This window comes from Arsukibacterium sp. MJ3, from assembly GCF_000987765.1.
Lineage (GTDB): Bacteria > Pseudomonadota > Gammaproteobacteria > Enterobacterales > Alteromonadaceae > Alishewanella.
In genome coordinates, this window is record NZ_LAHP01000004.1 from 1 (window position 1) to 220,793 (window position 220,793).

Annotated in this window: 198 protein-coding genes, 2 tRNA genes and 3 riboswitches; of the genes, 95 read left to right on the forward strand and 105 right to left on the reverse strand. The window is 46.2% G+C overall.

Translation table 11 applies throughout. The features are described 5' to 3' along the window. Positions 1-198 precede the first annotated feature (198 nt). Complete coding sequence (ytfE, locus tag VT06_RS03940) at positions 199-909, reverse strand: iron-sulfur cluster repair protein YtfE (protein WP_046552983.1); 711 nt, start codon at positions 907-909, stop codon at positions 199-201. 169 nt (positions 910-1,078) lie between these two features. On the opposite strand from ytfE, the gene norR reads away from it, so the two are divergent. After that, positions 1,079-2,605, forward strand: a complete 1,527-nt coding sequence (gene norR / locus VT06_RS03945; protein WP_046552984.1) for a nitric oxide reductase transcriptional regulator NorR — start codon at positions 1,079-1,081, stop codon at positions 2,603-2,605. Between the two features lie 12 nt (positions 2,606-2,617). Then, positions 2,618-3,382: a molybdopterin-synthase adenylyltransferase MoeB gene (locus VT06_RS03950; protein WP_046552985.1), complete on the forward strand. Its 765-nt coding sequence runs from the start codon at positions 2,618-2,620 to the stop codon at positions 3,380-3,382. Here the strand turns inward: VT06_RS03950 and VT06_RS03955 are convergent. From VT06_RS03955 to VT06_RS03965, 3 genes are all read right to left on the reverse strand, one after another. Next, entirely contained in the window at positions 3,379-3,768 is a 390-nt protein-coding gene (locus VT06_RS03955; protein WP_046552986.1) for a putative zinc-binding protein, read from the reverse strand. The genes VT06_RS03950 and VT06_RS03955 overlap by 4 nt on opposite strands. Positions 3,769-3,970: 202 nt before the next feature. Beyond that, complete coding sequence (locus VT06_RS03960) at positions 3,971-5,173, reverse strand: NnrS family protein (protein WP_046552987.1); 1,203 nt, start codon at positions 5,171-5,173, stop codon at positions 3,971-3,973. After that, the gene (locus tag VT06_RS03965) at positions 5,173-6,471 is read right to left on the reverse strand and encodes a nitrate/nitrite transporter (RefSeq protein WP_046552988.1); all 1,299 of its coding nucleotides are present in this window, start codon (positions 6,469-6,471) and stop codon (positions 5,173-5,175) included. The genes VT06_RS03960 and VT06_RS03965 overlap by 1 nt, the downstream gene beginning before the upstream one ends. Positions 6,472-6,560: 89 nt before the next feature. Between VT06_RS03965 and VT06_RS03970 the strand changes: the two genes are divergently transcribed. The 4 genes from VT06_RS03970 to rnk are packed head-to-tail and all read left to right on the forward strand — an operon-like array spanning position 6,561 to position 10,483. Next, entirely contained in the window at positions 6,561-6,791 is a 231-nt protein-coding gene (locus VT06_RS03970; RefSeq protein ID WP_046552989.1) for a hypothetical protein, read from the forward strand. Next, positions 6,773-8,269 carry an MFS transporter gene (locus VT06_RS03975; protein ID WP_046552990.1) on the forward strand — a complete coding sequence of 499 codons (1,497 nt, stop codon included), beginning with the start codon at positions 6,773-6,775 and terminating at the stop codon, positions 8,267-8,269. The genes VT06_RS03970 and VT06_RS03975 overlap by 19 nt, the downstream gene beginning before the upstream one ends. 13 nt (positions 8,270-8,282) lie before the next feature. Next, positions 8,283-10,019 carry a bifunctional protein-serine/threonine kinase/phosphatase gene (locus tag VT06_RS03980; RefSeq protein ID WP_046552991.1) on the forward strand — a complete coding sequence of 579 codons (1,737 nt, stop codon included), beginning with the start codon at positions 8,283-8,285 and terminating at the stop codon, positions 10,017-10,019. Positions 10,020-10,075: 56 nt separating this feature from the next. Then, positions 10,076-10,483 (forward strand): nucleoside diphosphate kinase regulator, encoded by a 408-nt coding sequence (gene rnk / locus VT06_RS03985; protein WP_046552992.1) that lies wholly within the window; start codon positions 10,076-10,078, stop codon positions 10,481-10,483. A 63-nt stretch (positions 10,484-10,546) separates the two neighbouring features. Here the strand turns inward: rnk and mog are convergent, their stop codons facing one another. Genes mog through VT06_RS04000 form a run of 3 tightly spaced genes read right to left on the reverse strand, consistent with a single transcriptional unit; the run spans position 10,547 to position 12,981 of the window. Then, positions 10,547-11,083, reverse strand: coding sequence for a molybdopterin adenylyltransferase (gene mog, locus VT06_RS03990; protein ID WP_046552993.1), 537 nt, complete (start codon positions 11,081-11,083; stop codon positions 10,547-10,549). Positions 11,084-11,111: 28 nt separating this feature from the next. Then, positions 11,112-11,984 carry a U32 family peptidase gene (locus VT06_RS03995; protein WP_046552994.1) on the reverse strand — a complete coding sequence of 291 codons (873 nt, stop codon included), beginning with the start codon at positions 11,982-11,984 and terminating at the stop codon, positions 11,112-11,114. 4 nt (positions 11,985-11,988) lie between these two features. Further along, entirely contained in the window at positions 11,989-12,981 is a 993-nt protein-coding gene (locus VT06_RS04000; RefSeq protein ID WP_046552995.1) for a peptidase U32 family protein, read from the reverse strand. Between the two features lie 109 nt (positions 12,982-13,090). On the opposite strand from VT06_RS04000, the gene VT06_RS04005 reads away from it, so the two are divergent. Together VT06_RS04005 and hemN are read left to right on the forward strand one after the other, a co-directional pair. Further along, positions 13,091-13,591 carry an SCP2 domain-containing protein gene (locus VT06_RS04005; protein WP_046552996.1) on the forward strand — a complete coding sequence of 167 codons (501 nt, stop codon included), beginning with the start codon at positions 13,091-13,093 and terminating at the stop codon, positions 13,589-13,591. A 109-nt stretch (positions 13,592-13,700) separates the two neighbouring features. Beyond that, positions 13,701-15,062, forward strand: coding sequence for an oxygen-independent coproporphyrinogen III oxidase (gene hemN / locus VT06_RS04010; RefSeq protein WP_046552997.1), 1,362 nt, complete (start codon positions 13,701-13,703; stop codon positions 15,060-15,062). Positions 15,063-15,173: 111 nt separating this feature from the next. Here the strand turns inward: hemN and VT06_RS04015 are convergent, their stop codons facing one another. Together VT06_RS04015 and VT06_RS04020 are read right to left on the reverse strand one after the other, a co-directional pair. Further along, positions 15,174-16,820, reverse strand: coding sequence for a bifunctional diguanylate cyclase/phosphodiesterase (locus tag VT06_RS04015; protein ID WP_161795034.1), 1,647 nt, complete (start codon positions 16,818-16,820; stop codon positions 15,174-15,176). 453 nt (positions 16,821-17,273) lie between these two features. Next, entirely contained in the window at positions 17,274-18,863 is a 1,590-nt protein-coding gene (locus tag VT06_RS04020; RefSeq protein ID WP_046553158.1) for a methyl-accepting chemotaxis protein, read from the reverse strand. A 346-nt stretch (positions 18,864-19,209) separates the two neighbouring features. On the opposite strand from VT06_RS04020, the gene VT06_RS04025 reads away from it, so the two are divergent. After that, the gene (locus VT06_RS04025) at positions 19,210-19,689 is read left to right on the forward strand and encodes a hypothetical protein (protein ID WP_046552999.1); all 480 of its coding nucleotides are present in this window, start codon (positions 19,210-19,212) and stop codon (positions 19,687-19,689) included. A gap of 22 nt (positions 19,690-19,711) precedes the next feature. Here VT06_RS04025 and VT06_RS04030 read toward each other — a convergent pair whose 3' ends face one another. Further along, on the reverse strand, positions 19,712-20,116 hold the full coding sequence (locus VT06_RS04030) for a hypothetical protein (protein WP_046553000.1): 405 nt from the start codon (positions 20,114-20,116) through the stop codon (positions 19,712-19,714). Between the two features lie 318 nt (positions 20,117-20,434). Here VT06_RS04030 and VT06_RS04035 point away from each other — a divergent pair, with 318 nt between their 5' ends. Continuing rightward, complete coding sequence (locus VT06_RS04035; protein ID WP_046553001.1) at positions 20,435-20,686, forward strand: hypothetical protein; 252 nt, start codon at positions 20,435-20,437, stop codon at positions 20,684-20,686. A gap of 88 nt (positions 20,687-20,774) precedes the next feature. On the opposite strand, the gene VT06_RS04040 is transcribed toward VT06_RS04035, so the two are convergent. Continuing rightward, positions 20,775-23,042 carry a nitric-oxide reductase large subunit gene (locus tag VT06_RS04040; protein ID WP_046553002.1) on the reverse strand — a complete coding sequence of 756 codons (2,268 nt, stop codon included), beginning with the start codon at positions 23,040-23,042 and terminating at the stop codon, positions 20,775-20,777. Between the two features lie 319 nt (positions 23,043-23,361). Here VT06_RS04040 and VT06_RS04045 point away from each other — a divergent pair, with 319 nt between their 5' ends. After that, positions 23,362-23,742 (forward strand): SirB2 family protein, encoded by a 381-nt coding sequence (locus VT06_RS04045; RefSeq protein WP_046553003.1) that lies wholly within the window; start codon positions 23,362-23,364, stop codon positions 23,740-23,742. A gap of 73 nt (positions 23,743-23,815) precedes the next feature. On the opposite strand, the gene nrdD is transcribed toward VT06_RS04045, so the two are convergent. The 8 genes from nrdD to VT06_RS04085 all read right to left on the reverse strand — a co-directional run bounded on the left by nrdD (position 23,816) and on the right by VT06_RS04085 (position 35,357). After that, positions 23,816-25,663: an anaerobic ribonucleoside-triphosphate reductase gene (nrdD, locus tag VT06_RS04050; RefSeq protein WP_046553004.1), complete on the reverse strand. Its 1,848-nt coding sequence runs from the start codon at positions 25,661-25,663 to the stop codon at positions 23,816-23,818. A gap of 19 nt (positions 25,664-25,682) precedes the next feature. Beyond that, positions 25,683-26,135, reverse strand: a complete 453-nt coding sequence (nrdG, locus tag VT06_RS04055) for an anaerobic ribonucleoside-triphosphate reductase activating protein (protein WP_046553005.1) — start codon at positions 26,133-26,135, stop codon at positions 25,683-25,685. A 281-nt stretch (positions 26,136-26,416) separates the two neighbouring features. Next, a complete protein-coding gene (locus VT06_RS04060) occupies positions 26,417-27,631 on the reverse strand; it encodes a hypothetical protein (RefSeq protein WP_046553006.1) in 1,215 nt (404 codons plus the stop codon). 222 nt (positions 27,632-27,853) lie between these two features. Next, positions 27,854-28,621, reverse strand: coding sequence for a peptidylprolyl isomerase (locus VT06_RS04065; protein ID WP_046553007.1), 768 nt, complete (start codon positions 28,619-28,621; stop codon positions 27,854-27,856). 34 nt (positions 28,622-28,655) lie between these two features. Beyond that, positions 28,656-29,348 (reverse strand): respiratory nitrate reductase subunit gamma, encoded by a 693-nt coding sequence (gene narI / locus VT06_RS04070; protein ID WP_046553008.1) that lies wholly within the window; start codon positions 29,346-29,348, stop codon positions 28,656-28,658. Positions 29,349-29,350: 2 nt separating this feature from the next. Next, complete coding sequence (gene narJ, locus VT06_RS04075; RefSeq protein WP_046553009.1) at positions 29,351-30,085, reverse strand: nitrate reductase molybdenum cofactor assembly chaperone; 735 nt, start codon at positions 30,083-30,085, stop codon at positions 29,351-29,353. 3 nt (positions 30,086-30,088) lie between these two features. Then, on the reverse strand, positions 30,089-31,624 hold the full coding sequence (narH, locus tag VT06_RS04080) for a nitrate reductase subunit beta (protein WP_046553010.1): 1,536 nt from the start codon (positions 31,622-31,624) through the stop codon (positions 30,089-30,091). A 16-nt stretch (positions 31,625-31,640) separates the two neighbouring features. Continuing rightward, on the reverse strand, positions 31,641-35,357 hold the full coding sequence (locus VT06_RS04085) for a nitrate reductase subunit alpha (protein WP_046553011.1): 3,717 nt from the start codon (positions 35,355-35,357) through the stop codon (positions 31,641-31,643). 335 nt (positions 35,358-35,692) lie between these two features. Between VT06_RS04085 and VT06_RS04090 the strand changes: the two genes are divergently transcribed. Then, positions 35,693-37,516 (forward strand): ATP-binding protein, encoded by a 1,824-nt coding sequence (locus VT06_RS04090; protein ID WP_046553012.1) that lies wholly within the window; start codon positions 35,693-35,695, stop codon positions 37,514-37,516. 71 nt (positions 37,517-37,587) lie between these two features. Here the strand turns inward: VT06_RS04090 and VT06_RS04095 are convergent, their stop codons facing one another. Next, entirely contained in the window at positions 37,588-39,204 is a 1,617-nt protein-coding gene (locus VT06_RS04095) for an MFS transporter (protein WP_046553013.1), read from the reverse strand. 366 nt (positions 39,205-39,570) lie between these two features. Here VT06_RS04095 and narL point away from each other — a divergent pair, with 366 nt between their 5' ends. From narL to VT06_RS17755, 5 genes are all read left to right on the forward strand, one after another. Then, positions 39,571-40,224 carry a two-component system response regulator NarL gene (gene narL, locus VT06_RS04100; RefSeq protein ID WP_046553014.1) on the forward strand — a complete coding sequence of 218 codons (654 nt, stop codon included), beginning with the start codon at positions 39,571-39,573 and terminating at the stop codon, positions 40,222-40,224. After that, positions 40,224-41,474 carry a gephyrin-like molybdotransferase Glp gene (gene glp, locus VT06_RS04105; RefSeq protein WP_082122438.1) on the forward strand — a complete coding sequence of 417 codons (1,251 nt, stop codon included), beginning with the start codon at positions 40,224-40,226 and terminating at the stop codon, positions 41,472-41,474. Before narL ends, glp begins: the two co-directional genes overlap by 1 nt. Before the next feature lie 123 nt (positions 41,475-41,597). Then, positions 41,598-43,199, forward strand: coding sequence for a thiamine pyrophosphate-binding protein (locus VT06_RS04110; protein WP_046553015.1), 1,602 nt, complete (start codon positions 41,598-41,600; stop codon positions 43,197-43,199). Next, complete coding sequence (yegQ, locus tag VT06_RS04115) at positions 43,193-44,503, forward strand: tRNA 5-hydroxyuridine modification protein YegQ (RefSeq protein WP_046553016.1); 1,311 nt, start codon at positions 43,193-43,195, stop codon at positions 44,501-44,503. The genes VT06_RS04110 and yegQ overlap by 7 nt, the downstream gene beginning before the upstream one ends. Before the next feature lie 2 nt (positions 44,504-44,505). Next, positions 44,506-44,697 carry a YfhL family 4Fe-4S dicluster ferredoxin gene (locus VT06_RS17755; RefSeq protein WP_082122439.1) on the forward strand — a complete coding sequence of 64 codons (192 nt, stop codon included), beginning with the start codon at positions 44,506-44,508 and terminating at the stop codon, positions 44,695-44,697. 157 nt (positions 44,698-44,854) lie between these two features. On the opposite strand, the gene modC is transcribed toward VT06_RS17755, so the two are convergent. From modC to moaA, 9 genes are all read right to left on the reverse strand, one after another. Further along, positions 44,855-45,931 (reverse strand): molybdenum ABC transporter ATP-binding protein, encoded by a 1,077-nt coding sequence (gene modC / locus VT06_RS04125; RefSeq protein WP_046553018.1) that lies wholly within the window; start codon positions 45,929-45,931, stop codon positions 44,855-44,857. Beyond that, positions 45,928-46,617: a molybdate ABC transporter permease subunit gene (gene modB / locus VT06_RS04130; protein WP_046553019.1), complete on the reverse strand. Its 690-nt coding sequence runs from the start codon at positions 46,615-46,617 to the stop codon at positions 45,928-45,930. The genes modC and modB overlap by 4 nt, the downstream gene beginning before the upstream one ends. 4 nt (positions 46,618-46,621) lie before the next feature. After that, positions 46,622-47,386 carry a molybdate ABC transporter substrate-binding protein gene (modA, locus tag VT06_RS04135; RefSeq protein ID WP_046553020.1) on the reverse strand — a complete coding sequence of 255 codons (765 nt, stop codon included), beginning with the start codon at positions 47,384-47,386 and terminating at the stop codon, positions 46,622-46,624. Between the two features lie 3 nt (positions 47,387-47,389). After that, the gene (gene moaE / locus VT06_RS04140; protein ID WP_046553021.1) at positions 47,390-47,839 is read right to left on the reverse strand and encodes a molybdopterin synthase catalytic subunit MoaE; all 450 of its coding nucleotides are present in this window, start codon (positions 47,837-47,839) and stop codon (positions 47,390-47,392) included. A 1-nt stretch (position 47,840) separates the two neighbouring features. Then, the gene (locus VT06_RS04145) at positions 47,841-48,092 is read right to left on the reverse strand and encodes a MoaD/ThiS family protein (protein WP_046553022.1); all 252 of its coding nucleotides are present in this window, start codon (positions 48,090-48,092) and stop codon (positions 47,841-47,843) included. Beyond that, entirely contained in the window at positions 48,089-48,610 is a 522-nt protein-coding gene (gene moaC / locus VT06_RS04150; protein ID WP_046553023.1) for a cyclic pyranopterin monophosphate synthase MoaC, read from the reverse strand. Before moaC ends, VT06_RS04145 begins: the two co-directional genes overlap by 4 nt. 1 nt (position 48,611) lies before the next feature. Continuing rightward, complete coding sequence (locus VT06_RS04155) at positions 48,612-49,151, reverse strand: molybdenum cofactor synthesis domain-containing protein (RefSeq protein WP_046553024.1); 540 nt, start codon at positions 49,149-49,151, stop codon at positions 48,612-48,614. Then, positions 49,133-49,720, reverse strand: coding sequence for a molybdenum cofactor guanylyltransferase (locus tag VT06_RS04160; RefSeq protein WP_046553025.1), 588 nt, complete (start codon positions 49,718-49,720; stop codon positions 49,133-49,135). Before VT06_RS04160 ends, VT06_RS04155 begins: the two co-directional genes overlap by 19 nt. A 1-nt stretch (position 49,721) precedes the next feature. Beyond that, positions 49,722-50,693, reverse strand: a complete 972-nt coding sequence (gene moaA / locus VT06_RS04165) for a GTP 3',8-cyclase MoaA (RefSeq protein WP_046553026.1) — start codon at positions 50,691-50,693, stop codon at positions 49,722-49,724. Next, positions 50,682-50,865: riboswitch (molybdenum cofactor riboswitch) on the reverse strand. It overlaps the preceding gene by 12 nt. A 361-nt stretch (positions 50,866-51,226) precedes the next feature. Here moaA and VT06_RS04170 point away from each other — a divergent pair. Together VT06_RS04170 and VT06_RS04175 are read left to right on the forward strand one after the other, a co-directional pair. Further along, on the forward strand, positions 51,227-53,269 hold the full coding sequence (locus VT06_RS04170) for a copper-translocating P-type ATPase (protein WP_200897904.1): 2,043 nt from the start codon (positions 51,227-51,229) through the stop codon (positions 53,267-53,269). 142 nt (positions 53,270-53,411) lie between these two features. Then, positions 53,412-53,870, forward strand: a complete 459-nt coding sequence (locus tag VT06_RS04175; protein WP_046553027.1) for a hypothetical protein — start codon at positions 53,412-53,414, stop codon at positions 53,868-53,870. Positions 53,871-53,913: 43 nt separating this feature from the next. On the opposite strand, the gene VT06_RS04180 is transcribed toward VT06_RS04175, so the two are convergent. Both VT06_RS04180 and VT06_RS04185 read right to left on the reverse strand, forming a co-directional pair. Beyond that, entirely contained in the window at positions 53,914-54,654 is a 741-nt protein-coding gene (locus VT06_RS04180) for a MauE/DoxX family redox-associated membrane protein (protein WP_046553028.1), read from the reverse strand. Between the two features lie 187 nt (positions 54,655-54,841). Then, a tRNA-Val gene (locus VT06_RS04185) sits at positions 54,842-54,918 on the reverse strand. Between the two features lie 219 nt (positions 54,919-55,137). Between VT06_RS04185 and VT06_RS04190 the strand changes: the two genes are divergently transcribed. Further along, positions 55,138-58,032: a S9 family peptidase gene (locus VT06_RS04190; protein WP_235357356.1), complete on the forward strand. Its 2,895-nt coding sequence runs from the start codon at positions 55,138-55,140 to the stop codon at positions 58,030-58,032. 19 nt (positions 58,033-58,051) lie between these two features. On the opposite strand, the gene VT06_RS04195 is transcribed toward VT06_RS04190, so the two are convergent. Then, on the reverse strand, positions 58,052-59,077 hold the full coding sequence (locus VT06_RS04195) for a DUF3080 family protein (protein WP_046553029.1): 1,026 nt from the start codon (positions 59,075-59,077) through the stop codon (positions 58,052-58,054). Further along, on the reverse strand, positions 59,022-60,422 hold the full coding sequence (locus VT06_RS04200) for an MATE family efflux transporter (protein WP_046553162.1): 1,401 nt from the start codon (positions 60,420-60,422) through the stop codon (positions 59,022-59,024). The genes VT06_RS04195 and VT06_RS04200 overlap by 56 nt, the downstream gene beginning before the upstream one ends. Positions 60,423-60,478: 56 nt before the next feature. Between VT06_RS04200 and VT06_RS04205 the strand changes: the two genes are divergently transcribed. Next, positions 60,479-61,129 carry a riboflavin synthase gene (locus VT06_RS04205; RefSeq protein WP_046553030.1) on the forward strand — a complete coding sequence of 217 codons (651 nt, stop codon included), beginning with the start codon at positions 60,479-60,481 and terminating at the stop codon, positions 61,127-61,129. Here the strand turns inward: VT06_RS04205 and VT06_RS04210 are convergent. From VT06_RS04210 to VT06_RS04220, 3 genes are read right to left on the reverse strand one after another with little or no spacing between them, the layout of a single operon-like run. Further along, on the reverse strand, positions 61,126-61,326 hold the full coding sequence (locus tag VT06_RS04210) for a CPXCG motif-containing cysteine-rich protein (RefSeq protein WP_046553031.1): 201 nt from the start codon (positions 61,324-61,326) through the stop codon (positions 61,126-61,128). The genes VT06_RS04205 and VT06_RS04210 overlap by 4 nt on opposite strands. Positions 61,327-61,341: 15 nt before the next feature. After that, entirely contained in the window at positions 61,342-62,094 is a 753-nt protein-coding gene (locus VT06_RS04215; protein WP_046553032.1) for a pteridine reductase, read from the reverse strand. Positions 62,095-62,103: 9 nt separating this feature from the next. Further along, the gene (locus VT06_RS04220) at positions 62,104-62,964 is read right to left on the reverse strand and encodes a fructosamine kinase family protein (RefSeq protein WP_046553033.1); all 861 of its coding nucleotides are present in this window, start codon (positions 62,962-62,964) and stop codon (positions 62,104-62,106) included. Positions 62,965-63,114: 150 nt separating this feature from the next. Here VT06_RS04220 and VT06_RS04225 point away from each other — a divergent pair, with 150 nt between their 5' ends. From VT06_RS04225 to rplT, 10 genes are all read left to right on the forward strand, one after another. Beyond that, on the forward strand, positions 63,115-64,611 hold the full coding sequence (locus tag VT06_RS04225; RefSeq protein ID WP_046553034.1) for a methyl-accepting chemotaxis protein: 1,497 nt from the start codon (positions 63,115-63,117) through the stop codon (positions 64,609-64,611). 2 nt (positions 64,612-64,613) lie between these two features. Next, a complete protein-coding gene (locus VT06_RS04230; protein WP_046553163.1) occupies positions 64,614-65,177 on the forward strand; it encodes a DUF6436 domain-containing protein in 564 nt (187 codons plus the stop codon). A gap of 317 nt (positions 65,178-65,494) precedes the next feature. Then, on the forward strand, positions 65,495-65,713 hold the full coding sequence (locus tag VT06_RS04235) for a hypothetical protein (RefSeq protein WP_046553035.1): 219 nt from the start codon (positions 65,495-65,497) through the stop codon (positions 65,711-65,713). A 123-nt stretch (positions 65,714-65,836) separates the two neighbouring features. Further along, positions 65,837-67,228, forward strand: a complete 1,392-nt coding sequence (locus VT06_RS04240) for a hypothetical protein (protein WP_046553036.1) — start codon at positions 65,837-65,839, stop codon at positions 67,226-67,228. Positions 67,229-67,230: 2 nt separating this feature from the next. After that, positions 67,231-68,430 (forward strand): hypothetical protein, encoded by a 1,200-nt coding sequence (locus VT06_RS04245; RefSeq protein ID WP_046553037.1) that lies wholly within the window; start codon positions 67,231-67,233, stop codon positions 68,428-68,430. Continuing rightward, complete coding sequence (locus VT06_RS04250) at positions 68,427-68,846, forward strand: hypothetical protein (RefSeq protein WP_046553038.1); 420 nt, start codon at positions 68,427-68,429, stop codon at positions 68,844-68,846. The genes VT06_RS04245 and VT06_RS04250 overlap by 4 nt, the downstream gene beginning before the upstream one ends. A gap of 264 nt (positions 68,847-69,110) precedes the next feature. After that, a complete protein-coding gene (thrS, locus tag VT06_RS04255) occupies positions 69,111-71,021 on the forward strand; it encodes a threonine--tRNA ligase (protein WP_046553039.1) in 1,911 nt (636 codons plus the stop codon). A 41-nt stretch (positions 71,022-71,062) separates the two neighbouring features. Beyond that, on the forward strand, positions 71,063-71,605 hold the full coding sequence (gene infC / locus VT06_RS04260) for a translation initiation factor IF-3 (protein WP_046553040.1): 543 nt from the start codon (positions 71,063-71,065) through the stop codon (positions 71,603-71,605). Positions 71,606-71,696: 91 nt separating this feature from the next. After that, complete coding sequence (rpmI, locus tag VT06_RS17760) at positions 71,697-71,894, forward strand: 50S ribosomal protein L35 (RefSeq protein ID WP_082122441.1); 198 nt, start codon at positions 71,697-71,699, stop codon at positions 71,892-71,894. 16 nt (positions 71,895-71,910) lie between these two features. Next, positions 71,911-72,267, forward strand: coding sequence for a 50S ribosomal protein L20 (rplT, locus tag VT06_RS04265; protein ID WP_019676566.1), 357 nt, complete (start codon positions 71,911-71,913; stop codon positions 72,265-72,267). A gap of 97 nt (positions 72,268-72,364) precedes the next feature. Here rplT and VT06_RS04270 read toward each other — a convergent pair whose 3' ends face one another. The 5 genes from VT06_RS04270 to VT06_RS04290 all read right to left on the reverse strand — a co-directional run bounded on the left by VT06_RS04270 (position 72,365) and on the right by VT06_RS04290 (position 79,139). Next, a complete protein-coding gene (locus tag VT06_RS04270; RefSeq protein ID WP_046553041.1) occupies positions 72,365-73,483 on the reverse strand; it encodes an META domain-containing protein in 1,119 nt (372 codons plus the stop codon). Between the two features lie 69 nt (positions 73,484-73,552). Then, the gene (locus VT06_RS04275; RefSeq protein WP_046553042.1) at positions 73,553-74,428 is read right to left on the reverse strand and encodes an alpha/beta fold hydrolase; all 876 of its coding nucleotides are present in this window, start codon (positions 74,426-74,428) and stop codon (positions 73,553-73,555) included. 64 nt (positions 74,429-74,492) lie between these two features. Further along, positions 74,493-75,119, reverse strand: a complete 627-nt coding sequence (gene upp / locus VT06_RS04280) for a uracil phosphoribosyltransferase (protein ID WP_046553043.1) — start codon at positions 75,117-75,119, stop codon at positions 74,493-74,495. Positions 75,120-75,150: 31 nt separating this feature from the next. Further along, positions 75,151-76,413, reverse strand: a complete 1,263-nt coding sequence (locus tag VT06_RS04285; RefSeq protein ID WP_046553044.1) for a DUF3391 domain-containing protein — start codon at positions 76,411-76,413, stop codon at positions 75,151-75,153. A 122-nt stretch (positions 76,414-76,535) separates the two neighbouring features. Continuing rightward, positions 76,536-79,139, reverse strand: a complete 2,604-nt coding sequence (locus VT06_RS04290; RefSeq protein WP_052750165.1) for a TonB-dependent siderophore receptor — start codon at positions 79,137-79,139, stop codon at positions 76,536-76,538. A gap of 461 nt (positions 79,140-79,600) precedes the next feature. Here VT06_RS04290 and VT06_RS04295 point away from each other — a divergent pair, with 461 nt between their 5' ends. Beyond that, positions 79,601-80,275, forward strand: a complete 675-nt coding sequence (locus tag VT06_RS04295) for a TetR/AcrR family transcriptional regulator (protein WP_046553045.1) — start codon at positions 79,601-79,603, stop codon at positions 80,273-80,275. A gap of 13 nt (positions 80,276-80,288) precedes the next feature. Then, positions 80,289-82,604, forward strand: coding sequence for an acyl-CoA dehydrogenase (locus VT06_RS04300; RefSeq protein ID WP_046553046.1), 2,316 nt, complete (start codon positions 80,289-80,291; stop codon positions 82,602-82,604). Positions 82,605-82,679: 75 nt separating this feature from the next. On the opposite strand, the gene VT06_RS04305 is transcribed toward VT06_RS04300, so the two are convergent. Beyond that, positions 82,680-83,723 carry an amino acid dehydrogenase gene (locus tag VT06_RS04305; RefSeq protein WP_046553047.1) on the reverse strand — a complete coding sequence of 348 codons (1,044 nt, stop codon included), beginning with the start codon at positions 83,721-83,723 and terminating at the stop codon, positions 82,680-82,682. Between the two features lie 240 nt (positions 83,724-83,963). Between VT06_RS04305 and VT06_RS04310 the strand changes: the two genes are divergently transcribed. Further along, complete coding sequence (locus VT06_RS04310; protein ID WP_046553048.1) at positions 83,964-84,413, forward strand: DUF4826 family protein; 450 nt, start codon at positions 83,964-83,966, stop codon at positions 84,411-84,413. Between the two features lie 85 nt (positions 84,414-84,498). Here VT06_RS04310 and VT06_RS04315 read toward each other — a convergent pair whose 3' ends face one another. The 6 genes from VT06_RS04315 to VT06_RS04340 all read right to left on the reverse strand — a co-directional run bounded on the left by VT06_RS04315 (position 84,499) and on the right by VT06_RS04340 (position 89,926). After that, positions 84,499-85,653: a cupin domain-containing protein gene (locus VT06_RS04315; RefSeq protein ID WP_046553049.1), complete on the reverse strand. Its 1,155-nt coding sequence runs from the start codon at positions 85,651-85,653 to the stop codon at positions 84,499-84,501. Positions 85,654-85,709: 56 nt separating this feature from the next. Beyond that, positions 85,710-87,080 (reverse strand): adenylosuccinate lyase, encoded by a 1,371-nt coding sequence (gene purB, locus VT06_RS04320; RefSeq protein ID WP_046553050.1) that lies wholly within the window; start codon positions 87,078-87,080, stop codon positions 85,710-85,712. A 15-nt stretch (positions 87,081-87,095) separates the two neighbouring features. Beyond that, positions 87,096-87,725, reverse strand: coding sequence for a high frequency lysogenization protein HflD (gene hflD, locus VT06_RS04325; protein WP_046553051.1), 630 nt, complete (start codon positions 87,723-87,725; stop codon positions 87,096-87,098). A 2-nt stretch (positions 87,726-87,727) separates the two neighbouring features. Further along, positions 87,728-88,831, reverse strand: a complete 1,104-nt coding sequence (gene mnmA, locus VT06_RS04330; protein WP_046553052.1) for a tRNA 2-thiouridine(34) synthase MnmA — start codon at positions 88,829-88,831, stop codon at positions 87,728-87,730. A 67-nt stretch (positions 88,832-88,898) separates the two neighbouring features. After that, on the reverse strand, positions 88,899-89,351 hold the full coding sequence (locus VT06_RS04335) for an NUDIX domain-containing protein (RefSeq protein WP_046553053.1): 453 nt from the start codon (positions 89,349-89,351) through the stop codon (positions 88,899-88,901). After that, positions 89,348-89,926, reverse strand: coding sequence for a pseudouridine synthase (locus tag VT06_RS04340; RefSeq protein WP_046553165.1), 579 nt, complete (start codon positions 89,924-89,926; stop codon positions 89,348-89,350). The genes VT06_RS04335 and VT06_RS04340 overlap by 4 nt, the downstream gene beginning before the upstream one ends. A gap of 236 nt (positions 89,927-90,162) precedes the next feature. Between VT06_RS04340 and VT06_RS04345 the strand changes: the two genes are divergently transcribed. Further along, positions 90,163-92,391 (forward strand): NADP-dependent isocitrate dehydrogenase, encoded by a 2,229-nt coding sequence (locus tag VT06_RS04345; RefSeq protein ID WP_046553054.1) that lies wholly within the window; start codon positions 90,163-90,165, stop codon positions 92,389-92,391. 93 nt (positions 92,392-92,484) lie between these two features. On the opposite strand, the gene cspD is transcribed toward VT06_RS04345, so the two are convergent. After that, positions 92,485-92,697, reverse strand: coding sequence for a cold shock domain-containing protein CspD (gene cspD / locus VT06_RS04350; RefSeq protein WP_019676583.1), 213 nt, complete (start codon positions 92,695-92,697; stop codon positions 92,485-92,487). 192 nt (positions 92,698-92,889) lie between these two features. On the opposite strand from cspD, the gene clpS reads away from it, so the two are divergent. Together clpS and clpA are read left to right on the forward strand one after the other, a co-directional pair. Next, a complete protein-coding gene (gene clpS, locus VT06_RS04355; RefSeq protein WP_046553055.1) occupies positions 92,890-93,210 on the forward strand; it encodes an ATP-dependent Clp protease adapter ClpS in 321 nt (106 codons plus the stop codon). A gap of 52 nt (positions 93,211-93,262) precedes the next feature. Next, on the forward strand, positions 93,263-95,530 hold the full coding sequence (gene clpA / locus VT06_RS04360; protein WP_046553056.1) for an ATP-dependent Clp protease ATP-binding subunit ClpA: 2,268 nt from the start codon (positions 93,263-93,265) through the stop codon (positions 95,528-95,530). 72 nt (positions 95,531-95,602) lie between these two features. Here the strand turns inward: clpA and infA are convergent, their stop codons facing one another. The 4 genes from infA to trxB all read right to left on the reverse strand — a co-directional run bounded on the left by infA (position 95,603) and on the right by trxB (position 98,312). Then, positions 95,603-95,821 carry a translation initiation factor IF-1 gene (gene infA / locus VT06_RS04365; protein WP_019676586.1) on the reverse strand — a complete coding sequence of 73 codons (219 nt, stop codon included), beginning with the start codon at positions 95,819-95,821 and terminating at the stop codon, positions 95,603-95,605. Positions 95,822-95,917: 96 nt separating this feature from the next. Next, positions 95,918-96,622, reverse strand: a complete 705-nt coding sequence (locus tag VT06_RS04370) for an arginyltransferase (RefSeq protein WP_200897905.1) — start codon at positions 96,620-96,622, stop codon at positions 95,918-95,920. Between the two features lie 2 nt (positions 96,623-96,624). Further along, the gene (gene aat / locus VT06_RS04375) at positions 96,625-97,341 is read right to left on the reverse strand and encodes a leucyl/phenylalanyl-tRNA--protein transferase (RefSeq protein ID WP_046553058.1); all 717 of its coding nucleotides are present in this window, start codon (positions 97,339-97,341) and stop codon (positions 96,625-96,627) included. Positions 97,342-97,355: 14 nt separating this feature from the next. Beyond that, positions 97,356-98,312, reverse strand: coding sequence for a thioredoxin-disulfide reductase (gene trxB, locus VT06_RS04380; RefSeq protein WP_046553059.1), 957 nt, complete (start codon positions 98,310-98,312; stop codon positions 97,356-97,358). Between the two features lie 372 nt (positions 98,313-98,684). Here trxB and VT06_RS04385 point away from each other — a divergent pair, with 372 nt between their 5' ends. After that, positions 98,685-100,217: a S8 family serine peptidase gene (locus tag VT06_RS04385; RefSeq protein WP_046553060.1), complete on the forward strand. Its 1,533-nt coding sequence runs from the start codon at positions 98,685-98,687 to the stop codon at positions 100,215-100,217. A 70-nt stretch (positions 100,218-100,287) separates the two neighbouring features. Here the strand turns inward: VT06_RS04385 and VT06_RS04390 are convergent, their stop codons facing one another. Beyond that, positions 100,288-100,938 carry a hemolysin III family protein gene (locus VT06_RS04390; RefSeq protein WP_046553061.1) on the reverse strand — a complete coding sequence of 217 codons (651 nt, stop codon included), beginning with the start codon at positions 100,936-100,938 and terminating at the stop codon, positions 100,288-100,290. Positions 100,939-101,065: 127 nt separating this feature from the next. On the opposite strand from VT06_RS04390, the gene VT06_RS04395 reads away from it, so the two are divergent. Beyond that, positions 101,066-102,313: a glycosyltransferase gene (locus VT06_RS04395; RefSeq protein ID WP_046553062.1), complete on the forward strand. Its 1,248-nt coding sequence runs from the start codon at positions 101,066-101,068 to the stop codon at positions 102,311-102,313. Between the two features lie 13 nt (positions 102,314-102,326). Here VT06_RS04395 and VT06_RS04400 read toward each other — a convergent pair whose 3' ends face one another. Next, the gene (locus VT06_RS04400) at positions 102,327-102,716 is read right to left on the reverse strand and encodes a hypothetical protein (RefSeq protein ID WP_046553063.1); all 390 of its coding nucleotides are present in this window, start codon (positions 102,714-102,716) and stop codon (positions 102,327-102,329) included. A 152-nt stretch (positions 102,717-102,868) separates the two neighbouring features. On the opposite strand from VT06_RS04400, the gene VT06_RS04405 reads away from it, so the two are divergent. Together VT06_RS04405 and VT06_RS04410 are read left to right on the forward strand one after the other, a co-directional pair. Further along, positions 102,869-103,630, forward strand: a complete 762-nt coding sequence (locus tag VT06_RS04405) for a Nif3-like dinuclear metal center hexameric protein (RefSeq protein ID WP_046553064.1) — start codon at positions 102,869-102,871, stop codon at positions 103,628-103,630. Further along, on the forward strand, positions 103,627-104,451 hold the full coding sequence (locus VT06_RS04410; protein ID WP_046553065.1) for a methyltransferase domain-containing protein: 825 nt from the start codon (positions 103,627-103,629) through the stop codon (positions 104,449-104,451). The genes VT06_RS04405 and VT06_RS04410 overlap by 4 nt, the downstream gene beginning before the upstream one ends. A 2-nt stretch (positions 104,452-104,453) precedes the next feature. Here the strand turns inward: VT06_RS04410 and VT06_RS04415 are convergent, their stop codons facing one another. Next, entirely contained in the window at positions 104,454-108,119 is a 3,666-nt protein-coding gene (locus VT06_RS04415; protein WP_046553066.1) for a translocation/assembly module TamB domain-containing protein, read from the reverse strand. Next, positions 108,116-109,837, reverse strand: coding sequence for an autotransporter assembly complex family protein (locus VT06_RS04420; protein WP_046553067.1), 1,722 nt, complete (start codon positions 109,835-109,837; stop codon positions 108,116-108,118). The genes VT06_RS04415 and VT06_RS04420 overlap by 4 nt, the downstream gene beginning before the upstream one ends. A 310-nt stretch (positions 109,838-110,147) precedes the next feature. Here VT06_RS04420 and VT06_RS04425 point away from each other — a divergent pair, with 310 nt between their 5' ends. The 5 genes from VT06_RS04425 (at position 110,148) to VT06_RS04445 (ending at position 118,399) form a co-directional block, all read left to right on the forward strand. After that, positions 110,148-111,266: a beta-ketoacyl-ACP synthase III gene (locus VT06_RS04425; protein ID WP_046553068.1), complete on the forward strand. Its 1,119-nt coding sequence runs from the start codon at positions 110,148-110,150 to the stop codon at positions 111,264-111,266. Positions 111,267-111,547: 281 nt separating this feature from the next. Beyond that, positions 111,548-112,813 (forward strand): efflux RND transporter periplasmic adaptor subunit, encoded by a 1,266-nt coding sequence (locus tag VT06_RS04430; RefSeq protein WP_046553069.1) that lies wholly within the window; start codon positions 111,548-111,550, stop codon positions 112,811-112,813. Position 112,814: 1 nt separating this feature from the next. Beyond that, the gene (locus tag VT06_RS04435; protein ID WP_235357357.1) at positions 112,815-116,351 is read left to right on the forward strand and encodes an efflux RND transporter permease subunit; all 3,537 of its coding nucleotides are present in this window, start codon (positions 112,815-112,817) and stop codon (positions 116,349-116,351) included. A gap of 52 nt (positions 116,352-116,403) precedes the next feature. Continuing rightward, a complete protein-coding gene (locus VT06_RS04440; protein WP_046553070.1) occupies positions 116,404-118,035 on the forward strand; it encodes an L-lactate permease in 1,632 nt (543 codons plus the stop codon). A 103-nt stretch (positions 118,036-118,138) separates the two neighbouring features. After that, complete coding sequence (locus tag VT06_RS04445) at positions 118,139-118,399, forward strand: DUF2007 domain-containing protein (protein WP_046553071.1); 261 nt, start codon at positions 118,139-118,141, stop codon at positions 118,397-118,399. On the opposite strand, the gene VT06_RS04450 is transcribed toward VT06_RS04445, so the two are convergent. From VT06_RS04450 to pabB, 3 genes are all read right to left on the reverse strand, one after another. Continuing rightward, the gene (locus VT06_RS04450; RefSeq protein WP_046553072.1) at positions 118,396-119,778 is read right to left on the reverse strand and encodes an L-serine ammonia-lyase; all 1,383 of its coding nucleotides are present in this window, start codon (positions 119,776-119,778) and stop codon (positions 118,396-118,398) included. The two genes, VT06_RS04445 and VT06_RS04450, sit on opposite strands and share 4 nt — an antisense overlap. Positions 119,779-119,889: 111 nt before the next feature. Then, complete coding sequence (locus VT06_RS04455) at positions 119,890-120,462, reverse strand: CoA pyrophosphatase (protein WP_046553073.1); 573 nt, start codon at positions 120,460-120,462, stop codon at positions 119,890-119,892. After that, positions 120,452-121,873, reverse strand: coding sequence for an aminodeoxychorismate synthase component I (pabB, locus tag VT06_RS04460; RefSeq protein ID WP_046553074.1), 1,422 nt, complete (start codon positions 121,871-121,873; stop codon positions 120,452-120,454). The genes VT06_RS04455 and pabB overlap by 11 nt, the downstream gene beginning before the upstream one ends. Positions 121,874-121,986: 113 nt before the next feature. On the opposite strand from pabB, the gene VT06_RS04465 reads away from it, so the two are divergent. Both VT06_RS04465 and VT06_RS04470 read left to right on the forward strand, forming a co-directional pair. After that, a complete protein-coding gene (locus VT06_RS04465; protein ID WP_046553075.1) occupies positions 121,987-123,549 on the forward strand; it encodes a fumarate hydratase in 1,563 nt (520 codons plus the stop codon). Between the two features lie 60 nt (positions 123,550-123,609). Continuing rightward, the gene (locus VT06_RS04470; RefSeq protein WP_046553076.1) at positions 123,610-125,634 is read left to right on the forward strand and encodes a S9 family peptidase; all 2,025 of its coding nucleotides are present in this window, start codon (positions 123,610-123,612) and stop codon (positions 125,632-125,634) included. Between the two features lie 180 nt (positions 125,635-125,814). On the opposite strand, the gene VT06_RS04475 is transcribed toward VT06_RS04470, so the two are convergent. Next, positions 125,815-126,459, reverse strand: a complete 645-nt coding sequence (locus VT06_RS04475; RefSeq protein ID WP_046553077.1) for a DsbA family oxidoreductase — start codon at positions 126,457-126,459, stop codon at positions 125,815-125,817. Between the two features lie 260 nt (positions 126,460-126,719). On the opposite strand from VT06_RS04475, the gene VT06_RS04480 reads away from it, so the two are divergent. From VT06_RS04480 to VT06_RS04495, 4 genes are all read left to right on the forward strand, one after another. Beyond that, positions 126,720-127,832: an S-(hydroxymethyl)glutathione dehydrogenase/class III alcohol dehydrogenase gene (locus tag VT06_RS04480; protein ID WP_200897910.1), complete on the forward strand. Its 1,113-nt coding sequence runs from the start codon at positions 126,720-126,722 to the stop codon at positions 127,830-127,832. 149 nt (positions 127,833-127,981) lie between these two features. Further along, positions 127,982-128,833, forward strand: coding sequence for an S-formylglutathione hydrolase (gene fghA / locus VT06_RS04485; RefSeq protein WP_046553079.1), 852 nt, complete (start codon positions 127,982-127,984; stop codon positions 128,831-128,833). Positions 128,834-128,871: 38 nt separating this feature from the next. Next, the gene (locus VT06_RS04490; RefSeq protein ID WP_046553080.1) at positions 128,872-129,285 is read left to right on the forward strand and encodes an HIT family protein; all 414 of its coding nucleotides are present in this window, start codon (positions 128,872-128,874) and stop codon (positions 129,283-129,285) included. Next, complete coding sequence (locus tag VT06_RS04495) at positions 129,282-131,276, forward strand: bifunctional UDP-sugar hydrolase/5'-nucleotidase (protein WP_235357358.1); 1,995 nt, start codon at positions 129,282-129,284, stop codon at positions 131,274-131,276. Before VT06_RS04490 ends, VT06_RS04495 begins: the two co-directional genes overlap by 4 nt. A 6-nt stretch (positions 131,277-131,282) precedes the next feature. On the opposite strand, the gene chrA is transcribed toward VT06_RS04495, so the two are convergent. Beyond that, positions 131,283-132,614 carry a chromate efflux transporter gene (chrA, locus tag VT06_RS04500; RefSeq protein WP_046553081.1) on the reverse strand — a complete coding sequence of 444 codons (1,332 nt, stop codon included), beginning with the start codon at positions 132,612-132,614 and terminating at the stop codon, positions 131,283-131,285. A gap of 11 nt (positions 132,615-132,625) precedes the next feature. Further along, a complete protein-coding gene (locus VT06_RS04505; RefSeq protein ID WP_046553168.1) occupies positions 132,626-133,054 on the reverse strand; it encodes an Lrp/AsnC family transcriptional regulator in 429 nt (142 codons plus the stop codon). 161 nt (positions 133,055-133,215) lie between these two features. Between VT06_RS04505 and VT06_RS04510 the strand changes: the two genes are divergently transcribed. From VT06_RS04510 to VT06_RS04525, 4 genes are all read left to right on the forward strand, one after another. Then, the gene (locus tag VT06_RS04510; RefSeq protein WP_046553082.1) at positions 133,216-134,436 is read left to right on the forward strand and encodes an aspartate aminotransferase family protein; all 1,221 of its coding nucleotides are present in this window, start codon (positions 133,216-133,218) and stop codon (positions 134,434-134,436) included. Positions 134,437-134,439: 3 nt separating this feature from the next. Beyond that, on the forward strand, positions 134,440-135,468 hold the full coding sequence (gene astA, locus VT06_RS04515) for an arginine N-succinyltransferase (protein ID WP_046553083.1): 1,029 nt from the start codon (positions 134,440-134,442) through the stop codon (positions 135,466-135,468). Between the two features lie 107 nt (positions 135,469-135,575). After that, complete coding sequence (locus tag VT06_RS04520) at positions 135,576-136,379, forward strand: DUF1338 domain-containing protein (protein WP_046553084.1); 804 nt, start codon at positions 135,576-135,578, stop codon at positions 136,377-136,379. A 159-nt stretch (positions 136,380-136,538) separates the two neighbouring features. Continuing rightward, a complete protein-coding gene (locus VT06_RS04525) occupies positions 136,539-137,990 on the forward strand; it encodes a VCBS repeat-containing protein (protein WP_152658974.1) in 1,452 nt (483 codons plus the stop codon). 14 nt (positions 137,991-138,004) lie between these two features. Here VT06_RS04525 and VT06_RS04530 read toward each other — a convergent pair whose 3' ends face one another. The 3 genes from VT06_RS04530 to VT06_RS04540 are packed head-to-tail and all read right to left on the reverse strand — an operon-like array spanning position 138,005 to position 140,232. Then, a complete protein-coding gene (locus tag VT06_RS04530; protein WP_046553085.1) occupies positions 138,005-138,400 on the reverse strand; it encodes a CBS domain-containing protein in 396 nt (131 codons plus the stop codon). A gap of 9 nt (positions 138,401-138,409) precedes the next feature. After that, a complete protein-coding gene (locus VT06_RS04535) occupies positions 138,410-138,760 on the reverse strand; it encodes a hypothetical protein (RefSeq protein ID WP_046553086.1) in 351 nt (116 codons plus the stop codon). Next, complete coding sequence (locus VT06_RS04540; protein ID WP_046553087.1) at positions 138,757-140,232, reverse strand: DUF1538 domain-containing protein; 1,476 nt, start codon at positions 140,230-140,232, stop codon at positions 138,757-138,759. Before VT06_RS04540 ends, VT06_RS04535 begins: the two co-directional genes overlap by 4 nt. A gap of 222 nt (positions 140,233-140,454) precedes the next feature. Between VT06_RS04540 and VT06_RS04545 the strand changes: the two genes are divergently transcribed. The 3 genes from VT06_RS04545 to VT06_RS04555 all read left to right on the forward strand — a co-directional run bounded on the left by VT06_RS04545 (position 140,455) and on the right by VT06_RS04555 (position 141,937). Beyond that, positions 140,455-140,850 (forward strand): CrcB family protein, encoded by a 396-nt coding sequence (locus tag VT06_RS04545; RefSeq protein WP_200897906.1) that lies wholly within the window; start codon positions 140,455-140,457, stop codon positions 140,848-140,850. Next, entirely contained in the window at positions 140,844-141,233 is a 390-nt protein-coding gene (locus VT06_RS04550) for a CrcB family protein (RefSeq protein WP_046553088.1), read from the forward strand. Before VT06_RS04545 ends, VT06_RS04550 begins: the two co-directional genes overlap by 7 nt. Positions 141,234-141,298: 65 nt before the next feature. Then, positions 141,299-141,937 (forward strand): heme-binding protein, encoded by a 639-nt coding sequence (locus VT06_RS04555; protein WP_046553089.1) that lies wholly within the window; start codon positions 141,299-141,301, stop codon positions 141,935-141,937. A gap of 425 nt (positions 141,938-142,362) precedes the next feature. Here VT06_RS04555 and VT06_RS04560 read toward each other — a convergent pair whose 3' ends face one another. Continuing rightward, positions 142,363-143,799, reverse strand: coding sequence for a dihydrolipoyl dehydrogenase (locus VT06_RS04560; RefSeq protein ID WP_046553090.1), 1,437 nt, complete (start codon positions 143,797-143,799; stop codon positions 142,363-142,365). 595 nt (positions 143,800-144,394) lie between these two features. Between VT06_RS04560 and VT06_RS04565 the strand changes: the two genes are divergently transcribed. From VT06_RS04565 to VT06_RS04575, 3 genes are all read left to right on the forward strand, one after another. Next, on the forward strand, positions 144,395-144,862 hold the full coding sequence (locus VT06_RS04565) for a hypothetical protein (protein ID WP_052750166.1): 468 nt from the start codon (positions 144,395-144,397) through the stop codon (positions 144,860-144,862). A 101-nt stretch (positions 144,863-144,963) separates the two neighbouring features. Next, the gene (locus VT06_RS04570) at positions 144,964-146,343 is read left to right on the forward strand and encodes an NAD-dependent succinate-semialdehyde dehydrogenase (RefSeq protein ID WP_046553091.1); all 1,380 of its coding nucleotides are present in this window, start codon (positions 144,964-144,966) and stop codon (positions 146,341-146,343) included. A 123-nt stretch (positions 146,344-146,466) separates the two neighbouring features. Continuing rightward, positions 146,467-147,138, forward strand: a complete 672-nt coding sequence (locus tag VT06_RS04575) for a tRNA (adenine(22)-N(1))-methyltransferase TrmK (RefSeq protein ID WP_046553092.1) — start codon at positions 146,467-146,469, stop codon at positions 147,136-147,138. On the opposite strand, the gene VT06_RS04580 is transcribed toward VT06_RS04575, so the two are convergent. The 4 genes from VT06_RS04580 to VT06_RS18025 form a co-directional block, all read right to left on the reverse strand. After that, a complete protein-coding gene (locus VT06_RS04580; protein WP_200897907.1) occupies positions 147,131-147,502 on the reverse strand; it encodes a hypothetical protein in 372 nt (123 codons plus the stop codon). The two genes, VT06_RS04575 and VT06_RS04580, sit on opposite strands and share 8 nt — an antisense overlap. Before the next feature lie 259 nt (positions 147,503-147,761). Next, on the reverse strand, positions 147,762-149,108 hold the full coding sequence (locus VT06_RS04585) for a DUF2254 domain-containing protein (protein WP_046553094.1): 1,347 nt from the start codon (positions 149,106-149,108) through the stop codon (positions 147,762-147,764). A 12-nt stretch (positions 149,109-149,120) separates the two neighbouring features. Next, positions 149,121-149,426 carry a hypothetical protein gene (locus VT06_RS04590; protein ID WP_046553095.1) on the reverse strand — a complete coding sequence of 102 codons (306 nt, stop codon included), beginning with the start codon at positions 149,424-149,426 and terminating at the stop codon, positions 149,121-149,123. A gap of 262 nt (positions 149,427-149,688) precedes the next feature. Next, the gene (locus VT06_RS18025) at positions 149,689-149,925 is read right to left on the reverse strand and encodes a hypothetical protein (protein WP_152658975.1); all 237 of its coding nucleotides are present in this window, start codon (positions 149,923-149,925) and stop codon (positions 149,689-149,691) included. Between the two features lie 247 nt (positions 149,926-150,172). Between VT06_RS18025 and VT06_RS04595 the strand changes: the two genes are divergently transcribed. Continuing rightward, positions 150,173-150,616 carry a SirB2 family protein gene (locus tag VT06_RS04595; RefSeq protein WP_046553096.1) on the forward strand — a complete coding sequence of 148 codons (444 nt, stop codon included), beginning with the start codon at positions 150,173-150,175 and terminating at the stop codon, positions 150,614-150,616. An 86-nt stretch (positions 150,617-150,702) separates the two neighbouring features. On the opposite strand, the gene VT06_RS04600 is transcribed toward VT06_RS04595, so the two are convergent. Next, positions 150,703-153,873, reverse strand: coding sequence for an amidohydrolase family protein (locus tag VT06_RS04600; RefSeq protein WP_046553097.1), 3,171 nt, complete (start codon positions 153,871-153,873; stop codon positions 150,703-150,705). A 131-nt stretch (positions 153,874-154,004) separates the two neighbouring features. Here VT06_RS04600 and VT06_RS04605 point away from each other — a divergent pair, with 131 nt between their 5' ends. Both VT06_RS04605 and VT06_RS04610 read left to right on the forward strand, forming a co-directional pair. Next, positions 154,005-154,262 carry a DUF1289 domain-containing protein gene (locus VT06_RS04605; RefSeq protein ID WP_052750167.1) on the forward strand — a complete coding sequence of 86 codons (258 nt, stop codon included), beginning with the start codon at positions 154,005-154,007 and terminating at the stop codon, positions 154,260-154,262. A 9-nt stretch (positions 154,263-154,271) separates the two neighbouring features. Continuing rightward, on the forward strand, positions 154,272-155,816 hold the full coding sequence (locus VT06_RS04610) for a cation:proton antiporter (RefSeq protein ID WP_046553098.1): 1,545 nt from the start codon (positions 154,272-154,274) through the stop codon (positions 155,814-155,816). Between the two features lie 92 nt (positions 155,817-155,908). On the opposite strand, the gene VT06_RS04615 is transcribed toward VT06_RS04610, so the two are convergent. The 3 genes from VT06_RS04615 to glpK form a co-directional block, all read right to left on the reverse strand. Further along, positions 155,909-156,280: a DUF3718 domain-containing protein gene (locus VT06_RS04615; RefSeq protein ID WP_046553099.1), complete on the reverse strand. Its 372-nt coding sequence runs from the start codon at positions 156,278-156,280 to the stop codon at positions 155,909-155,911. Positions 156,281-156,391: 111 nt separating this feature from the next. Beyond that, a riboswitch (cyclic di-GMP riboswitch) is annotated at positions 156,392-156,477 on the reverse strand. A gap of 88 nt (positions 156,478-156,565) precedes the next feature. Continuing rightward, positions 156,566-157,198: a pyrrolidone-carboxylate peptidase gene (locus tag VT06_RS04620; RefSeq protein WP_046553100.1), complete on the reverse strand. Its 633-nt coding sequence runs from the start codon at positions 157,196-157,198 to the stop codon at positions 156,566-156,568. Between the two features lie 64 nt (positions 157,199-157,262). Further along, positions 157,263-158,750: a glycerol kinase GlpK gene (glpK, locus tag VT06_RS04625; RefSeq protein WP_046553101.1), complete on the reverse strand. Its 1,488-nt coding sequence runs from the start codon at positions 158,748-158,750 to the stop codon at positions 157,263-157,265. A 62-nt stretch (positions 158,751-158,812) separates the two neighbouring features. Between glpK and VT06_RS04630 the strand changes: the two genes are divergently transcribed. Continuing rightward, positions 158,813-159,166: a DUF1840 family protein gene (locus VT06_RS04630; RefSeq protein WP_046553102.1), complete on the forward strand. Its 354-nt coding sequence runs from the start codon at positions 158,813-158,815 to the stop codon at positions 159,164-159,166. A 17-nt stretch (positions 159,167-159,183) separates the two neighbouring features. Here VT06_RS04630 and VT06_RS04635 read toward each other — a convergent pair whose 3' ends face one another. The 9 genes from VT06_RS04635 to VT06_RS04675 form a co-directional block, all read right to left on the reverse strand. Continuing rightward, positions 159,184-159,513, reverse strand: a complete 330-nt coding sequence (locus VT06_RS04635) for a hypothetical protein (RefSeq protein ID WP_152658976.1) — start codon at positions 159,511-159,513, stop codon at positions 159,184-159,186. 68 nt (positions 159,514-159,581) lie between these two features. Next, positions 159,582-160,586, reverse strand: coding sequence for an ArsA family ATPase (locus tag VT06_RS04640; protein ID WP_046553104.1), 1,005 nt, complete (start codon positions 160,584-160,586; stop codon positions 159,582-159,584). After that, the gene (locus VT06_RS04645; RefSeq protein ID WP_046553105.1) at positions 160,577-160,849 is read right to left on the reverse strand and encodes a cory-CC-star protein; all 273 of its coding nucleotides are present in this window, start codon (positions 160,847-160,849) and stop codon (positions 160,577-160,579) included. The genes VT06_RS04640 and VT06_RS04645 overlap by 10 nt, the downstream gene beginning before the upstream one ends. After that, the gene (locus VT06_RS04650) at positions 160,846-162,531 is read right to left on the reverse strand and encodes a carbon starvation protein A (protein ID WP_046553106.1); all 1,686 of its coding nucleotides are present in this window, start codon (positions 162,529-162,531) and stop codon (positions 160,846-160,848) included. The genes VT06_RS04645 and VT06_RS04650 overlap by 4 nt, the downstream gene beginning before the upstream one ends. Before the next feature lie 126 nt (positions 162,532-162,657). Then, positions 162,658-163,011: a YdbL family protein gene (locus VT06_RS04655; RefSeq protein ID WP_046553107.1), complete on the reverse strand. Its 354-nt coding sequence runs from the start codon at positions 163,009-163,011 to the stop codon at positions 162,658-162,660. A gap of 10 nt (positions 163,012-163,021) precedes the next feature. After that, positions 163,022-163,213: a YnbE family lipoprotein gene (locus VT06_RS04660; protein WP_235357359.1), complete on the reverse strand. Its 192-nt coding sequence runs from the start codon at positions 163,211-163,213 to the stop codon at positions 163,022-163,024. Next, positions 163,210-165,885 carry a YdbH domain-containing protein gene (locus VT06_RS04665; RefSeq protein ID WP_046553109.1) on the reverse strand — a complete coding sequence of 892 codons (2,676 nt, stop codon included), beginning with the start codon at positions 165,883-165,885 and terminating at the stop codon, positions 163,210-163,212. Before VT06_RS04665 ends, VT06_RS04660 begins: the two co-directional genes overlap by 4 nt. A 172-nt stretch (positions 165,886-166,057) precedes the next feature. Then, positions 166,058-167,755 carry a M28 family metallopeptidase gene (locus VT06_RS04670; protein ID WP_046553110.1) on the reverse strand — a complete coding sequence of 566 codons (1,698 nt, stop codon included), beginning with the start codon at positions 167,753-167,755 and terminating at the stop codon, positions 166,058-166,060. Between the two features lie 86 nt (positions 167,756-167,841). Further along, positions 167,842-168,438 (reverse strand): hypothetical protein, encoded by a 597-nt coding sequence (locus VT06_RS04675; RefSeq protein ID WP_046553111.1) that lies wholly within the window; start codon positions 168,436-168,438, stop codon positions 167,842-167,844. A gap of 120 nt (positions 168,439-168,558) precedes the next feature. On the opposite strand from VT06_RS04675, the gene VT06_RS04680 reads away from it, so the two are divergent. Next, positions 168,559-168,828 (forward strand): DUF3081 family protein, encoded by a 270-nt coding sequence (locus VT06_RS04680; RefSeq protein WP_046553112.1) that lies wholly within the window; start codon positions 168,559-168,561, stop codon positions 168,826-168,828. A 191-nt stretch (positions 168,829-169,019) separates the two neighbouring features. Continuing rightward, positions 169,020-169,189, forward strand: a riboswitch (Lysine riboswitch). Positions 169,190-169,280: 91 nt separating this feature from the next. Beyond that, positions 169,281-170,630: a lysine-sensitive aspartokinase 3 gene (gene lysC / locus VT06_RS04685; RefSeq protein WP_046553113.1), complete on the forward strand. Its 1,350-nt coding sequence runs from the start codon at positions 169,281-169,283 to the stop codon at positions 170,628-170,630. 62 nt (positions 170,631-170,692) lie between these two features. Here lysC and VT06_RS04690 read toward each other — a convergent pair whose 3' ends face one another. Together VT06_RS04690 and queC are read right to left on the reverse strand one after the other, a co-directional pair. Further along, positions 170,693-171,934 carry a dicarboxylate/amino acid:cation symporter gene (locus VT06_RS04690; protein WP_046553114.1) on the reverse strand — a complete coding sequence of 414 codons (1,242 nt, stop codon included), beginning with the start codon at positions 171,932-171,934 and terminating at the stop codon, positions 170,693-170,695. 107 nt (positions 171,935-172,041) lie between these two features. Then, the gene (gene queC, locus VT06_RS04695; RefSeq protein ID WP_046553115.1) at positions 172,042-172,698 is read right to left on the reverse strand and encodes a 7-cyano-7-deazaguanine synthase QueC; all 657 of its coding nucleotides are present in this window, start codon (positions 172,696-172,698) and stop codon (positions 172,042-172,044) included. A 97-nt stretch (positions 172,699-172,795) separates the two neighbouring features. On the opposite strand from queC, the gene queE reads away from it, so the two are divergent. Then, positions 172,796-173,464 (forward strand): 7-carboxy-7-deazaguanine synthase QueE, encoded by a 669-nt coding sequence (gene queE, locus VT06_RS04700; protein ID WP_046553116.1) that lies wholly within the window; start codon positions 172,796-172,798, stop codon positions 173,462-173,464. Between the two features lie 39 nt (positions 173,465-173,503). Here queE and VT06_RS04705 read toward each other — a convergent pair whose 3' ends face one another. Further along, positions 173,504-174,085: an LON peptidase substrate-binding domain-containing protein gene (locus VT06_RS04705; RefSeq protein ID WP_046553117.1), complete on the reverse strand. Its 582-nt coding sequence runs from the start codon at positions 174,083-174,085 to the stop codon at positions 173,504-173,506. A gap of 61 nt (positions 174,086-174,146) precedes the next feature. Between VT06_RS04705 and VT06_RS18030 the strand changes: the two genes are divergently transcribed. Next, complete coding sequence (locus tag VT06_RS18030; RefSeq protein WP_161795035.1) at positions 174,147-174,368, forward strand: hypothetical protein; 222 nt, start codon at positions 174,147-174,149, stop codon at positions 174,366-174,368. Between the two features lie 7 nt (positions 174,369-174,375). Here the strand turns inward: VT06_RS18030 and VT06_RS04710 are convergent, their stop codons facing one another. The 3 genes from VT06_RS04710 to VT06_RS04720 form a co-directional block, all read right to left on the reverse strand. Continuing rightward, positions 174,376-174,816 (reverse strand): DUF2069 domain-containing protein, encoded by a 441-nt coding sequence (locus tag VT06_RS04710; RefSeq protein WP_046553118.1) that lies wholly within the window; start codon positions 174,814-174,816, stop codon positions 174,376-174,378. Then, the gene (wrbA, locus tag VT06_RS04715; RefSeq protein WP_046553119.1) at positions 174,813-175,400 is read right to left on the reverse strand and encodes an NAD(P)H:quinone oxidoreductase; all 588 of its coding nucleotides are present in this window, start codon (positions 175,398-175,400) and stop codon (positions 174,813-174,815) included. Before wrbA ends, VT06_RS04710 begins: the two co-directional genes overlap by 4 nt. A gap of 194 nt (positions 175,401-175,594) precedes the next feature. Then, positions 175,595-177,043 carry a M48 family metalloprotease gene (locus VT06_RS04720; protein WP_046553120.1) on the reverse strand — a complete coding sequence of 483 codons (1,449 nt, stop codon included), beginning with the start codon at positions 177,041-177,043 and terminating at the stop codon, positions 175,595-175,597. A gap of 243 nt (positions 177,044-177,286) precedes the next feature. On the opposite strand from VT06_RS04720, the gene VT06_RS04725 reads away from it, so the two are divergent. Then, positions 177,287-178,387 (forward strand): AI-2E family transporter, encoded by a 1,101-nt coding sequence (locus VT06_RS04725; protein WP_046553121.1) that lies wholly within the window; start codon positions 177,287-177,289, stop codon positions 178,385-178,387. Positions 178,388-178,395: 8 nt separating this feature from the next. Here the strand turns inward: VT06_RS04725 and VT06_RS04730 are convergent, their stop codons facing one another. The 4 genes from VT06_RS04730 to VT06_RS04745 form a co-directional block, all read right to left on the reverse strand. After that, positions 178,396-180,417, reverse strand: coding sequence for a TonB-dependent receptor domain-containing protein (locus VT06_RS04730; protein ID WP_046553122.1), 2,022 nt, complete (start codon positions 180,415-180,417; stop codon positions 178,396-178,398). A 14-nt stretch (positions 180,418-180,431) separates the two neighbouring features. Next, complete coding sequence (locus tag VT06_RS04735) at positions 180,432-181,553, reverse strand: PQQ-dependent sugar dehydrogenase (RefSeq protein ID WP_046553123.1); 1,122 nt, start codon at positions 181,551-181,553, stop codon at positions 180,432-180,434. A 110-nt stretch (positions 181,554-181,663) separates the two neighbouring features. Then, positions 181,664-182,134 carry a thioredoxin-dependent thiol peroxidase gene (gene bcp, locus VT06_RS04740; protein ID WP_046553124.1) on the reverse strand — a complete coding sequence of 157 codons (471 nt, stop codon included), beginning with the start codon at positions 182,132-182,134 and terminating at the stop codon, positions 181,664-181,666. Between the two features lie 37 nt (positions 182,135-182,171). Next, positions 182,172-182,693 (reverse strand): glycine cleavage system protein R, encoded by a 522-nt coding sequence (locus VT06_RS04745; RefSeq protein ID WP_046553125.1) that lies wholly within the window; start codon positions 182,691-182,693, stop codon positions 182,172-182,174. A gap of 208 nt (positions 182,694-182,901) precedes the next feature. Between VT06_RS04745 and dapA the strand changes: the two genes are divergently transcribed. The 14 genes from dapA to VT06_RS04815 all read left to right on the forward strand — a co-directional run bounded on the left by dapA (position 182,902) and on the right by VT06_RS04815 (position 197,277). After that, positions 182,902-183,783 carry a 4-hydroxy-tetrahydrodipicolinate synthase gene (dapA, locus tag VT06_RS04750; protein WP_046553126.1) on the forward strand — a complete coding sequence of 294 codons (882 nt, stop codon included), beginning with the start codon at positions 182,902-182,904 and terminating at the stop codon, positions 183,781-183,783. Positions 183,784-183,849: 66 nt separating this feature from the next. Then, a complete protein-coding gene (gene bamC, locus VT06_RS04755; RefSeq protein ID WP_235357360.1) occupies positions 183,850-184,914 on the forward strand; it encodes an outer membrane protein assembly factor BamC in 1,065 nt (354 codons plus the stop codon). Between the two features lie 99 nt (positions 184,915-185,013). After that, on the forward strand, positions 185,014-185,730 hold the full coding sequence (gene purC / locus VT06_RS04760) for a phosphoribosylaminoimidazolesuccinocarboxamide synthase (RefSeq protein WP_046553128.1): 717 nt from the start codon (positions 185,014-185,016) through the stop codon (positions 185,728-185,730). Between the two features lie 62 nt (positions 185,731-185,792). Then, positions 185,793-186,914, forward strand: a complete 1,122-nt coding sequence (locus VT06_RS04765) for a DUF2066 domain-containing protein (RefSeq protein WP_052750168.1) — start codon at positions 185,793-185,795, stop codon at positions 186,912-186,914. Beyond that, a complete protein-coding gene (hda, locus tag VT06_RS04770; RefSeq protein WP_046553129.1) occupies positions 186,915-187,610 on the forward strand; it encodes a DnaA regulatory inactivator Hda in 696 nt (231 codons plus the stop codon). It begins immediately after the preceding gene. A 147-nt stretch (positions 187,611-187,757) separates the two neighbouring features. Further along, positions 187,758-188,738 carry a phenylalanine--tRNA ligase subunit alpha gene (gene pheS / locus VT06_RS04775; protein ID WP_046553130.1) on the forward strand — a complete coding sequence of 327 codons (981 nt, stop codon included), beginning with the start codon at positions 187,758-187,760 and terminating at the stop codon, positions 188,736-188,738. A 16-nt stretch (positions 188,739-188,754) separates the two neighbouring features. Then, positions 188,755-191,142, forward strand: coding sequence for a phenylalanine--tRNA ligase subunit beta (gene pheT, locus VT06_RS04780; RefSeq protein WP_046553131.1), 2,388 nt, complete (start codon positions 188,755-188,757; stop codon positions 191,140-191,142). Positions 191,143-191,144: 2 nt separating this feature from the next. Further along, complete coding sequence (locus VT06_RS04785; RefSeq protein ID WP_046553132.1) at positions 191,145-191,441, forward strand: integration host factor subunit alpha; 297 nt, start codon at positions 191,145-191,147, stop codon at positions 191,439-191,441. Between the two features lie 260 nt (positions 191,442-191,701). Continuing rightward, entirely contained in the window at positions 191,702-193,150 is a 1,449-nt protein-coding gene (gene phrB / locus VT06_RS04790; RefSeq protein WP_046553133.1) for a deoxyribodipyrimidine photo-lyase, read from the forward strand. Next, complete coding sequence (locus tag VT06_RS04795) at positions 193,143-193,583, forward strand: nuclear transport factor 2 family protein (RefSeq protein WP_046553134.1); 441 nt, start codon at positions 193,143-193,145, stop codon at positions 193,581-193,583. The genes phrB and VT06_RS04795 overlap by 8 nt, the downstream gene beginning before the upstream one ends. A 14-nt stretch (positions 193,584-193,597) precedes the next feature. Then, positions 193,598-194,854 (forward strand): NAD(P)/FAD-dependent oxidoreductase, encoded by a 1,257-nt coding sequence (locus tag VT06_RS04800; protein WP_046553135.1) that lies wholly within the window; start codon positions 193,598-193,600, stop codon positions 194,852-194,854. Continuing rightward, on the forward strand, positions 194,854-195,603 hold the full coding sequence (locus VT06_RS04805; RefSeq protein ID WP_046553136.1) for a DUF1365 domain-containing protein: 750 nt from the start codon (positions 194,854-194,856) through the stop codon (positions 195,601-195,603). Before VT06_RS04800 ends, VT06_RS04805 begins: the two co-directional genes overlap by 1 nt. Continuing rightward, on the forward strand, positions 195,600-196,844 hold the full coding sequence (locus VT06_RS04810; protein WP_046553137.1) for a cyclopropane-fatty-acyl-phospholipid synthase family protein: 1,245 nt from the start codon (positions 195,600-195,602) through the stop codon (positions 196,842-196,844). Before VT06_RS04805 ends, VT06_RS04810 begins: the two co-directional genes overlap by 4 nt. 241 nt (positions 196,845-197,085) lie before the next feature. Beyond that, complete coding sequence (locus VT06_RS04815; RefSeq protein WP_046553138.1) at positions 197,086-197,277, forward strand: CsbD family protein; 192 nt, start codon at positions 197,086-197,088, stop codon at positions 197,275-197,277. Between the two features lie 32 nt (positions 197,278-197,309). Here the strand turns inward: VT06_RS04815 and VT06_RS04820 are convergent, their stop codons facing one another. Then, positions 197,310-198,329 carry a DUF5924 family protein gene (locus tag VT06_RS04820; RefSeq protein WP_046553139.1) on the reverse strand — a complete coding sequence of 340 codons (1,020 nt, stop codon included), beginning with the start codon at positions 198,327-198,329 and terminating at the stop codon, positions 197,310-197,312. A 19-nt stretch (positions 198,330-198,348) separates the two neighbouring features. After that, on the reverse strand, positions 198,349-199,182 hold the full coding sequence (locus tag VT06_RS04825) for a S1 RNA-binding domain-containing protein (RefSeq protein ID WP_046553140.1): 834 nt from the start codon (positions 199,180-199,182) through the stop codon (positions 198,349-198,351). A gap of 180 nt (positions 199,183-199,362) precedes the next feature. On the opposite strand from VT06_RS04825, the gene VT06_RS04830 reads away from it, so the two are divergent. Further along, positions 199,363-199,653: a hypothetical protein gene (locus VT06_RS04830; RefSeq protein ID WP_046553141.1), complete on the forward strand. Its 291-nt coding sequence runs from the start codon at positions 199,363-199,365 to the stop codon at positions 199,651-199,653. A 13-nt stretch (positions 199,654-199,666) separates the two neighbouring features. Here the strand turns inward: VT06_RS04830 and VT06_RS04835 are convergent, their stop codons facing one another. Continuing rightward, a complete protein-coding gene (locus VT06_RS04835; protein ID WP_235357361.1) occupies positions 199,667-201,163 on the reverse strand; it encodes a DUF3413 domain-containing protein in 1,497 nt (498 codons plus the stop codon). A 24-nt stretch (positions 201,164-201,187) separates the two neighbouring features. Continuing rightward, complete coding sequence (locus VT06_RS04840; RefSeq protein WP_046553143.1) at positions 201,188-201,412, reverse strand: DUF1414 domain-containing protein; 225 nt, start codon at positions 201,410-201,412, stop codon at positions 201,188-201,190. 70 nt (positions 201,413-201,482) lie between these two features. Here VT06_RS04840 and yejK point away from each other — a divergent pair, with 70 nt between their 5' ends. After that, entirely contained in the window at positions 201,483-202,526 is a 1,044-nt protein-coding gene (gene yejK / locus VT06_RS04845) for a nucleoid-associated protein YejK (RefSeq protein WP_046553144.1), read from the forward strand. A 16-nt stretch (positions 202,527-202,542) separates the two neighbouring features. Here the strand turns inward: yejK and VT06_RS04850 are convergent, their stop codons facing one another. Genes VT06_RS04850 through VT06_RS04860 form a run of 3 tightly spaced genes read right to left on the reverse strand, consistent with a single transcriptional unit; the run spans position 202,543 to position 204,741 of the window. Continuing rightward, entirely contained in the window at positions 202,543-203,235 is a 693-nt protein-coding gene (locus tag VT06_RS04850) for a M15 family metallopeptidase (RefSeq protein ID WP_046553145.1), read from the reverse strand. Beyond that, positions 203,235-204,392, reverse strand: coding sequence for a succinyl-diaminopimelate desuccinylase (gene dapE / locus VT06_RS04855; RefSeq protein WP_046553146.1), 1,158 nt, complete (start codon positions 204,390-204,392; stop codon positions 203,235-203,237). The genes VT06_RS04850 and dapE overlap by 1 nt, the downstream gene beginning before the upstream one ends. Before the next feature lies 1 nt (position 204,393). Then, on the reverse strand, positions 204,394-204,741 hold the full coding sequence (locus VT06_RS04860; protein ID WP_046553147.1) for an ArsC family reductase: 348 nt from the start codon (positions 204,739-204,741) through the stop codon (positions 204,394-204,396). A gap of 553 nt (positions 204,742-205,294) precedes the next feature. Between VT06_RS04860 and yfbV the strand changes: the two genes are divergently transcribed. Further along, entirely contained in the window at positions 205,295-205,735 is a 441-nt protein-coding gene (gene yfbV / locus VT06_RS04865) for a terminus macrodomain insulation protein YfbV (RefSeq protein WP_046553148.1), read from the forward strand. A 32-nt stretch (positions 205,736-205,767) separates the two neighbouring features. On the opposite strand, the gene xthA is transcribed toward yfbV, so the two are convergent. Next, positions 205,768-206,580 (reverse strand): exodeoxyribonuclease III, encoded by an 813-nt coding sequence (gene xthA, locus VT06_RS04870; protein ID WP_046553149.1) that lies wholly within the window; start codon positions 206,578-206,580, stop codon positions 205,768-205,770. Between the two features lie 87 nt (positions 206,581-206,667). Here xthA and VT06_RS17505 point away from each other — a divergent pair, with 87 nt between their 5' ends. Continuing rightward, the gene (locus VT06_RS17505) at positions 206,668-207,420 is read left to right on the forward strand and encodes a M48 family metallopeptidase (RefSeq protein ID WP_052750169.1); all 753 of its coding nucleotides are present in this window, start codon (positions 206,668-206,670) and stop codon (positions 207,418-207,420) included. Positions 207,421-207,671: 251 nt separating this feature from the next. Then, a complete protein-coding gene (deoC, locus tag VT06_RS04880) occupies positions 207,672-208,406 on the forward strand; it encodes a deoxyribose-phosphate aldolase (protein WP_046553150.1) in 735 nt (244 codons plus the stop codon). A gap of 92 nt (positions 208,407-208,498) precedes the next feature. Here deoC and VT06_RS04885 read toward each other — a convergent pair. After that, positions 208,499-208,583: transfer RNA gene (locus tag VT06_RS04885), tRNA-Tyr, on the reverse strand. A gap of 105 nt (positions 208,584-208,688) precedes the next feature. Between VT06_RS04885 and VT06_RS04890 the strand changes: the two genes are divergently transcribed. Beyond that, entirely contained in the window at positions 208,689-209,168 is a 480-nt protein-coding gene (locus VT06_RS04890; protein WP_046553151.1) for a VC2046/SO_2500 family protein, read from the forward strand. Between the two features lie 59 nt (positions 209,169-209,227). Here VT06_RS04890 and VT06_RS04895 read toward each other — a convergent pair whose 3' ends face one another. Both VT06_RS04895 and VT06_RS04900 read right to left on the reverse strand, forming a co-directional pair. Next, on the reverse strand, positions 209,228-209,710 hold the full coding sequence (locus tag VT06_RS04895) for a YchJ family protein (protein WP_082122443.1): 483 nt from the start codon (positions 209,708-209,710) through the stop codon (positions 209,228-209,230). 72 nt (positions 209,711-209,782) lie between these two features. Further along, positions 209,783-210,256 carry a hypothetical protein gene (locus VT06_RS04900; protein ID WP_046553153.1) on the reverse strand — a complete coding sequence of 158 codons (474 nt, stop codon included), beginning with the start codon at positions 210,254-210,256 and terminating at the stop codon, positions 209,783-209,785. Between the two features lie 212 nt (positions 210,257-210,468). On the opposite strand from VT06_RS04900, the gene VT06_RS04905 reads away from it, so the two are divergent. The 4 genes from VT06_RS04905 (at position 210,469) to recD (ending at position 220,494) form a co-directional block, all read left to right on the forward strand. Next, a complete protein-coding gene (locus VT06_RS04905; RefSeq protein ID WP_046553154.1) occupies positions 210,469-211,179 on the forward strand; it encodes a DUF3581 family protein in 711 nt (236 codons plus the stop codon). A gap of 63 nt (positions 211,180-211,242) precedes the next feature. After that, entirely contained in the window at positions 211,243-214,737 is a 3,495-nt protein-coding gene (gene recC / locus VT06_RS04910; protein ID WP_046553155.1) for an exodeoxyribonuclease V subunit gamma, read from the forward strand. Continuing rightward, positions 214,734-218,534 carry an exodeoxyribonuclease V subunit beta gene (recB, locus tag VT06_RS04915; RefSeq protein WP_046553156.1) on the forward strand — a complete coding sequence of 1,267 codons (3,801 nt, stop codon included), beginning with the start codon at positions 214,734-214,736 and terminating at the stop codon, positions 218,532-218,534. Before recC ends, recB begins: the two co-directional genes overlap by 4 nt. Then, entirely contained in the window at positions 218,524-220,494 is a 1,971-nt protein-coding gene (gene recD, locus VT06_RS04920; RefSeq protein ID WP_046553157.1) for an exodeoxyribonuclease V subunit alpha, read from the forward strand. The genes recB and recD overlap by 11 nt, the downstream gene beginning before the upstream one ends. Positions 220,495-220,793: the final 299 nt, after the last annotated feature.

Here is a 220,793-nt window from a genome sequence, read left to right on the forward strand (position 1 = left end):
TTAGTTGTCGCTCGCCTAGCTGTCAAGATTTTGGTGATTGTGATTAATGGTGCTAACGCCTAGTGTTTGTTACTCACTGTGTTGTTCAGTTGTGCCTGTCCTTTTTACTGTTTTTACTGCTGCTTACCTGTAGTGTCAGAATGCAAAAACGCCACCCGCAAGGTGGCGTTTTTATTAATCAAGGCGAGGGGAAATAGCTTATTGGCAACTACCGCAACACATTTGGCTGTCTGCTCTTTGGTTTACTGCTGGCTGCACAAATAAAATCTGATTCTCAAGTAAAATATGCTGCATTAAATCTTCTTTTAGTTCCTGTAACCCCAGGTACAACGCGGTCCATGTGTTACAGGCATCGGCCGGCAACGTAATATTATTGGTTAGTTTATCAAGAGTTTCCAGTGCATCGCCATGTTGCAGGTGTTCTTCCTCCATTACACTAATTGGCCCCACCGGATAAATTCCACCGGCTAACATTGGAAACAAAATTTGCTCCTCTTTTATCATATGGCTTTCCAGCTCCTGGTACATGTCATCCAGATGCTGAGCCAGGCCAGTTGGACAATTTGGGTCTGTTTCGTGGACATGTTCTACCCGGCGTGCTAAACGACACAGTTCAGGCAGTTGCTGGCGGTGGCGCTGGTGAAAGCGCTGCAGAATATGCTCAATAAGCTGCTTTACCGGTTTGCTGCGCCAATCAGTTATCTCGCCATCTTGTTGTTGTAATAGCCTAAGTGCACTCAGTATTGGCGCGGTATCCAACTCTTTTTTAGCTAAAGCTTGGCGCAGGCTATGCTCGCCGCCGCAGCAGAAATCTAGTTTATTTTGATGAAATACCGCCGTTGCACCGGCAATAGTGGTGGCAATGTGGCCTAAAGACTGATCTAAAAGTGACTTGTGAGTGAAAGACATACTAACTCCTGCTTACTTAATTAAAGTGCCGCGTTAACTGTGCGGTTAACCTTATATGGCAAGAGTTAGGCCATAACTACCACCTTTGATTTATATAGCATTATTATCAGCTATGGTAGATTACACCCAGTAAAAGCAGGGTGAAAACAACCCAGAGGTAATAACGACCATGTTGGAAGAGAGTTTAATTGCAGATTTGATCACAGATTTACCGGCGGCGGTACGTTTGCAGCGTTTGGTAAGTACTTTACGTAATCATTTTGGTTGTGGTGCGGTAGGGTTGCTTAAAATTGAACATGACATATTGAGACCGGTTGCGCTGCATGGTTTAGTGCGCGAAGCGCTAGGCCGCAGATTTATTGTGGCTAAACATCCGCGGTTGGCGGCTATTTTAGCCAGCCGTAACCCGGTAAGGTTTGACCCCGACAGTGATATGCCAGATCCGTATGATGGACTGTTAGCTGAGCAGCCCGGCCTAGCGTTGCCGGTACATGATTGTATGGGTATTTCGCTGTATATTGAAGGTCGTTGTTGGGGTGTATTAACCCTGGATGCGTTAAATGCCGGCAGTTTTTCTCACGTTGCAGTATTTGAATTGCAGCGTTATAGCTTATTGGTAGAAGCCGCGGTGCGGATGACGGAACTGGAGCAGGCTAACCGGGCGCTAAGACTTAACCTGCAGGCCCATGAACCGCAGTTTGAAGCTGCCAGCAAGCAGCGCTATGAGCTGATTGGCCAAAGTAAAGTGCTGCAACAGATTTTGCAAGAGTTAACCATAGTGGCGAGCTCCGATTTACCGGTGTTGCTGTTAGGTGAAACCGGCGTTGGTAAAGAGCTATTTGCCCGGCATTTACATCGCAGTTCAGCACGCGCCAGTAAACCGATGATATACCTTAACTGTGCTGCATTGCCGGAGAGCCTGGCTGAAAGTGAATTATTTGGCCACAACAAGGGGGCGTTTTCCGGCGCCCACAGTGAACGGGCGGGTCGTTTTGAGGCAGCACATGACGGTACGCTGTTTTTAGATGAGGTGGGCGAGTTGCCGTTGTCGGTGCAGGCAAAGTTACTGCGGGTATTGCAAGATGGTGAAATTCAGCGTTTGGGTTCGGATAAAACTCGGTTGGTTAATGTTCGTTTGGTGGCTGCGACTAATCGTGACCTGAAACAACAGGTAAAAAATGGGGAGTTTCGGGCTGATTTATATCATCGCTTATCGGTATATCCACTGCCGATCCCGCCATTACGCGAGCGGCCGGATGATATCCCGCTGCTGGCTGGCCATTTTCTTGAACTAAATCGAAGCCGTTTAGGCCTGCGTGCGCTTAGATTATCCAATGATGCTGAACTGTCGTTGCTACGTTATGACTGGCCGGGAAATGTCCGCGAGCTGGAGCATGTTATCAGCCGCGCGGCGATTAAAGCTCTTAGCCAGGGTGCAAACCGTAATGACATTGTTACCCTGGAAGCCACAATGTTAGATTTGGACACGGCACCGCTGTCAATCCCGCATAGTGAAGCTCTTGCTCCGGTGCCACGAGGTAGCATCGCATTAAAGCAGGCTGTAAATCAGCTGCAACGGCAGCTAATTCAACAAGCTTTGGCCCAGCAAAATGGTAGTTGGTCGCAGGCCGCACGCCAACTAGAGTTAGATCCCAGTAATCTACATAAACTGGCACAGCGGCTGGGCTTAAAATAACCTGAGAACACTATGAGTAAAGCAGATAACAGAAAAGAGTTAAGTACTGCGCAAGCACTGCGCTATAGCCGTCAGCTAATGCTGCCAGCTTTGGATTTTCGCGGCCAGGAAGCGTTGTTGGCCAGTTCAGTGTTGCTGATTGGCATGGGTGGTCTCGGCTGTGCCGCTGCACCGTATTTGGTCGCTAGCGGTGTAGGCAGTATTACGCTGGTCGATGATGACAACATCGATCGTAGCAATTTACAGCGGCAAATTTTGTATCGGGAAGCAGATATTGGCTTGAATAAAGCTAAGCAAGCCGCAGCAAGCTTAAGCCAGTTAAATTCTGAGATTGAAATTAATGCCCTGCAGCAGCGTTTAAACGCTGAAGCTTTAATGCAGCTGGTACCGCAGTATTCGCTGGTGCTTGATTGCACCGACAATTTAACTACCCGCAATGGCATTAACGCTGCTTGCGTTAAGGCTAAAGTACCGCTGGTATCAGGCGCAGCCATTCGCTTTGAAGGCCAAGTGGCCAGCTTCAGCATGCAGGGTGATGGCGCCTGTTATCACTGTTTAAGCCAGTTATTTGGCGAGCAGCAACTCACCTGTATGGAAGCTGGTATTTTAAGCCCTGTGGTAGGCATTATTGGTATCATGCAGGCGCTGGAAACAGTAAAAATATTGGCCAGCGTCGGCACGCCGTTGTACGGTAAGTTGCAGTTATTTGATGCCTTAACCAGCCAGTGGCGTCAGTTTAGTTTAAATAAAAGCCTTGACTGTATTGTCTGCGGTTAAGTCTGGGCTCGCTTTGCTGCTTGGTGCAGTATATCGCTATGCACCATTTGTAGTAGTTTATAGGCATCGCTTAAATCACAGTTCTCATGGTCCCGTTTTTTATAGCCCAAAGATGTTAACTCAATATGCCAGGTAGGCACTACGTCTACCGTTGCCAAGGTCTGCTTAACGCAGTTAAGCGGGCAGCCGTCTACGGCCAGAATTGGTCTGCCGGATTGGGCTACTTTTATTAGCTGTTTTATCTGACCGCCAACTCCGGCAATACAAGACATTTGTGCCAAGCCTTCCCGATCCAGCACTACGGCTAAATCGTTAGCTAATTGCGCCACGTTGGAGCAGCCGGAGCAAGAGTAAACCAGCGGTTTTGATGGATAATCGTTGTTCATGCTAAGTACCTTTATAGCTGGACTATTAACCAGTTAACAATATGCACCCAGTGTAGAAGCTGAAATAAGCGACAGCTTGATATAAATCAAAGCATGGCATCGGTTACCTATTTAGAGGTAAAACTGTTTGTAACTTTAGGGGGGTTAACCTTGGGGGGCAGATCCAATTAACCGGTTGTTTGTCCATAGCAACACGTCTGATTTAACCTGGCCGGCCATCTGGCCTTGGCGTGGTTAACACTGGGAAATACACCAGTACATACAGCAAATAAGCCAGTACCCAGCCGCCGACACCTAACCATAACCACTGCGAAGTTTGTGCTGGCCATAGCCAAATAAGTAGGGTGCGGCTGATGGCTGCCGCCAGTACCAGCAAAAAGGCCAGCGACATGATGGCATGCGGTTTTAAAGCTCGACCGCTGTGGCCTAGGGATACCCTGGCCATCATACTTAAAATCATACCGCCCATAGCGCCAGCGGTTAATGCATGCAGCGCTATGCTGTTGCTGATGTTAAACCCGGCAAAGCGCGCGCTAAACAGCGTCAAACCAAATGGAATACACCAGTATGCCAGATGTAAAGACCATAATAGCGGCACTTTTAAGGTGATCCAGATTTTCCAGCGCAGGCAGCGCATGGCGGTTAATAGAGCGCTGGCAGCGAATAAGCTACTCATCGCCAGTGGTGGCAGGTATTTGGTTAAAGCAAAAAAGTGCAGCACAAATATCAGCCATAACGAGCCAAGCGCGGCACTGTCTAACCAGATAATGGGCTCGACTTTTTTAGTCTGGGTACCATTAGCCGTAAACATTGGTAATACCCGACCACCGACAATTGCAATCAGCAGGGTGACCAGCCAGACCGCATTGTTGCTGCCAAGCTGAATTAAATCGTAGCGGTTATAGGCTACGCCCAGATACATCAGTGCATTACAGGCAGTAAGTAGCAGTAACACCGGCACAAAAAACAGGTTACGGCTTTGTCCGGTTTGCAACAGCGGTCGTGCCAGCAGATAAGCGCAAATGGGTAAAAAGCTAAGATCAACTGCGGCAACCAACGCCAGTGGCAGACCTTCACCAAACAACAGTAACAGACGGCCACTTAGCCACAGCACGCTAATAATAAGTAGGCTGTAACCATGTGGTGCGCGTAACCCGGTCCAGTTTTGCACTGCGGTCAGCAAAAAACCAATAACAATGGCACAAACAAAACCAAACAGCATTTCATGGCTATGCCAAAACAACACGTTGGCAAAAGGGTTAAGTTTAATATGGCCAGCGAGTGCCAGCCCCCAAAGCAGCATGGCGATGGCGCTAAAGGCGGCGCCAAATAGAAACATGGGCCGAAAAGCTTGGCGCAACAGTGGCAAGAGCTTCTGCTCGGTTGCTAGATCGGAAATTTGCATTATTTATCCTCGTCTAAAAGAAAGTTTTCGGCTCGGGCAGCCGATAGTTTTTGCTGATATTGTGCCGCCTGGTTGGCGAAAAACATGGTAATCATGCACAGCGCCAGCACACCATATAAAATCATAAAGCAGCCGGTTACGATGCCAAGTACATCTTGCGCCATACCAAACATTACCGGTAAGGTGCATCCACCCAGTGCGCCAATAGCTGCAATAAAGCCACCCACGCTGCCCATATGATGCGGGTAATAGTCGTGAATAACCTTATACACACTGGCTCGGCCAAAGCCTTGTGCCACACCAATAATGAAAATAAGTAAAGTAAACCACCAGACATTGATGCCAATTTCCAGCTGTACGTCTTTTTCCAGACCATGCACAATTAAAGTGGTAGGTGGATAACTTAAAAAGAACAAGCAAACGATACTAACCCAAAACACGCTCCAGTTAACTGCGCGGCCACCGTAACGATCGGCAAACCAGCCACCGAGTGCCCGCATCATGGACGAGGTTGCAACAAAAAATAGGGTAAAGGCCATTGCCTGCTGGGCGTTCATGGCATAAGCCTGCATATAGTATTGTGGCAACCACAACAGCAAGGCTAAAAAGCTGCCAAATACAAAGTAGTAGTATAATGAAAAGCGCCAAATCCGCGCATCACCAGCCATGGCACGTAAGCTAATAGGTGCTACCTTGCTATAGGTCTGGGGTAGCTCTGGCGGTGCTAATATGGCGAACAATAAGGTTATTAGTAACAGGCCTGCAGCATAGAGTGGCCCCACCCATTGCCAGCCCAAATAATGTATCGCCAACGGTACCAGCATAAAAGTAATAGCAACCCCGGCATTGCCCACCCCAAATAACCCCAGTGCCCGGCCCTGACTACTAGAGGCAAACCAGCTACTTACATAACGCACACCAAAGGTAAAAGACACACCACTGATGCCAAACCAGAGGCCAAGCCATAAATAACCGCTGTAGTTATTTACCCAGGGTAGCAATAGTAGCGCCGGTATTACCGCTAACATTTGGTAAATCCACAGCCGGCGCGCACTAACCTGATCGGCTAGTATACCAAACGGGATCCGCAGTAATGCACCGCTTAAAATAGGTGAAGCCAGCAAGATGCCATATTCGGTGGCACTGAGTGCGAGTTGTTGTTGCAGCTGTAAGCCCATAACGGCATATAACGTCCATACCGAAAAGCAAGCAGCAAAGGCCAGAGTTGCCATAAATAAAGCACGTTTTGCGCCTGGCAGCGTGGCTTGAGCCAGCGAAGTGGGGCCAAGGTGCGTCATAGTAAAGCATCCAAGAAAACTCGATACGCAGTAGTGTAACGCGTAAGTAGATTGCTGCTGCAGATAAGAGGGTGTACCTCTGACGCGCTGTGCGTCATTTGACCGGTATTGGCGCTATGCCAGAATGGGTAGACACCGGCCGTAAGCTGCATTTTAGCCGCAAATGGTGGGCTACCACTAAAGAGGTAAGCGATTGCTTTTCATTAAAAAATGTAGAAAAAGCTTTGTTTTATATCAATGATTTTGCCGTTAGCGCTCTCTACACTGGTGGCAGTTTATTATTAATCCTGTGGAGAATGTTATGGCTGACCCTGCTTTAGCAACGAAAAACGGTAGTGGGTTAAACCTGCTTAATTTCGCTGAACAAAAAATAAAAATGCTACACCTTACCTGGTTTGCTTTCTTTTTAACCTTTGTTATTTGGTTCGCGCATGCACCGTTGCTTATTCATATAAAAGAAGCATTGTTATTAACTGACGCACAAATTAAAGCACTGTTGATTTTAAATGTGGCGATTACTATTCCGGCACGAATCGTCGTGGGTATGTTGGTCGACCGCTATGGCCCACGTATTATTTACGCGGTAGTGTTATTTATTTCTGCATTACTGTGTATTGGGTTTGCCTTTGCCCAAACTTACTCGGCAATTGCGCTATTTCGTTTTTTATTAGGGTTTGTGGGAGCAGGCTTTGTTGTCGGTATTCGCTTAGTCGGTGAATGGTTTCCGCACCATCAGGTTGGTACCGCCGAGGGGATCTATGGTGGCTGGGGTAACTTTGGTTCCGCTGCTGCCGCAATGACGTTGCCAACGTTGGCACTGGCCTTTGGTGGCGATGATGGCTGGCGATATGCTATTGGTACCGTTGGGGTAATTAGTGCTATTTATGCACTGGTGTTTTATAAATATGCCCGCAATACGCCTAAAGGCTCAGTGTATTTTAAACCTAAAAAAACTGGGGCTATGGTAGTGTCAAGTTGGGGCGCATTGTGGGGCCTTATTTTGATGAACATACCTATGCATCTTGCGCTTGGCATGCTGGCCTGGCGCTTATCACCGGCCGGCGTAAATTTATTTTCTACTGCTATGATGTATGTGTTGTGGGTGGTGTTGCTGCTGCTTTTTATACTGCAAACCCAACAAACCTGGCGGATTAACGTTGATCATTTGCGCGCCGGTGTATCGGAGAATGATAAATACAGCTTCAAACAAGTTGGTATTTTAAATATTGCTTACTTTGCTACCTTTGGCTCTGAGCTGGCGGTAGTGTCAATGCTACCGTTATATTTTCTTGAAACCTTTGAAGGGTTAAGTGCGGTTTCAGCCGGTTTGTTGGCGTCAGGTTTTGCTTTTATGAACTTGGTATCACGGCCGATGGGTGGTTGGTTTTCTGATAAATTTGGCCGGCGAAAAAGCATGCTGATCTTAATTAGTGGTCTGGCTGCAGGCTATTTTATGATGGGCTTAATGGACAGCCATTGGTGGATCCCTGTTGCCGTGTTGGCTACTATGGTTTGCAGTTTTTTTGTGCAAGCTGGCGAGGGGGCGGTGTTTGCGATAGTGCCTTTAATTAAGCGCAGCATGACCGGGCAAATTGCGGGTATGGCAGGTGCCTATGGTAACGTTGGTGCTGTAGTGTATTTAACGGTACTTAGCTATGTTAGTTACAGTATGTTCTTTTTTGTCATAGCAGCGTCAGCGTTGGTGGGGCTGGTAGCGGTAATGTTTTTGGATGATCCGAAAGGGCATATCACTGAAGTTGCCGAGGACGGCACTGTTCATCGGATTAACGTTGGGTAATAAAGGATAACAGGTGAGTTTATCAACGCTGGAACTAACGATTAGCAGTGTCTGCGAAGCCGGGATTAAACCGGTTAACGAAGATGCGGTGGCGTTAAATGTGCCTGCTGATACGCACTTGTTAACCTATAAAGGTGCCTGTTTTGCCCTAGCGGACGGAGTTAGCACCGCAGAAGCCGGCCAACAGGCCAGTGAGCGGGCGGTAAGCCGGTTTTGTCGTGAATATAGCCAAACGCCAGATAGCTGGTCGGTGGCCTTTAGCGCTGAACAGTTGCTTGCCACTATTAATAATGAGTTGTATGAGCTGAGTCATCAGTTTACTCATGATCAAAAAGGTTATCTAACCACCTTTACTGCCTTGATTATTAAATCGCAAACAGCCCATTTTTTTCATGTAGGCGATAGCCGTTTGTATCATTGGCGTGATGGTATGCTTAAGCAACTGAGCCAGGATCACACTACCGTATTGTCTGAGCAGTGTCAGTATCTTAGCCGGGCGCTGGGTATGGATAGCCGCGTAGAATTGCAGCAGGGTATGGTTAGCTTAAAAGTGGGCGACAGGTTTTTGCTGTGCTCTGATGGTATTTCAGATTTTATTGCTGTCGAACAGCTACAACAACATATTAACGCTGCTGCTGATTTAGCCTTATGCTCCATTTTATTAAAGCAACACGCATTGTTACAAGGTTGTGATGACAATATTAGTTTAATTTTGCTGGAAATTACCGCATTACCGCAGCAAAGCCTGGATGATTTGAACCAATGCCTTACCCAATTACCGTTTCCGCCGGCGCTTAGCGCAGGAATGAAATTAGATGGTTATAAAGTGCTAAGCGAGCTATTTGCCAGTAGCCGTAGTCATTTATATTTGGTGGAAGATGAGCATGACGGTAAACAGTTAGTACTGAAGTGTCCGTCGCTAAATTATGATGATGATACCTTGTATATTGACCGTTTTATCCGCGAAGAATGGATAGGTTTACGCATGGATTCGCACTATGTGGTTAAAGTGATCCGGCAAAACCGGCCGCGGACTTTTTTGTATTACCTGATGGAGTATTTACCAGGCGACAGCCTGGAGCATTGGTTTGCATGTCAGCCAAAACCGCTAAAACCGGTTTTAGCTATTAAACTGGTAAAACAGATAGCCGAGGGTTTAAAAGCATTGCATCGGATGGGGGCTATTCATCAGGATTTAAAACCCGGCAATATTATTTATTTGAGTGACGGTAGCGTAAAAATTGTTGATTTTGGCTCAGTTTATATTGCTGGTCTGGCAGAAATATACAGCCCGTTGCAACATGAGGTTGCATTGGGCACAGCCGCTTATTCAGATCCGCATTATCTGTTGGGGCACAACTCGGGTGTACAAGGTGATATTTATGCATTAGCCACCATTGCCTATGAGTTGTTTAGTGGCGGCCATTTACCTTATGGCGAAGCGGTAGAAGCATGTCGCACCGCGGCAGATTACGACAAGCTGCGTTATCGCAGCGCGCATCAGTTTAACCCGGTTATTCCCAGCTGGTTCGATCGTGCTTTGCAAATGGGGGTAAGTTTAGATTTATCACAACGTTATCGCAGCATTACTCAGCTGCTGACTGACTTACAGCAACCTAACCCCGCGTTTTTACACCAAGAGGTTAAATTACAACACAGAACCAATCCGTTGCTGTTTTGGCAATTATTGTCTGGCTTTTGGTTTATTACCTTGATATTGGTGATATGGCTATTTCTGCTGAAGCACTAACTTGCTTTTTATAGCCGTCGGGCTTTTTGTTTTTTGATTATTATCAGGAGTGTGTAATGAGTTCAAAACCGGCTATTGTCGTTTCTAGTCTTGATATGGACAGGATAGAAGCGTTAATTGAAAAAATGCAGCGAGTAACCCCGGAAATCGAAAAGCTGGAAGAGGAGCTGGATCGCGCAACTATTGTTGATTCAACCAAGATGCCAACAGATGTTGTTAGCATGAACTCTGTGGTGCGTTTTAAATTTGCAGGTGACAACAAAGAGTTTGAGAAAACGCTGGTATACCCGAATGATGTAAATAGCGAAAACCATATTTCAATTTTTGCACCTGTCGGCAGTGCTTTATTGGGAATGGCCGTTGGGCAATCGTTGGAATGGCCAACGCCTAATGGTCGTAGCCACATTGTAGAAATTCTTGACGTAATTTACCAACCAGAACGAGCTGGCGATTTTCAACGTTAAGTTAAACAGGATGATATTGCTGAAAAATCAGATTTGGGCAGTATCAGCGGTTTGTCGCGTCGGTTACTTTGGTGGCCGAAAAGCGTTTATAACGACATCATTGCACTGCAAATAAGGCCCGTCCATTAGATCAATGCAGTAGGGAATAGCAGGAAACACGGCGTCTAGACACTGCCGAATCGCTTTGGGTTTGCCCGGCAGGTTAATAATTAAACAGCTGCCGCGCAGGCCGGCGGTTTGCCGCGATAATATTGCTGTGGGCACATATTTTAACGATTCGCTGCGCATAAGCTCGCCAAAACCCGGCATCATTCTGTCGCACACCGCTTCGGTTGCCTCGGGCGTAACATCGCGTTTAGAGGGGCCAGTGCCACCGGTGGTAACAATTAAACAGCAACTTTGCTCATCCGCTAATTCGCGCAGCGTTTGTTCTATCAATAGCTGCTCATCAGGAATAAGCCGGTATTCTGCTTGCCAGTCACTGCTTAAATAATCCTTTAAGGTGTCGATAATGGCGGTACCGGATAAATCTTCATAAATACCGGCACTGGCGCGGTCACTTACCGTTACTATGCCAATTTTGGCGCTTTGTGTCGTCATTACTGCTTCCCGTATTTCACTAAGGTTGCTACCCCGTTGCCATACCCGCTAAATTTAGCCAGTAGCCGTTGCTATCGCTGGCGCCAAGTTGCTGCGGTGCGGCGCCATTCAGGTTGGCTTTAAACTTGGCTAGCCAGTCAAAGGTGCCAATTACTTGTGGGCTCAACCGTACTATATCCACTGTGTCTTGCATAGTCGGTAGTTGATTTATCAGGTTGTAACAATAACCTGATTGGGTTTGAATGCCGTTTAGCACAAAAACTTGGGTATTATCCTGACTTTTAACATCTCGCCCTTGTGGGTAGTTGATACAGCACAACTCACATTGATCTTTACTGCGGTTTTCTGAGCGGGCGGTAAAGCAGCGGCCACTCCAGGCCAGTGGTAAATGGCCAAAACCAAACACTTCTGTGCTAAAACAGTCACGAATATCGGCAATAATGTCTTGGTTTAAAACATCGTTTAACCACTGGCCGGATATTTCTACCGGCATTACCCAGCGTGTAAGCCCCATACTAACCAGTCGGCGCAATGTATGCTGGTTGTAACAGTTTATCGCAGCGCCGGCGACAAAAGGCAGGCCTTGCTCCTGCAGCATACTGATAGCGCCTACGTCATTAGCTTCAATTAAAAACTCACCATTATCGACATACTTTCTAAGCTCTCTTAATTCACCCGGCGCCTCGTATAAGGTCATTGATGATAAACACACCTGCTTGCCAGCTTCACGTAGCATCTGAGCCAGGGCGAAGTAGTCGTTAAATTTCAGCTCGCGTCGCTTACTGCAGACGGTTTCACCTAGGTAAACAATATCGACATCACTGTCTGCAGCGTCTCGGTAAAACTGCTGCATTTGTGTTTTCGGCCAAAAATACAGCACCGGGCCTAATGAGAATTGCATGGCATTATTTCCAATTACGATGATATGCACCCAAGGTGGTTTGGCTGCCTTCAGCTAAACCTGCCAGAACCTGCTGCCACTGCGGTTGCACGTTGAAATGATCTGGCGCATTTAGCACTGCATCGATAGCAGCGCGCCACACTTTAGTAATTTGCGCCACATAGGCCGGACTGCGTTGGCGGCCTTCAATTTTCAGCGACTTAATGCCCTCTGCATACAGCTGTGGTAGTAAATCCAGCGTGTTTAAGCTGGTGGGCTCTTCCAGCGCATGATAGGTATCATCACCGACACTAAATCGGCCTTTGCACAACGTGGGGTAGCCGGCGGTTTCGTTGGGGGCAAAGCGGTCAATTAAAATACCGTTTAAGCGTGACTCCAAGGTGCCGTTGTTGTCTTGCCAGTTAACAAAGGCCGCTGGCGAGCAGGCGCCTGCGGTGTTGGGCGATTGGCCGGTCATATAAGAGCTTAAATAGCAGCGACCTTCGGCCATAATGCACAGACTACCAAAAGCAAAAACTTCCAGGTCGATATCGCAGCTGCGGGCCAACGCTCGCACTTGCTGCATCGACAACACCCGCGGTAACACCACCCGGCTAATGTCAAACTGGCGGTAAAAATTAATGGCAGCAGCATTGGTGGCTGACGCTTGCACCGACAAGTGCCGCTCTACTTTAGGGTAACGCTCTGCCGCGTAAGCCAGCACGGCAATATCTGCCAGGATCAGCACGTCAGCACCGGCGTTAGCGGCCATATCCACCGCCTGCCGCCAACGTTGAAAGTTGTTAGGGTGGGCAAAGGTATTAATGGCTACATGCAGCTTTTTGCCATGCTGATGCACAAAGCGGGCGGCTTCTTTTAGCCGGTGCTCGTCAAAATTTAACCCTGCAAAATGCCGGGCGTTGGTGTCGTCTTTTAAGCCAATGTAAACGGCATCTGCGCCATGTTCAATAGCGGCCTTTAGTGCCGGCATACTGCCGGCGGGACAGAGCAGCTCCATGTATTGCCTCTTCAATATGTAATTACGTTAACTACCCACGACAGGGAATGGCGAGGGCGTTAGCACTGTGGTTTCATTATAGAGCCTGAAATAACGGAATTGCTTACATATGATTGATATTAAAAGAGTTAACTATAAATTGGTAAGTGCTCTACCCACAACACTGCGCCAGCTTAACCGCTATGCGCCCAAGGCAGCTCAGGTCAAAGTGTTACAGTTAGCCATAAACCAGTTTTTTAAGAAAGAATTGCAAAATAGTGAGCTGGATTTTTTGCAAGAAAAGCAGTTAGTCATAGTGGTGAGTGATATTGCGCTGCAATTTGGCATAAGTCTTAATGACAGAAAACTGCAGGTGCAACTTAACCCTACACAGCCAGCTCTGCTGTTAACAGCAGAGCTGGCAGATTTTGTTGCCATGATGAGTAATACTACCGATCCAGACACACTTTTTTTCCGCCGTCGTCTGCAACTGTTGGGCGATACTGAGTTGGGGCTGTATTGCAAAAATTTGCTTGATAGTATCGGGCCAGATCGTTTGCCTCCGTTATTGTCAGAGGGCCTAAGCTGGCTGGCACAGCAACACGCATTGATTGCAGCAACAGCAGATTAAACCGTTCCTGCGATGGATCAAAGTTACGGTTGTTAGTCATCGCTATACTAATGCTTATACGCTATCGCCAGTAGGCTACATGTTATAAACGCGCCATTACGAGGTTAAGATGCAAAATATAAAATGGGATAAAAAGTTAATCAGCAAGTACAACATTAACGGCCCGCGATATACCTCTTATCCTACGGCGCTAGCGCTGAATACTGATTTTGAGCAAGCACATATTCAAACTGCAATCAGTAACAGCACGAATGAGTTAAGCCTGTATCTGCATATCCCGTTTTGCCATAAGCTATGCTATTACTGTGGCTGTAACAAAGTGATTACCCGTCATCAGCATAAAGCAGATACTTACCTGAATGCATTGGCCAAGGAAATGGCGTTATACGGGCCTAAACTGGCCACTAAGCGTATTAATCAGCTGCATTTAGGTGGCGGCACCCCCACCTTTTTAACTGAAACTCAGCTAAGTTTGCTGATGTCACTGCTACATAAATACTTTACCATTGCCAGTGACGCTGAAATTAGCATTGAGATAGACCCACGCAGTTGCAGTGATGACAAACTGCGGCACTTGCGTACGCTGGGCTTTAACCGGGTAAGTTACGGTGTGCAGGATTTAGACGAAAAAGTGCAAATTGCAATAAACCGGGTGCAGGATACCGAGCTTATTCGTCATCAGGTGGCGCTTAGCCGCGAGTTGGGCTTTAGCTCGATTAATCTGGACTTAATATACGGTCTGCCGTTTCAGCAACCCGCCAGCTTTGCCCAAACGGTTGATGAAATTATTCTGCTTAATCCACATCGCATTTCACTGTTTAGCTACGCGCACATACCCGAACGTTTTGCTGCCCAGCGTAAAATTGCCGATAGCAGCCTGCCAGATGCGCCGTTAAAACTTGAACTGATGCAACTGGCGATTAACCGTTTTGTGGCAGCCGGTTACCAGTTTATCGGCATGGACCACTTTGCCAGACCCGACGATGCGTTAGCCAAAGCACAGCAAGCCGGTAAGTTGCAGCGTAATTTTCAGGGTTACACCACAGCCGGGCAAGATGCTTTAATTGGCCTGGGCGTATCCAGTATTAGCCAAGTAAACGGGGTATTGTGGCAAAACAGCAAAGATTTAACAGACTATTATGCTGCCATTAACGTTGACAAAATGCCGGTTGAGCGCGGTTTTAGTTTAAATGCCGATGATAAACTGCGCGCTGCACTTATTAGCCAGCTTATTTGCCATTTTGAGCTCAACGTAGACACATTTTGCCAGCAATGGCACATTAATGGTTTTTGGCAATACTTCGCTGAAGCGCTAGAGCGTTTACAGCCGTTTATGGAAGATAACCTGGTAGAGGCAGACGATCAGCGGATAACCGTAACCAACGCCGGCCGGTTATGGGTGCGCAGTATCTGCGCCTGCTTTGATGCCTATTTAACCCAAGGCCAGCAGCGGTATTCTAAAGTAGTGTAACAGAACAACTCTAGGGTAGTAGTTAGCTTATGTCCTGTAAAAGATGCTAGCAGCTTAATCGTTCGGGTTATTGGTCAATTACTGCCCCATTTTTAATGAACATCTACAACGTTAATCGCTGACCTGAAAGCTTTGGCTGGTCAGCATTACTTGAAAGGCATCTGGTGTTATTGGCCTGCTAAAATAAAAACCTTGCGCATAATCACAGCCTAACTGCAACAACAATAGCCTTTGTTGCTCGTTCTCGATACCTTCTGCAACCGTTTTAAGACCCAGTCCTTTAGCAAGTAATAGCGTAGTTTCCACAATGGCTTTATCTTTTACGTTAGTCGTAACATTATCAATAAAACTTTTATCTATTTTTAGCTGACACACGCTAAATTGTTGCAAATAGGCCAGGGATGAATGACCTGTGCCAAAATCATCTATGGATAAACAGATCCCAAGTTGTTCTAAACGTTCTGCGTTTTTAATGGCGATATGGGGTTGTGATATTAAGGCGCTTTCTGTGATTTCAAGCGTAAGATTAGGTGTTGAGAGTGACAGTTCGACCAATAGTTGTACTATGAAATCAACAAAATCAGGATCTTGAAAGCTTGCTGCTGAGATGTTTACTGATAATTTTTTATCATATTTAAAATTTTGTAACTCAAGCAATAAAAGTAGACTCTGTTTAATTACCCATTGGTCAAGTTTTTTAATTAACCCATAATGCTCAGCCAGCAAAATAAAACTATATATGTTGTTGTTTGGGCTATCTGGGTGATTAAGCCGAAGTAGTACCTCTGCGCCTATGCAACTATTTGTTTTAAGCTCTATTTGTGGTTGAACCACCAATGATAAGTGTGTTGGTTTGAGCAATTCTTGCCGCAAAATCGACAGTTGTTTCATTTGTTTTTCATATTCCAGTTTCATTGCCGATTGAAATATAACTAATTTTTTGCTGGAATGTTTAGCTCTTCGTGACGCCATATCGGCATTGGTCAGCAAGTCAGAAATGTTTTTTCCGTGCTGGGGATATATGCAAGCACCAAAGCGGCAATTTATGGTAGTTTGCAAGATACCCGCGGTAATTTCTCCTTGTAATAAATGCAGCTGCTGCTCATAAAGAGTTGTTAAGGTTGCAATATTACAGTCGGGAAGCAATACCACAAATTCATCACTATTTAGACGTGCAATAAAGCAATCAGCTGGTAAGGTAGACTTTAACTTAGTAGCGAAGCTGATTAATAGTTTATCACCTGCAACCAGCCCATACTGATTATTAATTTGTTTAAAATTATTAATATTAATCAAGAGTATGGCGAAATTACGTTCTTGCCATTTTTCAAACTGCTGTAAAAGACTATGCCGGTTAGCAAGTTTTGTAATATTGTCGGTAAATGCCAAACTGTGAATATGCTGCTCTGCTCGCTTGATGGCGGTTATATTTTCTTTTATAGCCATAAAGCGCCAAATTTCACCTTGTGTATTCTTTATCGGCATAATGGTGATATGTTCATTAATCAAATCACCATTTTTACTTTTATTAGTAAGCTCTCCACTCCAGGCGTTACCTTTTGCTAAGGCGTGGCGAATGTCGATATAAGTAGTTTCCGGTGTTTTGCCCGATTGCAATATTTTTGGCGTTTTTCCAATAATCTCTGCGGTGGTGTAACCACTGACATGACAAAACGCCTGATTAACAAATAAAATATTATGTTGTAAATCAGTAATAACAATTGAGTTAGTACTTTGTTTAACCGCTTCACTTAGCATTTGCTGTTGCTGGGCTACGGTATCAGCGTGTTGATAAAACTGCTCCAATGCTAAGGTAGTTTGCTGCAAGTCTTTAAATAAGGCACCAACCTCGCCATCTTCAATAAGATGTTCGGTGGTAGATGTAGTTCGGTGTTCGCGAGTTGCTTTTAAAAAACAATGTAGCCTGAATAAAATATTAGTAAAATAGCGAATTGTTACAAACTGATACAAGAGAACCAGGGCGAGCGCGCTAATAACTGCTAAACCTTTTACCACATTTAATTGGCTGTTTACGTTAAACAGCCACATTAACGCAATAAGAGTCAGAATCCACAGCCCTGCACCAAGCCACAGCCAACGTTTAAATGGCATTCTATAACGATATAAATAATCAAAAACTGCAGTCGGTTTCATTATACATCTCAGATAACCATCAATATTTTAGCTTAGCATAACTGTTATCACAGTGAATTATATCTTAGGAAGTTTTGATGCTTTCATCTTACTATGCCAGAAAAAATCAGTGAGTAAATTAAAATGGTTACTTAGCGTTTGCAGCGCAGTGGCTTGCAGCCTACTTTGCTCACTGTGCTCTCTGGTATTTTCTGCAAGATCGCGAATTTGATACAAGCTTTGGTTAATACTGTCGGCAACAATGCCTTGTTGCGTGACAGCGGCGGCAATTTGTTCGCTAGCCGCAATGCTGCTAAGAGTACGGACACTGAGCTGGTTAAACTGCGCGGTCAGCTGCGAGATAGCAATAACCGTTTCTGCGGTTTGCACTGTACCTTGCTGTAACACTTTGCCACTTTGTTGAGTGCTGGTATCAATTAAATGACTTATTTGTCCAATTTCACTGACCGAGCGCTGTGTTCTGTTGGCAAGTTGTCTTACTTCATCGGCGACTACTGCAAAACCTCGTCCTGCCTTACCGGCCCGAGCCGCTTCAATGGCGGCGTTCAACGCTAGTAAATTGGTTTGGTCTGCCAAGGCGGTAATTACATCTAATACGTTACGTATTTTCTGACTGTGTAACCTAAGCTCGGTAAATTCAGTAGTGGCTTGTTGTAGTGTGCTATCTAGCTGGCTTAATTTTGCAGTGGTTTTTTGAGAATAATCATTACACTTGGTAATACCTTGTTGTAGCTCTTTGCCATTTTGGGCATTTTCTGTCGCATTAACTGCAACATCTTGAATACTTGCTGCCATTTGGTGCATAGCTGTTGCTAACGATTCTGTTTCGGTAAATTGTTGTACCACGTTTTGGCGTAATTGCTGCATTTTTACTGCAATATGTTCACTGCTAATATTTACCTGCTCTGCAACAAAGCGCATCCTTCCTGCCAGTGCCGCAGTGTCACTTTGTTTACGTTGTAGTTGAAAGGTAATGCTGGCAGTCGGAAGCCGACTACCGGTATAGATATATTGAATGGCTTGGCTGATGAGATCATTGTTGGCTGCTTTATGCTCGCTGCTGACGGGGTTAAGCAACCGCATACCCAGCAACGCACTAGCCAGCAACGCCAGTGACAGTAGCACTATATTAATAGTGGCATGTTGAACAACCAAGGGTTGCAGCATTAGCATTATAAGTATTGGCAAAAAAGTTAATAACAGTAAATGGTTAAAATGAAAACTAGCAATTCGGGGTGTTTTAGCACTGTTTAGTTGCTGATATATATGTTCTGCGCGGGCAATTTGTAACTGACTAGCCTGACGGCGCACCGATTGAAATTCAATAATACGGCCTTCTTTGTAAATCGGTGAAACATAAGCATCTACCCAGTAGTGATCGCCATTTTTACAGCGATTTTTCACGACACCTTGCCATGACTGGCCACTTTGTATCGTTTGCCACATATGCTTGAAAGTAGCGACAGGCATATCGGTATGGCGCAAAATATTGTGGCCATGGTTTATTAATTCTTGTTCTGTATAGCCGCTTATCTCGAGAAAGTCTTTATTAACCGAGGTTATACGCCCTTTGAGATCTGTTGTAGAGAGAATATTAGCATTTTCATGCACAGGGATATTTTTCTGAGTAACCGAGCGTGTCTGCATAACCGTAATCCAAGTAGCTATAACTGTGTATAACATTAACAGCCGTAGCTTAATTACACATCGATAATAAGTGAATACTCTCTTTTTGTTGACACTGTCCAAGGTAGGTATATCTAATGCCGATCTGTTCTCGTTTAAGCTTGGATAAGACGGTAAAACCAAATATCATTTTCGGAGTACCTTGGTTCAATGGCTGTATTTGTTTTAAAATGAATTATTTTGTTACTGGTTAAAACCTAAATAGTCGGCTATGCCAAAAATACAATAATTATTTAATATTATTTTAAATTGTTCAGTGCTTATTATCAGAGACGCAATTTTATGTCTCTACTTGAGGAGGGAAATAATGAATAGATTACAATTGATGTTGCTCAGTGGTGTACTGCTAATCAGCGGTTCGTTACTGGCTGAACCCGACCACCATGAACATCATGATACCCAAGCCAACCCTTTGGCCAATTTAAGCTTGAATGAGGGGGCTAAATGGCCAGTAGATGAGGTGTTGAGTTCTGCCATGCTGCGTCTTAGACAACAACTGTTAAGCCGGTTAGATGCTATTCATCATAACCGTTTTAGTCAGCAAGAGTACCAACAGTTTGCACAAGTGTTAGAGCAGGAAATTAATCATATTGTTACCAATTGCCAATTAACACCCGAAACTGATGCCCAGTTTCATTTACTGCTAGCAACACTTATACAAGCCAAAACCGCAATGCGGCAAGAAAGTATTGTTGACCAACGGCAGGGTGCGATAAAGGTACTAAATGCATTACAACATTATCCAACGTTTTTTCAGGATGAACCTTTTACCGCTATTAAACATTAGACCGGTGATATTCTCGCCAACGTTAGTATAACTCCACTAATTCGCCTTGACGGTTAAAGGTCAGAAAATCGGCAATCATGCCGCCCTGAATTTTTTCAGTCATCATTTTTAATGGTTGCGCTGCTTCGTCGCTATTTGGGGCAAAGCTACCTCTGCCACCAATAGCTGAAACAAAAGCGATATCCCAGTCAACCCCGGTATGTTGTGATTCAGCTACTAACACGTTAAATTCGGCTACTTCGTCTGGTAGTTTATCAACACAGAGTACCGGTGCTAAAGCGCCGCCCATTCCTTGCTCAAAGTTGTTTTTTTGCCCGTCGGTATAGCCATTGGGCAGCTCCGCCTTAGCAAACACAAATAGCAGGCGCTGTGGCTCGTCTTGCATGGCAGCAGCCTGAATTAAGTCGGTATAAGATTCAATATTCATCGTATAAGCCTGGTAATATTTTAAGCCAGTGTAGCAAAGGCAGGGCTGGTTTAGTTTTGGTATTTAGAGGTAATGGTTTACCTCATTTGTGGTAGGGGCAGTGGCCGCTTTAGATCCTTTATGTTGTTTCTAAGGTGCTGGGTTATTTAAACCTTTTAAAGTTATTAAGACCCAATTATGAGTCATAAAGACCCAAAAATAGCATGATGTTATTTTAAGTGATTGAAAAATATGATTTCGTATTATGGCATATAACTTGCTCAAGTAAGCCCGAGCGATAAGCTCTGAACAATGTCACGTTGTATTGCTGGAGCTGTTATGGATAAATCTATTAGTTTGACAAAAGCTGTTATTTTGAAGCCTTGGTTAAGGCGAGCTAACATATTGCTAATATTGTCTTTTGTAGCGTTGCTAGTTACTATTGTTGTGTGTTACCCACTGGCCCATTGGGTACCGTTTCATCTGCAACTCGTCGGGCATATTAGTATGATCCTCAGTGCCACCTTAGTGAAGCTATCCTATATCGGTCGCTGTATTGTACAACACGAATTACTGCAGCGGGTAGGTTAAGCCGGAAGTAACGATTGCAATTTTAGCTATAGTTACCATATACAAAGACACCACAGTTAATTTGTGGTGTTTTTGTATTAATTCATAATTAACTGGATAAATGCACTGGTTCCTGTGCAGCGTTTCTGTTGAACACCCCTTTTACCACCTGAGCGCTAACTGCTAGCGCGCCGATAATAAAGATCACATCACCTATTGTGCGTACCCAGCGCAACGTCTGTAGAATGTCGCTTTGCATAAAGGCTTCGCTGCGGGCATACCATAAGCCTTGTGTGGCGCTGGCATAAAACTGAATAAAGCCAATTGGCAACAAGCTGGTAAACAGCATTAATACCAGACCTGTGTTCATCCACCAAAATGCCGTTTTCATCAGTTTTTCATCAAACACCAGCTGCGGCCGGATATAGCGCAGAATTAGCAAACAAAAACCCAGTGCCAGGAAACCATAAACTCCAAATAGTGCAGCATGAGCATGGGTTGGCGTGGTATTTAAACCTTGAATATAGTACAGCGCGATAGGCGGGTTAATCATAAAGCCTAATACGCCGGCACCTAACATATTCCAAAACGCTACTGCCACGAAAAACATTAATGGCCATTTAAGATCAGCCATCCAAGGTGCACGGTCTTTCATTCGCCATTGTTCAAATGCTTCGTAACCTAGTACCACTAAAGGCACTACTTCTAACGCACTAAACGTTGCGCCAACCGCCATTACTGGTGTGGTAGTGCCTGAGAAGTATAAATGGTGAAAAGTACCAGGAATACCACCAAGCATAAACAGTGATGCCGATGCTAAGCTAGCACTGGTTGCCATAGTGCGCGATACCAAACCCATACTGTGGAAAATAAACGCTAATGATACAGTGGCAAATACTTCAAAGAAGCCTTCTACCCAAAGGTGTACCACCCACCAACGCCAGTATTCCATCACCGATAAGTTGGTACGCTCACCGTAGAATAAACCTGCGCCATAAAATAAACCGACGCATATTACTGAAGCAGCAAACAAGGCTAATAAGTTTTTATCACCGGGGGCTTTAAAGGCTGGCACAATAGCGCGCAGCATTAAACCTAACCAAAATAAAATACCAATATATTTAATAATCTGCCAAAAACGGCCTATATCGATATATTCATAACCTTGGTGACCAAACCAGAAGCTATATTCATGCGGCATAATCTGCATAATGGCAAAGTAGTTACCGGCAAAAGAACCTGCGACTAATACTACTAATGCCCAGAATAATATATCAACACCTAATTTTTGATACTTAGGATCTTTACCACCATTTATAATAGGTGCTAAAAACAAGCCGGCTGCTAAAAAGCCAGTAGCAATCCAAAACATCGCAGCTTGTAAATGCCAAGTACGGCTTAAGCTATACGGTAGCCATTCAGTGGTATTTAAACCATAAAAGCCATCACCTTCTACGGTGTAATGCGCGGTAAAACCACCCAAAAAGACTTGTAGTGTAAACAGTGTCACTACCATCAGTATATACTTACCTAACGATTTTTGTGATGGAGTGAGTGTTAACCTAGCAATCGGGTCGAGTTGAGGCGGCACGGGTTCTTCATCGTCGTGTTTACGCAAAAACGCCCAACCCCAAACCAGACCCCCGATACCGGCGATCAGCAGAATAATACTAACGAGTGACCAAATTAGGTTTTCTGCGGTGGGTCGGTTGTCAATTAACGGCTCATGCGGCCAGTTATTGGTATAAGTGGCACTACCCGGTGTACGTTCGGTACTAGCTGCCCAGGCTGTCCAGAAGAAAAACTGGGTCATCTCCTGGCGTCTGCTTAAAGCCGGTAATGTGTTGTTTTTCATTGCATAGTTTGCGCGGGTTTGCGCCAGTGCCAAATCATCACCAAACAAAGCAATGTAGTGTTCTGCCGTTTGCGTAATAGCAAGTACCCGCCTGTCGCTTAGAAGCAAAGTGTCAGTGGCTTTGTCGTAGCTGTTAGTGCGATAAGCCTGCTTTAAGTCAAACTTAAGGGCATGCTGCTGCGCGGGGTTCAGTTCAGTAAAGTTAATACCAAACTCATCCTGCGCGGCCAATTCAAGCCAGGCTATCAGCTCGCGGTGGAGCCAGTCAGCTGACCAATCAGGTGCCTGATAAGCACCATGGCCCCAAATGGAACCTAACTGCATTCCCCCCACTGATTGCCAGGCGGTTTGGCCGTTTAAAATGGTTTCGTTAGTCATCAGCACTTGCCCTTGCTGATTAACCACCTTAGCCGGAATAGGCGGTGCCGAGCGATACACCTCTGCCCCAAAATAGCCCAGTACCGCGAAGGTGATGGCAAAGGTGCCGATTAACAGCCACCAGAGTTTACGATATCCGGCCATTTAGCCCCCTTAAAACATTGTGATTGCGCCTAAGTGTCATACTTCACTCCTGTTATTGTCATAGTTGGCTAAGCTAAGCTTGCCAACACTGCCATTACAAGAAACAAGCCAACTATTAAGTGGTTGTTATTTAAGTTATTTTTTTGTTTTTGTCTAAATTTTGGTGGTTTTAACCTGAAATTTTCGGGTTAAAACCACCTGCAGGGTGAAAGTTACCAGATCTTCACGTGGTAGGGTTTTTTCTACCTATTTGGCGATATAGGCAGCGCGGCAAAGTTGTTATAAGGTAACGCGTATTCGCAAAACAGAGACGGAGCAAATGGGGTATTATTTAACAGTAAAACAGTTACATATGTTTTGTGCTTATTTAAGCACGACCTTATTTATTGCCAGACTATTGCTGGACATAGCCGGTAGACCTGGCTGGCGGAAGAGCCAGGTGCGCTATTTACCGCATTTTAACGACACCTTGTTGCTGATGCTAGCATTCACGTTACTGGCGATAGGGCCTTGGCAGCCTTTCGTACACCAATGGCTGGGCTTTAAAATTTTGCTGTTGCTGGGTTATATCGGATTTGGTGTTGGTGCCTTGAAGCAAAGTCTAGCTGTGCCAGTACGCACAGTTTGTGCTGTGCTGGCGCTGGCTCAACTAGGTGGAATTTTATATCTGGCGCGGTTTAAACCGTTGTTGTGGGTGTGATGAAATACTACGCTGGTGCTGGCTGGGGCCCTGAAATTAATTAAAATAGGGCGCCCTTCCGTTGTAAGGTGTGTTAACTGGTTTTGCAGGCCAGTTGCTTATTTTCTTGCTGGCTATCTGTTCGCTGTCGCTCTCTTCGCTGATAGAACCGTAGCCCATGCTCCAGCCGGCGGCCGCTACTAAACGCTGATACCCGTTTTAAATAGCCGATGACCCGAGTGCCATAATCAATGTCCTTACTGCCGCAGCTGGGGCAGGCACACAGCGTACGTTTATCGATAGCCTCACACTGGTTGCAGATGGTAATTTTCACATTAACGCAAAAGTAGTTGCAGCCGGTACGTGCCGCAATATTCAGCAGACTTAAATAACCTGCCTGATCCAGTTTTTCCTCTAGGTTTAAATGCAGCGCCGAGCCGCCATCAAGGTAATCCAGCAACTCTCGGCCGTGTAGTTGAAATTTGTCCAGGGTATTACTTTGATCATCCTCTACTACATAAAAATAGGAGTTATAGCAGTCGCGTGGCACAAAGTAGCCATCTTCACGGTCCCACTTGGCATTTTTAACGCCCAGGTTTTCTGCCGGCACAAATTCAGTGTTAAACATGAAGCCATATTCAGCTTTAGCCGCTTTATTAGCGTCAAAAATAACTTTTAGTTGTTGCTGCACAAAGTTGATGTAGTCGGGGTTATTGCCAGCCGTTAAGCCTTGTGATTCTGCGGCTTCCACCATACCGTTAATACCTATGGTGAGAAACTGTTTATCCAGACTGATAAAGCCAGCGTCATAAACTGTTAACAGCCCGGCATCTTTGTAGTGCTCTATTAATTTGCGATAGGCCACCTGATATTTATGGATTTTACTGATCTCAGTGGCCAAATCCCGGCCATCTTGCACCAATCGGTTCATGTTTACCGTTATCACATTGATTGAACCGGTAGCGACCCCACCCGCACCTAACGAATAAGAGAACGTATTGTCACTTATTTCACTGCGTAAGCGACAACAGCTGGCCAGTGAATCGGCATTTTCAGACTGATAAATAAAGAAGGCGTTACCTTCTGCCATTTCGCGGGCGATATCATTGGCAAATTCAGCATCTTTGCATGAGCCATTGTCGGTTAACATCGCCACGGTTACCACAGGGAAGGTCAATACGGTTTTTTCACGTTCCTTATTAAACCAACTTAAAAAAAACTGCTGCAGCGCTGATACTGATTGCCATTCTGGTTTAATAAAGCCGGGTTTAACAAAATCCGGAAACACAAAATTACCAAACATACTGTCGAAGTAATGTTGATCGTATACCGAGATATTCCAGAATACGCTCTGATAACCGCGCGCTGCTGCGGGTTGGTTCAGGGCGTACACCACATGTTGCAGATGGTTGGCAATTTGCTTCGGGTGGGTTTGCAGGTAGTTGTCGCCGTAGTCTTTGCGGGCAAAATAATCAAAGTAGGTTAAAAACTCTACCGTCGCTACCGCGCCAGCAAACTGACTGGAGACGGCAAACACGAAGTTTACAAAACAACCGCAAAATGATTCAAGGTGCTTTGGTGCCAAAGATTCACCCCCTAGCTTGGTTAAACCATCCCGCAAAAACGGATACATAGTAACCGACACACAATAAGGCTTTAAACTGGTTTCGTCATGGACATAAATTTCATGGTCTGTTAGCTGCCGTTGGTATTCTGCAGCGAGTTCAGCGCCGAACAGCTCACTAATTTTATTACTCACCAGTGCCCGGTTAACCTGAATAAACTGATCTTTCATCAGTTCAGCTTCCAGGGTAGCGATGTTTTTTTGGGTGACGTTAGCATTGGCATCCAGTTTCGAGCCATCTGCAGCATTATTGGCGTGCAGATAGTTATCAATAAAACTCAGTTTTTGTTGTAGTTGGGTCAAGTTTAGCGCTTGCATTGTCTATTCCTTCAGCAGGTTATGGGTGAATAAAAAGGTGGTTTAGGCATTGGCCTGTGCGTAAATCAGTAAAAATCTGGTTAGTATTCGCACTATTAAGGCCACCGAGCTCGGCCAGCCAGCGACCGGTTTTTAGGTAAGTCAGTTGTTGTTTAAGATCAAGGTTGACATCATCCAGTCCGGTGTAGAGGCAGGTATGCAGGCCAGCCTTTCGTGCGAGAGATAATAATGACAACAACGTTTCTGATTGCCATTCCCCTCCCAGAAATAATACACAGCTTATTAAGTCTTTATAGCGTTGTATGCGGTGGCTAAAGTATTCCGGAGTAAGTAGGCAGCCAAGATCAGATCGCCAGCTATAGCTGCTATGGCAGCCCTTGCAACCGAGTTGACAGCCGGCAATAGTAAAGGCCAGCGACACCTCACCTGGTACTTCCTGAAATACAATTTGTTCGTCAGTAAATCTCAGCATAAAACCCCTTATATAGTGATTTTATCCGGCTGCGGCACTATATGTTGTGGTTTAGCTTAACGTTAAGCCCAAGGAAAAGTTTGATCTGGATCAAGTTTTGGCTGACGTTAAAATTCGATCAGGTGGCAAAGCGCAGTTTTACTGAGGTTATTACCCCATCGGGAGTAAGGCGGTTTAACAGACATTTCCTGGATAAAAAAATAAAAAAACCGCCCACTCCAAGGCGGAGGGGCAGCAAAAGAACCAACAAGGTTGGTTAGTGGAGCTGGGAAGTGTGCTGGTTAAGGTTGATAGTTCAGCATTAGCCAAATTTTAGTGGTGTCTGCCGCCAGATTATCGGCATTGTAATACGCTAGTTTCAGCAGTCCTGTTAGTTGATTATTTAGAGTATAGCCTGCGGTCGCATTCCATTCATCGCCGTATTTTCTGCTACCGGCGTCGCTGTCAAAGCGATGGTATGCCAGCGTGAGTGCAACGCCTTGCAGTTTACTGCTGGCTTGCAACCAATTGTCACGCAGACCGCTAGTGGGGGTGTTTAAAAAGGTATCTGCAAAACCAGAAAACGCATGCAGGGTAGCCAGTGGCGTTTGGAATGCGCTTTGGCCATTGCCGGCTAAACGTTCTTGCCCAACTTGTAATGTGATGCTGTCTAATACCCAACTAAGACTTAGCCGGTGATAGTGATGGCTAAAATTAAGCGGTGCATTATGCGCAGCATCCTGTTTGGCCAGCGCCAGCTGCCAGCTAAATTTAGGCCCGGTAGCGAATTTACCTTGATAATCCGCGCCGACAGTACGACTACTGCGTACCGCCCAGTTCTCAAAGTCAAAGTCATAGCCAAAGGCGGCTAACTGATGCGCCGGGCTGACTTGCCACTGCAACAGCGCCGTATTAAAACGGCCCTGCTGATCAGCTGCTGCACCTTTGGGGCCGAATACCCGGTTAACATTGTAGTAATGACCGAGTTCAGCACTCAGGTTCGCAGTAAAGCTTTGCTGCAGGCGATAACCATCTAGGGTTTGTTCGTTCTGACGCCAACTAACACCGCCCAGAAAACGCTGGTTAAGGTGGTTAACCAATTGGCGTCCGGCACTAATAACTGTGCCGCTATTATTCTGATAGCGAAGCAGCGCCTGATTAATATCAGTACCTTTTGGATCGGCTACTACGCTGTAGGCTGTGTTACCGTTAGCGGTGCTGTTGTAAGTATCATTACCCAGTACACTGACATTATCAACTTGCAATAAGCCGCTAAAACCGGACAACTGGCCAGTGTTTAGCGTTAAGCGGCTACGCAGGGTAGAGGCAATGGCCTCGTCTAATGCATTATCTTGATCCACCGCCTCTAGCCGGTAGCGAAAATGTGCCGCTACGCTGCTTTGCTTTAAGGCGTTGCTCAGTTCGTTATTAATACCTGCGTAGACCGGTGTGGACATTACTGAGGTAGACAAGATTAATGGAATGGCAAAAGGTAAAACAGAAATAACAGTTTTCATGGTAGGGTCCTGGTTAAAGCTGATATAGCGATCTTAGCCTGAAACGGTTTTTTATATCATTAGGTTAAGGGGTTACCTCATTATTGGTAGGGGCATAATTAGTAGGAGCGCAATTATGCGCTCCTTTGATGGTTCACCTTGCTGCTAAAATTGAGGTATACGACGTTATGACGGGGGCGCCTTGATATCAAAAAAGTAGGGGCCCCCGGTATTCTGGCCTGGTTATTGTATTAACGGTGATTCCGACAAGTTAAAATCGTAACCTGCGATATCTGCTGCCACTATCAGGGTATGAATATACTGCGCCACTGCTTTACGTCGGACTTTTTCGTTAAGATATTCGGAAATTTTTTGTTGTACTGCGTTAAAAGGTAGCAAATTTCCGGGTACTTTGCGGGCAATATACACAACATGCACGCCGTAACGGCTTTCGATACCCCGCGGCAGTAACCCCGGTTCAGCGCTAAATATCTGCCGTTCAAATTCTGCCACGGTCTGGCCGCGACTTATTTGGCCTAAGCTACCGCCGGTTTCTTTAGAGGGACAAGCAGAATAGTGTTTTGCAAGCTCCGCCATACTAGTACCTTGCTGCAGCTGACTGATAAGTTGCTCTGACAAAATTTTGGCATCTACCCGGGCTTTGTCATCATCTGGCGCAGCAGCCAGTAATATATGGCTTAGCTCTAGCAATGGCGAACTGGCAAACCGATTGGGGTTGAGCCGGTAGTATTGCTCGCATTCCTCAAGGCTGGCAGTGGGTATCGTTACTTCCTGTTCCAGCAGTTGCTCTAAAAAATCATCTTGGCTGGTGGCCGCGCCATCGCTATCAATGTCCAGACCCAGCATTTTAGCGCGCTGGCGTAACAGTTCAGCAATAACTAGTGCTTCAGCTGACTTTAACATCGCATCACGCTGCGATTGAGCTGGGTGATACTGCATTTCTGCCAGAATATCTTGTTCCGGGATCTGAGTTTGGTTGACCTGGATCATAAAAACCTCACGTATTATCGTGTTACTAATAATGTTATTTCGAACCAAAGCGACGACGCACCACTTGGTAATTTCGGCCAAAATAGCCCACCGGCACGCTCCAGATATGCACTAAACGACTAAATGGGAATAGCACGAATAAGGTGATGCCCCAGAACACATGCGCTTTATAAATCCAGTGTAAGCCGTCTATAAATTCAATGGCTTCTCCCGGGCGGAATGTCAGCAGATAACGCGACCAGTTCATCAGGCCTTTCATTACATAACCGTCCATATGGCCAGTTGAGACAAAAATTGTCATGATACCGAGAATTAATTGCAAATAAATGACTAACAAAATCATGCTATCCATTAATGAGCTACTGGCACGAACCCGAGGATTAAATAGCCTGCGGTACACCAGCAGGGTTAAACCAATAAAACAGATAACGCCGAACAGGCCACCAACGCCCAGGGCGATTAATTGTTTAGTCGCCAGGTTAATACCAAAGAATTCCCAGACTTCATAGGGAACAACCAAGCCAGCAAAATGCCCGGCAAAAATCATAATAATACCAACATGAAACAAAATACTGGCTAGCCGGAAATTGGTTTTATCCAAGATTTGGCTCGATTGTGCGCGCCAGGTATATTGCTCGCGCTCGTAGCGCAACAAGCAACCCAGAAAAAAGATAGCTGAAGCCACGTAAGGGTAGATGCCAAATAACAACATATCTATAAATTTCATAATCAGACTCCTGACGTAACGTTGCTGCGTGGCGCCTTAGTGGCGTCAGTCCATTGCAACGGAACATGTTGGTCCCGTCGTTGGGTTTCTGTTGGTTGGCTGTTGCTGGCGCAGCCTTCTTTGTCTGCGCCCGGACCAAAGGTTACCATTTCTTCTTCCCACACTTTATCCAGTGCTTCGCGGGTATTGTCTGGCTTTTCTGTCTTCAATTGCTCGCGCAGCGGGGCCAGTTCTACCGGTACCCCAGACAGTTCAATTAATGCGCCAAGTAAGGCTTGATAGTTACTATCCCGCTGCTCTAACCGGCACAACAATACCGATAAAATGTGGGCTACCTCTGCCAGACCTAATTGCGCATTCTCGTCGCCTTGAGTACTTAAGAACTCTAGGTAAAGCGGAATATAATCAGGCAACTCGCGCACGCCGATATCCAACCCCGCTTGCTGATATTGGTTCATTAAATCCACCATAGCCTGGCCACGATCACGTGACTCTCCGTGCAGGTGTTCAAATAACAGCAGAGATAACGAACGGCCACGCTCAAACAAACCATCGTACTCTGACTGCCAGTCCATAATATCGCTCTGGCAGCGCTGAGTAATAAACTGGCTTACCTGTTGTTGTTGTGCCGTGGATAAGCCAGATTGCTGAACAATAGCCAGCAAATCATTGCTAACCAGTTGCAATTGCGGTTGCGGATAATCCAGCAACAACGATATAACGCGTAAAATATCCATTAGTTACTCCTTCATAGTCACTGGAATGACTTTGCGTACACCTTTAGTGGAGCCACCAAAGATATTCAGTTTACTTTCACCACCGGCACAACCGTTACCAAAGCTAAAACCACAATCACTTTTCATGTCGTAAGCATTTTCAGCATAAGCCTTGTGACTGGTAGGAATAACGAAGCGATCTTCATAATTGGCTATTGCCATATAACGATACATTTCTTCTACCTGAACCGCGGTTAAACCCACCTGATGTAATACTTCTAAATCTTCAATGCCATCAACTTGTTGTGAGCGTTTAAACGCCCGCATAGCTATCATTCGCTCCAATGCTCTGACGATGGGCGCTTCTTCGCCGGCAGTAAGTAAATTGGCCAGATATCTAAGCGGAATACGCAGCGATTTCAGATCCGGAATTTCGCCATTCATCCCAACATGGCCAGCCTGCACTGCTCCCTGAATAGGCGACAGTGGTGGCACGTACCATACCATTGGCAAAGTACGGTATTCCGGGTGCAGTGGCAGTGCGACTTTCCATTCCATTGCCATCATGTAGACTGGTGAGCGCTGAGCGGCTATTAGCCAGTTGTCACTAATACCTTCTGCTTTGGCAGCAGCGATAACGTCTGGGTCGAAGGGATCAAGAAAAATATCCAGCTGTGCCTGATATAAATCTTTCTCGTTAGGAGTACTGGCTGCCGCTGCAATTTTATCGGCATCGTACAGCAGCACGCCTAAGTAACGAATGCGGCCAACGCAGGTTTCTGAGCATACGGTAGGCTGTCCGGCTTCAATTCGCGGGAAGCAGAAAGTACACTTTTCCGACTTACCACTTTTCCAGTTATAGTAGATTTTTTTGTAGGGGCAGGCCGAGACACACATGCGCCAGCCACGACATTTGTCTTGGTCAATTAACACAATGCCGTCTTCTTCACGTTTGTAGATAGCGCCACTGGGGCACGCTGCGACACAGGCCGGGTTCAAACAATGCTCACACAGCCTTGGCAGATACATCATAAAGGTCTTTTCAAATTGACCATAAATGTCTTTTTGAACCACCTCATTAAAATTTTGATCTATTTTCCGTTTAGCAAACTCGGTACCCAGAATTTCTTCCCAGTTGGGGCCCCATTCAATTTTTTCCATCCGCTTACCGGTGATCAATGAACGTGGACGTGCAACTGGCTGATGTTTTACATCACCAACAGTATGCAAATGTTGATAATCAAAATCGAATGGTTCGTAATAGTCGTCAATTTCTGGCAAATCCGGGTTGGCGAATAAATTCGCCATAATGCGCAATTTACCGCCAATTTTTGGCACAAGTTTGCCATTTTTTTCGCGGGTCCAGCCACCTTTCCATTTTTCCTGGTTTTCCCACTCTTTGGGGTAACCAATACCAGGTTTCGTTTCGACATTGTTAAACCAGGCATACTCTGTGCCTTCGCGTGACGTCCAGACATTTTTACAAGTGATGGAGCAAGTGTGGCAACCTATGCACTTGTCTAAATTCAGCACCATGCCAATTTGGGCTCTAACTTTCATATTGCTTACTCCAACCTTATTTAGTGTCTAACCAATCGACTTTGCCCATCTTGCGGATGATGACAAATTCGTCACGGTTGCAGCCAACGGTGCCATAGTAGTTAAAACCGTATGACTGCTGCGCATAACCACCAATCATGTGAGTGGGTTTCATTACCGCCCGGGTTACCGAGTTGTGAATACCACCACGGGTGCCGGTAAGCTCGCTGCCGGGAATGTTGACGATTCGTTCTTGAGCGTGATACATCATGCTCATTCCTTCCGGTACCCGTTGTGACACCACGGCACGGGCAGCGATGGCACCATTAACGTTGAAGATATCAATCCAATCGTTATCGACAATACCTGCTGCTTTGGCGTCAATTTCACTGATCCAGACGATAGGACCACCACGTGACAGTGTCAGCATCAGTAAGTTGTCGGAGTAAGTACTGTGAATACCCCATTTTTGGTGTGGTGTTAGAAAGTTCAGGACAATTTCCGTATTGCCGTTGGGCTTTTTATTTAACACCGGGTCTACCGTTTTTAAGTTAATTGGTGGCTTATAGCTGCAAAGCTGTTCACCAAAATCACGCATCCATTCGTGGTCTTGATAAAACTGCTGGCGGCCGGTAATGGTGCGCCAAGGTATTAGCTCGTGTACGTTGGTGTAGCCTGCGTTATAAGACACATGTTCATCTTCTAAGCCAGACCAGGTAGGCGATGAAATAATTTTCCGCGGCTGCGCTACAATATCGGCAAAGCGTATTTTTTCATCTTGCTTGGGTAGGGCTAAATGGGTGTGGTCACGTCCGGTAAGTTCACCTAATGCCGCCCAGGCTTTAACCGCCACCTGGCCATTAGTTTCCGGGGCTAACGATAAAATCATTTCGCAGGCATCAATGGCAGTGTCTATTTTTGCCATGCCTTTGTTAACACCTTCATCGGTGTGAACACGGTTTAGCTTACGTAAAAAATCAACTTCATTTTTGGTATCCCAGCTAATACCTTTACCGCCATTGCCAACAGACTCTAATAAAGGGCCAATAGAGGTAAAACGGGCATAGGTATTGGGGTAGTCACGTTCTACCACATTAATATGCGGCATGGTCATACCCGGAATGGCTTCACATTCACCTTTCCACCAGGCTTTTACGCCATAGGGCTGGGCTAACTCGGCAGGGGTATCATGATGCATTGGTATGGTAACAACATCAGTTTCCACCCCTAAATGCCCAACGCTGGCTTTCGAAAACGCTTTGGCGATACCTTTAAATATTTCCCAATCGCTGCGCGCTTCCCATACCGGATCAATAGCTGCGGTTAACGGGTGAATAAACGGGTGCATATCTGAGGTATTCATGTCGTCTTTTTCATACCAGGTAGCGGTAGGTAGTACGATATCTGAATATAAACAGGTGGTTGACATCCTGAAGTCCAGCGTAACCCATAAGTCTACCTTGCCTTCAGCACCGTCGTCGGTCCATTCCACATCTTCTGGTTTATTACCACCAAAACTGCCTAAGTCTTTGCCTAATAAACCATGTTTAGTGCCCAATAAATGGCGTAGCATGTATTCATGGCCCTTACCGGATGAACCTAATAAGTTAGAACGCCAAACAAACATATTCCGTGGGAAGTTTTTCGGATCTTCCGGTTGTTCACAGGCAAACTTAATTTTGCGATCTTTTAATTGCTGTAACACATAGTCTTTAACCTCAACCCCTGCAGCTTTAGCTTCGGCCGCTAATTTTAACGGATTAGTGCCAAGTTGCGGCGCGGAAGGTAACCAGCCCATCCGTTCAGCCCGGGCGTTAAAGTCGATAATGCTGCCAGACCATTTTTCTTTATTGGCTAAAGGTGAAATGATTTCGGTCATATTTAGTTTTTCATAACGCCATTGGCTAGAATGGTTATAGAAAAACGAGGTACCGTTCATGTGACGTGGCGGACGCTGCCAATCTAGTGCAAAGGCCAGCGGTGTCCAGCCCGTTTGTGGCCGCAGTTTTTCTTGCCCCACATAGTGGGCCCAACCGCCGCCACTTTGGCCGATACAACCACACATCATTAGCATGTTAATTAAACCACGGTAGTTCATATCCATGTGATACCAGTGGTTTAAACCTGCGCCAACAATGATCATCGAACGACCACGGGTTTTATGGGCATTACGGCCAAATTCAGTGGCTATACGAATAACGTCATCTGGTTTAACACCAGTAATGGCTTGTTGCCAGCCTGGTGTATAGGGGATATCGTCAAGATAGCTGGTTGCCCGGTTAGGGTCGTTAACACCGTTATCAACCCCGTAATGCGCCAACATTAAATCATAAACTGTTGCCACTAATGCGGTTGACCCATCGGCAAGTTGTACCCGTTTGGCCGGAACCTTGCGCAGTTGCACATCGTCGTGTGCGGTGTGCTGGAAATACTTGTATTCGTGCGGCGCGCCACCAAAATACGGAAAACCAACCTCGGCAAATTCATCACAGCCATCTTTTAATGACAACTGTAATTCTACTTCACCGTCTTTATCATCTTGTTGTAAGTTCCACTTACCTTTTTGTCCCCAACGATAACCAATGGCGCCATTCGGGCTGGTTAAACGACCATCTTTGTTAACCGCAATGGTTTTCCAGTCTGGGTTGTTGGCTTCACCTAAATTGTCTACTAAATCTGCAGCCCGCAAAAACCGACCCTGCGATAAACGGCCTGCAGACTCTTCTAGCATCACTAACATGGGCATATCGGTATAACGTCGCACATAGTCAGTAAAGTAAGGGCTTGGGTTTTTAACGTGGAATTCAGTTAAAATAACGTGGCCAAAAGCCATTGCCAGCGCCGCATCTGTGCCTTGGCGTGGTGCTAACCAGGTATCACCAAATTTTGACGCTTCAGAATAATCCGGGGATATTACACAGGTTTTGGTGCCCTTGTAGCGAACTTCTGTTAAAAAGTGCGCATCAGGCGTGCGGGTTTGCGGTACGTTTGATCCCCAAACAATAATATAATTTGAGTTATACCAATCAGCAGACTCAGGTACATCTGTTTGCTCGCCCCAAACTTGTGGCGATGCGGGAGGTAAGTCGCAGTACCAATCGTAAAAGCTTAAACAGTTACCGCCAATAAGCGATAAATAACGTGAACCTGCAGCGTAAGACACCATTGACATGGCTGGGATGGGTGAGAAACCCGATACCCGGTCAGGACCGTATTCTTTAGTGGTATAAACGTTAGATGCAGCAATTAATTCGTTTACTTCATCCCAGCTCGCCCGCACAAAGCCACCTAAGCCGCGTCGTTCTTTATAACTTTTGGCTTTTACCGGGTCTTTAACAATAGACTCCCAGGCTTTAACCGGATCAGCATGTAATGCTTTTGCTTCACGCCATAACTTCATCAGTTGCTGGCGCATTTTTGGGTATTTTAACCGGTTGGCACTGTAAATATACCAAGAGTAACTTGCGCCACGCGGGCAGCCTCGTGGTTCATGGTTAGGTAAGTCAGGCCGGGTACGTGGGTAATCAGTTTGCTGGGTTTCCCAGGTTACCAAACCATTTTTGACATAAATTTTCCAACTACATGAGCCAGTACAGTTTACGCCATGAGTTGAACGTACTACTTTGTCATGCTGCCAACGTTCACGGTAGCCTTGTTCCCAACGGCGATCTTCATCGGTGGTAACGCCGTGGCCGTCGGCAAAAGGTTCTTTGCGGGCTTTAAAAAATCGCAATTTGTCTAAAAGGTGGCTCATGGTTAACTCCTGATCTTGTCCGGCATAAACAGATTTTTTCACTTCTGGTATGCACACTATAGAAACAACTGGCCGATGATGCTTGATTTAGATCAAGCTCGCCAGCGTGCTAAATAGCTGATAAAAAACAAAAATACCTACAATGGGGTAGTGTGAGTAGCGCCGTTTTGCCCGACAATACGGCACCTGTTACCCCTTGTTGCTTAACGCTGCCTTTTTTAGCTATCACTGTAGGAAAAAGGGGGTAGCTCAAATGTATTGGTTGTTTTGAGTGTTGGAGCAGCATCAATAGCAATAAGCAGGTATGCTTTAGTTAGCAAAGAAAAGGAGTAGTTATGCGACAGTTTTCTATTGTGACCCGGATTAACATTGCTCTAGCCTGTATTGTTTTTCTGGCTATTAGCACTATGTTGGCATCGTACTGGTTGTCTGACAAAACAGACAGTGATGCGCATGCGGTAAATGTGGCCGGTTCGCTGCGGATGCAAAGCTATCGGATGGCTTGGCTGCATCAGCAAAATGTGCCTGAAAAACTACAGCAAGCCCGCGAGCAATTTACGGCCAGTTGGCAACACCCGGTATTTCAACGTTTTATGCATAATAAAAAAATTCTGACGCAATTTGAGGCCGCTCGACAGCACTGGCAACAAATTGAAACAGTGTTTCTGCAGCCAGCTAATGCAGAGCAGTTAGAACAAGTATTGCAACAACAAATTGCCCTGGTTGAGCAGCTGGTATTTTACATTCAGCAAGATGCCGAACAAAAAGTGCGTAGTTTTCGTACCTTACAGTTGGTAGCATTGTTAGCGACGGTGTTGTTATCCGCTATCGTAATTTATTGGTTGAAAATAATGGTGCAGCAACCGTTAGAGGCGCTAACGCAAGGCGCAAAACGCGTTGCGATGGGCGATTTTACCTACCGGCTTAGCATCGAAAATAATGATGAATTAGGTATTTTGGCGCATAGTTTTAATAAGATGAACGACTCGATTGCCTATATGTATAGTAATCTGGAAAAACGGGTGGAACTTCAGACTGAAGCACTTCAACACAGCAATGTCACCTTACATTTTTTGTACAGATTGGCGCAGCAAATTAGCGAACATGCTCCCGAGTTTGTTGATTTTAAAAAGATCATGATTGAATTAAAAACGGTAGTAAAAGTAAATGATCTGGAGTTATGTTTGTTCACTGAAGAGGGCGATAAGCCTTACCTGCAAGTGTTACCTGATAACGATACTGATATCGATAATAGTCAAGGTAGTAATAATAGTAATAGTACCGATCCTTGTGCGCGACAACACTGTGGTGATTGCCTGAGTAAACCGGAAACTGTTGATTGTAACCAAACACATTATAATTACTTATTGCACCGTGACCGGAAAAAATATGGCGTGCTGGTAGCCCGAACTAGCAATACCGATACCTTAGAACTATGGCAGCAACAACTGATGGCCGCCGTCGCCGATCAGCTGGCATTGGCATTAAGTTTAAAATCAGAAGAAGCACAGGTTAGACGATTGGCATTAATGCAAGAGCGAACGGTTATTGCTCGTGAACTTCATGATTCATTGGCACAGGCATTATCCTACCTTAAAATTCAGGTTACCCGATTAAATAAGGCTACCGAGAAAGATGACAAAGCCACCATAGCCGATGTATCTGAGGAGTTAAAACAAGGTTTGCATGCGGCTTATCAACAATTACGTGAGTTGTTAACTACCTTTCGGCTTAAAGTGGACGGCAATGGCTTACTAAGTGCACTGGAGTTTTCGGTAAAGCAACTAAGTGAACAATCGGGTATGCAAATTAAGTTGGATTATCAACTGACTAATATTCCGCTGGCCCCGCCTGAAGAAATTCATTTGCTGCAAATAATCCGTGAAGCTTGTCAAAACGCTATTCACCACAGTTCAGGCAGCGAGATCCAAATTAGCTTGCATGATCAACAAGGCGAATCGATAGTACTGGCTATTGAAGATGATGGTGTTGGTATACCGCAATCAGCAGAAAAACTGAATCACTATGGTTTAGCCATTATGCAAGAGCGGAGTAAACATCTGGGCGGTACTATTAACATACAACGCCGGCCTGAGGGCGGCACCGGCGTGTATTTCAGCTTTACTCCTGAGTATTTACGACAACGACAAACCGCATAAAAATTTTAAGGGCGCCTGATGCTATAAAACAGGCGCCCTCATAGTGCTTGGCTGTTACCGCCTTAACCCTGTTACGGATTATAAAACTCGCCATTTTTACGCAAGTAAAATAACCAGTTAATCAGTAAGCATAAGGCATAAAACACCGCAAAACCAATCATCGCATATTCCGGCGTGGCAGCTTTAATTTGCTCACCAAACACCTGTGGAATGTAAAAAGCACCGTAGGCTGCTACTGCTGAAGTCCAGCCTAATACCGGCCCTGCTTGTTCTTTCGGGAATACCACGGCAATGGTTTTAAAGGTAGAACCGTTACCAACGCCACTGGCCGCAAATAAACCTAAAAATATCAGAAAGAACGGTACAAAATATTGCTCCGGTGTTGCCGACTGATAGGCCAGGGCCATAAAGTAAGCTGCACCCAGTGCACAGGCAATCATCACTGCCGCGCAAACCTGAGTTACCAAAGCGCCACCCCATTTATCTGACAGCCAGCCGCCCACCGGGCGGATTAACGCACCAATAAAAGGCGCTATCCAGGCATAGGTTAACGCGCTGGGGCCGTTCGGGTTAGCGGTAGTATGGGTCATTACGTCGTCGACCATAATATGGCTATAGCCAAAAATGACCTGAATTGACAGCGGAAAGGCTGCAGCAAAACCAATAAAAGAGCCGAAGGTCATGATGTACAGCACACTCATTACCCAAGTATGCTTATTATTAAAGATTTTGTACTGTCGCTCCAGGCTGGTGCGAATAGCACCGGGCAACACTTTAAGTGCCATTACCGTGACAAACAATATCAATACCAACACCAGTTCTTTGGGAATACTAAAACCAGAGCCGTTGACAGCTTCAGGCAGAATTAACCATAAACCCAGTACCGAACTGATTAAACCGATGGCATACATCACCAGAATAATGGAGAAGGAACCAAAAGCGCTAGGCAGTTTTGGGGTAACTTCCTCGGTATGAATATTGTTCATACCAAACCAGATAGCAAAAGCGAGTGGGATCAGTAGTAATAACCATAGAAAACCGGCGTTCTGGATCCAGGTTTCACTGCCAGCAGCAATACTGCCGATCAGGGTGCCACTGGCTTTTTGTAAAATCATCGGTTCGCCGGCACCCAGCAGGGTAAAGGCGCCAAAAGTCATAAACAACGGCACCAGTATTTGCATGCTGGTTACGCCAAAGTTGCCCAGGCCGGCATTTAAACCCAGCGCCAGGCCTTGCTGCTTTTTCGGAAAGAAAAAACTGATATTCGACATTGACGCAGCAAAATTACCGCCACCAATGCCAGACAACAGCGCCATTAGCTGAAACACCCAAAATGGCGTGTTTTGATCTTGTAAAGCCAGCCCCGTTCCCAGTGCCGGCACCATCAGCAAGCTGGTGGTTAGGAAAATGGTGTAGCGGCCACCACAAAGCCGGACAAAAAAACTGGCCGGAATACGCAATGTTGCCCCGCTTAAACCAGCAATAGCTGCCAGGGTGAACAACTCTGACGCGGAGTACGGAAAGCCCAGATTGAGCATTTGCACACTGATAATGCTCCACATCATCCATACGGCAAAGCCACATAGTAAGCTGGGAATTGAAATCCATAGATTGCGGTTAGCAATACGTTTACCAGTTGTTTGCCAGAAGTTATCATCTTCTGGTTGCCACTGTTTAAGATCTGACATAACTCACTCCTGTTGGGTAACTCCCCGTCAACTTTCAAAACAAATATCTCGAAATTCAATGGGCATAGCACATTAATCTGCTGAAACTATGCAGGGCGATGAGCATTGTCACAATGTATCTTCGGGGTTAGCAGACGAGAGCGGAGGGATAGTTGGGAGTACCTATTAAGTGGTAATTAGTAATAATTCAATTATTAAAGTTCATATAAAACAACAGCTTTTAAGTAGTGATATTCATTTTACTGTGACTTTTTTTGATATAGGCTAAATAACTTATTTGTTATTTAACTGATTTATATCAACGTTATTCCAAGCTTGTTATAAGCTAATAGCAGGAAGTTTATTATCTTAAATTGGGAGTCAGGCATGTCAGAGTACAAATCCAGCATTATGTTGGTGGACGATCACCCATTATTACGCAAAGGCTTAAAGCAATTATTAGCGCTGGAAGATGAGCTACAGGTAATAGCGGAAGCAAGTAGTGGCGCCGAGGCGATACCACTTGCCGTAGAGCTGGACCCTGATTTAATTATTTTAGATTTAAATATGCAGGGTATGGACGGTATTGCTACTTTAAAAAAGATGCGTGATGAGGGTGTTACGTCACGCATCGTTATGCTAACGGTATCGGATGCTGATGAAGATGTGGTTAACGCTATCAGTAATGGCGCGGACGGTTACTTGCTAAAAGACAGTGATCCAGAGCTGTTGCTGGAACAAATTAAACGGTCATTGACCGGTAAAATGGTGCTAAGTGAAGAAATAACACAAGTGCTGGCCACGGCATTACGGCGGCCGGCGGTAAAAACCTCAGCTGAATTAAACAGCCTGACAAACCGTGAGCATGAAATTTTGAGTTTTATTGCTAAAGGGCTGAGTAATAAGCTAATTGCTCGGGAGCTGACTATTTCGGATGGTACGGTAAAAGTGCATGTTAAACACTTACTGAAGAAGCTTGGATTGCGCTCGCGAGTAGAAGCAGCGGTGTGGATGGTGAATCAGCAAGCGGCTAAAACCTAATGCAACATTCACCTAAGCAGCAACCTAAAATGTTAAGTGCTGAGCAAGCTATAACGCAAATGTTAGCTGAAGTACAACCGTTGGTTCAGCAAGAAACCGTTCCGTTGGCTGCCGCGCTGGATCGGGTGTTGGCAAAGCCCGTGTTATCTGAAATGAATGTGCCGGGTTATGACAACGCCGCAATGGATGGCTTTGCCATGCGCGTGGCTGATATTAAACCTAACCAGCCATTAGTCGTAGTGGGTAAAGCCCTGGCTGGCCATGCTTATACCGCTAAAGTGCCGTCAGGCAGCTGTGTGGTAATTACCACCGGCGCGGTTTTGCCGCCAGAACTCGATACGGTGGTCATGCAAGAGCAGGTAAACCTAACACAAACGGAGACTGAGCAACATATTGTTTGCCAGCTTGTTCCTTTGGTTGGCGAGCATGTGCGCCGTGCTGGTGAAGACATTGCTAAAGATCAGCCGGTATTTGCAGCGGGCCATAAACTACGCCCGGCTGATCTTGGCTTGTTAGCATCACTGGGTTTTGCCAGTGTCACCGTAATTCGACAACTTAACGTGGCTATTTTTTCCAGCGGCGACGAACTCATTGCCCCCGGCCAGCCTTTACCAGATGGCCATATTTATGACAGTAATCGCTATGTTATTGCGGCTATGTTACAGCGGCTTGGTGTTAAAATTCTGGATTTAGGGTTACTGCCTGATGAACCAGCAGCAATAGAGCAAGCTTTTTTACAGGCTATGGCCAATGCAGATGTGCTTATTACCAGTGCCGGCGTCTCGGTAGGTGAAGCGGATTATACCCGGCATATTTTACAGAAACTTGGCGACATTAACTTTTGGCAGGTGGCTATTAAACCGGGTAAGCCATTTGCCTTTGGCAAGTTAAACCATTGCTGGTTTTTTGGTTTACCAGGTAATCCGGTTGCGGCAGTGGTGACCTTGGAGCAATTAGTCCAGCCAATATTGGGTAAACTTAGTGGTGAAGCGCCAGTGGCTGAAGGCACTCTGCTAAGAGCCGAGTGCCAGGTTGCCTTAAAAAAACAACCTGGCCGCCAAGATTATCAGCGAGGTTGGTATTGGCAAGATGGGCAGGGCCTGAAAGTAAAAACCTTAGGCCGTCAAAGCTCTGGTATGTTGAGCTCAATCGCTAACGCTAATTGCTATATTGTATTACCCGCTGACAGTGCCAGCTTACCAGCCGGTGAAAGTGTATTAATATTGCCCTTTTCAACAATGTTGCGTTAAAGCCGATATAAGTCATACCTCTTTTGCGCTGGCTTAAACCGGCGCAGCCTTGATCTGCATCAACACTACGCATGGCAATAATCGCCACACTTCTTTGCAGATAAAGTAAAGACGGAGTGGGTTATGTTATTGGTTGATGCCTTGCTGCATGAGCTTAACGAATTTGGGATAAAGCAGTTGTTTGGTATCCCCGGGGATTTTGTACTGCCGCTGTTTGAGCAGTTACAACAGCGAAGCGCATTGCCATTGTACTATTTAAGCCACGAGCCTTCAGCAGTATTTGCCGCCGATGCAGCGGCGCGTATTAGTAATAAACCCGCGGTGGTTATCCTAACTTACGGCGCTGGCGCGTTAAACGCAGTAAATGCAGTGGCACAGGCCTATGTTGAGCATGTGCCCTTAGTGGTAATCGCCGGTTTTCCCAGTCAGAGCGAAATTGACCGGGGGCTGCAAATCCATCATCAAGCTAAGACGGTTGACTCTCAGCGGGATATTTACCGCGAAATTACTGCGTGTCAATTACGGCTGAATAATCCGATCCGCGCTGGCGAAGATATTCGGATGGCGCTAAAAACGGCGAAAGAACTCAGTCGGCCGGTGCTGCTTGAGATCCCGCGTGATGCGGTACAATTTCACACTGTGCTTGCCGCCGCAGACTATCAGCCGCCCGTTATACCACTGGATGAGCTGGCCTTAGCCGTTACCCATATCGTTGAGCGCTTACAGCAGGCAAAGCGACCGTTAATTTTGGCCGGGGTAGATGTGCGGCGTTTCGATGCGGTAGCTGAGCTTGAAGCCTTAGCCAGCAAACTAAATATTCCTTTTATCAGCACCCTGATGGGCCGGGCCAGCTTCGACCAGCAACATCCACTTTACGGTGGTGTTTTTTTAGATAAAACGGATATTCGGCCCACGCAATTGCTGCGTAATGCCGACCTTATTCTGCAAATAGGCGTCATTAAAACCGACAGCAACTTTGCCGCCCATGCTGAGCTATTTCCTGTTGATAACGTGCTGTGCATTGCGCAACAGCCGCTGGCTTTAAAGCCATTACTGGCAGCCATGTTACAGCAGCCGCTAACGCCTGTTAGCGACACCATAAAGCCAATGCCGTTAAACATAACTATTAATGAGCAACAGCCATTGAGTGCCAGTAGCTTGGTGCAGCTACTCGATACACTATTAAGTAAGCAGCAAGCTATTGTGCCGCTGATTTCAGATATTGGTGATTGTTTATTCGCGTCCTTACATGCCAAGCCCAGCTTACTGCTGGCGCCGGCGTTTTATGCTTCTATGGGTTATGCGGTACCTGCTGCTTTTGGAGTACAGGCAGTAACAGGGTTGCGGCCTGTGGTATTGGTGGGAGATGGCGCATTTTTAATGACGGGGCTGGAGCTGGGGCACTGTGCCCGTTATGGTTTTGCTCCCATTATTATTGTGTTTAATAACCAGCGCTGGGACATGATTGATGCCTTCGCCCCAGGGCTTAACTGTACCGACTTACACAGCTGGAATTATGCTGAACTGGCACGCAGTATGGGAGGGCATGGCATGTTAGTAAATACTCTGGCAGATTTTAGTGACGCATTTACACTGGCACTGCAAAGCACTAATCGCTTTAGCCTAATTGAAGTAATATTACCAAAAGGTAGCCGTACCGAGCGGCTAAATAATTTTGCCGCGGGCTTTAAAGCGGCAGCAAAAGCTGAGCTGACGTTATGTTAAAACCTGAATTACTTTCCCCTGCTGGTAGTCTAAAAGCCATGCGGTTGGCGTTTGCTTATGGTGCCGATGCGGTGTACGCCGGCCAGCCAAGATACAGCCTGCGGGTGCGTAATAACGAATTTGATTTAGCAGCGCTAGCGACAGGAATTAGCGAGGCGCATGCGCAGGATAAAAAGTTTTATGTAGTGGTTAATATTGCGCCGCATAACAGTAAAATCAGTAGTTTTATAAGCGATATGGCGCCAGTGGTAGCTCTCATGCCGGATGCACTAATTGTATCTGATCCCGGCGTGATCTATCTGCTGCAGCAGCACTTTTCAAATATGCCGCTGCACTTGTCGGTGCAGGCCAACACGGTAAACTGGGCAGCAGTGAAATTCTGGCAGACATTGGGTGTAGAGCGGATAATTTTATCGCGCGAGCTGGCGGTGGAAGAAATAGCTGAAATACGTGTTCAGGTGCCAGATATGGAATTAGAAGTGTTTGTGCATGGTGCGCTCTGTATGGCTTATTCCGGCCGTTGCCTGTTATCGGGTTATATCAATAAGCGCGATCCGAATCAGGGCGCCTGCACCAATAGTTGCCGCTGGCCCTATCAGGTCCACGCTGCGGTAGAAGATGAAGTGGGACAGTTCAAGCCCATCAGCACACCGGCATTGCTGGAAGAGCAGGGCAGCCCCGGCGAGCTAATGAGTATTGATGAAGATTTGCACGGCACCTATATTCTTAATTCGAAAGATTTACGGGCTATTGAGCATGTACCGGCGTTAACCGCCATGGGCGTGCATTCATTGAAAATAGAAGGGCGTACTAAATCGCCTTATTATGTCGCGCGTACCGCGCAGGTGTATCGCCAGGCTATAGATGATGCTGTTGCTGGCAAAGCTTTTGATTATGGTTTGTTGGGCGAGCTTGACGGTATGGCTAACCGCGGTTTTACCGAAGGTTTTTTGCGCCGACATAAACCACAGGACACCCAGAATTACCATTCCAGTCACAGTGTTGGCGAGCAGTTATTGGTGGGCGAGTTTATTGGTGAGCAAGATAGCCAAGGCTTTGCCTTGCTGGAGGTGAAAAACCAGTTTTCAGTCGGCGATACATTGATATTAATGTCGCCAAACGGCAATCAGCGCTTTACATTGCGGGCACTGCGCAATAAACAGGATAATGATATTGTACTGGCACCAGGCGCCTGTTATCAGCTTAAAGTGCAGATACCACTTCAGATTGATTTACACTTTGCCATGTTGCTAAAGCAATTGCCGCTGCAGCAGGTTGCAGCAACTGATGCTGTGGCGGGTTAACGATGCCCGCCGTCATTGAAGTCAGCTGCATTAATTGTGATATGTGCGTGCCAGAGTGCCCGAACGAGGCTATCGGCATGGGCAGAAAACACTACGAAGTAGACCCAGACCTTTGCACCGAATGTATTGGTTACTATGACAAACCTACCTGCATAGCGGTATGTCCGATAGATTGTATAAAACTGGTGGTATAACTCAGTTATTGTCCTTACTTTGCTGATACTTGCCAAAGCACCCATTGCCAAGACGAAAACCTCGCTTTGAGCTTTAGCACCTTGGGGGTCAGATCCAATTGTTAATATTTTGTCACTTACACTTTGGCTCCTGTCAGCCTAACGCTGGCTTATCCCGTTAATCTAACGCCACGGCTTTAATCTGCGCATACACGCTCTGGCCTACCTGCAACCTCAAGCGTTCAACCGATTGCTTGGTAAGCAGCGCTTGCAGCGGTTGGTCTTCAAGGTTTAGCTGCACCAGGGTTTCGGCTGGATGGGGAGCGGGATTAAAGCCGGTAATGCTGACTTGCAGCTGATTACTGACGGAGCTGTCGTTGAGTTTAGTCAGGCTAAGGGCAATATCACGCGCCTGAATACGTAAACGGTAGGTTAAAGGTGAATAAGCTCCGGCAGCGGCAGTTAAAAACAGCGGTGCCGGCAGTTGTAATGGTTGCTGGCCGATATGCAGTTGCAGCAGGTGGTGTTTAATACCACTGCATTGAGCATACAGTAGCGACATGGCACCACTGGCGGCCAGTTCAGGTTTTAGTAACTGTTGCGGCAGAGATCCTTGGCTGTGGATGCTACCGTGTTGCATTAACACCAGATTATCAGCTAGTTTCACTACATCATCTAGCTGATGGCTAACCAATAACATAGGTATGCCGCTGTGGTTGGCGATGCGTTGTAAAAACGGCAGAATTTCGCTGCGGCTTTGCTGATCAAGCGAGGCTAACGGTTCATCCAATAGCAACAATTGTGGCTGGCTAAGTAATGCCCGACCCAAAGCCACGCGCTGGCGCTGGCCGCCGGATAACTGTTCAGGATGTTGTTTTAACAATGGCTTAAGCGCTAACAGCTCGATAACCTGCTCGGGCAGCATGCTGACGGTTATGCCTTTAACCAGACGGCGGTAGCCATACAGCAGATTTTGTTCGACTGACAAATGCGGTAATAAACTGCTTTCCTGAAACACCATGCCAATCCGGCGCTGGTGCACTGGCACAAAATGCTTACCCTGTTGCCAAACGGTATCATTGAAACGGATCTGCGCATCAGCGTGCCGGTCAAGCCCGGCGATAGCACGAAGTAAGGTAGTTTTGCCACAACCGGAACGGCCAAATAGGGCGGTGATGCCTTGCAGCGGCAGGCTATGCTCTACTTGCAGGCTAAAAGCACCGCGTTTCACGGTTAGCTGCAGCGCCAGTGTCACAATACCGCCTCGCGTTCAAAGCGCCGGTTCAGGCCGTAAACAATAAACAGCACGACAAAGGCACTGATTAATAACCCCAGTGATAACTGATGCGCCTGAGTGTAATTCATCGCTTCAGTGTGATCATATATCAGTACCGACAGCACCTGAGTTTCACCCGGGATACTGCCGCCCAACATTAAAATGACCCCAAATTCGCCCAGAGTGTGAGCAAAGGTAAGGGTGGCGGCCACGATAAAACCGCCGCGACATAGCGGCAGCACCACGCTAAACAACTGGTCCAGTTTACCTGCGCCCAGCGTTGCTGCAACCTCCAGCGGTCTTGGACCCATACGGCGAAAGCTTTCCAGCAGTGGTTGTACAGTAAAGGGCAGCGAATAAATAACCGAGCCAATTAAAATACCGCTAAAACTAAACGCCAGATGAGGTAACCCCAGCTGTTGTAATGTGCCACCGACAGCACCATGAGGGCCCAGCAGCAGTAATAAGTAAAAACCTAGCACGGTAGGCGGCAACACCAGCGGCAGAGCCACTATGGCCTGAATTGCGGTACGCAGTTTGCTTTGGCTTTGCGACAGCCACCAGGCGAGTGGTGTGCCCAGCAGCAGCAAAATAGCAGTGGTATACAGGCATAACTTTAATGTTAGTTGAATAGCTTGCCAGTCTTGCGCACTTAGCTGCAACATAATGTTACTCCGCTGCTTGGTCAGCGGTTGGCAGTTCAAAACCATAACGTTGTTTTATGGTGCGCACCTCAATCGTCGACATAAAGGCAGTAAATTGCTGCGCAGCATTATTATTTTCGCCGTGGCGGGTAATCACAAAAGCCTGTGCTAGTGGCTGATGCAGCGTTGCCGGAATAAGTTGATAACCGTGTTTGGCCAATTCAGGAAATTTGGCCAGTGACAGCGCAATGATCGCCATATCAGCACCGCCACCTTGCGCCAATTGTGCAGTTTGGGCGACGTTTTCGCCATATACCAATTTCGGTTCAATTGTTTGCCACAGTCCACTGGCTTGTAAGGCTTCTTTGGCACGCTGGCCATAAGGTGCATGAGCGGGCTGAGCAATCGCCAGACGGCGAAAGTGCATGTTGCTAAGTTGGCTAAGCTCGATGCCTTGCATATTCTGGTGCGGGCTCCATAGCACTATCCGGCCTATGGCGTACAACTGGGGTTGAGTAGTGGCAAGGCCTTCTGCGTAAAGCTGCTTGGGAAATTTAATATCGGCTGAAAAAAACACATCGTAGGGCGCGCCATGGCGAATTTGGGTGGTCATTTTACCACTGGAACCATAAGTAACCCGAACAGCAACGCTTGGTTGCTGCAGATTAAACAGTGCAACGATTTCGTCCAGCGCAAAACGTAAATCAGCTGCGGCAGCGATAGTTAATTTATCGCTGGCTTGCAGTGGCAGACAAAAGACCAAACAGAGCAGCAGTAAAAATCGTGACATGTGTTACTCCCAGCGGGTTAACGCTTGTTGATCACTGGCTTTGGCGTCTACCCAGTACTCACCATTAGCGGTATGTTCTTTTTTCCAAAACGGCGCGCGGTTTTTCAGATAATCCATTATAAATTCACAGGCGGCAAAGGCGGCAGCGCGATGGGCACTGGCAATGCCAACAAATACAATTTGCTCAATAGGCTTAAGAGTACCCACACGATGAATAATCCGCACAGCGCCCAGTGGCCAGCGCTGCTGCGCCTGTTTGGCAATATCAATAAGTGCCTGTTCTGTCATGCCGGGGTAGTGTTCTAATGTCATGCCGTACAGTGCGGTATCGTTAAGCTCGCGCACCAGGCCGCTAAAGGTGACCACGGCGCCACAGGCTGCATTGCGGCGTAGTTCGTGGTATTCACTGGCGAGGCAAAAATCATCGCTTTGTACTGCAACAAATACGCTCATATCAGCCGCCGGTTACAGGTGGGAAAAACGCCAGTTCATCGCCATCTTTAACTGTGGTATGTAATGGCACCAATTGCTGGTTTACCGCACATAATAAATCGCTGCGGCTAAGTTCGTGTTGCCAGTTATCACTAAGGCTTTTTAATTGCTCAAGAATGTCGGTGACTGGCATGGTTTGTCCATCGCTGTTTAACAGGTATTGCTCGCAATCTAACCGCTCGCGTAGCGCAGCAAAAAACAGAATTTTAATCATAAATCACCCTTAGGCGGGTAGCAGTAATGCCCCGATTTACCGCCGGTTTTTTCCAGCAAACGGATATTGCTGATGGTCATCGCTTTATCTGCTGCCTTACACATATCGTAAATTGTCAGCGCCGCCACACTGGCCGCGGTTAATGCTTCCATTTCCACTCCAGTTTGGCCACTTAATACACAACAGGTTTCAATTTGTATTTGGCCAAGCTCTGGCAGTAACTGAAAATCAACACTGACTTTGCTAAGCATTAAACTGTGACACAGTGGTATGAGCTCGCTGGTTTTTTTCGCCGCCATAATGCCGGCAATTCGCGCGGTGGCCAGTACATCGCCCTTTTTCAGCAGCGCCTGTTCAATTAAGCGGATCACGTGCGGGGTGGTTTGTAGTAAAGCACCCGCGCGGGCCAGTCGGTGGGTAGCCTGTTTGGCGCTAACATCCACCATGGCTGCGGCCCCGCTTTTATTCAGGTGAGTAAGGTCTGAATCAGTTACTTGGTCAGATCCGGGTAATGACATTTTAGGCTCCGCATTGCGTAGTTGGGCTGTTTTTTACATGGGCAACAAAGTTACATGGGCCGGTATGGCCATCTAATTGCGGTAAAATAAGCTGTTGCATTGCCAGAGTGCAAGCACCGCCGGAACCTGGCATGGCAAATAATAAGGTGCGGTTAGCCATGCCCGCTATTGCACCTGATTGCAGTGCAGCTGAACCTAATTGGTTAAAAGATAAGTGACGAAACACTTCTCCAAAGCCTGGTATTGTGGTGTCAAACAACGGCAATACTGCGTTTATTGTGCAATTTCCCACCGCATAGCCGGTGCCGCCGTTAATCAGCACTACCTGTACGTTGTCACTGGCAATCCATTGGCTTAGTGTGGCGCGCAGTTGATATATATTATTTGGTAATAACGCGCGTTCAGCGACATGATGGCCAGCCGCATGCAGTAAGGTGCATAACATATCGCCACTACTGTCATTATTGCTGGTGCGGTTATCAGAAACGGTTAATACCGCGCTATTTAGCGCATAAAACTGGCTTAAATCAGGCTTTGGCATAACGGCTCCTTGAGCTGCGTATTTGCAATACTTAAGCAGCGCTGCCAGTCTTCTGGCGTATTGGTATTGATTAGTACGTCAGCTGGTGCTGGCAGTATCGAGGCATTTAGTTTGAAAAGTAATGCATGTACCGAGCGTTGGCCTGTTTGCAGTTGTACGCGTATTAATGTGCTTAAGGCTGGGGTTACCGCTAAAACGCACGGTAACGGGCTGTTGTTAAAGTACGCGGCACAGCTGTTATCACGCAATGTGCTTTGTAACAGCTGTTGTAGGCTGGCAACATTTAGTAGTGGTGTATCAATCGGCAAAATCAGTACATGCTCGGAATGACAGTGTTTTAGCGAAGCTAAGATGCCGGCCAATGGTCCACAGTGTTTGACATCATCTTCAATAAACCCTGGTTGATTACGGCTAATCAGCACTTCACTTGCGCCCGTGTTCAGGGCAAGCTGTTGCATATGCGCCAGTAAGCTCTGGCCGTTAAGCTGAAGCTCTGCTTTATCGCTGCCCATACGACTAGATTTGCCACCGGCAAGGATCAGCACGCTAAACAGCGCTGTGCTTGCCATATCAGCCACCAATTTGAGCCAGGTGACGGGTGCTGCCGCTGTAGCCCTGATCAAGATAATGACTAGCCGCTTTGCCTTGCACCGCTTGTTGTAATAAGCGCATTACCGGTGCACTGTCATCATGTTGCAACAGGCTGCGCAGGTCTTGGTAATTGTCGGTAAACAAGCACAAATACAACTGGCCCTTGCTAGACACCCGCAGGCGGTTACAGTCGGCACAAAAATCGTTACTGTAGGGCATAATTAAGCCAATCTGGCCTTGATAATCCGGGTGTGAATATTCCAGTGCCGGACCATCTGTTTTCGCTTTGGGGTTAAGCTGCCAGCCCTGAGCTAACAGTTGCTGCTGAATACTATCGCCGCTTAAATGCTGGTGTTGATAAAAGCTAGTATTGTCGTTGGTGCGCATGAGTTCAATAAAGCGCAGTGCAATGTTTTGTTGTTTAACAAATTGCAGAAAATCAGGCAGCGCCAAGGCATTGTGTTGCTTTAACAGTACTGTATTTATTTTTACTTGTTTAATACCGATGGCTTTAGCGTGCGCTATACCGTCCAGAATATCAGCAAGTTTGTCTTGTCCTGTCACCAGATGAAAAGTAGCGGCATCCAGGCTGTCAACACTAACATTTACCGCATCGAGTCCGGCCTCTAACCAGGCTTGTGCATCGCGCCTTAGCCGGTAACCGTTAGTAGTAAGTGCTACTTTCTCGATGCCAGGTATAGCTTTGCAGGTAGCGATAATGTCGGTTAAGTCTTTACGCAGCGATGGTTCACCACCGGTAATGCGTACTTTACGGGTGCCCAATTTGGCAAAAGCAGTGACTAACCGACGGATTTCTGGCAGGGTAATTTCTGCTGTGCGTGAGTTACAATCGTTGCCATCAGGCAGGCAATAAGTGCAGCGAAAATTACAGCTCTCGGTAATAGACAGCCGCAAATAACTGTAGCGGCGCGCATAAGCGTCAGTTAGCATAATTCACCTTTCCAAATGGGGAGGTATGACCGTTTCCCGTCATACCCGGTGGCGTTAGTGCCACGGCATACCGCTCATCCCAAATGCCCGTGCATGTCAAAATCTATTGAGTTATACCCTTAGATACACGTTTATTAGGCTTAGAGCCGGTAGCTCGGTGTTGTGAAGTAATACTACGCGCTAATAGCGGCTTTCGTTATTGCCATGAAGAGGGGGCTTAAGCTACTCCTAAGTGGGTATCTGTGCTTATAACTACGTCATAAGTAATAAACGAGTTTGAAAATGCGTACAGATCGCGCAGCTTTTGAATGGCCAAGAAGGTGCTACTAACTGTGGTTTTTAAATCACTGCTCGTTCAACCGCCGCCGCACGTTTTATAGTTTTCTTGGCAACGGCTTGCGCATGTGCGCTGTCGTACAGACGTAAATAATGCTTTTTGGTAAATTGAACTAGCAGCCTAATCAACCGCCATGGTGAGACTTGCCAGCTTTATTCAATGAGCCAACACGCCCTAAAAACAAGAGAAAAATCTTATGCAAATTGAAGCCAGTGCCTCAGAAGGAGCGGCAATAGAAGAAAAAGATAAGGCCGAGGCGCAATACTACATAAAATTAATGCGTGACATGACTCTTGCCCTGTTACTGGGTGTTCCATTGATGATTTATAGGCTGACAATAGGCGAAATGACCGTGACCACCAGCACTGAAAGGCTAGTGTGGTTTACCATAGGGCTATTGACGCTGGGGGTGATGATATTTTCAGGTAAGCATTTTTATATCGGGGCATGGCACTCGCTTAAAAATCATTCTGCCAATATGGATACGTTAATTGCACTAGGCACTGGTACCGCTTGGCTCTATTCGATGGTGGTTGTTGCGGTGCCTGATCTACTGCCACTTATGGCACGGCACGTTTATTTTGAAGCGACTGCCATGATTATCGGGTTGATTAACCTTGGTTTAGCCTTAGAGGTAAAAGCGCGTGGTAAAACCTCTGAAGCTATTAAAAGGCTGATTGGTTTGCAGGCTAAAACCGCCAGAGTTATTCGGGATGATAAAGACATCGACATTCCGATTGAAAACGTGCTGCAGGATGATCTGGTGCGCGTGCGCCCTGGTGAGAAAATATCAGTTGATGGGGTCGTTGTTAAAGGACACACCGCTGTAGATGAGTTGATGCTGACAGGCGAACCGATGCCGGTTGAAAAAACAGTGGGTGATAAAGTGGTTGCCGGTACCATTAACAAAGCGGGCTCGATAGTGTTTAAAGCCACGCGGGTAGGTAAAGACACAGCGTTAGCACAAATCATCAATATGGTGAAACGCGCGCAAAATTCTAAACCGCCGATTGGTCGTTTAGCCGACGTTATCTCCGCCTATTTTGTGCCGGTTATTATGATCATTTCGGTGTTAAGTGCACTCGCCTGGCTAAATTTTGGGCCAGCACCAAGCATCGCGTTCGCTATGGTATCAGCCACTACTGTGCTCATTATTGCCTGCCCGTGTGCGTTAGGATTGGCCACACCGATGTCGATAATGGTGGGTGTAGGCAAAGCAGCTGAAGCAGGTGTGTTAATTCGAAACGGAGAAGCATTACAAACAGCGTCTAAAATAACCACGATGATTTTGGATAAGACCGGCACGATTACCGAGGGCGTGCCGAAAGTTACCGACGTGCTGTTGGCTGACAACCAAACCCATGACAAGGTATTAATGCTGGTTGCCAGCATAGAAGCAGGTTCTGAACATCCGTTGGCGATGGCCATTGTAAAAAGCGCTAAAGAGCAAGGCATTGAGCCGCAGAAGGTCAGCGGTTTTGCCGCAATTGCCGGGCAAGGCGTTGAAGCGACATTCGATAACAGCACGCTGTTATTCGGTAACGAAAAACTGATGTCCGGGCGCGGCGTAAATATCGCCTCGTTTTTAGATAAAGCGCAAGCGTTAGCCGGTGAAGCGAAAACGCCGATGTATTTTGCAGTTAATGGAAAGTTAGCTGCGGTAATAGCCGTTGCCGACCCGATTAAAAGTGACTCGGTTGAGGCTATTAAACGATTGCAGAGCAACGGTATTCGAATTGTGATGCTGACAGGCGATAATCGACTTACCGCTAAGGCAATTGCGGCAAAAGTAGGCATAACTGAATTCTTCGCCGAGGTCATGCCAGAGGATAAAGTGAAAAAGGTCGCTGAGTTGCAAAAAGCAGGCGAAATAGTCGGTATGACCGGCGACGGCATTAATGATGCGCCTGCGCTGGCGCACGCGAATGTTGGGTTTGCAATTGGAACCGGCACCGACGTTGCAATAGAAAGTGCCGACATTACCCTTATGCGCGGCTCTTTGCATGGCTTAGCCGATGCCATTGCGGTGAGTAAAGCCACCCTCACCAATATTAAGCAAAATCTGTTTGGTGCGTTTATCTATAATGTAGCAGGCGTGCCCATTGCCGCAGGTGTGTTGTATCCCATTTTTGGCTTGCTGTTAAGTCCGGTGATTGCCGGTGCTGCAATGGTATTTTCTTCACTCACCGTGGTGACAAACGCGAATCGCCTCCGCTGGTTTAATTCCAAAAATCACTAGGAGTATAGCGTTATGCTATGGATAAATTTAAGCGGATTGATACTTATTGCACTGATTATATAATGGTTTTTGATTTATCAATCGTCAAGCATCGCCATAACAGCAAGCACAGCGAAATACTATTCTACATAGGAGATACCAGATGCAAGTTGAAACAATCAGAGATGTACTCAATTGGACGGTCTTATTTCACCAGAATTTAAAGGAATGTTTAGAGCACTGTGCTAAACAGAATAAAGATGAGCGGGCCAGAATGCTCCTTAGTTACCTAGCGGATCACGAAGCGAGTTTAGAGCGCATGGTGCAAGGGTTTGAAAATGATGCAGATGAAAACGCGTTGAGCACCTGGTGTTATGACTATATCGCAAAACACGCAATTATTAAGCATGGTCATTGTGTATCACCTTTTACAGCATTAGATGTGCCGCACATTATGGACAAGATAGTAAACCATCATGAAGACGTTCTTGAGTTGTATACTCATCTTTATTCTCGTGTTGATATAGACAGCGCCAAGGCATTGCTCGATAAATTGCACGATGTTGAAGAAAATGAGATAAAACGAATGGTGCAATCTGCTAATCGGTTTTCAGACATGTAGTTGACTGAGCTAAAGCTGACAATGTTGTTGTATTGAAAGCCCTCTAGCTAAAACCTTTCGACAGCATCCATATACCTGCCACAATCATAAATACATTTTCGGTAAGTGATACAAAGCCAAGAGGAACGTTGCTATCGCCTCCGACACAGGCACATTTTAGTTCGCGCTTATCAATATATACTGCTTTAATCACTGATACTGCACCTACAGTCCCTATGAATAATGATACCGGGCCAACGAGGTAACCTGAAAGCGCCGCCAGCATACCAATACCGGCAAACGCTTCAGCGAAAGGGTAGACGTAAGCGTATCTGAGGTGGCGCATGGCAAGTAAGTCATAAGTAATAAACGAGTTTGAAAACGCGTAAAGATCTCGCAGCTTTTGAATGGCCAAGATGGTCATACTAAAGGCAACAAACAGTTCAATGACTGTGATCAAACTGACACGTTCTGTATAAGCAAAGGCAATGGCTATTGCCATTAATAATGCCACCGCAAAAATAACCAATACCGGCGTGTAAGTAGTGCCTGTTTGACCGGCAGGTTCCATATCAAAATGCGCCCTCAGGTCATCGTAACCACCGATGCGCTTACCCCCTGCAAAGGTTTGAGGCGTGGTTTCTACATTATGTTCTTTCAAAAATTTTTCGGTTTCTTCACGCGAGCGTAATGTGTGATCTTCTACCTCAAAACCCTGCCTTTTAAGTAAGTCTTTTGAGCGAAGACCATAAGGGCAGATGTGTTCACTGGTGTGCATGCGATATAAGGTTGCTGACTTTTTCATTTGTATCCTCTTTATTCAGTTATGGCAGTTAAATGACTGTTGCTGGCTGAACACCGAGCGGATCTTTCGAGTATTTTCACTATAAATTTAGCAGGTTGGGGTTTAATTACCAATTTTGGTTAGTTTTAAAATAATGTCTAAATAAATAAAAACGCCACCTGTAAGGTGGCGTTTTTATTGGAATTTTTGGTGCGTCCTAGTGGACTCGAACCACCGACCCCTACCATGTCAAGGTAGTGCTCTAACCAGCTGAGCTAAGGACGCACACGTTAATTGTAAGTCATTGCTTTAAGCAACTTAGACAACGGCGATTATGTTATTGCGCCAGTTGCTGCTTGGCAAGTGTTTTTCGAGTTTATGCAAACGTTTGGCTAAAATTTAGCCGTGTTGTGGCTGTTGCCGGGCATTTAACCGTAAATATGCCGGGGTTGGTCGTATCTAAGACTATCAAGCTGTTTTAACTGACCAAATTTGTAGTGGCTTGTGATAACTTTATTCGGTACTTATTGTTTTAGTCTTAATACCGCTATTGAGGGTTATATGTCGAATACCATTCGCAGGTTTGGCCGCATTGCAGGTTGTTTACTGTTGGCTTTAACTGCTGTCGCTTGTAGTCATTATCAAACCAAACATCAAACTAAACAGCAGGCTAGCATTAACGATGCACCGACTTCTGTCGTTATTCAATCAAGTAGTGTTAACACCGCAATATTAAAGCCACTGACACTAAACGATATTATGCAGTTTCGCGAGATAACCCAGCGCCAGTTAAGTAAAAACCAGCAGGTAATGCTGTATACCGCTGAACCCGACTTTGGCGATAGCACCGGCTATGTGGTAAATGTGCTTACTGGCCAGCAATATAGCGTGCCATTCGCTGACAAAGGCCAGATAAGTGCTGATGGTGCTTTTGCGCTGTTCCGACAGCAAGCGTCTTTATTACAGCAAGAGCAAGCTGTAGACAAAAAAGCCCGTGATGCGTTAGCGCAAAACGCTGTGCTACTAAATACGCTAACGGGTGAAAGCCGGGTTATTGCCAATATTGAGCGTTTTGCCTTTAGTGGTGATGGTCAATATGCTTTGTTACTGCAGCGCAAAGCCGATGCTGATGCCAGCACCCAAACCTTACAAGCACTGCATTTAGCCAGTGGTAAGCTGCAAATTCTAGCAGAGGTAACCGATTTTACCGTAGCAGCAGCCGGCAGTTTAGTGGCCTGGGTTAACCAGCAGCAGGTGGCAGAGCAACCGGCACAGCAGCAACTGCTAGTGTGGGACAGTGCAACGGATAATAAACAGATTGCTCTGGCGGCGACCGCACAGAAATTGCACCAACTACATTTTAATAATAATGGTGATCAGCTGGCGTTTTTTTCCGGGCCAACTAAAGCGCAATTAACCGACACTAAGCAGGTGGAAGCGGCGCAGCAATTGTGGTTGTGGTCGATAACGGATAGTACCGCGCAGCTGCTAAATACTGACATTGCTGGTTGGGTATTGAGTGAGCACCATCAACCGCGCTTTAGCAAAGACGATAAGCGCCTGTTTATTGGTCACCGGCCCGTTAACGGCGAGCTGCAAACGCCGCCTGAATTACCGCAAACCGAAGCTGAACTGTATGATATTAACCGCTTACTTAATGATCGGCGGTTGCAAGTATGGCATGGCGACGATGCACGGATTAATAGCCAGCAAAAAGCCGAATATAAGCAAGCATTACAGCGCACTGCACCCGCTGTGATTTGGTTAGATACTTTTAAAATGGTACGGTTAAGTGACGATATAGAAGACCAGTTACGCATTAGTGAGCACAGCGACGCACAGTTAATAAGCAACGGCCGGCCTTACTTGCAGCAACAGAGCTGGAATGGCCGCTTGCATGATATGTGGCATGTTAATTTACACACAGCTAAGCGCCAGCAGGTGTTTAGTGCCAATCGCAGCCATGAGTCAGCGCATTTATCACCAGAGGGTCGCTATGTGGTGTATTTGCAACACGAGCAGTATCAATTATTCGATAGTGAAACGGGCCAGACTCGACCCTTAACTGCTAATGCCACGGTATCTTGGGTAGATGAGCTGAACGATGTACCTATGGCAGCAGAGAGTTATGGTATAGCAGGGTGGTTAGCGGATAGCTCGGCGGTACTCGTTTATGACCGGTTTGATATCTGGGCGCTGGGTATCGATGGCAGCAGCGAAAATCTGACTAAAACAGGCCGGCTTGCTCAGCAACGCTATCGGGTACAGCGCACAGATGAAGCCTTGGCTCTAAATTCATCCTCAGCATTATTACTAACAATGTATAACGAGCAAACTAAACACTACGGCTTTGCCCGCTTGGCACTTACCAGTGGCGATGTAACCGTGTTGCTGCAAGGGCCTAAGCGTTATGACTTTGTTGACGCGCTTGACCAGCAGCAACGCTATTTATTTACCGAACAACGTTTCCGGCAGTTTCCGGATGTGTGGCAAAGCAACCACGATTTTACTGAGCGGTTGCAACTAACTAATGTAAACCCGCAGCAGGCAGAATTTATTTGGGGTGACAGCCACTTAATTGATTGGACCACGGCTGATGGTGAAAAGCTGCAAGGGGTGGTGTTAACGCCTGATGGCTATGATGCCAGTAAACCCTATCCCGTATTGGTGTACTACTATGAAAAATTTTCGCAGCGGTTACATCACTATAACCAAATGAAAATTAACCATCGGCCTAACTTTCCGTTTTATCTGGGGCAGGGTTATGTGGTTTTTCTACCCGATGTCAGGTTTCGGCCAGCCGCGCCAGGGCCAAGTGCTACTGAATCGTTAGTGCCAGGTGTACAAAAGCTAATTGATTTAGGTATTGCCGATGCAAACGCTATTGGTTTACATGGCCATAGCTGGTCGGGTTATCAAACGGCCTTTGTGGTAACTGAAACGGATATGTTCGCGGCAGCCGTGTCGGGCGCACCGGTAGCGAATATGACCAGCGCTTACAGTGGTATTCGCTGGCAAACCGGCTTAGCCCGGCAGTTTCAGTATGAAACCGGCCAAAGCCGGTTGGGCGAGTCAATGTTTGATAACCTTCAACCCTACATTGATAACTCACCGGTGTTTTTTGCCGAGCGGATAAATACGCCAATGCTGATTCAATTTGGTGATGAAGATGGCGCGGTACCTTGGGAGCAAGGCATTGAGTATTACTTGGCACTACGGCGTTTAAACAAACCCGTAGTAATGCTGCAATACGAGGGTGAGCCACATCACTTACAGCGCTATGCCAATAAACTCGATTACAGCATTAAAATGCTGGCGTTTTTTGATCACTATTTAAAAGGGGCGCCGGCGCCACTGTGGTGGCAGCAAGGTATGCCCTATAAACAGCATGAAAAATAAGTAAGCCGTTGCTACCGGCTTAACCCGGGGTTAAGCCGACAGGGCACTGTGTATTTAGCTGCTGCCACCAGTTAATGTGCAGCATTAATTGCTGCTGCAGTTGCTCGGCCGGTTGCTGGTAACGTTGTTGCAGCGCCGGATATAGCGCTGTGTGCTGATAAAGCTGGCTAATAAGTGGCCATACTTCGTTATAAAAGCGTCGCAGTTCAGCCAGATGGGCTTGCACCTCTTTGATAAAAAACGTGCTAAACACCGTGCTTAAAATAGCCAGTTGGGGCGTATTTTTGCCGTTGGGGCATAAACTGGCTGGCGTTATGGCAAGTAATAGTGGGTTTACCTGGCTAAACCACGCTTCTGCATAGCGTAAGCTGCTTTGTAGTTCGGCTAAAAAGTCATGTTGATAAAGCGTCGATAAGCTTTGTTCAATATCAGTCGCTGCGCCAGCTTGCCACTGCTGAGTGTTTATATGGGTATGCAGCGTAATCAGGTTATTTAAAGCACTGCTACTTTGCACTAAGCCGGTATTTTGCCGCACGGTCAGGCGGTGGTTACTACCATGCCATTGTTGTAGTAAGGTGTCATCAGTTAACAGCATGTTGCTAAACGCCAGTTGCACACTCTGCTGTTTTTGGTTAAGCCAACGGGCAATTTGTTGTTGCAAGTCGGCGCTAACGTTTCGCTGCAGGCAGTAATCTAATTTTGCCAGTAAACGAAGTTCATAGTTCAGTTGCTTGCTTGGCTGGAAAACCCGGCCAAGGCCACTATTACGCTCGCCAATTAATTGATCGAGGCCGCACTGCCGGCTGGCCCAGGCGTCGGATAAATCGAGCCGAAGTTCGGGCAGCGCTTGTTTAAGTTCGGCCGGCCTTGGCAATGTTGGTAACGGCGTGGGTTTCACTGTTAGCGGCTCAAGCGCTAGTACCCGGCTTAAGCGTTGTTGATAATCAATTAAGGTCGCTTTACTGTCTGGTTCTGCGCAGCCTGTAAGGCTAAGTAGCGCCAGCATCAGCGCGGCTCTCAGAAGAATGAGCGTGCTGTATTTCATGATCAATTCTCTTTATATGTTTGCGCAAAATTATCGACATCATAATGGCTGCGGTGGTAAGGCCGATAATAATGCCTATCCAGAAACCATGAGCCCCCATCGGCGCAACCAGCCAATCTGTTAATCCTAATACGGCACCTAAACCAAAACCGATTGGCCAGTAAGCAATCAGGGTAATATAAAATACCGGTTTGGTAATTTTCATGCCGCGCAGCGCACAAGCCGATACCACCTGAATGGCGTCGGATAACTGATAAAAGCAGGCCAGAATAAGTAACGAGCTGGCCAAGGAGATTACCTCAGGATTGATGGAATATAATGCGGCGACATAGCCCCGCATAAAAAAAGTAAAACAGGCAATAAAAAACGACATAAAAATCGCCATACACAATGCGGTAATAATGGCAGTTTTTAGCTCTTTGTTGTTGTGTTGGCCAACTAAATGCCCCACCCGGATAGTGGTGGCAAGGCCTAATGACAGCGGTAGCATAAACACCAGCGCACTGTAATTATTAGCAACCTGATGGCCGGCTACTTCTATTGGCCCTAAGTGCACTATGGCCAGAGGAATACAGGCAAACAGCGTTACCTCAAAAAAGATTGAAAAGGCGATAGGCGTACCCAGACAAACGATGGTCCAGATATCTTTTAGGTTAGCGCTTAGCTGCTTTGGCCAGTGCCGATAAGGCCGGGTGGTGCGGCTAAACCAGCCATACAGCAGCATGGCGACAAACATGGCTAAAAACACCAGGCTGGTCGCAATACCACAGCCGGCACCACCCAGTGCTGGCATACCCAACTTACCGTAAATAAAAATATAGTTGGCCGGGATATTCACTAAAATGCCGACAAAACTGATCCACATACTGGCTTTAGTATTACCAATACCTTCAAATAAATTACGAATAACAATATAACCGGCTGCCGGAAATAAGCCCCAGCTAACGTAATAAAGATACTGCAGGGTTTTATCTCTGAGCTCAGGCTGCATATTCAGCAGATTAATTGGCCTGTCGGCAAACAGCATCAGGACAAATAATACTGCGGCGAGCACCATGCTTAAATACAAGCTTTGCAGGGTAAAATGACTAACCGGCTCAGTTTGTTTACTGCCATAATATTGGGCCACAATAGGCGTTAGCGCTAGTAATAACCCTTGCAAGGTCAGTACTATAGGCAGCCACAGGCCAGACGCGACGGCTAGCGCTGCCATATCGTTAGCGCTAAAGCGACCCGCCATGACGGTATCAACAAAATACATCATGGTTTGGGTTAATTGCGCCAGCATTATCGGGCCGGTAAGTTTTAACAGAGTTTTGGCTTCAAAGCGGGAAAAGGGTACCATACGCCATCGTTCGGGTTGGCCATCAATGGCGCGCAATTTAGCACAAATGAGGTTCTATGTTTACCGGAATAGTTCAAACAACCGCGCAAGTGCGCGAAATACGCGATGAAGGACAGCTGCGCCGCTTAACGTTGCAAGTACCCCCAACCAATTTACGCGCCCTAGAGCGTGGCGCCAGTATTGCTATTAATGGGGTATGTTTAACGGCAACCGAATTTGACAGCGCTGCCGGCTGGGTCAGCTTTGATGTTATCTTCGAAACGCTGGATAAAACCAATTTAGGTAAGCTAACCACCGGCGATAAGGTAAACTTGGAGCGCTCGCTAACGTTTGGTAGCGAAATAGGTGGCCATATCGTTTCTGGGCATATTCAAACAACAGCAACTTTAACTAAACTGGTGCGCGAGCAGCATAACGTTAGCATGGCACTGAGTTTAGATAAAAGCTGGTTGCCGTATATTCTGGCTAAAGGCTATATTGGCATAGAGGGCTGTAGCTTAACGGTAGGCGAAGTAACCGACAGTGGTTTTAACTTATATTTGATACCTGAAACACTGGCCATTACTACACTGGGTGACAAGCGCGAGGGCGATGTGCTGAATATTGAACTTGATCAGCAAACGCTAACCATTATTAAAACGGTTGAGCGGGTTATGGCACAACGTTTCGCTGCTGTGTGCGCCGATAACAACGTAGTGGCGAATTAATAATACTGCTCATCGTCGGCATCAACAAATACTTGTACACTTTGGTGCTGAATATCTTTATGCACCCTTAAGTGAATAGGATTGCAGCAGTTGCTGCAATCTTCTATGTAGTCTTGATCATCATCGGTAACTTCAATATCAATATGCGACGGATGACCGCAAAACGGACAGCGTATTGCTTGGGTTCGAATGCTCATAGTGCCTCCATGGGGTTAGGCTTTTTCGGTTGTGCCGAGGCTACGTCCGCCATCAACGGTAATAATTTGGCCACTGATATACGGCGATTGCAGTAAAAACAGCACGGTATTGGCAATGTCCTCCGGTGTGCCGGTACGTTGCAGCGGTATTTGCTGCAAAATAGCTGCTTTATCCGTGTCTGCCAATTGCTGGCTTGGCCATAATATGGCACCCGGCGCTATGCCGTTAACTCTTATTGTAGGCGCTAATTCCCGCGCCAGCGATTTTGTCATCATTAGCAGCGCCGCTTTGGCCATGCAATACACACTGTGCTCTTGTAGTGGTTGCTTGGCATGAATATCGACCATATTAATAATACAGCCATGCTGCTTAGCTAATTCGGGTGCTAACGCCTGCGCTAAAAAGTAAGGGGCTTTAACGTTGCTGCCAAATAAATCATCCCAATCACTAAGGCTGGCAGTAGCAAGTGGTGTGGAGTAAAAGCTGGAAGCATTATTAACAAGTACATCTAAGCGATTAAAGCAGGCCAGTGCCTGAGCCGCTAATTGCGTTAGCGACGGCATATCCAGTAAATTGGCTTGCAGTGTTACGGCACTTTCTGGCCGCTGTTGATTCAGGCTGTCGGCCAACGAGTATGCGTCATCAGCCGACTGGTTGTAATGAATAATAACCCGATAACCAGCCTGATGCAGTTGGCAAATAATTTGCCGGCCTAAACGCTTGGCACTGCCGGTAACCAATGCTACCGGTGCCTGAGAAGTAGACATAAACTCACCCTAATAAAATTGCTGTTTAATCATTTCCTGTGCTTGTACCAGAAAACCGCCACGAAACAAATACGCATGATTTAGTACGTGGTATAAATTATACAAGTCTTTACGCTGCTCATAGCCTTCAGGCAGTTGATTAACATTTTGATAAGATTGATAAAATACATCAGGAAAACGGCCAAACAAGCGACTAAATGCCACATCCGTTTCCTGATCGCCATAGTAACAAGCGGGATCATAGATTACCGGCGAGTTGGCAGTAAAACCCACGTTGCCACGCCATAAATCACCATGCAGCAGGCTGGGCGCAGGGTGATGATGCGCCAGGCGTTGCCGGCATTGCTCTACAACGTAATCAATATTGCCAAAACCAAAGCCTTGCTCCAGCAGTAGTTGCAGTTGCCAACCCAGCCGTTGCTCTGAAAAAAAACTGCTCCAGTTACTTTGCCATTTATTTGGTTGCGTAGTTTGCCCCAGGGCATTATCCCAGTCAAAACCGAACATGGCCTGCTCATGTTGTTGATGTAATGTTGCTAATTGCTCGCCAAGTTGCTGCCAGCCGTCAATGCTCTCGTCAAGTAAGGGCAAATACTCCAGTACCAAAAACGCTTTATCAATGGTTTGGCCATAGCAAATAACCTCTGGTACTTTTATGCAATGATGCTGACGTAATGTGCGTAAGCTCAGCGCTTCGGTGGCAAACGGTTCGAGTTGTTGCCGCTGATTAATTTTAACGAAAAAGTCCCGGCCAGCACCGCTAATTTTAAACGCAATATTACTATCACCTCCACTCAATTGCCTTTTATCGTCAACGGTAAAGTTGGTATCCAGTTCGCTACTAATATGCTCTGCTATCGCCTGCCACATCGCTGCTCTCCGTTAGCTGTAGTATGTTGAGTATGGCTGATAATCCAGAAAAAAATACTGAATTGTTAAAGCGGTTTATCACCATCAATAATATACAATGCTGCTATAACTGTTATAGTTTTCAGCTAAACACTAACTGCCGGAGTTTACATGGCTACTACTAATACCCCACGTTATCGGTTGCAAGCATTTACCATTATGATTTGGATTAATCTGGCGTTGTTAGTTGTAGCGTTAGCATTGGCCAGTTGGCACAGTTCCTGGCTACCTGCTTTGTTGGTAGGTTTGCCAACCGCCCTATTACCGGTGTTATTTTATCGTATGCTGGGCGATCATCCGCTGTCCCGTATAAGCTTTGGCGTTAGTTTTATGTTTTTTGCGGCGCTGCATATTCATCAATCGGCCGGTATGCTAGAAATGCACTTTGGCATTTTTGTGTTGTTGGCTGTGTTAATCGCCTTTCGGGATTACCTGGTCATTTTGGCGGCGGCGGCTACCATTGCGGTGCATCACTTACTGTTTATGTACTTGCAAATGCAAGATGCTGGCGTGTATTTGGTACCAGAGCAAAGCTTATCGCTGGGAATTATTTTGTTGCATGCCGCCTTTGTGGTTATTGAAGCGGCGGCGTTAATTATGATTTCCCGGCACAGCTATCGTGAGGCTATTGTTGGCGAAGAGTTATTTAACGCGACAACGTCACTGTTAACCCGCGATGGTAAGGTGGTGTTAACGCACCGCTGTGCTGATTTAAACTCTCTGGTCATTAGTAATTTTAATGCAGTATTAGCGACACTACAAAAAACCCTGAAAACCATTGAGCAACAGTCTAAAACGTTAAAACTGGAGTCGGGTACGTTGCGTAATGAGGGCGATGCCCTGGCAGAAAGTATGCGCAATGAAATGAATGAGGTAGAGCGGATAGCCGCGGCTACCGAACAAATGTCGCATAGTATTCAGGATGTATTTAATTTGTCGCAACAGGTACTGCAATTTGCCAAAGCGACTAAGCAGGCTGCTGATGATGGCAAAACGTCTGTAAGCAGCACGATTGCTTCCGTACAACAGCTTGCCAACCAGTTAAGTGATACTGGACGCACCGTGAATGATGTTGCTAATGCCACCGTTGATATTCGAAAAGTGTTAGATGTTATTCAATCTATTGCCGAGCAAACCAATTTGCTGGCATTAAATGCGGCAATAGAGGCGGCCAGAGCAGGCGAGCAAGGTCGTGGCTTTGCTGTAGTCGCTGACGAGGTGCGCACGTTAGCGTCACGTACGCGCGGCTCAACAGATGAAATTAAAGTAATGATTGAGCGGCTGGTCGATAACAGTGCGCAATCGGTAACAGTAGTAAAACGCAGTATTGAACAGCTGGATGATACCCGCCAGCATGCCCAGCAAAGCGGCAAATTATTGCAAACCATTCTGGAGCAGGCCAGGCAAGTGGCTGATTCATCAGACACCATGGCGAATGCACTGCAGCAACAAACGGCGTCCAGTAATGAAATTGCCCAAAGTGTCCAGCAGCTTAACCAAATGACATCGGAGCAAAATGCTTTGGGACAAAAAGTGTTAGACAGTGCTGATCATCTGGAGCAAATTACCGTTGCCCTCAGTAATGAATCAGCAAAATTTAACGTGTAATGATGCAGTTAATTAGTCGGCAGCGCTTGTTGTGGTTGCTACTACTACTCTTTACGCTTTGGTTAGTGTTGGTCAGTATTTCCTTATTTTATTTTGGTAATAAGGATTACGGCCAGTTCGATAACAATCAGAACTGGCAAGCGTCTGCGCCCAGTACGTTAGCAATTAAAACTTTGGGTATCATGCCAACTACTGGCAAGCAGGTGGTGCATGTACAGCAAGCCCATTGCAGCTGTAATAGCCGGACAAAGCAACATATTGCTCTATTTACTACTGATTATCAGTTGCCAGCAGAAAAACAATTTCGACGGAAGCTTGACCAGGTAAATGCTGCTGGTTTACTGCTGCCAGCCACACCGGCAGTACTTATTTTTAACAATGGCAAGTTGCTCTATGCCGGGCCTTACGCCACAGGCCCGATGTGCTCAGTGACAAATAGTTTAATTGCACCTATTTTAACAGGCGAAGTTAACCTTACCGGTTTATGGCTTAATGGCGAAGCAAAAGCGTGTCGCTGTTTAGCAAGCCAGACCGCTAATTTACCGTATACCGACATCGATATTTAGCACCACGTAACCACCAGCAAACCACAAACAGGGCCGTCATTCGATGGCCTTTTTTAATGTCAGGAGCGCCCAAAATGTTCAACCTAGCCGGATTAGTTAACCGCTGGGATATCGACACCTTTAGTTTACACGCCACCGAACACGAATGCTGAATACTGCTGGACGAGACCAAGTTAGTCAGCTTCAACCTATAACACGCCGAAAAGGATCAGGCCGTTGCAGAAAAACAGGCAGTAATTTACGGGTGCAACAATACCAAGCTGATCAACTTAATTATTCAAGCCAGAACGCGCTGCCGGTGGTCGCATCTCGGTGCATTGTCACAACAGCAAACGGTACTCGAGGCGGTTGGTGCCGCCTTCGACACTGAAGCCATTAAAGGTATTAAGCTGGGCCTTGGCTGGGACGACCTCGCTGCCTGGCATTGCAGCGAATTAATCGGCGGTGCAATTCGTATTTGGCCACTGGCAGGTATTAGCCAGATATGGCCAAAATACCTTTTAAAGCTAACGCATTACATTGTGCGGGTTAAATAGATGCTATCTTTCATAATGGATATAAGCGCATTTCAGCGCGCAGAACTAATAGCTGCCGTGCTAGGCATTTTTATGAGACACGGTTAGCCAAGCTGACAGCTAAAGATATTTTAAAGGAAAGCAATGCCAACTTATGAAATGAATAGCAACAATGAGGTGTTTGCCGGGCGGTTTAAAGTGTCGGCAGATCCTATGCTTGATATGCTTGATATGCTTGCAGCTATGCCTAATAACAGCTGGCATCAAATCCCACTGGCTACCAGCTTTACAGAAAGCTGGGTAGAAACAGAATTAAGGCCGCCTTACTTGTCAGCAAAAGCGTCACCTGTTGCGATAATAAGAGCGTGGGGTTGCATTGCTTACGATACAAGCCGCAGGCAATTAGTCTTGTGGGGCGGTGGTCACGCTAATACCTCGGATAATACGCCATATATTTTTGATATGACCACGGGCATTTACTCTTACGCTTACTTACCGTCTGATTATGTAACGCTCGGTACGGGCCTTCATACACCTATTTGTGGTGGATTTAGACAACCAAACTCTAGCCACTGTTATGACAATAATCTTTACCTTCCGATCCTTGATAAGTTCTGCACGTTCGGCGGGGCACAGCATGGGGACGGCGGGGCGTTCAAGTTATACGACTCAAGCAATGGTTATAGCTATCTTCGCTTAGCAGGGGCTTATCTTTTAGATACCGCAGCGGCAGGTCAAAATTTAGTTGCGGGTGGAACCGGAGATAACCCCAAAACAGGCGCGTTCACAGGCGTTAATATTGCTGGAGCTAATGCATGGCAATTGCGCGACTGGTTTGGCACTGGTCAGGCATCAGTATTCGGAAGTGAAAACACATTAACGAATGGCAAAACAGCATACAGAGAAGAAGCAGGGCGTGACGTTGTTTATGCTGCGCGCTCTGCTAGCGGTAATAAGTCGCTATACCGTATTGAGTTTCACCAAGATCAAAGCAATGACGTTATTACTAAAGTGGGCAGAGGATTCAACGGGAATAGCGGAAGTTTATCTGGCGGTCTTGACACCCAGCGAAATATATTTGTACAGGGAAACAGCGGTACTACTGCTGCCTTTGTATTTTGGGACTTAGATTATTCCGGCCCGACTAATAATGATAAGCGGGTGAGATATGACAGCATTAACGGCGATATAACAGAATATCTTAACGACATACATAACGGCATGATGGCTCCCGACTTTGATCGGCAGCTAAACAAATTTGTGCTGTGGGGTAATGGTGGGACGTTGTACTACCTGACACCGCCAGATCAAAAACCCACATTAACGACTGGTTGGCATATTGAAAAAGTTGAACCCACCGGAGCTTCCAGACCAATGACCGCAGCTGAATTATCAGCCTCAGGCGGAGGTGGTGTTGGTGTTTACGGCAAGTGGGAGTATGCGCCGGATCTAAGGTGCTTTATCGGCCTGCAACATGCTCAACTGGGCAACGTTTGGCTGTACAAGCCGCGCAACTGGACAGACCCGAGGATTTAATTATGCCTTTTAGATTACCTTACAACGGTACTGGCTACGTTATAACGCCAACACTGGGCAACACGCTTCTTTTTAATAAACTTAAAATAGAATCTGATGCCGTTAACTTAATTGCCCAAGATAACGCTTTTATATACATTTACAGTCAGGCAGGTTCTACAGCTTCCGCAAGAGAGTTATCTTTAATTTTTGACTCTGCTAATACCCCATTAGTTAACGTATACGTGGGCGGTGGCAGTATTCAACCACTTGGGTCAGTCGCTTCTTTATTTGGTTCTACTATTGTGCAAGGCAAGTTAACATTTGAAGTTGATTATAATAACGCCACAGTAAGCCTTGCTTTAAACGACGTTCCAATTCCCGGTTCACCTTTTAACATCACTGTTGGTACTAAAAGGAACAACGGCTTACTTTTCAGACTTGGAGGCCGATCGATTTCAGGGCTTTCAGGTACGGTAGGAACATCATCATTGTTTAGGGTCGGTAATAAACTGGGGGATACCCGTGTTTATGTTAATGATGTGCTTACTCGTAGTTATGTTTCAGATGGTGCGGGTGCAACGTGGGAAGAAACCACAAATAACTTGAACGGCACACTCACGGGATTTGCTGACCCGGTGGTATGGGAGTCTTACGGCGCGCCAGTAGTAACACCAATAGCTTTTACCGGAACAATACCCGCCCAATCATTTACTGATGGACAATCTGTTAGTGTAAACTTTGCCACGTTTTTTAGTGGGACTGAGACACCATTTACCTTTGCTAACGTCGGCACTGATCTGGCTGGCTCAGGGTTAACACTGTCAAGTGCAGGTGTATTATCCGGCACCGCTACAACGTCAACAATTACTAACGTTCAAGTACGTGGTATTGATAGCGCGTCAAACGTAGCGGATAGTAATACGTTTAGTGTGACTGTTACTGCAGCTGCCTCAGTACCCGCAGTAACGCTAACGATTGGCCCTTTAAAAAATAACACTGCTGATGCGGGTTTAATAGCGGATACAACGGTGGCGCATATTACTTTGTATGACTCAACAACCGGCGCTTTAGTGCTTCGATTTAATAGCCCTGTTACTAATGCCAGCGGGTTAGTAACGCTGTCTGATGAAACTGGAACGCTCGTTGAAGATACAGAATATGACTACAACGTAGTGCTGACCACAGGTGAGCGCATTATGCCAAGAGGTACGACTGTATGAGCATAAGGATTGGCAGTCTATTTCCTGACGCGATAACTGTCAGCGCCTACTCAGGATTTGGCGTGCTAGCAGAAAATGCCCCAAGTAGTGGTGATCAAGGGCCATCACTAGGTTACCGGGCGGAATGGTTTGGCAGTGAGGTCCGCTTTGAAGTTGTAACTCAGCCAAGCCACGGCACAATTCAGTTATTTGAAGATACCAGCTTCATCTATACCGGTGACGGTACCTCCGACACAATGGTGGTGCAGGGTTACATCGATGGCGTTGAACTTGCTGAAACTGAAACGCTTACATTTGTTCCGGCTGGTAATATCCAAATTATTGAAAGCACAACGGTGGCCGTTACGGTTAGCGGCATACAAATAATAGCCGGCCCCGGTATGGAAGTTGAAATACTTCTAACCCTAAACCCCTGAGTTTTGCATTTTTTGCATCCCTTTATAGTGGGGCGGCTAACACTGCTCTAAATTAGGCACTATAAATAAACCACATTTCCATGTATCATGTTTCTTGCATTATATTTGTGTACCACAAATTAAAGGAAAAAATCGTGTACCACGTTGTGTACCAAACACCCCTTTGTAAGGGGTGTCAACTGCCACGCAAGGCGCACGAACATTACGTTCTAGTAACCAATCAAGTGACCCTTGGTGTGGGCCACCACTGTAAAAGGATAAATCATGCCAGTTATTACTTTGCCTGACGGCAGTCAGCGCGTTTTTGATGCCGCTGTTTCTGTTATGGATGTTGCCAAAGATATCGGCCCCGGCTTAGCGAAAGCCACCATTGCCGGCAAGGTAAATGGTAAGTTAGTGGATGCCTGCGACCTTATCTCCAGTGATGCGACCTTAAGTATTATTACCAGCAAAGATCAAGACGGCCTGGAGATTATCCGCCACTCTTGTGCGCATTTACTCGGTCATGCTATCAAACAAATGTGGCCCAACGTGAAAATGGCCATTGGCCCGGTTATTGAAAACGGTTTTTATTATGATGTGGACTTAGACCAGCCAATTAGTAGTGACGATTTAGCCCAGTTAGAAGCGTTAATGTTAACGCTGGCAAAAACCGAATATGACGTGATTAAGCATAACGTCAGCTGGCAAGAAGCGTTTGATACCTTTAACGCCCGTGGCGAAAGTTATAAGATGGAAATTCTGCAGCAAAACGTCAGTAAAGACGATCGGCCAGGTTTGTATCACCACCAAGAATATATTGATATGTGTCGTGGCCCGCATGTGCCTAACATGCGGTTTTGCCAGCACTTTAAAATTATGAAAGTAGCTGGTGCATATTGGCGCGGCGACTCGAAAAATAAAATGCTGCAGCGGGTTTACGGTACCGCCTGGGCCGATAAAAAGCAGCTGGCGGGTTACTTAGTTCAGCTTGAAGAAGCGGAAAAGCGTGATCACCGTAAAATTGGTAAAGCGTTAGGGTTATTCCACTGGCAGGAAGAAGCACCAGGTATGGTGTTCTGGCATAACGATGGTTGGACAATCTTCCGTGAGCTGGAAAGTTTTATTCGCGAAAAATTAGGCGAGTACGACTACGACGAAGTAAAAGGTCCGCTGATGATGGACCGGGTATTGTGGGAAAAGTCGGGTCACTGGGAAAAATACGCCGATAATATGTTTACCACTCATTCTGAGCATCGTGAGTATGCCATTAAGCCGATGAACTGCCCGGGCCATGTGCAGATTTTTAATCAGGGTTTAAAATCATATCGTGATTTGCCGCTCAGAATGGCTGAGTTTGGTTGTTGCCATCGTAATGAGCCCTCAGGCGGTTTACATGGCTTAATGCGGGTGCGCGGCTTTACCCAGGACGACGCCCATATTTTCTGTACGGAACACCAGGTGCAGGCTGAAGTTACCAAATGTATTAAAATGGTATTTGATGTTTACAGTACCTTTGGCTTTAAAGACGTTAAAGTGAAGCTATCTACCCGGCCAGTGCAGCGCATCGGTTCTGATGAAAGCTGGGATAAAGCCGAGCAAGGTCTTATTGAAGCGCTGAAGAGTAATAATATTGACTACGATTTACAGCCGGGCGAGGGCGCCTTTTATGGTCCGAAGATTGAGTTTACTTTGCACGATTGTTTAAACCGGGCCTGGCAATGTGGCACTATTCAACTTGATTTTGCGTTACCTGGCCGTTTAGGCGCCAGCTTTATTGCTGAGGGCGGTGAAAAACAAGTGCCGGTAATGATCCATCGGGCCATTCTTGGTTCGCTTGAGCGTTTTATTGGTATTTTAATTGAAGAATACGCCGGCTTATTTCCTGCCTGGTTAGCACCAATTCAGGTGGTGGTAATGAACATTACCGATAATCAGGCCGAATATGTGCAAAATTTAGTAAAAACTTTCAAATCTTATGGTATTAGAGCCATTAGTGACTTGAGAAATGAGAAGATAGGCTTTAAAATCCGCGAGCACACGCTTAAGCGTATTCCATACCTTGTCGTCGTAGGCGACAAAGAAATGGAAGCGGGCGATATCGCCCTAAGAACACGCAAAGGTCAAGACCTTGGTAAAATGTCGGTAGCAGCTTTTGTAGAGCAGCTCACCACAGAAATTAAAACCAGGGTATAAAACCAGTTAGCGTATAAGAATAATTTTCGGAGGAACATACTATTAAAGTAGGAAAGAAAACATTACCTGCAAACCGTCCTAACAGGATTAACGAAGAAATTAATTTGCCTGAAGTGCGATTAATTGGTGTCGAAGGTGAGCAACTGGGTGTAGTAAGTATTGCTGAAGCCATTCGACTGGCCGAGGAAGGTGGTTCTGATTTAGTTGAGATCAGCCCGACAGCCGAACCACCAGTATGTAAGTTGATGGACTACGGTAAGTTCCTCTTTGAAAAGAGCAAAGCGCTTAAAGAGCAAAAGAAGAAGCAAAAGCAGATCCAGATTAAGGAAATTAAATTCCGGCCTGGAACTGACGAAGGCGATTACCAGGTAAAACTACGCAACCTGCGTCGCTTCATTGAAGAGGGTGACAAAGCTAAAGTAACGCTACGCTATCGTGGTCGTGAAATGGCGCATCAAGAGATTGGCCTTGAAATGCTAACGCGTATTAAAGACGATTTAGCTGACATTGCCGTGTGCGAATCTTTCCCTTCACGGGTGGAAGGTCGTCAGATGATCATGATGCTGGCCCCAAATAAGAAGTAATAAGTGCCTTCAAGTTTATGACGCTGCGGCTTGCCGCAGTGTTTTAACGCCTTATTATTCGTTGTAACTTAACAATGCGAGTTTAATTACTATGCCAAAGATGAAAACCAATAAAGGTGCCGCGAAGCGTTTCAAAAAAACTGCTTCTGGTAACTTTAAACGTAAGCAATCACACCTTCGCCACATTTTGACGAAGAAGACTTCTAAGCGTAAGCGTCAGTTAGGTCCAAAAACCTTAGTCGCTAAAGTAGATATTGCCGGCTTAGTCCGTTGCATGCCGTACGCATAATTAACAGGAGTCAGAAATGCCAAGAGTAAAACGTGGTGTGACAGCGCGCGCGCGTCACAAGAAGGTGTTAAACCAGGCTAAAGGTTACTACGGTGCCCGCAGTCGTGTTTATCGGGTTGCTTTCCAGGCCGTTATCAAAGCCGGCCAATATGCTTATCGTGACCGTCGTCAACGTAAGCGTCAGTTCCGTCAACTGTGGATTGCGCGTATTAACGCGGCGTCACGGATGAATGGTTTATCTTACAGCCGTTTCATCGCAGGCCTGAAAAAAGCGTCTGTTGAAATCGATCGTAAGATCCTGGCTGATATTGCTGTATATGACAAAGCCGCTTTTACTGCTTTAGTATCTAAAGCAAAAGAAGCCTTAGTCTAATATAAGCTGATTGAACCATTAGCCAGCTAACCCTGGCTCAAAATACCCTCATTACCAATTGGTATGGGGGTTTTTTTTGCGCGGAAATTAGGGGGTGTTAGTTGAGAGCCGGTTTAAATTCGATTAGCAGGTTATTATCTTTAAACAACTGCAGTTTATCGCCGTTAACTTCAGCCCGATCGGCGGCTTGCAGCGAGCGTGAAAATTGTTGTTCGAGCTGGTTACTGTCACTGCAAAATTTCTGGGTACTGGCCAGCCCGGCAATATTTAAACGATTAGCTTGTTGTTGGTAATTACCATTAAAATTATTGCAGCCAGAGGAGCCATAGAAACGGTCTTGTTGATCAAATATAAGCCTAACATTAAGCTGCTGCGGCAGATAACGGCCAGCCAACTTTTCTGCACGCCAGACAATACCTTGTAATTTTCCTTCGGAAAAAGGATCAGGACAGACGGCATTGGGCCAAAATTGTTCGAATTTTTCGATTAACAGTTGGGTTTGCCCTTGTTCATCATCGCTTTTACGGCCAATCAGGGTTGCTATAACTGCGCTGTTACGAAAACGCTGATCTTGCTGGTAATGGCGCATCATTGGCAGATGGTGCTGGGTATTGGCTACCATCAGGCTTTCGCCAGATTGACACAAGGTGAAGGTTGCCTGATTGTCTTTCAATAAATACAACCCCAGCATGGGCTGGCGGGTATCGAGCTTAATAAAAGTACTTTCACGTGTTAGTTGATAATTCAGCGCGGAGCTAATTGGGTTACCAGCCAGATCGAGCATGGCTAATCGATTATTACTGCTAAAATAAAAAGCGGGTAAGGTGTGTTGTTGATTCACCAAATGCAGATTGCGTTTTTCCAGCAACCAAATCCCTTTAATAATAGTGATATCACCGCGTTCCAGGTATTCCTGGCGTACTTCAAAGCGGCCATCACGGTGCAGGTTTAAATGATAGTGAATACCGGGACAATCGGCACAGGGCAGGGTACCGCTAAAGCTGACATCGTTGTCGATAAAAATTTGTTCAAAATTAGTGGCAACAGCTTCTGTTGTTTCGCTATTAGGTACCGATTCGTCAGTTACCGCTGGCTGCACTGGTTTTGTTGTTGTCATGTCTTTAGCGGTCATGTTTTCTGGGGTAACGCGCTCAGGCGCAGGCAGTTGGCTGCACCCTGCCAATACCAATGCTGCCAGTACTAAGGACTTTTTCATCTGTCTACCCTGAATCAATTTTGCAGCATTATAACGTAATGCTCCGCGCTATATAATGTCAATTTTACCTTAACCGATATTCAAATACTGCAGCATCAGTTGTGCGGTTAGTTCAGGAGCTTCTTGCATAAAACAATGGCCACCTTCGGTAATGATACTTTGCACTGCCGGGTTACAACTTTGCCATTTTTTTACTGCTTTGCTGACAAAAGGATAACTACTGTTGCCATACACTACCAGCAGTGGCAAACAAGGCTGGCTTAGCTGTTGCCACAATTTATCGGGGTAGGAGCTAAATATTTCGGCTTCGCGATCAGGTTGACATTTTAAGCTGATACCTTGCTCAGAAGGTGCCATAGCATGCTCAATATAGGCAGCTAACGCTGCTGGTTGCCAGTTTTTAAACATACCACGATTGGTAAGGTAGTCCAGAGCCGCTTTTTTATCTGGCCAGTGTTGGCGGCGACGTAAAGCGGCCTTTGCCATCGGATTTTTTCGATATAAACCAACACCATTTAACGAGCGCATCACGGTTAGCATTGATGGGGTAAATAGTACTGGATCGAGTAAAATAACCTGGCTGAACGGGCTGTCGGCTTTACAATGCATCAGTGCGGTAAGTACCCCGCCAAAACTATGGCCCACGCCAATAATATGCTGACCAATAAACAAATGACGATGAGCCTGTAAGGCGGCTTCTGCCAATTGTGCACTGACGTTCCAACCTAAAAAAGGCCCCCCATGATCACTATCACCATGACCTTGAGCATCGGACAAGAAAAAATCAAAATAGGGCGCTAAGTGTCGTAATAGTGGCAGGTAAGTACGGCTACAAAAACCATTACCATGCAGCATATGTAACAATGGTTTACCGCTGGGTTGGCTATGATAACCCCGTAAAGTGAAACCATAATGAGTAGGGTAGTGCCAGGGAATTAAATCCACAAATCATGCTCAGTAATAAAAGGGTCACAAAGTGCCATGTTTTTCTAGGGCAGGCAAGCGGCCTTTAGCGGGTGCCGAATAATTTATCACCGGCATCGCCAAGGCCAGGTAAAATATAGCCTTGCTCGTTCAAGCCATCATCAATGGCCGCGGTGTACAGTTCAATATCGGGATGTGCGGCGCTAAGTGCTTTAATACCTTCTGGTGCGGCCACTAAAACCAGTGCCTTAATGCGCTGACAACCTTGTTTTTTCAATAAATCTATAGTGGCTATCATTGACCCGCCGGTGGCTAGCATAGGGTCGACTACCAGTGCCAGCCGTTGATCTAACTCAGCTGCTAATTTTTGAAAGTAAGGTACAGGTTGTAAGGTGGTTTCGTCACGATAAATACCAACCACACTGATCCGGGCGCTGGGTAACAGATCCAGTACGCCATCGAGCATACCTAAACCCGCCCGAAGAATAGGTACTATGGTGACTTTTTTACCCTGAATTTGCTCTATCTGACAGGGACCACTCCAGGCATCAATGCTGGTGGTTTCGGTAGGTAAATTTTTGGTGGCTTCATAAGTTAGTAAACTGCCCAGTTCAGCGGCTAACTGTCGAAATTGTTTAGTGCTGATATCGGCTGCCCGGAGCAACCCAATTTTGTGTTGAACCAGCGGATGTTTTACTTCAGTCACTTGCATGCTGTATTCCTTCGCTTTTATTAATAATGCTCTAGCTTGGTTTGCCCTGCACATAGTAACTGACCTGCGCTCTGGGGTTAAGATATTCTCTTACACGCTCTGGCAAACTAGCAATATTGAGCACTTTGCTGATGCTAAGCTCGTCGCTATCAAGGCTAATTACCGGCGCTTCCAAACGGGGTACTTCAGGCTCATAAATCATAACGTTAGGTTGCAGCAGGCTATCACTGTTTACTGACATTACCATCGCAATCCGCTGATCGCTTAGCATTACCACGGTACCTGGCGGGTAAACGCCCATCATTTTAATCATTACCCGCATGATTTTATCATCCAGCTTACCTTTCATGCTCCGGTACAAATACGCCAGCGCATGATGAGGTGAGCGGGCTTTAGCCGGGTCTGCTGGATGACACAGGTTATCGAACTCATTAACCACAGCGACAATATGTGCCAGATGGTTTATATGATCTTTAGTAAGTGCTTTCGGATAGCCGCTACCGTCTTGATATTCATGGTGCTGTTCAACGATAGGTATGGCTTGCAGCGGAAAACTTTCGGCCAGCGCCAGCAAATCTGTACCATATTTGGTATGCATTTTTAATAAGTTTTGCTCTGGAGTGGATAATGTTGTGGTTTTACGCAAAATCTGACTGGGAATTTTCAGTTTCCCTATATCGTGAAATAACGCGCCAATACCAATAATGTTGATATCGGAAGCACTCAGGCCAAGATCACGCGCCAACATCATACTGACAATAGAAACGTTAAGCACATGGTAGTACATGGTTTCCTGATCTTTATTGCCCGATGAAATTAAGTGCAACACCAGGCTTTCAGCATTGACGATAGTATCGACCAGCTGGCCAATAAGTTCTGCTGCTTCATTAACGGCATTTAAAGGCCGGTTGTTGACTTGTTTCATCAGGCTACGTACCTGATTGAGTGAATGGTTAAAGGCTTTCTCAGTTTTCTGAATATCACGCCGATGGGCTTTAGCTTGTTCTATCCGCTGCATTTTCTCTGCCAGCATGTTGGACTGTGCTTCAGATAGTTTACTGTTAAATTCAATTTCTTCACCCTCAGACAACTCAGTAGTATCAGGGGGTATCTGCCGGCTTTTCTCCGGATAAAAATAGACAAAATCCAGGTTCAGGTTTTTAACAATATATAATTGTTGCTGATTTTCAATCAACATATCATTTGATAAAAATGGATGCTTCATCCAGCCACTGGGTAATTTAATGGCATACCCTAATTTGATTTGGTCAGGTTTAATTTTTAGGGCAGACAAACACTACTCCAATAAGGGGGTACACTGCGAATGTCACTGAGTTTATGAGATATTGAGTAAGTTCGCCAGCTTAAAAAAAGTTAAAGGGGCTATGCAGCCCCTTTAATGGCGTGCCGCGTTAATTAAAAATTAACGGTATAACGTAAGGTCCATAACGTGCCTATCCAGTCGTGCACTGAGCTGGCGTAACCATTAGTAGGTGAGGACGCATAAGGCGGTTTTTCATCAGTTAGGTTGCGAATAGACAACAACAGCCGCTGGTTATCCGTTAGCTCGTAGCCTACACTGCCGCTGAAGACCAGCCAGGCATCAACGGTTTCATTGCCACCAAATTTAAAATCACCGTCACCTAGCTCACTAATGTAATGTGCGGACAAACTGGCGGTCCAGTTATTCAGGCGCCAGTCGGTGCCAACATCAGCAACAAAGTCTGGCCGGGCGATTTCATTGGCGCCACTTAATTTACCCAGTAAATCTTCTGTGCCACTTTCTGGGTTAATCTGCCGCTCATAAGAGAAGGTTTTGGTGCCGGCGGCAAACAGTTTAAAGGTACCAAAGTTACTGGTATCCAGTTGATAATTAATTTTAACATCAACACCATCGGTTTTCTGGCTACCAACGTTAAAAAAGCCAGTCCTGAGGAAAACCAAATCATTACCGCTATCCAGTACACAACCAAATTCGCCGTTTAAGTCGGTTATACTGTTGGTGGTGGGGGCGGTACCGGCAATACAGGCTTTTAAGGTGGTGTTAGCATCCACATCGACAATATCGGTGTGCTCATAACGCCAGTAGTCAGCGGTAACTTGCAATTTGTCGGTCAAATTCCATGAAAAACCAACATTAATTGCTTCGGAGTTCTCTGCATCTAAGCCCCGGTTTCCAATCGTTTCCTGATCAAGTTCTAACTCGCCAGCTGAAGCACCAAAATTACCACACAATGCGTCGAAGGGTTGGTCAGCACCACAATTTATATATGCTGAGCTTAATGATTCGCCGGCGCCTAGCTGCGATAATGATGGTGCCCGAAAACCAGTGCTCCAGGAGGCTCTAAGCACTACATCGTCAGTAGCACGGTAACGTAGGGATAACTTAGGATTAGCGTCGCCACCAAAGTCACTATAATGGTCGTAACGCAAGGCGGCAATCATATCTAAGCTATCAGTAAGTGGCAGGTTAAATTCACCGTATACTGCGTACTGTGTACGATCAGCTGCGGCATCGCTAGCGCCCAGTGCAAACACGCCACCGCTTTGAGCAATCAGTGCTGGTCGATCAAAAATATCTTCACTTCTGAATTCACCACCAAATACTGAACTGATATTACCGGCAGGCAATTCAATGGCTAAGTCACCAGCGATATTAAAATCAACAGATAACACCTCTGATTCACCGACGCGAGGTGCCAGCTCTCTTACTGCTGCAATAGCAGAGTCAGTATTATTGCGGCCTAAATTAAAAGGGTTAAAAGCGCCTGCAGCAATACCCGCTACTACTTTATCAATACCCATATAGCCCTGAACGTGGGTAATTTCATTGTCTGTTTTGCCATAGGTGGCGGCGGTTTCCCATGACCATAATCCTAACTCACCGCGTAAACCGGCTAATAAACGGTAACTGGTAGTGTCATAATCTTGTACCCGGGTTTCTGGGAAGCGTGATCGCACCCGAATTTGGTTTACCTGGCCATTAGCCGCATCAATATCACGTGCCCACTGCGGCACTAATGGCGAGTTACCCGCTAGCCGAACATCAAATGCAGCAGCACCGTCATACGCTGAGCCGGTGTTATTCTGCAACATTGCTTCGGCAAAAAATTCGCTGCCATTAAGGAGTTGGTAGTTATGATGTAAAGTAGCACCGATGGTGGTGGTATCGGGTTGAATGGCCCGTTCAATAACATAGTCATAACGACAGCGGGTGCCGCCGTTGCTAACGTCGCTACCACACCATGGCTCAGCATAATCGACACCATCAATGCTTACTCGGGTACTGGATTTTAAGGTAACCTCCACTGGCCGGTCACTGTTAAACAGGGCATTGCGGTCAAAATAATCTACCACCAGAGTGGTGTTGCTGTTTTCAGTATTAAAGCCACCAACATAAGTCAGATTGGTACGGCCAAAATTGCTGCTTTTAGTATCATCGCCATAAGATACTGACACTTCATGACCTTCGACGTCTTTACGCAGAATAAAGTTAATAACCCCGGCAATGGCGTCTGAACCATAGACTGATGAAGCACCGTCAGTCAGTACTTCAACCCGCTCTAATGCCGACATTGGAATCGAGTTAACGTTAACAAAAGAATCAAAGCCGTTAGTAAAAGAATCGACGGCGATCCGGCGGCCATTTACCAGTACCAGGGTAGAACTACTGCCTAACCCACGCAAACTAACACCAGAAGAGCCTGCCGGTGAGCCATCTGCGCCGCCCACACCACCATTTTCGGTAAAGGTACCGGCACTGGATGCCTGTGGTAAGTCACGTAAGAAAGAACCGACACTGTCATAGCCGCGGCGGGTCATATCTTCGCGGCTAAACACTTGCACCGGGTTTGCACCTTCCAGATCGACGCCTTTTAAACGTGAGCCGGTGATCTGAATTTTTTCAATTTTTTGTTCTTCAGCAGAGGTTTCCTCCGCTGCCAATGCCTGTTGACCGGTAGTCGCGAGAATAACTGCCGCACTGATGGTGGATAGCTTCATTTTTGCTTTAAAGTACATACACATTCCTCTGCATTACAAACGTTGCCTTTAACGGCAATCTGATTAAAAAAGGGAAAAGTGCGTCAAAGCAGAAGCGAATAGATATAACCCGCACACAATTTAAGGGCAGCAAATAGCTGAAGCAATTTTAAATGTGATAAAGGGAAACCTCTGCCTGACGCAGAGGGAGAACTAATTGTTAAACCATTCAGAAAGGTAAAAAGGAGAGCAATAGTAATAAGGGTTGATAGCACATATTTGCATCAAATTACTCTCCGGTTAGTTAGCATATGAACAAATCTCGCTCAGTAGCAATGTAATGTCAAGGCATTTTTATAAGTTCCGTCAAGCAAGTTTTTTAAAACAAAACCAGTATAAAACATTTTGCTGTGTTGTCGGACCAGTAGCTGATATCTGGCTTGACAAGAATAAGATTCAAACGTACATTTCAAACACTTGTTTAAATTTATGTGGTGAACATGGTCGCAAAACAAAACACCCAACAAAAAATTCTGGACGCGGCCCAATCGTTGTTTGCGGAAACCGGTTTTAATGATACGTCATTGCGCCAGATCACCAGTTTAGCTGAAGTGAACCTGGCGGCTGTGAATTATCATTTTGGTTCAAAAAAAGAACTTATTCAGGCGGTTTTACAACGTTATTTAAGGGTGCTGATGCTGAGATTAGATCAGGAATTTAACCGGCTACTGGCTGCGCAACACCCTAATAACCTGACTAAGGTATTGGCAGTATTTGTAAAACCCTTATTGGAGCTAAACTTAGTAAACCCGAACGGTACCCGGATTTTTTTACAGCTACTAGGCAGGGGTTACTCAGACGTTCAAGGGCATTTACGTTGGTTTATTAACCATCATTATGGCCGGGTATTAGATAAGTTTGTGTTACTGGTGCAGCAATCCTGTCCAGAGTTACCCGCCAGTGAGTTGTTTTGGCGCTTACATTTTTCGCTTGGCACCATTGTATTTACCATGGCCTCAAACGAGGCGCTGGCTGAAATTGCCCAGGCTGATTTTAGTGAAGAAGTTGATATAGAGGGCGTTATTCAACGTTTATTACCTTATCTGGCTGCGGGCATTGCTGCACCGGTGTTTATTAGTTTACAACCTCAGCAGCAGTTGCGCTCAGGTACTTAGAGGAAATTTTGTTATGGCTATAGTGTTAATTTTGGTGTTGGCTGTTGTCATTGTGCTCGCCGTAACTGACATCCGGCGCAGCCTGATCAGTAAACCGGTATTTGCCGTGTTTAAAAAAATCTTACCACCACTGTCTGATACTGAGCGTGAAGCAATGGAAGCGGGTGATGTGTGGTGGGATGGTGAGTTATTTAAAGGCAAACCTGACTGGCAAAAACTACACAGTATTCCAAAAGCAGAGCTATCAAAAGATGAGCAGGCTTTTATGGATAACCAGGTTGAAACGTTACTGGCGATGCTGGACGATTATAAAATTGTGCAGGAAGATCGCGATTTACCAAAAGCGGTCTGGGATTATATAAAAAGCGAAGGCTTTTTTGCGATGATTATTCCGAAAGCCTATGGCGGTCGTGAGTTTTCTGCTATTGCCAATTCTACTATTGTAGCGCGTATTGCCAGCCGAAGTTTAACCGCGGCAGTCACCGTAATGGTGCCTAACTCGTTAGGCCCGGGTGAGTTATTAATGCATTATGGCACCCAGGCTCAAAAAGATTTTTGGTTACCCACATTAGCTAACGGCACCGATGTGCCTTGTTTCGCCTTAACTGGCCCGGAAGCTGGCTCAGATGCCGGTAGTATTCCGGATACTGGTGTTATTTGCAAAGGCGAGTTTGAAGGTAAAGACGTTATTGGTATTAAATTAAACTGGGACAAGCGCTATATCACATTGGCACCAGTAGCCACCGTGCTGGGGCTGGCATTTAAGTTGTACGATCCTGAGCAACTATTAGGTGACAAAGAAGATCTGGGTATCACCTGCGCTCTTATTCCAACCAGCCATAAAGGCGTTGAAATTGGTGACCGTCATTTTCCAATGAATATGGCATTTATGAACGGCACGACTTACGGTAAAGACGTATTTATTCCAATCGACTGGATTATTGGCGGGCCAGATTATGCCGGTCGCGGCTGGCGCATGCTGGTCGAATGTTTGTCTGCCGGACGCGGTATTTCGTTGCCGGCACTGGCCACGGCTACCGGGCATCTGGCAACCCGCATGACCAGTGCGTACGGTTACGTGCGCCAGCAATTTGGCATGTCAATTGGTAAATTTGAAGGTGTGCAAGAAGGCATGGCTCGTATTGGTGGCTTAACATACACCTTAGAAGCCATGCGGGTAATGACAGCAGGTGCCATTGACTTAAAGCTTAGCCCGTCAGTGGTTACTGCTATTGCCAAATACCATATGACTGAAATGTCGCGTACCTTGTTAAATGATGCCTTTGATATTCATGCAGGTAAAGCCATTCAATGCGGCCCCATGAATTACATGGCACATGGTTATATGGGAACCCCTATTTCGATAACGGTAGAGGGGGCTAATATTTTAACCCGTAACCTGATGATCTTTGGTCAGGGCGCAACCCGCTGTCACCCCTACGTACTGGCTGAACTTGAAGCAGCGGCAAATCCAGATGCAGAAGAAGGCTTAAAACAGTTTGATCAATTGCTGCTTAAGCATGTTGGCTTTGCCATTGGCAATACGTTCTCTGCCTTGTGGCAAGGGTTGACTGCCGGCGCCTTTAACGATGCACCGGTAGCTGGTGAAACGGCTCGTTACTACAAGCAGTTGAGCCGGATGAGCCGCGCGTTAGCATTAAGCGCAGATGTTTCCATGCTGATGTTAGGTGGCGAGTTAAAACGCAAAGAAATGTTGTCAGCCCGATTAGGTGATGTATTGAGTCAGCTGTATATTGCTTCAGCAGTACTTAAGTTTTATGAGGATAATGGCCGGCAGCAAGTAGATTTACCCTTTGTCCACTATGGCGTGCAACGGGCCTTGTTTGAAATTGGTAAAGCTTTTGATGGTTTCCTGGAAAACTTTCCCAATCGGGTGGTATCTCGGGTTATTCGTACGTTGGTGTTCCCATTTGGTATTGGTTATAAAATGCCGGGTGATGATATTGCGATGGCCATTTGCGCCGCGCTGGCAAAACCAGGCGTGATCCGCGATCGCTTAACGCATTTATGTTTTATAGGTGCTGCTGAGGATGATGCTACTGGCCTGATGGAATCTGCATTTATTGCCGTGCATAACGCACAGCCGTTAATGAAGAAAATAATTCAGGCACAACGCGAGGGTAAACTGGCGCGTAAATTACCATTGGCTGACAGTATTGCTCAGGCGCACGCGCTGCAACTCATAACCGACCCTGAAGCCGCCCAGTTAAATGAAATGAACCGGTTACGCTTTAAATCCATTTCGGTTGATAGCTTTAAACCAGAGGTATTATCGGCGATGGCAATTAATAAACGAAACGCCGCCTGATATTAAAGTGGTTGAATTATCAACAAAAAACCGGAGCTAATAACTCCGGTTTTTTTATAGCTGCTAAGGGTTTGCTTATGGCTTACCGCGGCGAATAATTTCTTGCGCCATTACATCGGCAACATCACTGGTCGGTTTATCTTCGGCATCGGCCCGCTGAAAAATATTCAGCAGGGTATTATAAATAGCGTTAACTTTAGCCGTTGACTCGACGGCGTTGTAACCTTCAGAGCGCATTTCGCAAGCAACGTTAATAATGCCACCGGCGTTAATAACATAATCTGGTGCATATAAAATACCGCGTTGGCGCAGCATTTCACCATGCCGGGCTTGTTTTAACTGATTGTTGGCACAGCCGGCAATCACTTTGGCTTTTAACTGCGCAATGGTTTCATCATTTAGTGTCGCACCCAAGGCACATGGCGCATAAATATCAGCATCTACAGCGTAAATGCCGTGCAAACCGACAGCTGTTGCGCCAAATTGACTGATTGCCCGTTCAATAGAGGCCTGATTAATGTCAGTAACAATTAGTCTGGCACCTTCTTTATGTAAATAGTCACACAAGGCATAACCCACACTACCAAGGCCTTGTACCGCAACTGTTTTACCAGCCAGTTCGGCTGAGCCAAATTGATGCAGGGCTGCGGCTTTTATGCCCTGGTAAGTACCTAATGCCGTAAATGGGCCCGGATTACCGCTTTTGCCTTCTAAACCAGCAACAAATTGCGTTTCTTTATTAACCTGCATAATATCGGCAGTAGTAATATTTACATCTTCCGCGCTGTAATAACTACCGCCAAGCCGCTGCAACATGCGGCCAAAGGCCCGAAATAACGCTTCCGATTTAATGGTTTTAGCATCACCAATTATTACCGATTTGCCACCACCTAATGGTAAGCCAGCCATGGCATTTTTGTACGTCATGCCGCGAGACAAGCGCAGCACATCAACAATAGCTTCTTCATCGCTGGCATAGTTCCATAAACGGCAACCGCCAACCGCAGGACCTAAACGGGTGCTGTGCACAGCAATAATGGCCCGCAGACCGGTTTCCTGATCACTGCAAAACACCACTTGTTCATGGTTGTCGAATTCAGGATGGTTAAATACTGCCACGGCTTATTCTCCCTCGATAGTAATAAAGTTAATGCTGGTCTGGTAAAATAACGGCTATAACGCCTTATTTTTGCGCCGCGGAATGTAACATTTCAATCGGGATTACGCTATATTCCCTTGAAAATAAGCACTGGTCTTACAAGGTAATTGTCGACAATTATTACGGGTGCTTGATTGTCGTTGCCGACTGCCTTACAGTAGCCAAAATGTATATGTCAAAATTTTAATTGGAAGAAAAAAATGAGTGAGCAGTTAACTCAGGTTCAACAACAAGAACAACAAGCTGCCCAAGAGCAACAACGGGCAGAGTGGGTTAGAAATCAATATCAAAAGGCTAATCAGTACTTAGCCAGCAAGGGTATCATTCCTGACAATGTTGCTATTACAGAAAGCCGCTATTTACCACCGCTGGTCGCGCTGTGGAAGCTTAATACCAAAGACAAGCAAGCTTTTTGGGTGATAAGTGGCGACTTACCCACTGATCATATGCCGTTTTCTGCCGCAGCATCGGCCCGTGACGCGATGCGCTCGTTCTCATTAAACTGGCAATTAAAAGCTGAGAACATTATGAATAGCGCCACTGTTGATAAAACGCAGTTTGAGTTTTCTACGTTATTAGTAAAGCGTGCAGAGGGATTATATGATTTATTTGAAGATGAAGCGTTGTGGCAGAGCCCATCACAGGCTTAAACTGTAACGCTTAGCGTACAGTCTAATAAAAAACCGCAGAATATGCGGTTTTTTAATGATGACAGCCAGATTATCTTAGCAACGTTTACTGCTCGAAATACCAGTATCCCAAATTTATTAACTGTACCAGTAAATCTAAACGTTGTGCTAATGCTATAAAATGCAGGCATTGTTGTTCATCTAATCGGCGATGTTCACACAGTAGTTTGGCGGTGGCAAGCTCATCCGGCGGCAGCAGGTACTGCTCGCCATTAATAAACAAGGCAATATCTGCAGCAGAGTCAGCCTGATGATAGCAACAGCGTAAACCACCGGTAAGCGCTAAAACTGAACCTTCTTCCAGGTATTCGGCAACTTCAGCAGGCTGATAATGCGGGTCGGGTTCTTGTAAATCTAACTCATGCTTAGCCCGACTGATGTATTGGCCAAACCACAGCGGCAAACTGGTTTCATCGCTGACCAGCTGTTGTAACAACTGTTTTACTTGTGCTAAATCGGTAATGGCCAATTCGCCAATATTATGGCTTATCTGCCGCTCAGGATCAGTAAAGCGCTTGCCACTAATATCATTGTCGATTAAATAATCAGCCAAACCGGTCAGTAAATCTTTTTGCGCTGGTGCTCTAAAACCTACTGAATAATTTAAGCTATTTTCCAGCGAGATACCTTCATGTGGGCAGCCCGGTGGAATATACAACACGTCGCCCGGTTCCATTATTACATCGATACAGGCGGTGAACGGGCTGATTTGCAATAAACGCGGATGCGGGCAAAACTGCTGCAACTTACTATCAGGCATACCTACCCGCCAGTGCCGCTGGCCCAGCCCCTGAATAATAAAAACATCATATTGATCTAAATGAGGACCGACTCCACCACCGGGAGTTGAGAAGCTGACCATTAAATCATCGATACGCCAATTGGGGATAAAGCGAAACGGCTCAAGTAACGTTGCGGCAGCAGCATGCCAATGATCAACAGCTTGCACCAGGATAGTCCAGTCACGTTCACCAAATTGCTCAAAATCGGTAAAAGGGCCGGTTTCCAGTTGCCATTTGCCGTTACTACATTGCACAACGCGCGACTCAACTTCCTCTTCCATTGCTAGACCAGCCAGTTCGTCTGGTGACAATGGGTCCTCAAAGTGAGCAAACCCTTGCTTTAGCAATAGCGGTTTTTTCTGCCAAAACTCGGCTAAGAAGCGTGCTGGCGTTAACTCAGCAAAATTAAGTACGTACATACTAAGCATCCATTTAAACAAGCATGGCTTGATAAATAAGTTAAGGCAAGCTGCGGTTAAGGCAGCTTATCGACCAGGGCAATTGCATCGCCAATATAGTTTGCTGGTGTCAGCTGTTTAAGCTCGGTTTTAACCTGCTCTGGCAGCTCGAGACTGTCAATAAACCGGGCCAAATCTGCCTGGTTAATCCGTTTGCCACGGGTCAGTTCTTTCAGTTTTTCGTACGGTTTTTCAATGCCGTATTTACGCATTACGGTTTGTACTGGCTCTGCCAGCAACTCCCAGTTAGCATCCAGTTCGGCCAGCAATGCTGGTGCATTAACCTGTAGTTTGCTAATGCCCTTCAGAGTCGCCTGATAGGCGATTAAGGTGTAACCAAAACCCATGCCCAAGTTGCGTAACACGGTAGAATCGGTCAGATCGCGTTGCCAGCGTGAGACCGGTAGTTTGGCCGACAAGTGGTTAAATAAGGCATTAGCAATACCCAGGTTACCTTCTGAGTTTTCAAAATCAATTGGATTCACTTTGTGTGGCATGGTGGATGAGCCAATTTCACCAGCAACGGTTTTTTGCTTAAAGTGGCCAAGTGCAATATAGCCCCAGATATCACGATCAAAATCGAGCAATATAGTGTTAAAACGGGCCACGGCATCAAACAACTCAGCAATATAATCGTGAGGCTCAATTTGTGTAGTGTAAGGGTTAAAACGTAAGCCAAGGTTGCTGACAAACTGCTCGGCAAACTGGTGCCAGTCAACTGCCGGGTAAGCGGATAAGTGAGCATTGTAATTGCCAACGGCGCCGTTAATTTTACCCATAATATCTACTGCGGCAATCTGATCGCGCTGGCGCTGCAAGCGAGCGAACACATTAGCCATTTCTTTACCCATGGTAGTAGGTGAAGCAGGTTGACCGTGAGTACGTGCCATCATGGCTACCGTTTTATGCTCAACCGCCAGATGTTTAATGGCCGCCAGCAGGGCATCGCACTGCGGCAGTAATACGTCGCTGCGTGCCTGGCTTAGCATTAAGCCGTGCGACAAATTATTAATATCTTCTGAGGTGCAGGCAAAATGAATAAATTCATTAATGGCATTTAGCTCGCTATTGCTGGCGACTTTTTCTTTTAACAGATATTCAACGGCTTTTACGTCATGGTTGGTGGTGCGTTCAATATCTTTAACCCGCTGAGCGTCAGCCAGACTAAAATTGTCGACAATATCATCAAGCAACTGATTTGCCGCCAGCGACAACATTGGAACTTCAGTAATGGCAGGTGATGCTGCTAATTGCTGTAACCAGCGCACTTCAACGGTAACCCGATATTTGATCAGTGCAAATTCACTAAAATAAGGCCGCAAGTCAACTGTTTTGCTGCCATAGCGGCCGTCAACCGGGGATATGGCGGTAAGGGCATTAAGTTCCATGAACACTCCTGAAAATTATGGTGTTGTTTGCGCCAGCATTTGCTCCGCGGCGGCAACCAGTTTACGACGTTTAAAAATAAAATTAAGCCGGCTGCCGCCCGCCTGACGCCACAGTACCGCGGCGCGAACTGCCGCCAGTAATAGGGCCCGTACTTTCTGCTGCACGGGTGTTTGCTTAAGTAAGTCTGGCTGGCCATGTACCTGGATCCGGCTGCCGAGGCTGCTGATGCAGTCACTGTAAATATCGGCTAATCGGCCCACAATAGTCTCGTCGGTTACTTCAAAATGTTGTAACTGGCGTTCCAGCTGACCAAGTTGTTTGCCCAGTTCTGCCATATTGCCCGGATTTTTATGTAGCTTTCGTTCCAGGGCTAACACCCCAACCAGATAGCGGGTCAGTTCAACATCTTTTTTCGGGGTGTCGCCAAGCTGATCAATCATCAGTTGTAAACCAGTGCCGATGTTTGCCAGGTTGTCACCAAACACGGCCAGTGGTGATGTCGGCGCCAGATTAGCAATACTGGCCAAACTGATTTTATAATTCTCAGGCTCCAGTTTGTTATGTCGTGCCAGGCTTTGCAGTAAACTAACAGCCTGACACAGGCCTGCCAGCGCAATAATTTGGGTGTTTAAAGAGGGTTGCATAGTTATTTAATGGCCTCGTCGATAATGCCGCCGCCTAAACAAACGTCATCTAGATAAAAAACCGCAGATTGACCCGGGGTTACCGCTTTTTGTTGCTGTTCAAACAACACCTGACATTGGCCATTAGCCAGTGGGGTCAGTGTGCAGTTAATATCGGTCTGCCGATAACGGGTTTTTACTGTGCAGCAAAGTGGCGCAAGCGGACCTTGGCGATCTACCCAATGCAACTGGCTTGCGAGCAGGCCACTGGCCAATAATGCTGGGTGATCATGGCCCTGTGCAACTAATAACTGGTTATGTTGTAAATCTTTTGCTACCACGTACCAAGGTTCATCTGTACCATCCCGTAATCCACCAATTTTCAGGCCTTTACGTTGGCCCAGGGTGTGATACATCAGGCCATCGTGCTGACCAACAAGTTTGTTATCATCAATACTGACAATATCGCCTGGTTGCGCCGGTAAGTAGTGCTGTAGAAAATCTTTAAATTTGCGCTCACCAATAAAGCAAATACCGGTAGAGTCTTTTTTATCGTGAGTAATTAAGCCTTGTTGTTCTGCTATCGCCCGCACGGCTGGTTTCTCCAGCTCGCCTATGGGAAATAAGGTTTGGCTCACATGCTCTTCACCGAGAGTGTATAAAAAGTAGCTTTGATCTTTATTGCTGTCTAAACCGCGTAATAATTGCCAGTGACCATTTTGATGGCGCCGACGGACATAATGGCCGGTGGCAATGTAATCTGCGGCTAAAGCTTCAGCGGCAAATTCAAGAAATGCTTTAAATTTTATTTCTTTATTACAAATGATGTCGGGATTTGGAGTGCGGCCAGCCTGATATTCTGCTAAAAAATACTGAAATACATTATCCCAGTATTCGGCAGCAAAATTCACTTTATGCAAAGTAATGCCCAGTTTGTCGCAAACCTGCTGTGCATCCTGCATATCTTCAGCTGCCGCGCAGTATTCATCATTATCGTCTTCTTCCCAGTTTTTCATAAAAAGACCTTCAACTTGATAACCCTGTTGGATTAGCAAATAGGCCGATACTGAAGAATCTACGCCGCCGGACATGCCGACAATGACTTTTTTACTGCTGTTATCGATCATTACACCACGAGGCTCTAACAAAAAATAAGGCGCGCAGTGTAGCACTAATTTAGCCGGTAAAAAATTGTTATCGCGGGTTCTGAATTAGTTTCAGTGGCATTTTTTGACCGGCAAGATAGCTCTGTATGGCATCAGTTACCAGTGCGCTGCGCACAGGAAGCGGATGGTTGCTAAGCTCGGTAGCGCTTAGCCAATGCAGTGCCAGTATGTCGGGATCTTGTGGTTGATAATGTGCTGGTAAGCTGGCAGGCTCAAATATCAGATTAATTCTGACAAAATTCAGGCCCGCAGTGTGTAATTGTGAAATACCCAGCCAGCTGTCAGGTTGCAGTGCTAGGCCCGTTTCTTCTAACAGCTCGCGACTGCCTGCACTAAGTACGTCTTCGTCGGCTTCCATATGGCCAGCAGGCTGGTTTAACACCCGGCGCTTGGTCAGTTTATCAATTTCCTCTACCAGTAAAAATTTTTGCTGATAGAACACAATGGCGGCAACCGTTAAGCGAAGCTGAGTTCGGTTCATAAATTCACTACCTGATATTCTCCGGGTTGCAGTTGGTCAATCTGCCACGGGCCAATCTGGCTTCGCACCAGGCGCAAAGTGGCGAAACCGACCGCTGCAGTCATTCGTCTTACCTGACGATTACGTCCCTCACTGATAGTTAGACTTATCCAACTGGTAGGAATGTTAGCCCGGAAGCGAACCGCTGGCTGGCGCGGCCATAATAACGGTTGCGCAATACGTTTGGCCATTGCCGGCAAGGTGGGACCATCGTTTAACAATACGCCCTGTCGAAGTAGCGCCAACGCCAATTCAGTAATGTCGCCTTCAACCTGCACCCAATAAGTTTTGGCAGCTTTATGCTTAGGATCGCTTAGCTGGTGTTGCGTTTGGCCGCAATTCGTTAGCAATAATAAACCTTCGCTATCACGGTCAAGTCGTCCCGCCGGATACACGTCTTTTAGCGGAATATAGTCAGCCAAAGTAGCGCGGGGTGGGGTACTGTTATCACTAAATTGACTAAGTACATCGTAAGGTTTATTGAACAAGACTAATAATGGATGGTCTACTTTAGTCTTATTGTTTTTTTTGCTGATTGGCTTATGTTGCTTGTGGCGAACTGGTGTTGAGTGAGTCAAGGCTATTTCCTATAAATAAAATAACGCTGCAGCCAACGTGCTAAAGGGCAGGCGCGACAGTGCCTGTTTTAATCAGTGTGATGCTGATATACTATTTACCGTTGTTTTTGCTGCGTTTTAAACAATAACCACCGTTTTACAGTGTTAGCGCGGCACTCCCGTGGACATTCTGCGATTACAATACAGGAACTAACATGTCGAAAGAAAGTGCAAAAATCATTTATACCATTACTGATGAAGCGCCAGCTCTGGCTACTCATTCTTTGTTACCTGTAATTCAGGCCTTTTCTGCGGCTGCAGGTATTGCTGTCGAAACCCGCGATATTTCATTATCGGGACGTATTATTGCCAGTTTCCCGGATTTTTTAACCACCGAGCAGCACCTTAACGATGCGCTGGCAGAGTTAGGTGAAATGGCGAAACAGCCTGATGCCAATATTATTAAGCTACCAAATATCAGTGCTTCGGGGCCACAGCTAAACGAGGCTATTGCCGAATTGCAACGCCAAGGCTATGCCTTACCTGACTATCCTGCTGAGCCGAAAAACGAGCAAGAGCAGAATATTAAAGGCCGCTACGATAAAATTAAAGGCAGCGCGGTGAACCCGGTACTGCGAGAGGGCAACTCCGATCGGCGTGCCCCGGCGTCGGTTAAGCAGTATGCCCGTAAAAACCCCCATAGCATGGGGGCCTGGCAAGCTGATTCTGCATCACACGTTGCTCACATGAGCCATGGCGATTTTTACGGTTCGGAGCAATCAACGACGGTAGCTGCCGCCGATAGCTTGCGGATTGAATTACACCAGACAGATGGTGAGGTAACGGTATTAAAAGATAAATTAGCGGTGCTGGCTGATGAAATTATTGATGCGGCTACGATGAGTGCTAAGGCGCTTCGCGACTTTTACGCTACTGAAATTACCGATGCCAAAGCGAAAAATGTTCTATTTTCACTGCATTTAAAAGCCACCATGATGAAAGTGTCTGATCCCATCATGTTTGGCCATGCCGTAAAGGTATTTTATCAGGAAATATTTAGCCAGTATGGCGAAGAGTTTGCCGCTTTAGGGGTAGATGTTAGCAATGGTTTAGGTGATGTTTATGCCAAAATAAAAAGCTTGCCGGCGGCTAAACGACAAGAAATTACTGACGCTATTGCGGCACTATATACCAGCAAGCCAGCGATGGCGATGGTAAATTCAGACAAAGGTATTACGAATTTACATGTACCCAGTGATGTAATTATTGATGCCTCTATGCCAGCAATGATCCGTAGCTCAGGCCAGATGTGGGGCCCGGATGGTCAGTTAAAAGACACTAAGGCGGTCATTCCAGATCGTTGCTATGCCGGTGTTTATCAAGAAACCATTACATTTTGTAAGGAAAATGGTGCATTTGACCCACGTACTATGGGCTCGGTGCCTAATGTTGGTTTAATGGCACAAAAGGCCGAAGAATATGGCTCGCATGACAAAACTTTTGAAATAACCACTAAGGGCACGGTTAAAGTGCTTAACAGTAAAGGTGAAGTGTTATTTAGTCATGCGGTCGATAAGGGTGACATCTGGCGGATGTGTCAGGTAAAAGATGCGCCTATTCGTGACTGGGTAAAACTTGCGGTAAATCGCGCACGGTTAAGTGGCACGCCAGCTATTTTTTGGTTGGATAGTCAGCGGGCACATGATGCTCAGCTGATTAACAAAGTTGAACGATATTTAAAAGATCACGATACCAGCGGTCTTGATATTCACATTATGGCGCCGGTTGCAGCTACCCGTTACACCCTTGACCGTATTAAACAAGGTTTGGATACCATTTCAGTAACCGGCAATGTGCTACGCGATTACCTTACTGATTTATTTCCTATTTTAGAACTGGGTACCAGCGCTAAAATGTTGTCAGTAGTGCCGTTAATGAACGGTGGTGGTTTGTTTGAAACCGGCGCCGGTGGTTCTGCTCCTAAGCATGTTGAGCAATTTGTTGAAGAAAACCATTTGCGTTGGGATTCGCTTGGTGAGTTTTTGGCACTGGCCGCATCATTAGAGCACTTATCGCAGGTAACCGGTAATAGCGCGGCGAAAGTGCTGGCTGACAGTTTGGATAAGGCTACCGCGACCTTTTTAGATAATGATAAATCGCCACGGCGTAAAGCCGGTGAACTGGATAACCGCGGCAGTCACTTCTATTTAGCGCTGTACTGGGCACAGGAGCTGGCAGCTCAAACTACTGATACCAAACTGGCAGAGCGTTTTAAAACGCTGTCAGATGCTATGCAGGCGAATGAGCAGCAAATTCTCTCTGAGTTAAATGGTGTGCAGGGTAAAGCGGTAGACATTGGCGGGTATTATCGTCCGGATGATAAATTAGTTGGCGCCGCAATGCGTCCAAGCACCACATTAAACCGTACATTACAGGCATTGTAAGTAAGGTTGTCAGCTGAATAATAAAAAAGCAGGCATGGTGCCTGCTTTTTTGTTAGTAGATGCCGATGCCAGGTCGGTACAGCAATGAAAACGTTATTCTTCGCCGGGGAGCTTAATATTTACAGCATGGAGCCCTTTAGGGCCCTCAGATAGATCGAACACCACATCCTGGCCTGCTTTTAGCGTGCGGTAGCCATCCATGCTAATGGTAGAATAATGCGCGAAGATATCTTCATCACGGCCATCTTCACGAATAAACCCGAATCCTTTGGCATTATTGAACCATTTTACTTTACCGGTAGCCATACTACTTACTTCCTTCTCTTAGTTAGCTATATTCTGTATTGTAGAGTGAACTTGAAGGGGACTTGTTGTGCCCCAATATCTACTGTAGATAATTTAAGCAAACAGTCAAGCTATTTGCAAAAATAGTGCGATTTTTTTACTAATTTTTAATAAAAGCGCCTTTGCTGGTTGGCGCAGGCATGGCTATAGTTTATGAGCGGCAAGCAAAATTTTGACACGAAACACGATGATCTGGCAGAGCTAACCCGACAACAGGTTGCTCCGCCATCGATGTATAAGGTAATTTTACACAACGACGACTACACTCCTATGGACTTTGTTATCAATGTGCTAACCCATTTTTTTAATATGCAATACGAAAAAGCCAGTGAAATAATGTTGAAAGTACATTATGACGGTAGCGCAGTGTGCGGAATATTTACCGCTGAAATTGCCGAAACTAAAGTACAACAGGTGGTACAGTATGCCAAAGAGCATCAGCACCCTTTGTTGTGCACGATGGAGCGCGCTTAGGTATGTCTTGGCATGGTCTGGAAGTGGTTCTCAGGGGTATTGGGAGTGAGCTATGTTAAATAAAGATCTGGAACTAACGCTTAATTTGGCGTTTCGGTTTGCGCGTGAACGCCGGCATGAATATATGACAGTAGAGCATTTACTACTGGCATTGCTGGATAACCCGGCAGCAACAGAGGCGTTAACGTCTTGTGGTGCTAATATTGAAAAACTACGATCGGAGCTGGCCAGTTTTATTGACTCAACTACGCCGGTGTTGCCCGATGGTGAGGTAGAGCGTGATACCCAGCCAACACTGGGCTTTCAGCGGGTACTACAACGTGCAGTTTTTCATGTGCAGTCTTCTGGCAAGGCGGAGGTAACCGGGGCGAATGTGTTGGTGGCTATTTTCAGTGAGCAGGAGTCGCAGGCCGTTTATCTGCTGAAAAAAATTGAGATAAGCCGCCTTGATGTGGTGAATTTCATTGCGCACGGTGTTACAAAAACTGAAAAACTTGAGCAGCATGAAGACCGTTCGCAGGAAGAGTTAAGTGATCCAGTTGCTGAAGAAAACAAATACCTGGAAAACTTCACGACAAATTTAAATGTACAGGCCAAAAACGGCCATATTGACCCGCTAATAGGCCGGGATCGTGAAGTTGAGCGTGCAGTGCAGGTGTTGTGTCGGCGCAAGAAAAACAACCCGTTACTGGTTGGTGAAGCGGGTGTGGGTAAAACGGCCATTGCTGAAGGCCTTGCTTATCGCATTGTGCAACAGCAAGTGCCAGAGGTTATTGCCAATGCCACCATTTATTCACTGGACATGGGTGCGTTGCTGGCGGGTACTAAATACCGCGGTGATTTTGAAAAGCGTTTAAAATCATTACTGAAAGAGCTAGAAAAAGAAAAAGATTCTATTTTATTTATCGATGAAATTCACACGATAATTGGTGCGGGTGCTGCGTCTGGTGGCGTTATGGACGCATCGAATCTGATAAAACCATTGTTGTCTAGCGGCCGGTTGCGCTGCATGGGTTCAACCACTTATCAGGAATATAAAAGTATTTTTGAAAAAGATACCGCGTTGGTGCGCCGCTTTCAAAAAATTGATGTTCTTGAGCCGAGTGTCGAAGACACCACACGTATTTTAATGGGGTTAAAAGATAGATACGAGCAGCATCACAATGTCCGCTATACCCAGAAAGCCATTCGAGCTGCGGCAGAGTTGTCGGCAAAATATATTAATGAGCGGCACCTGCCTGACAAAGCGATAGATGTTATTGATGAAGCCGGTGCCAGTCAGCGTTTATTACCAGCATCGAAACGGAAAAAAGTAATTAATGTTGCTGAGATAGAACATGTGATCGCCAAAATGGCTCGTATTCCAGAAAAATCAGTATCGGCATCTGACAAAGATGTATTGGCAAATTTAGATCGCAACCTGAAATTAGTGGTATTTGGCCAAGATGAACCGATAGAAGTATTAACGTCAGCTATTCGGCTATCGCGCTCAGGCTTAGGTAACGAAGAAAAACCGATTGGTAGTTTCTTGTTTGCTGGCCCAACGGGAGTTGGTAAAACTGAAGTAACTAAACAGCTTGGCAAAGTGATGGGTGTTGAACTGCTCCGCTTTGATATGTCTGAATACATGGAACGCCACGCTGTAAGCCGGTTAATTGGGGCACCACCGGGCTATGTTGGTTTCGAGCAAGGCGGCTTATTAACAGACGCCGTGTCAAAACACCCCTATTCGGTGGTATTGCTTGATGAAATTGAAAAAGCTCATAGCGACGTCTACAACATTTTATTGCAGGTTATGGACCATGGCACCTTAACGGACAACAACGGCCGCAAGGTTGATTTCAGGAATGTGGTACTGGTGATGACAACTAACGCTGGCGTACAAGAAACTATTCGTAAATCGATTGGTTTTAAACAGCAAGATCATAGCCACGATGCACTAAGTGAAATTAACCGTACTTTTAGCCCGGAGTTTCGTAACCGGCTGGATGGCATTATTTGGTTTAAACACCTGGCTGCCGACATTCTGTTGCAAATTGTCGACAAATTCGTTTGTGATTTACAGGTACAGTTAGATAAAAAACAGGTATCAATGGAATTAACCGCGGATGCGCGGCAGTGGTTGGCTGACAAAGGTTATGATCAGGCCATGGGGGCACGGCCAATGGCGCGGGTTATTCAGGAGCATCTGAAAAAACCATTAGCGAATGAAATTTTATTTGGTCGTTTACTGCATGGTGGTGATGTGAAGATCAGCTTACATAAAGACGAATTGGTGTTTGATTACCAGACAGAGCAAGATTTGGCGTTGATCGATTAACGCTAATTTTTAACAATATAGAATAAAACAAAAAACCCGGCAGCAACCGGGTTTTTTGTTAATAAAGCTATTTTATCGCTGACGGAAAACGATTCGGCCTTTGCTTAGATCATAAGGCGTTAATTCAACGGTAACTTTATCGCCTGTTAAAATACGGATATAGTTCTTGCGCATTTTGCCAGATATATGTGCGATAACCACATGACCATTTTCCAGTTCAACTTTGAACATGGTATTCGGCAATGTATCCAGGATGGTACCTTGCATTTCAATTACGTCTTCTTTCGCCATTCAGCGTACTCGCCTCTATAAATTTGGGGTGAACCTTTAAAAAACTGCGCAGATTGTGCCGAAATCACAGCAATAAGTAAAGCAGCAAGCGCTTTTTTAGGCAAAAGAGTGCCAATGTCCCTGAATAAAGCGTTGTTGCGGCCGGAATTCGGCCTTATAAGCCATTTTTTGACAGGCGCTTACCAGATAACCTAAATAAACAAATTGCTGATTATCGCGTTTCGCCTGAGTAATTAAATACATAATAGCTAATTTGCCCGGCGAAAATTGCAGGTAAGTTGCCGCAAAAAAAGTATACACCGCCGAGTAACATTTGCCAGGCGCATCGATAATGCTGACACTGACCAGCTGATCGTCCTGATAAATTTCCAGAAAACGCACCGGAAGCCAATGACAATTTATCATACTAATTAGTTGCTGCTCTGTTGCCGGAAACATAATGCCATCATCGTGTTTAAAAGCAATGTAGGCTGAAAATAGCGGATAGTAGCGGCTGATATCGGCTTGATCAATCAGTTGATAGCGTAACCCTGCGGTTTGTGCTTTTTTCAATATTCTGCGCTGGCTTCGAGATGGTTGCCAGTGCTCCGGGCTTATTCGTACCGATTGGCAAGCGCGGCATGTCGGACAATGCGGTGTATAGGTTTGCTCGCCGCTGCGCCGAAAATTTGATGCCAGCAGCTGTTGATATAACGCTGCACTGACGGGTTCAGCCGGAAGTAATACTGCTAGTTGCTCTTGTTGTTGCTCAAGATAGCTACAGGGGTTAGGCTGTGTTATTCCAAATTGTAAGGGTGCCATGGTTATTCCCAGTTTACGCTTAGTGCTTGTGGTACCCAGTGCCCCGCCGGACTATTAAGCATAGTCTGTTGCTTTAATAGTGTAAGGTATTGTGCCCTTGGTATGCACTGTGCGCCCAGCTGTTGCAAAAACGGATTGGGTAACTGACAATCTATCCAACCTGGCGCATAGCGCCCCAGATGTTGTTGCAGTGCCAACAGGGCGAATTTAGCTGCATCAGGAATACGGTTAAACATAGACTCACCACAAAATAAACCGCCAACTACTATGCCATATAACCCTCCCACCAGCTGCTTATCCTGCCACACTTCAATGCTATGGGCATGGCCGCAGCGATGCAATTCATTATAGGCTTGTTGCATGGGGGGGAGGATCCAGGTTTCGGGTTGGCCTTTGCGCGGCGAGGCGCAGCCTTGCACTACTTCAGTAAATGCCTGGTTAAGGGTTAGGGTTAGCGCTAAGCGCGGCCATTTTTTTCGAAGAGTACGATTAAACTGTAGGCTGTCAGGGGCAAATACTGCGCGGGTAGCCGGGCTCCACCAGAGTAGTGGGTCGCCGGCACTAAACCAGGGGAATATACCACTTTTATAGGCTAAGCACAGGCGGTCGACAGATAAGTCGCCACCCATTGCCAGTAAACCGTCAGGTTGCAACAGCGCTTGCTCAACGGCGGGAAACCACAGTTGAACAGCATCGAGCTGAGGTAAGTAAATGGCCATGTCAGCCTGGCTAATTATTTAGCCAGGGCATCCAAAAAGCGTTCGGCATCTAACGCCGCCATACAACCGGTGCCGGCTGACGTAATGGCTTGGCGATAAATATGATCAGAGACATCCCCGGCAGCAAATACCCCTTCAATACTGGTTTGAGTCGCATTGCCCTCAGTGCCGCTTATTACTTTTAAATAGCCGCCGTTCATTTCCAGCTGGCCTTTAAAAATATCAGTATTAGGTGAGTGGCCAATGGCAATAAATACGCCTTGCAGAGTAAGTTCTTTAGCCGCTTCACCTTTGGTTGAGCCTAAGCGCACACCATTAACACCCATATCATTACCTAACACTTCTTCCAGTACACAGTGCGTATGCAGCACAATATTGCCGCTGGCAACTTTTGCCATTAAACGGTCAACCAGAATTTTTTCTGCTTTAAAGGTATCACGGCGGTGTATTAAATGTACTTCGCTGGCAATATTCGATAAATACAGCGCTTCTTCTACTGCCGTATTGCCGCCACCAACTACAGCAACTTTTTGATTGCGATAAAAAAATCCATCACAGGTAGCGCATGCTGACACGCCACGGCCACTGTATGCCTGCTCTGACGCTAAGCCTAAATATTTAGCAGAAGCACCGGTACAAATAATTAACGCATCGCAGGTATAGCTGCCATTGTCACCGGTTAAGGTAAAGGGCCGTTGTTGCACGTCTACTGTATGTATATGATCAAAAATAATTTCAGTATTAAACGCTTCGGCGTGTGCCTGCATCCGCTCCATCAAGCCGGGTCCGGTTAAACCGTGGGCATCGCCCGGCCAGTTTTCAACTTCTGTAGTAGTAGTAAGCTGACCACCTTGCTGCATGCCGGTTAGTAGCACCGGGTTTAAATTAGCCCTGGCAGCATAAACTGCGGCGGTATATCCGGCCGGGCCTGAACCCAAAATAAGTAAGCGGCAATGCCTGTTGTTTGACATGAAAAACTCCAAAAAAGACGTAGTGGAAACGCAATGGGGGTGATTCTAAAAGAATGCAACGGTCATAGAAAGATCTGGGGGGTAATTAGTTTTCGCCTAAATGTAAAGATTACAGTGTGAGCGGATTACTCCGATACAGCATAACTAAAATTATTTAGTGATACAGGACCGTTAAAAAGTACCTTAAAATGGCTATTTGTTTCTATAATTTGTTTTAATTTCCTGAATCAGGGTGGCCATGTTTATTTATAATCATTTTGTAAAGGTTTTGTAATTGCTGTTTGGCTTAAATACTGGTTAGTTGCAAGGCGCAGGATGCTACTAATGAAAAAGGACGTCTGATAACAACTATTGAATAACTTAGGTATCACAATGAAAACTACAACCAACCTGTTAGTACTTGGCGTTAGCAGTTGCTTCGCCCTTTCTTTGACGGCTCAGGCCGTTTCTTTAGATCTGATTGACACCAGCGATAATACCGGTCGCTATATTATTAAGTTTAAACCCACCGCTGCAGTAATGAACATGAATAACGGCCAGAATGAGTTTTCTACTCAGCAGGCAGAAACGGTACTGCGGGGTCATCAGGTTGCGGCTATGATGCACCTGGAGTCGGTTAATGCCAGTGTGGCAAAGTTAACTCTACGCCAATTAAAAGCCCTGCAAGCTAACCCGAATGTGCAGTATGTTGAGGAAGATGCTAAACGTTATTTGATGGATGTGATTAGCCCCATGGCGCAAACCACGCCTTATGGTATTAACATGGTACAGGCCAATCAGGTTAGTGATTCCAGCGCCGGTAACATTAAAGTATGCGTTATCGACACGGGCTACACCTCAGGCCATGAAGACTTACAAAGCTCAGGCGTTACCGGTTTTGCCTTTTCAGGTCATGGAAACTGGTTTAGCGATGGCAATGGTCATGGAACGCATGTGGCTGGCACTATGGTGGCGCTCAATAACAATAGCGGCGTAGTCGGGGTTATTGGTTCGGGCCAGGCCGGTGTGCATATTGTTAAAATATTTAACGACTCAGGCAACTGGACTTTTGCTTCAAACCTGGTGCAAGCCATACAGTCGTGTAAAGATGCCGGTGCAAAAGTGGTTAATATGAGCCTGGGCGGCGGTTCATCTAATCAGACAGAAAGCAACGCCATGACTAATTTTTACAATGGTGGCATGTTACTGGTGGCCGCGGCGGGCAATTCTGGTAATACCAGCTTGTCTTATCCCGCCTCATACGATGCGGTAGTATCCGTTGCTGCGGTGGATTCAAACCGTAATCTGGCCAGCTTTTCGCAGCGTAATGCTCAAGTAGAAATTGCCGGGCCGGGGGTTAATGTCAGTTCAACCTGGCGTAACGGTGGTTATAACAGTATTAGCGGTACCTCAATGGCTTCACCGCATGTGGCGGGTGTAGCAGCACTGGTATGGAGTAATCACGCATCCTGTAGTGCGGCCCAAATACGTAATGCGCTAAATGTTACCGCACAAGACCGCGGCGCGGCAGGTCGTGATACCTCTTTTGGTTTTGGCATTGTACAAGCCAAAGCAGCGAATGATTTACTCACCAACAATGGCTGCGACGGCAGTGGCGGCGGTACGCCGGATGGTGGTGCTACCTTCCCCAACTTGTCTGCTGCAACCAACCAGTGGCTTCGTGGCAGTTATCAGATACCAGCGGGTGTAGCGCAACTTACTTTCCAGATTTCTGGTGGTAGTGGCGATGCCGATTTGTATGTGCGCTATGGCAGCGCGCCAAGTACCAGTGCCTATACTTGCCGGCCATATTTAAATGGTAATAATGAAGTGTGTACCATTAATAATCCACAAGCCGGTACCTGGCACGTCGGTATCCGTGCTTACTCAGCCTATAGCGGTGTAACGTTCAGTTATCAGTTCTAACGCTTACAAAATAAACAACCATTATTCGGTTGTTTAACAGGGCTGCATAAGCAGCCCTTTCTTATTTGTTCTAAGCCGGCTGCGGCATAACGTAGTAATACACTGCGAAAAAGTGCAATACACTGCCTGCCAAGACAAATAAATGCCATATCATATGATGTAAATATAAACTGCGCCAAATATAAAACAGCACACCAGCCGAGTAGGACAGGCCACCGGCCAGTAATAGCAACATGGCTGGCGCAGGTACGTTATTTAGCATCGGCTTAATGGCCACAATGACTATCCAGCCTAAGCCAAGGTAAAGCGCCAGTGATAACTTTTTATACTTTAGGCCGGTTGCCAGCTCTAGTACTACGCCAACAATGGCGATTAGCCATACCAAGCCAAACAGGGTTAGCCCCCAGTCGCCGCGTAAGCTTACTAATGTAAACGGCGTATAGGTACCCGCGATTAAAATAAAAATAGCCGCATGATCCAGTTGGCGCAGCCGGTACTTTATTAGCGGGTTGTGAATACTGTGGTAAAGCGCAGAACTACTGTACAGCAAAATAATGCTAGAGCCATACACGATGGCACTGGCCAGCTGCCAGTTATCACCATAATTAAGGCTAAGCTTTAGCATTAATACCAGACCAATTATCCCGAGCACCGCGCCAATAGCATGGCTAAGGGCATGCAGATGTTCTTCTAGGGTCGTGTAGCGGTTTAAACTGGTCATAGGCTAACAGAAGTCCTAATAGCTATTGTTGCTGGGATATTGGCTTATCTTAACAACATGCTCTGGTAAAACCATTGGTATTTACTGAAGGCAAGGTTAAACTGCGACTTTTAACAACGTTACTCTTATGCCAATACTTATTATTTTAGGGTATGTCTGGCCCGAACCTAATTCTTCTGCTGCCGGCAGCCGTATGCTTAGCCTGATTAAGTTGTATCTTAGCCATGGTTGGCAAGTGCAATTCGCCAGCCCGGCCGAATTAAGCCCGCACCGTTATCCGCTGGCAGAACTTGGGGTAACGGAGCAGCACATTAGGTTAAACTGCAGCAGTTTTGATAGTTGGCTGGCTGAACAAAACCCGCAAGCCGTATTGTTTGACCGCTTTATGTTAGAAGAGCAATTCGGCTGGCGGGTAGAGCAGGCGTGTCCAGCTGCTTTGCGAATTCTTGATATGGAAGATTGTCATGCGCTGCGCTGCGCCAGACAAACGTGCTACACACAGCAACAGCCGGTGGATGCGGCGGCGCTAAACTCTGAGCTGGCGCTGAGGGAAATAGCCGCTATTTATCGCTGCGATCTTACCCTGGTTATTTCTGAAGCAGAAATGCAGCTGTTACATCAACATTATGGTGTGCCGGCTGCGTTGTTATGTTATTGCCCATTCTGGTTAGCGTCGCTGCCAACAACCAACACCCTGGCATTTAGTGAACGTCAGCATTTTATGGCGATTGGAAATTTCAGGCATGCGCCAAACTGGCAGGCAGTGCTGTGGCTAAAACAGCAAATATGGCCGGATATTCGAAAACAGCTGCCTCAGGCACAACTGCATATTTATGGTGCTTACCCACCACCGAAGGCAACAGCACTGCACAATGAAAAACAGGGTTTTTTAATCAAAGGGTGGGTAGCTGACAGTGCTGCGGTAATGCAACAGGCCAGAGTGTGTTTGGCACCACTGGCCTTTGGTGCCGGTTTAAAAGGTAAGCTACTGCAAGCGATGTGTCTGGGTACACCCAGTGTTACCACCGATATTGGCGCCGAAGGTATGAGTATTCCCACTGGCTGGAGCGGTATTATTGCAAATAGTAGCCTGGATATTGCCAGTGCTGCGGTGAGCTTATATCAGGATGCAACACGTTGGCAGCAAGCACAGCAGCAGGGGTATCAAATTGTGGCGACGCGATTTGGCCCTGACCAGGCCACGCGGGTATGGCAACAGCTGGAACAGGCCTTGGCCGAAAAAAGTGGTAATCGTCAGGCAAATTTTACCGGGTTAATGTTGCGACATCATGCGTATCGCAGTACCAAGTTTATGGGGCAGTGGATCGAGGCTAAAAGCAAACTGGCGCAGATTGCGCCAGTAATAAGTGATTAACCGCTAATGCTGATTATTTGCGAGCGCCGCGAGGTGGTCGCTGCTTGCTGTTATTAATTTTGTCTGCCCAAAAGGCTGCTGCGGCGCCTGGTGTCGTGTTAGCCGGCTTTGCTGCTTTTGGTTTTTTAGCAACAGGTTTAGCCGCTTTTGGTTCAGTTTTTTTCGCTGACTTGGCCGGTTTTTCGGCTTTACTGGCGGGTTCTGTTTTAGTTGCAGTAGCTTTGGTTTTACCACCTTTACCGTAACTTGCTGTTAAATCAGCTAGCTCAGCCAGCCGCATATTTTTGCCGCCATCTACACTAAACCAGCCTGGTTTTTGCTCCAGTTCGGGTGCTTTACCAAATGTAGCTTGGTAAGCTGCAGTAAAATCGGCGATTACCTGATCTTTATCCAATGTTGTCATGCTATAAGTACCTGTGCCTAAAAATTAATCGTTGCCTGCTATTTATACATCAAAACATAGGCAATAGACAAATCCGCCTGCTTTTTAACAAATTTTAAGTACAATGCGCTAATTATTTTGCACATTACTAAGCCAACGACCCCGGAGTGTTTATGTTACATCGGCAACAATTGGATAGCCTGTTAACCGAGCTACTACAACCTGAGCGTATTCGAGATTATTGCCCCAACGGCCTGCAGGTTGAGGGTAAGCAGCACATTCAGCGCATTGTTACCGGGGTTACTGCCAGCCAGGCCTTGCTCTATGCGGCAATTGAGGCGGGGGCAGACGCTATTTTGGTACACCATGGCTACTTTTGGAAAAATGAAGCTGCCGTAGTCACTGGTATGAAGAAAAAGCGTTTACAGGCGTTGTTAGCCCATGATATCAATTTATTTGCTTATCATCTGCCGCTGGATGTTCACCCGTTGCTTGGCAATAACGCCCAGCTAGGTAAATTATTAAACCTTACGGCGATTACGCCGCTTTCTACCGTGGAGCCATTAGGGGTAGTAATGCAGGGTGAGTTGGCTGAGCCGGTTGCTTTGAATACCCTGGCCGCAACATTGCAGCAGTTACTGGGGCGACAGGTATTGATGCACGATGCCGGCGATAACCACGTTGTTTGTAAACTGGCGTGGTGTACTGGCGGTGGTCAGGGCTATATTGAACAAGCTGCCGCAGCAGGTGCAGACGTATTTATTAGTGGTGAAGTGTCAGAGCAAACCATTCATGTGTCACGTGAGCTGGGAATTCATTTTATTGCCGCTGGCCATCATGCGACCGAGCGCTACGGTATTAAAGCGTTAGGTGAATACCTTAGTACCAATTACCCGCTTCATGTAACGTTTATTGATATTGATAACCCAGCATGAATAAACCAACCGATCGTAGTTTTGACGGTATTGCCGTAAAATTTAAGCATAATATTTATCAAAGTACTAAAGGTGCTATTCGCCAGCAAGTGTTACTGCGCGATTTAATGGCCTTGCCACTGTTACAGTTACCTTGCGAGGTGTTAGATGTTGGTGCCGGTCAGGGTCAGATCAGTTTGGCATTAGCAACCATGGGCCATAAGGTGCATTTAACGGATATTTCTGCTGATATGCTGGCAATGGCCGCTGAGGCGGCGACTGCAGCCGGTTTGCCGATAACCGGCGCCGCCGCGAGGCTCAGTTTCACAAAGATTAGTTTGTCACAGCTTAGTATAGCTCAGTCTGGTGTGGCTGGGTCTGGCGCGACATTGTCGCAGCAATATCCGCTGGTACTTTGCCATGCCATGCTGGAGTGGTTGGCGGAGCCAGAAGTTGCACTGCAGCAACTAAGCCAGCTGGTTGCCGCGGGGGGGGTACTGTCGTTAATGTTTTATAATAAAGATGCTAAACGTTTTAGTAATATTTTGTATGGTAATTTCGATTATGTCGCGGCTGATTTTAAGGTAAAAAAGAAAGTCAGTTTAAGCCCACAAAACCCCATCGAGCCGCAGTGGGTTAACCAGTGGTATCAGCAGGCAGGCTTTACCTTACTGACAAAAACCGGCGTGCGCTGCTTTCACGATTATTTGCGTGAACGCAGTATGCAGCAAAGCCATTTTCAGCAGTTGCTAGCAATGGAGCTGGCGTATAATCAACAAGAGCCGTATGCATCGCTTGGCCGTTACACCCACTTGGTGTTGCAGAAAAACCCGTTAGCGTAGGCTTAATCAAATTCGAAGCGATACAGTAAGTCTACAGCGTTATCTAAACCGGATACTGCCTCTAAATACAAACTTTGCATTAGCCGGTAGCGCAGGGTAAAAACGCCAATAGGCTCAAAAATACCGATACCATATTTTATTTGCAGATCTCGGTTTAAATAACCACTAACGGTTACCTGTGAGCTGTCTCCCGCGCCGGCGGTATCAAGTGTTAAATCACGCACCCCAAAGGCCTCGCCTATTTCACCGACTAAACTGCCACTTGAAGCAATGCTCATGCCAATAAGGCTGGTAGTAACCGCATTGGCGGCGCTACCAGATTCACTGTCCAAATCTCGGCCTACCAGCAAATATGACAATGCATTGGCTTGCGGCATCGCTGGCTCTGAAAAAATAGTAATTTGTGGCCGGTCTGCCGGTCCAATAACCCGGATCCCCGCTACCACACTATCTTCCATATTAGCGGGGTTACGAATAGCTTCAATATTAAGATAGGGCTGATCTGGCGGGCCGCTAAAATTCATTTTGCCTTTGCGGATTAATAAATCCTGGCCGTATGAGCGAAAAGTACCGTCAATCAGCCGGACTTCTCCATTAACGGTTTGCCGGTTTTTCCGTTGTTGAACTTGCAAGCTGCCTCGAAGCAATGTTTGTAAACCAAAAGCGTCTAATGCCACTTTATCACCCAGCATTACCCGGATATTTGCCTCCACCGGGATCGCCATCGCCTGCTGCTCAGCGACAGGCTGGCCTTTAGTATTAAGAATAACCGTGTCGTTCGAGACACCAATGGCATTTTGTGGTAAAGCATCAATGCTAAGCTTGGCACTGGGAATAGTGATATCACCGGTTACTTTGGTTAGCTTAGGGCTGGCCGATATATTGATATCAGGTTTAATGTTTATCCGGCCTTGTGGGATTTGTATTTTTAGCTGATCGCCAACAATCGCCAGGTTGGCCCGCCAGTCGTCCAGTTGTTGCCAGTCTGCCTGGCCTTTTAACGTTAGTTTACCGTCTGCCGTATCGATGTTTCCCTGTAAATCAGCTTGCTCACCCTTAAAATTTAAGCTTAACGCGCCATCATTAATGTCGGTTGGGGCTAATTTACCTTTTACTCGTAGTTGCTGCAGTTGTAATTGTCCAGCCAGTAGTGGGTTTTCCAGGCTGCCCTCGGCGGTAATATCTGCACTTAGTACCCCGGCTAACTCGCTATATTCGTCCAGCAAAGGTTGTAAAAATGCCAGGGTAAAGTCAGTAAGTTGCAAGCTGGCGTTAAATGGCCGTTGCGGTGCGGTAATATCGGCAATGCTTAATGTGCCGGTTAATTGGGCGTGCTCATTTAAGCTTGTTTGCAGATCAGCATTGAGCTGCTGCTCTTTAACCCGGGCACTAAATGTAAAGGTTTGCCATTGTAATGAAATGGGCGGCGCAGTTTGCCGAGTTACGGCGCCGGCATTGCTTTTAATGTCGAGCACTATAAACGGGCTTTGACCTTGCTGCCACAAGACATTAGCGCTGGCATGTAATTCGCCTGTTAAGTTGGTGCCAAGCGGCATAAACGCATCCAGACTAGCCAGATTTAATTGTTGTAATTCAAGCTGAGCGGCAATTTTTTCGGGACTTAAGCTGGCGTTATCTGTTAAACACAATGAGCTGATGCTATGTGTCCAGCAATGCTGGCTTAACGTTAGTAGCTGTGTCTTGGGTAAGTACACTACGTCTACGGCTTGTTGTAATTGCCAGCTACCTAACGGGCTGCCAATATCTGCACTACTTAATTGGCCTTGCCAGCGGTGACGCTGAGTTAATTTCCCGTTAAGCTGCAGCGTTATATCCGACAGCGTCGATTGTAATTCCAGGTTAAGCGAATGTTGGTTTTCGCTGCCAGAGCCAGAAACGGTTAACTGCTCTAATTGATACTCCTGCCAACGGCCATTGTTGGCACTAAGCGCAATATTAGCCTGTATTACGTCGCTTAACTGCAAAGTAGCATCAAGCGTTAATGCTGCCAGGCGGCTGTCGGCATAACGTAAATCAGTGGCGCTGAGTGTTGCTTTAATATCCGGTTGCTGCTGCTCGCCACGAATAGTGATATCAGCATTGATAACACCACTTGCATCTGGCACGCTGCTAGCCAAATCAGCAATGGCGACTTTAGCATCTAATTGCCACTGCTTGGCCAGTGAGCCGCTGACACTAATCTGGTTGTTTCCGTGTTGTAGCAGCAATTGCTTACTGTTGAATTGATATGTGCCGGATGGCTGAGCAAAGCTCGCGCTAACATCGCCGCTGATATTAACCTTTTCGTCCCGCAAACTACCCGTTATGGCTAGCTCAGTTAATGCGGTTTGCCAACTGCCATCCTTGCCCAATGTGCCTTGGTTGCTTAGCTTGCCATTTAATTCACCGCTAAATTCGTTGTTAAGCTCAGGCCAGAATAACCCCGGCTGAATAGTGTTTAGAGTAAGCGTTGTTTGCCAGTTTATTGGCATGGCAAGCGTAGCGTTACCATTGCCAGTAAAACTGCCGCCAAGTGTGTCAGCGATATAACTATTCAGTATTAAGGTCGATTCGGCCAGTTGGTACTGGCCTTTTGCGCGTAAATTAATCAGTGGCAATTTGCTGCTAGCAATACCGCCGTCAAGCTCAAATGTCAGCTGCTGCAAATTGCCGCTGGCCGAGAGTGCACCGGCGCTTATTTGCAAGGGGGCGTTAAGATCAGGCATTGGCCAGGTTACTGGCTGATAGTTAAGTGTAACCGAAAGTGGTAAATCAGCTGCAAGCAGCTCGAAATTACCATCCAGAGTAGCATTCAACAAACCTTGAGCTCGGGCGGTGAGGGCTAAATTAGCTAAGCTACCACTGAGGCTGATATTAAGTTGTTGCTCAGTAAACGGCGGTGGTATAAACACAGTGCTAATTCGGGCACGCAGCGGATAATTATCTTGCATGGTCAGTTCGGCTGTAGCGCTAATGTTGGCTAACGGGTGGCTGGCCTGAAAATCCAGTAAGCGGATCTGCTGACCGCGGGCTTGTAAGCTAAAATTGATCTCCGGTAACGGCGTTTGCGTAGCTTGCTGAACAATACTTGCTTCTGTCAGAGTAAAGCCATTTATAAAAACGGAGATGGGCAGGGTAATGTTTGGCAGCACCGGCGGCTGATAACGAAAGGGTTCTGTTGATATGGGTTCGCTTACCGCCAGCTCAATTTGTAGTTGTTGTAACTGGCTGTCGTTAAGCTGTAGCTGACGACCCCACGCGTCTATTGCAGTAGTGAAACGCTTAAAGTGCAGTGTATTTTGAGCAAGCTGTACGGTGGTATCGCTAAGCGTTAATGCGGATACACACACTTTAAGCTGAAAAAAGCAGCTGTTATTGATATCGAGTTCAAGCTGCCCCAGTTGTAATGTATTCGCTTCATCTTGCCAGCTAACATTACTAAGCTGCATGCCACCGAGCACACTGCCGCTGTGCTGGCCGACCGAGAGTTCTGGTACATATTTTTGGCCCAGCCAAAGGCTAAAGGTTAAACCCGGGCTGCTGTAAAGCCACACCACCAGCAATAACATGATTAATAGTAGCGGCAGTACTAGGGCCCAGTTCAGCCATTTTAAGATTTTTTTAAGCAGGCTTTTTTTATTAGGTTGTGCGGATAACGCTTGACTCATAGCTCTGGCCCCAGCGAAAAGTGAATTTGGAAAGCTTTGCCTTCACCATTATCCAGACCATAGCCAACATCAAGCCTAACAGGGCCAACCGGTGAGGCCCAGCGCACGCCCAAACCAATACCCCGCTTAAACTCCGGACTGTCATTCCAGGCGCTGCCGTAGTCAAAAAAGCTGGCCAACCACCAGTTACCACGTACCCGGTATTGATACTCCACCGAAGCAGTTGCCATATAACGACCACCCACAAATTCGGTGTTCTCGTCTTGTATTGGTAGAGATTCGTAATCATAACCACGCAGGTTATTGTCGCCCCCCGCAAAAAAGCGCAGCGACAGTGGCAAATCCTTCAAGGCTGCACCAACTACCGCGCCTGCATCAAGCCGGGTAACAACACGATGATTCTGCTGATAACTGCCAATCCAACCGGCACGACCTCGCAACCTGACAAAATTTAAATCTGAGCCCCAGTTTTTGTCTGACACTTCTACAGACACTAATAACCTGTCTGCTGAACGTGGCATGTAGCCGGCAGACTGGCGCAGACGATTATAACTAAGGCCAGGCATCAGAATATTGCTGGTATTGCGTTGCTCAAATTCAGTTGCTTCTTCGTATAACCAGCGTATCGACGCCATGCGATACCATTCACTGGGTAGCAGCCAATGCCGTTCGGCCGCCAGATTAGACATTTTTGAGCGTATATTATCTTGCTGCGTAAAGTCCTTTAAACCAAAACCATACTGAAACTGATAAAAGTCGGTAGCCGCGTCTTGCAGCGGCATTTTGTAACTGCCTTCAATGGTTTGTTCTGCGGTGGATACTGTTGTTTTAACATTCAGGCTGTGGCCGCGATCATTAAGCCATGGTTTTAACCAGTTTACTTTTAAGCGTGGCCCTACTTCATCGGAGTAACCAATACCGGTTTCGACACTGTTGCGCAAGCGGGGCTCTAATTTAACGACAATTGGCAGGGTAAAATCAGCAATGTTTTCAGTATCGCCCGCTATTGAAATAGACGAGAACCAGTTGGTGTTGGCCAGAGCTTGATTAAACTCGCCCAGTTCACTGGCTAAATAAGGGGTATTGGGCTGAAAAGGTACCAGCGACTGCAGCCATTCATCACGGATCTGCTGGCCACTGAACAGCACTTCACCAAATTGATAGCGGTTGCCGCTGGCAAAGTGCAAATGAATATTGGCCTGGTAACGTTCGGGTATAATTTCTAATCGACTAAGGCTAAAATCGGCATCAAAATACCCCTTTCGCAGCGCCAGACTGCGCAACTCGTTTTTTAAGGTATCATATTTGCCATGATGGATAATATCGCCGACCTTAGGCGCATTTCGTTCCATTAGTTGTAAAAACTGACTATCTGTTGCGGCATCGCCAATGAGCTGGATATCAGTGATATTAATGCGGGTTGGTTCGCCTGCCATTACTGTAACGTGTAAAGTACTACGATTTTTCCCAGCTATTAACTCAAATTCGACTTCACTGTGATAATAGCCTAAAGCTTGTAATGCTGTTTCAATATCTTGCTGAAGACGGGCTTGAAAACGCAGTGAGCCTGAAATGTCTGCAGCGCTATATTGTTCAATAAAAATACTGACATTTTTTTCCAGTTCGCCATCAAGTCCTTTTAAACGCAGGCTGGTGTTGGCTGCAACACTAAAGCTGCTAAGGAGTAAAATACTGAGTAAGTTTCGAAATAGTGACATGTGGCTGGTGTGGTTTCCTGTTGGCAATATATAAATTTATTGAACGATTGCTGTTATATTATGACGTACAACAAACCGCAGTGTATAGCAGCTTTACTGGATCCTAGCTTAACGAGGCTCAGATGCAACTCAGTTTGTTGTATGGCAAACGCACTTGTTAACAGATAAATGTAATGCACTAAACGCAAAGCGTATTTTTCGTTATACTAAGCCCCAGACAAAGCCGAAGATGGCAAGACCTGTTAGTAAGCAGACCATGTCATACTACAAGCTGATAATAAGATCGTCGTGACCGCAAAGGTGTAATGTAATGCAAAATATTGTAATTAGTGGTTCAGGGTTATTTACGCCCAGCGCAACCATCAGCAACGAAGAGTTGGTAGCCAGCTTTAATCAATATGTCGATTTGTTTAATCAGCACAATGCCGAGCAAATCAGCGCTGGCCAATGCGACGCGCTAGAATACTCCAGCTGCGAATTTATTGAAAAAGCCTCAGGTATTAAATCTCGCCACGTTTTGTATAAAGAGGGCATTCTTGATCCGGCTATTATGCACCCGGTGTTTGAGAAACGTGACGAAGCAACTCCGCCGGAAATGGTTGAAATGGCGCTTGTTGCCGCAAAAGAAGCGATGGAGCAGGCTAACAAAACGGCGGCAGACATTGATTTAATTATTTGCGCTGCCTCAAATATACAGCGCCCATATCCGGCATTATCGATTGAACTACAACAGTTACTGGGTGTTACTGGCTATGCCTTTGACATGAATGTTGCCTGCTCATCGGCCACTTTTGCTATTAGCAATGCTGTCAATGCCATTCGGGGCGGTACTGCAAGAGTGGTGTTGGTGGTAAACCCTGAATTTGCGTCACCTCAGGTTGATTATAAAAACCGGGACAGTCACTTTATTTTTGGCGATGTCTGTACTGCAACTATTATTGAAGCACAGAGCAGTTGCAACGCCGATAATGCGTTTAAAATTTTGGGCATGCGCCTTAAAACCAGTTTTTCTAATAACATTCGCTGTGATATTGGTTATACCGAACATTGTTTTGCAGAGACCGATCCTAAAGTTGCGTTTTTTAAGCAGCAGGGTCGCAAGGTATTCAAAGAGTTGTTACCGATTGTGGCTGAGGTGATTCAAGCTGAGATGGCGGCACTTGATATAAGCCCTGATCAGTTAAAACGCTTGTGGCTGCATCAGGCCAATATAAATATGAATGTTTTCGCGGCGAAAAAAATTCTGGGCCGAGATCCGTTACCTGAAGAAGCTCCCCTGGTGCTGGATAGTTATGCAAATACGGCGTCAGCCGGTTCTATTATTGCCTTTCATAAACACAAAACCGGTCTTAACGCTGGCGACAAAGCGGTACTTTGCTCATTTGGTGCCGGTTATTCGGTAGGGTGTCTGCTGCTGGAACGTTGTTAAATCAGCGTTTACCGTCCGCTGTTTGTAACAAAATATTACACTGTGTCTTGGTATATCACGGTGCCTATTTGTTAGAAAAATAAAAGCAGGGGCGCATTACAACATGACAACGCTTGATGGCTATGGCCTGGAGCTGAGTAAGCTGTTTTTCTTATGGCGGTTAATCGGGTTAACAGGCTAAAGTAGTAGCTTAATCGAGATACAAAGATTAACAGTCGTGATAATACAATGGCAGCTGCAGTCATTAAGATATGGATAGTTTATTTACAGGTGGATAAGTCATGTCGTCTTTTTTTGTAAGAGTAATACTACCCGTACTGGTTGTCGTGGTAGCCATTGTTGCTGCCGTAGGCTTAGCTAAGTTACGCCAGCCGCCAGAGAAGAATGAAGAGAGCAGGCCTGCTATCTTGGTTAATGTGGCACAGATTGTCCCCGACAACGTCATTTACAAGATCACCTCACAAGGCATGGTTACGCCAAAATTGGAAACCAGCCTGATTTCAGAAGTGAACGGTCGAATTGAGATGGTGGCGGAACAATTTGTGGCGGGTGGTTTTTTTCGTCAGGGCGACTTATTAATTAAAGTTGAGCAAAGTGACTATTTAACCAATGTTAAAGCGGCTCAGGCGTCATTTGCCAATACGCAGGCAATGTTGGCCGAAGAAAAAGCCCGGGTAAAAGTGGCAGAAGAAGAATGGCGTTCCTTTACTGATGGTAGTGCGCCGGCGCTCGGTTTACGGCAACCGCAATTAGCCAGTGCTTTAGCCAATGTGCAGTCGGCAGAAGCCGAGCTGGAGCGAGCAAGACGTGACTTAGCTCGTACTGAAATTCGTGCACCTTATGATGGCATGGTGCGCAGTCGGGCTGCTAACCTGGGCCAATTTATTAGCCGTGGCACGGTGCTTGGTTCTGTGGTTGGTACTGAAGTGGCTGAAATTCGCCTGCCATTAACCGACACCGATATGGCGTTTTTAACCCTGTCAGATCAGGTTGGTGCAGCAAAAACGCAGCGTAATCAGGTAACTCTAAGTAGTTCTGTAGCCGGGCAGCAATTATCCTGGCCCGCTACCCTGGTCAGAACTGAGGGCATACTGGATCAACGCAGCCGGGTAATTTATGCGGTTGCTGAAGTGCTGGACCCTTACCAGCGTAATAACCCCGGGCAGCAAAACCAGCCTCAAGCCAGCACGTCGCAGCAGGTGTTGAATTTTGGCCGTTTTGTCGCAGCGAGTATCGTTGGTACCCAGGCAGAACAGGTGGTAAAAATTTCCCGGCATTTACTGCTGCCGGCTAATCAGGTTTTGGTGGTAAGTAACGATAATACATTGCAGTTTCGTCAGGTAACGGTAGACCGGGCTACTGCCGAATTTGCTTATATTGAAACTGGTTTAGAGGCAACTGACCAACTGGTGTTATCGGCAATATCCAACCCATTAGCCGGCACAGTAGTGCGCGTTGCTGGTGCGGTAACTGAAGCTGAACAGCCAGAAACACCATTGGCGGATGCCGCTGCATCGCTGCCTGCTGAAAAAGTAGAGGCGCAATAATATGGACACTAACAAAGGTATTATTGCCTGGTTTGCCCGCAATAGCGTTGCAGCCAACTTATTAATGGCCATTATATTGGTGGCTGGTATTGCCTCGGCATTAACCATCAAAAAGCAGGCTTTTCCGGAAATTGAACTGGAAATAGTCAATATTCGGGTAGCGTATCTGGGCGCAGCACCACAAGAGGTGGAAACCGGCGTTGTTGATAAAATTGAAGAGAGTTTACGTGGTGTTAATGGCATAAAGCGCGTGCGTTCAACCGCCGTTGAAGGCTTAGCCAATATTCGGGTTGAAGTTGACTCAAATTACGATGTGCAAAGTGTCATGGATGAAATAAAAACCCAGGTGGGGTCTATTTCATCGTTGCCCGAGCAAACAGAAAGGCCGGTAGTTTACCGCGTTAGATTTCAAAGCAATGTGATGTGGTTATCGCTCTATGGCGATGCTCCTGAGCGCACCTTAAAAGAGCTGGCAAAAGACATTCGGGATGAAATAAAAAAGCAGCCTGGTGTTAGTAAAGTAGAAGTGGTGGCGGCCCGAGATTATGAAGTGTCGGTAGAAGTACCTGAGCTTAAATTAAAAGAATATGGCTTAACCTTAGATCAGGTGGTGGCGGCGATTCGGGCCAGTTCAGTTGATTTACCCGGTGGTGCTATCCGCTCTGAAAGTGGCAATATTTTACTGCGTACCAAAGGTCAGGCTTATAATCAGGCTGATTTTGACAATATTGTATTACTAAAATTTGCCGATGGTAGCCGCTTAACGCTGGGTGAAATTGCTAACGTCAATGATGGTTTTATTGAACGCAGTCGCTTGGCCACCTTTAATGGTAAAAACAGTGTTTCTATTAAAATTGATGCGGTAGGCGAAGACGATACGCTGCAAATTGCCGACACCGTGAAGCAATATGTTAAGGATAAGAAAGCCAGCTTGCCACCGAGTGTGCAATTAGATTATTGGGGCGATTCCAGCTATTACTTGCAAGGCCGGCTGGATTTAATGACGGGTAACTTATTTTATGGCGTTATTTTGGTGTTGCTGGCGTTAACACTTTTTTTAGAATTTCGGGTCGCCTTTTGGGTTATGGTGGGTATTCCGGTGTGTTTTTTGGGCGCGTTAGCGATGCTGCCACTGCCGATGTTTGATGTCTCCATTAATATGATCAGTTTATTTGGTTTTATTTTGGTGCTGGGGATAGTGGTCGACGATGCCATTATTATTGGTGAAAGTGCCTACACAGAAATAGAGAAACACGGCAAATCGACCAATGCGGTTATTGCTGGGGCGCAAAAAGTAGCCATGCCTGCTACCTTTGGGGTGTTAACCACCATCGCTGCCTTCGTGCCGATGTTGATGGTCGGTGGTGGCCAGTCTGCTATTTGGGAGTCTATCGCCTGGGTAGTAGTGTTATGTCTGGTATTTTCGATTATCGAATCCAAGCTCATTTTACCGGCGCATATTGCTAATATGGACACTAAACCCTGGAACCCGGATAAAGGGGGTATTTACGCGCTCGGTCGTTTTGGCAGTAATACGTTAAAACGGATACGCCAGGCGGTATCCCGGGTGTTGTTTCGCTTTATTCATAATAGTTACAAGCCTTTTATTGAGCGTTGTATTCGTTTGCGTTATTTAACCATGGCCAGCTTTTTTGCTATGTTAATTATAATGATCGGTGTGTTGCAGGGTGGATTTGTCCGTTGGGTGTTTTTTCCGGATATTCCTAGTGACTTTATTCAAGCTAACGTGCAAATGGAAGAAGGATCTTCAAACGAAGCCACCGTATTAGCTATGCAGGAAATTGAACGTGCCTTACTGCGCACCAACAGCGAGCTTGGCCGGGAATTTAACGAAGATGTTATTAAACATCGTCTGGTGTTTTTAAACAGTGATACCGCAGGCCAGTTGGTAGTCGAGTTAGAAAAGAGTGAGACCCGCGAAATAGATGGTTTTGAAATTGCAAGGCGCTGGCGTGAGCAGGTACCAGAAATTCCTGGGCTTAAATCCTTTAAAATTAACAGCTCTACCATGGGCGGCGGTGGCGCTGATATCGCCTTGCAACTTCGTGGTAGCAACCTACAGAACCTGCAATTAGCTACCGAAGAACTAAAAAGCCGCTTAGCCGAGTATGCTGGCGTGTTTGACATTGAAGATAATTTACTGGGCGGTAACGATGAAATTGTACTGGCGTTAAAGCCCGAAGCGGAATTGCTGGGCATTAGTCTGGCCGATTTAGCACGACAGGTGCGTTACGGTTTTTATGGCGCAGAAGCACAACGGCTGCAACGAAATGGCGAAGAAATTAAAGTAATGGTGCGTTATCCAAGTGAGGAGCGCCGGTCTATTGGTGATTTGGAAAATATGCGCATTCGCACCGCAGATGGTGGCGAAGTGCCGTTTTCACGGGTAGCAAGTTACATTATGCAGCCCAGTTTCAGTGCTATTACAAGGGTAAATGGCGAGCGGGCGGTTACTATTACTGCTGCGGCTGATAAAACCCAGATTGAACCAGGTGTAGTGGTGCGTGAAATTAAAGATAAGGTGATTAAAGAACTGGAACAAAAATATCTGGGGGTAACCGGCTCATTAGACGGCGCCAGTCAGGATGAAATTGATGCCCAGGTTGATTTAATGAAAGCAGCCGCGCTGGCGCTGTTTGCGATTTACGCCTTAATGGCTATTCCGCTTAAATCATATAGTCAGCCGCTGATTATCATGAGCGTCATTCCCTTTGGCCTAATTGGTGCCTTAATTGGCCACATGCTGCTGGGCCTTAGTTTAAGTATTATGTCGATTTTTGGCTTGGTGGCGTTGGCTGGGGTGGTGGTAAATGATAGCTTGATCATGGTGGACTTCGTTAACCGCGCCAGGGAGCGGGGCGTTGCGGTGCGCCAAGCCGTGGTAGAGGCCGGCACTCAGCGTTTTCGGGCGATATTGCTTACCTCGCTTACCACCTTTGTCGGTTTGGCCCCCATAGTGCTGGAGCGCAGTTTACAGGCAAAAATTGTGGTACCGATGGCGGTGTCTTTAGCCTTTGGTATTTTATTTGCTACGGTAATAACGTTGATACTGATACCGGCGTTGTACGTTATTCTCGAAGACATTAAAAAGACTGTACCACAAGCTTTTAATAGCTTTGGTCGGGCCATTCGCAGTTATGCCCTATTTGATCAGGCGGATAGCCGGCGTGAGTTCTGGCAGTTTTTCTGGGTACATATCGCCGTGCTGTTTGTGTTGATCATTGTTGACGTTATTGTATCTGGTTCAGGTTTACTACCTAAGTGGGTTATCAGCCTGAGCTATTTAATCGCCATGACGTTGCCGATTGCGGCAGCAATGTGTCGCCGGTTAAACGATTTACAGTACAGCCGTTGGTGGGCATTGCTGCTGCTAATTCCGCTGCTGGGTTTAGTGGCGTTATTAGTGATGTCGTTATTTGCCGGAAAAAGTGCCACCATTGATAACGATCCTGCTAATAGCGACGCTGCTGAGCAAACTGATACAGCGCCCCTGGCAATGGGCCGGGGTAGCTATTAATCAGGAAGCGATAAAACACAAAGTACCAGGCTGGAGGCGGTAATCTGAATACATGACTTCACTGCAATGGATAACAGCGACCATGCCGCTGTTAAGTGTTTTTATTTTACTGGTGTTGTTGCGCATGCCCGCTAGCCGGGCAATGCCACTGAGTTTGCTTATTTGTGCATTGCTTGCCTATCTGGTGTGGCAAATGCCCGTAGTGCAGCTGGCTGCTGCCGTTGCTGAAGGGCTGGTAATTGCCAGCACCATTTTATGGATCGTGTTTGGCGCTATTTTATTACTTAACGTGTTAAAACAGACTGGCGCTATCGATGTTATTAAAACCGGCTTTGGCGCCATATCTCCTGACAAGCGGGTACAGCTAATTATTATAGCCTGGTTATTTGGCAGCTTTTTAGAAGGGGCTGCCGGCTTTGGTACCCCGGCTGCTATTGCGGCGCCTTTGTTGGTGGCGCTGGGCTTTAGCCCAATTTCTGCAGTGGTGCTGGCCCTGGTTGCCGATTCCAGTGCGGTGTCTTTTGGGGCGGTTGGCACACCGGTGCTGGTCGGTATTGCCCAGGGTGTGCCAGGTATAGATCATGACGCTGTACTGCAAGTTGCCTTAACAGCGATCAGTATCGATATCGCTGTTGCTTCTTGGTTACCACTGATAATGGTTGTAATGCTAACCCGTTTTTTTAGCATGCAGCGTAGTTGGCGCGATGGCCTGGCCATTGCGCCCTTTGCCCTGTTAAGTGGTTTAGCTTTTACCGTGCCAGCGTATTTGGTTGCGCTATTGCTGGGGCCTGAATTTCCGTCGATACTTGGCGCGCTTACCGGTTTAGCCCTTATTTGCACCGCCGCCCGTTACAAGATATTGCTGCCTGCTAGGCCATGGTTGTTTAATAGTTACGGCGTCGACCAGGAGGCTTTGCAGTCGCAGTCAGGGGCAAGCCCGGCTAAATCAGCTATGTTACTGCCAGCGACTATGTCACTGGCCCGCGCCTGGTTACCATACGTATTGGTAGCAGTGTTGCTGGTGCTCAGCCGGATCCCGAGCTTACCAATTAAGCAATATTTGCAGCAACTGGCATGGCAATGGCCGGTTATTTTTGGCACTGAGCTTAGTGTCTCGGTAAGCCCGTTATATTTACCTGGTACGCTGTTCGTGTTGGTAGCTATTGTCAGTTGTTTTTTGCTGCGCGGGTCAACTACCATGTTAATGGCATCCTGCAGGCACAGTGGCCAGATGCTGTTGCCATCAGTAATCGCCTTGGCAGGTGCGGTGCCGATGGTACGAATTTTTCTACAGTCTGATATTAATAGCGCCGGGCTGCCGGCGATGCCGTTAGCGCTAGCAACCGAGGCGGCGTACTATCTAGCTGATAGTTGGCTGTGGATTGCGCCCTTTGTTGGCGCATTGGGCTCTTTTATTGCGGGCTCAGCTACCTTTTCAAATTTAATGTTTGGCAGCTTTCAGCAAGCTATGGCGGTAGAGGCGGCTGTGCCATTAAAGTTGGTGCTTGCCTTACAAATGTTGGGTGCTAATGCCGGAAATATGATTTGTGTTGTTAATGTGGTGGCTGCTGCCAGTGTGGTGAATTTACAAGGACGAGAAGGTGATATTATTCGATATACATTATTCCCCATGCTATTTTATTGTGTTGCTGCCAGCTTGATCGCTTGGCTTCTGTTTACTTAACCCTGCTTTTATTTATTGCAGTGATTGGCTGAAAAACTAAAAGCAGTTATGTTAAACGTTGCCAGGATGTTTTGCGGCCAGTTGTGCAGAATGTAAGGATTTTATGAAAATTATTTTTAAGGCTAACGATATATTAGAGGCACATATTGTTGCCGGTATGCTGCAGTCATATGGTATTGCCACGCATGTTGGCGGTCACTATTTACAAGGTGCGGTGGGTGATTTAGCCCCAATGGGTATTGCCAATATTTTTGTACAGGATGATCAGGTTGAAGAAGCGGAGCTGCTGGTTGCAGAATATCAAAATGATAGCGCAAGCAGTAACGAATGGGATGATCCGTTACTGCTGCCCGATAGCCGTTAACACTCGATAATATTTACTGCCAGACCACCGCGAGAGGTTTCTTTATATTTGGTTTGCATATCGCGGCCGGTATCCCACATGGTTTTAATCACTTTATCCAGTGATACTTTTTGATCGCCACAGCCACGCAGCGCCAGCCGTGAGGCGTTAATTGCTTTAATCGCGCCCATGGCATTGCGTTCAATACACGGCACCTGAACCAAGCCGCCTACCGGATCGCAGGTTAAGCCAAGGTTATGTTCCATGCCAATTTCAGCAGCATTTTCAGCATGCAGCGGCGTGCCGCCCTGAATTTCGGTTAGCGCAGCCGCCGCCATTGAGCAGGCCACGCCTACTTCGCCCTGACAGCCGACTTCAGCACCTGAAATTGAGGCGTTTTTCTTATATAAAATACCAATAGCCGCAGCGGTAAGCAGGTAGCGGGTAGCGATTTCCGGGCTAACGGGCTGAATAAATTTATCAAAATACATAAGTACTGCCGGAATAATACCGGCGGCGCCATTCGTTGGAGCAGTAACCACTCGGCCACCAGCCGCATTTTCTTCATTAACTGCCAGCGCAAACAGGTTTACCCAGTCCATTACCTGCAGTGGATCATTACTTTTCTCGGTAATTAAGCGTTTATACAGCGCCGGTGCTCGACGTTTTACTTTTAAGCCCCCGGGTAAAATACCCTCAGTTTTTATACCGCGGTCGATACACGCGCGCATGGTAAGCCAGATATTATTCAGTTCACTTTCAATTTGCGCTGGGCTGCGCAGTACCTTTTCGTTTTCCAGCATTAGGCTGGAAATCGACAAGCCATTTTCTTTACACAGCGCCAATAACTCGGCGCCGGATTCATATGGAAAGGGTGGCGGGTTATCGTTAGCAAATTGGCTAGCCGCTTCTTTTTCTTTAGCAAAGTCGTCGGCTTTCACAATAAAACCGCCGCCTATGGAAAAGTATATTTCGCGAAGTAACTCTTGTTTTTCGCTGTCAAAAGCCACCAGTTCCATACCATTCGAGTGTTCTTTTAAGGTTTTTCGCCGGTGAAAGACAATAGCGCCTTCCCGTGGGAATTTGACACTCTGGCTTTGTGCCAGCTGCAGTTGCTGGCTGTCATGAACTTGTTTAAGCAAGCCGTTAACCGTATCCGGGTCGATGGTTTCGGGCAAATAGCCAGAAAGGCCAAGAATAACCGCTTTACCGGTACCATGGCCGACGCCGGTTTGTCCCAGAGAACCATAAAGCTCTACTTTAATGCAGGCAACCTTACTCAGTACCTCTGCTTCAATAAGGTTATCGGTAAATTTTTTCGCGGCGCGCATGGGGCCTACCGTATGCGAACTAGACGGGCCGATGCCAATACTAAACATGTCAAAAGCGCTGATAATCATAATGGGTATCTATTCGTTTATTTTATGAAATTAAAGCTATTGTAACGGAAGCGCGCCACTACTGTAAGCGGGTTATATTGAGGTATTAGATGCTGTAAGTTAAAGTTTACATTAACGTAATTGTAAACAAAGCTGATGCATAATAGCGGCGGTAGCACCCCAAATAAACTTATCCTGATACGGCATGGCATGCAGCTGTTGCACTTTACCGCGCAGTGACAAGCTAAATTGATACCGGTTTTGCTGTGCTAAAAAATGGCTTAAGGGTACTTCAAACACACCGGCAACTTCTGTGGCTTGTAATATCCAGCTTGGCTGTGGTTTTAGCAAGCCAACCCACGGCACAATGGTAAAACCGGTAGTAGTCGGCTGCAGCGGTAAGCGCCCGAGTACTAATACAGCAGTTGGCGCCAGCCCAATCTCTTCTTGTGCTTCACGCAGTGCCGCCTGGCTGCTGTGTTCACCCGGCTCTATCCGCCCGCCCGGAAAACTGATCTGCCCGGGGTGGTGGCGCAAGTGCAGCGCCCGTTGGGTAAATAATACCTTAAGCTCATGGCCATAATCAATTATCGGCACTAATACGGCGGCTTGCTGGCTGTCGTTGCCAATGGGGCTGATATTGCCGTTTTTAGTGATGCTATTGCAGGTTAAAACAAAACGGCTACAAAATTGCTCATATAGCATCGATGTTATCTCGTGCTTGCTGCTGTTGTTTTATTTGCGGCAACATTTGCGGCATTAACCGTAACAGCACCGGCAAAATTTTATTCACTTTATCTAGTGTTTCCTGATATTCGCTATTCACTTCAGAGTCGGCCACGATACCGCCGCCGGCCCAGCAATACAGTGTATTCTTGCTACATACCAAGGTACGGATGGCAATATTAGTGTCCATGTCACCATTGTTATTAATGTAGCCAATGGCACCGCAATACACCGAACGCCGGTGTGGCTCCAGCTGTTCGATAATCTGCATCGCCGCCACCTTGGGCGCACCGGTAATAGAGCCGCCCGGAAAGGCGCCACGCAGTAAATCAGCGGCGTGGTATTCTGGTGCCAGAGTGCCGGTAACCGTGCTGACTAAATGGTGCACTGCCGGAAAGCTCTCTATGGCGAAGAGTTGAGGCACGGCTACGCTGCCGATACGGCAAACTTTGCCTAAGTCGTTGCGCAGTAAATCGACAATCATCACATTTTCTGCCCGATCTTTTTCGGCCTGCTGCAACTGTTCGGCGGCTTGCTTATCCAGTTCCGGGTTGCTGTGGCGGGGCCGGGTGCCTTTAATTGGTTTGGTTTCCACCTGCCGGTTTTTTAATTGCAAAAAACGCTCAGGCGAAATGCTAATCACTGCGCCATGTTCCAGCCGGATAAACGCTGAAAAAGGCGCGGCATTGGCTTGGCGTAGCGTTAAATAAGCTTGCCACTCGTCGCCCTGATACGTGGCGCTAAAACGCTGCGCCAGGTTAATTTGATAACAATTACCGTTTAATAAATGCTGCTGAATTTGCTCAAAACGCTCAGTGTATTGCTGCTGGCTCATATTTGCTTGCCAGCCACTGGTAAGCTGAAATGGCGGGCGGGTTATACTTTTTAAAAAGTGATGTTGTATTTGCTGCCAGCGTGCTAGCGCATTGCCGTTATAATCAACACACCAGAGTTGCTGCAATTGTTTATCCAGCACCAGTGCAAAGCTGTAAAGGCCAATTGCCATATCGGGTAGCTGAATATCGTGCTGACTGAGCGAGGGCAGCTGCTCGAGGTAGCGGCCGAGATCATAGCCAAAATAGCCGAGGGCGCCGCCACTAAAGGGCAATTCACTGGTTACTGCGCTAGGAAAATAGCGTTTAAGGGCGCCATCTAATACTGTAAAAGGGTCCTCTGTATAATCATGTTTGCCATGGTCATCCTGCAAAGTTGAGACCCCGGCTTTGGCCGTTAAGGTTGCCAGCGGTTGCATTACCATAATGTGGTAACGGCTATTCGGATGATTATCCGCAGCAGAGTCGAGCAACATGGCCCAAGGCTGGTGGGCAACATAGCCGAATAACTCGGCCAAATCCTTTGGCGCGGGCTGTGGAATTAAATACTGCTGCATAGAAGGGCTAGCCGCTGTTTTGTATGCGCGCTATTATACCAGCAGAGTACCCAATAGTTAATGGTTTAGCCAGTCTCGACATTGGCCAGTTTTGACACTAAAGGAAAAAAAGCATGACGGTAATTCGCCAACAAGACTTTATCGAGAGTATTGACGATGCATTGCAGTATATCTCGTACTATCATCCGCTGGATTTTATTCAGGCACTGGAGCAGGCATACCATAAAGAGCAAAATCAGGCCGCTAAAGATGCCATCGCCCAAATTCTGATTAACTCACGGATGTCAGCAGAAGGCCAACGGCCCATTTGTCAGGATACCGGTATTGTTACCTGCTTTGTTAAAGTGGGTATGGAGGTGAAGTGGGATAAAACTGATTTAACGGTGCAGCAGATGGTAGACGAAGGTACCCGTCGTGCATATTTAAACCCAGACAACCCGCTGCGCGCCTCTATTGTTGCTGATCCTGCTGGTTTGCGAAAAAATACTAAAGACAATACGCCGGCAGTGGTGCATATCGATTTAGTCGCTGGGCATCATGTTGACGTGATGATCGCTGCCAAAGGCGGTGGTTCTGAAAATAAAACTAAAATGGCCATGTTAAACCCTTCTGACTCTATTGTGGACTGGGTACTGGAAACCTTGCCCAAAATGGGCGCCGGCTGGTGCCCACCGGGTATGTTGGGTATTGGTATTGGCGGTACTGCCGAAAAAGCGGCGGTGCTGGCAAAAGAAGCATTAATGGAGCCGGTAAATATTCAAGAGCTTATTGCCAAAGGTGCCGAGACCGCCGATGAAAAGCTTCGCCTGGAGCTGTATGAAAAAGTGAACAAACTGGGGATTGGTGCTCAGGGCTTAGGCGGTTTAACGACGGTAGTTGATGTAAAAATTAACAGTGTGCCAACTCATGCGGCCAGTTTGCCGGTAGTGATGATCCCCAACTGTGCAGCAACCCGCCATTTGCATTTCCATTTAGATGGCAGTGGCCCGGCCAATATAACCCCACCAAAACTGGCAGACTGGCCACAGGTAACCTGGGAATTGGGTGCAAATGTGCGTCGGGTAAACCTGAATACCATTACCCCGGCAGACGTACAAACCTGGCAGGCGGGTGACACGGTATTGTTAAGTGGCAAAATGTTAACCGGTCGCGATGCCGCCCATAAGCGTATTGCCGACATGCTAAATAAAGGTGAAGGCATGCCTGAGGGTGTTGATCTGCACAACCGCTTTATTTATTACGTTGGCCCGGTTGATGCGGTGCGCGACGAAGTGGTAGGCCCTGCCGGCCCAACTACCGCGACCCGCATGGATAAATTTACTGAAATGATGCTGTCACAAACCGGTTTACTGGGGATGATTGGTAAATCTGAGCGCGGCGATATGACGGTAGAGAGTATTAAAAAACACAAAGCGGTGTATTTAATGGCAGTAGGCGGGGCAGCTTATCTGGTCTCTAAAGCCATTAAAAAATCGAGGGTGGTGGCCTTTGCCGACTTAGGCATGGAAGCCATTTATGAATTTGACGTTGAAGACATGCCGGTAACTGTCGCCGTAGATTCCAACGGTAATAACGTGCATAAACAAGGGCCGGCAATTTGGAAAGCCAATATTGCCGAGTTGGACGCCAAGCTCAGCGCAAAAACACCCGGCGCAAAAACGCGCAACGAACAATAATAAAAACATATCAGCGCTGCCATTACACAGCGCTTTTTTTTGCTTAGTAAAGGAGCGAATATGAAAATCCCATTGTTGCTGTTAGCTGCACTTACCGCGTTACCGGTTCTGGCGAAAGGGCCGTTAACGGTAGAACACCTTAATCAATTTAATAAAATCTCCGCTGTCAGTTTATCAAGCGATGGCCGTTACTTAGCTTACAGCCAAACCAATGGTGGTTTTGCTCCGGCCGATCGTAGCAGTGACATTTACTTAAAAGATTTGCGCGAAAACAGCGAAGCCCGTCGCTTAACACAAAGTAGTTCCAGCGAGCGGGCATTGGCCTTTAGTAGTGACGGCCAGGCCTTATATTTTTTAGCGGATCGAACGGGTACTACTCAGTTATGGCGTTTACCGCTTAATGGTGGCGAGGCGCTGCAGCTGACTAATCTACCTTTACCGGTTGAAGGCTTTAAAGTGGCGGCTGACGGCAAAACATTGGCATTGGCACTGGCTGTATTACCGGGTTGTGCCACCTTACAATGTACTGTTGACGCGAAAACTACAGCAGCTGCGCGCAAAGACAGCGCGCTGGCTTACGACAGCCTGATGGTGCGGCACTGGGATCACTGGCGCGAGCCCTATCGCAGTCAGTTGCATGTTGCGACACTTAACGCAAGCAATGACATGGTGACCGAAGCGAAAAACCTGATTAGCGACTGGGACACCGACATCGCCGGCATAGACGAGGTGGCGTTTACCCCGGATAACCAGCATCTGGTGTTTAGTGCAAAAGCACCAGCCAATGACCAGGCCTGGCAGACTAATTATGATATTTTTCAGGTATCGGTTAATGGCGGTGAAAAAATTAACTTAACCGCAGAGAACAAGGCCTGGGATGCCAAGCCGATATTTTCGACTGATGGCCGTTTTATGGCGTATCTGGCCATGAGCAAACCGGGGGCTGAGGCTGACCGTTTTGGTTTAATGTTGCTGGATATGGTGACCGGGCAGCGTAAAGCACTGGCGGCAGAGTTTGACCGCTCTGTTAGTGAATATCAGTTTGGCAGTGATAACCGCACTATTTTTGTTACCGCTCAGGATGTTGGCCAATATAGCATCTTTGCTATTAACACCAGTTTTGGTGACGTGCGAAAAGTATATGGCAACGGTTATGCGGGTAATTTACAGGTAGCCAGTGACAAACTGGTTTTTACTAACCACCGTTTGGATCTGCCAACCGAGGTATTTCAGATTAGCCTTGATGGCAGCCAGCTTGCCCAGCTCACCGATATTAATGCTGACTGGCGTAAGCAGGTGCAATTTGGTGACTATGAGCAATTTAGTTTTAAGGGCGCTAACGATGCCACGGTGTATGGTTATTTAGTTAAACCGTGGAATTTTGATGCCAGTAAAAAATATCCTATGGCGTTTTTAGTACACGGTGGGCCGCAGGGTAGTTTTGGTAATATGTTTAATGAGCGCTGGAATGCGCAAATGTATGCGGCCAAAGGCTATGCGGTAGTGATGGTCGATTTTCATGGTTCTACCGGGTATGGTCAGGCATTTACTGATTCAATAAGCCGCGATTGGGGTGGTAAGCCACTGGAAGATTTAAAGAAAGGCTATAGCTATATTTTACAGACGCAGCCGTGGATTGATGGTGAGCGGGCGTGTGCCCTTGGTGCGTCTTATGGTGGCTATATGATGAACTGGATAGCCGGCAATTGGCCAACCGGTTTTAAATGTTTGGTAAATCATGCTGGTTTATATGATATGCCAAGTTTTTACGGCAGCACTGAAGAGCTATGGTTTCCGGAATTTGATTTAGGTGGCACGCCCTGGCAAGAGGGCAGTGATTACCAGAAGTTTAATCCGGCGGCACTGGCAGAGAAATGGCAGACCCCGATGCTGGTAATACACGGTTTAAAAGATTACCGCGTACCGTATGCCCAGGGCCTAGGGGCGTTTACTAACCTGCAACGTAAAGGTATTGATTCACGCTTAGTCATTTTTCCGGATGAAAATCACTGGATCTTAAATAAAGATAACCGCGTGCGCTGGTATAACGAAGTGTTTACGTGGTTAGACAAGTACACTAAATAGTAAGTTAGCTTGCTGATGAAAAACTGACGTAAAGAAGGCTGGCTTGAGTTAAACCAGCCGTTGCTGTCCCGGTTGGGCGGAAACGAGCCTAGATTATGCCTTTGCCGGCAGCCAGAATATAGCCCTGTTGCTGGAAACGTTGCAGTAGTGTTGAATTACCACAACGGTGTTAAGAAGAGCTCAGGCTTTTTCGCTGGCAATTTGCTGCAGGCTCGCAGCCAGTTGGGCCGGTTCTTGTGCGCCAGAAATCAAATACTTATTGTTAATAATAAAAGCGGGTACCGACGAAATACCCGCCTGCTGGTAGTTAGCGATATCTGAGTTAACAATGTTGGCATAGTCATCACTTGCTAAAATCTGCATAGCTTGCGTCTCATCTAAACCGGCTGTTCTGGCACAAGCGTTTAATACTTCGGCATTCGACACATCTGCCGCGTTACCAAAATAAGCATCAAATAACGCTAACTTCATTGCCGTGGCTTTTTGCTGCGTATCGGCCCATTTCACCAAACGATGTGCATCAAAGGTGTTACAGGTAAAACGCTGTTGCATTTTTTTAAAATTAAGCCCTAGCTCACTGGCAATTTGCATCATATTACTTTGTGCGGCGCGCATGTCTGCTTCACTTTTGCCATATTTGCGACTTAACGCTGGTAAAATCGGTTCTTGTGGGGCATTTTTATCCGGATTAAGCTCAAAAGCATGCCATTCCAGCTCTACCTCAAGCTCAGGTAGGGTTTGCAGCGCTTGTTCCAGGCGGGCATAGCCGATGGCGCACCAGGGGCAGGCGATATCTGATACTAAATCAATTTTCAGCGTGGTCATGCGGTGGTTACCTCTTCATTCATGTTCAAAAATACCGCTATAGTATCTGGGCAGGGCGGGCAGTTATCAATGGTCAGCTAATTAAGTGTGGTGGCTGGATAGCCTGGTTATATAGTTGTAGGAGGTACAGGCTATTGCATAAATGAAAAACGGCTTTGCATTTTACTGAGTTAACGCTGATATAGAAATAATGCAAAACGCGTTATAGTTAACGTCGTAAATGATAAATTCGCAGCAATGTTTAAGGACATCTTATGAAAATGATTAAAACCCGCGCCGCTGTTGCCTGGGGTCCCGGCCAGCCGTTATCCATTGAAGATGTGGATTTAATGCCGCCACAAAAAGGTGAAGTGTTGGTTAAAATTGTGGCCAGTGGTGTGTGTCATACCGATGCGTTTACCTTGTCGGGTGACGATCCGGAGGGAATTTTTCCGGCTATTTTAGGCCATGAAGGTGGTGGTATTGTTGCAGCAATCGGCGAGGGCGTTACCTCGGTTGCTGTCGGCGATCATGTTATTCCGCTCTATACCCCAGAGTGTGGTAAATGTAAGTTTTGTTTATCCGGTAAAACTAACCTTTGCCAAGCCATTCGTGCCACCCAGGGTAAAGGCTTAATGCCCGATGGCACCACGCGGTTCTCGAAAGATGGCCAGCCGATTTATCACTACATGGGCACGTCAACGTTTTCTGAATACACGGTATTGCCAGAAATTGCACTAGCCAAAATTAACAAAGCTGCGCCGTTAGAAAAAGTCTGCTTATTGGGTTGTGGTGTCACCACCGGTATTGGCGCAGTAATGAACACCGCTAAGGTAAAAGAGGGTGATACTGTTGCGGTGTTTGGCCTAGGTGGTATAGGTTTGTCTGCCATTATTGGTGCGGTGATGGCCAAAGCCAGCCGGATCATTGCCATAGATATTAACGAAGATAAATTTGAAATTGCCAAACAATTGGGCGCTACTGACGTGATTAACCCAAAAAAATTCGACAAGCCTATCCAAGAGATAATTGTTGAAATGACTGACGGCGGTGTAGATTTCTCGTTTGAGTGTATTGGTAACGTTAATGTGATGCGCTCGGCGTTGGAGTGCTGTCATAAAGGCTGGGGTGAATCGGTCATTATTGGTGTGGCCGGTGCGGGCCAGGAAATTTCTACCCGGCCGTTCCAGTTGGTTACCGGCCGGGTATGGCGCGGTAGTGCCTTTGGTGGCGTAAAAGGACGCAGTGAGTTACCAGACTATGTAGAGCGTTATTTAGCGGGCGAGTTTGAACTTGATACTTTTATTACTCATACCATGCCATTAGAGGACATTAATAAAGCCTTTGATTTAATGCATGAGGGTAAGTCGATTCGCACGGTGATTCATTTTTGATTTTTGGCAGATTGGGTCAGGTTGGATTACAACGCCCGCTCTGGCTCGCCACAGCAACTCGCCCTTTGCCTTCGGCAGGGCTCAGACACTCTGTGTCGCCCAGTGCGGGGTTCTAATCCTCTCTGGCCGTCAGCAGAAAGGGATAACCTATGACAACATCAGCTTTAACCAAACTAAGCGAGCAGCTTTGCTTTGGCGGTAAACAGCTTCGTTTTAAACATCAGTCAACAGTATTGAACTGCGAAATGCAGTTCTCCGTGTTTTTGCCGCCGCAGGCTGCAACGACCAAAGTACCGGCGTTGTATTGGTTGTCAGGCTTAACCTGCAACGACGAAAACTTTTCTGGCAAAGCCGGCGCCCAGCGGGTGGCGGCAGAGCTGGGGATAGCACTGATTATTCCGGATACCAGCCCCCGCGGTGACGGCGTGCCGGATGATGAAAACGGCGCCTACGATTTTGGTTTAGGGGCCGGTTTTTATGTAAATGCTACCCGCGAGCCGTTCGCAAAACACTACCAGATGTATGACTATATCGTTAGTGAGTTACCTGCACTGGTTGAGGCTGAACTGTCTGTGTCAGCAGTTCGGGCCATTAGTGGCCATTCAATGGGCGGCCATGGTGCGTTGGTGATTGGTTTGCGTAACCCAGAGCGCTACCGCTCCGTTTCTGCCTTTTCGCCTATTTGTAACCCATTAAAAAGCCCCTGGGGTATTAAAGCATTTAGCGGTTATTTAGGCGACGATAAAAGCCAATGGCGGCATTATGATGCCTCAGAATTATTGAAAAAAACGCAGCAGGCGCTGCCAATATTGGTCGATCAGGGAACGGCAGATAACTTTTATCCGCAGCAGCTGTGTACCGAAAGCTTAATTACTGCGGCAGAACAAGCGGGAGTAAAGGCCGAGATCCGCTTGCAGCAAGGCTATGACCACAGCTACTATTTTATTGCCAGTTTTATTGAGCAGCATTTACGTTTTCATGCTAAATATCTGTTTAGTTAAAACGCTTTCGTGCAACACCCGCTAACAAGGAGTATTACATGAACTACGATACCGACAATATTTTTGCTAAAATTCTGCGTGGCGATATCCCCGCATTTAAAGTGTATGAAGATGATTACAGTCTGGCTTTTATGGATATCATGCCCCAAGCAGAAGGCCACACCTTGGTGATCCCGAAATTTGAAGCTGAAACGCTGCTGGATATACCGGCGGAACACCTTATTCATACCATGACAACGGTGCAAAAAGTAATCTCAGCCTTAAAATCGACATTAGGCGTTGAGGGCGTGATCATGATGCAGCTAAATGGCCAAGCCGCCGGACAAACTGTGCCACATTTGCATTTTCATTTAATACCAACCCATTTATCACAATTACAGCGCCATGGTGCTGAGCAAGGCGATATGGCAAAAATAAAAGCGTTATCTGAAAAAATTCGGGCCGTATTGTGATTAAGAAACCAGTAAGCCACACTGCGGCCGTTATGCTGCTGGCATTGCTGTTGGTAAGCGGTTGCAGTAGTCAACCTAAAACGAACTCAGGTGTTACGCTAAGCATTGTGCATATTAATGACACTCACTCTCAATTTGACGCTACCCCGGCTAAGGTAAAAGGCCCAACGGGTATGCCGCTTTATACCTATATTGGCGGCCATCCACGTTTATTAACCAAAGCACGGCAATTACAACGTGAGGCCACCGCACGTGGCGTTGCGTCACTTTTTTTACACGGTGGTGATGCCTTTAAAGGCAGCGCGTATTTTGAGATTTTTGAGCAGAAAATTAACATTGATATTTTAAATCGCATGGGTATTGACGCTATGGCGCTGGGTAACCATGAGTTTGATATTGGCTTAGATAAACTAGCCGATTTTGCTGAGAATATTAATTTTCCACTATTGGCCGCTAATGTTGATAATACGGCAGAGCCCGCTTTAGCCGCAGTAGCCAATTTAAAAGCTTATCAGCTTTTTGTGCTTGAAGGCACTGAGCTTATTGCGGTTAAAAATATCACCGATACCGCAAATAAAACTGCGGTGGCCGTTTTTGGGTTAGCGCTGGAAAATATGCGCAGCATGGTGCCCGATACCGGCCAGCTGGTGTTTGCCGGTGAGGTTAGCGCAGCACAGGCTACCGTTGATTATTTGCAGGCAAAGGGCATAAACCACATTATTGCGTTAACTCACTTGGGCTATCAACGCGATATTAATCTGGCACAACAAGTTAATGGCATTGATGTGATCGTTGGCGGCCACTCACACAGTTTATTGGGTAATTTTAGCCAATGGTATTTGGGCCAGCAGGCGCCGTATGCCGACAATATCACTAACCCGGATGGTCTTGGCGTTACCTGTATTGTGCAGGCGGGTCAGTTTGCCCAGGCAGTGGGGTTGGCTGAGGTGACATTTGATAATACCGGCCGCTTAACGCAGTGTCAGGGTGAAAACACCCTATTGGCCAGTCGTGACTATTTTACCCTACCACTTCGCAGTGATAACAGCCGCATAGCGGCAACTGAGCAGTTAACAGTAGAGAGTTACATTAACCGTTTACAACGTACCGCGATAACTGAAGAAAACCCAGAATTGCGCCAGGTGCTGAATCAGGTGTATTTACCGGCAGTACGACAGGCGTATGGCGAACAAATCAGCGTCACTGAGCAGAGCATTTCGCATGTTCGTTTGCCGGGAACCGATGGTAGCGATCAGCATGGCTCAGTGTTGGCTGGCCATATTACCGATGCCATGTATTATTGGTTAAATATGCCGGCGGTGCGGGCTAAAACTGGTCGCCAGGTCGATTTTGCCCTGATTGGCGCCGGCAATATCCGGGCTAACCTAGAAGCCGGTGCTATTTATGAAGGGCATATTCGTTTAGAAATTCTGCCATTTGATACGCCGCTGAGCATTGTTACCCTAACAGGTGCAGAGCTTAGCGAGCTGCTACTGCAAGTGATCAACGCCACCTTACCGGCTGGCGCGCATGCTGGAAAATTTCCCTACAGCAGTCATTTGCGCTATATCGCTCAAGAACATGCTAGTGGTCAGGCTGTGTTGCAGCAATTACAGTGGTTAGACGGCGAACGTTGGCAGGACATTGATCCTGATACGAGATACAGCTTGGCCACGACCAATTATCTGGCGAATGGCAATGACGGATGGCAGCGGCTGCAACAAGTACAGCAGCAGGGTACCGATCGGCTGGATCTGATTATTGAGCAGCAACAATTAGCGATTTATCCGGTGAAGCGGGTCGATGCCATCACCGATAGCAGCGGCCAGCAGGCCTTTGTAGCACACTATCAACAAGCGGAGGGTTTGCCGTGTAAAGTAGCGGGTAACGATTGTAAAGTTGCTGCCATTGCCATGATAGATTATTTAAAAGCTACGCCAACGCTGTGGCAACAAGCAAGACCCGCTACTGTCACACTGTTGCGGCGCTGATAACGTTTATTGAAACAGGCTAAGCAATACCCCGGCAGCGGCTGCAAAAACCAGCACCCGCATAATACTGTGCTGAAATTTAAACAGCGCCAGCGCAGCAGCGCATCCCAGCAGTAGTGCTTTTATATCAAACTGGCCGGCAAAGCCTGCTGGCCACAGCACGTAGTAGCCAAAAAACAGCGCCAAATTAACAATAACCCCCACTACAGCCGCGGTAATGGCCGTTAGAGGGCCGGTAAATGCGCTGTGTTGCCGGCTGGCCTCAACCAGCGGTGCGCCGGCGATAATAAATAAAAATGACGGTAAAAAAGTAAAAAAAGTGACAATTGCTGCCGCCATAATACCGGCTTGCAACAGACTATCGGCGCCAAACAATTGCTGGCTCCAGCCAGCCACAAAGCCGACAAAAGTAACTACCATAATAAGTGGCCCTGGCGTGCTTTCACCTAGCGCCAGGCCATCTATCATCTGTAAAGCAGTAAGCCACTGATATTGTTCAACGGCAGCTTGATAAACATAAGGCAGTACCGCATAGGCACCACCAAAAGTGAGTAAAGCGGCTTTAGTAAAAAACCAGGCTAACTGGGTTTGCGTGCTGTGCCAGCCATAGACGGTAGTTAACAGGCCAATTGCTGCCAGCCAGACAATAATGCCGATTGCCACCGCGATGAGCAGTTTGCGCCAGCTAAAGCGTTGCCGGGCAGATACCGCGCTTTGATCATTAATAACGGCTGCAGTAGTTGCCGCCGATGGCGCTGCCACGTGGCTCGCGGGTACCTTTAATTGGTGTGGAAACCACTTCATTAACACTAAACCTGCCAGCGCCGCAGTAAAAATAATCAGTGGAAAGGGCAGCTTAAAAGCGGCAATACCGATTAATGCTAGCAATGCCAGTGCTTGCAAAGCAGGGGTATGTAAGGTTTTTTTTGCCAGGCGCCAGGCAGCAAACAGAACAATAGCAGTAACTGCCGGTTTAATGCCGTACAGCACACCTTGTACCACAGGTACATCGCCATGCACCAAATACAACCAGGCCAGCCCCGATAAGATAAAAAATGACGGCAGAATAAACAGCAGGCCAGCGATAAACGCGCCACGTTTGCCATGCAATAACCAGCCAATGTAGGTGGCTAATTGTTGTGCTTCTGGTCCGGGCAACAGCATGGTGTAATTTAACGCATGCAAAAAGCGTTGTTCAGAAATCCAGCGCCGTTTTTCTACTAATTCCTGATGCATCATGCTCAGCTGCCCGGCAGGGCCACCAAAGCTAATAAAACCCAGTTTTAGCCAGTATAAAAAAGCTTCACGCAAGCTGACTTGTGTTAGGGGCTCTGACATTAAAATGTTCCTTAGCGCTTAAATTTGGTTTCCAGAATAACCGAAGACGTAGTGCGCTCAACCCCTTCTAAATTGCCAATATCATCCAGAATATGGCTAAGCTGCTCAGTATTTTGTGCCTGTACTATGGCAATTAAATCGAACTCGCCGCTAATCGCATACAGCGCGGCGACCTGCGGCAGTTGCTTAAGCTCAATATTGGTACGGGCAGTCAGTTTTTGCCGCACTTTAATACTGACATGCGCCGCAACCAGAGTAGCTAAATAGTCGTCTCCATATTCTACCGTATAACCTTTAATTACGCCGCTTAACTCAAGCTTTTGCAAGCGGGTTTGCACGGTAGAACGCGACACAGTAAGCTGCCGCGCCAGGTCAGAAATACTGGCCCTGGCGTTATATTGCAGTACCGCTAAGAGCTTTTCATCGTCTTTGGTTATCACTTTGCTAACTCCTTCCGTTAAAATGTAATATTTACCTATTAAATTGATAATAATGATACTGCACATTGTTATGGCTAGCGAATATAATAGTTCAATTGTGTAAGCCCCAACCTAAGCTAACGGTATTAACGGGGGCGATAGCTGATAACAAAGAGGTTTATATGCAACCGACCAGAAGTATGTTTGATGATGTAATGGTGCCTAACTATGCTCCGGCGCAAATTATTCCGGTTAAAGGTGAAGGGTCACGGCTATGGGATCAGGCGGGTAAAGAGTATATCGACTTTGCCGGTGGCATTGCCGTGAATTGTCTGGGACATTGCCACCCAGCACTGGTAACGGCCTTAAAAACCCAGGCCGACAAACTGTGGCATTTATCAAATGTATTAACCAATGAGCCGGCATTATTATTAGCCAAAGCACTGGTTGATAGTACCTTTGCTGAAAAAGTGTATTTTGCTAATTCGGGTGCCGAGGCAAACGAGGCCGCGTTAAAATTAGCCCGCCGTGTTGCCAAAGATAAATATGGTGCGGCTAAAGATCAGATTATTGCCTTTAAGCAAGGCTTTCATGGCCGTACCTTTTTTACCGTTACTGTTGGTGGCCAACCAGCTTACTCTGATGGTTTTGGCCCTAAACCTGAAGGGATAGAGCATGCTGAGTTTAATAACCTTGATAGCTTAAAAGCGCTGATAAATGCCAATACCTGTGCGGTAATGGTTGAGCCAATGCAGGGCGAGGGTGGTGTAGTGCCAGCCACCAACGATTTTATTCAAGGCGTACGAGAATTGTGTGATGCCAATAACGCCTTACTGATTTTTGATGAAGTACAAACCGGTGTGGGCCGCACCGGTGAGCTTTATGCTTATATGGCGTATGGCGTTACGCCAGATATTTTAACCACTGCCAAAGCATTAGGTGGCGGTTTTCCGATTGGCGCTATGTTAACCACCACCGAGATTGCCAAACATTTAGTGGTGGGCACGCATGGTTCCACTTATGGCGGCAACCCGCTTGGTTGTGCGGTGGCATTGGCCGCTGTTAATACCGTAAATACGCCAGAAGTATTGCAGGGCGTAACAGACAAAGCTGAGTTATTTAAGCAGGAATTACACCGGATAAATGCTAAATACCGTGTTTTTAGCGAAGTGCGCGGTATGGGTTTATTGATTGGTGCGGTGTTAAATGCTGATTATGCGGGCAAAGCGCGCGATATTATGCTGGCGGGCAGCCAGCACGGTGTTATGACCTTAGTGGCAGGGATGAATGTGGTGCGCTTTGCACCGTCATTGGTGATCCCCGATGCGGATATTATTGAAGGTATGGCCCGTTTTGAGCAAGCTATTGCTCAAGTGGCTGCTCCCATGGCAAAGCAGGCATAATTTATGCTGGTTATCAGGCCCATCACTACTGCTGATTTTGCAGCATTAAAACAAATAGCCATTGAATCTGGCCATGGTTTTACCTCGTTACCGGTACACGATGCTCGGTTATCGGAAAAAATTAAGCATGCCGAGCAAAGCTTTAACGCGGTAGTCGAAAGCCCGGGCGATCAAGGCTATTTATTTGTGCTGGAAGATACAACAACCGGTGAAATTGTTGGCACTACGGGTATTGAGGCCGCGGTGGGTTTGCAAACGCCGTTGTATCATTTTCAGCAGAACACCATAGTGCATCACAGTGCAGAACTGAACGTTATAAACCAGTTAAAAACATTAACACTGTGCAATGACTACACTGGTGCTTCAGAAATTTGTACGCTGTTCTTGCGCGAAAGTTACCGGCGTAATCATGCTGGCCGCTTTTTATCGAAGGTACGGTTTTTATTTATGGCCGAACACCCGCAGCGTTTCGCCAACAACGTTATTGCTGAAATGCGTGGTGCGGCCGATAAAGACGGCCAGCCACCATTTTGGCACTGGCTGCAAAGATTGTTTTTAACCATTGATTTTCCGACCGCTGATCAGCTTATTGGGGTAGGTAAAAAAGCCTTTATTGCGGAACTGATGCCACGCCATCCCATTTATGTTGGTTTGCTACCGGAGTCGGCGCAGCAGGTTATTGGGCAAGTGCATGAAAATACTAAGCCCGCACTGCGGATGTTGGAAAAAGAAGGTTTTTGCCACCGTGGTTATATTGATTTATTTGATGCCGGCCCGACAGTCGAAGCGTCGTTGCAGCAAATAAAGTCGGTGGCGGCCAGCAAAAAAGTGCCGGTTAAGGTCGTTGAAGTGCAGGGCGACGTTACTCTGGCGGTAGCAAATACTGCTATTCAGGGATTTCGGGCCAGCTTTGGCAAAACCGCCCGTTTTGATGAGCAAACGAATACCTTGTTGATTAGCCCAGCGTTAGCGGCGGTACTGGCGTTAAAAGAGGGTGATATGGCACGTTTTATTAATTTAGATCAGAGCTGATAATGGCTGTGCGCCGTAGACTGTTTCATTAATATTGTCCCATTTAAAAATGTTGATAGTAAAATTACTGTTATTAATTGTATAAAAAGACTTAAATCGGAGTAGCTATGCATACTGATGTAAACGCCCTGTTCGCCAACTTATGGCAAGACTATGTTGCGGTAACGCCTTCTGCCAAAAAAGTGCACCAGTTGTTGGGGTCGTCACAGCAGGATGATGTTAGTAATGATCATATTGCCTTACGTACCTTTAATCTGGAGAAAGTAAATCTGGACAAACTGGCAGCGCATTTTTTGGCGCTGGGGTATGAGCAATGTGGTGAATATCACTTTGAAGCAAAAAAGCTGTATGCCCGGCATTATGAGCACCCAGACCGTAACCAGCCAAAAGTGTTTATTTCGGAGCTATTACTGGATAAGTGTTCTGCCTATTTGCGCGATACCATTACCGCGCTGGTAGCGCAAATTCCGGCTGACGCTGTTATTGCCGCCAACTTTTTATACAGTGGCGTTCACTGGCAGCTGAGTCAGGCTACATATGAGCATTTACTGGCCGAAAGTGAGTACGCCGCCTGGGTTGCTGCTTGGGGTTATCGCGCTAACCATTTTACCGTTAGTGTTAATGAGCTGCACAGCTTTAGTAGTTTAGAGCAGGTTAATACTACGCTTAAACAAGCTGGCTTTTTGCTTAATACGTCAGGTGGCGAAATTAAAGGTACGCCAGAGGTGTATTTAGAGCAATCGTCTACTCTGGCCGATTTACAACCAGTACAGTTTAGTGATGGTATTGCTACTATTCCCAGCTGTTTTTACGAGTTTGCCCGCCGTTATCCGCTGGCGAACGGTATGTTGTATAGCGGATTTGTGGCGGCATCTGCTGACAAAATTTTTGAAAGCACCAATGCCCGTTAATTAATACTGTTAACACTAAAAGTAGTGTTATAGATAAGGCCAGCATTACGCTGGCTTTTTTATTATAGGCGTTAACGTGGCTTGCTGCTGTGTAATGGCAACGATATAGTATGGCAGTTTGCCGGGTTGGTGACAGCTGTTAACACAGGGATATTGAACGTGAGAAATCGATGCTGGCTATTATTAGTATTAAGTTTGCCGCTTGGTGCCAAGCAACTTGATAAAATTACCATTGCACTTGGCCATCCGGCAAACGGCAATATTGTACATCTGCCTGCAGCAAAGCAATTGGCCGTTTCTGGTTTTAGTCAATTTGAGCGTTGGTTAACTCTGGTTGATTTAGCCGATTACCGCACTCAGTTAATTAAAATTCCGGATAATGCCCAGTACTTTAGTCAAGCCACAATAGTTACTGGCAACCTTCTACCGCGCCAGGCTGTGGTATTTCTCACCCTTGATGGTATAAGTTGGTATAACCCCGTAAGTGGCAATACTGAGCCGTTGCTGCAAAGCCCTTCAATATACCGGGTGTTAGATAAAAATCGCTTACGACAAACTGATTTTGTGCTGGAACTTGGCGGCCAACAGGCCGACTTTCTAGTAACCGATTTTAGCAAAAGCCACTTATTTCGCCAGCAAGCCGACGGCAGTTTTAGCCAGTACTCATTGAATATCAATGCTGAAGTAACCAGTTGGCGTGACAGCCCCAGTTATGAGCCACGGCGCCACCATGTGGTCGATGTTGATTTAGACGGCAGGCTTGATTTGGCCTTTGTTGTTGGTGGTAAGTTTCAAGTTTTTTATCAACTACCTGATGGTAGCTTTAATACCGAGCCGGTATTGCAAAACTGGCCGGTAGCATTGTCGACTGAACAAGAGGCCGATCAGCGTAATGACGCCGGGCGCAGTTATACCGGGCAGAATATTGATAGTTTACGTGAAATAACCGACATTGATGGCGACGGTACACCAGATTTAGTGGTGAATCGTGAGCAACTGGCCGATGCGCTGAAGCGCAATAACAGTTTTCGGGTGCATTTTGGTGAAAAAACGCCAGCAGGTTTACATTTTAACGCCGAGCCAGATACCTGGATCACCACCGACACGTCACCGATTGATGTGGTTATTGCTGATTTTAATGCCGATGGCCGGCAAGACTTTTATATTCCCAGTACAGATTTTGGCGTAGGTACCATAGTGCGGGTGTTGTTAAGAGGCAGTGCTAAATTAGATATCGACTTTTATTTATTAAATGCTCAGCGGCAATACAATGCCAAACCCGATTTTCAACAAGTTGCCACAATCGATGTTAGCATTAGTGATCTGCGCTACGACATGCCATTGTTCAAACTGGCTAACCTGGAAGGCAATGGCAAGAAAAGCCTGATTGTGGGCGAGGGTGGTAATCAGTTAAACTTTTACGGGCCTGAGCCCAGTCGTCTTTTTAGTCGTCGGCCAGAGCAGGTAAAGCTTAAGCTACCTCGCGATGCCCGAAAAGTACTGGTAGCCGATATAACCGGCAATGGCAAAGACGATGTAGTGCTGCCGTTTGATGCGCAAGATGTAGAGCAGCAGCGTAATCAGTTGCTACTTTTACTAAACAATAATTAGGGCATTAATTCAGCTTAATCAATCAACAATAAAATATCCTTAACCATGTCATCCACGGTAAGCAAGCCCACCAGTTGGTTGTCACTGGTTACCAGCAAGCGTTTTAAGTGATGTTGGATCATTAAGTCAGCTGCATACTTTACCGCCATTTCCTGACTAACGGCCAATGCAGGCTTAATACAAACATCGTAAACATTAATCAGGTCGATATCGCCTTCTTCAGCAATAATCGTCTTTAAAATATTCGTGTAGGTAATTAAACCGTAAGCATCATGAGGCGTTTGGCGGTCGACCACCAGACACTTAATAGTGTGTTTTTTCATCAAACTAAGTGCTTCCCGCAGAGTACTAAACGGCGAAATGCATACTACGTTTGCTACCATCAAATGTTTAACTAATTTAACGGCCATTATTTGCTCCTAGTCGTTTTGCTCGCGCAAGTGTTGTTCAAATTTCATTACCTGGCCCATATCCAAGCCGGTTAAATGATCAATTGATACCGTGAAGGCAATACCACGGGAATTACCCTGATCCAGTAATAAACCTCTCATTTTCTTCAAGATGGGCAAAGACAAGTGTTTGGCAACAACCATTAATAATACCGACTGGCTGCCTTCGAAAGTCATACCAAAAAAAGTTTTGCGGTTTTCACCGCCAATACCCCTGCCAGATAAAATGGTAATACCGGTGGCACCGGCCTGTTTTGCCTGTGCGATAGCCTGTTCTTCCAGATCATCTGGTGCAATAACAACTATTGCCGAAAATTTCATATTGGTTTACTCCTAACCGTACTAAAACGTTCTACTACGATGGCATACAACATCACCGTTATAATTGGAAAAATAGAGGCGAAAGCTATTAAGCCAAAGCCGTCAATTAATACATTACGACCCTCAATGGAACTGGCCAAGCCAATACCCAGTGCGGTTACCAGTGGTACCGTTACTTCAGACGTGGTTACGCCGCCCAAATCAAAGGCCAATGCCACTATGTATTTAGGTGCAAAGGCCGTAAGTACTACCACCAGTAAATAACCAGCAATAATATAATAGTGAATAGAGTCGCCACTAATAATTCGGTAAACGCCTATGGTAATACCAATAGCTACGCCGAAAGCGACAATCAGCCTGATAGCTGAACCTTTAAGTTTACCGCGGGCCGCTTCCTCTGCCTGATTGCCGATAGCAATCAGTGCTGGTTCGGCCATAGTAGTAGCAAAGCCAATCATAAACGCGAATAGTAAAATTAGACTATTAAATCCTTTATTAATCAGCTGCTCTGCCATTAAGGTACCCACCGGAAACAACCCCAGTTTTAGTCCTAAAACAAAAGCATATAGGCCCAATAGTACCATCGCAAAACCCGCCACCACTTTAATGGGGTTGGGCAGAGGTCGGCGTAATATAATATATTGAAAGACTAAAACGACGGCTATCATCGGTAAAATGTCTTTTATCATGGTTGCTAAATCGAGCAGGGCGTTTAATAACCAGTGCAGTTGGCTGGGTGCAGTAGCTGAGAGTGCGATAACAGTGGCACTACTGAAGTTATATACCCAAATGCCATAAAGTTGCACACTGATCATCGGCACCATCACGGCTAAAGCGACTAAGCCAAAACCGTCGGTAAGTGGCTTTCTGCCTTTAATCGAACTGGCCAGGCCCAGCCCTAATGCAGCTACCAGCGGTACAGTAACAATATTGGTGGTGACACCTCCAGAATCATAGGCCAAACCAACAATTTCTGCGGGCGCAAAAAAGGTTACCAGCAATACTATGATATAACCGCCAATCATTAGCCAATGAATGGGCCAGCCTAAAATAATCCGCAGAACGCCTAATACCATTACCGCGCCAACGGACAGCGCCACAATAAGCCGTAATGTTAAACCGTTAACCCGGCCATCGCTGATCTGTTCGGCTTTTTCAGCAACAGCAATCAGTGCAGGTTCGGCAATAACGGCGGCAAAACCTATAGCAAAACCAAAAAACATCAGTAGTGGTAATGAGCCTTTACGGGCAAATTGGTTCGCGAGGTTTTTACCTACCGGAAAGATACTGAGCTCCAGCCCAAGTAAAAACAAGGCGATACCTATGGCAACAATAAGTAAACCAACAGCAATACTGATAGGTTCAGATGGCAGGCTCTGAAATATAACAAGCTGAAAAAACACCACCACCAGCACTATCGGTAATAAGTTTTTTAGTGCGTGAAGCAGTTGATTTAAAAATTGCTGCAGCACTTTGCCTCCGCTAAGGTTGCCAGGGTTAATTATTTTAGTGTATAGCAATTAGCCAACATACCTCAAAGCATATTCAGATTATATAATTGATATATCGCAACAAAACGACAAAAAATAGAACAATTATAACGTTACATGCAGGCAGCGCTCCCTGCTTGACAGCGCAAGCACTGCAAGATAGTGTCAGCGGTATTATCGAACTATTATAAATAAGCAGGCAGTTTGAGCGAACTGGTACAGTCCGGTGGTATGCTGTTAATGCTGGCCCTAGCCTCCGCCTGTGGTGGCATGCTGCGTTATGTTATGTCGGGTATTGTAGCTAAATATTATGGCGTGCGATTTCCACTGGCTACGCTATTTGTCAATAGTAGTGGTGCTTTTACTATCGGTATAATGGCGGCGCTTATCATTAATTTTTCTGCTGTTGCCAACATCGACTATATTATCGTCAGTGGTTTTTTAGGCAGTTATACCACCGTTTCTTCTTTTAGCCTACAAACGCTGGCACTATGGCAAAGCCAGTATTATCGACTAGCGCTGACCAATATCGGTTTGTCGTTTGGCCTTTGCTTAGGCCTGGTTTTTGCAGGTTTTGCCTTGGGTAATTGGCTATGCTAAAGCCAGGCTTGTTATTGGCCGTTGGCCTGGGAAGTGCTATTGGCGCTTTACTTCGTTATGGCTGCTCGTGGTGGTTGGCAACCCCTGTTGATACCTTGCCCCTTGCCACCTTACTGGTAAATGTTATTGGCTCGTTCTGGATTGGCTGCTACGCCAGCTTAACCGGGCCCGGTGGCCGTTGGCAGGTAAGTGATTGGCAAAAACAGTTTATGTTAAGTGGAGTGTGTGCCGGTTTTACCACATTCTCTATTTTCAGCCTTGAGGTAATGCAACTAGTGCAAGCCGAAAAACAGCTATTAGCAGCTGGCTATATGGTGTTATCGCTGTTGTTATGGTTAATGGCTTGTGGAGCAGGGTTGTGGCTTGGTGCGGCTCAAAAATAAAAACATGCTCCGTTGTCTGCTACGCTTCGTATAAGCTTTATATTTATTCTAATTAAGGACGATACGTGAAATTACTACTCTCAATATTTGCTTCTATCTTTTTGGCTGGCTGTTCAGTATTTGGCCAAAGTAATGTCGAAACCGCCCCTTACACCTTATTAAAATCTGACGAAGCACAAAAAATTGAAGTGCGTAACTACGATTCTATGGTAATAGTGTCAACCGATATGGCGGGTGATGGCCGAAATAGCGCCTTTAGAAAACTGTTTAAATACATTACCGGCGAGAACGAAGGCGCGGCCGAAATAGCAATGACTGCCCCGGTAATTATGGATAACCAAGCGGGCAACACGACCAAAAATAAAGGCACTGAAATTTCCATGACTGCCCCGGTGTTAATGAATGCGCAGGCAGGGACGTCTATGATGTCGTTTGTTATGCCAAAAGATTTTACGCTACAAACAACCCCTAAACCTACTAACCCAGATGTGCTGGTTAGTGAGCTTAAAAACTATAAAGTGGCGGCTATTCAATTTAGCGGTACGCTTAGCGAGCGAAACGTAGCCAAACACACAAAAATCTTGGTTGATTGGATAGCAAAAAATGGTTACACGGCAAAAGGTCAGCCAGTAGAAGCTGGCTATAACGGCCCGATTACGTTGCCAATGCTGCGCCGAAATGAAGTAATGATTGAGCTTGAGTAGTAGAGCAGTTGCGCTTTATTTAATTAAGGCCATAATATGTTAGTTATGCGCCGTACCGTTAAGTTAATTCAGTTATCCTTATTAATTAATGCAGGTAAACATCATGAGTAAAGGTCAAGACAGTAAAAAAGACGTTAAAAAGAAACCGCTTTTAACTGCTAAAGAAAAGAAAGCGGCCAAATCGACAAAGAAAAACGATAAAAATGTGTTAGGTCATTAAACCAACCCAGCAATCAATTTTCTGCGGTTTTAAGACCATTATCGTTCGTTACTAATCCTTATTATTACCACGGCAACAGCGGCTAACTGTTGCCTTGTAAGTTCAGCAACCCCATCCTTACAGCATTGTACTGTATCCCAAAACAGTAATTCGCTATATCGCAAAGATAAAAATTCATATGTCAATGAAAATAACGACATGTGCCTCAGGCACCAGGGCCGCAGTCGATACTGCACGGGGGATTGTCGGATTGACGACCCAAGTTCAGGCTGAGATCGCGCAAGGCGGTGCGCAGACCCTCCTCGATAACCGGGTGGTAGAAGGGCATGGCCAGCGCGGTTTCCACATCTATCCCGGACTGTATCGCCCAGGCTAGCAGATGCGCCAGATGCTCAGCCCTAGGCGCAGCCATTTCGGCGCCAAGCAGACGGCCGGTACCGCGCTCTGCATAAAGCCGCAGCAGCCCTCGGTTCTGTCGCAGCACGCGCGCCCGCCCCTGATTGGAAAAATCCACCTCGCCAATAGCGAAGTCGCAGCAGGCGTCCGTCAATTCAGCGAATGACGCGCCAACAGTGGCGATATTCGGATCAGTAAACGCGATGGCGAGCGGCGTGCGCCGCGAGTGAGTCAACGTTTCGGGGAATCGCCCGGCGTTGTCGCCCGCGATACGGCCGTCGTCTGCCGCTTCGTGCAGTAACGGAATGCGGGCGGCGACATCACCGGCGAAAAAAATGTGCCCCGCCTCGGCCTGCATCGTCAGCGGATCGACCTGTGGCATCCCTCGATCATCAAGCGTGAGGCCTGATGCAACGAGGTTTAGTCCATCGAGTACAGGTTGGCGTCCTGTGGCAGCCAGCAGCCAGTCGAACCGCTCTTCGCGGCATTCGCCAGCTTCAGTGAATCGCACGATCACTTCGTCACCCTCACGCGCGATGTTCTGCACGTCTGCATCGGGGTCGAACGGCAGATCTGCGCCAATAGCGGCAGCGGCAGCCTTACGCACTGCAGGGTCGCTTAACTGGCCGACGCTGCCACCCTTGCCGAACAACCGGACGCGTACGCCAAGCCGGTGCAGTGCTTGCGCTATTTCTAAGCCCAGCACGCCGCCGCCAAACACTGCGACAGCCTTTGGCAAATCAGTCCAATTAAACACATCATCGTTGACGATAAGTCGGTTGCCCACCGCATCGAATGCCTTTGGCCGCACTGGCACAGAGCCAGTAGCCACAACGATTCGTGCAGCGTGCAGGGTCTCGCCAGTGTCAAGCTGCAGGGTATGCGGACCTTCGAATCGCGCGCAGCCTTTCAGGCGTTGGGCAGGGTCGATGGCCTCTACCGCGTCCAGTACAAAGCTTACGAAACGGTCGCGCTCGCGGCCAATCCTCGCCATTACCTCGGCGCCGTCGATGCGCGGCGGCGCAACGTGAACACCGAAACCGGCCGCCGTGCGCACAGCTTCGGCGGCCTCAGCCGCCGCGATCAACAGCTTTGATGGCATGCAGCCGACCCGTGCACAGGTGGTGCCATAGGGGCCGCCCTCGATCAGCACCAGATTGTTGGTGTGCTTTCGCGCGGCGCTAAAGGCTCCCATGCCTGCTGTGCCCGCACCGATGATGGCAACATCAACTTCACGTATGGGCATCAGTCTATACGCCAGTCGAGGCGTGATACGGTGATCTTTGGAAGGCGTTCACCGGATTTAAGTTTTCAGTCATCGTCATCTCCTTGTTGTTATTCCTGGTGATTACGTTATTCAATTTACAGTACGCGATGCGCCAGATCTTTTTCCGCGCATCACTGACTGGGCGCATCACTGATTTTTCTCTCGGGTGTCAAACAAGATAGCAGGGTGCATCGCTGTCTGGAATGTCGGGCCGGCTTTAAAAGGCTTACGTTATCAGGCCTTCGAAAAGCTGTCTGTGCTATACCGAACCAATCTGCTTGCCCCAAAGTCATCCAAAGCCATCAAAAGTTATTTGGCTTGCGTTTGCTCATTGCTAACTGTGTCGCTCCGGTTGATTCGATAACCCATTCTTGTTGTAGTGTGTGGCATCGAACAGACAAAAGCTTTGGCATTACTAACAATGTTGATTACTTCCTGATAATGATATCTGTCTAAGGTACCTGAAAAATAGACAGGTCCGCTCAGTTAGCGATGAACCTTCTGAGGCGGTTTGCTTGTAGTGTGGCAAGCTCCATCTTACTTCATTTTTATCATGTAAAACTGGGTAACCCGTATGACAGCCAAACTATTCTCGCCAATACAGCGGGGAGGCATCAGCCTCTCCAATCGTATCGTTAAAGCACCCCTGACCAGCAATCAAGCAAATCTTGAAAGCGACATGCCAGGCGTCTATTCGAAAACTCAGACTGAAGCATGGAAAGTGGTAACCAACGCGGTGCATGAGAAAGCTGGACGAATATTCGTTCAGCTCTGGCATGTCGGCTGCATTTCCCACACCTCTTTGCAACCGGACGGGCAGTCACCTGTTGCGTCGTCTGCGATTGTGGCGGATGCAAAGACATTTATAGGCGACGGATTTGGGCCCGTATCGAAGCCTCGCGCGCTGGAAACCGCTGAGATTCCCTGGTTAGTGAACGATTTCTCGATTGTCCTTAAATCATCGCTCAGACCAGTATGGCGGGTCAGACGAGAACCCTACGCGCCCCTTAACGAGCTTGACCAAGTTGAGTGCAGGCAATGATACTGATCTTGAAACGCTTGACGCCCCTTCACGCGGTGACGTTGTAGGCTAAGTTTACCGTATGGACTATGCTTATCTTTTACCTATATTTAGGAGAACACATGACGAATATGCTTAAAACTATTAACCCTGCTTCTGGTAATAAGCTTAATACCTACAAAATAATGACCGACGACGCTGTGTTGAGCATCGTTGAAAATTGCCATACGGCGTTTCTTGATTGGCGTCATCAGTCACTCGAATATCGCGGTGACATCATCAAGAAAATTGGCCAGGCGTTACTTAACCGCAAGCATGAGCTTGCCCGTGTAATGACCGATGAGATGGGTAAACTTTTGCAGCAAAGCCTTGAGGAAGTTGAACTTTGCGCGGCTATTTGTGACTACACGGTCGCCAGTGCGCCAGAGCATCTTGCGTCAGAAAAGCGCGATCTCGGCGATGGACAATATGGCCTTATTTGCTATGAACCGATCGGGATTATTTTCGGCATTCAGCCCTGGAATTATCCGGCATATCAGGTTATCCGCTATTCAATCGCTAATCTAATGGCGGGAAATGGGGTGTTGCTCAAGCATGCGGAATCGGTAACAGGAACGGGGTTGCTGCTTGAAGAAATTTATCAAAGTGCAGGGCTGCCCGCCGCACTGTTCTCGGTGCTGCTTGTTGATCACGATCAATCAGAAACTGTTATTAAACACCGACGCGTGCGCGGCGTAACCCTGACTGGTAGCCCGGCGGCCGGGCGTATAGTGGGGCAGCAAGCGGCCGCTGAGCTAAAGAAAACGGTGCTTGAACTGGGCTCTAATGATGCTTACCTTGTGCTGGAAGATGCCGATTTAGAAAAAGCAGTTAAAATATGTGTTCAGGGGCGTATCTATAACAACGGTGAGACCTGCATTGCGGCAAAACGGTTTATTGTTGTGGACGCGATTTATGATCAGTTCCGTGATGCCTTCGTAAAAGCAATGCAACAGGTAAAAATGGGTGATCCGATGTCTGATACGGTCGACCTCGGACCAATGGCCCGACAAGATCTGCGCGATGACTTGCACCAACAAGTCGAAGAAAGTGTCGCAAAAGGAGCAAAAATTCTTTGTGGTGGCAACATTCCAGATTGCGCTGGCTTTTACTATCCAGCAACCGTGCTGGCAGAGGTATCCCCTGGCCAGCCTGCCTATGATGCTGAATTATTCGGGCCCGTTGCCTCGCTAATCCGCGCCGCAGACGCCACAGACGCCATGCGTATTGCCAATGACAGCCCCTTTGGCCTTGGTGGCGGTATTATTACGGAAGATACTGAACAAGCGATCGAATTAGCCACAAAGTATTTTGATACCGGCATGGTATTCATTAATGGCTTTGGTTTGGCTAACCCGAAAATGCCGTTTGGCGGCGTTAAAGATTCTGGCTATGGCCGCGAACATGGCGGCTTCGGTATGCGAGAGTTTGTTAATACCAAATCCGTTTTGGTAATGGGCTGAGCTAATAGCAATAGCATGGTGTCTTTAGGTGTTAGTTTTACGCTCAAGTGTTATTACTAACTTCGCTAAAGGCAATAAAACTATTACACTGTGCTCGTTTTTACCATTAACTAGGCTTGGTGCTTGAAACTCAGTAAACGATTACAGCAGATTGAACACATGGTAACCGCAGATTATAGCCATATTTGGGATTGTTGCTGTGATCATGGCTTTCTGGGGGCCGCTTTATTGTCCCGGCAAGCCGCTAACACCGTGCATTTTGTTGATATTGTTCCGCAGTTAATGGCTGAACTTAACAGCAAATTGTGCCAACATTACCCTAATTCACGCTGGCAAACGCACTGCTTAGATGCGGCAAGCTTACCCTTGGCAGATTATGAAGGAACACATTTAGTCATCATTGCCGGGGTAGGCGGGGATTTAATAATCCAGTTTGTAAAGGCTATTTATCAGCAATACCCAAGGTTAAACATTGAATTTTTGCTGTGTCCGGTATATCACCATTTTGCATTACGGCGCAGCTTAATTGAGCTTGAATTTAGTTTGCAACATGAAGCGTTAGTTGAAGATAATCAACGTTTTTATGAAATTATTCTGGTTTCATCGGCAGCTGATATCACCAGAAAAATCAGTGAGGTTGGCGACAAAATCTGGCATGCCAAATCAGTGCAGCAAGCTGAGATTACCGCCAACTACTTAGATAACACGCTTAACCACTACCAACGCATTCAGCAAGGCAACAACGCCAATGTGCAGCATATTATTGACGCTTATCGTTCGGTTAAGCTTAGTTAGCTAATAGCGTTGCCAGTAGTTCGTCTATTTCTATTTTAAAGTCTTTATCATCAATTTTATTAGCGCTGATTTTTGCATATTGCAGATTTTTTATCGCGGCATCAGTATGACCTAATTCAATTTGTAAGCTGGCCATAGAGAATGCGATAGAGGCGATATGCTCCTTTGAATTAATCGCGATGGCTTTTTCCAGCGCTTTTTCGTAACCAGCCAGTGCTTCATCAAATTGTTCGGTAAAGTCTGCAAGTGTTTCCCATTGTTCCGGGTGATCTTTGTTGGTATTTTCGTGTTCGGTGCAAAGTGCTTTCAGCTCTGCATAATGCAAAGCAAACGCTTCTTTATCACCTTTCTTGTCAGCAGCCATAAGCTTTTCTGCTAAGGTATATACTGACTTATATATTTTGGTATTAATCATTACCTATTACCTTTTCTCTACCACAAATAAAATTAACAACAAAATGTGCTCGCGCTAATATTACGCTTAGATGTAAATAAAGACAAAGCTAACAGCGAAATTAGCGCTGTAGAAAAAATTATACTAATAGTGTATTTCCATACTCGACGTGTCCGGCTTTGCTATAAACTACCTTGCCCCTTGAATCCTTTACGCGTGTAAATGTATTTCACATGTTAGGCTTTTCCGGTTCGCTGAGTAACTGGCGCGCCGCCTCGTAGTGCTCTTCCACCACCCGGCGGTCCTCGCTTTCCGACAATCCCTCGCTAGCTCCTCGGTTAATCATCTGGGCATGTCTTAAGAGCGCAGCGCGATCCTTTGCGCGATGTGCAAACTCAGCGACCACGGCAATCGTTTCCAGTAGGCGGATGGTCACTGCGGCGCAGGAGCGGCTATTCTGCCGAATTTGGTTGAACGCCGCGTCCGCGAATATCGAAAAGGAGACGGTAGGCGTAATCAACCGAAGCTGGTCCTGCTTGTCATGTCGATATGGCGATGGCATCCCGCGTTGAGCCAAGCGAGACAATGCGGACCCGAGGTGATCCACACACGCAACTGCCGTGAATGGGTCATTCACCCCGGTGGAAAGCGCCCGTACCGCGATCTCAACCAGTTGGTTGATTGTAAACTCGATGTCTTGGCGAGGAGTTCGCTCGTTGCCCAGTGTAAACGCGCAACGGATCTGAGCTATGAGCTCGTCAGTTGCAAGGCTTTCGGGCCAGACCAAGACCAGCGGCCGTTCGGCTACAACGTAATGTCCGGGCGCCCGTTCCAGCCGAAGCACCACATCCTTTTCTATGGCCAACGCCATCAGAACGTCCAAGTCGATGAACTGAAGGTAGCCGTCCCCCGTCGCACCAACCGGATGTGCCTCCTGGTCGAACGCGTTGATGAAGCTGGCGTCGGGCGGCGTTGCCGGAATCTGTGGAGCGCCCCGTCCGATCTGTTCCGGGAACAGGCGGGCGATCCCCTCCGTCAACTCCTTGCTGACTTGCGCTACGATTTCGTTGGCCTGAAGAGAAACGGATACGTGATGAATAAAGTAGATCAACACCGCTACACTCACCACCGCGAGTACCACGCCGAGCAAAACCGACAGATGAGGCACGAAGAAGACTTCTTCTACGCGGCGGATGGTGCGAAGAACGAGCAGGCAGTATAGGAAGGAGGCAATGAACGTGCCGAGCACCACCTGGGTCGTGGTATCGCGCATGAAGTTGCGGAGCATGCGCGGTCCAAATTGCGATGAGGCGAGCGACAGGGCGACCAAGGTCATGGAGAAAACCACTCCGGCGATGGTGATCATTGATCCGGCGATGGTCCCCATCATGGTGCTCGCCCCGGCTGCCCCTTGGACGAACGTCCAGCCCATGGTAAGCCGCAACCAGTCCGTCACTCGGGGATCGAAGGCGACAGCCACAAAGGCCAACGTTACCGCCCCGGCAGCCATGATGATTGGAATGAACCAGAAGCTGGAGCGGATGCGATCCAAATACTTGAAAATCTGTAATTTCACGACATCGTTACCTCATTCACTCGCATGCCTTCTGCGGCCTAACGCTTCATCGGTTAAGTCAATATTCTCAGGTAAAAACGGTTTTCTGTAGTCGAGTGTAAGTGCCACCCCCTCATCAAACCAAACAGGAATTTCTGTTAAGAAACGAATGAAACCAATTCGATGCTGGATTTCTGCATGAAGCCACTCATGAGAAATCACGTCAGTGTTCTGTCCTTTAGGTCCAATTACTATGCAGGAGCGCCATGGCATGCGATGCATCGAAGCTGTCTCGTTTGCTCCCCAATCTGCAGCACTATGTATGTCAGCAGTAATCACAAATCTCGGTGTCGATATCGGTTTACCATAAACATGACTAATTCGCTCTGAAGCCGATTCAACAAGTTCACTTATAATGTTGGCATTCGGTTCTGAAACATCATCCGCAATAAATACTCCACTATTGATCTGCTAGTAATTTAGTATTGGAAGTAAATCGCAGGCAAGTGCGTGTCTTTGAAAAAAAGCCCCAGTAAACACTAAGGATAGAACAAGAATAAATATTACGATGCCTGATTTGCGCACAATTTCTCCATGAAAGCTAACGTCCGCCACAAACGCGAGCAACTTGTTGCGAGTCGAGCGACCAAAGGGCGCGTTTTTGATAGCGATGGTGATGTTTGGCTATCACAGTTGCATACCAATTAACCACCCCCTGATCCATTGAAGTTGAGTATCCTAGTCCGGTGAAAAAATTTAAAAGAATAGTGAAACACAAGCCTGCCAATGGCAGAGTTGCCAACATGGTAATTCTTTTCTTTGTCATCCACTTACTCATTTGAATACTCCCTTAAAACATAAAGTTTATCGGGCGCAAAGACCCGTATTTAAACACGGGTTTTTCTGACTAACAAGCAAGCGTGATATTTTTCTAATTGCGGTTTACTTAACTTATGATAATTGCGAGGCGGGTGATACCGAGGTTGTAGTTGCAAAATAAAGCAACACAGCTAGTTTTGTCTGAGTCAAAAAACGATATACTGACAGGCTAAATAGTATAAAAAATAGCATTAGGGATAAATAACATGTACATGATAATAAAACATACCCATTTAACGATAATCGCGCTGACGTTACTGTTTTTTCTTATTAATTTTTTACTAACCATTAAAGGCTCAGACAAGGTTAATATTAAACTACTGAAAATTGGCCCACATATTTTATATACCCTTTTTATTGCCACGGCTATTTATCTGGTGGTGGTTAATCCGCTTAACTTGTATCCGTTTGTTAATGGTTGGGCGTCGTCTAAATTAGCCGGTTTTGTTATGTATGTACTGTCTATTATGTTTGCGCTGAAGTGGGCAAAATCAAATATATGGCGTTTTGTCGGGTTTATTAGTGCAATATTTTGGTTTGTGATGAGTGCCAAGCTGGCGTATGCCGACAGGCTTAAAGTAAAAGGCCTTAATGAAGATACCAATAGCTATATTGAACTAGTACAGTCGGTGTTGGTGGCAGTAAGTTAGGTTTGTTGTAACACTTTACTTCAGAATAATCCCCACCTCTAACTAATAGAGGTGGGGGAACTATATAACTGTTATTTCGATAACTGTTACTTCGGTTCAAACTCAAACGGCTGGCGCTTGCGCTCACGTAAACCAATTTCGTTCATGCTAGCTGCATCAAATAAACGGCCATTCACCATGGTATACACTACCTTATCGCTAACGCGGATATCGGCCAGTGGGTTACCGTCAATGACAATTAAGTCGGCCAGTTTACCAACCTCAATGCTACCTAACTGATGGTCCATGCCAAAGGTTTTTGCCGGGTTAATGGTGGCGGTTTTTAGTGCTTCCAGCGGGCTCATACCGCCCTGGGCAAACATCCATATTTCCCAGTGCGCGCCTAACCCCTCACGTTGGCCATGCGCACCGATATTAGTAACAACCCCTAAATCACTTAGCTGCTTGGCCGTTTTTACTACTTCAAAATGATTGTAATGATGCTCAGGCGCAGTAGGGCGGCGCATGCTGCGTGGTGCCAGTACGTCCATTGGCACAAATTGGCTTAAGCGCGGATGTTTCCACACTTCGGTTTTGTCGTACCAGTAGTTTTCGCCCCAAATACCGCCATAGGCCACGTTTAAAGTAGGGGTGTAGGCAGTGCCACTGGCTTGCCATAGTTGCTTAATGTCGTCATACACCCGGGCCGCTGGCAGGGCGTGTTCAATAGTAGTATGGCCATCTACAATCATGGTTAAGTTATGCTGCATTAATGAGCCACCTTCGGGTACTACCATCATACCCAACTCTCGTGCTGCCTGAATAACCTGCTGGCGCTGATTACGCCGTGGTTGGTTATAGCTTTTTACACTAAAAGCACCCACTTTTTGTAACCGCTCTAAATGAAATTTAGCATCGTCCAAGCTGTCAATATGTGAGGTGTAACCGGCGCCTTCTGCTCCGTATAAAATAGTACCGGTAGAGAAAATACGCGGGCCAACAATTTGGCCGCTTTGCTGCAGCTCACTGGCTGAAAATATCTCGCGGGTATCGTTCGAGGGGTCGTGAATACTGGTAACCCCAAAGGTTAAGCCGGCATAGTTTTGCCAGTTTTGTTGCGGGGTAATTTGCTGGTTACCTTGGCTGCCATGGGCGTGGGCGTCGAATAACCCCGGCATAATGGTTTTGCCGCTAATATCGAACACCTTAGCGTTGCCGGGCACGGCAATGTCAGCCCGGCGGCCAACCGCTATAATTTTGTTATTTTCAACAATAACCACGCCATCTTCGATAACCTCATCGCCTTTCATGCTAAGCACCTGGCCACCCACAAAGGCAACCATGCCGCGTGGGATATCGGCCGGCGTTTTAAAGCCAAGATTAATACCGGTAGCCACCTTAAAGTCGTCACTGCTGGCGCTATCGAACAGGCCGTTTATGCTGGCATGATACAGCTCAGGTCCTAAGCTCCAATACAGATTACGGCTGTCACCACTCCAGCTAATATGCTCACCCGCCCGCACCGACAGCTGCTTTACCGGCAGCTGCTTATCGTTGCCACTGATATCAATGGCTTGGCCGCGCTGCATAAAGGGTGTCACAAACACTTTAAAACGGTCAGCAAAGGCCAGATACTTACCATCGGGAGATAGTGTAAATTCAGTACCAAATTTGGCGGTATACAGGGTTTGCTGGCTAAGTTTTTGTAAATCAATACTGATAAAGCTGGGTGAACCAGCATAATCCATCGCATAAACGATGTCATTGCTGGCGCCGAACATTGGCGAGCGGCCATTACGGGCAATTAGTTTGCTGTTGCCACCCTTATGGCTAATTTGGTACAAGCCGGTATTCAATGACCACTGGCGCGGTAATAAACTGCCGGCACCAATTTTACGGTACACCACCGTTTTACCATCCGGGCTTAGAGTAGGTTCAATGTATTTACCTGGCTCGCTGGTTAATTTAGTTACCCGGCCGTTTCGCAGGTTAAGCAGGTTAACTGCGCCCTGGGTTTGGTCATTCCAGCTAACAAATACCAGCTCTTTTCCATCGCGGGAAAACGAAGGGTAAAATTCAAAGTCGGTACTTTGTTTGGTTAGCCGTCGTGGTTTCGGATCGCTTAAGTCGGTAATGTATAAATGGCCTAACGCAGTAAATACCGCTTGTTTGCCATCAGGTGATATTTGCACAAAGCGCAGCATTTTTACGTCAACATCGGTTTTATCCAAATCCTGCGTAACCCGCAGTGCGGTTTGAATTTGTTTGCTGGTATTCACTTCAAACGGCACCGTTGTTACTGCTTTATTAGCAATAGTCAGCCGTTTAATTTCACCGCCAGCCCAAAAAAACAGCGCTTGGTTGTCTGGGCTCCAACTTAGGGTAGGGTACACACCATGAATGGCCCAGGTTTCTTGCATGTCGCGATCCAAGCCATCATATAACTTAATGTGCTCGCCACTGCTTAAGTCATATAAAAACAAGGTGCTTTGAAAATCTACCCGGCGAATATAGGCCAAATATTTGCCATCGGCTGAAGGGGTTGGCCGAATAGCACCCCCAGCGCCGCCAATCAGCTCTTCAATTTTACCGGTATTGCGCTCAAAGCGTTTAATAACATAAATGCCCGACTCTGAATCTTTGCTGTAATGAAAGGTTTTACCCGGGGTGTCGTCTTGTGAAAAGTAAATATATTTGCCGTCATTGGAAAACGCCGGCTCGCCTAAATCTTTCTGATCATTAGCCCGCTCGGTTAGCATTACACCATTGCCGCCGCTAACATGGTATTGCCATACCTCACCGGCACCTAGCGAACGGCTGGCCGTGAAGTGTTTACGAGCAACAATAAATTGGCCATCGGGGCTCCAGGCCGGGCTGTTCAGTAAGCGAAAGGTTTCATTAGTCACGGCGCGTGGCTTTGTGCCATCGGCGTTCATTAGCCAAATATTGTCGCCACCGGCACGGTCACTGGTAAAGGCGATGGTGTTACCATCCGGGCTAAATACCGGCTGCATATTCCAGGCTATATCGTTAGTTAAGGCGGTTGCTTTACCGCCGCTAATGGGCATGGTGTAAATATCGCCCAGTAAGTCAAACGCCAGTGTTTTACCATCCGGGCTTACGGTGATATTCATCCAACTACCTTGCTGCACATTTATACCAACTGTTTCAAACTGGCCTTGTGGCGCACTCACATCCCAGGTTGGCGCGTTGTCTTCGGCGTGTAGCATAAAACTGGCAATAGTTAGCGCCAGTAAACAGGGTTTAAATACTGTCATTAATAGGTTCCTGTGGCTTTTTTGATTATGGTTAGCACTGTTGATTTTAACCAGATTGGCATAAACTGCCGGTAAAGTTAAGCCTTAGCGCTAGCTAATAGGATAAGAATACTGCAGGAGTCGATAGAATTATGCTGGAATCACCGTGTATTGCCAGTTGTCGCTTAAACCGTGATAAATTGTGTGTTGGCTGTTTTCGACATATTACTGAAATTGTTGATTGGAATAGACGATCTGATAGCGAAAATATGGCAATACTACAAAAAATTACGCAGCGTAAAGCCAATGCAGAATTAGCCGGCAGTGAGCTGGAAGCCACCACCGCCATTACTCAGGCTGAGTGGCAGGCAGCTAAAGCGGCTGTGCGCATAAAGTATGAGAACGAATAGGAATAATAAATGCTTGAAGCTGTTTGGATTGGGTTTGCGTTTTCTTTAGGCTTACTAGTGCGACTTATCGGTTTACCGCCATTAATTGGCTACTTATTGGCAGGTTTTGTTATTTCTGCTACAGCCAGCGAAATGAGCTTGCCGGCTGAAGGCCCCTCTATTATTCATCATGTGGCACATTTGGGTGTATTGCTGCTGTTATTTACCGTGGGGTTAAAATTAAATGTCCGAAGCTTAGCTAAGGCTGAGGTACTCGGTGGTGGTACCTTGCACTTTGGCTTATCGATATTGTTAACGCTACCCGCCGTTTTGTTTATCTTTGATGTTAGCTGGTATCAGGCGCTGATGCTGGCAATCGCTCTGGCATTTTCAAGTACAGTGCTGGCCGCCAAAGTGCTGGAAAGTAAACGCGAACTGCGGGCATTTCATGGTCGGGTTGCCATTGGTATTCTTATTATTCAGGATTTACTAGCACTGTTGGTGATGAGCCTGGCCAGTGGCAATGTCCCTTCAGCCTGGGCATTGCTGGTGTTCGCATTACCGTTACTGCGGCCAGTACTGTATAAGATCTTAGATGTAAGTGGCCATGAAGATCTGTTAATTCTGTTTGGCTTGTTACTGGCATTAGTTATTGGCGGTAAGGGCTTTGAGTTAGTCGGGCTAAGTTCTGAGCTGGGAGCGCTGGTGTTTGGTGCTATGCTGGCTAAACATCCACGAGCCGGTGAATTATCTAAGTCGTTGTGGAGTATTAAAGAGTTTTTCTTGGTAGGGTTTTTTCTGCAAATTGGTATTGATGGTTTGCCTGATGCCAATGCCTGGTTATTTGCCGGGGTAATGACCTTATTATTGCCGATAAAAGCACTGTTGTTTTTCCTGTTGCTGGTATGGTTTAAATTGCGTGCCCGTAGTGCTTTTTTAACCAGTCTGAGCCTAACAAATTATAGTGAATTTGGCTTAATTGTTGCCAGTGTAGTATTGCCCGAATGGTTAGTACCCTTGGCGTTAACGGTGGCTATTTCGTTTGTCATATCGGCACCGTTAAACCGTTTAGCCCATCCATTGTATGACCGCTTGTGTAACCGGTTGTTAAAATTTGAACGTAATAGTCATCATCCGGACGAGCAACCAGTATCTTTAGGTGATGCTGAAGTCTTAATTATGGGCATGGGCCGAACTGGCACGTCAGCCTATAATTATTTAAAAGCCAGCCGTAATATTATTGCCATGGACTCCGATCCGGCTAAAGTAGCCGATCATCAACTTGCAGGCATTAATATTTTTTATGCAGATGCTGAAGATCAGGTGTTTTGGCAAGGACTGGATTTTGGCAAGGTAGAAGCCGTTATCCTGAGTATGAATGACGTAGAAGCGAAGGTAATTGCCGCCAAAAAATTACGAATAGCCGGTTTTAATGGCTTTATTGTCTCACATAGCATGCATAATGATGAAGCACGTGACATTATTGCAGCTGGTGCCGATCAGACCTATCTTACTATGGCGGAAGCGGGAGTGGGTATTGCCGAGCACGTTAAGCAGCAATGCTTTACTTCATAAGCTTGAGACTGCAAAAAGGCATTAGCTACAATAAATAAAGCGCCAATCTGGCGCCTTATTTTGTAAATTATTTATTTACCGTAGTGAGTAACTTAGCTTGCGCTACGCTCTTTAATGGCATTAATTACCGGTGATGCGGCAAAGCCGTTGCTTTGCGCCCACTCAGCGTCGCCAGAAGCTGCAACCACACTGCCGGGTAACTGCTTGATCATAAACTCAGCAGTTTCATTGGCATTGTGTTTAATAGCATGACGCACTAATGGCAAGCCATCGCAAACTACACCACTATATACTGACGACAAACGAATACGGTTGTCGCTTAGTACTTTACGCAGGTTATTGCGGCTGTCAGCAGCTACATATGAGCAAATAGACGCGGCTAATTGCTCGTCGGCGGCAACGGGAGAACTTACAAAGGAGGTTGTCAGGATAACAGCGGCTAAAGCGATAAAGTGGGTTTTCATATTCAAGCTCCGTATTAAGTCAGTTGACGTTCATTGTTAGCAATGCAGTTGCTGTTCACGAAAGGCCAAGCGTTTAACTCTGGACGAAACAGAATAAACATCGCTATGTGCGATGGCAGCCCAGCTATCGTAGGGTTTCCCCGTTAGACCTGAAGCTTTGCGTGATCATCTTTTCAGATGTCTTGCCTTTCGAATCAGCGCATCTTAAGGAATGGCTAAATATTATGCAAGCACTAAATGTTTCAGAACAATAATAACCGTATTGAATACGCCAGAGCGCAGTGCTTACGCGATTAATTGATCAGTTTGTTGCAGTAAACTTATTTCAATACAGATTTTCAGGGCGTTAATTTGAGTGTCCAACGCCATGCTGGCAACGTCAATTTTACCTATTACCTGCAGTGGCAAATAAGGTAAGTTAATAAAGCCGCCTTTAATACTGGCATAGTGGTTTTTTATTAAATGCATTAAACCGTAAAAGCTGTGGTTACCGACATCACAACCCGCAGATAATGATAGCTGGGCTGGGATATGCTGTAAATGTAGCGCGGCTAATATGGCATTGATGGGCAAATTACTAAAATAGGCAGCCGGACCGTGAGATGCGGTAAGGCTGTCGCGTGGTTGCTGGCCACAGCTATCGGCAGTGCCGGCGTTGATATAATTACTGGCTATTTTTTCCAGCTTTAGCCCGCTGCAAGCTGCCTGGCCCAGCATAATCACCAGCACCGGTTTTAGTTGGGTAATCGCTTTTTCCAGCGCCAGTAAACTTTGTTTAAAGACACAGGGTAATTGCAGCGCGGTTATTGTTACTTCGCCATCACACTGCCAGCCGTTAAGTGCATTAGCCACCTGCCACGAGGTGTTCAGTGTTTCGCCGGCCAAGGGAGCAAACCCGGTGATCAGTACATTAACCATATTGTGGTCCTGTAACGTGGATAGTCGCAAAACTCTGCAGACATTGTTGCTTGGATAGTCACTACTATAACTGCTGCGTTAATACGGCGGCAACTGTTGTTTGCCAGCGTTGATATAAGCGGGTTTGTTCGGTTAACGTTATGGCCGGGCTAAACTGCCAGTCTGCTTGCCAAATGTTACTTATATCGGCAATGCCGGTGTAATCGCCCAGGCTTAACGCGGCTAAAAATGCCACACCAAAGGCGGTGGCGTCAGTGGTATTGCAGCGCTGCACGGGTTGTTGGCATAGGTCAGCCAGTGCTTGCAAAAACCAGCGATTGCTGGTCATGCCGCCATCTACCCTTAATTGTGCAACGCTAATACCGTCCAGGCGCATGGCGTTAAGTAAATCAGCAGTTTGATAGGCTACGCTACAAAGTGCGGCGGTAGCCAGTTGCACTTTACCGGTATTGCGGGTCATACCAAATAACGCTGCTTTTGCCTCTGGTTGCCAATAAGGCGCCCCCAGCCCGGTAAAAGCCGGTATAAGCAATTCTGTTTGTTGGTAACTGCTTTGGCTGGCCAGAGCTTCACTATCACTGGCCTGGTTAATAATGCCCAGTTTATCGCGCAACCACTGCACGGTAGCGCCGGCCATAAAAATACTGCCTTCCAGCGCATAGGTAGCCTTGCCTTGCAGTTGCCAGGCTAAGGTAGTTAATAACTGGTTGTTACTTTGAATAATGCTGTTGCCAGTATTGACCATGGCGAAGCAACCGGTGCCATAGGTGCTTTTTAACATGCCGGGGGTAACACACGCCTGCCCCAGCAGCGCAGCCTGTTGATCGCCCAGTATCGCCATAACCGGAATGGCCGCGCCCAGCACAGCCACTGAACTAAAGCCAAATAATCCGGCGCTGTCCTTCACTTCAGGCAGCAAGCTTGCCGGTATGTTAAACAATTGCAGCAGTTCATTATCCCAGCTTTGGCTGTGTAAATTATACAGCGCGGTGCGACTGGCATTACTGGCATCGGTAGCATGCACTTTGCCCGAGGTAAGTTGCCATAAAATAAAGCTATCAATAGTGCCAAAGCGAAGCTTGCCCGCTGCTGCGCGGGCTCGTGCCTCTGGAATGTTATCCAGTAACCAGGCAATTTTGCTGGCGGAAAAATAAGGGTCAGCCCGTAAACCAGTTTTTTGACTAATTATGCTCTGTGTGCCACGTTGTTGCAGTTCACGGCAATAGGCTGCCGTGCGCCGGTCTTGCCAGACTATGGCGTTGGCAATTGGCTCACCGCTGTCTTTATCCCAAAGCACGGTTGTTTCACGTTGGTTACTAATAGCAATAGCAGCGATATCAAAGAGCGTGACGTTAGCTTTTTCCAGTACATTCTTTATACAACTGATGACACTTTGCCATATTTGCACGGGGTCTTGTTCAACCCAGCCAGCTTGCGGGTAGCTTAAAGTAAGCTCTTGCTGGCTTATGGCTAAGGCCTGTAGCTGTCGGTTAAAAATAATTGCCCGGCTAGAAGTAGTGCCTTGATCAATAGCGAGAATAAATTTGGTCATGGTATCGACTAAAAGTAAGGTATGCTTAACGTCAGAGTAGCAGCAAACAATAAGGCGGCACCATGATTACCTTTAAAAGCAAAGTAAGCGGTGATATTAATTACCATACTAAGGTTGGTTTAGCATTGCTTACCATGATGGGACGGGACCACAAGGTGCCAAGTGCAATGTATGCCAATGACATACCTGCAGCGTTAAGCCGATTACAGCTTGAACTGGCTAAAGCAGCTGAAGCAGCAGCCGAAGATGCCACGGCGGCGGCCGAACAACAGGAAAAAGCGTCGCAGGCAGAAAGCCAGCGGAGCAATAACGAGGAAGAAAAAACAGATCCGATAAGTTTAACCGTGCGCGCCGAGCCGCTGCTAAAACTATTGCAACAAGCGCAGCAGGCTAATGTTGGACTGATGTGGGAATAATAAAGCCACGTTCATAATTAACTTGGGTGCGGGACGACTTTACATTGCAATAATTGCTTTTTAAAGTCGTTTATTTGCTGCTGAGTGTCTGCTGAAACAGCACCTGCGGCAAGCATCGTTTCAAAAATAGCAAATTGCTGGTCAATTTGGTCCAGTTCACATTTACATTCTGCTTTAATAGCCCCTGGGCTATAGCCTTTGCTGTTCAGCACTTCAACACAACGCTCTAGATAACCATCAAGCAGCTGCTGTTTGACGTCGGTAGTTGAGGCAACTGCTGTTGGACAGTACCAGATGGTAAAAAGAATAGCCGCCATAATAGCGCGCGGTGTGAAAAATGTTTTCATCGGCGTGTCAGATACCATTTAACTGTGATTATAGTGTAGATAGTAGCTGATTAGTCGTAATAAATCAGCTATAGACCAGCTTGTTGCAGTAAATTGGCAATATGTTGTAGCGCAGAGAGCCCTTGAATATCTGTGGTTTGCAGTGGCACTTTGTAGCGGGGCAGGTGGCCAAAATCCTGCTTTATTTGCGCCAAATGAATTTTTTCCTGGCTGCGCCGTGCTACCAAAAACTGGCCGTCAGCGCTATCGGGTAAAATACGGTTCACCACTAAGCCGGCTAGTGGCAGTTTTTCTTGCAGTAAGCTTTGCACTGCCCGACCCGTTTCCAGGATAGGCAGTTTTTCTGGTGTTAACACAAACAACAGCGCTGTTTGGCTAGCGTCCGTTAATATTTCTCGGGTGCGCTGCAGTAAACGCTGACGGGCCAGTAAGGTGTCAGTAATGGCTTTATTGCGCTCGTCCATACCTGCAGTAGCATGCTCGCTTGGGTCGGCTAAAGGGTTGCTAACATCACGGCCGCCTTTAGGGGTTAAATGGCTTAGCACTTCGCCGAGCTTTTCTGAGCGTTTATTGGCATTCAGTAAGCCCTGAGTCCAGGCGGCCATGGCTTCTGGCAGACTGAGTAAACGTAAGGTATGGCCGGTAGGCGCGGTGTCGAAAATCACTAAATCATAGTCTCTTAAACCCAGCTCAATAACATTGGCCATCCGCTCCAGCATGGCGGCTTCCTGTGCACCCGGTGAATGGCGGGTTAAGCGCATTTGCCGTTCAATTTCATTGTACATTTCGGGTCGGGTAAAGCGTTTTAGTTGGGCGCTAACGTTGGCCAAATGCTCAGCAATTTGACGGTCTGGATCAAGCTCTAACCCGTCCAGGTTAGGGGCTAAACGGGTAATTTTATCGCCGATGGCACGATTAAAGGCATCACTTAGGCTGTGCGCCGGATCGGTTGAGACCAGTAATACACTTTTGCCACGATGGGTGGCCAGCAAAGCTAACGCCGAGCTGATCGTGGTTTTCCCGACACCGCCCTTACCACCGATCAGCAACAACCGTTTTTCGGTTAACAACATTTAATATTATCCAACGGGGAGTGGGGCATACCAATGCGGGTATGCCAGTCATGAAAACGCTCCATTAACAGCGGTTGTAACTCCAGGGTGTAATAACTGGCTGGGTTTGGCACACCCATCATTTCAGAAAAAATCAGTAGCATAAACAGGTCATCCTCTTCACGCTTAGCACGCGCTATAGCACTGCGATAAGGTGCGTTGTAAGCCTCTTCGGCATAAAAACTGGCTTGGCGAAACCAGGCCTTGATGCTATCAAACTTCATGTTTTATCCGTTACCGGGTTGGCTTTGTTTGCCTTAATTTGTTTGGTTAACGTGGCCGTACACTCAAGTGACACCAATATTGCTGCCGCTAATACCACTAAATCTAAACCAAACAAGAACCAGTCGCCTTTGACATAAAAACTTTTTAGCTGGGTCAACAGCGCCAGTGTCGTCATTAAGAGCAAAAAGATTAATGGGCCTAGCGTATACCACATAGGCCGGCGTTTCTTTACCAACATTACGGTAATAACCAATAGGGTTAAGCCCGCCAGTAACTGGTTTGTGGTTCCAAATAATGGCCAGATTAACATACCGCCAGAGCCGTCACCGCCGGCACCAAACGCCAGTAATAAACATGACCCCACTGCCAGAAAAGTCGCTGGCACGGCTTTTTGCATCCAGCCAATATTATAAATATTGCCCCATTCCTGAAAAATATAGCGTTGCAGGCGTAGGCCAGTGTCCATAGTGGTACCGGCAAAGAGCACGACCATTACCGTTAGCAGGGTCTGCGCTAACACGGTATCCATGCCAACACCCTGTTGCAGAATATTCGCACCGCCGGAAATAAAAGCGGATACGCCACCTTGTCCAAAACTATGATAAATCGATTGCCAGTCAGCCAGGCTGGCAAAACCAGCCGTAGCCGCAATAATAGCAGCCAGCGCTAATGAACCTTCGCCCACGGCACCAAAATAACCGACAAAGCGCACATCCGGTTCTTTATCCAGTTGTTTTGAGGTGGTGCCGCTGGAAACCAAGCCATGGAAGCCTGAAATGGCGCCGCAGGCAATGGTTACAAATAACAACGGGATCATTGAGGGGGTGCCTGCGGGTAAGTCAGTGTTAAAAGCTGGCGCGACAATCTCCGGGCCTGAAATAAGTACGGCGCCGTATAATAAAATTAAACCAATGAAGAGCTGAATGCCATTAATATAATCACGTGGTTGTAACAACATCCACACCGGTAGTAACGAGGCGATGGCGGCATAAGCGAATAGAATAATAATCCAGCTTTGATTGTCACTAAGTGGGCCAAGTGTTTCAGGCAAAGCCAGTGGCAGCATGGGGCCAACATAAATCATGGCATAGAGTGCTACAACACCAACAATGGTAACCAGTAGTAGGTTGATAAGCTTGCGATAAATGAGCTGACCGATGATCAGGGCAACGACAATAGCACCCCACACCGGAATGGTGGCGCTGGGGAAATTAATTAATTGGCCAGCAATAACCACCGCAAAAACGGCGTTAACCATGATCAGTACCAAGAAAATAACGATCATAAAGATGCTGCGAGCCCGATTACCAACTATGTCACCCGTAAGTGAACCAATCGACTTGGCCTTATTACGGGCGCTGGCCCAAATAGCGCCAGCATCATGCACCCCGGCAAAGAAAATGGTACCAAAAACAACCCATAAAAACGCCGGAACCCAGCCCCAGATCACGGCAATAGCCGGACCTATAATGGGAGCTGCACCGGCTACCGAGGTAAAATGATGCCCCCACAAGATATATTTATTGGTGGGGACGTAATCAACACCATCCTGCATTTCGTGAGCAGGGGTGCGAAAATAAGGATCAACTTTGAAGATTTTTTCACAGATAAACTTAGAGTAAACAAAATAGCCTAAAGCCATAGCGCCTAAGCCCATCAACATCAAATATATCGCATTCATTCCACTACCTCTGATAGGGTATTAACGTCAGAATAAGCATAGTACATCAGAGGGTAAGCAACAGGCATGCGACTTAAGTCTAACCATACCCGCTTTGCAGCGGGCGATCTAACTATTTGGTTTAACTTAACGTTTTTGCACCCAAGCACCATTTAGAAAAATAAAATGGCCACTGGCGGTTCGTTCAATAGCTTTTTGGCCAGCAATTGCTTCGACATCGGCTACGGCAATATTATTTTGTTTGGCCATACGGCTGTATTCAGCACGGCGGGCGTCATTAATTAACTTAACAACTGCCTCGCTATCGCTAGTGCTGTTAATCACCCCTAAATAACCATTAGGTTGTTCGCCAACAGTGCCTTGTACTTTTGCCTGCCCCAGCGCTGCCATTGCTTGTTGCAGGTTCATGGCCAGTACTGGCAAACTCATCGCAAATAACAAACCGGCCAACATCAAATGGGGTTTAGTAAATCGTTTCATTATGTTCTCCTTAAAATAAGCCACTGTTATCGCTAAATAATTCATCAAGTTGTTTATCAACCTTAATGTAAATTTCGTGCTGAATTTTTACATTCAAATTGATATTTATAGGTTCATTGGGCAGTTCTACCTGAACTTTTGGGGTGCAGGCAGATAGCAGCAAGCTGGCTGCTACCATTAACCCGGCTAATAGTTTCATCATTGGTCTCCGTTAGCGGCAGTCGCCGCTTGTTGTTGTTTAAGATATTGTTGCACCCGTTTGGTGATCAGCTCATTTAACTTGTTGGTTAACTGCAAGCTGGTAATTAATGCCGGTAAGTCTTCTTCTAAATTCACATTTAAATTTATGGCTCGTCCTTGTTGCATATTTGGATTACTACCTTGCAAACTCAAACCCAGCAACAGTTTACCGTTGGTGTCGTAACTTACTTTACTGCTAAGCACGGAATACTGAAAATTATCCAGTGCATCAAATACCAATTTCATGTTGCTGTTGGCACTGGCCATCGCCTTAGTACTTTCAGATCGGTACTGTAACAAGCCACCTGGCTTTTCTGCCGCAATATTGCCATCAGTAATACTCATGCCTTTAGCACTAATAGCGAGCGGCACGGTACCAGAGAGTTTGCCATTGCCCGTTAAATCGTTTGATGGGTGTTGTTGTAATAAACTGGCTAAATCTATTTGCTGTAGCGTTAAAATAAGTTGGTTTTCAGCCTGATTAAAATTCAGTTGTTGATTGTTGGCGCTAATTAGCCCTTGCATAACCTGTAGCTCGGCCCGGCGTAATGTTAGCGTAGTATGCTCGGGGGCCGCCAGTGGTAGCACTGCTGTGGCACTTAACGAGAGTGGTCCTAACTCGAAGCCATGGTTAAGCCGGTTCACCATTAAATCGTTGCTTTGCAGTTGTAACAGATTGTCATTAAGCGTGATATCAATAGCGGCATTAAGCCCAGAAAACAGGCTGCGGTCATAAATGCCACCAATATCACCTAATAGTAGCTGATTACTGCTACTGTTAGCAGTGGCACTGAGGTTAACACTGCCGCTTGCGGCTAATTTACCCTTAGTTAAACTTAGTAAGGCGGGCCAGCCAGAAAAGGTTGTACTAAGCGGATTGCCAGCCAGCATAAAGATGTCGGTCAATTGCCAAGTTAATGCTAATGCACTGGTGGCGGGCTGATACGTCAACTGATGAAGGATGTTTAAGCCAGCCGTATTGCTTAGCTGACCATTTACTGTCAGGTTTTGTAGCGTACCAGTTAGCAAACCTTGCCACTGCCAATTCTGACTGATTAATGTCTCTTGGCGTAAGTCAGTAACGGTGGCGTGTAGGTCACTATTGAATTCAGTTAACCCATCTTGATCACCGTTAAAACGGCTGTTGGTTAAGCGTAGCGTCACGCTAGCAGCACTAACGGTTTCAGTTTTAATGGCACTCGTTATAAAGCTGTTATCAGCCAGTTGCAGGTGCCAGCTGTCAGTTTGCCAATACCCACTGAAATGACTGTTCAGTTTAAGATCCGTTAGCGTAACGGCAGGCTCAGGTAGCTGCCACTGGCCAATGCTGGCATTGAGTGTGACCATGTTAATCATCAGCTGGGGCGCCGCGCTCAAATTCAGTTGTAACTCGCTGTTTAGGGTAAAAGCGGTGTTGCCTGCACTACTTAGCTGTATTTGCAATGGCAATGTGCTCAGGCTAAGTGGGCCGGTGGTGGTAGAGCTTAAGACAATTTGCACCGGGTTTAATGCCAGCCCGTACGCGCGTATTGCCGGCGGTAGCACTATATCGGTCAGGCTGCCATTGCCGCTGAGTTGCCAGCGTTTTACTTGTTGATTTTTCAGGCTAAACGCAACATTTAGCTCGCCTTTAATCAGCCCCACTTGCGGCAGAAAAAACGGATCGGGCAGTCGGGCAATCGCAATAGCATCAATATCATGGCTGTCAAGCAGGCTGGCAAGATTGCCCTCTGCTGGGATCTGCCAATTAAGCGTAGTGTAAAGTTGTACTGGTTGTTGAAACTGCGCTAACCAGCTTGCTGGTAATGATATACCAAAACGTTGCAGCAGTGCCTGATTAGCCGGTGTCGGTGGTGATAACGCGACGGCCAGCTCGGTGATCGCATTATTATTACTCAGATTTAGTTGTTGCTTTAAGCTTAAACCGAGTTGCTGATCCTGCTGTAATGTTAGTGACAGCGAAGGTTGCGGCGTAGCTTGATAGCTGACATTAAGTAGCAGCTCGTTAACGGCTTCTGCAGCCGTTGCTGTACTACTAATGCTAAGTTGACTTTGCCAAATACGATGACTAGTTGGTTGTGTTGTAGGTAAATTGTGTTGATTACTAGCTATGTCCGTCTGATCAACAGTATCGTCCGTCTGATCAACAGTATCTACTGTGTCGGTATAGCGTACAACACCATTTAACGTTAACGGACAGTGGCCCGCCGGGCAGGGCAATAGTAACGTGGTGTTACTTATAGCAATATTTGCGGGTAACCATGCCGGTAGCTGCCAGGTGGCGGGTAAGCTTAATGCGCTGCTGGTGTTGGGTTGTTCGCGGCTAGCCGTGCTGTCCAGTTGGATCTGGCCCGAGCCAATACTAAGTTGCATCAGTTGCGGTTTGAACCATTGCGGCCATTGCCAGTGGATATCGACATTATCTAAGGCTATTCGCTGCCGGCTACCCGGTTGCTCTAGGCTAAATTGCAGCTGCTGCAACTGCAGGTTGCTTAAGGTAAATCGTTTAACGTCAAATTGCAGTTCATGGACCCCAGCTTGCTGAAGCTGCTGCTGCAGATACCCGTAAGCTAGCGCCGCCATTACTGGTATGCCAATTAATAAAATAAGTAGTGCCTTTAACCCTCGTCGCATAGCTCGTCCTGTGAGACCGTCCGAAAATACCTGCAGTCATGTTAACAATGACTGTAACCAAGCCTAGCTGAATACGTTCTGAATTAGCAAATTAAGCCAAAATAGCCGGACATGTCAGTTGCAAGGCAGAAAAAAGGGCAGCTTGAGCTGCCCTGAATTAATTGCGGAGAATTTACTGTCGTGCTTCGGCTGAGGCATCGCGAATAGCGCGAAATTCGTTACCCTGATACCAGTTTGGCCACTGCCGGCTATTGGCCAGTTCGTTACCTACGCGAAAATACAAATATAAATCTTGCTGCGCGCCGCGTAAGTCGAAATCATCACGCCATTCGTCCTGTACTTTGTGGTAACAGCAGCTGTTATATTCTGCACGCTGAGCCGCACCCCATTCCCGACCATTTTCAACGTGATCATTACCACCCTTAGCATACAAAATAGGTACGCCTTTTTTCGACAAACTAAAATGATCTGAACGATAAGCAATGCCTGCTTCCGGGTTAGGTTCTTGCACGGCATAGCGGCCTTGTTGCTCAGTATATTTCACCAAAATCTGCTCTACTTCGGTATTGCCAAGCCCCACAATTACCATATCTTTCATTGGACCGTACATATTCATAACGTCCATGTTTATCGCGGCCGCAGTTTTTTCCAAAGGAAATACCGGATTAGCAGCATACCAGGCAGAGCCCAATAAACCCCGTTCTTCAGCCGTAACTAATACAAAAGCAATTGAACGCTCTGGTTGGGGTTGCTGAGCAAAATATTCGGCCAGGGCAATAACGGCACCGGTGCCACTGGCATTATCCTGAGCACCATTAAATACTTTATTGTCAGGGTTAGAAAAATCCATACCTAAATGGTCCCAGTGCGCCATATAAAGCACATATTCGTCAGGGTATTTACTGCCTTCTATATAACCTACGACATTGCTTGACGTGAGTTCGCGTAAGTTATTGTTAACTGAGACAGAGGCTTTGGCTTGTAACGATACTGGTGTAAAGTCGGTGGCTAAAGCTTTTTTGTGCATGGTCGCTAAATCGGTACCAATATTGGCAAACAATGTTTCTGCCGATTCGGTGGTTAACCAGCCTTCCACTTTTGCTCTGTTCATGTTTTTGTTTTCGTTAACCAGATCAAACTTGATTGGCGAGCCATGCGCCACCACACCCCAACCGTAGCTGGCAGGAGCAGTTTCATGAATAATCAGCGCCATTGCCGCACCCTGGCGGGCAGCTTCTTCAAACTTGTAAGTCCAACGACCATAGTACGTCATGGCGTTGCCATTAAATAACTCAGGATCTTGCGTAGCATAGCCTGGGTCGTTAACAAACATCACTACTGTTTTGCCTTTTACATCCAGGCCTTCGTAATCGTTCCAGTTATACTCGGGGGCAACGATACCGTAACCGACAAACACCATTTCGCTCTCTACAACGCTGACTTGATCAGTAATCTGAGTGGTCCAGGCGATCATTTCATCACGATATTTAAAACTCGCCGGCAAATTCTCACCGCTTAGGCTCATATCAGAGACTTGCTTGGGATCAATTTGCACCAAGGATACCGGTTGCTTATAACTGTCACCGTCGATTGGTTTTAAACCGATACGTTTAAAATTTTCTTCCAGATAGGCAACGGTTAATTCTTCCCCTTTGGTTGCTGGAGCGCGGCCCTGAAACTCATTAGAAGATAGCGTTTTTATATATTCTGCTAAACGCGGGTTAAAATCGGTGTCGACTAGCTCAACAGCATCTGTGGTTACTGCGGGTGTCGTGTTTTCCGGTTCAGCAGGTTGTTTTGAGCAAGCACTTATGGCCAGTATACCGGCTAAGGTGATGCAAATAGTTGAAAACTTTATTGGCGTTTTCATAATGGCTCCAGTAATGACGTGGTTGTTATTTATTTTTGGTTTTTAGGTGTTTATATTTCTTAAATATTTATATAACGAACATTACATTAATCAGCATAGCCCCAAGGCGTTGGCGGCATGGCTACTGGCTGAGTCAAATCAAAGTCGACTTTAAATTCACGCCCTTCGCGAATCAGCCGGTAACTAAAGGTTTCTGGGTAAATAAACATTTGCCAAATATTGGTATTCGACTGCGGAATACCGCTGGCGGTAAACAATTCTTTCGAATATTGATCAGCATGAAATGACTGGGCCGTTGCCCAACCTGCATCGAGGGTCTGGCCGCCATACATGGTTTGGTCGTCATGGCTGCCATCGGCATTGCGGTGATCATGCTTCAGGGTTAAACCCGAGCCAGTTTTCGTAATGATCCAGGTACGAGAATGGTTATCGCCAACATGAAAGGGTATCTGTAACTGACTATCGGTACATTTACGGACATGCATAATCAACGGCCCCTCAAAACCCGGTGCAGCTGGATTATCTACCGCTACTTTACCTGCAAACGCTTTACCACAGAGCGCTTTCAGATGATTAAAGTAGGTATCGTGTGTATCAATAGATACGAGGGGGGCGTCCTGCACAATATTGGCAGTCGAACTGAAACTTAGCAGTGCTATTGAGGCAATAAGCATCTTTTGCATTTTTTTCTCCCTAATAAGACGTCTGTACTATACCTGTATTGCGTAATAGCATCAAACCAATGGGTTATAACTGCTATGCTAAGCGACAAACGCAAGCTTAATTCTTAACCAAGGACTTTTATGCAAAATGAACTTGATGGGAAATTATTATTAAACGTCTATTCCAAAGTAGAGAAAAATGGTCAATCGGTTACCACTAATAATGGTGCGGGCTTTACCCTCGACGGTCTGACAGTTAGTCAGGGTTTTGACGGTTACGAAGTGTATTATGCGTCATCTAAAGTACAGCTTACTTTGGGCTTTCATCATAAATGGCATAGCGATGCCCAGAATGAAAAAGACATGGATGCCTTTATTGAGCTGATTAAACACATTAACAACAACTACTAATAGCGCTAATTTATTGATTAAATACCGTTAATGCTAAGGCAGTATTCAGTTAATGCTGTTATTATGCGGCGCGAAGTAACCGATTTATATCGGTATGCGTGCGCCTGAGCTACCTAAACTAATAGACGGCTACAAGGCTATTGCTATCTGACGGCTGACAAGGTAAAGTAATTTCCGTCAATCATATCTGATAGACCAGAAGAGGCGCGTTAACCAGGCAACCCGCGATAGAAGACTATATTTCGTAGCGTGGGCTAGGGGGATTAACGCCGAGAAAGTACGTATTATAGTCAACGTATTTTCGGTCGTGCAGGCTGAATCCTGCCGACTGTCACCTGTTTGGTGGAGAGCTTCTGGCCTTTGTTATCGATAGCAACGGTCTTTTTATTCCCGTTTTGCTGCAATTAGCAAAAGCCATGCTCTGCTTATTTTATTTGTAAGGAGAGATACACTTGTCCAATCTTATTATCGCTAAATTTGGTGGCACCAGTGTCGCTGATTTTGATGCTATGTCCCGCTGTGCCGATATTATTCTGGCGAATAATGCTATTCGGGTAGTAGTGGTAAGCGCCAGTTCTGGTGTGACAAATCTGTTAGTGGAAATTACCAAAACCACCAATGTTGCTGAACGATATGCTGCTTATGCCGGTATTGAAGCTATCACCCTGGCGGTACTGAACCACCTGCAGCAACCAGAACAGGTTGCTCAGGTAGTCGAATTGTTGCTGACAGAACTTAAAGCATTAATTGAGAATAGCGGTTCGGTATACAGCAGTGCACACAAAGACCTTATTCAATCCTTTGGTGAACGTTTAAGCTCTGCCTTGTTCAGTCAGGTTCTGGTTGAGCGGGGGATTGCAGCGCAGTGCTTTGATATTCGCCGGATTATGCGCACCGACAGTCGCTTTGGTCGGGCCGAGCCGTTGATTCAACAAATTGCTCAACTGGCTGAGACTCATTTAGCACCACTGCTGGCCGAGCAAATTATTGTTACTCAAGGGTTTATTGGCCAGGACACATTTGAACAAACGACAACGCTTGGTCGTGGCGGTTCTGACTATAGTGCTGCCTTGCTGGCGGAAGCGTTGCAAGCGGATACGGTGCAAATATGGACCGATGTAGTTGGTATTTTCACTACCGATCCCCGCTTAACCGATCAAGCCCGCTGTATTGCCGAAATTAGCTTTGATGAAGCGGCTGAAATGGCAACATTCGGTGCTAAGGTATTACATCCGGCTACGCTAATCCCCGCTATGCGTTGCAACATTGGCGTTTTTGTCGGTTCTAGTCGCGAACCTGCTGCTGGCGGCACCTGGATTGCCAGAGAAGTGCAACAACGGCCACCATACCGTGCCATTGCATTACGTAAATCGCAAACGCTCATTACCGTAAAAAGCCCTGATATGTTGCATGCTGCCGGCTTTTTAGCGCGGGTTTTTGATATTTTAAGCCGCCATCATATATCGGTAGACTTGGTGACCACTTCGGAGATAAGCGTTGCGTTAACCCTCGATGAAGGCGGTATTACCAGCGCCTTTAGTCATGCAGTTGAGCCTGCATTACTTGAACTGCGTTTGTTTTGCGATGTAGAGGTAGAGCAGGGGTTAAGCTTAATAGCGGTTATCGGTAACCATTTACACAGTAGCAAAGGGGTAACTGGTGAATTATTCCAAACACTGGAGCGGATTAATATGCGGCTGATTTGCCATGGTGCATCAAAGCATAATTTGTGCTTTTTAGTACAAGATGCCGATGCCCCAGCCGTGGTAAAACAGCTTCATGCAAGCCTGTTTAGCGCTTGAACTTAGTATCTGGCCTCAGCCTAGGTATATCAGCGCTGAGGCTATAATGATTAGTAAAAAAGTCAGTTGCTGGCTGAGATCACTGTAACTGGCTCGCTATTTTCGTCTACCAGCCCTTCTGAACGACCTACTACTAAAGCCACCATCGTATCGCCGGTTACATTAGTAGCGGTGCGCATCATATCGATGATGCGGTCAACAGCGGCGATAAAAGCAATACCTTCCAACGGTAACCCAACCACGCTAAGCGTGACGGTTAACATTACCATGGCCGTACCCGGAACGCCTGCGGTGCCCAGTGAAGCCAGGGTGGCGGTGCCGGTGATAAGCACATAATCAAGGGCATCGAGTGGGATGCCATAAATATGGGCAATAAAAATAGCGGCTATTGCCGGGAAAATACCGCCGCAGCCGTCCATGTTAATAGTAGCGCCGAGCGGCAGCACAAAGCTGGCATAGTTTTTTGATACTTTAAGATCTTCGGTAACCACTTTATGGGTCACCGGCAAGGTGCCGTAACTGCTGGCACTGCTATAGGCAACCAGTTGCGCCGGTAACACCGCTTTGAAAAACTGACGCATACCCATACCGCCAAAGAGTTTAACCAGGCCACCGTACACAACAATGATATGAATAAAGCAGGCGATATAGATAGCAATAATAAATTGGCTAAGTGGCAGCAGGGTGGCTAAACCAAAACTGCCTACTGCCCAGGCCATTAAACCGAAGACACCAAACGGGGTCAGTTGCATCACCATCCGGGTAATTTGATACATAATTTCAGTGCCGGCATGCACCAATTTCTTCATAGGGTCGGCTTTTTCGCCCACCACATTGATGGCAATACCGACCAGGCTAGCAAACACTATAATTTGCAGCACATTGCCGTTGACCAGTGCGGCCACCGGATTGGTAGGAATTAAACCGGTAATAACATCGGCGACTGGCGGAATGGTGCGCTCGCGCACTTCGCTGGCCGTTAATTGCAGCGCATCGCCCCAGTTCATAAGGCTACCCACTGTTAAACCAATTAAACTGGCAATAAAGGCGGTAAATAGAAATAAACCAATAGTTTTGCCGGCCAGCTTGCCCATTTTCTGGTTGTCCGCCAGTGAGGTAATACTGGTGATCAACGCGAAAAATACCAGCGGCACCACTAACATGCGTATAGCATTAATAAACAAGGTTCCCAAGGGTTTAAATACTGTGGCAGTTTCACCCAGTACTACCCCCGCCAGTATTCCCAGCATCAATGCACCCAATACCCGCTGCCAAAAAGGAATCGCAAACCAGAAAGCAAACATAAGCCACCGCCATATCAGAAAGTTGCGTCATTATAAAGACGAGTAAAGCGGCAACAAGGCTGCTTTACTCTATGTTATAACCAGTAGTTCTGGATAAGTTTCAGCATTTATTCATAAGGCAGGGGATCGGTGGCGTTATTCAGATTAAACGCTTCTAAGCGTTCCTGACATGAACCACATTTGCCACAGGCCTTATCGCGGCCGTTATAGCAGGTCCAGGTTTTGCTGTAATCAAGCCCCATGGCCAGGCCGTCTGCTAAAATTTCAATTTTGGTCTGATACAAATAAGGGCTGACAATATCAACTGGCTGATAATTGGCAATTTGGCAAACGTCATTCATTTTTTGCACAAATTCTGGCCGGCAATCCGGATAAATAAAATGATCACCTGAATGCGCGCCATAGAACACGGCTCTGGCGCCAATAGAGTCAGCATAACCTACTGCCAACGACAATAAAATCATATTGCGGTTGGGCACAATGGTCGACTTCATATTGTCGGCGGCATAATGCCCTTCGGGTACGTCAATATCACTGGTGAGGGATGAGCCAGCAATCAGCTGGTTTATTGCCGAAATGTCGACGATTTTATGCTTTATATTCATATCTTTACAGACATTTGCTGCGCAAATAAGTTCTTTTACATGGCGCTGGCCATAGTTAAATGACAAGGCATAAACATCATGGCCGGCAGCAACGGCTTTGTGCAGGACGGTAAAGGAGTCCATGCCACCAGAATAAATAACCACAACTTTTTGGCTCATTATTGTCTCTCTCTTGTATAATAGCGCTCAAACTGGCCGCGCATTGTACTTGAACATGGCGGTTAGATCACCTGCTTGAATTTAAGGAAACAGCGGCTTGTTATATAAGGTTAATGAAGTATTTGAAACCATCCAGGGCGAAGGCAGCTTTACTGGCGTGCCGGCTATTTTTGTCAGGTTGCAAGGCTGTCCGGTCGGCTGTTCCTGGTGCGATACCAAGCACACCTGGAGCATAAACCCCGATTTGAATATTACCCTTGATGCCGTAATGGTTAAATCGGCTGAAACAGAGCAGTGGGCAGCAGTAAGTGCAGAGCAGATACTGGCCTTGTTTAAAGCTAAAGGCTATCAGGCGCGGCATGTGGTGATAACGGGCGGCGAACCGTGTATGTATGATCTACATCCATTATGTGACTTGTTGCATGATGCTGGTTATCAGAGCCAAATTGAAACCAGTGGTACATTTGAGATTTTAGCGCCATTGCAAAGCTGGGTAACCGTATCACCAAAAGTGAATATGAAAGGCGGTTATAAGGTCCTGCAAAGCGCGTTAGATCGAGCCAATGAAATAAAGCACCCGGTCGCCATGGACAAACACATAGAGCAACTATTGCAATTATTGCACCGCACCGATACCTCGGCTAAGTTAATTTATTTGCAACCTATTAGTCAGCAAACTAAAGCTACTGCCTTGGCAATTGCGTACTGTAAAAAACATAATTGGCGGCTCAGTGTGCAAGTGCATAAATATTTGGGAATTGAGTAATTACTAGGTAATTTTCAGGCTATACACTTTTAAAGGTTACTAACTATTATGCTCAAACCAGTGTTGCAGGCTTTCTAAGCAGCTAATTGGATCTTTTTCGGCAGACATTTTTTGTTTTAGCCCAGGCTGTATTGGCATTAGTTCTAACCAGCGTGATGCCAGCCAGCTGGCATTATTCAGCTCTGGCTCAGGGTAAAGTTGCTGCAACTGCGGGTACTCGGTAAGGAGTTGTGATAGTGATCTAACCAAACCGTTAAATCGCTGACCTAAATCGATGTTCGGCCAGCTATCGAGCTCGGTAATCTGGCCAATATTAAGGCCATCATCTTCCTGCCAGCGCTGCGTAATTTCTATTCGTTTAATGCCTCTTACTGTAATACCCAGTAAGCCGTCAGGTAATTGTTCAAAATCGTCAATGACCACTTCGGTTGCCAAAGACAAAACCCTGTCACGGTGTTGCTGGCTGACGAAGGGGTTCAGTAATGCCATGGCGAAACCGCGCTGGCCAATGCCTGCTTCTTTAATAAGCCTGATATAGCGTTTTTCAAATACCCGCAGTTTTATCTTACCACCAGGTAAGATAAAACTGCTTAATGGAAATAACGCGAGTTGTTTACTCATACGGCACATAACTGATTAGTTGTTGGTTGTAGCATTATTACGCTCGTGTTTAGCGATTAGATTGGCTGAGACAATGATTTATCTCGGGATCCAGTGCTTTGTGCCAAGCGTTAACGTCGATCCTATCTGGTCGACTGCGCCATCGGTGTTTTGCGCCGTCAGTAGGGCCAATCCAATAATGGCTAAAACATTACTTACCGGCCTTAAAACGCTGGTCGATAATCAGTTTATCGACCAGCAACTTCATCGCTATAAAGGCATAGCAAAAGAAGAATTGCAGTAAAAGGTGCTTACTGGCGGGGGTCGTCTTTTAACTTAGGGATTTTAAGGCCCAGCTCTATGCCGCGGTGTCTGGCATAGTACGTACACCCAATAAACATAATGCTGGCCAGCAGTAGTTCAAGCAGTGCCATTAGCTGATATAAGCCGCTACTAACCCACAAATTGGTGAAACTGTGCAAAAAGTAAATCATAACAATGAAGTTAGCCCAGGCCAGGGTATAGGCATGACCTTTTATAATGCCATACATTGGAAACCATAACGGTAACCACAATAAACCAGTGCTAATGAGTTTGTTGCCGCTTATTTCGTTATCACCACCATAACTGGCGGGTGCTAACCACAGCAACCATACTGGAATGAGCAGCCATAAGCCCCAGTAACCAACGCGGGCTATACTTAAATAGATTTTCGTTCGTGGCGCCATCGCCACTTCAGCACTGTTATTCATTGTTTATCGAAACCCGCTGCTTTTAGTGAAATAGTTAGTTGCGCTAAGCGTTTGCCAAAGGCGACCGCTAATCGCTGTTCATCGACACTGAGTTTATTGTTACCCTGCAAGCCACTGACATGACTTGGACCATAAGGCGTGCCACCACTTTGCGTATTGTGTAGTTCAGGTTCAGCGTAAGGGATCCCCATAAGTACCATGCCATGGTGCAATAATGGCAGCATCATACTTAATAAATTGGCTTCATTGCCACCATGCATGCTGCCGGATGACGTGAAAACACCTGCGGCTTTGTTAATCAGTTCACCTTTCAACCAGACACCACTGGTATTATCCCAAAATGTTTTAGCTTCTCCAGCCATATTGCCAAACCGTACCGGACTACCAAAAGCCAAACCATCACATTGTTTTAAATCAGTATTACTGGCTAACGGATGCCGGCTATGTTGTGGATTATCAAAGCTGGCAATACTGCGAATAACTGCATTAGCACCTGCTTGAGCAATACCAATAGCAATTTTCTCCGCTAATGCCGCTACACTGCCATGTTTAGAATAATAAAGTACCAAGACCTGTGCACTCATTTCAGATACTCAACAACGTCTACATTGTCAGGCCCATATTGTTGCAACAACGTCAATGCTTCACAGCTTTTTAAGCAATGATGGTTGTAATAAATGGTGATCATAATGTTCCCGTAAACGATTGGTGTTTAACTTAAAGCGTAACGTTAAGTGTAGTTACGTTGACTACCGTGCTTAGATTACTTTTTAGTGTGTTACATCCGCTGTAGCCGATCAAACTCAGCTTGCATTTGTTGTTTCTTGGCTTCAACTCGTCTATTTTCAAGCCGGGAACTATCACCAATATGATTTAACGCTTCATTTAACTCATCAATAGCTTTGGGGTAGTTAGCCAATTGGTAATACAAATCAGCCCGTGTTTCATAATATTTGGGGAAGTCTTCCATCAGCTTGTAAGCATCAGACAGTAAATCATACGCCAGTATATTGTCATTTTTGACATACAATAAATTGCGGAGTAAGTGCACCGCTAGTCGGTGGCTGCCTGCTTTTAGTGCCGCATTGGCATAGTTAAGCGTAACCACTTGATTGTTTGGCCTGAGTAAGTATTCTTGCTCGAGCATTTCCAGCGCTTTTTTATACTGCCCTTGGCCCAATAATATATCGGTATAAACATCAACATAATACAGATTGTGCGGGTCGTGCTGCAGTAGATCTTCAATTAATTTTTGTGCTTCAATAAATAGTCCGTTATCGAGTTTGGCAATGGCCAGGCCGTATAAATTAGCACGGGTGTTACCTCCTGGTTTGCTTAAGCGCTGCTCAAATATGCCCACTGTTTCTTGGCTAGTGAAGTGATAGCGGGCTAATATCCTGGCTTTAGTCAGAATAAAATCCTGAGTATCCGGAATATAACGCTTGGGGAACTGTTCTGCCCGTAAACGGGTGTCACTGACCCTGGCTTGTGATAAGGGGTGCGTTTGTAAAAAAGCTAATTGCTGATTTACGAATCGGCTTTGCTGGCTTAATTTATTAAAAAACTCTGGAACAGCATACGGATCAAAACCAGCTTCAGCCAAGACTTTCATGCCAATTCGGTCGGCTTCTTGCTCATTTCCGCGGGTAAAGTTAATAGCGCTTTGTTGCGCTGCGCCTTGCGTAGCCATCATCGCGGCCATACCCGCCTCTGGATTAACCGTGGCAATGACAATTGCGCCGAGCAGCGCGGCCAGTGACATTGGTGCGCGTTGATTTTGCGCCTCTACAAACCGGGCAATATGGCGCTGGGTAACGTGAGCAATTTCATGTGCTATTACCGAGGCAAATTCGCTTTCTGAATCAGAGACCGCCAGAGTGCCGGTATGAGAGGCAATATTACCGCCAAGCGTGGCGAAGGCATTAATATGTTTATTGTTAACCCAATAAAATTTGAATGGGAACTTGACGTCGTTGCTGCGGGCAACCAACCTATTGCCTAAATCATTAATGTATTCATCCAGCAGGGGATCGTAAACCATTGGCAGGCTGCCTCGGGTTTGCCGCATTAGCACATCACCCAATTGTTTTTCTTTTTCCGGGGTAAGAGTAGAAAACGCATTACCACCGATATCGGGTAGTCCTGAAAGTGCCTGAGTGGGTGCTGCCATAATAGCAATACCGAACAAGCAACTCATAATAAACTGGTGTACTGCAATCGCTTTCATAGCGCCCCAATAAGTTGTGTCAGGTAAGGGAATTGTCTAGCCTATTTGTCTGTTTTTAACCACTTTAGTTCCATAATAGCGAGCTAGCCGCTCAATAATTACGCAACGGTTGGTGCGGTAGGCAATGCTCAGCAATTTAGCATAAATCATCAAGCACATCACAGATAAGCCACATAATTTGCTGTAATTTCGTTATACTGGCGCTATGCATTGTCATAGCAATTAAAAGGTTGGAGCAGCGCTATGCTGGACTGGTTAAAAAAATGGTATACCAATAAGTTTTCAGATCCTCAGGTTGTCACTTTATTTTTAACCTTACTGTTAGGTTTCCTGACAATATATTGGCTAAGTAGCATGCTGGGGCCGGTACTGGTAGCTATTGCTTTTGCCTATTTGTTGGAATGGCCGGTAGCCAGACTGACAAAAATAGGTTTAAGCCGCACCATTAGTACCAGCGTGGTGGTAGTCAGTTTTATTGGTATTATTACGCTGATTGTGATGTCAATAATTCCCGCCGCCTGGTCGCAGGGCCGAAACTTTGCCCTGGATTTACCCAGCATGATTGCGTCGGGTAAAACCTACCTGCTGGAGTTGCCCGGCGTGTTCCCAGGGGTTGTCAGTTCAGAGCAAATATACCTGATGATTCAAACCGCTGATGAGCGACTAATGACCTTTAGCCGTGAAATTTTGTCGTTATCCTTGGCGTCCATTGTTGACGTAGTGGCAGTGTTAATTTATTTGGTATTAGTGCCTGTAATGGTGTTTTTTATGCTAAAAGACAAGCAGGCGTTAAGTGCCAGTTTTGTAGAGTTATTGCCAACAGAGCGCAAGTTAATTAATCAGGTCTGGTATGAAATGAATGGCCAGATAATGAACTACATCCGGGGCAAAATACTGGAGATACTGATTGTTGGTGCGGTGAGCTATGTAGTATTTACTTTTTTTGGTTTAAATTATGCGTTGTTACTTGCTGTTATCGTTGGCTTCTCAGTACTGGTTCCTTATATTGGTGCTGCCTTAGCCACGCTGCCCATAGCGTTAGTGGCGTTGTTTCAGTGGGGGTTAACAGCAGAGTTTGGTTATTTAATGCTGGCTTATGCCGTTATTCAGACATTAGACGGTAACGTACTGGTGCCATTATTATTTTCTGAAGTAGTCGACCTTAATCCGGTGTTTATCATAATAGCGGTATTGTTTTTTGGCGGACTATTTGGTTTTTGGGGAATATTTTTTGCTATCCCATTAGCGTCGTTGGTCAAAGCAACCATTAAAGCCTGGTCGAGTCGTGTTCACCCGGAACACGCTCTTGCAGACATTAATGGCCCTGACGTTAACGCGAAATAAGCGGGTTGTTACCATTGATAATTAAACGAAACACCAGCAGCTAATTCGCGGCCAGCGCCCGGCTCAAAAGCTCGGCCGTTAGCCTGATTAACCACCACCGCACCAACATAACGTTTATCGGTAAGGTTACTAACACTGAGCCACTGGCGTAATTGCCAGTGCTGAAATTGCTGCTGACTATTGATATTAAAAGCAAATCGCAGTGCCGCAGGCGCAGCAGCAGAGTTAATATCATCAATATACACCTTACTACGATAGTGGCTTTGTAAGGTCAGTTGGAGTGGCAGGGTTACTAATGGCTGGTAGTGCCATTGCCAGTCAATTTCGCTGGCGGCTACACCTGGTAACCGATTGCCATTTAACGCACTACCATTAAATTCTGCTTGTAAATAATGACTGCTAAACTCCGATGTTAACTGTGGGGATAACTGATAATGCCATTGCAACTCCACGCCTAATCGAGTGGTTTTGCTGCTATTACGAAAGCTGGTGCGGCCACCATTACTGGTAGCTGCGATAATTTCATTATCGGTTGCAATAGTAAAGACGCTGATACTGGCCCGATGTTGATTATTTTGCCATTTGATGCCCGTTTCCCATTGCTGATTATCACTGGCGTCCAGTTGCAAGTTTATGCCACCACCGTCAATGCTGTAAGCCAATTCGGCCAGAGTAGGCGTCTCAAAGCCTTTACCGGCACTGCCGAACCATGCCAGTTGTTTGCTAAACTGCCAGTTAAATCCAATAGCAAAAGCTTGCTGATAATAATTGCGAACACCACTGTCGTCGGGGTTAGCGTCTGCGATATAAAAATCGTTTATCTGGTAATGTAAATCAGTATAGCGCCAGCCAGCATGCCAATTGAGCTGGGAGGTTGGCTGATAATTAAATCGGATAAAGCTATCAAGATTTGTCGCCCGATTATCTTCATCACGGCGTAGCGCTCCGCGCTGGCCAAAATCGTTAATAAAGCCAAAACGCCGGTCTTCCGTTTGCATGACACCGGCACCCGCTACTGCGCTAACGTGTTCATGCAATGAAAGCTGATACTGGCCTTTTATTCCATGGTATTGGCGGTTAAGTAATACCTCACCGCCGGCAGAAGTTGCTGCTGAGCCAGTAAACGCCAGTCGCTGATTAATATCGCGCTCGCCTTGCCATAGCGCTAACTTGAACGGGTGAGTACTATCAGAGGTAATACTGACGCTCACTTGCTGTTGTTTGACGGTTTTTTCTGTATCAAACAAACTGGCAGCCGCGATGGTTTGATTAGGATTTTCACGCCATTGTTCTGGGCTTAAACTTAGCGGATCTTGCAAATAAGGATCGTAAGCCCAGTCGTAACGCAGGTTCACATTCAGGTTATTCAGCAGTTGCCATTGCCAGCTTAGTTGCAGTTGATCTTTAGCTGCCCGCGAGCGTGGCCGATAACCATCACTTTTAAATTGCTTAGCCGCCAGTTGTAAGCTCTGATTATTGCCTACCATGGCAAGATTCAACTGCTGTTGTTGATGTTGCTCACTAAGTGCTGCGCTGGCAGCCATTTCACTTTGGTTATAGCGACGGCTGGTCAAAGAAATAACAGCACCAGCGCCGTTACCATATAATACGGCTAATGGTCCGCGCAGCACTTCAATACTTTGAATGTTGTCCAGCAAGACACTGCCTAATTGACCCTGGCCATCCGGTGCGCTTATCGGAATACCATCTTGTTCAAGATAAATTCCACGAATACCAAACGGACTGCGGCTACCAAAACCGCGCACACTAAGGCGGGTGTCTTGCGCGAAGTTGGCCCGGCTATCGGCTTGCAAACCGGCAATACCTTGCAATAGTTGGGCACTGTCAAATAGTAAACCAGATTGGTCAACCCGGTTTATATCAACACTTGCTGGGCTTTGCAGCCAGTTCTGAGCACTGCTGGTTGCAGTAACAACAATGATTTCAATGGGTTCTTCGTTAGCACAGGCTAATGTACTAAAAAATACCGCCAGAACACTGGCGGTAGTAAGCGGATTAATACAGCGCAAGAGTGATAGTCCCGTTATTTTTTTGGTGTCAATCGAAGAATTTGACCGGATTGTTGATCGGTCAACAAATAAACAGCGCCATCAGGACCTTGCCTGACGTCGCGAATTCGCTGGCCAATCATAATACGTTCTTCATGCGTCACTTTTTCACCGGTTAACTCGAGGCGAACTAACTGTCCAAATTTGAGCGAACCAACCAGCAAGTTGTGTTGCCATGGCATAAATAAATCTGCGGTATAAAATATCATGCCACTAGGGGCAATGGATGGCGTCCAGTAATGTAATGGTTGTTGCATGCCGTCTTGGCTGGTTTTGCCTATTTTGCCACCGCCATACTCTTCACCATAAGTGATAACAGGCCAACCGTAATTGTGATCTGCCCGGGTTATATTAATTTCGTCACCGCCTTGTGGGCCATGTTCATGCGTCCACAACATGTTCGTTTTTGGATGTAGTGCGGCTCCCTGAATATTGCGATGACCATAAGACCACACATCTGACAAGGCGTCTTCATTTTCTAAATAAGGGTTTGTGACCGATGGGCTACCATCGGTTTTAATGCGAACAACTTTACCGTGATGGGTATCAAGAGTTTGCGCATCGTCACGGCGTTGACCGCGATCGCCAAGCGTAATAAACAGATCGCCATTATCGGCAAAGACTAAACGCCCACCAAAATGGTGGCGACTGTCAAACTTAGGTTGTGCGCTGAACAATACCTCCAGGTTGGTTAAGGCATTGCCGGCTAACACGGCAGTCGCCACTGCGGTGCTGCTACCTGATTCTCCCGGTTCATTGTAACTGATGTATACTCGCTGATTATTTGCAAAATCAGGGTGAAGGATAATATCCAGTAAACCACCCTGACCCGATACAGTAATCTCTGGTAAGCCAGTAACGGGTTCACTTAACGCACCATCAGCGCTAACATAACGCAATCTGCCCGCCCGTTCAGTAACCAGCATTTTACCGTCAGGCAAAATAGCCAGGCCCCAGGGGTGTTCAAGCCCGTCACTGATCACTGCCACATTCAGTGTAGTTTTTTCCGTTTTAATTTCTGTATTTTGCGCCAACACGCCAGTGCTTAACGCCAGCGCGACTGCGCTGCTTGATAACAGTTTAACCAGAGTATTCATTTCATCTCCTTAATGTGCTTATTGTCTATCCTAGCCTGCGGTTAGCTAATTTGCAGCAAGATGGGGCAGAATTGCTACCGAATACGACAAATGTCAGTATGTTACGAGTATTACTGTTTTTGCAGATAAGCCAGTACCACCTGATGGTGGTCTTTGGTTTTAAAATCATCAAAAACATGATTAATAGTGCCGTCTTGATTAATCAGAAAACTCAAACGATGTAAACCATCATAGACTTTACCCATAAATTTTTTGCTGCCCCATACGCCAAACCGCTCAGCTACCTGATGATCTTCATCACCGAGCAGGGTAAAGTTTAACTGATCTCGTTCAACAAATTTTGCCAGCCGGGCAGGGGCGTCGGTACTAATTCCAATTACGCTGACACCCAAGGCAGTAAGTTGCTCAAGGCTATCTCTGAGGCCACAGGCCTGCACAGTACAACCTGGCGTCATCGCTTTTGGATAAAAGTAAACTAGCACTTTGCCAGCTTGCAGTAACGTACTTAAGGTGACCATCTGGTTATGCTGATCGGGCAGCATAAAATCGGGTGCAACCTGACCTGCTGTTAATGTTTGCATACTAACTCCTGCTCTTAAGTAATGTTAAAATAATACATTATCTGACCTTAAAACTACCTGTCAGATTCAATGTGCTTAGCAACGCCATTACCTCTGCTTCAATGGTTGCAGGCGCTACTCTTTCTGGTATTTCTAAGGTCATTTGGCTGTGGATCTGCACATTTTTGTCGTTATCAACTGAAGTTGCAGACTGCAATGAGCCAATATAAATATTGTGGCTTGCCAATAAACCAGTAATAGCGCCCAGGGTGCCCACCCGATCAGGACCGGAATAGTCTAGCAAATAATGTACAACTACCTGAGTAATAGGCCGTGCGGTTGTACGTTTGGTCATGGTTGTCAGATCAAGCTCCAGCCCCAGTGCCGGAATAAGATGTTCTATTTTACTGATAGCGGCTTGATCACCACTAATTAACATAATAAAGGTAAATTCATTGCCAAATACCGCCATTCTGCTGTCGATAATATTAGCGTTGTAATCGGTAACAAGACGCGCCAACTTACTGACTATACCCGTTCGATCAGTGCCTATTGCAGTAATTACAAGTTGTTGAGACATAAAACTCCGGCCAACGCAGACTGCTGCTTAAGTTGCTGTTCGCATAATGCTGTTAAAATGTTGATGTTAACTATACAGTTGAGTTTATCATAACTGAATATAGTGAACTATTGGCATTATCCGGTTAGTACCTTGTGTTTGTCAGCCGCACTCTTTAACATAGGGCGCCTTTATCTTGCCTAAGTTAGTTGTGGAGCGCTTTACTGTGATGTGTAGTGGAAGTTTTGTAGCCTTAATTACCCCAATGTTGCCAGATGGTAGTATCGATTATGCTGGCTTAGATAATCTGGTCAGCTTTCATCTGCAACAAGCCACTGATGGTTTGGTTATTATGGGAACCACGGCAGAGGCTGCCACCATCAGCTTTTCTGAACAGCTGGCCATCATTTCACGTGTTGTTGCTAAGGTTAACGGAAAAATCCCGGTGTTGGCAGGTAATGGTAGTAACGCGACCAGCGAAGGCGTTACCCGCACGCAAGAACTGGATAAGTTAGCTATTGATGGTTTTTTAACCGTAACGCCCTTTTATAACAAACCGATGCAAAAAGGCATGGTGGCGCATTTCAGACAGATTGCCGAAGCTACGGTTAAACCCGTGTTGTTATATAATGTACCGGGGCGCACTGGCGTTGATTTATTGCCAGAAACGGTGGCAGAACTAGCATTAATTGATAATATTGTTGGTATTAAAGAAGCCACCGGTTCAATGACTCGTTTAGCAGAATTACAACAGCGTTGTCCGGCTGATTTCAGGTTGTTAAGTGGTGATGATGCCAGCAGTTTGGCGTTTATGTTAGCGGGCGGCCACGGTATTATCTCGGTAACCGCTAATGTTGCTCCGGCGCTGATGGCTCGATTGTGTAAACTGACCTCACAGCAACAGCATGCTGCTGCTAAAGCACTTGATGATACTTTACAGGGCTTACATCATCAGCTATTTATTGAGTCTAATCCCATTCCTACCAAGTGGGCACTGCAACGGCTGGGATTGATCAAGTCTGATTTTATGCGCTTGCCACTTACTCAACTGGAACCTATTCATCACAGCGCAATCGAACAGGCATTACAACAGGCTGGATTACTGGCTTAACACTATTTTTCAGGGCTGATGTATTATTTTCAGCTTTTTGAGTTTTCGTTTTCAGGAGTAGTACAGGTGCATTATTGGAAAAAAAGTGGTATCGCATTAGCAGTATCAGCCATATTATTAAGTGGCTGTTCGGTGTTTAAAGCCGATCCGGAACTACGTGCAAAGCGCCAGCCTGTTACCCTGGATATTCCGGCTGACTTGGCAACGCCCCGTCAACCAGGCAAGTACGATATACCGGTAACTAAGGGTAGCCCTGGCACAGTAACGGATAAATCGCCGGTATTAGTGCTTGCCACGGCTTCGAGTAGCCGGATCACCGACGAAGCAGAAAAGCTGGCACGCGTAATGTTTGAACGTAACGATTTAACCGGCGATTTACTGCCGTTTTTAATCGAGCAAATTAATCGGTTTTTTGTATCAGATAATGTCACGGTTAACCCAACGGGCAGCGATAACCTCAATTTTGCCACCGATTGGATTAAACGCTATCGCACCGAAGGATTTTGGTTCTGGCAGGATGCGGTGTTGCTGGATGAAGCGCGTTATGCAATAAACATCGAACCACGACCGCATGGTCGAAGTGCGGTGTTAACAATAACGTTGTTAGAACATCGTTATTTTAATGAAAAACAAAAGCTTAGTGTCGCTGACGCGCGTGACAACGAAGTGCAATTGCTGAATGGTCTAATTAATCAAGTTGCCATAGCCGAAATTGAGACTGCTGTTGTTAATCGTGACCGTGAACCCGATGTTGCCTTAGAACCCGGCATGAATAACGCAGGTGAACCAGCATTAATTACTCCGCAATCACTGGACGTAGTATGGTCACAGTTAGAGCCGGTGTTAAAACAACTTAACTTTACTATTAACGATATTAATCGTTCATCTTACACTTACTATTTAAGTTACAGTAAACCTAGCCGTGGGCTCTGGTCTAGTCTTTTGGGACAAGATGCACCGCCGGTTTTGCCAATTGCTGATGGTGACTATCAGATTGTATTACAACGAACTGTAGCAGGCACCGCCATAAATCTATTGACTAAAGACGGACAGCCTTTAGCAGCTGAAACGGTAGTTGCAGCTTATACGCCGTTTGTGGCGGCAATAAAAGCGGCTAAAGTTGAATTGTAACGGCTGAATGTTAATCATTAACGTTAAAAAGTCATTTGCCAATAGCTTAAAGATCTTTATACTTTCGGCTGATTTTTTATCAGCCGAGCGGAGTAAATAATGGTTCAAAAAACGACAGAATTGTACCGTGGTAAAGCTAAAACCGTGTACAACACCACTGACGACAATTTGCTTATTTTACATTTTCGCAATGATACTTCAGCGTTTGACGGTGAGCGAATAGAGCAACTAGACCGTAAAGGCATGATAAACAATAAATTTAATTATTTTATTATGCAAAAATTAGAACAAGCAGGTATTGCAACTCAGGTAGAAGCGTTGCTGGCCGATGATGAAGTTTTAGTTAAAAAATTAGCAATGATCCCGGTTGAATGTGTGGTTCGCAATTATGCAGCAGGCTCGTTAGTGCGGCGGCTGGGTATTACTGAAGGGCTTGCTCTTACACCTGCTACGTTTGAGCTGTTCTTAAAAGATGATGCCCTACATGACCCTATGGTTAACGAATCTCTTGCCGAGACGTTTGGCTGGGCAACCGCGCCACAGCTGGCTGAAATGAAACGCATAACCTTTAAAGCCAACGAAATTTTACAGGCGTTATTTGATGACGCGGGTATGTTATTGGTCGATTTTAAGCTTGAGTTTGGTGTGTTTAACGGCGCCGTTGTGCTGGGAGATGAGTTTTCACCCGATGGTTGTCGTTTGTGGGATAAAGTTACCCGCAAAAAACTGGACAAAGATCGCTTTCGACAAGGTCTTGGTGGAGTAGTTGAGGCCTACGAAGAAGTAGCCAACAGACTCGGTGTAAAATTAGACTAAATTAGCGCTAAAGCCACCATTAGGTGGCTTTGTTATGTTATGCCGCGAATAAAGGAATTCAGATGCCAAAACTGATGCAACAGCTAAGCGTTATGCTGGTAAGTTTGCTCTTGCTCGGCAGTAGCCAGCTTGCGGCTATAGAAGTCGATGCACTATACCTGGCGGATGTTAGCGCTGACCAGCCGCAGCGGCAATGGCAGAATACGGCCTTAGCCCAGGTAATGACCCGCTTAACAGGTATAACCGATTTTTCTAAATATCCCCAAGTTACGGCAGAGCTGAATAATGCCGGACGTTACGTTAAACAATTTGAATCACAGCGTCAGAATGGCGACAACCGCTTAAAGGTACTATTGGATGCCAGTTTGATAAATCCGTTATTACAGCAACAAGGTATTGCTATCTGGGGCGCCCATCGGCCTGAAACCTTACTTTGGATAGTGCAGCAAAACGGCAGTGACCGTCAGTTTTTGCGTAAAGCCGATGATGAACTAGTAAGCGCATTGCTACAAAATTTAGCCGAAAACCGTATTCCGGTAACTTTGCCATTATACGATATTGATGACTTATTACAGTTAACAGAAACTGATGTTTGGGCCGGGCTTTGGCAGTCCATTAATCAAGCCAGCATGCGCTATCGAGCCGATATGGTCATAATCGCCACGTTGGATGAAGTAAACCGAAATGGTGAAAATGTTCAACGTTTAAGCTGGCAAAGACAAAGCCCGGCCCAAGGTACTAATCAATATATTATTGTTCGTAACGAGGTTATAGCAGCTGATACAGTAACGCTTGCTAGCGCGTTTAGCGCGGTACTAACCGCTGAGCTGGCAGCAGAGCAAGCGGTAGTGTTACAAGCAAAAACTGCAAATTATCAGTTGGTTGTTGCTAACCTGACTAACCTGGCCGATGTGGTCGCTGTTGAGCGTTTACTGGAACGGATGCTTGGCGTGTCGTCGGTTACGCTCAACCAATTTGCTGCAGATCGGGCGCAGTTTACGGTAACGTTACAGATAGAACTGGCGCAGTTAACTCGTCATCTGCAATGGGAACCCTCGTTAATGTTAATGGATAATACTGAAACTGATGCGTATAGCCGTCTAAACGAGACAAAACGTAATCTGCCTATTGCGCTAATACCGGTGCAGCGTATTGACGCTAGTTACCGTTTTGTCAGGCGTTAAATGCAACCCTTGCAATTTACTCTGGCAGTAACGCTACCAGAAGATGAGACTCTGGATAGCTTTTATGCCGCCGGCCAAACGGAAGCGGTAAGTTCAGTAAAACGTTATTTACAGCAACCCGCTGGACAAGCCCCATTGTATTTGTTTGGTGCCAGCGGTAGCGGTAAATCTCATTTATTATATGCTTCTTGTATTTCTGCCCATCAGCAGGGACTCACTAGTCAGTTACTGGCGTTACAGGATTACCAGCAGCTCAGCCCCCGGATCCTCGATAATCTGGAACAATTGGATGTGGTTTGTCTAGATAATCTGCAGGCTATTAGCGGAGAACTCAGCTGGCAAATTGCGGTGTTTGACTTATATAACCGGATGATTGAGCAAGGTAAAGCCTTGATTATCGTCGCTAATCAGGCGCCTCAACAACTTGGTTTTAGCCTCGCAGATTTAGTTTCCCGCCTTCATGCCTGTCAAAGTTTGCAATTACGCTTGCTCACCGATGAAGACAAGCAAAAGCTACTGCAGCAAAAGGCCCATCAGCGAGGCATGGAGTTAGCAGACGAAGTCGCTCGATTTTTACTAAATCGATATGACCGTGATATTCGATCGTTGGTCGCTATTCTAAATCAGTTAGATAAAGCCTCTATTGTGCATCAACGCAAACTCACAATTCCCTTCATTAAATCTATTCTGCTCTAGTCCAATCCAAGCTTTAGCAGGTTAAGCAGTCACTTAAGTGGTAATTTTACCGAAAAAAGCCTGACAAGCACTGCGTTTTAGCGGTGGTTTTGGTGTATCATTAGCGGTTTTAATCGGACTAACGATTTTCGCAGCTTGAGGACGAAGATGAATCTTACTGCAATATTAAACAATGCACTGCATGCCGTTGCGGGTGCTACCGACATCGCTGCACTAGAAGACGTGCGCGTAACCTTCATGGGTAAAAAGGGCAGTATTACTGAGCTGTTAAAATCGTTAGGCGCGATGGACCCTGAACAACGAAAACTGGCTGGACAGCAAATTAATGAATTGAAGCAGCAGGTGCAAGATGCGTTAAATCAGCAGCGTGATCAGCTGCAACAAGCTCAGTTAGCGTCAAAGCTGGCCCAAGAGCAGATAGATGTAACGTTGCCCGGCCGTAAATTAGATGATGGCGGCTTGCATCCTGTTACCCGCACCATCGCCCGGATTGAAAGTTTTTTTACAGAGTTAGGTTTTGTTGTAAAACATGGCCCGGAAATCGAAGATGACTTTCATAATTTTGATGCATTAAATATTCCTGAGCATCATCCGGCCCGGGCTGACCATGATACCTTTTACTTTAATCCTAAGTTGATGTTACGTACTCAAACATCGGGCGTGCAAATCCGCACCATGGAGCAACAGCAACCGCCGCTGCGTATTATTTCGCCGGGACGGGTTTACCGTAACGATTATGATCAAACCCATACGCCGATGTTTCATCAGGTTGAGGGGCTGATGGTCGATAAAAATGTCAGTTTCACTGAGCTCAAAGGTATTTTGCACGACTTTTTACAGAACTTCTTTGAAGAAGATCTCCACGTGCGGTTTCGGCCGTCTTTTTTCCCGTTTACCGAGCCCTCGGCGGAAGTAGACGTTATGGGCAAAAATGGTAAATGGCTGGAAGTATTGGGTTGCGGAATGGTGCACCCTAATGTATTGCGTTCAGTAGGTATTGATCCTGAAGTTTACAGTGGTTTTGCTTTTGGTATGGGCGTTGAGCGTTTGACGATGTTGCGTTATGGCGTGACCGACCTCAGATCTTTTTTTGAAAATGATTTACGCTTTTTAAAGCAGTTCAGATAAGCGGAGTATTCTAACAATGAAATTTAGTGAAGCGTGGCTACGGCAGTGGGTTAATCCGGCGATAGATACTGCAGCCTTATCTGAACAATTGTCTATGGCTGGCCTGGAAGTTGACGGTATTGAGCCGGTTGCCGGGATATTTAGTGGCGTAGTGGTCGGTGAAGTGGTGTCTTGCGGACCGCACCCAGATGCCGATAAGCTGCAGATAACCCAAGTAAATATTGGTGCAGCCGAATTGCTGGATATTGTTTGTGGTGCCAAAAATTGTCGTCTGGGTTTAAAAGTCGCCGTCGCTGTAGTGGGTGCAGTTTTGCCAGGTGATTTTATTATTAAAAAAGCCAAGTTGCGCGGGCAGGCTTCGAACGGCATGTTGTGTTCATTCTCTGAGCTGGGTATGGCAGACGACTCTGATGGTATTTTGGAGCTGCCAGTCGACGCTCCGCTCGGGGTTAATTTGCGCGAGTATCTTCAGCTTGACGATCACATTATTGACGTTGATTTGACACCTAACCGCGCAGATTGTTTGGGTATTAAAGGGCTGGCCCGAGAGGTGGCAGTATTAAACAAACTCAGTGTTTGTCAACCTGATATTGTTGCGGTTACGCCTTCTATTACCAGTCAGAAAGCCATAACCCTTTCAGCGGCAGAAGCCTGTCCACGTTACCTTGGCCGGGTACTGGAAAATGTTGATCTAAGTGTTAATAGCCCATTGTGGTTAACTGAAAAATTACGCCGTTGTGGTGTGCGCAGTATTGATCCGGTAGTTGATGTTACTAATTATGTGTTGCTAGAGCTAGGGCATCCCATGCATGCTTTTGACCTGCAACAGATTACCGGTGATATTGACGTGCGCTTCGCCCGTGAAGGTGAAAAGCTGCTACTACTGGATGAGACAGAAGTGGCCTTAAAACCCAATACCTTGTTAATTGCAGATAGTGAAAAAGCCCTGGCAATGGCCGGTATTTTTGGTGGTTTACACAGTGGTGTTACCGCTAAAACCCAACATATATTTTTAGAAAGTGCTTTTTTCTCGCCATTAGCCATTGCCGGTAAAGCCCGGCAATATGGTCTGCATACTGATGCTTCGCATCGCTATGAGCGAGGTGTTGATCCAGAGTTACAACGCACGGCAATGGAGCGGGCAACGGCGTTATTGCTTGACATTGTTGGCGGTAATGCTGGGCCGATAGTTGAAGCTGTGGCTGCAGAGTTTTTACCAAAAGCAGCTAAAATCAGTTTAATTGAAGCAAAATTATTACGATTACTCGGCCATCCAATTGCTAAAACTGAAGTAACCGATATTTTAAGTCGCTTAGGTTTAGCCGTGCTGGAGACAACTGAGGGGTGGTTTGTTACCGTTCCTGGCTATCGGTTTGACATCCGGATTAGCGAAGACCTGATAGAGGAAATTGCCCGGGTATATGGTTATAACAATATACCCAATGTTGCACCACAAGCTTCTCTTAGCATGCGTAAATTCAGTGAAGCAGAATTAAACGTGCAGCGGATGCGAGAGCTGCTGGTTGATAGGGGTTATCAGGAAGCGATTACTTATAGCTTTGTTGACCCTAAAGTGCAGCAGATATTATTTGCCGGACAGCCAGCACTTATTTTGCCTAATCCGATTTCTGCAGATATGTCGGCCATGCGGTTGAATTTATGGCCCGGTTTATTGCAAGCGGTGCAACATAATCAAAACCGGCAACAAGGTCGCTTGCGATTCTTCGAATATGGTCTTAAATTTATTCCTGATGCCAGTGCTGAAGGCGGGGTGCGACAGATTGAGGTAATCGGTGGCGTTGTTGTTGGTTCACTTAATAATGAACATTGGGCGATAGCAGAACGTGCTGTCGATTTTTATGATTTGAAAGGCGACGTTGAGGCGTTACTAGGCTTAACGTCAGCGGCAGCAGAATTTCAGTTCAGTAGTGGCGAGCACAGTGCGTTGCATCCGGGCCAAACAGCAGTTATTAGCCTTGCTGGCAATACAGTGGGTTATCTGGGCGCATTGCATCCCGAGGCAGAGCGTAAACTCGGTATTAAAGGTAAAGCTTACTTATTTGAACTGGAACTGGCAGCTATTGGCCAGCGCGTTATTGTTGATGCCACAGACTTATCTAAATACCCGGCTAACCGCCGCGATCTGGCAATTGTTGTAAAATCTGATGTGCGTTTTGCTGATATTACTGCTAGTATAAAAAAAGTTGGCGTAAATCAATTAGTTGACCTAAAATTGTTTGACGTATATACCGGACAGGGTGTGGCAGACGGATACAAGTCTCTTGCCATTACCCTGACTTTGCAGGATAAAGCCCGTACCCTTGAAGATAAAGACATTCAGGTTGTTGTAAATCAAGTGGTTACAGTGCTTAAAAACGAATTCGACGCAACGTTGAGGGATTAAGAATGGCGCTTACCAAAGCTGATTTAGCAGAAAGTTTGTTTACCAAGTTTGGCGTTAGTAAACGCGATGCTAAATTGATAGTAGAAGCTTTTTTCGAAGAAATCCGTACCGCTTTAGAAGCGGGTGAACAAGTAAAGTTATCTGGCTTTGGTAACTTTGACTTGCGGGTGAAAAATGAACGACCCGGTCGGAATCCGAAAACCGGCGAGGATATTCCTATTTCGGCTCGTTGCGTGGTGACGTTTCGGCCGGGACAGAAATTAAAATCGCGGGTTGAGACTGGCACCAGCAAAAATTAATTTGAACGAGCCATCAGAGTTAATTGCTGACACGACCTTGTCGGTGCACTGTCGCTGCTATAACATCAGCAATGCATAATATTAGTTGATACCAGATAAACGATAATTGCCTTACCGGTCGTTATCGTTTTTTTTTGAGTAAAATACTCATTGTCACTGATCCGCTGGCTTGCTTTTATTGTAAAGAAAAGAGTTCACCACCGTGTTTGTTTTGCATTATCCCGGTGCATAGCCAGATCTAGCAGAATTAAGAGTTTGATATGTCAACGTCTTCATCATTACACATTGTCTGGTTACGTAACGATCTTCGGGCCTATGATAATGCCGCGCTTTATTATGCAGCGGCTGTGGCAAAATCCGAACCTGATAGTGCCGTAGTTGCTTTATTTATTGCTACCGCTAAGAGCTGGCAGCAACATCAAATGGCACCGATAAAACAGGATTTTATCCGGCGCAGGGTAATACAGCTGCAGTCGGAATTGGCGGAGCAGGGCATTGCCTTATTGGCATTAGAAGCTGGCCACTATAATGACTGTAGCAGTATTTTTGAACAGTTATCTGCGCTTGGTATGGTGGCATTGTATAGCCAAACTGAGTATGAATTACGCGAGCAGCAGCGAGATAAACGCATCACACGTCAACTTGAAGCAGCCGGTATAACTGTTAACTGGTATGATCGGCTCTGTACTATGGCGCCAGGCAGTATTTTAACGCAAAGTGGCGACACCTATAAGGTCTTTACACCGTTTAAGCGTAATTGGTTGGCGAGGCTGGCGCAGCAAGGGGTAACTTGCTATCCAAAAGTAAAATCGGCGAATTATTATAACGTTAGTGCACTTAGTAACCAGTTAACACTACCCCTCATGGCTGCCTGCGATAATAGCTCAGCCGCATGGCCGGTAACAGAGCAACAAGTATTGGAGCAAATGCGCCTTTTTTGCCAGCAACAGGTAGCAGATTATCAGCAATCGCGTGATTTCCCAGCATTGAGCGGCACCTCAAATTTATCTGCTTATCTGGCTTGCGGTATTATTTCTGCTCAACAGTGTGTTAATCGGTTGCAGATGGAAGCTGGTGCTGCTCTAGAGCAAGAAAAAAGTGGCGCCAGTATTTGGCTTTCTGAGCTGATATGGCGTGAATTTTATAAGCATATTTTAGTTGCCTATCCCGATTTAATAAAGCATCAACCTTTTCAAGCTGACACTGCTGCCATTCGTTGGCGAAACAGCCATACGTTATTTAAAGCCTGGTGTGATGGTAAAACAGGTTATCCTATTGTGGACGCCGCCATGCGACAGTTAAACCAAACAGGCTGGATGCATAACAGGCTTCGAATGATAACCGCTAGTTTTTTAGTTAAAGATTTGCATGTCGATTGGCGTTGGGGCGAGCACTATTTTATGTCGCAATTAATTGATGGCGACTTTGCTGCTAATAATGGCGGCTGGCAGTGGGCGGCCTCTACTGGCACTGATGCGGCACCTTATTTTCGAATTTTTAATCCGGTGACACAGAGCGAGCGTTTTGACCCGGATGGTACCTTTCTTCGACAGTTTATTCCCGAATTGCTAAAGCTGAACAGTAAAGAGATCCATTGGCCCCACAAAAAAGGCACCCCGCCGGCCTATTGGCCGGCGGTGGTTGATCACAATGAAGCCCGTAAAATCACACTGACATTATTCACAGAGGCAAAAAACGCTGATGGCTGAAGCAACTAATTTAAAAATAGAACGATTTTTGCACTTTTATAATGCCCTGTCGCATGATGGCTTGAATATGCTGGCTGATATGTATACCGACGATATTCAGTTTGTTGATCCGGTGCATCAGATCAATGGCCGTCAGCAACTTACTGCTTATTTTTCGCATGCTTATCAGCGTTTGGTTTATTGTAAGTTCGATCCGGTAAGTCAAATTGATGGCTTGCAACTTAGTTTTATCAGTTGGGTTATGACCTTATCTCATCCGGCTATCGGAAAGGGTAAACCGGTTGTGGTGCACGGTTGTACAGAGCTACGTTGGCGTGATGAGCATATTTATTATCATCGAGATTATTACGATTTAACCGAATTAGTTTATCAGCACTTGCCAGTGCTCGGCTGGGCAACAACTAAAGTAAAACAGCGAATGGCAAAAACCTGATTAAGGAAACGTAGATGCGTATAGCAGTAGTTGGCGGTGGTATTTCAGGCATGATGAGCTGGTATTTATTACAGCAAAAACATAATGTTACTTTGTTTGAAGCAAATGATTATCTGGGCGGACACACCGCTACCGTTGATGTGGAAATAGCCGGTAAAAAGTATGCTATTGATACCGGTTTTATTGTATTTAATAATTGGACTTATCCGTTTTTTAATAAATTTATTAATGAACTTGCAGTAGAAAAAATTGATACTGAAATGAGTTTTTCAGTTAAAAATCCGCAGCAAAATTTAGAATATAACGGTAATACCTTTGCCAGCTTGTTTGCGCAGAAAAGGAATATATTTAGGCCTTCTTTTTGGCGTATGTTGGTTGATATTACCCGTTTTAATAAATTAGGCAAACAACTGGTGGCCGATGATCATCCTGATCTTGAGCTGCAACTGGGCGAATTTTTACAGAAGTATAATTTTGGCAAAGGCATTCGTGACAACTACTTACTGCCTATGGGCGCTGCTATCTGGTCAGCCGGTTTAACAGAGATGCCATCTTTTCCAGTAAGATTCTTTCTGCGGTTTTTTAATAATCACGGTTTATTGAATATTAGTGATCGACCACAATGGACAGTAATAAAAGGTGGCTCAAAGCGCTATGTTGAGGCGTTACTGGCTAAGCTTGGAACGGATAACCTCAGGTTAAAACAAAACATCAGTAGCGTTGTCCGTCACGAGCAAGGTGTAACCTTGCATTTTACCGATGGTAGTTCGGAGCACTTTGATAAAGTGGTATTTGCTTGTCACAGTGATCAGGCACTAAAGCTGCTGGGAAATAATGCGACTACTGACGAGTCAGCAATATTAGGCGCTATTGCCTACCAGCAAAATGAAGTAGTACTGCATACTGATACGTCGCTATTACCGAAGCGCCGTGCAGCATGGGCTTCATGGAATTATAATCTTGATGCTACAGAGCGCAGTCGGGCGACACTAACTTACAATATGAATATTTTACAGCAGCTGACAGCACCAGTGACATTTTGTGTTACGTTGAACAATACCGCTGCTATCGCTACAGATAAAATTATTGGGGTATATCACTACGCTCATCCAGTGTATAACATGATGACAATGGCAGCCCAGCTTCAACGTGGGGTTATTAATGGCCAAAATAATAGTTATTTTTGTGGTGCATACTGGTATAACGGCTTTCATGAAGATGGTGCCAGAAGCGCGGTGGATATTGCGACAATGTTTGGGGTTAACTATTAATGCAAGCGGGACATGCCGTATACTGTGGCGAAATTGGTCATAAACGTTTTGCGCCTAAGCAACACGGTTTTGATTATTCGTACAACGCTTATTGGCTCGATTGCAGTGCTCTATCAACAGCCAGTCTGAACGAAGTTGGTATTAAGCACGAAGCTTTTGGCGCATTAAGCTATCGGCGAGGTGATTACCTTCCTGGTGTAGATAGCTTGTTACAAGCCGTCCAGGATAAGGTACTTCAGCTTGGTGCTACACAGCAGGTTGCCAGTGTTTATCTGCTAACCCCGCTGGCCAATTGGGGTTATTATTTCAGTCCAATAACGCTTTACTATTGCTTTGATAGCGTCGGTGAGTTCAATTATTTATTGGCCGAGGTCAGTAATACCCCCTGGAACGAGCGGCATTATTATTTACAAACCATTGTGCCAGAGTCTGCGCTTTATCAGCATGATAAAGCCTTTCATGTTTCACCTTTTAATCCGCTAGACATGCAGTACCGTTGGCAAATTCCTGCACCAGCTAACGAATTGTTTTGCAGTATTACTAATATGAAAGATCAACAAGCGGTATTTAGTGCCTGGTTTAAGCTAAAACGGTATACCCTTAGTCGGGCGAATCGACGCCGTATCTTGATCCGTCATCCGTGGCAAAACGTACAGGTTGTGTGGCGTATTTATTGGCAGGCATTAAAGCTATACCTCAAGGGTGTGCCATTGCATCAACATCCAAAATCCAGGGAAAAGAAGTTATGAGTTTATCGCTTACCGATCAGACAATGTTTGATAATTTGGGCTGGTTTGACCGGTTATGCCGCAAATTTACCCTAGAATTTTTAGGGCAGCTGAAGCAGGGAGATATTACTCTGGTAGAGGGTGAAGAGCGGATCCAGCTGGGAGAAGTAGGCAGTGAATTAAAAGTAACATTAACCGTACTTGATCCAGCTTTTTATCAAAAATTAGTATTGGCTGGTTCGGTTGGTGGTGGAGAGGCGTATATTTACGGTTATTGGCGCTGCGATAATTTAACCACATTAGTAAGAATATTCGGCCGTAATTTAACACTACTGGATAAAATGGACTCTACCTGGTCTAGATTAAGCCGGCCGCTTTTAAAAGCGTTAAACTGGCGTAACAGTAATTCGAAGGAACAGGCAAAAAAGAATATTGCAGCACATTACGATTTAGGTAATGAGATGTATAAGCTGTTTCTTGATAAAAGTATGATGTATTCCAGCGCAGTATTTCCGGATGACAACACCGATTTAGCTGCCGCGCAGCAATACAAGCTAAAGCAAATTTGCGATAAATTGCAATTACAGCCAACTGACCATTTAATAGAAATTGGCACTGGCTGGGGTGGTATGGCAATTTATGCTGCCCAGCATTATGGTTGTAAGGTTACCACCACGACTATTTCTGCAGAGCAGCTAGCTTATGCTAAAGCTCGGGTAGACGCGCTTGGCCTACAAGATAAAATCACCTTATTGTTTGAAGACTATCGTGATTTAACCGGACAGTTTGATAAGTTAGTATCAATAGAAATGATCGAAGCAGTAGGCGATAACTACCTTGACGAGTACTTTGAAAAATGTGCTAGCTTGCTCAAGCCTGATGGTTTAATGGTATTGCAAGCCATCACTATTGTTGACCAGCGTTATCAGCAGTATGTGCGAGAAGTAGATTTTATAAAACGGTTTGTTTTTCCCGGTGGATGTTTACCGTCAATTAGCCGGATGGCAACGGCAGTAAGCCTGAAAACTGACCTGGTGATCAGACAGATTAATGATATTGGTTTTGACTACGCTAAAACCCTGAAATTGTGGTGTGACAATTTTATGCATCAACGCGATGCGGTGCATCAATTGGGTTATGATGATAACTTTATTCGGTTGTGGCACTTTTATTTGTGTTACTGCGAAGGCGGTTTTATGGAGCGGGCCACCAGTGCGGTCCATATGGTATTGTCTAAGCCAGATAATCGCAGTATTTGTTAAGCTAAACCACCGTATTTCTGGCCTGCAAAATATTCATGCAGGCCGGTAAATTATTCTCTCATTTTGTCATCTTAGCGGTATAACCCGTTACTTCCATTTAAAAACTAATTAAATTTCAATAACATACAATTATAATAAGTTGGTATGTTGATTGCAAATTAATAAGTGTTATTACCGCATAGTGAGAATTTATACTCTGTCTACGGTAATGTTTTTCCTTTTAATCCAATGGAGAGTCATGATGAATAGCGATATTGCAGAAGGTAAATGGCGTCAGCTTAAAGGTTCAGTTAAAGCAAAGTGGGGCAAATTAACGGATGACGATATTCAGCAAGTTGACGGAAATTTGGATAAGTTTATCGGCAAAATGCAAGAGCGTTACGGCATGAGCCGTGATGAAGCGGAAAAAGAATTTAACCGCATACAAGATTAATAGCATTGATAAAAGGGCCCGTAGGCCCTTTTTTACGGACTAAGGCTTACCTTGAAGCGGGTTAAGCCAATTAATTGCCCTGACTCTGTTACCACCTGTACTTGCCAGTTGCCTGCAGGATAAGGTGGAAACACTAATTTATGGCTCCACGCCCGGTAGCCAGCTTCACGGCCCCCTCTGATATCGAGTACTATCCGATCAACTTCCCGACCATTATGTAACCACACGTGATGAACTTTCTCTCGCAGCCCTCTGGGCGCTCTGACCGAAGTCCAGGCATACAGTCCTTGCTGGCGCAAAGTGTTTACATCAATGTCAGCTATATTGGCACCGGCACTACGTTGCTCAATATCAACTTGCTGTGACACCGTTATTGCGGTTAGCCGCATACCAGCGGGTGGAACCCAGCTGCGTAATTGCCACAATAACATTGCTATCAGACCAAGCATTATTAACAAAATGGGTAAGCGCCACCAATGTCCTTGTGGCAAAATACGGTTCAAACTGGGTAAACTAAAAACTAAAGCAGCAACGATAGCGGCAATCAGGCTTTGTTGGGTAGTTAACTGCAGTAACAGTGGCAGTACTACCAGCATTACCACAAATAAAGCTAAAGTATGAAAAGCGACAAATAGTGCATAGCGAGTGGCGAGTTGTTTATAGTACAGTGGGTCAATGATTGACACCAAAGCACAAAGCAGTAATAAACTGGTAAATACCGCCTGGCCATGATCCCATCGGGTTACGGCAAGAAAAAACGGCAAAGCAAAAAATAAACTTTCCTGATGTACCAGTTGGGTAATGAATCGCACAATAGTGGGTGATATATTCCAACCAAATCGTTGCAATAAGCTGCTTCTTAGCCAATTATCAGCAACCAATAATAGCCAACTAACCAACATAAAAGCAGCAATAAACTGCGCTATCGATTCTTTACGTTCAACCAAAACATAACTGGCGATACCCGATACAAACGCCAGTATCGCCATCAAACCAGCATGCCGCTGGAATATATCGAGTAACCAATTAATTACTGGCTTAAATGATGGCATCTTGGTGAAGGCTGAAAATTTACTGTCCAACTAGCATAATACCGGCATCTAATATGACAATTTTTTTATCTTTATACAGGGTGCCAATAGCTTGCTTGTAGGCTTTTTTACTCACACCAAACGTATTATAAATAAGCTCAGGTGAGCTTTTATCCGTTAGCGCAAGTTTTCCGCTATTTTTGCGAAGTGCTGTCAGTATTTGCTCAGTAAGTTCTAATGCTTGCTTATAGGTTGCTGCAGTTAACCGTAGGTCAATTTTGCCATCTTCACGAACTTTAACAATATATGCGTTTAGCTTATCGCCGCGGCGAAGTGGTTTAAAAACTTCATTTTTGTACAACACGCCCCAATAACATTGGTTCACTACGGCTTTATAACCAATGTCAGTTTGTTCACTGATAATAATGTCTACTTTATCGCCAATATTGTAACGTGGTTCTGTTTTGTGTAAATGCCGGTCTAATTTAGTTGACGCTACAATACGATTACTGAGGTCGACATAACAGTATACCAAATACTTCTGACCTTCTTTAAGGGGAATTTGTTGCTCACTAAAGGGGACCAATAAATCTTTCTTTAAACCCCAATTTAAAAATGCACCCACTTTAGTGACTGCTACAACCGGCAACATTGCCACCTGGCCCACCATAATAGCGGGTTGTTCAGTAGTAGCGATAAGTTGATCTTCAGAATCAAGATAAAGGAACACCTCTAGCGGCTGGCCAACCTCTAAACCTGGCGGTGCAACATTGTTAGGCAGCAGTATTTCGCCCCAACTTAAGCCGTCAAGGTAAAAACCAAATTTAACCTGCTTTTTAACGGTTAACGTATTAAGGGTGCCCAGTGCAATCATGATTAATCCAAAAATATTTAAGCTATAGCCTATTGTAACTGCTTTTACACAGCACTGCAGAGCTTATTTAGTGCAGCGATTACGGTTATAGGGCATATAATTTGTAACCTCTTTACCTAAAACCAGATGGCCTGTGTTAGCGTAAGTAATGATAATAGATAACAACGTAGTGATGAGAAAATGGATTGTCGGCAATGGCTGGATATTAAACAATATGAGTTTTTACTAAACTGGTTTATGCGTAAACAACAAGAAGTAGGTTTGGCTGAACTAGACGAGCCTTATTCGTATGATGGTTACAGCCAGTACGATCAGCTTTGCCAGCAACTGCTAAAAGCAGCCCAAATAGCATTTCTGGAGCGGTTTAATGAGCCGGTGCCGCCTATTGTCTATACTAATTTATTTCATCTGGCAGAATTAGAACTAGCAGGGAAACGGCCAAGAATAAAAGCACCCAAAACGCTGCAGTAACGAATAACTATTATTACTCTACTGGCTCCAACCTCTTTAAGGCATCAATGAGCATTGGGGTATCCAGCCTTTCGTTTAGTGGTAATAAGGTACCGGCTGACCAGACACCAAAGCTGCCGTCCTGGCGTAACACCACCATTTTGTCTTTACGAATACTGACAATATCTTGCAGGCTAATACTCAGTTTGGGCAGAGTGGGCGTTTGCAATAAATTATCACCAAGCCAACTGCGCTCGGTATAGCAACCTGCAGAACTGAGTAAGGTAGGTAAGATATCTAAATGCTGTGAACTATGCTGTTTCAACTGCGCTCTCAGAGCTGGCCAGCGAATCATCATTTCAACCGGGGCCAGCACAAATTTAAACTGTTTGCTGGTAAGGGGTAATACCATAATATGCTTGTAATGCTGATAGTTTTGCCAGTTAACGGCCGGTGCATCATCAAATACTATATTAATTGCTGCTGCATTGTTTGCCGCGCCAAGCCATGGCAATTGGGCAGAAACTGCAGCTGACAAACTACTAATACTAAGTGTGTTTAGCGGCAACTGCTCAATAAATGCCGGCGGTTGTGTTAACTGTTGTTGACTGTTGTCATGCAATAAAAACTGTCCATACAATATATTTAGCAAGGCTTCATTGCGATTATTAGGTGCGAAATGTTGGCCATGGCTGCGCAAACCTTGTTTGGCTATAAATTCGGTGGTTTGAGGATTTAGCTCATTGGCAATAATAACCAGCACCGATTCACTGCTAGTTGCAGCGCATTGTAGTTGTCTCAAGCTGAGCTCAGGATTAGTGATACTAAGCCGATCAGCCTGACGTTGCGCCCGTTGTGCTAAGTCAACCAGTTGGTAGCGGGCCAAAAAAGTTTTCGCGGTGGCAGGGTAGGAGAATGGTAAAACATTATCGAGCTTAGTCACATCCCATTTTAAACGGGCGTCGGCGTAGATATGGATAACATGGCTAAGCATGAAGCTGCCAATAAAAATCACCAATAATGGCCGGCTGGCGGGGCTTTGTTTTAATCGGGCTATTTTTTTCCAGCAATAATTACTAATAATTAGTTCAATAATGATAAGTATTGCCGCAACACAGGCGACAATCAATATAAAATTACGCAGGTTGGTGACAACTTGTTGGCGAAGCAGCTCAATGGTTTGATCATATGAAGTGCTGCCTATATGATAACCAAGGTTAGCATAAACATAAGCATCAAAAATAAGTACCACCATGCCCATGGTGGCCAGAATAGCTGCTAAGCCTCTGACATGTTTTTGATAGGGGAAAATAAGTGATAATGGAAATACGGTAATAATAAAGAACATAAAACAAACAAAAGCGGTGTGCCCTAACCAATAACACAATAAATACAGCCAACCGAGCAATGTTTCGGGTGAGGGTTCCGACAGCCAGTAAACACTGGTAATGGCTAGCGCCAGTAGTATGTTAAAAAAGCTGAACCAATGTCCCCAGCTAAGCAGCCGGTTTACTTTTTTAACTAAAGACAAATTATGTTCGATTACCATGTTGGCTTAGTTACTTTTGCTATTAACAGCGTCAGTTAAGGCCTGACTAAAATGGCCGGCTACTGTCTGGCGTTGAGCTAAAGGCACGCTACTGTTTACAACATGGCTAACGGCATTACCTAAACACATCAGGCTTAATTCGGTTGTAGCATGGTTAGCGTGCAGAGTGTCCAGCAACTGATTTACCAGATTTTCAATTTGCTCTGTAGAATACTTTGATACAATAGGCATGTAATACTCAGATTAAGATGATATTAAAACTGAACAATAATATCAGATTTCAGTTAAAACAGGAAAAATTATGTCAGTGGATGTGCTGCAATTAGCAATTAATTATATTGAACTGTCTGACAGTGGTGAGCACTCTGCACACTATCGTGAGCAATTGGTTGGTGCAAACGGCTCGGTGGCGACCTTATTAGAGCAGTTGCATCTTGCTTACAATGGTAAGCCTGCTAAAGGCTATGCCAGCTTTACTGACGATAAAGACCCAACTGTGCCACAAGCATTAACCCATTGGATTGCCGGAGATAGTGACTATCTTGGTTTTAGTAAAGCAACGACAGCAGCGTTAGTAACACATTTGAGCACTCACCAGTTACCGGAAACAGGCTATTTGTTGCTGGGGCATTATCGTTATTTGGCTAGTGAGTTTTTACTGGTGTGTTTACTGGGCAGTAAAAATCATTTTGAATTAACCGAGCAGCTCGATTTATCAGCGTCACGTCATCTGGATATTGCCAGAATGCAATTGGCGGCGCGCATTGATCTAACAGAGTTTAAAGTTAATAACGCTGCTGGCAATTATATTAGTTTTATTCGTGGCCGGGCCGGGCGCAAAGTAGCCGATTTCTTTTTAGACTTTTTGGGGTGTACCGAGGGGGCTGATGCCCGTTTAAACAGTAAAAAAATATTGGCATCGGTAGAAGAGTATTTTGCTGCTGCCGAGTTTGAACCGAATGAGAAAACTGCTGCCCGACGCCAGGTATTTGATTATTGTGAGGAGCGTGCCAAAGCAGGGCAAGATGTGATGTTGTCTGAGCTATCGGCGGTGGTTGACCCTGAGCAAGAAAATGGTTTTTTACATTACTGTGCCGAGCAGCAGTTAGAGGTTGCAGAGCAATTTCCGGTGGAACTAAAAGAGTTAAAAAAAATGATTAAGTTTAACGGTGCCGGCGCCGGTTTGTCGGTAAGTTTTGATGAAAAGTTGTTGGGAGAGAGGGTACAGTATGATGTGGGTACTGATACGCTAATTATTAAAGGCACGCCGCCTAATTTACGTGATCAACTGCAGCGTTTTACACAAGGCTATTCTGCTTTTGAGCGTCAGGCTGACACTGAGTAGCCGTCAAATAATGACTTTATTTGACGCTATCACAAATATTGATGACGTAGGTTTGGTACAAATGCGGTAAATGCTCCAGTACGGTGTGTTGTTCAGCAATAGGGTGTTGTTCAATACACTGTTGTAATGTTTCCAGCGTAAAGGCTTGCAGGTAAGGTCTCGCTATCGGTGCGAAGCTTAAATGCCATGGCTCGGCTGCAACACCGCCTAAGTAATGCTGATAAGGCCTGAAAAAACCGAAATGACGAGCGTTGTTACTAAGCCATAGATTTAATTTAGCGAAGGGGCCGCCTGGTTGATATTCGGCGTTAAGCAATTGTGGTTGATAATTTGCAGCTACCGCAGCTGCATCGTAAATATCTAACTCTGTGCCCCAGTGATGCCTGCTGGCGCCCGGTAAGGCAGAGTAAAGCAAAATGGCTTCAAGTTTATCCAGCCCCGTTAATGTTGTTACCGGCACCCGTTGCTGCTCTAAATTATACACTGGGCGCAAACCATCACACTTAGCCTGCCAGATAGCAGCCTGGCGCTGAAAGCTTCGAAACCCCGAGACTATTTTTATAGCAATGCCATCCGTTTCTGCCGCTTGCTGTAATGCTAGCCAGGCTGAAGTCATCTGTCGGTGCATGGCGATACCCTCTGCAACGTGTTGCAGATGGGTTTCGGTGCAGCCTGTTAAAATATCTTTACTGGCAACCAGAGTTGTCATCACGCCAACTTTTTGTGCAGATGGTGCAACAATGCTTGGTACATATCAGCCAGTAGAGTGAGATCATGAATAGAGACACATTCATTCACTTTATGAATGGTTGCATTGCAGGGGCCCAGCTCTACTACTTGAGCGCCAGTAGGAGCAATAAAACGACCATCAGAGGTACCGCCGGTAGTCTCTAAGCGTGGGCTAAAGCCTTGTACTTGTTCTACTGCGCTGAGCACAGCTTCAACCAAACTGCCTTTATCGGTTAAAAAGGGTAAGCCATTTAAAATCCAATCCAGCTGATAATCTAAACCATATTTATCTAATAACGCCTGCACGCGTTGCTGCAATTGTTCGGCAGTTACTTCGGTACTGTAGCGAAAGTTAAACATAACGTGAAGCTCGCCAGGAACCACATTAGAGGCTCCCGTGCCGGCGCTGATATTGGCAATTTGGAAACTGGTCGCCGGAAAAAAAGCATTACCGTTGTCCCATTGTTCAGCGGCAAGTTCAGCTAATGCCGGCACGGCTTTGTGCACGGGGTTATCGGCTAAATGCGGATAAGCAACGTGGCCTTGAATACCCTTTACGGTTAATTGACCGGTTAATGAGCCACGACGCCCGTTTTTAATGACATCACCTACTTTTAGGCTACTTGATGGCTCGCCCACCAGGCACCAGCTGATTTTTTCATTACGTTTTTCCAGAGCATCTATTACCCGAACAGTACCATTTACGAATGGGCCTTCTTCATCACTGGTAATTAAAAAAGCAAGATCAAATGCGGGGGCAGGCTGCTCGGCTAAAAACCGTTCAGTGGCAATAATCATTGCTGCCAGACTGCCTTTCATATCAGCTGCGCCCCGGCCAAACAAGCTGTCACCAATAATAGTGGGAGTAAATGGCGGCGTGTGCCACTGCGACAATGGCCCGGTTGGCACAACATCAGTATGGCCGGCAAAACAGAAAAGCGGTTTACCACCACCACGTCTTGCCCACATATTTAAAGTGTCTGCAAACTCCATTATTTCAATATTAAAGCCAACAGCGGCCAATCGTTGCGCCATCAATGTTTGACAGCCCGCATCCTCAGGAGTAACAGATTGACGAGAGAGTAAATCCATTGCTAAAGATAATACCGGGTTGTGTAGTGGATCTAGCCAGTTCATATTAGTTATCCAGCAGTTGTTGATATTGCGCTATATTAAAACCAAGTAAATAGGTGTTGTCGTGCACTAATAATGGTCGTTTAATCATTGCGGGTTGTTGCAGCATTAACTCTAAGGCAAAGGTTTCTGTCAGGTTAGTTTTAGTTGTCTCGGGTAATGCCCGATAGGTGGTGCCACGGCTATTTAACAGATTTTGCCAGCCTAGCTTTTGACTAAATAGCGACAGCTGTTCTGCCGTCAGACCGTCCAGACGGTAATCGATAAATTGATAATCTACATTATGATGCTCAAGCCATTTTCGGGCTTTTTTTATCGTGTCACAATTTTTAATACCAAACATCTTTATCATAAATTTATATTATCCATTGTTGGGTCAAGTCAAAGTCGCGGGTAACAGCCATTATTGATAACTGATATTAACGCATAACCAGCTTGCTTTGCGCTGTTACTATTAGATTTTTTGACAATATAATATCTGATATCACGTTGCTGACACTGTTAAACATGACAAAATAATGGCTTTTATAAGAATATACAGCGAACATACTATTTCCACTGGTAAGAATACTGACAACGTGCCATTTAGCAGCATGTCAGCTGAAAAACTTGTCCACAGATTCTGTGGGTAAGGTTGTTGGTAACTGCAGGGGTTAACCATAGAATGATGTATTTATTAGTATAAATAGTTGGTGCGATAATTGCTTTTAATTGGCTAATGCGAAACGTTGTGAATGTTAGCTAAAAAAATCAGTTATAGTAGTGGCGTGGTCTTCACTTAAATATAGATTAGCCTGCTAAGCTCATCTTATTGATACAACAACGTCTGCGTAGCGTATAGTTATTATGCTAGAGTTAATTCTGGCCAACGCAGCTGTTAGTCTATTTAAAGAGGGCTAGTCAATATGAAGTTATTTACGATTTTGCAGGCAGGACGTGAATACAGCCAGGTTTGGCCAGGTAAAACTGAGCTAAACGCGCTATTTCCAGAAAATAAAGTTATTCAGTTTACTGCGCTTGGTTTTCGATACTTACCGGTATTGGCTGTATTAACTGCCTTTTTACAATTAACGTTATTAGGCTCAGACTTTACTGGTCCGGTTTTAGCAATGATGTTGTTTATTGTGTCGTTGCCGTTTCAAGGCTGGTACTGGCTTGGTGTTCGTTCTTCTTCGCGTTTGTCACCCGCATTGGTAAGCTGGTGCCGGCAAATTCGGCAGCAGATGCAAGATCATGGTGTTGATAGTCAGGTTGCTCAAGAACCTCGTAACTATTTAGACTTGGCTAAAATACTGTCTATGGCTTATAAACAATTGGATAAAACCTTTATGCAGCCTTGGTTATAGGCCGCACAAGGTTATTGTCATTCGTAAAACCGTTACGCTATGTTAAATACTGACCATACCGGCGCGTGATCTGAAGGTCGTTCAATGCCTCTTAATTCATAATCTATACCGGACTCTGTGCAGCATAAGGCTAATGGTGCCGTGGCCATGACAACATCTATTCTAAGGCCTCTATTATCATCAAAGCCTTTGGAACGGTAGTCAAACCAGCTGTAGCGTGTATTATCATCCGGATAAAGCTGACGGAAAGTATCAATTAACCCCCAGTCTTTTATTTTTTGCAGCCAGGCTCGTTCTTCTGGTAAAAATGATGTTTTACCTTCACGTAGCCACCGTTTGGCATTAGCTTCGCCTATGCCAATATCGATATCCATTGGTGAGATATTAATATCACCAATAATGGCTAGGTAATCGTCTGGGCTGTGTTGTTGCTCAATATAGTGTTGCAAATCAGCGTAAAACTGGGTTTTTGCCGGAAATTTAGTGGGATGAGCGCGGTTTTCTCCCTGGGGGAAATAGCCATTAAGTACGGTTAGTATTTTACCGTTGTTTAAGGAAAACTGGCCGATTAACATCCGGCGCTGGGCCTCATCGGCATCACCAGGAAAACCATAATGCATGTTTAATGCGGCTTGTTTACTTAAAATGGCTACGCCATAATGACCCTTCTGGCCAAAGTGATAGACATGGTAACCCATGGCCATTACCTGAGTTAACGGAAATTCATCATCGTGAACTTTGATTTCCTGTAAACCGATAATATCCGGTTGGTGTTTATCAATCAGTGCTTGCAACTGATGAAGCCTTGCCCGAATACCATTAATATTAAATGAGATTATTTTCATGTTGCACTATTTGCCTCAACCTGGACCAAGTTGGCATCATAACATGCGAAAGTGTCAGGCGTTAAGCCATGGTTTATCAGGCCTGCCATGGCTAAGTCCTTTATAGCCATGTACTTTGCAATAATGCACGCTACAACCCTTACCACGTCAACAACGCCGGCTAATTATCACATTGTCTATAGCCGGCGCCGAAGTTTGGCTATTGTTGTCAGTAATGGTCAGGTTACCGTGCGGGCACCACTAGGTTGCAATATTAAGCATATTCAGCAACTGGTAAGCGATAAACAGCACTGGATCACTCGTCATTTGCAACGACAGCAGACTGTTACCCCACTATTAGTCTGGCAACAGCGGGGCACCATATTATTTAAAGGTAAACCGTTACCTGTTACTTTTAGTCGTGGCAGTAAAAGTGATGTTAATTTTACTGCTGCAGGCTTAGATATTTGCGTTAGCAGACGTGTTCAGGATGTCGCCATAACCGGCTGGCAAAATACACTACTGGCGAGATGGTTATTGGAACAAGCAACGGCACATTTTACCGAACCTCTACAAGCTTGGTCTAAAATTATGGCAGTGAGTTATCATGAAATAAAGTTTGGTCAATGGCGGCGTCGCTGGGGTTATTGTGACAATAATGGCGTGATTGGTTTAAATTGGCAACTTGTCATGGCACCAGAATGGGTTAGTGATTATGTTATAGTGCATGAATTGGCTCATCGTTTGTTTATGGATCATTCATCCGCCTTCTGGCAAGTTGTTAGCCATTACATTCCGAATTATCCGCAGGCACAAGCGTGGCTAAGCTTTTATCAACCACAGCTACTCAGTCGACAATAATTGGTTAATTTTAAGCTAAAAAAAACCGGCAAAATGCCGGCTGTAAATACAAGGACAACTAATATTTAAGGGAGAGAGTAAACACAACATTACTGCTATTAAATCAGACCGGCTGGTTCTGAATAAATTCCATTTTATTTATTTATTTTTCATTTTTGCTTTTTTGTTGTTATCTGGTTTATTCTGCAACGCATTAAACGGCGGTAATAAACGATGATAACTGCCTATTTTGTGCAATGGATACTTAAAGTATGACTAACCGCTTGCGTTTATTACAGCTGAACAAACTGCTCGATGTTACCCGCTTAAATGATAACGACGACGCGCAGCAAATAGCGACCTGGCTTAATGGTCAACCACAGTTACCGGCACCCATTGCCGCTTATTGTGTTTATTCACAGTATCTTGAAGCACTTACTCAACATATTTCTATGTTAAAAGAGCCGGTTGCGTTAGCGACAGTAGTTAATTTCCCCAGCGGTGATGCTGAATTATCTTTAGTGACTGCACAAATTAGCCAGGCATTGGCCTGTGGTGCTACCGAGATTGACTGTGTTTTACCCTACCAGGCATTACTGCGCGGCGATTATCAATTTGTTAGTCAGTTTTTGGCAGAGGTTAGGCGTTGTTGTGGTAAGGCTTGCTTAAAAATAATTATTGAATCGGGCGAATTAATTACTGCTCAGCAAGTCGCTAAAGCCACCGAGTTGGCCATAGTATGTGGTGCTGATTTTGTTAAATCCTCAACTGGTAAAGTTGCCGTGGGTGTTACGGAAGAGGCTGCCAGAATTATGCTAACAATTATTGCCGCAGCAGATCGTCCTGTGGGCTTTAAAGCATCAGGGGGTATTAAAACCGTTGCCCAAGCATTGCAATTAGTTAATCTATATGAAGAAATTACCGGCCTTACCGCAACTAACGCGACCATGCGCATTGGTGCCAGCACCCTGGTAAGTGAATTGGCAAACAACCTCTCAGATGCTTAAGGTTTTAGATAATACTGCTAACGAATTATTGTTAAATCAACTGTGGGATAGCGGTAAAATATACCAGAAGGGGCAGGTTGCATAGAAAATGATGGTGGAGGGAGAAGGATTCGAACCTTCGAAGGCAGTGCCGGCAGATTTACAGTCTGCTCCCTTTGGCCACTCGGGAACCCCTCCACATCAACGCGCATCTTATCAAACTACCTTTTTATGTAAAGCATTTTACTTAACTTTTTTGTCTGATTGCCGATAAAGCAGACAACAATAATTAATTATGCTGCTATGACGACCATTATCAATGAATGGCAATTAGATTGCCGGCTTAATAAAGCGTTAAACCAACAGCATCGGGCAGAATTCTCGTTGTGGCTGGCATTTTTGTCGTTGGCCGTTGATGAAATGGCAGAGTTTCAATTACCAGCAATAACTGAACCTGCAAAAAAAACGGACTTGTATGCTACTTTTTCGGTAAATAGGCCACGAGGTTATGGATGGCAAGAACACGACAAACAACGGTTAGCCAGCCATAGCGAAGCTTTAAGCACAGGAAGTTTACCTCAGCTTAAATTACAACAGTACCTAACCGAAGGGCCACTGGTGTTGCAAGATGATAGTGCTAAACTGGCAACCGCGGTGGCACAAAACTTAGATGCTCATAGTCAGCGACGACGCGCTAACGCACCGTTAACCCGGGCTGAAGCCGATCCCACCGCACTTTACGACATCTTGCAGCAGATACATCAGCCCCATGCCGCGCAATAACTGTTTTATTCCGCCATATTTATGTTGATTGTCACCCTGCACTTTTATTCGTAAATGTGCTAGCCAAGCTTCGCGCCAGATGCCAGATGAGTGAAACATTTTTTAAATTTTCTACCACTACCACAAGGGCAGTCATCATTGCGGCCGATGCCAACTGACTTGTTGCTGGTAATAGCACCGTCGTAATAATACCAGACACCACTAAACACAAAGCGAGAGCACTCTGACAGCGTTTCTAATTTGTTATCCAGCAGGTAGTGTGCGTTAAAACTTACCGTATCCGGATCCGTTTGCTCTACTCCGTTAATAATCGTTAGCCCAACAAAATGAACGGTGTTAGCAAATTCAGAAATTTGCGTTTTAGTGTTAGTGGCGTGTTGCTCCGGGTGATAGGTTTGAAATATATAGTCAATTTTTTTACAGCAATAGGCGCTATAACGAGAACGCATTAACTCTACGCTATTTTTCGCCGCTTTTTCTCCGGCTATTAACGGCTGACAACATTCATTAAATTGCTTTCCTGAACAACAATAGCAGTTCACCGTTACCTCATTAATTGGTTACCTGGATATTGCTTGCAGTATACCTACACCATGGTATAAAAAGGAATATTGCTAATGAGCCGGCATTGCGGGTTGTTGAAATTGATAAAACCAGCGTTGCTGTGTTGTGGCTTGTTGGTTTAGTTGTGCAGTACTATCATTTGATAACGACGTACAAAAGCTAATAACCACCCGGCAATGTGTGGACTGCAACAGGCTTTGTAATGTTTTCTCGATATTTCTTAATGCTTTAGGATGAATAATTAGCATTTTGTCTACCGGCAATTTAAAATATTCGGCCAGTGCTTTTGAAGGGAGTCGTGGTGGTGCGACTAAGACAATCCAGCCTGTTTCAGTACTGTGGTTGTGCAACAATTTGATTAGTGTCTGTTCTGTACTCTCTGCATCAGCAGTGGTTATCAGCTGGTGATAAGGTGTCGCAGAAGTCACTCCTGAGGAGACTCGTTTAAAGCGACCATTTTTTGTATGGCCAGGCAGGTTAGGCGCGTCTGACTTAAGCATCGGAATGTTGGCATTCGCAAGCATATTTTACTCCAGCTGTGTATTCGTACAGTGTATGGATATACAGTAGTTGCTGATTAAATTAAAGGCAAGTAATTTTTTCATTAAATCGTGAATGATGTTTGCATGAATAAAAAGCTATTTTTCGTTTGGTCATTTTTTTACTGGCTAGACCATCTGATCGCAAATTTAGGCTAGAATGGTCGGCTTAAATCACCATTGTGAGTGCGTAATTGATGTTGTTAGACGATTTTGTCACCCGTTCAGCTAACGGTTTTAGTTTTAGCCGGCTGCAGTCATGTAGCTTTGCCAAACACGTTGCAACCGACTTTAATCCTATTCATGACGTCGATGCCAAGCGGTTTTGTGTACCTGGCGATCTATTGTTTGCCTATTTACTCAGTCATTACGGTTTAACAAAACACTTGAGTTGTACCTTTGCTGGCATGGTAAGTGCAGATGTCTTATTGCATTGTGAGCAAGTTAGTAATGAACTGCGCATTTGTGATGAGCAGGGTAAGGTGTATCTGGCATTGCAACAACAGGGTGAAGCCAGCCACGATTTAAGCGTAATTGAGCCACTGATCCGTGATTATGTGCAGTTTTCCGGTCAAAATTTCCCGCATATTTTGCAGCCATTAATGCAGCAACATAATGTAATGATCCACCCAGGACGCCCTTTAGTGATTTATGAAAGCATGGCATTGTCTTTTGAGCAGTTACCAACGGCTAAGGTTGATTTAAGCCTGGCCGACTCATCGTTACAGGTTGTGGGTAAGCGCGGTAATGTATTACTTGAATTTGTGTTAACCCAAGCGGGTCGGCAAATAGGCCGTGGTGAGAAGCGGATGATTTTAAGTAATTTACAGCCCTACGAAGAAGCGCAGATGCAACTTATGATTGCTGAGTATAATCGCAGGAAAAGCTTAGTTAACCCTCAGTGCTAACAGTCTTTTAATGAAATAGTAAAATCGGCTATAGTGGCAGCATATTGTCAGTATAGGGTTTTTATGTCTCAGTGTACCGCGCTACAGCCTGGTTTTCTGGTTGTTCATGCCAATGCGCCCGAGCAACTGCGGGCTTTGGTTGTGAATTGGTTACAACGATATCCATTGGCACCGCTTGAGTCTGAGCAAATCCTGGTGCAAAGCAATGGTATTGCGCAGTGGCTTAAACTGGCATTAGCCAGCGAACCCGACGCGGCAGAACCCGGCTGTGGTATTGCAGCAGCCTTAAATGTACAACTACCGGCCCGTTTTATCTGGCAACTTTATCGCCAGGTACTCGGCAACGAGCATATCACTGAGCGCTCTGCCTATAGTCGTGAGTTATTACGATGGCATTTGTTAACTGTGTTACCTCAGCTACCTCCTGACCAGGCTTTTGCACCGCTGAGGCATTTTTATGCTGACGATCCCACGCTTATTAAAACGTATCAGTTGTCTGACCAACTCGCTGCTTTATATGATCAATATCAGGTATACCGTGCCGATTGGTTGAACCTTTGGCAACAAGGACATGATCAGATTATTAATGCCCGGCAGCAGGTTACTCCACTGAGTACCGAGCAGTGCTGGCAAAGCCAGTTATGGCGTCTGTTACAGGCCCGAATAAAAAATTTGCAGCAAGGCGACAGTCGCTCTGAAATTCATCAACGCTTTATTAGCAAGCTGGCAGCACTATCAACGATTGATGCCGCTAAGTTGTTGCCGCGGCGGTTAGTTATATTTGGTATTTCAGCACTACCGCAGCAAAGTTTACAAGTATTGGCTGCAATAGCGCCTTATTGTCAGGTGTTGCTGGCAGTCCATAACCCTTGTCAGCATTACTGGGCGGATATTATTAGTGAAAAAGACTTATTGCGAGCCGAACGCCAGCGGCAGGTTTATAAAGTCGGCATGCCAACTGATCTAAAGGAAGAACAGCTCTATGTGCATGCTCACCCGCTGTTGGCCTCGTGGGGGCGTCAGGGCCGTGATTATATCAGGTTGTTAGATGAGTTTGATGAAACTGCGCGCTACAAAGACTTATTCGTTAATCAGCGAATTGATTTATTTAATGCACCTGCTGCCGGGCATTTGTTGGGTATGTTACAGCAGGATATTTTTGAGCTAAGGCCAGTGCATGAGAGTAAGCAGCTTTGGCCTGAGATAGCTTTTTGTGATAACTCAATACAGTTTCATCTGGCGCATAGTGCAATGCGCGAAGTGGAAATTTTACATGACCAGTTACTGGCTGCTTTTCAGCAGGACCATATTTTAAAACCGCGCGACATTATGGTAATGGTGCCTGACATTGTACTGTATGCACCATTAATTCAGGCGGTGTTCGCGGCGATAAAACCAGATGATCCGCGCTATATTCCGTTTACTATTGCCGACTTACCCCCCGCTACAGAGCAGCCAATTTTTAAAGCAGTGGAACAACTTTTAGATCTGGCACGAAGCCGCTTTCAATTGAGTGACATCATAGATTTGCTTGAAGTACCAGCAGTACGGCAACGTTTTGCTATTGATGAGTCTGCGGTTCCGCTATTGCATCAGTGGTTGCAAGCCGCCGGGGCTCGGTGGGGGCTTGATTGCGAGCAGCGACAGAGTCTGGCGTTGCCTGCTGGTTTGCATCAGTTTAGTTGGCAGTTTGCACTTGACCGAATGTTGCTGGGATTTGCTACCGGACCCGTGGCAGCAACAGAGCAAGGCGCTGACGGCTGGCATGGTATTGAACCTTTCACTGATATCAGCGGTTTGGATGCGGCGTTAATCGGGCCGTTATATCAGTTATTAGCGCAATTAAAACATTACTGGCAATGGCTACAACACCCGCATGATCCGGCAAAATGGCAACACCTGCTCACGACCCTGTTACAGGATTTTTTTCAGGCAGAGCAAACAGATGAGCTTGCTATATTAAGCCAATTTAATGAGGCGTTGGACGAATGGTACAGCCATTGTCAGCAAGCAGAGCTGCACACTGAGTTGCCAGCACAAATCGTGGCTACAAGCTGGTTAGCGCTGGTTTCTGAACCGGGTATTCAGCAACGGTTTTTATCCGGTGGCGTCACCTTTGCTACTTTATTACCGATGCGGGCTATTCCGTTTCGACACATCTGTTTATTAGGGATGAATGATGGCGCTTTTCCGCGACAGCAAGCCCGGCAAGACTTTGACTTGATGCGAGCTGATTCTCGCCCAGGCGATCGTTCCCGCCGTGAAGATGATCGTTACTTGCTACTCGAGGCCCTGCTGTCGGCCCGTGACCGGCTGTATATCAGCTGGGTAGGGCGTAGCGTGCACGATAACAGCGAGCGAGCACCTTCCATGTTAATTGGGCAGCTACGCGATCATCTGGCCCAGTGTTGGCAAGGCAGTAAAGCAGGAGATAAACCAAACGGCGAACAACACTTATTAGTGCAATTGACTACTGAACACCCGCTACAACCGTTTAGCTTGCGTTATTTTGAGCAGACTGATCCTGGTTTATTTAGTTATCAGCATGAATGGCTGTTGCAGTCGGCGCTACCTGAGGCAACGGCTCTGACAGAATGGCAACCCGCTGACGCCATTACCCTGCGCCAGCTAAGTGATTTCGTGCGCGATCCGGTTAAAAGCTTTTTTAACCAACGTTTAACGATCTGGTTAGGACAAGAGCAGCGGGCGAGTGATAACGATGAAGCGTTTGCGCTAGATGGGCTGGCGCGCTGGCAGCTGCAACAACAATTATTGCAACAGTTGCAGCATACGTTGGCAGCAGCAGAACCCTTAGAAGCTGCACTTGAGCAGACGCTGGCGGCAATGCAGCGCCGAGGTGCGCTTGGGGTTGGTGCTGCAGTTAACCTGCATGCACAACAGCTTTTTGAGCCAGTTATGGCATTGGCAGAGCGTTATAACCAATGGCTTCAGCGTTTTCCAATAGCCCAAAAAGCCAAGGCAGTGCAATGGCAAACCGCCGGCCTTAAATTGCAGGATTGGCTTAGTCAGTTGCGTCTAAACGCTACCGGTCAGCAATGTCAGCTGTTGTTAAGCCCCAGTGCCATTATTAAAGAGCGGCGTTATCAGTGGCGCCACTTAGTATTGCCGTGGCTTAATCATTTATTGGCCAATACACTACAACCTTGTCAAACCCTATTGCTAAGCCAGGCTGGCGAGCTAAGCTTTGCTGCCATTCCAGCCGCTGCTGCGGGTGAGCAACTTGACCAATTATTACGTAGTTATTGGCAAGCACATCAAACCCCATGGCCACTCGAGCTTGAGTGCGCTATGCATTACTTAAGCAACATTGAGTCAGTAAAATACAGTACTGAGGACTTACTTAAGCAATGTCAGAAAAAATATCAGGGTGACAGTTATAACCCCGGTATTGTGCAGCGTAATCCTTATTTACAACGACTGTTTCCGGATTTTCAACAATTGTATCAAGATGGTGCTTTTGTAGCCCATGCTACTACGCTATATCAGCCGTTGCTGCTGGCGGTTCAGCAAGCCAGTTCTGCACAGGAGGCATCATGAATACGGTGGTTACTGGCCAGGCTCAGTCGCTTAATTTACTCACATTGCCCTTGGTTGGCAGCCGCTTAATTGAGGCCAGTGCCGGTACCGGTAAAACCTTTACGATTGCCGCTTTATATTTACGGCTGGTGCTAGGCCATGGTAAAGCACATGCTTTTCAGCGGCCACTGACCCCGCCGGAAATTTTGGTGGTGACCTTTACCGAGGCCGCTACCCAGGAATTACGCGACCGCATTCGGTTACGCCTAACTGAAGCCGCCTTGGCATTTCGCCATGGTACCACTACCGATAATGTATTGGCCGCTTTGCTGGCTGATTATACTACAGCAGAATTCGCTTATTGTGCCCGACGGCTGGAATTAGCTGCGCAGTGGATGGATGAAGCGGCTATTTCAACCATTCATGGCTGGTGTAACCGTATGTTGTCAGAGCATGCTTTTGCCAGTGGTAGCTTATTCAGCCAGCAACTCAGTACGGATCTTAGTAGCCTTAAGCTGCAGGCGGTGCGCGACTACTGGCGCAGTTTTTATTACGGTTTATCTGAAAGCGCGTTGACGCAGTGTCTTAGTTACTGGCAAACACCAGAGCAGTTATGGCAAAACACGACAAAGTTAACCAGTTACTTACTCGTACAAGACAATTTAATGTCGTTAAGTTACGCGGCACCAGCTGTTGCTATTGCGCAAAGTGAGGCAGAGCGCACAATTCAGCTACAGCAATTGGCAGAGCAATGGCGGCAATGGCTGCCAGAATTAGCCGAAATACTGCAGCAGGCTATTAACGCTAAAGCCGTTAATGGTCGTCAGTTACAACAACGCTATCTGGATAACTGGCTGCAAAAACTGCAAACCTGGCTGCAGGTGCCAGATGCCAGCCTTGATTTAGGCAGTGGCTGGTATCGCTTATCACCAGAAGGTATTGCAGAGTGCTGGAAGCAAGGGGCGGTGCCAAGTCATCCGGCGTTTGCCGGCATTGTTCAGCTGCAGGTCGCACTGCAAAACCTGGCCGAGCCAAGGCAGTTGCTGATGCAACATGCGGCCTGTTGGTTGGCGCAGCGGATCCAAACTGAATTGAATGAGCAGGCGCTGATGGGCTTTGACGATATGCTGTTACGTCTGCACCGGGCACTGAATGGCGGTTCTGACAGCAACCCCGATAGTAGTCTTGATAGTACAAAGAGCACAGAGTTAGCCACACTTATTCGCCAGCAATATCCGGTGGCCATGATTGATGAATTTCAAGATACGGATCCCATTCAATATCAGATATTTTCGGCAATTTACTTAACAGAGCCAACAAGTGGCGCAGAGGATAGCTCCGGTGCCCAAAACCAGTCTGCCTTATTATTAATTGGCGATCCGAAGCAGGCTATTTATGCTTTTCGTGGCGCTGATATTTACACTTATTTGACAGCAAAACAGCTGACTACTGGCCGTCATTATACCTTGGATACTAATTACCGTTCGGCCGCGGCGTTGGTTAGGGCCGTTAATTTTATTTTCGAACGGGCAGAGCAGTATGCTAAAGGCGCTTTTTTATTTCGCCGGGCAAACACCTCTACTGGCAGCGAGCCTTTGCCATTTTATCCGGTTAACGCTAAAGGTAATGGTTGGCAGCTTGAAGTCGCTGCAAAAGCGGTAGCGCCGTTAACGGCATGGTTGCCCGAAGCGACAACAGATAAAGCGTTAAGCCGGCAAGATTATCTGCAGCAATACGCCAGTGGCTGCGCCAGTTATATCGTTGATTTACTTAAGCAAGCGGCTAATGGTAGCGCCGGGTTTGTTAACGCGAGTGGCCAGCGGCGAAACCTTCAACCCTCTGATATTGCTATTTTAGTTAATAATCAGAATGAGGCGCTGGCCATTCGCCGCCAGTTGACACTACGCCAGGTTCGCAGTGTGTATTTATCTGATCGTGAATCGGTCTTTAGCTCAGCAACCGCCCCTGACCTGCACTTTATACTCAGTGCCTGCGCCGAACCCGAGCAAGATAGTTTATTGCGTTCAGCCATAGGTTGTCGCACCTTAGGTTTAAGTTTAAACGAGCTGGATCAGTTGCAGCAACACGAGCTGGCCTGGGAGCAACTTTGTTTGCAATTTAAAGGTTATCAGCAACAGTGGCGCCGTTATGGTGTATTACCCATGCTGCGTAGCCTGTTGTTTGACTTTGCTATCCCGGCACGCTTACGCCAGCAAAATGATGGTGAACGGGCGTTAACCGATTTGCTGCATCTGGCAGAGTTACTGCAACAGGCTGCGCAGCAGTTAGACGGTGAGCAAGCCTTGCTGCGCTTTTTAGCTGAGCATATGCAGCAACACGTAATGGGCGATAGCGAGCAGCAAAAAGTGAGGTTGGAAAGTGATGCTGAGCTGGTCAAAGTGGTCACTATTCATAAATCCAAAGGTTTAGAATATTCGCTGGTGTTTTTGCCTTTTATCTGTGCCGCAAGGCCGGTAAATGCCAAGCAGTTGCCGGTTAGTTACCGCGATGCGCAAGATCAGCTGGCTTTTAGTTACCAGCCCGATGAGCATATTCTGGCGTTAGCCGAGCAAGAACGCCTCGCCGAAGATATTCGCAAATGCTACGTTGCCTTAACTCGTGCTAAATATGGTTGTTGGCTTGGGTTAGCCCCATTAGCTGAGCAAAGCGCTATTGGCTATTTGTTGGCAACTAACCCAGCTGATCCGGCTAGTTTCAACCAACATGTACATGCGGCCTGGTCGGGTTGTCAGGCAATTACGTTTCAAGCGATGCCCGAGGTTAACCACAGTCGTTATCAGCCGGTAGTTGAGCAAATTACTACTGCAACGGCCCGGCAGATCAGTCACTCATTTCGCCAGTTGTGGTGGATAGCCAGTTACAGTGCGTTAACCCGTAAACTAGGCGACAATACACGGGTTGAAAATAATGCGCCTGAGCGGGCCAGTGATAAGTTACTACCTGAATTGTATCCTGAACAGCAAGCAAACGAGCAGCAGATAGCAACTCAGGTTGGGGCCAATAGTGTTGCAGTAGCAGCCAATGATCACGCTACTCCGGCTGTTCTTGCTATGCAGTACCAGTTTATTGCCGGTCCTGAAGCGGGTACTTTTTTACACGGTATGTTGGAATGGATAGGGCAGCAGGGGTTTCATCATATTCAAGCCAAACCTGAATTGCTTGGCGCAGAATTGAGTAGGCGTTGTCAGCTAAGAGGTTGGCAAGCCTATCACAACGGCTTACAACAATGGTTAGCGCAGCTGCTCGCAACTACGTTTACCCTGCCAGAAGTGCCTACCCCGGAAATGACAACATTGGCGCAGCTCAGCAGCTATCAGGTAGAACTGGAGTTTTGGCTACCTTGTCAGCAGGTTGATATCGAACAGCTAGATCAATTACTCCAACAACATATTTGGCCAGGGCAGCTTCGACCAGCATTATTGGCTGGTCAACTCAATGGCATGCTAAAAGGTTTTATTGATTTAGTGTTCTGTCAGCAGCAGCGTTATGTGGTCTGTGACTATAAGTCGAATCGAATGGGTCTGTGCGCCGCAGATTACAATATGCATAATTTACAACAGGTTATGTTGCAAAAGCGCTATGATTTGCAGGCAGTACTCTATTGCTTGGCGCTGCACCGCCTGTTACGAAGCCGTATTGCCGATTATGACTATTCGCGTGACAGCGGTGGTGCAATGCACTGGTTTATTCGAGGGCTAAATACGCCGCAGCAGGGAATGGTTTGGCTTAAGCCATCACTGTTACTGATTAACGCACTGGACCAGTTATTTCGAAAAGGTGGCGCTGATGCAAGCTGAGCTTATATTAAAACAATGGCAAGCTCAGGGCTGGTTACGACCGCTTGATCACGCCTTTGCAAGTTTTATTGCCAGATATGCACCCGCCCAACCGCTGGTGTGCCTTGCGGCAGCACTATGCAGTTATCAGTTAAAGCAGGGCCATGTCTGTTTAGATTTGGCAACATTGCTTATGGAACCGCTGTCAACTCTGGGGCTTAGTGCTGAGCTGCCTGAACCGGAGCAACAACAGACGTTACAGCAGCAATTTTCTACTTTTACTCTGGCACAATGGCAGCAAGCGCTCAGTCAGTCGGCGGTGGTTGACCAAGGGCCCGGCAATAATCCATTAGTGTTAATAGGTCATCGTTTGTATTTACGCCGTTACTGGCAATATGAGCAGGACATCGCCAGCCAGATTAATCAGCGTTTACAACAGAGTACGTCGTTAGCTGCTGGTCTACCAGCGGCGACGTTACTGCCATTATTGCAGCAACTGTTTCAATCTAATGACCAGCAACCAGACTGGCAACAGCTCGCCTGTGCGCTGGCCTGTCGTAGCGCCTTTAATGTTATTACCGGTGGCCCTGGTACCGGCAAAACAACAACTGTGGTGCGCCTGTTAGCGCTTTTGCAGTTGTTACAGCTTAAGCGTGCTGAGCCTTTGCTAGCGATCCGGCTGGCAGCGCCAACCGGTAAAGCGGCTGCTCGATTAAAAGACAGTATTAGTGGCGCTATTGCCCGTTTAGCAGAACTCAATATTGATGGTTTTACGCAGATTGAACAGGCTATCCCGAAAGACGTTAGTACCCTTCATCGCTTACTGGGCGTACGTTCGGGCAGTAAGACCTTGCGTTATAATCAGTACCAGCCATTACCATTGGATATACTGGTGTTGGATGAAGCGTCGATGGTCGATGTAGAGATGATGGCCGCGCTGTTGCTGGCGTTACCCGTTTCGGCCAGGATTGTATTATTAGGTGATAAAGATCAACTATCTTCCGTCGAAGCTGGAGCGTTGTTAGCCGAGCTGTGTAAAAAAGCCAGTAAAGGCGATTATCTGCCCGCCACAGTAAGTTGGTTACAGCAGCAAACTCATCAGCAGATACCAGATGATCTGGTTAGCGAAAAAGGCGCTTTATTGTCGCAGCATATAGTGATGTTGCGTCATAGCCATCGGTTTGGCCAACACAGTGGCATTGGCCAACTGGCGGCAATGGTTAATCAGGGGCAGTTTAACCAGGCTATCTGGCAACAACAGTCTGCTCAATTGTCTCTGTATAAAGAGTCAAGCAGCAACAGCGCTGGTTTTCGGCAGTTGATATTGCATGGAGCAGGTTTAGCAAACGGTTTTGGTTATCAGCATTACTTAGATTTAGTGGCCAAACCGCCTGCTGAGATTGAGCAGCAAGATATCTGGGCAGCTAATATAATTACTGCTTACGGACATTTTCAAGTGCTAGCCGCAACTCGTAAAGGCGAATTTGGTGTTGAACAGTTAAACCAGCAAATCCAACATGTTTTGACCCAAGCAGGGCTAATAGAGCCTGAACATCAGTGGTTTGCTGGCAGGCCGGTAATAGTAACCCGTAATGACTATCAGTTGGGATTAATGAATGGTGATATTGGCATTTGCCTGCCTAAACGCCTGTTGCAGGCTAATGGCGAACTATTAAATGTTTTTAGAGTTGCCTTTAGAACTGCCGAAGGTATTAAGTGGATAGTGCCGGCGCGATTAAATGCGGTAGAAACAGTCTTTGCAATGACTGTGCATAAATCGCAGGGTTCAGAGTTTAATCATACGGTGTTGGCACTTGCCAGTGATGCCAGCAGCATGCTGAACCGGGAATTGCTTTATACTGCCATTACCCGGGCGTCAGCCCGTTTTACGCTGGTCTGCGCTGATCCGCAGCAGCTCAATAAGGCGGTACAGCGTCAAACTGTTCGTGCTGGTGGATTATCGTTGGCGCTGGCCCAGTAGTAAGTGGGATAGCAGTAATGTGGCTTAGCTGAACACTTTTTAGGCAAACAGTTTAATTTTCCAAAAAAGCGCTTGCAGAGTATTTTAAACTCCCTATAATGCGCATCCACAGACGGGGCAGCGGTAACGCAGCAAACGTCTGAAAAACGAATACTGAATAATGAACACTGAACAACTCTGAGAATGGCATTAGCGGTTCTCGCTTCGAAAGTCGAAGCACGCTCTTTAACAATTAGCAATCAATTATCTTTGTGGGCACTTATGATGATGTTCGTGTAAACGAAAAAAATCAGTATGAG

Excerpts from the sequence above, each read along its gene's own strand:
- ytfE (WP_046552983.1), bottom strand. The coding sequence starts at position 909 with ATGTCTTTCACTCACAAGTCACTTTTAGATCAGTCTTTAGGCCACATT.
- norR (WP_046552984.1), top strand. The coding sequence starts at position 1,079 with ATGTTGGAAGAGAGTTTAATTGCAGATTTGATCACAGATTTACCGGCG.
- VT06_RS03950 (WP_046552985.1), top strand. The coding sequence starts at position 2,618 with ATGAGTAAAGCAGATAACAGAAAAGAGTTAAGTACTGCGCAAGCACTG.
- VT06_RS03955 (WP_046552986.1), bottom strand. The coding sequence starts at position 3,768 with ATGAACAACGATTATCCATCAAAACCGCTGGTTTACTCTTGCTCCGGC.
- VT06_RS03960 (WP_046552987.1), bottom strand. The coding sequence starts at position 5,173 with ATGCAAATTTCCGATCTAGCAACCGAGCAGAAGCTCTTGCCACTGTTG.
- VT06_RS03965 (WP_046552988.1), bottom strand. The coding sequence starts at position 6,471 with ATGACGCACCTTGGCCCCACTTCGCTGGCTCAAGCCACGCTGCCAGGC.
- VT06_RS03975 (WP_046552990.1), top strand. The coding sequence starts at position 6,773 with ATGGCTGACCCTGCTTTAGCAACGAAAAACGGTAGTGGGTTAAACCTG.
- rnk (WP_046552992.1), top strand. The coding sequence starts at position 10,076 with ATGAGTTCAAAACCGGCTATTGTCGTTTCTAGTCTTGATATGGACAGG.
- mog (WP_046552993.1), bottom strand. The coding sequence starts at position 11,083 with ATGACGACACAAAGCGCCAAAATTGGCATAGTAACGGTAAGTGACCGC.
- VT06_RS03995 (WP_046552994.1), bottom strand. The coding sequence starts at position 11,984 with ATGCAATTCTCATTAGGCCCGGTGCTGTATTTTTGGCCGAAAACACAA.
- VT06_RS04000 (WP_046552995.1), bottom strand. The coding sequence starts at position 12,981 with ATGGAGCTGCTCTGTCCCGCCGGCAGTATGCCGGCACTAAAGGCCGCT.
- VT06_RS04005 (WP_046552996.1), top strand. The coding sequence starts at position 13,091 with ATGATTGATATTAAAAGAGTTAACTATAAATTGGTAAGTGCTCTACCC.
- hemN (WP_046552997.1), top strand. The coding sequence starts at position 13,701 with ATGCAAAATATAAAATGGGATAAAAAGTTAATCAGCAAGTACAACATT.
- VT06_RS04015 (WP_161795034.1), bottom strand. The coding sequence starts at position 16,820 with ATGCTAAGTGAAGCGGTTAAACAAAGTACTAACTCAATTGTTATTACT.
- VT06_RS04020 (WP_046553158.1), bottom strand. The coding sequence starts at position 18,863 with ATGCAGACACGCTCGGTTACTCAGAAAAATATCCCTGTGCATGAAAAT.
- VT06_RS04025 (WP_046552999.1), top strand. The coding sequence starts at position 19,210 with ATGAATAGATTACAATTGATGTTGCTCAGTGGTGTACTGCTAATCAGC.
- VT06_RS04030 (WP_046553000.1), bottom strand. The coding sequence starts at position 20,116 with ATGAATATTGAATCTTATACCGACTTAATTCAGGCTGCTGCCATGCAA.
- VT06_RS04035 (WP_046553001.1), top strand. The coding sequence starts at position 20,435 with ATGGATAAATCTATTAGTTTGACAAAAGCTGTTATTTTGAAGCCTTGG.
- VT06_RS04040 (WP_046553002.1), bottom strand. The coding sequence starts at position 23,042 with ATGGCCGGATATCGTAAACTCTGGTGGCTGTTAATCGGCACCTTTGCC.
- VT06_RS04045 (WP_046553003.1), top strand. The coding sequence starts at position 23,362 with ATGGGGTATTATTTAACAGTAAAACAGTTACATATGTTTTGTGCTTAT.
- nrdD (WP_046553004.1), bottom strand. The coding sequence starts at position 25,663 with ATGCAAGCGCTAAACTTGACCCAACTACAACAAAAACTGAGTTTTATT.
- nrdG (WP_046553005.1), bottom strand. The coding sequence starts at position 26,135 with ATGCTGAGATTTACTGACGAACAAATTGTATTTCAGGAAGTACCAGGT.
- VT06_RS04060 (WP_046553006.1), bottom strand. The coding sequence starts at position 27,631 with ATGAAAACTGTTATTTCTGTTTTACCTTTTGCCATTCCATTAATCTTG.
- VT06_RS04065 (WP_046553007.1), bottom strand. The coding sequence starts at position 28,621 with ATGATCCAGGTCAACCAAACTCAGATCCCGGAACAAGATATTCTGGCA.
- narI (WP_046553008.1), bottom strand. The coding sequence starts at position 29,348 with ATGAAATTTATAGATATGTTGTTATTTGGCATCTACCCTTACGTGGCT.
- narJ (WP_046553009.1), bottom strand. The coding sequence starts at position 30,085 with ATGGATATTTTACGCGTTATATCGTTGTTGCTGGATTATCCGCAACCG.
- narH (WP_046553010.1), bottom strand. The coding sequence starts at position 31,624 with ATGAAAGTTAGAGCCCAAATTGGCATGGTGCTGAATTTAGACAAGTGC.
- VT06_RS04085 (WP_046553011.1), bottom strand. The coding sequence starts at position 35,357 with ATGAGCCACCTTTTAGACAAATTGCGATTTTTTAAAGCCCGCAAAGAA.
- VT06_RS04090 (WP_046553012.1), top strand. The coding sequence starts at position 35,693 with ATGCGACAGTTTTCTATTGTGACCCGGATTAACATTGCTCTAGCCTGT.
- VT06_RS04095 (WP_046553013.1), bottom strand. The coding sequence starts at position 39,204 with ATGTCAGATCTTAAACAGTGGCAACCAGAAGATGATAACTTCTGGCAA.
- narL (WP_046553014.1), top strand. The coding sequence starts at position 39,571 with ATGTCAGAGTACAAATCCAGCATTATGTTGGTGGACGATCACCCATTA.
- glp (WP_082122438.1), top strand. The coding sequence starts at position 40,224 with ATGCAACATTCACCTAAGCAGCAACCTAAAATGTTAAGTGCTGAGCAA.
- VT06_RS04110 (WP_046553015.1), top strand. The coding sequence starts at position 41,598 with ATGTTATTGGTTGATGCCTTGCTGCATGAGCTTAACGAATTTGGGATA.
- yegQ (WP_046553016.1), top strand. The coding sequence starts at position 43,193 with ATGTTAAAACCTGAATTACTTTCCCCTGCTGGTAGTCTAAAAGCCATG.
- VT06_RS17755 (WP_082122439.1), top strand. The coding sequence starts at position 44,506 with ATGCCCGCCGTCATTGAAGTCAGCTGCATTAATTGTGATATGTGCGTG.
- modB (WP_046553019.1), bottom strand. The coding sequence starts at position 46,617 with ATGTTGCAGCTAAGTGCGCAAGACTGGCAAGCTATTCAACTAACATTA.
- modA (WP_046553020.1), bottom strand. The coding sequence starts at position 47,386 with ATGTCACGATTTTTACTGCTGCTCTGTTTGGTCTTTTGTCTGCCACTG.
- moaE (WP_046553021.1), bottom strand. The coding sequence starts at position 47,839 with ATGAGCGTATTTGTTGCAGTACAAAGCGATGATTTTTGCCTCGCCAGT.
- VT06_RS04145 (WP_046553022.1), bottom strand. The coding sequence starts at position 48,092 with ATGATTAAAATTCTGTTTTTTGCTGCGCTACGCGAGCGGTTAGATTGC.
- moaC (WP_046553023.1), bottom strand. The coding sequence starts at position 48,610 with ATGTCATTACCCGGATCTGACCAAGTAACTGATTCAGACCTTACTCAC.
- VT06_RS04155 (WP_046553024.1), bottom strand. The coding sequence starts at position 49,151 with ATGCCAAAGCCTGATTTAAGCCAGTTTTATGCGCTAAATAGCGCGGTA.
- VT06_RS04160 (WP_046553025.1), bottom strand. The coding sequence starts at position 49,720 with ATGGCAAGCACAGCGCTGTTTAGCGTGCTGATCCTTGCCGGTGGCAAA.
- moaA (WP_046553026.1), bottom strand. The coding sequence starts at position 50,693 with ATGCTAACTGACGCTTATGCGCGCCGCTACAGTTATTTGCGGCTGTCT.
- VT06_RS04170 (WP_200897904.1), top strand. The coding sequence starts at position 51,227 with ATGCAAATTGAAGCCAGTGCCTCAGAAGGAGCGGCAATAGAAGAAAAA.
- VT06_RS04175 (WP_046553027.1), top strand. The coding sequence starts at position 53,412 with ATGCAAGTTGAAACAATCAGAGATGTACTCAATTGGACGGTCTTATTT.
- VT06_RS04180 (WP_046553028.1), bottom strand. The coding sequence starts at position 54,654 with ATGAAAAAGTCAGCAACCTTATATCGCATGCACACCAGTGAACACATC.
- VT06_RS04195 (WP_046553029.1), bottom strand. The coding sequence starts at position 59,077 with ATGAAATACAGCACGCTCATTCTTCTGAGAGCCGCGCTGATGCTGGCG.
- VT06_RS04200 (WP_046553162.1), bottom strand. The coding sequence starts at position 60,422 with ATGGTACCCTTTTCCCGCTTTGAAGCCAAAACTCTGTTAAAACTTACC.
- VT06_RS04205 (WP_046553030.1), top strand. The coding sequence starts at position 60,479 with ATGTTTACCGGAATAGTTCAAACAACCGCGCAAGTGCGCGAAATACGC.
- VT06_RS04210 (WP_046553031.1), bottom strand. The coding sequence starts at position 61,326 with ATGAGCATTCGAACCCAAGCAATACGCTGTCCGTTTTGCGGTCATCCG.
- VT06_RS04215 (WP_046553032.1), bottom strand. The coding sequence starts at position 62,094 with ATGTCTACTTCTCAGGCACCGGTAGCATTGGTTACCGGCAGTGCCAAG.
- VT06_RS04220 (WP_046553033.1), bottom strand. The coding sequence starts at position 62,964 with ATGTGGCAGGCGATAGCAGAGCATATTAGTAGCGAACTGGATACCAAC.
- VT06_RS04225 (WP_046553034.1), top strand. The coding sequence starts at position 63,115 with ATGGCTACTACTAATACCCCACGTTATCGGTTGCAAGCATTTACCATT.
- VT06_RS04230 (WP_046553163.1), top strand. The coding sequence starts at position 64,614 with ATGCAGTTAATTAGTCGGCAGCGCTTGTTGTGGTTGCTACTACTACTC.
- VT06_RS04240 (WP_046553036.1), top strand. The coding sequence starts at position 65,837 with ATGCCAACTTATGAAATGAATAGCAACAATGAGGTGTTTGCCGGGCGG.
- VT06_RS04245 (WP_046553037.1), top strand. The coding sequence starts at position 67,231 with ATGCCTTTTAGATTACCTTACAACGGTACTGGCTACGTTATAACGCCA.
- VT06_RS04250 (WP_046553038.1), top strand. The coding sequence starts at position 68,427 with ATGAGCATAAGGATTGGCAGTCTATTTCCTGACGCGATAACTGTCAGC.
- thrS (WP_046553039.1), top strand. The coding sequence starts at position 69,111 with ATGCCAGTTATTACTTTGCCTGACGGCAGTCAGCGCGTTTTTGATGCC.
- rpmI (WP_082122441.1), top strand. The coding sequence starts at position 71,697 with ATGCCAAAGATGAAAACCAATAAAGGTGCCGCGAAGCGTTTCAAAAAA.
- rplT (WP_019676566.1), top strand. The coding sequence starts at position 71,911 with ATGCCAAGAGTAAAACGTGGTGTGACAGCGCGCGCGCGTCACAAGAAG.
- VT06_RS04270 (WP_046553041.1), bottom strand. The coding sequence starts at position 73,483 with ATGAAAAAGTCCTTAGTACTGGCAGCATTGGTATTGGCAGGGTGCAGC.
- upp (WP_046553043.1), bottom strand. The coding sequence starts at position 75,119 with ATGCAAGTGACTGAAGTAAAACATCCGCTGGTTCAACACAAAATTGGG.
- VT06_RS04290 (WP_052750165.1), bottom strand. The coding sequence starts at position 79,139 with ATGTACTTTAAAGCAAAAATGAAGCTATCCACCATCAGTGCGGCAGTT.
- VT06_RS04295 (WP_046553045.1), top strand. The coding sequence starts at position 79,601 with ATGGTCGCAAAACAAAACACCCAACAAAAAATTCTGGACGCGGCCCAA.
- VT06_RS04300 (WP_046553046.1), top strand. The coding sequence starts at position 80,289 with ATGGCTATAGTGTTAATTTTGGTGTTGGCTGTTGTCATTGTGCTCGCC.
- VT06_RS04310 (WP_046553048.1), top strand. The coding sequence starts at position 83,964 with ATGAGTGAGCAGTTAACTCAGGTTCAACAACAAGAACAACAAGCTGCC.
- VT06_RS04315 (WP_046553049.1), bottom strand. The coding sequence starts at position 85,653 with ATGTACGTACTTAATTTTGCTGAGTTAACGCCAGCACGCTTCTTAGCC.
- purB (WP_046553050.1), bottom strand. The coding sequence starts at position 87,080 with ATGGAACTTAATGCCCTTACCGCCATATCCCCGGTTGACGGCCGCTAT.
- hflD (WP_046553051.1), bottom strand. The coding sequence starts at position 87,725 with ATGCAACCCTCTTTAAACACCCAAATTATTGCGCTGGCAGGCCTGTGT.
- mnmA (WP_046553052.1), bottom strand. The coding sequence starts at position 88,831 with ATGATCGATAACAGCAGTAAAAAAGTCATTGTCGGCATGTCCGGCGGC.
- VT06_RS04335 (WP_046553053.1), bottom strand. The coding sequence starts at position 89,351 with ATGAACCGAACTCAGCTTCGCTTAACGGTTGCCGCCATTGTGTTCTAT.
- VT06_RS04345 (WP_046553054.1), top strand. The coding sequence starts at position 90,163 with ATGTCGAAAGAAAGTGCAAAAATCATTTATACCATTACTGATGAAGCG.
- cspD (WP_019676583.1), bottom strand. The coding sequence starts at position 92,697 with ATGGCTACCGGTAAAGTAAAATGGTTCAATAATGCCAAAGGATTCGGG.
- clpS (WP_046553055.1), top strand. The coding sequence starts at position 92,890 with ATGAGCGGCAAGCAAAATTTTGACACGAAACACGATGATCTGGCAGAG.
- clpA (WP_046553056.1), top strand. The coding sequence starts at position 93,263 with ATGTTAAATAAAGATCTGGAACTAACGCTTAATTTGGCGTTTCGGTTT.
- infA (WP_019676586.1), bottom strand. The coding sequence starts at position 95,821 with ATGGCGAAAGAAGACGTAATTGAAATGCAAGGTACCATCCTGGATACA.
- VT06_RS04370 (WP_200897905.1), bottom strand. The coding sequence starts at position 96,622 with ATGGCACCCTTACAATTTGGAATAACACAGCCTAACCCCTGTAGCTAT.
- aat (WP_046553058.1), bottom strand. The coding sequence starts at position 97,341 with ATGGCCATTTACTTACCTCAGCTCGATGCTGTTCAACTGTGGTTTCCC.
- trxB (WP_046553059.1), bottom strand. The coding sequence starts at position 98,312 with ATGTCAAACAACAGGCATTGCCGCTTACTTATTTTGGGTTCAGGCCCG.
- VT06_RS04385 (WP_046553060.1), top strand. The coding sequence starts at position 98,685 with ATGAAAACTACAACCAACCTGTTAGTACTTGGCGTTAGCAGTTGCTTC.
- VT06_RS04390 (WP_046553061.1), bottom strand. The coding sequence starts at position 100,938 with ATGACCAGTTTAAACCGCTACACGACCCTAGAAGAACATCTGCATGCC.
- VT06_RS04395 (WP_046553062.1), top strand. The coding sequence starts at position 101,066 with ATGCCAATACTTATTATTTTAGGGTATGTCTGGCCCGAACCTAATTCT.
- VT06_RS04400 (WP_046553063.1), bottom strand. The coding sequence starts at position 102,716 with ATGACAACATTGGATAAAGATCAGGTAATCGCCGATTTTACTGCAGCT.
- VT06_RS04405 (WP_046553064.1), top strand. The coding sequence starts at position 102,869 with ATGTTACATCGGCAACAATTGGATAGCCTGTTAACCGAGCTACTACAA.
- VT06_RS04410 (WP_046553065.1), top strand. The coding sequence starts at position 103,627 with ATGAATAAACCAACCGATCGTAGTTTTGACGGTATTGCCGTAAAATTT.
- VT06_RS04415 (WP_046553066.1), bottom strand. The coding sequence starts at position 108,119 with ATGAGTCAAGCGTTATCCGCACAACCTAATAAAAAAAGCCTGCTTAAA.
- VT06_RS04420 (WP_046553067.1), bottom strand. The coding sequence starts at position 109,837 with ATGTCACTATTTCGAAACTTACTCAGTATTTTACTCCTTAGCAGCTTT.
- VT06_RS04425 (WP_046553068.1), top strand. The coding sequence starts at position 110,148 with ATGCAAAATATTGTAATTAGTGGTTCAGGGTTATTTACGCCCAGCGCA.
- VT06_RS04430 (WP_046553069.1), top strand. The coding sequence starts at position 111,548 with ATGTCGTCTTTTTTTGTAAGAGTAATACTACCCGTACTGGTTGTCGTG.
- VT06_RS04435 (WP_235357357.1), top strand. The coding sequence starts at position 112,815 with ATGGACACTAACAAAGGTATTATTGCCTGGTTTGCCCGCAATAGCGTT.
- VT06_RS04440 (WP_046553070.1), top strand. The coding sequence starts at position 116,404 with ATGACTTCACTGCAATGGATAACAGCGACCATGCCGCTGTTAAGTGTT.
- VT06_RS04445 (WP_046553071.1), top strand. The coding sequence starts at position 118,139 with ATGAAAATTATTTTTAAGGCTAACGATATATTAGAGGCACATATTGTT.
- VT06_RS04450 (WP_046553072.1), bottom strand. The coding sequence starts at position 119,778 with ATGATTATCAGCGCTTTTGACATGTTTAGTATTGGCATCGGCCCGTCT.
- VT06_RS04455 (WP_046553073.1), bottom strand. The coding sequence starts at position 120,462 with ATGCTATATGAGCAATTTTGTAGCCGTTTTGTTTTAACCTGCAATAGC.
- pabB (WP_046553074.1), bottom strand. The coding sequence starts at position 121,873 with ATGCAGCAGTATTTAATTCCACAGCCCGCGCCAAAGGATTTGGCCGAG.
- VT06_RS04465 (WP_046553075.1), top strand. The coding sequence starts at position 121,987 with ATGACGGTAATTCGCCAACAAGACTTTATCGAGAGTATTGACGATGCA.
- VT06_RS04470 (WP_046553076.1), top strand. The coding sequence starts at position 123,610 with ATGAAAATCCCATTGTTGCTGTTAGCTGCACTTACCGCGTTACCGGTT.
- VT06_RS04475 (WP_046553077.1), bottom strand. The coding sequence starts at position 126,459 with ATGACCACGCTGAAAATTGATTTAGTATCAGATATCGCCTGCCCCTGG.
- VT06_RS04480 (WP_200897910.1), top strand. The coding sequence starts at position 126,720 with ATGATTAAAACCCGCGCCGCTGTTGCCTGGGGTCCCGGCCAGCCGTTA.
- fghA (WP_046553079.1), top strand. The coding sequence starts at position 127,982 with ATGACAACATCAGCTTTAACCAAACTAAGCGAGCAGCTTTGCTTTGGC.
- VT06_RS04490 (WP_046553080.1), top strand. The coding sequence starts at position 128,872 with ATGAACTACGATACCGACAATATTTTTGCTAAAATTCTGCGTGGCGAT.
- chrA (WP_046553081.1), bottom strand. The coding sequence starts at position 132,614 with ATGTCAGAGCCCCTAACACAAGTCAGCTTGCGTGAAGCTTTTTTATAC.
- VT06_RS04510 (WP_046553082.1), top strand. The coding sequence starts at position 133,216 with ATGCAACCGACCAGAAGTATGTTTGATGATGTAATGGTGCCTAACTAT.
- astA (WP_046553083.1), top strand. The coding sequence starts at position 134,440 with ATGCTGGTTATCAGGCCCATCACTACTGCTGATTTTGCAGCATTAAAA.
- VT06_RS04520 (WP_046553084.1), top strand. The coding sequence starts at position 135,576 with ATGCATACTGATGTAAACGCCCTGTTCGCCAACTTATGGCAAGACTAT.
- VT06_RS04530 (WP_046553085.1), bottom strand. The coding sequence starts at position 138,400 with ATGGCCGTTAAATTAGTTAAACATTTGATGGTAGCAAACGTAGTATGC.
- VT06_RS04535 (WP_046553086.1), bottom strand. The coding sequence starts at position 138,760 with ATGAAATTTTCGGCAATAGTTGTTATTGCACCAGATGATCTGGAAGAA.
- VT06_RS04550 (WP_046553088.1), top strand. The coding sequence starts at position 140,844 with ATGCTAAAGCCAGGCTTGTTATTGGCCGTTGGCCTGGGAAGTGCTATT.
- VT06_RS04560 (WP_046553090.1), bottom strand. The coding sequence starts at position 143,799 with ATGCCCATACGTGAAGTTGATGTTGCCATCATCGGTGCGGGCACAGCA.
- VT06_RS04565 (WP_052750166.1), top strand. The coding sequence starts at position 144,395 with ATGACAGCCAAACTATTCTCGCCAATACAGCGGGGAGGCATCAGCCTC.
- VT06_RS04570 (WP_046553091.1), top strand. The coding sequence starts at position 144,964 with ATGACGAATATGCTTAAAACTATTAACCCTGCTTCTGGTAATAAGCTT.
- VT06_RS04580 (WP_200897907.1), bottom strand. The coding sequence starts at position 147,502 with ATGGCTGCTGACAAGAAAGGTGATAAAGAAGCGTTTGCTTTGCATTAT.
- VT06_RS18025 (WP_152658975.1), bottom strand. The coding sequence starts at position 149,925 with ATGAGTAAGTGGATGACAAAGAAAAGAATTACCATGTTGGCAACTCTG.
- VT06_RS04595 (WP_046553096.1), top strand. The coding sequence starts at position 150,173 with ATGTACATGATAATAAAACATACCCATTTAACGATAATCGCGCTGACG.
- VT06_RS04600 (WP_046553097.1), bottom strand. The coding sequence starts at position 153,873 with ATGACAGTATTTAAACCCTGTTTACTGGCGCTAACTATTGCCAGTTTT.
- VT06_RS04605 (WP_052750167.1), top strand. The coding sequence starts at position 154,005 with ATGCTGGAATCACCGTGTATTGCCAGTTGTCGCTTAAACCGTGATAAA.
- VT06_RS04610 (WP_046553098.1), top strand. The coding sequence starts at position 154,272 with ATGCTTGAAGCTGTTTGGATTGGGTTTGCGTTTTCTTTAGGCTTACTA.
- VT06_RS04615 (WP_046553099.1), bottom strand. The coding sequence starts at position 156,280 with ATGAAAACCCACTTTATCGCTTTAGCCGCTGTTATCCTGACAACCTCC.
- VT06_RS04620 (WP_046553100.1), bottom strand. The coding sequence starts at position 157,198 with ATGGTTAATGTACTGATCACCGGGTTTGCTCCCTTGGCCGGCGAAACA.
- glpK (WP_046553101.1), bottom strand. The coding sequence starts at position 158,750 with ATGACCAAATTTATTCTCGCTATTGATCAAGGCACTACTTCTAGCCGG.
- VT06_RS04630 (WP_046553102.1), top strand. The coding sequence starts at position 158,813 with ATGATTACCTTTAAAAGCAAAGTAAGCGGTGATATTAATTACCATACT.
- VT06_RS04635 (WP_152658976.1), bottom strand. The coding sequence starts at position 159,513 with ATGAAAACATTTTTCACACCGCGCGCTATTATGGCGGCTATTCTTTTT.
- VT06_RS04640 (WP_046553104.1), bottom strand. The coding sequence starts at position 160,586 with ATGTTGTTAACCGAAAAACGGTTGTTGCTGATCGGTGGTAAGGGCGGT.
- VT06_RS04645 (WP_046553105.1), bottom strand. The coding sequence starts at position 160,849 with ATGAAGTTTGATAGCATCAAGGCCTGGTTTCGCCAAGCCAGTTTTTAT.
- VT06_RS04650 (WP_046553106.1), bottom strand. The coding sequence starts at position 162,531 with ATGAATGCGATATATTTGATGTTGATGGGCTTAGGCGCTATGGCTTTA.
- VT06_RS04655 (WP_046553107.1), bottom strand. The coding sequence starts at position 163,011 with ATGAAACGATTTACTAAACCCCATTTGATGTTGGCCGGTTTGTTATTT.
- VT06_RS04660 (WP_235357359.1), bottom strand. The coding sequence starts at position 163,213 with ATGATGAAACTATTAGCCGGGTTAATGGTAGCAGCCAGCTTGCTGCTA.
- VT06_RS04665 (WP_046553109.1), bottom strand. The coding sequence starts at position 165,885 with ATGCGACGAGGGTTAAAGGCACTACTTATTTTATTAATTGGCATACCA.
- VT06_RS04670 (WP_046553110.1), bottom strand. The coding sequence starts at position 167,755 with ATGAAAACGCCAATAAAGTTTTCAACTATTTGCATCACCTTAGCCGGT.
- VT06_RS04675 (WP_046553111.1), bottom strand. The coding sequence starts at position 168,438 with ATGCAAAAGATGCTTATTGCCTCAATAGCACTGCTAAGTTTCAGTTCG.
- VT06_RS04680 (WP_046553112.1), top strand. The coding sequence starts at position 168,559 with ATGCAAAATGAACTTGATGGGAAATTATTATTAAACGTCTATTCCAAA.
- VT06_RS04690 (WP_046553114.1), bottom strand. The coding sequence starts at position 171,934 with ATGTTTGCTTTCTGGTTTGCGATTCCTTTTTGGCAGCGGGTATTGGGT.
- queC (WP_046553115.1), bottom strand. The coding sequence starts at position 172,698 with ATGAGCCAAAAAGTTGTGGTTATTTATTCTGGTGGCATGGACTCCTTT.
- VT06_RS04705 (WP_046553117.1), bottom strand. The coding sequence starts at position 174,085 with ATGAGTAAACAACTCGCGTTATTTCCATTAAGCAGTTTTATCTTACCT.
- VT06_RS04710 (WP_046553118.1), bottom strand. The coding sequence starts at position 174,816 with ATGAATAACAGTGCTGAAGTGGCGATGGCGCCACGAACGAAAATCTAT.
- wrbA (WP_046553119.1), bottom strand. The coding sequence starts at position 175,400 with ATGAGTGCACAGGTCTTGGTACTTTATTATTCTAAACATGGCAGTGTA.
- VT06_RS04720 (WP_046553120.1), bottom strand. The coding sequence starts at position 177,043 with ATGAAAGCGATTGCAGTACACCAGTTTATTATGAGTTGCTTGTTCGGT.
- VT06_RS04725 (WP_046553121.1), top strand. The coding sequence starts at position 177,287 with ATGCTGGACTGGTTAAAAAAATGGTATACCAATAAGTTTTCAGATCCT.
- VT06_RS04735 (WP_046553123.1), bottom strand. The coding sequence starts at position 181,553 with ATGAATACTCTGGTTAAACTGTTATCAAGCAGCGCAGTCGCGCTGGCG.
- bcp (WP_046553124.1), bottom strand. The coding sequence starts at position 182,134 with ATGCAAACATTAACAGCAGGTCAGGTTGCACCCGATTTTATGCTGCCC.
- VT06_RS04745 (WP_046553125.1), bottom strand. The coding sequence starts at position 182,693 with ATGTCTCAACAACTTGTAATTACTGCAATAGGCACTGATCGAACGGGT.
- dapA (WP_046553126.1), top strand. The coding sequence starts at position 182,902 with ATGTGTAGTGGAAGTTTTGTAGCCTTAATTACCCCAATGTTGCCAGAT.
- purC (WP_046553128.1), top strand. The coding sequence starts at position 185,014 with ATGGTTCAAAAAACGACAGAATTGTACCGTGGTAAAGCTAAAACCGTG.
- VT06_RS04765 (WP_052750168.1), top strand. The coding sequence starts at position 185,793 with ATGCCAAAACTGATGCAACAGCTAAGCGTTATGCTGGTAAGTTTGCTC.
- hda (WP_046553129.1), top strand. The coding sequence starts at position 186,915 with ATGCAACCCTTGCAATTTACTCTGGCAGTAACGCTACCAGAAGATGAG.
- pheS (WP_046553130.1), top strand. The coding sequence starts at position 187,758 with ATGAATCTTACTGCAATATTAAACAATGCACTGCATGCCGTTGCGGGT.
- pheT (WP_046553131.1), top strand. The coding sequence starts at position 188,755 with ATGAAATTTAGTGAAGCGTGGCTACGGCAGTGGGTTAATCCGGCGATA.
- VT06_RS04785 (WP_046553132.1), top strand. The coding sequence starts at position 191,145 with ATGGCGCTTACCAAAGCTGATTTAGCAGAAAGTTTGTTTACCAAGTTT.
- phrB (WP_046553133.1), top strand. The coding sequence starts at position 191,702 with ATGTCAACGTCTTCATCATTACACATTGTCTGGTTACGTAACGATCTT.
- VT06_RS04795 (WP_046553134.1), top strand. The coding sequence starts at position 193,143 with ATGGCTGAAGCAACTAATTTAAAAATAGAACGATTTTTGCACTTTTAT.
- VT06_RS04800 (WP_046553135.1), top strand. The coding sequence starts at position 193,598 with ATGCGTATAGCAGTAGTTGGCGGTGGTATTTCAGGCATGATGAGCTGG.
- VT06_RS04805 (WP_046553136.1), top strand. The coding sequence starts at position 194,854 with ATGCAAGCGGGACATGCCGTATACTGTGGCGAAATTGGTCATAAACGT.
- VT06_RS04810 (WP_046553137.1), top strand. The coding sequence starts at position 195,600 with ATGAGTTTATCGCTTACCGATCAGACAATGTTTGATAATTTGGGCTGG.
- VT06_RS04815 (WP_046553138.1), top strand. The coding sequence starts at position 197,086 with ATGAATAGCGATATTGCAGAAGGTAAATGGCGTCAGCTTAAAGGTTCA.
- VT06_RS04820 (WP_046553139.1), bottom strand. The coding sequence starts at position 198,329 with ATGCCATCATTTAAGCCAGTAATTAATTGGTTACTCGATATATTCCAG.
- VT06_RS04825 (WP_046553140.1), bottom strand. The coding sequence starts at position 199,182 with ATGATTGCACTGGGCACCCTTAATACGTTAACCGTTAAAAAGCAGGTT.
- VT06_RS04830 (WP_046553141.1), top strand. The coding sequence starts at position 199,363 with ATGGATTGTCGGCAATGGCTGGATATTAAACAATATGAGTTTTTACTA.
- VT06_RS04840 (WP_046553143.1), bottom strand. The coding sequence starts at position 201,412 with ATGCCTATTGTATCAAAGTATTCTACAGAGCAAATTGAAAATCTGGTA.
- yejK (WP_046553144.1), top strand. The coding sequence starts at position 201,483 with ATGTCAGTGGATGTGCTGCAATTAGCAATTAATTATATTGAACTGTCT.
- VT06_RS04850 (WP_046553145.1), bottom strand. The coding sequence starts at position 203,235 with ATGACAACTCTGGTTGCCAGTAAAGATATTTTAACAGGCTGCACCGAA.
- dapE (WP_046553146.1), bottom strand. The coding sequence starts at position 204,392 with ATGAACTGGCTAGATCCACTACACAACCCGGTATTATCTTTAGCAATG.
- VT06_RS04860 (WP_046553147.1), bottom strand. The coding sequence starts at position 204,741 with ATGATAAAGATGTTTGGTATTAAAAATTGTGACACGATAAAAAAAGCC.
- yfbV (WP_046553148.1), top strand. The coding sequence starts at position 205,295 with ATGAAGTTATTTACGATTTTGCAGGCAGGACGTGAATACAGCCAGGTT.
- xthA (WP_046553149.1), bottom strand. The coding sequence starts at position 206,580 with ATGAAAATAATCTCATTTAATATTAATGGTATTCGGGCAAGGCTTCAT.
- VT06_RS17505 (WP_052750169.1), top strand. The coding sequence starts at position 206,668 with ATGGCTAAGTCCTTTATAGCCATGTACTTTGCAATAATGCACGCTACA.
- deoC (WP_046553150.1), top strand. The coding sequence starts at position 207,672 with ATGACTAACCGCTTGCGTTTATTACAGCTGAACAAACTGCTCGATGTT.
- VT06_RS04890 (WP_046553151.1), top strand. The coding sequence starts at position 208,689 with ATGACGACCATTATCAATGAATGGCAATTAGATTGCCGGCTTAATAAA.
- VT06_RS04900 (WP_046553153.1), bottom strand. The coding sequence starts at position 210,256 with ATGCTTGCGAATGCCAACATTCCGATGCTTAAGTCAGACGCGCCTAAC.
- VT06_RS04905 (WP_046553154.1), top strand. The coding sequence starts at position 210,469 with ATGTTGTTAGACGATTTTGTCACCCGTTCAGCTAACGGTTTTAGTTTT.
- recC (WP_046553155.1), top strand. The coding sequence starts at position 211,243 with ATGTCTCAGTGTACCGCGCTACAGCCTGGTTTTCTGGTTGTTCATGCC.
- recB (WP_046553156.1), top strand. The coding sequence starts at position 214,734 with ATGAATACGGTGGTTACTGGCCAGGCTCAGTCGCTTAATTTACTCACA.
- recD (WP_046553157.1), top strand. The coding sequence starts at position 218,524 with ATGCAAGCTGAGCTTATATTAAAACAATGGCAAGCTCAGGGCTGGTTA.